The following is a 230686-nucleotide window of genomic DNA, read 5'->3' on the forward strand; positions in this document are numbered from 1 at the left end:
GTCATGATCCGGAGCGGTTCCATAAAGGCGGGCCCCGCGATCATCGCGGCGCTCTTCGGCTTCTTCCTGGCGCCGACGGGCATGGGGCCGTCGATCAACCGCTTCATGCACTCGATCATCGACTCGGTGGGCCAGATCAACTTCTGAGCCGCCCGGACACGACGCGAAGGGCCCGGTCCACTGGACCGGGCCCTTCGGCGGTTGGAGCGGGCGACGGGAATCGAACCCGCGTAGCTAGTTTGGAAGACTAGGGCTCTACCATTGAGCTACGCCCGCAAGCACGGCACCGCAGGTCACACGGACCGCGGCACGACAAGCATCGTAGCGGGTCGCGGGCGCTGCCCGCACACCCCTTGACGACCCGCCCCCACGACCCCGCCGAAAGCGGCGGTCGCGGCGCCTCACTGCATGTACCCTACGTGTCGCACCGACGGGGTGTGGCGCAGCTTGGTAGCGCGTCCGCTTTGGGAGCGGAAGGTCGTCGGTTCGAATCCGGCCACCCCGACCACTGGCAAGACCGCGAGGACAAGATCGCGTTGCGGGAGTTCTCCCCCTTGCCGTTACTATGCAAAATGCGTGCCCGTGTGTCTGATGTACCGGGCTCGGTCCGCGAAGCCGCCTCCCGTGCGGCGGAGCAGAACCCCAAGAAGTCAGCCACCAAGGAGACCGAACCGTGAAGAGCGCCGTGGAGACCCTGAACCCGACCCGGGTTCGGCTCAGCATCGAGGTGCCCTTCGAGGAGCTCAAGGACAGCCTCGACGCGGCGTACAAGAAGATCAACCAGCAGGTCACGGTGAAGGGGTTCCGCAAGGGCAAGATCCCCAGCCGGGTCATCGACCAGCGGTTCGGCCGTGGTGCTGTGCTGGAGGAGGCCGTCAACGACGCGCTCCCGAAGTTCTACACCGAGGCCGTCAACGAGGGTGAGCTCAACGTCCTCGGCCAGCCCGAGGTCGACATCACGGAGCTGAAGGACGGCGAGCTGCTGGCCTTCACCGCCGAGGTGGACGTGCGCCCCGAGATCGAGATCCCGGACTACTCCGGCATCGAGGTCACCGTGGACGCCATCGAGGTCGCCGACGAGGACGTCGACGAGGCCGTCGAGCAGCTGCGCGGCCGCTTCGCCTCCACCAACCCGGTCGAGCGCGCCGCCGCCGACGGCGACGTCGTCACGATCGACCTGGAGGCCAAGGTCGACGGCGAGATCCTGGAGGACGGCGTGGCCGAGGGTGTCTCGTACACCATCGGTTCCGGCGAGCTCCTCGAAGGCATCGACGAGGCCGTGACCGGTCTGGAGGCCGGTGGCGAGGCCACCTTCACCTCGCAGCTGAAGGGCGGCTCCGCCGAGGGCAAGGACGCCGAGGTCACCGTCAAGGTGAGCGCCGTCGCCGCCCGCGAGCTCCCCGAGCTGGACGACGACTTCGCCCAGATGGCCAGCGAGTTCGACACGCTGGAGGAGCTGAAGGCCGACAGCCGCAAGCGCCTCGAGAACACCAAGCAGTACGACCAGGCCACCCAGGCCCAGGAGCGCGTCCTTGAGGAGCTGCTGAAGCTCGCCGAGGTCCCGATCCCGGAGAAGCTGCTCGCGGACGAGGTCCAGACCCGCAAGCACAACCTGGAGCACCACCAGCTCGGTCAGATGGGTCTCACCCTCGACAAGTACCTGGAGATCCAGGGCAAGACCGCCGAGGAGTTCGAGGCCGAGACCTCCGAGCAGGCCGTCAAGGGAATCAAGACCCAGTTCATCCTTGACGAGCTCGTCAACAAGGAGAAGCTGAACGTCAACCAGGAGGAGCTCACCGAGCACCTCATGCGGCGCGCCGCTTCCTCCGGCATGAGCCCGGACCAGTTCGCCCAGGCCGTTGTCGAGGGTGGCCAGGTGCCGATGCTCGTCGGCGAGGTCGCCCGCGGCAAGGCGCTCGCCGTCGTGGTCGAGGCCGCCAAGGTGGTCGACACCAACGGTGAGGTCGTCGAGCTGGAGGACGACGAGGAGGGGGCGGAGGAGACCACCGAGGCCACCGCCGCCGAGGCCACCGAGGCCGCCGCCGAGGAGAAGACCGAGGGCTGACCCTCGCGCTGACCCCGTACGACGGGCTCCGGACGCCACCGCGTCCGGAGCCCGTCGTCGTACCGGCGGACGTTTCGCCACAACCCTTGTGCCAACTGCGGACCTTGCGCTCCCAGCGAACAGTCGCGGAAGCGGGATGGCGTTGTTCCACCTGCGCGTTAGGGTCCATGAAGAGGAAGGGTCGGGTAGTCCCGGCCCACCCGGTACGAAGACGCTGAGACGGCCGGAGCCGTCAGAGACGAGCAGGTGGATACGTGACGAATCTGATGCCCTACGCCGCCGGAGAACCGTCCCTCGGTGGTGGCCTCGGTGACCAGGTCTACAGCCGGCTGCTCGGCGAGCGCATCATCTTCCTCGGCCAGCAGGTGGACGATGACATCGCCAACAAGATCACCGCGCAGCTGCTCCTCCTTGCCGCCGAGCCGGACAAGGACATCTACCTCTACATCAACAGCCCCGGCGGTTCGGTGACGGCCGGCATGGCGGTCTACGACACCATGCAGTACATCCCGAACGACGTCGTCACCATCGGTATGGGCATGGCGGCCTCGATGGGCCAGTTCCTGCTCACCGGCGGCACCGCCGGCAAGCGCTTCGCGCTCCCGAACACCGACATCCTCATGCACCAGGGATCGGCCGGCATCGGCGGTACCGCCTCGGACATCAAGATCCAGGCCCAGTACCTGCTGCGCACCAAGCAGCGCATGGCGGAGATCACCGCCCGCCACTCCGGCCAGACCGTGGAGACGATCATCCGCGACGGCGACCGCGACCGCTGGTACACCGCGGAGGAGGCCAAGGATTACGGCCTCATCGACGAGATCATCTCGATCGCGTCGGGCGTTCCGGGCGGCGGCGGCACCGGCGCCTGATCCGGCCCCCGGACAGCGCCCGTACCACCCCGCGCATCTCTCGTACGCCGAGACACCCAGCCACAGAACGCCACCAGGATGGTGAACACCCACATGAACAACTTCCCCGGCGCCTCCGCGAGCGGCCTCTACACGGGCCCGCAGGTGGACAACCGCTACATCGTGCCGCGCTTCGTGGAGCGCACCTCGCAGGGCGTGCGCGAGTACGACCCGTACGCGAAGCTCTTCGAGGAGCGCGTGATCTTCCTCGGCGTGCAGATCGACGACGCGTCCGCCAACGACGTCATGGCGCAGCTGCTGTGCCTGGAGTCGATGGACCCGGACCGGGACATCTCCATCTACATCAACAGCCCCGGCGGCTCGTTCACCGCGCTCACCGCGATCTACGACACGATGCAGTTCGTGAAGCCGGACATCCAGACGGTCTGCATGGGCCAGGCGGCCTCCGCCGCCGCGGTCCTGCTCGCCGCCGGCACCCCGGGCAAGCGCATGGCCCTGCCGAACGCCCGTGTGCTGATCCACCAGCCGTCCTCGCAGACCGGCCGCGAGCAGCTCTCCGACCTGGAGATCGCGGCCAACGAGATCCTGCGTATGCGGACCCAGCTGGAGGAGCTGCTCGCCAAGCACTCCACCACGCCGATCGAGAAGATCCGCGACGACATCGAGCGCGACAAGATCCTCACCGCCGAGGACTCCCTGGCCTACGGCCTTGTCGACCAGATCGTGTCGACCCGCAAGAGCGCGGCCGGCGCGCTCGCCTGACCCGCCCTGGCCCCTTGGCACGGCTGCGGCACCCGGCTCCGGCCGTGTGAACCGTGCCAAGGGGGGCCCGAATGGGGGGCCAGGCAAGGTACCGTCGGATAGAGGCACAGGAGCCGCTGAACCAGGCGTCTCCCAGGCGAAGGGGAAGCACCTCGTGGCACGCATCGGTGATGGCGGCGACCTGCTCAAGTGCTCGTTCTGCGGAAAGAGCCAGAAGCAGGTGAAGAAGCTCATCGCGGGTCCCGGTGTGTACATCTGCGACGAGTGCATCGATCTCTGCAACGAGATCATCGAGGAGGAGCTCGCCGAGACGAGCGAGGTCCGCTGGGAAGAGCTTCCCAAGCCCCGCGAGATCTACGAGTTCCTTGAGGGGTACGTCGTCGGGCAGGAGCCCGCGAAGAAGGCCCTCTCGGTCGCTGTGTACAACCACTACAAGCGGGTCCAGGCCGGCGAGAACGGCGGCGGGGCGGGCCGCGACGACGCGATCGAGCTCGCCAAGTCCAACATCCTGCTGCTGGGCCCCACGGGCTCCGGCAAGACGCTGCTCGCGCAGACGCTGGCCCGCATGCTCAACGTCCCGTTCGCCATCGCGGACGCGACGGCGCTGACGGAGGCCGGCTATGTCGGCGAGGACGTCGAGAACATCCTGCTGAAGCTGATCCAGGCCGCCGACTACGACGTCAAGAAGGCCGAGACCGGGATCATCTACATCGACGAGATCGACAAGGTCGCCCGCAAGAGCGAGAACCCGTCGATCACCCGTGACGTCTCCGGCGAGGGCGTCCAGCAGGCCCTGCTGAAGATCCTGGAGGGCACCACCGCCTCCGTTCCGCCGCAGGGCGGCCGCAAGCACCCGCACCAGGAGTTCATCCAGATCGACACGACGAACGTGCTGTTCATCGTGGGCGGCGCGTTCTCCGGTCTGGAGAGGATCATCGAGTCCCGGGCCGGTGCCAAGGGCATCGGCTTCGGCGCCACGATCCGCTCCAAGCGGGAGATCCAGGCCAGCGACCAGTTCCAGGAGGTCATGCCGGAGGACCTGGTGAAGTTCGGGATGATCCCCGAGTTCATCGGCCGCCTCCCCGTCCTCACCTCGGTCCACAACCTGGACCGCGAGGCCCTGCTCCAGATCCTCATCGAGCCGCGCAACGCCCTGGTCAAGCAGTACCAGCGGCTGTTCGAACTCGACGGCGTGGAGCTGGACTTCGAGCGCGAGGCGCTGGAGGCCATCGCCGACCAGGCGATCCTGCGCCAGACCGGCGCGCGCGGCCTGCGCGCGATCATGGAGGAGGTCCTCCAGTCGGTGATGTACGAGGTCCCGTCCCGCAAGGACGTCGCCCGCGTCGTCATCACCGCCGACGTGGTCCGCAACAACGTCAACCCGACGCTGGTCCCGCGCGAGCCGCGCACGATCGGCAAGGGCGACGAGGGCCGCCACGAGAAGTCCGCGTAACGCGGTGCGGTAGTTCGTACGTACGCGAAGGGGCGCCCGGCCGGAGGAACCGGCGGGGCGCCCCTTCGTGGTGCCGCGGGTCAGATTTTGGTGCGGGAGGTGTTGTAGAGCTTGGCGGCGAGCGCGGCCACCTCGTCCTGGGACATGGACTTGTTGGTCATGGCCGCGCCGACGTCGAAGCCGACGACCGCGCCGACAGTGCTGTAGTCGGCCCAGATGCACACGGGCATGATCATTTCCTTGGGGCCTTTCGCCACGGTGCCGTCGGCATCGTCGTTGGCCATCTTGAAGTCCTGGCACTTCATCAGCGCACCCTTGAAACCGGGCGGTGTCACGCTCTTCGGCTCGCCGACGAGAGAGGGCTTGTTCTTCCCGCTCTCCCCCTCGGCCATCCCCTTCTTCGCCTGAGCGAACATGGCGTCAAGGGCCTTGGCGGGGTCGGTCACATCGCCCCAGTTGCCGTAGACCATGAGCATCTTGGTCGTGAGCGGGTTCTTTTCGAGGTCACCGCTCGCGTACTGGGCTTCGGCCTTGTGGGGATCCTTGATCCCTGCGGCTTCGGCCTCGGACTTCTCCTTGCTCGTCATATCGTCCGAGGACGACTTCGTGGTGTCCTTCTTGTAGTCGTCCACAGAGTCGGCGAGCGTCAGCTTGTAGCCCTTGGTGGAGTCCGCCACGTCGCCGCTGCCGCCGTCCGACGTCAGGAAGTACACACCGCCGCCGATGACCGCCAGCGCCACGACCGCCGCCGCCACGATCAGGCCCGTCTTCTTCTTCTGCGGGGCCGGCGGGGGGAAGCCCGGCTGCTGCCCGTAGGCCGGCTGGCCGCCGTACGGCGGGGTGGGCGGCTGCTGGCCGTACGGGCCGGGCTGCTGCGCCTGCGGGTAGCCGTAACCCGGCTGGGGCTGCTGCTGGGGCGGGACGCCCTGGGGGGCCTGCTGCGGGTAGCCGTAGCCGGGCTGGCCCTGCGGCTGGCCCTGCGGTGGCTGACCGCCATAGGGGCCCGGCTGCTGGCCGTACGGTCCGGGCTGGCCCTGCGGCGGCTGGCCACCGTACGGACCCGGCTGGTTGTAGCTCATCTGCGGTGTCCCCTGTTCGTGATACTTACGCGTTGCGAACATCCTGACGGAAGGCTCGCGCGCGCGGACCACCGGGAGGCACACCGTTACGGAACAAAGCGATTTCAGTGCACTCCTTTGACATCCTCCCCGCCCTGGAAGGCGGGGATTCCTGGCTCACGTTGGCCGGGGACCTGCGGTCCTTCGGCTCTTACACGATCGGCACCAGCCGGGTTGAGACCAGCCCGGACCAGCATCACGCGGGCGGAGTTCTTGTCCCTGGGGGACACGGCTCCGCATGCGGTGCAGGTGTAGGTACGTTCGGACAGAGGTAGTGCGTGCTTGGTTCTCGCACCGCACGACGCGCAGTCCATGGTGGTGTGCGCGGGATGCACGAGATGGATGTCTCGCGCGTGCTTACGCCCCATTTCGATGAGGGCGGCTTTGGTGGCGCCGATCGAGGCGTCGGCTGCCTTGCGGGCCATGCTGGTCTTCGCCAGGAACTTCGGGCGGAAGTCCTCGACAGCGACGGCGTCGTGGTCGCGGACCACCGCCTTGGCCCACTTGCGGGCGGTGTCCTGCCGCTGCCGCGCCACCTTCTTGTAGACCTTCGCGGTCTTCCGTTGGGTGTTGCGGTAGCCCGCGGAGGCGGTCTTTCCCTTGGCGGGGCGGCGGCGGGCCATCATCCGCTGATAGCGCCCCAGCTTCCGCGCTGCGCTCTTCCCGTACCCCGGGTGGGGTAAGTCGTGGGCGTCGGATGTGGTGGTGGCGGTCTCCTTCACGCCCCAGTCCACCCCCAGAACGCGCCCTGTGGCGGGGAGCGGTTGGGTCTCGGTGGTGACGACGAACGACGCGTACCAGTGGCCCAGGCTGTCCTGGTAGACGCGCACGCTGGAGGGTACGGACGGGAGTGCGCGGGACCAGACGACCGTCAGGATGATGCCGCCCGCAAGGCGGAGGCGGCCGTCCTTGAGGCGGAATCCGCGCTGGGTGTAGTTCAGCGTGGGCAGCGCGTCCCGCTTGCGCTTGATCCGGGGCATCCCGGCCCGCCGCCGAACCGGCATCTTCGCCTTGATGTCCTTGACCGCCTTGGACCGGGACGTGGCGAAGTCACGGATGGTCTGCTGCTGCGGAACGCTCGCCCCCTCACGCAACCAGGACATCGACTGCCGCGTCTCGGTCAGCAACCTGTCCAGCTGCGCCGGACCGCACGTCTTCTTCTCGACGGTGTCGCGGTTCGCGGCGTGAACCTTGCGGGACATCGCCACACACTCGTTCCACACCCACCGACACCGCGCCCACTCACCCTCAAGACCCGCACGCGCGGACGACGACACACGCAACCGGAAGGTGTACCGGGCAAGCCCGGACCCCCGCTCAACTGCTGCTGTCGTCGCCATGATCCGCAACCTAACAGCCCTCACTGACAACGAAAGAAAGTGCAGGTCAGTGCTAATGTGCAGCGAACTCTTCCGCTTCGCGGCTCCGCACCGAGGACCCATTCCTCCCCGCCCTGAAGGACGGGGCATCCTGGGAAAATCAAGGTGACGGCTCTGAGGGCTGTGTTGCGTGCCCCGTCGTCCGCCCGAAGGGCGGGCGCAGCGGCCAGTCGGGGCGCAGACGGGGAACTCAACACAGGCCCCTTAAACTGTCCGCGTGACCGAGAACCCAGCGCAGCAGCCAGCCAGCAACCCCGAACTGCCGACCCAGTACACGCCGGCCGAGGTAGAGGGGAAGCTGTACGAGCGCTGGGTAGAACGCGGGTACTTCGAGGCGGATGCCAAGAGCGACAAGCCGCCGTTCACGATCGTCATCCCGCCCCCGAACGTCACGGGGTCCCTGCACCTGGGCCACGCCTTCGAGCACACGCTGATCGACGCCCTCGTCCGCCGCAAGCGCATGCAGGGCTTCGAGGCGCTGTACCAGCCGGGCATGGACCACGCCGGCATCGCCACCCAGAACGTTGTCGAACGCGAACTCGGCAAGGAGGGCAAGTCCCGCCACGACCTGGGCCGCGAGGCGTTCGTCGAGCGCGTCTGGCAGTGGAAGGACGAGTCCGGCGGCCAGATCTCCGGCCAGATGCGCCGCCTCGGCGAGGGCGTCGACTGGACCCGCGAGCGGTTCACCATGGACGAGGGCCTGTCCAAGGCCGTCCAGACCATCTTCAAGCGGATGTACGACGACGAGCTCATCTACCGCCGTGAGCGCATCGTCAACTGGTGCCCCCGGTGCCTCACCGCGATCTCGGACATCGAGGTCGAGTACCAGGAGGACGACGGCGAGCTCGTCTCCATGACGTACGGCGAGGGCGAGGAGACCATCGTCGTCGCCACCACCCGCGCCGAGACGATGCTCGGTGACACCGCCGTCGCCGTCCACCCCGACGACGAGCGGTACAAGCACCTGGTCGGCAAGCAGATCAGGCTGCCGCTGACCGACCGCACCATCCCGGTCGTCGCCGACCACCACGTCGACCCGTCGTTCGGCACCGGTGCCGTGAAGGTCACCCCCGCCCACGACCCGAACGACTTCGAGATCGGGCAGCGCCACGACCTGCCCTTCCTCACCGTCCTGGACGAGCGCGCCGTCATCACGGTTCCCGGTCCCTTCGAGGGCCTGGACCGGATGGAGGCCCGCTCCGCGATCGTCGCCGCCCTGCGCGCCGAGGGCCGGATCGTCGCCGAGAAGCGGCCGTACGTCCACTCCGTCGGCCACTGCTCGCGCTGCAAGACCACCGTCGAGCCCCGGCTGTCCATGCAGTGGTGGGTCAAGGTCGCCCCGCTCGCCAAGGCGGCCGGTGACGCCGTCCGCGACGGCAAGGTCCGGATCCACCCCCAGGAGATGGAGAAGCGCTACTTCGACTGGGTCGACAACCTCCACGACTGGTGCATCTCGCGCCAGCTCTGGTGGGGCCACCGCATCCCCGTCTGGCACGGTCCCGACGGCGAGATGGTCTGCGTCGGACCGGACGACGAGCCGCCCACCGGTGAGGGCTGGACCCAGGACAGCGACGTCCTGGACACCTGGTTCTCCTCCGGCCTGTGGCCGTTCTCCACACTCGGCTGGCCCGAACAGACCGACAGCCTCGCGAAGTTCTACCCGAACTCCGTCCTGGTCACCGGCTACGACATCCTCTTCTTCTGGGTCGCCCGGATGATGATGTTCGGCCTGTACGTCAACAAGGACGTCCCGCCGTTCGAGAAGATCGTCCTGCACGGCATGGTCCGCGACGAGCACGGCAAGAAGATGTCGAAGTCCTTCGGCAACGTCGTCAACCCGCTGGACTGGATGGACAAGTACGGCTCCGACGCGCTGCGCTTCACGCTCGCGCGCGGCGCCAACCCGGGCACCGACGTCCCGATCGGCGAGGACTGGGTCCAGGGCTCCGCGAAGTTCTCCAACAAGATCTGGAACGCGACCCGGTTCGCCCTGATGAACGGGGCGACGATCGAGGGCGAGCTGCCGTCCGCCGACGAGATGTCGGTGACCGACCGCTGGATCCTCTCCCGCCTGAACAAGACGGTCGCCGAAGTCGACGCGTACTACGAGGACTTCCAGTTCTCCAAGCTCAGCGAGGCGCTGCGGCACTTCGCCTGGGACGAGGTCTTCGACTGGTACGTCGAGCTGTCCAAGACCACCTTCTTCGGCGGCGGCCGCCCGGCCGAGGTCTCCGGCCGCGTCCTGGGCGAGGTCCTCGACGTGATGCTGCGCCTGCTGCACCCCGTCGTCCCCTTCGTCACCGAGACCCTGTGGACCGCGCTCACCGGCCGCGAGTCCGTCGTCATCGCGGACTGGCCGAAGGACTCGGGCTTCCGCGACGACGCCGCCGAGCGGGAGATCGAGCTCGTCCAGCAGGTCGTCACCGAGGTCCGCCGCTTCCGCTCCGACCAGGGCCTCCAGCCCGGCCAGAAGGTCCCGGCCGAGCTGACCCTGACCGGCACCCCGCTCGCCCCGCACGAGTCGGCCATGCGGCAGCTGCTGAGGCTCCAGCCGGCCGGGGACGGCTTCCACGCCACCGCCTCGCTGCCCGTCGCCGGGGCGACCGTCGCCCTGGACCTGTCGGGCACGATCGACGTCGACGCCGAGCGCAAGCGGCTGACGAAGGACCTGGAGGCGGCCCGCAAGGAGAAGGGCCAGGCCGAGGGCAAGCTCGGCAACGAGGCGTTCCTCGCCAAGGCCCCGGACAACGTGGTCGACAAGATCCGCGGCCGGCTCACCAAGGCCGAGGCCGACATCGAGCGGATCGGCGGCCAGCTGGCGGCCCTGCCGCAGAGCTGACCGGTCACCCGGAGCCCCCGCCCCCTCACCCGAGGGGCGCGGGGGCTCAGGCGTGTCCGGCCCCCGGGCGGCTGTGCGCGATGTCCGCGGCCATCCGTAGACTGGGGCCCGTGAGTGAGCCCCGCCCCGACCGGCCCGACGCGTCCGACCCCGACGACACCTTCGCGGAGATCGTGGACGAAGCGACCCAGCGCGACCCCGACCTGGCGGTGATCGAGGCCGGGAGCCGCACGCTGCGCGCTGCCTCGGGGCCGCCCCCCGCCGAGGAGCTGCCCGCCCGCCCCGCCGACCCGGAGGTCGACAAGGCGCTGCGCGCAGTGGAGCAGGAGCTCGCCGGCCGCTGGGGCGAGACCAAGCTGGAGCCGTCCGTCACGCGCATCGCCGCCCTGATGGACGTGCTCGGCGAGCCGCAGCGCGCGTACCCCTCGATCCACATCACCGGCACCAACGGCAAGACGAGCACCGCCCGCATGATCGAGGCCCTGCTCGGCGCCGTCGACCTGCGCACCGGGCGCTACACCTCGCCGCACGTCCAGTCGATCACCGAGCGGATCAGCCTGGACGGCGCCCCGGTGGACCCGGAGCGGTTCATCTCCACGTACGAGGACATCAAGCCGTACGTCGAGATGGTCGACGCCCAGCAGCCCTACCGGCTGTCCTTCTTCGAGGTGCTGACCGGCATGGCGTACGCGGCCTTCGCCGACGCGCCGGTCGACGTCGCCGTGGTCGAGGTCGGCATGGGCGGCACCTGGGACGCGACCAACGTCATCGACGCCTCGGTCGCCGTCGTCACCCCCATCTCGCTGGACCACACCGACCGCCTGGGCTCCACGCCGGGCGAGATCGCGACCGAGAAGTCCGGGATCATCAAGCAGGGCGCCACGGTCATCCTGGCCCAGCAGCCCGTCGACGCCGCCCAGGTCATGCTGAAGAAGGCCGTCGAGGCCGACGCCACCGTGGCCCGCGAGGGCATGGAGTTCGGCGTGGTCTCCCGTGAGATCGCGGTCGGCGGCCAGCTGCTGACCCTGCGCGGCCTCGGCGGTGAATACGACAACGTGTTCCTGCCGCTGTACGGCGCCCACCAGGCGCACAACGCGCTGGTGGCGCTCTGCGCGGTCGAGGCGTTCTTCGGCGTCGGCGCGGAGCAGCCCGGCTCGCTGGACGCCGACATCGTGCGGGCGGCGTTCGCCTCGGTGATCTCGCCCGGCCGCCTCGAAGTCGTCCGCTCCAGCCCCACCGTCGTCCTGGACGCCGCGCACAACCCGGCGGGCGCCCGCGCCACCGCCGATGGCCTGTCCGAGGCGTTCGGATTCTCCCGGCTGATCGGGGTGGTCGGCGCCAGCGGCGACAAGGACGTGCGGGGGCTCCTGGAAGCCTTCGAGCCGATCTTCGCCGAGGTCGTCGTCACCCAGAACTCCACCGAGCGCGCCATGGACGCCGACACCCTCGCGGCCGTCGCCGTCGAGGTCTTCGGCCACGACCGGGTGCAGGTCGAACCCCGGCTCGACGACGCGCTGGAGGCGGCGATCACCCTCGCCGAGGAAGAGGACGAATACGCGGGCGCCGGTGTCCTGGTGACCGGCTCCGTGATCACGGTCGGCGAGGCCCGGCTGCTTTTGGGAAGGCGCTGACCATGCGCATGCTCTGTGCGTCCACGCTGATCGGCGAGTTCTTCGTGATCGGGTTCGCCGGACTCGTCGCGATGAAGTCGGACGACCTGGCGAACGCCACGGTCTGGACGGTGTGCGGCATCGGGATGCTCCTCTCCGTGCTGCTCTGCGGCATGCTCGCCCGCCCCGGGGGCGTCCAGCTCGGCTGGACCCTCCAGGTCGCGCTGGTCGCGAGCGGCTTCGTGATCCCGGTGATGTTCGTCCTGGGCGTCGCCTTCGGCGCGCTGTGGTGGGCCTCGGTGCACTACGGTCGCCGGATCGACGAGGTGAAGGCCCGCTGGGCCGCCCAGGCCGAGGCGGACGCGGCCTGACCGCGCCCCACCGCGGCAAACCCGGCGGCCGGCGTGCCGGCGGGCCCCTGTAATGTCGCCTCACCGCACCCGTATGCCTGCAAGGAGCCGCACATGACCCAGCGCACCCTCGTTCTTCTCAAGCCCGACGCCGTCCGTCGCGGTCTGGTCGGCGAGATCGTCGGCCGCATCGAGCGCAAGGCAGGCTGGAAGATCACGGCGCTGGAGCTGCGTACCCTGGACCGCGCCACGCTGGAGCAGCACTACGCCGAGCACGTGGGCCGTCCCTTCTACGAGCCGCTGGTCGAGTTCATGCAGTCGGGTCCGATCGTCGCCCTGGTGGCCGAAGGGGAGCGGGTCATCGAGGGCGTCCGCGCCCTGGCCGGCCCCACCGACCCGATCGCCGCCGCGCCCGGGTCGATCCGCGGTGACTTCGGCACGATCACCCGGGAGAACCTCATCCACGCCTCGGACTCCGAGAGGTCCGCGGAGCGGGAAATGAAGCTGTTCTTCCCCGGACTTTCCTGAACCGGGATCAGCCGAACAGCGCTCGCGACCTGGGGCGACCGAATTAATTCGGTCGCCCTTCGGCATAGGGTGTCCGATCGCGGGAACGCATCGTCCCGACGTAACGTCACCATGAGTGGAACGGCCACCCGTTCTGCCCAGCAGGGCGGCGTACCCTCGCGCTGTGCCGGCACATCCGGCACTACGATGGAACCTTCCACGCCCGCAGCGCCCATCCTGCCTACCAAAACAAGCCATCACGGCTTTTACCTGGGAGGCCCGACGCATCCTCATGGGGAACAAGGGGAACTCAATGTCGTTCATCGGCCGTGACATGGCTATCGACCTCGGGACTGCCAACACGCTGGTGTACGTCAGGGGGCGCGGCATCGTTCTGAACGAGCCGTCCGTCGTGGCCATCAACACCAACACCGGCGGAATTCTGGCGGTCGGCGCCGAGGCCAAGAAGATGATCGGCCGTACGCCCGGCAACATCGTCGCCGTACGGCCCCTGAAGGACGGCGTGATCGCCGACTTCGAGATCACGGAGCGGATGCTCCGCTACTTCATCCTGAAGATCCACAAGCGCCGCTACCTGGCCCGCCCCCGGGTCGTCGTCTGCGTGCCCTCCGGCATCACCGGGGTCGAGCGACGCGCCGTGATCGAGGCGTCGACGCAGGCCGGCGCCCGCCAGGTGCACATCATCGAGGAGCCCATGGCGGCGGCCATCGGCTCGGGCCTCCCGGTCCACGAGGCCACCGGCAACATGGTGGTCGACATCGGCGGCGGCACCACGGAGGTCGCGGTGATCTCGCTCGGCGGGATCGTCACCGCCCAGTCCATCCGGGTCGCCGGGGACGAGCTGGACAACGCGATCATCCAGCACATCAAGAAGGAGTACTCGCTCCTCCTCGGGGAGCGCACCGCCGAACAGATCAAGATCACCATCGGCTCGGCGTTCGACCTGGAGAAGGACGAGCACACCGAGATCCGCGGCCGCGACCTGGTCTCGGGCCTGCCCAAGACCGTCGTCATCTCGGCCGGCGAGGTCCGCAAGGCCATCGAGGAGCCCGTCAACGCGATCGTGGACGCGGTCAAGACGACGCTCGACAAGTGCCCGCCGGAGCTGTCCGGCGACGTCATGGACCGCGGCATCGTCCTCACCGGCGGCGGCGCGCTGCTGCGCGGCCTGGACGAGCGGCTGCGCAACGAGACCGGCATGCCGATCCACATCGCCGAGGACCCGCTGGACTCGGTGGCGCTCGGCTCCGGCAAGTGCGTCGAGGAGTTCGAGGCACTCCAGCAGGTCCTGGACGCCCAGCCCCGCCGGTAGTACCCCACGGCCCTCCGCGCGGACGCTGCCGCTCCGCGCGGAGGACCGCGTGACATACAGGCACGATCATTCCTACGAGGAAGGCACGGCCGCCGCACTGTGAGGGACACACGAGAGAGCCGGCTGCTCCTGGTGCTGCTGATCGCCATCGCGTTCGCGTTGATCACGGTGGACATCCGCGGCGGTGAGGCGTCACCGGTGGACGGCGCCCGGCAGGCCGCCGCCACGGTCTTCGGACCCGTGGAGAACGGCGTGGCGTCGGCGGTCGACCCGGTGGGCAACGCCATAGGAGCGGTCCGCGCCTCCGGCGCCCGGCACGACAAGATCGCCGCGCTGGAGAAGCAGAACGCCGAGCTGAAGGCCAAGCTCGGCAGCGACGACCGCAACCGCAGCCGGGTCCGCCAGCTGGACGGGATGCTGAAGAAGTCGGCCACCGGTCAGTACGGCATCGCGGCCGCCGAGGTCATCGCCATAGGAGCGGCCCAGGGCTTCTCCTGGACGGTCACCATCGACGCGGGCTCCAAGGACGGCGTCAAGCGCGACATGACCGTCATCAACGGGGACGGGCTGGTCGGCCGCGTCACCACCGTCGGCCCGGACACCGCGACGGTGCTCCTCGCCAACGACCCCGACTTCACCGTCGGCACCCGGATGGAGTCCACCGACGAGCTGGGCTTCGCCACCGGCCAGGGCTCCCGCCCGCTGGCGGTGCAGTTCCTGAACGGCAAGGCCAAGGTCAAGAAGGGCGACCGGCTCGTCACCTTCGGCTCCAGCAAGGACAAGCCGTTCGTGCCCGGCGTCCCGGTCGGCGAGGTCGTCCGCGTCGACCCCTCGGGCGGCGACCTCACCCGGACCGTCTACGTCCGCCCGTACGTCTCCTTCACCAAGCTGGACATCGTCGGCATCGTCGTCCAGGCCCCGCGCCAGGACCCTCGCGACTCGGTCCTGCCGAAGAAGCCGAAGGCACCCGCCAAGCCGAAGCCCACGCCGACCGTCACCGTCACCATCTCGCCCAACGGCGACATCGTGGACACCGAGGGCAACGTGGTCGGCAACATCCACGAGAGCCCCAGCCCGGACCCCAGCGGCAACGCCACTCCGAACGCCGACAACGCGGTCAACGAACAGAGGTAGAGCTGATCCCCATGCACGTCAACCGGACCCTGCTCTCCATCGTTCTGGTCGTCCTCGCCCTCGTCGTCCAGGTCTCCGTGCTCGCCCGCCTCCAGCTCCCCGGCGCCGTGCCCGACCTGCTGCTCATGGTCGTCCTCGGCCTGGCCTTCGTGTACGGGCACGTCAGCGGCGCCCTCATCGGCTTCGGCGCCGGCCTCCTCGCGGACCTGGCGCCCCCCGCCGACCACGCCGCCGGGCGCTACGCCCTGGTCCTCTGCGTCATCGGCTACCTCGCGGGCCTGGCCCGGCCGGAGAACGGGCAGCTGAAGTCCGCGTTCCTGCCGATGGCCGTGGTCGTCGCGGCGGCGATCGGGTCGACCCTGCTGTACGCGGGCATCGGCGCCCTCGTCGGCGACACCGCGGCCCGGCACGTGGGCCTCGGCAGCCTGCTGTTCACCGCCGCGGTGTACGACCTCCTCCTGGCGCCGTTCACCGTGCCGCTGATCATGGCGCTCGCCAGACGCACCGTGAACGACCCCGTCACCGAGTCCTCCTCGGGGCGCGGAGACGTGGCGGCCGGCTGGCTGGCGGCGGGGACCGGGCTGCGCATCGGCGGCCAGCGCGGCGGACTGCGTGTGAAGGCGGCCCGCAACCGGGCGGCACGCGCCGGACGGATCAAGGGAGTCAAGCGACTGTGAGGCAGCATTCCGCCGGGCCCCGCCCCCGGACCACCACCGGGGGCGCCCCGTGAGCAACATCCCCGAGACGGGCCGCACCCAGCGCGTCCAGATCCGGCTGATCGTCATCCAGGTCCTCGTCTTCTCGCTGCTTCTCACCCTCGGCGGCCGCCTCTGGTACCTCCAGATCCGCAACGGCCAGGAGTACTCCGACGAGGCGAAGAACAACCACGTCCAGCAGGTCGTCCAGCCCGCCGCCCGCGGCTCCATCCTCGACGCGCGCGGTGTCCCGCTCGCCGACAACGAGACCCGCCTCGTGGTCTCCGCCAGCCGCACCGAGCTGCTGAAGATGGACGACGACGGCAAGGCCGTGCTGACCCGGCTCGCCGACGTCCTCGACATGAAGCCGAAGGACGTCTTCGACAAGGTCCGGCTCTGCGACGCCAAGACCCCGCAGCCCTGCTGGAACGGTTCGCCCTACCAGCCGATCCCGGTCACCGACGAGGCCACCACCCAGCAGGCCCTGACGATCCGCGAGCGCGCCGAGGACTTCCCCGGCATCACCGCGGAGCCCACCGCCGTACGCCGCTACGCGGCGCCCGGCAAGGCCAACACCGCCCAGGTCCTCGGCTACCTCTCGCCCGTCACGGACGAGGAGATCACCAAGGCCCAGGACAGCGAATCGCCGTATCTGCGCTCCGACATGGTCGGCCGCTCCGGCCTGGAACGCACGTACGACAAGGAGCTGCGCGGCAAGGCGGGCGTCACCCGTTACGAGGTCGACAACCTGGGCCGGGTCATCGGCCAGGCCAAGAACGACGAGGCGGAGGCCGGCGCCAGCGTCGTCACCTCGATCGACGCCCGCGTCCAGGCCGTCGCCGAGTACGAGCTCAACGAGGCCATGAAGACGGCCCGCAAGGAGTTCGACACCAACACCGGCGAGAACTACAAGGCGGACTCCGGGGCCGTCGTCGTCATGGAGGCCAAGACCGGCCGGGTCGTCTCCATGGCCTCCCTGCCCACCTACGACCCGAACTCCTGGGTCGGCGGCATCTCCGCCAAGGACTACGCCAAGCTCACCGGCAAGAAGTCGAACTTCCCGCTGCTGAACCGGGCCATCCAGGGCCAGGCCGCCCCCGGCTCGATCTTCAAGGTCATCTCCTCGACCGCCGCGGTCAACGCCGGATACCCCTTCGACGGCCACTACCCCTGCCCCAGCTCGTACTCCATCGGCGGGCAGACCTTCAAGAACTTCGAGTCCCAGGGCTACGGCGACATCACCATCGGCCGCGCCCTGGAGGTCTCCTGCGACACCGTGTACTACGGCATCGCGCACAAGGAGTGGGCGAAGGACGGCGGCAACAACCCGAAGAAGCAGCCCAACGACTGGTTCTACAAGACCGCCCACCAGTTCGGCCTGGGCAAGGAGACCGGCATCGACCTCCCCAACGAGGTCACCGGCCGCGTACCGGACCGCGAGTGGAAGAAGAACTTCGCCAAGGCCAACCACGACGCCTGGTGCAAGCAGGGCAAGAAGGACGGCACGTACGTCGAGAAGATCGCCTACGAGAACTGCCTCGAAGGCGACAAGATGCGCGCCGGTGACTCCGTCAACTACTCCATCGGCCAGGGCGACACGCTCGTCACCCCGATCCAGATGGCCACCATCTACGCGGCCATCTCCAACGGCGGCACGCTCTACGACCCCACCATCGGCAAGGCGATCGTCAGCGGCGACGGCAAGACCGTCCAGACGATCGCGCCCGAGTCGCACGGCAAGCTGCCCTTCACCAAGAAGACGCGCAACCAGATAGACGAAGCCCTCGCGGGTGTCGCGACCCGCGGTTCGGCCGCCTGGCGATTCGGCGGCTGGCCGCAGGACAAGATCCCGATGCACGCCAAGACGGGTACCGCCGAGGTCTACGGCAAGCAGACGACCTCCTGGTTCGCCACGTACACCAAGGACTACTCGATCGTCATGACGATCTCCCAGGGCGGTACGGGTTCCGGCGCGTCCGGGCCCGCCGTCCGCAACATCTACAACGCGCTCTACGGGCTCGACGCCACCGGCAAGCAGGACCTCAAGAAGGCCCTCCTGCCGGCGCCGCAGAAGGGGCTGCCGAAGATCCAGACGGACGGCACCATCGACGCCCCGACGATCAAGCCGTACGACCCCGCCTCGGAGAAGCCCGCCGCCGAGCAGACGCTCGCCGCGGTGCTGGGGAGGCGCGACTGATGGCCGGATTCTCCGTCCCGCGCTACGGCCCCGAGCGATCCGGCTGGGGCCGGCTCATGGCCCGCGACTCCGTCGTCCGCCGGCTCGACTGGCCGCTCCTCGGCTCGGCGGTCGCGCTCTCCTTCATCGGCTCGATGCTGGTCTGGTCGGCGACCCGGGGACGCGACTCGCTGACCCACGGCGACCCGTACTACTTCCTGTTCCGGCACGCGCTCAACACCGGCATCGGCATGGCGCTGATGATCGGCACGGTCTGGCTCGGCCACCGCACGCTGCGCGGCGCGGTACCCGTCCTGTACGGCCTGTCCGTGCTCCTCGTGCTGGCGGTCCTCACCCCGCTGGGCGCCACCGTCAACGGCGCCCACGCCTGGATCCTGCTGCCCGGCGGCTTCTCCATCCAGCCCTCCGAGTTCACCAAGATCACCATCATCCTGGGCATGGCGATGATCCTCGCCGCCCGTGTGGACGCGGGCGACCAGGTCCATCCCGACCACCGGAGCGTCGCCAAGGCCCTGGGCCTCGCGGCGCTCCCCATGGTGATCGTCATGGGGATGCCGGACCTCGGCTCCGTCATGGTCATGGTCGTCATCGTGCTCGGTGTGCTGCTCGCCTCCGGCGCGTCCAACCGCTGGGTCTTCGGTCTCCTCGGCGCGGGCGTGGCCGGCGCGGTCGCCATCTGGCAGCTCGGCCTGCTGGACGACTACCAGATCGCCCGCTTCGCCGCCTTCGCCAACCCGGCGCTCGACCCGGCCGGCGTCGGCTACAACACCAACCAGGCCCGCATCGCGATCGGCTCCGGCGGCCTGCACGGCACCGGGCTCTTCCAGGGCACCCAGACCACCGGGCAGTTCGTCCCCGAGCAGCAGACCGACTTCGTCTTCACGGTCGCCGGCGAGGAGCTGGGCTTCCTCGGCGCCGGGCTCATCCTGGTGCTGCTCGGCGTCGTCCTGTGGCGCGCCTGCCGCATCGCCCGCGAGACCACCGAGCTGTACGGCACGGTCGTCGCCGCCGGGATCATCGCCTGGTTCGCCTTCCAGGCGTTCGAGAACATCGGCATGACGCTCGGCATCATGCCGGTCGCCGGACTCCCGCTGCCGTTCGTCTCCTACGGCGGCTCCTCGATGTTCGCCGTCTGGGTGGCCATCGGCCTGCTCCAGTCGATCCGGGTGCAACGGCCGATAACGGCCTGAGCGGATGCGCGGGGGCGCGTTAGGTTCGTTATATGGCGGACTCCAAGCGCGAGATCGAGCGGAAGTACGAAGCCACGGACGCCACCCGGCTGCCCGACCTGGGCCGGGTGGCCGGGGTCGGGTCCGTCGCGCACGAGGGCGTCATGGAACTGGACGCCGTCTACTACGACACCGAGGACCTGCGCCTCGCCGCCGGAAGCGTCACCCTGCGCCGCCGCACCGGGGGCTCCGACGCCGGCTGGCACCTGAAACTCCCCGTCACCGAGGGCGTCCGCGACGAGATCCGGGCCCCGCTCTCCGACCACGTGCCGGCCCGCCTCACCGCCCTGATCCGCTCCCGGGTCCTTGACGCCCCCGTCGTCCCCGTGGTCCGGCTGGTCTCCGTCCGCGACGTCCACGTACTCCTGGACGACGACGGCGCCCCGCTGGCCGAGCTCAGTGTGGACGAGGTCCTCGCGGAGCGGCTGCACGGTGGCGACCGCACCGCCGCCTGGACCGAGATCGAGGCCGAGCTCGCCGACGACCGGGACCCCGCCTTCCTCGACTCCGTCGGCCGCGCGCTGGAGGAGGCCGGGATCCGGCCCTCCGCCGCCCCCTCCAAACTGGCCCGCGCGCTGGCGGAGACGGACTCCGACGCGGCGCGCCCCCGGGAGGACGAGCCGCGCACCGCCGGTGACCACGTCCTGCACTACGTACGCCGCCAGGCCGAGGCGATCGTGGCGCTCGACCCGGCCGTGCGGCGGGGGCTGCCGGACTCCGTGCACCGCATGCGCGTCGCCACCCGCCGGCTGCGCAGCGCCCTGCGCACGTACCGCCGCGTCCTGGACCGCGAGGCCACCCGCCCCCTGGGCACCGAGCTGAAGTGGCTCGCCGGGGAGCTGGGGGTCGACCGGGACCAGGAGGTCTTGGACGCCCGGCTGCGCGCCAGGCTCGGCGAGCTGCCCCGCCCGCTGGCCACCGGGCCGGTCAGGGCGCGGCTGCGGCTCTGGTCGGCGGCGGGCCGCAGCGGTTCGCGCCGGCGCACGACCGCCGTCCTGGACTCCGCGCGCTACCTGGACCTGCTGCGCGCCCTGGAAGCCCTGCTCGCCGCCCCGCCGCTGCTGCCCGGGGCCGCCGGGGAGCCGGGCGACGAGCTGGCCCGCGCGGTCCGCAAGGACCACAAGCGCCTCGCCGGACGGGTGGCGCACGCCCTGGAGCTGCCGCCGGGGCCGGACCGGGACGCCGCCCTGCACAGCGCCCGCAAGGCCGCGAAGAGGGCCCGGTACGCGGCGGAGGCCGCCCGCCCCGCCCTCGGCAGGCCCGTGAAGAAGGCGGCCAAGCGGCTCAAGGCCGTACAGAGTCTCCTCGGCGACCACCAGGACGGCGTCGTCGCCCGCGAGACCCTGCGCGCCCTCGCCGTACAGGCGCATGCGGCGGGGGAGCCGTCGTTCACGTGGGGACTGGTGTACGGGCGCGAGGAGGCGGCCGCCGCGGCGGCCGAGCGCGAGCTGCCCGGGGTGTGGCACCGGGCGCACAAGGCCCGTATCCGGCGGGCACGGGGACACTGAGCAGCGAGGTACGCTGGATGGTCACCCCTGCCGGCTCTCGAAAGTTCGCGATGTCTGTCGATTCGGTCTTCCCACAGCTCGAAGCTCTGCTCCCGCATGTGCAGAAGCCCATCCAGTACGTCGGCGGTGAGCTGAACTCCACCGTCAAGCCGTGGGACGAGTGCGACGTCCACTGGGCGCTGATGTACCCGGACGCGTACGAGGTCGGGCTGCCCAACCAGGGCGTCATGATCCTGTACGAGGTACTCAACGAGCGCCAGGGCGTCCTCGCCGAGCGCACCTACAGCGTCTGGCCGGACCTCGAAGCGCTGATGCGCGAGCACCAGGTGCCGCAGTTCACCGTGGACAGCCACCGCCCGGTCAAGGCGTTCGACGTCTTCGGGCTCAGCTTCTCCACCGAGCTGGGCTACACCAACATGCTCACCGCCCTGGACCTGGCCGGCATCCCGCTGGCCGCCAAGGACCGGGACATCGACGACCCGATCGTGCTCGCGGGCGGCCACGCCGCGTTCAACCCGGAGCCGATCGCGGAGTTCATCGACTGCGCGGTCATCGGCGACGGCGAGCAGGCGGTCCTGGAGATCACCGAGATCGTCCGCGCCTGGAAGGCCGAGGGCCGCCCCGGGGGCCGCGAGGAGGTCCTGTTCCGCCTCGCGAGGACCGGTGGCGTGTACGTCCCCGGCTTCTACGACGTGGAGTACCTCCCGGACGGCCGCATCGGCCGCGTCGTACCGAACAAGTCGGGCGTGCCGTGGCGGGTGTCCAAGCACACCGTCATGGACCTGGACGAGTGGCCGTACCCGAAGCAGCCCCTGGTCCCGCTCGCCGAGACCGTCCACGAGCGGATGTCCGTGGAGATCTTCCGCGGCTGCACCCGCGGCTGCCGTTTCTGCCAGGCCGGCATGATCACGCGTCCCGTGCGGGAGCGAAGCATCACCGGCATCGGCGAGATGGTTGAAGCGGGCCTCAAGGCGACCGGCTTCGAGGAGGTCGGCCTGCTCTCGCTGTCCTCCGCCGACCACACCGAGATCGGTGAGATCGCCAAGGGCCTCGCGGACCGCTACACCGAGGACAAGATCGGCCTCTCGCTGCCGTCCACCCGCGTGGACGCGTTCAACGTGGACCTGGCCAACGAGCTGACCCGCAACGGCCGCCGCTCCGGTCTCACCTTCGCCCCCGAGGGCGGCTCCGAGCGCATGCGCAAGGTCATCAACAAGATGGTCTCGGAGGAGGACCTGATCCGCACGGTCTCCACCGCGTACGGCAACGGCTGGCGCCAGGTGAAGCTGTACTTCATGTGCGGGCTGCCCACCGAGACCGACGAGGACGTCCTCCAGATCGGCGACATGGCGGTCAACGTCATCGCCAAGGGCCGCGAGGTCTCCGGCCAGAACGACATCCGCTGCACGGTCTCCATCGGCGGTTTCGTTCCCAAGCCGCACACCCCGTTCCAGTGGGCGCCGCAGCTCAGCGCCGAGGAGACGGACGCCCGCCTCGGCAAGCTCCGGGACAAGATCCGCGGCGACAAGAAGTACGGCCGCTCGATCGGCTTCCGCTACCACGACGGCAAGCCCGGCATCGTGGAGGGCCTGCTCTCGCGCGGCGACCGCCGGGTCGGCTCCGTCATCCGCGCGGTGTACGAGTCCGGCGGCCGGTTCGACGGCTGGCGCGAGTACTTCAGCTACGACCTGTGGATGAAGAGCGCCGAGGCGGCCCTGCCGGAGTTCGGCGTGGACGTCGACTGGTACACCACCCGCGAGCGGACCTACGAGGAGGTCCTGCCCTGGGACCACCTGGACTCGGGCCTCGACAAGGACTGGCTCTGGGAGGACTGGCAGGACTCGCTGGACGAGACCGAGGTCGAGGACTGCCGCTGGACCCCGTGCTTCGACTGCGGGGTGTGCCCGCAGCTCTCCACGAGTATCCAGATCGGCCCGACCGGCAAGAAGCTCCTGCCGCTGACGGTCGTGAAGTGAGCCGTGAAGTGATCGCGGGCGTGTGACAGCTCGGTGACGAGGCCCGGTCCGGGGAAACCCCGGGCCGGGCCTTCGCGTCATGGGATGCATGGAACAGGGAAAGCATTGGGCGCCGGCGGAGTACGGAGCCCACCAGGCGCCCGCGCATTACGAGGGCGGTGACGGCTGTGTCACCGCGGTGATCCGGATCCCCGTCCGGATCGTGGTGCTCCTCGTCGTCCTGCCGGTACGGATGGTCTGGGACGCCCTCGTCGTCACCGCCCGGGCCGCCGACCGGGTGCTGTTCCGGCCCCTCGGACGGGCCCTGGCCTGGCTCTTCGACGTGCTGGTGGTCATCCCGGCGGGGTGGCTGTGGCGCTGCGTCTGCGTCCCGCTGGGGCACGCGCTGGGCTGGCTCGCCCCGGCCCTGTTCGTCCGGCCGTGGGTCGCGCTCTGGCGCCATGTCGTGGTGCCCGTGGTGCGGTACGGGATCGTGCTGCCGCTCCAATGGGCGTACGCGCAGCTGCTCACCCCGCTCGGGCACGGGCTGCGGTGGCTGTTCCGCGAGGTGCTGGTCCCGGCGGTGGGGTGGCTGGGCTCCGCCCTGAAGTGGCTGCTCACCCTGGTGCTCGTCATGCCGGTGGTGCTGCTGTGGCGGTACGTCCTGGTGCCCGTCGGGCTCGCCGCGGCCTGGCTGGTCCGGTACCTCGTGGTGATCCCGCTCGTCTGGGCGTACCGCACCCTCCTCACCCCGCTGGGCCACGGCATCGCGTGGACGCTGGATCTGGTGATCCGGGGGATCGAGGCGTTCTTCCGGGGGATCGGGATCGCGCTGCGGTGGCTCGTCGTCGTGCTTCTCGTCACGCCCCTCGTCTGGGTGTACCGGCGCGTCCTGACCCCGGTCGGCCGGGAGACCGCCGCCGCCCTCGGCATCGCCTGGCGGGTCGCCGGATACCTCTCCCGGGCGTTCGGCCGGGCGCTCGCCTGGCTCGCCCGGAACCTGATCGCCGCGCCGGTGCGCTGGGCGTACCGCACGGTGTGCGTCCCGGTCGGCCACGTCGTGCGCGACGTCTTCCTGGTACCCGCCGGGCTGGCCCTGCGCGCGGTGGGCCGCACGGCCCGCCAGACGCTGCGCACGGCCCGGGAAACGGTGCGCCGGGCCAGGCGTGACGCCTGGCGCGCCCTGGTCGGCGCGCCCGCCGAACCCGAGCCCGGGGAACCCGGAAGCCCCCTTGCGCGTACTCTGGGTAGTACAACGACCGTGCCCAGCGCGGCGCCCGGACCAGAGTTCTCCCCGCTCCCGGAGAAATCCGCACAGCAGGGGTGAGCCGGACCGGGCCCCCGGGCCACCCGTATTTCGAGGGCGGCGCGCCACCGCGCCCGCCCCGCACCGAGGAGAAGAACCACTGGGCAAGCGACAGCCCGAAGGCCCGCCGCCCGCACCGGCGGTGCAGCGCATCCGACTGCGCTACACCAAGCGCGGCCGCCTCCGGTTCACCAGCCACCGCGACTTCCAGCGTGCCTTCGAGCGGGCGTTGCGCCGCTCCCAGGTGCCCATGGCCTACTCGGCGGGCTTCACCCCGCACCCGAAGGTGTCGTACGCCAACGCCGCCCCCACCGGTACGGGCAGCGAGGCCGAGTTCCTGGAGATCGCTCTCACCGAGCCCCGCGACCCGGGTGTCCTGCGTGAGCTGCTCAACGAGTCCATGCCGGACGGCCTGGACATCACGGACGCCGTCGAGGCCCGCACCTCGGGTCTCGCGGACCGGCTGACCGCCTCAGTCTGGGAGATCCGCCTCGACGGGGTGACCCGGGAGGACGCGGAGAAGGCCGTGTCCGCCTTCAACGCGGCGGAGACCGTCGAGGTCGAGCGCCGTACAAAGAACGGCATGCGGACCTTCGACGCCCGTTCCGCCGTGGTCGAGCTCCAGACCCTTGATCTTCCGGCTGATAGGTCCGGTGACAGGGCCTGTGCGATACTGCGGCTGGTTGTTCGGCACGTGACACCTGCCGTTCGGCCTGACGACGTCCTGTCCGGTCTCCGCGTTGTGGCCGACCTGGCGCCGCCGGTCCCCGCTGCGGTGACCAGGCTGGCGCAGGGGCTCTTCGACGAGGAGTCCGGCACGGTGACCGACCCGCTCGCGCCCGACCGCGAGGCAGCCCCGGCCGCATCAACCACGGCCACCGGGACCGCCGTCGCGACGGCGCCGGAAGGTGCAGGTTCCGCGTAAGGCGGTCGTTGTAGCGCAGCCCTCGCGCTCGGGAGCCACCTGGGCCGGGCCGCGCACTGACCCATAAGACTTTCGCCAGGCCGTCCGCACATCGCGTACGGAACCGGCGAGCCAAGATTCAGCTCCCGTGCGGCGCCCGCGCCCCGGACGGCGGTGCCGCGGCCACCCGCGGACCGAGCCGGACCGGAATCAGGTGCGGCGCCCGGGAGCGCGACGGGAGAAACGCCCGCATGCCCCAGCCGAACGAACCCGGCACCGCCGGGAACGCAGAAGACAACAACACCCCCGGGGACAAGCTCCCCCCGCGCCGCAGGCGCCGCGCCGCCTCCCGCCCCGCCGGCCCGCCGTCGGGCGGGGCACAGGCCGTCGCCGACGCGCCGGCCCTACCGGCCGTTGACGCCGCAGAGTCCCCGAGCGCGGAACCGGCCGCCGAGGCCGCCCCCGCCCGCCCGCGCCGCCGCGCGGTCCGCAAGGCCACGTCCGAGGCCGGCGCGCCGAAGGCCGCCGAGCCGGCCGAGACGGTGGAGCCCGTGACCGCTGGGCCGGCCGCCGCAGAGCCGGTCGCCGAGCCCGCCGCCGAGGCCCCCCGCCGCCGCCGTGCCGTTCGCAAGGCCACGTCCCCGAGCGGTGCGCCCAAGGCCGCCGAGCCGGCCGAGATCGTTGAGGAGGCCCCCGTCGTGGAGAGCCCCGAGCCCGCCGCCGAGAGCGCCGCTCCGGCGCGCCCGCGCCGCCGCGCCGTTCGTAAGGCCACGTCGGCCGCCGGTGCGCCGAAGGCCGCCGAGCCGGCCGAGATCGTCGAGGAGGCGCCCGTGGCGGAGCCCGTCGCCGAGCCGGCCGCCGAGGCCCCCCGTCGCCGCCGCGCCGTCCGCAAGGCCACGTCGCCCGCCGGTGCGCCCAAGGCCGCCGAGAGCGTGGCGAAGTCCCCCGAGGCCGCTGAGCCCCCCGAGCCCGTCGCCGCGCCGGTCGCCGAGGCCGCCGCCGAGCCCGCCGAGGCCCCGCGTGGCCGTACCCGCCGCAGGGCCTCCGCCCCGGCCGGTGCCCCGCAGGCCGCCCCGGTGAAGCACGCCGCCGACGCCGAGGAGACCGAAGAGGCCGAGGAGACCGACGAGGTCACCGTGACGGCCGAGGCCCCCGAGCCGGTCGCCGAGCCCGCCGAGGCCCCCCGCGGCCGCCGCCGCGCGACCCGCAGGGCCTCGTCCCCGGCCGGTGCGCCGAAGGCCGCCGCCGAGCAGCCCGCCGAGGCCCAGACCGGTGAGAGCCTGCCCGAGGCCGCCGTGGAGGAGCTGGCCGCCGAGCCCGTCGAGGTCGAGGAGGCCGCCCCGCGCGGCCGTCAGCGCCGCCGGGCCACCGCCGCCGCCGGCCGCCCCGAGTTCACCGCCGAGCCGGAGGAGCCCGCGCGCCGAGGCCGTCGGGCCGCCCGTCCGGCCGTCGCCGTCTTCCAGGCCCCGGTCTTCGCCGAGCCGATGTTCCAGACCCCGGAGACCGCGGCAGCCGCCGCGGCCGCCTCCCCGCACGAGGAGCCCGAGGACGAGGTCGCCCCGGTCCGTGAGGAGGCGCCCGCGCCCGTCGAGACCGCGCCCCAGGGCGGTTCGCGCCGCCGTCGCCGTCGTCGCGGTGAGGCCGCCGAGGCCGACACCACCGAGACCGTGACCGCCGCCCCGGCGCCGGAGCAGGCCGCGGACGAGCAGGAGCCGGAGGCCGCGGCCGAGGCCGAGCAGGACGGCGAGGACACCGACGAGTACGGCGACCGCCCGTCGCGCCGCCGTCGCCGGGGCGGCCGTCGCCGTCGCCGGGGCGAGGCCGCCGAGGACGAGGGCGCCGAGCAGACGGACGACGAGCACGCCGAGGACGAGCCCGAGGCCGCCCAGGAGTCCGCCGACGAGGCGGACGAGGACGACGACGAGCGCGAGTCCGCCGGCTCCGGGTCGAGCAGCAGCCGCCGTCGCCGGCGCCGCCGTCGTCGCAGCGGTGACGCGGTGGCCGAGGGCGAGAACGGCTCGGACGACCCGGAGCGCACCGTCGTCAAGGTCCGGGAGCCCCGCAAGAAGGAGGAGCGGGAGCCCGGTACCGGGTTTGACGAGGTCCAGTCCATCAAGGGCTCGACCCGTATGGAGGCCAAGAAGCAGCGCCGCCGCGAGGGACGCGAGCAGGGCCGCCGCCGGGTGCCGATCATCACCGAGGCCGAGTTCCTGGCGCGCCGCGAGGCCGTCGAGCGTGTCATGGTCGTCCGCCAGAGCGGCGAGCGCACCCAGATCGGCGTCCTTGAGGACAACGTGCTCGTGGAGCACTACGTCAACAAGGAGCAGGCCACCAGCTACGTCGGCAACGTCTACCTGGGCAAGGTCCAGAACGTGCTGCCGTCCATGGAGGCCGCCTTCGTGGACATCGGCAAGGGCCGCAACGCCGTCCTGTACGCCGGTGAGGTCAACTTCGAGGCGCTCGGCATGGCCCACGGGCCCCGCCGTATCGAGACCGCGCTCAAGTCCGGCCAGTCCGTCCTGGTGCAGGTCACCAAGGACCCGATCGGTCACAAGGGCGCCCGCCTGACCAGCCAGGTCTCGCTGCCCGGCCGCTACCTGGTCTACGTGCCCGAGGGCTCGATGACCGGGATCAGCCGCAAGCTGCCCGACACCGAGCGCGCCCGGCTCAAGACCATCCTCAAGAAGATCGTCCCCGAGGACGCGGGCGTCATCGTGCGCACCGCCGCCGAGGGCGCGAGCGAGGACGAGCTGCGCCGTGACGTCGAGCGGCTCCAGCAGCAGTGGGAGGACATCCAGAAGAAGGCGAAGGGCACCGGCAGCTCCAACGCGCCGACGCTCCTCTACGGCGAGCCGGACATGACCGTCCGGGTCGTCCGGGACATCTTCAACGAGGACTTCTCCAAGGTCATCGTCAGTGGCGACGAGGCGTGGGAGACCATCCACGGCTACGTCTCGCACGTGGCGCCCGACCTGGCGGACCGGCTGTCGCGGTGGACCTCCGAGGTCGACATCTTCGCCACGTACCGGATCGACGAGCAGCTGATGAAGGCGCTGGACCGCAAGGTCTACCTGCCGAGCGGCGGCTCGCTGGTGATCGACAAGACCGAGGCCATGGTCGTGGTCGACGTCAACACCGGCAAGTTCACCGGCCAGGGCGGCAACCTGGAGGAGACGGTCACCAAGAACAACCTGGAGGCGGCCGAGGAGATCGTGCGCCAGCTGCGGCTGCGCGACCTCGGCGGCATCGTGGTGGTCGACTTCATCGACATGGTGCTGGAGTCCAACCGGGACCTGGTGCTGCGGCGCCTGCTGGAGTGCCTGGGCCGTGACCGTACGAAGCACCAGGTCGCCGAGGTCACCTCGCTGGGCCTGGTCCAGATGACCCGCAAGCGGGTCGGCCAGGGGCTGCTGGAGTCCTTCTCCGAGACCTGCGTCCACTGCAACGGCCGCGGTGTCATCGTCCACATGGAGCAGCCCGCGTCCGCGGGCGGCGGTGGCGGCGGCAAGCGCTCGAAGAAGCGGCGCGGCGGCGGTCAGGACCACGACCACGAGCACGACCACGCCCAGGAGCACACCGAGACCGAGGCCGAGGTCGCGGCGGAGGTCGCCGCACCGGTGGCCCTGCCCGAGCCCGAGTTCGTCCCGGACGAGGAGCTGTACAGCAGCGCCGCCGAGGCCGAGGCCGCCGTCGCACGCGGCCGTGGCCGCCGCCGGGCGACCCGCAAGGCATCGGCCCCGGCCGGCGCCCCGAAGACCTCCGCCGCCCCGGTGGAGGAGATCGTGGCCGAGCCGGTCGCCGAGCCGGAGCCCGTCGCGGCCCCGGAGCCGGTGGCCGAGGAGGCTCCGCAGGGCCGGACGCGCCGCCGGGCCACCCGGAAGGCGACCGCCCCGGCGGGATCGCCGGCCCCGGCCGGGACGACCGTGACCGAGGCCGCCCCGGCGGAACCGGCCGAGCCCGCGCCGGCCGGCCCCGACCCGGTGGCCGCCGAGGACCCGGTGGTCGAGGCGTCGCACGCCGAGGCCCCGGCCGAGGAGCAGGCCGCGCCGCCGCGTGTCCGGCGCCGCGCCACCCGTAAGGTCAGCGCGCCCGCCGGTTCGCCGGCGGGGGCCGAGGACGCCGCGGTCGTCGTGGTGGAGGCCACCGAGACCCCCGAGGCCACCGAGACCCCCGAGGCGTCGGCGGAGCCCGAGGGCGAGGCGGCCCCGGCCAAGAAGGCGGCCCGCAAGACCGCCAAGAAGGCCACGGCCAAGAAGGCGGCGGTCAAGAAGACCGCGGCCAAGAAGACGGCCGCGAAGAAGACGACGGCCAAGAAGGCGGCGGCGAAGAAGACGGTGGCGGCGGAGCAGCAGACCGCCCCGGCCGTCACGGCCACGGCCGACGAGGGCTGATCCGCCTCGCGTGACGCGGTCCGGCCGGTCCCACCCCGGGACCGGCCGGCCGCGTCGCGGCGCCGGGCCCTCCCGCCCCCGACACGAAAGCCCCCACATGCGCAAGATCCAGAAGGCCGTCATACCGGCCGCCGGGCTCGGTACCCGGTTCCTGCCGGCGACGAAGGCGACTCCCAAGGAGATGCTGCCGGTCGTGGACAAGCCGGCGATCCAGTACGTCGTGGAGGAGGCCGCCGCCGCGGGGCTGAACGACGTCCTGATGATCACCGGGCGCAACAAGCGCGCGCTGGAGGACCACTTCGACCGGAACTACGAGCTGGAGTCGGCGCTGACCCGCAAGGGCGACGCCGAGCGGCTGGTCCGGGTCCAGGAGTCGAGCGACCTCGCGACCATGCACTACGTCCGCCAGGGCGACCCGCGCGGCCTGGGTCACGCCGTCCTGTGCGCGGAGCCCCATGTCGGCGACGAGCCCTTCGCGGTGCTCCTCGGCGACGACCTGATCGACCCGCGCGACCCGCTGCTGACCCGGATGACCGGGATCCAGGAGCGCGAGGGCGGCAGCGTCGTCGCGCTGATGGAGGTGGCGCCCGAACAGAGCCACCTCTACGGCTGCGCGGCGGTGGAGCCCACCGCCGAGGAGGGCATCGTCCGGGTCACGGGGCTGGTCGAGAAGCCGGAGCCGGGCGACGCCCCCAGCAACCTCGCGGTCATCGGCCGCTATGTCCTGGACCCCGCCGTCTTCGCCGTGCTGCGCGAGACCGAGCCGGGCCGGGGCGGCGAGATCCAGCTGACCGACGCGCTCCAGCAGCTCGCCGCCGACGAGAAGCTCGGCGGCCCGGTGCACGGCGTGGTCTTCCGGGGCCGGCGCTACGACACCGGCGACCGCGGCGACTATCTGCGGGCCATCGTCCGCCTCGCCTGCGAGCGCGAGGACCTGGGCCCCGACTTCCGCAGCTGGCTGCGCGCCTACGTGGCCTCGGAACTCTGACCCGCCCGCCGGGCCCCGTACTCCTGATCCCAGACACCCGTACCACCGCACCGCAACACCGCACCGAGGAGAACTCCATGATCGGCATGATTCTGGCCGCCGGCGCCGGCCGTCGTCTGCGTCCCTACACCGACACGCTGCCCAAGGCGCTCGTGCCCGTCGGCCCCGAGGGCGACGAGGAGAGCCTGACCGTGGTCGACCTGACGCTCGGCAACTTCGCCGAGGTCGGCCTGACCGAGGTCGCGATCATCGTGGGCTACCGCAAGGAGGCCCTGTACGAGCGCAAGGCGGCGCTGGAGGCCAAGTACGGCGTCAGCATCTCGCTGATCGACAACGACAAGGCCGAGGAGTGGAACAACGCCTACTCCCTGTGGTGCGGCCGGGACGCCCTCAAGGACGGCGTCATCCTCGCCAACGGCGACACCGTGCACCCGGTCTCCGTCGAGAAGACCCTGCTGGCCGCCCGCGGTGACGGCAAGAAGATCATCCTCGCCCTCGACACGGTGAAGTCCCTCGCCGACGAGGAGATGAAGGTCGTTGTGGCGGACGGCAAGGGCGTCCAGCGGATCACCAAGCTGATGGACCCGGCCGAGGCCACCGGTGAGTACATCGGCGTCACCCTCATCGAGGGCGACGCGGCCGAGGAGCTGGCCGACGCGCTGAAGACCACCTTCGAGCGCGACCCGGACCTCTACTACGAGGACGGCTACCAGGAGCTCGTCAACCGCGGCTTCAAGGTCGACGTGGAGCCGATCGGCGACGTGAAGTGGGTGGAGATCGACAACCACGAGGACCTTGCCAAGGGCAGGAAGATCGCGTGCCAGTACTGACCCGGCTGATACCCGCGCCGGTCGTCGTGGACATCCGGGCCGGGGCTCTCGCGGATCTGGCGGGCGTGCTCGCCGATCAGCGGATCTCCGGCTCGGGGAAGCTGGCGGTCGCGATCAGCGGGGGTTCCGGCCGGGCGCTGCGGGAACGGCTGACGGACAGCCTGCCGGGCGCCTCCTGGTTCGAGGTCGGCGGCGGCACGCTGAACGACGCCGTCAAGCTCGCCGAGGCCATGAAGTCCGGGCGGTACGACGCCGTGGTCGGTCTCGGCGGCGGCAAGATCATCGACTGCGCCAAGTTCGCCGCGGCGCGCGTCGGGCTGCCCCTGGTCGCCGTGGCGACGAACCTGTCCCACGACGGGCTGTGCTCCCCGGTCGCGACGCTGGACAACGACGCGGGCCGGGGCTCGTACGGGGTGCCCAACCCGATCGCCGTGGTCATCGACCTCGACGTCATCCGCGAGGCCCCCGTCCGCTTCGTGCGGTCCGGGATCGGGGACGCGCTGTCCAACATCTCCGCCGTGGCCGACTGGGAGCTGGCCCACCGGGTCAACGGCGAGGACATCGACGGCCTGGCCGCCGCGATGGCCCGGCAGGCCGGCGAGGCCGTGCTGCGCCACCCGGGCGGCCTGGGCGACGACGCGTTCCTCCAGGTGCTGGCGGAGGGCCTGGTGCTCACGGGGATCTCGATGTCGGTGGCCGGTGACAGCCGCCCGGCCTCCGGCGCCTGCCACGAGATCAACCACGCCTTCGACCTGCTCTTCCCGCAGCGGGCCGCCAGCCACGGTGAACAGTGCGGGCTCGGCGCGGCGTTCGCCATGCACCTGCGCGGCGCCGTCCAGGAGTCCGTACGCATGACCCGGGTGCTGCGGCGCCACGGGCTGCCGGTCACCGCCGAGGACATGGGCTTCGACATGGACGAGTTCGTCCAGGTGGTCGCGTTCGCACCGAAGACCCGGCCGGGCCGGTACACCATCCTGGAACACCTGAACCTGTCCGAGGACGGCATCAGGGACGCGTACGCCGAGTACGTCAGAACCGCCGCGGTCTGAGGGGCAGGGCCCGGTTTGACCGGCTGTGCCGGGCCCCGTAACCTTGACTGTCGGCGTTTGTTCGCCACACCTCTGAGCACCGACCTCCCGCTCGTTCGGGAGAGGCCGCTCGTCCACTCCGGATCGTCATGGGTCTCCGGACCCGTGTGAGCGGCTGGCATCAGAGGTTCCCGCTTCGAGTGAGAGTGAGATCCGCGTGTACGCCATCGTGCGCAGCGGTGGCCGCCAGCACAAGGTTGCTGTCGGTGACATCGTTGAGGTTGACAAGATTTCCACTGCCAAGGTTGGCGACACGGTAGAGCTCTCTACCCTGCTCGTTGTCGACGGCGACGCCGTGACCAGCGACCCGTGGGTGCTCGACGGCATCAAGGTCCAGGCCGAGGTCGTGGACCACCACAAGGGCGCGAAGATCGACATCCTTCGCTACAAGAACAAGACCGGCTACCGCCGTCGCCAAGGTCACCGCCAGCAGTACACGGCGATCAAGGTCACCGGTATTCCCGCGGCTGCGAAGTAAGGGACTGAGAACACATGGCACACAAGAAGGGCGCATCGTCCACCCGGAACGGGCGCGATTCCAATGCTCAGCGGCTCGGCGTGAAGCGCTTCGGCGGCCAGGCCGTCAACGCCGGTGAGATCCTGGTCCGCCAGCGCGGCACCCACTTCCACCCGGGCACGGGCGTCGGCCGTGGCGGCGACGACACGCTGTTCGCCCTCGCCGCCGGTGCGGTCGAGTTCGGCACGCACCGTGGTCGCAAGGTCGTGAACATCGTTCCGATCGCCGGCTGAATTCCCGGCGCTCGTAGAGCGGTATGACGTGGAGGCGGACCTCACTTCCCGAGAAGGGAAGTGGGTCCGCCTTTCGCGTGTTGTCCCTACGGGGGCAAGCGAAGTTTTTCCGCAGGTATGCAACTGGAGGTTCCATCCATGACCACCTTCGTGGACCGCGTCGAACTGCATGTCGCCGCGGGTAACGGAGGCCACGGCTGTGCCTCCGTTCACCGTGAGAAGTTCAAGCCGCTCGGCGGTCCGGACGGCGGCAACGGCGGCCGCGGCGGCGATGTGACCCTGGTCGTGGACCAGTCCGTCACCACGCTCCTCGACTACCACCACCACCCCCACCGCAAGGCCACCAACGGCCAGCCCGGCGCGGGCGACAACCGCACCGGCAAGGAGGGCCAGGACCTGGTCCTGCCCGTCCCGGACGGCACCGTCGTCCTCGACCGCCAGGGCAATGTGCTCGCGGACCTCGTCGGCCAGGGCACCGCCTTCGTCGCGGGCCAGGGCGGCCGCGGCGGCCTCGGCAACGCCGCGCTGGCCTCCGCCCGCCGCAAGGCCCCCGGCTTCGCGCTGCTCGGCGAGCCCGGCGAGGCCCGCGACATCGTCCTGGAGCTCAAGACCGTCGCCGACGTGGCCCTCGTGGGCTACCCGAGCGCCGGCAAGTCCTCGCTGATCTCGGTGCTCTCGGCCGCGAAGCCGAAGATCGCGGACTACCCCTTCACCACCCTCGTCCCGAACCTGGGCGTGGTCACCGCGGGCCAGACGGTCTACACCATCGCGGACGTCCCGGGCCTGATCCCGGGAGCCAGCCAGGGCAAGGGCCTCGGCCTGGAGTTCCTGCGCCACGTCGAGCGCTGCTCGGTGCTCGTCCACGTACTGGACACGGCGACGCTGGAGTCCGACCGCGACCCGGTCTCCGACCTCGACATGATCGAGGAGGAGCTGAAGCTGTACGGCGGGCTTGAGGACCGGCCCCGCATCGTCGTCCTCAACAAGATCGACATCCCGGACGGCCAGGACCTCGCGGACATGATCCGCCCCGACCTGGAGGCGCGCGGCTACCGCGTCTTCGAGGCGTCCGCCGTCGCCAGGACCGGGCTCAAGGAGCTGTCGTTCGCCCTCGCCGGCATCATCGCCGAGGCACGCGCCGCCAAGCCGGTCGAGGAGGCCACCCGCATCGTCATCCGGCCCAAGGCCGTGGACGACGCCGGGTTCAGCGTCACCCTGGACGAGGACGGCATCTACCGGGTGCGCGGCGAGAAGCCGGAGCGCTGGGTGCGCCAGACCGACTTCAACAACGACGAGGCCGTCGGCTACCTCGCGGACCGGCTCGCCCGGCTCGGTGTCGAGGACCAGCTGCGCAAGGCCGGGGCCCGGTCGGGCGACGGCGTGGCGATCGGCGCCGAGGACAACGCGGTCGTCTTCGACTGGGAGCCGACCGTGACCGCCGGTGCGGAGATGCTGGGCCGCCGTGGCGAGGACCACCGCCTGGAGGCGCCGCGTCCGGCCACCCAGCGGCGCCGCGACCGCGATGCGGAGCGCGACGAGGTCGCCGAGGAGTACCGGGACTTCGACCCGTTCTCGTAAGCACGAAAAACGACCGCGGGCCCGGTCCCTTCCGAACGGTGGAAGGGGACGGGCCCGCAGTCGTTTCGCGGGAACCTCAGACCTGGGCCAATGCCTCCGCGGGGGAGGGGACCGGGGTGCGCTCGGCGAGCGGGACCACCGGCAGTGGGGTCTCCTCGCCCAGGAACACCCTGCGCACCACGCGCTCGGCGGCGCGCCCGTCGTCGTAGTCGCAGTACCGCTCCCGGAACGCCGCGCGCAGCGCCGCCGCCTTCTCGTCGCCCCATTCCTTCGAGCCCAGGACCTCGGTCAGCCGCTCCTGGGTCGTCGCGACGGCGCCCGGGGGCTCGGCCATCAGGTCGAAGTAGGTGCCGCGCACGACCCGGTAGGTGTCCCAGTCGTCCGCGTGGATGACGATCGGCCGGTCCAGACTGGCGTAGTCGAACATCGCCGAGGAGTAGTCGGTGATCAGGGCGTCGGCGGCGAGGTAGAGCTGTTCGACGTTGCCGTGGGCGGAGACGTCGATGATCCGGCCGCCGGCCTGGAGCTCGGCGAGCCGGCCGGTGGGCTTGTAGAAGTAGTGCCCGCGCACCAGCAGGGTGACGTCCGGGCCCAGGTCCTCGGCCAGCTTCGACAGGTCGATCCGGGGCGCGAACGCCTTCTCGTACTCGCGGTGGGTCGGCATGTACAGGAAGGCGGTCGTGCCGTCCGCGAGGCCGAGCTCCCGCCGGGCCGCCACGACGTCCGCGGCGGTGGCGTTGACCAGCACGTCGTTGCGCGGGTAGCCGGTCTCCAGGGTGGTGTACCGGCACGGATAGACCCGCTCCCAGACGGTGCTGGTGAACCGGTTGGAGGACAGGCTGAAGTCCCAGCGGTCGCAGCGGCGGAGCAGCTTCTCCATGTCCATGTCGGTGGACGCCGGGTACTGCGCCTGGTCGAGGCCCATCGTCTTCAGCGGGGTGCCGTGGTGGGTCTGGAGGTGGATCTGCCCGTCGCGCTTGACGATGGTGTCGCCGAAGTTGACGTTGTTCGTCAGGTACTTGGCGCGGGCCATGACCGCCCAGTACTCGCGTGAGCCGACGATCACCTTCTCGACGCCCTTGGGCACCCGGTCACGGTGCTCGGCGCGCACCGCCCAGACCCGGCGCGTCTGCGGCGCGAGCCGGCCGAGCTCGGCCTCGATGGCCGCCGGGTTGCAGGAGTAGCCGCGGCCCCAGTACGCGGAGAACACGGCCAGGTTCTCGTCCACCGGCAGCCGCAGCTGGGACCGGTAGAACATGCCGAGCGCCGCCCGCTTGGCCCGGCCGATCCGGGCCCTGCCGCCCAGCCGGGCGCGGTGGCGGACGCTGTTGGCGCGGGTCAGGCCGAAGAACGCGGAGGCCGCGTCGGCGCCGAGCAGCGCGTACTTGTAGCCGCGCCCGCCCGCCGGCCGCTCGAAGCCCTCCGGGAGCCGCGCGCGGTAGTCCTTCGCGGCCCGGTGGAAGAACTCGGCGCGCGCGTTGCGCGGCAGCCGGCCCGGCCGCTCCAGCACGGTCAGGAACTGGTCGACCATCTTCCGGAACAGCATCGGGCCCCAGCGGTCGAGGTCCGGCCGCCCGTCCAGGAACGCGAACACCCGGTCGTACTGGTCGAAGACGTCGAAGTGCTTCCGGCTGACCGTGCTCAGGATGTTGCCGCCCTCACGCCGCTGCCGGTACATGACGCAGGAGCGGTCGAGCACCGCGATGCGCTCCGCCGCGATGAGCGAGCTGTACGTCCACGGCGCGTCCTCGTAGTAACCGGGCGGGAACTGGAAGCCGTGCCGGGTGACGAAGTCGCGGCGGTACGCCTTGTTCCACACGATCTGGAGCAGGTCCAGGAGCTGCGGGCGCTCGGCGAGCGAGAAGACGGCCGGGCCCTCCTCGGTCATCAGGTCGGTGCGCTTGTTGCGGAGCAGCTGCCCGTCCCAGTACGTCCGGGTGTAGTCGTAGACCAGGATGTCGGGGTCGCCGGTCGCTTCGAGCCGGGCCGCGATGGCCGACAGCGAGCCCGGTGCCAGGGTGTCGTCGCTGTCCAGGAAGAGGATGTAGTCACCGGTCGCCTGTTCGAGCCCCGCGTTGCGCGCGCGGCCCAGGCCGACGTTCTCCGTGAGGTGCAGCACACGCAGCCGGTCGTCGCGGGCCGCGTATGTGTCGAGGATCGCGCCGGAACCGTCCGGGGAGCAGTCGTCGACGCCGACGACCTCGAAGTCGGTGAAGTCCTGCCCGAGCACGGAGTCCAGACACTCCCCGATGTACCCCTGCACGTTGTACGCAGGCACGATGAGTGTCAGTCGAGGCATCGTCCACCAGTTCCAGAGGGCTGTCCGCAGGGGCTTTACGAGGGGTGTGGTCGGGACCGTGCGACAGTGGTCGGCGTCCGGCACCCGGACAGCGTAGTTGATCGCCCCGGCCGCACCCGGGGGTGCCGGGGGCCTTCCGCGTAGGGTGGAACGCCGACGGCACAGCGGCTGACAGGAGAAGCACGAACATGACCTGGATGGTTACGGGTGGGGCGGGGTTCATCGGCGCGCACGTGGTGCGCGCGATGCTCGCCGGTGGTCAGCGGGTGGTCGTGTTCGACGACCTGTCGACGGGCAGCGCCGACAAGGTGCCCGCGGGCGTTCCCCTGGTGACCGGCACGGTTCTCGACCGCGAGGCCCTGGACGGGGCGATCCGCGAGCACGGGGTGACCGGTGTGGTGCACGTAGCGGGCAAGAAGCAGGTCGGCGAGTCCGTCGAGCGGCCCCTGTACTACTACAAGGAGAACGTCACCGGTCTGGAGGTCCTGCTGTCGAGCATGGTCGCCGCGGGCGTCGACCGGCTGGTGTTCTCCTCGTCGGCCGCCGTCTACGGCATGCCCGACGTCGACCTCGTCACCGAGACGACTCCGTGCGTGCCGATGAGTCCGTACGGCGAGACCAAGCTGGTCGGCGAGTGGCTGATCCACGCCGCCGCCAAGGCTCACGGGCTGCGCGCCGCCTCGATGCGCTACTTCAACGTGGCGGGCGCCGCCTCGCCGGAGCTGGCCGACGAGGGCGTCTTCAACCTCGTCCCGATGGTCTTCGAGCGCCTGGAGGCCGGCGAGGCCCCGCGTATCTTCGGCGACGACTACGACACGCCCGACGGCACCTGCATCCGCGACTACATCCACGTCGAGGACATCGCCTCCGCCCACCTCGCCGCCGCCCGCCGGCTGGAGGAGGCCGAGGCCGGCACGGACCTCACGCTGAACATCGGCCGCGGCGAGGGCAGCTCGGTGCGCGAGATGGTCGACCGCATCCTCAAGGTCACGGGCAACGAGGACGCCACCGCCGAGGTCTCCGCCCGCCGCCCCGGCGACCCGGCCCGCGTGGTCGCCTCCGCCGAGCGCATCAGCGAGGAGCTGGGCTGGTCGGCGCGGTACGGCGTGGACGAGATGATCGAGTCCGCCTGGCAGGGCTGGCGCCTGCGCCACCCGTAAGCACGGCCGTACGCAGGGCCCGGCACCGCTCCCCGAGGGCGGCGCCGGGCCCTGCGCGTATGACGGGGTGGTCCGGGTTGCGAGAGACCGTCACTTTTCCCCCTGATATAGCGTTAATAGCCGTTTTGTCGCGGAAGATGCGAGGGAAGCTCAGTAAGGTCCCCTAGGTAGCGGCCCCGGCGGCCGCCGTCACATCTCATCGTGGGGGCAGGAACTGTGAAGGCTCTCGTACTTTCCGGTGGGGCCGGCACCCGGCTTCGTCCCATCACCCATACCTCGGCGAAACAGCTGGTCCCGGTGGCGAACAAGCCGGTGCTCTTCTACGGTCTGGAGGCCATCGCGGAGGCCGGCATCACCGAGGTCGGCATCATCGTGGGCGACACCGAGGAGGAGATCCGCGCGGCGGTCGGCGACGGTTCGCGCTTCGGCATCGATGTCACCTACATCCGGCAGGCCGAACCCCTCGGTCTCGCCCACGCGGTCCTGGTCGCCCAGCGCTTTCTGGGGAACGACGACTTCGTGATGTACCTGGGGGACAACTTCATCGTCGGCGGGATCGCGGACCTGGTCGAGGAGTTCCGCGCGGACCGGCCCGACGCGCAGATCCTGCTGACCCGGGTGCCCGACCCGACCTCGTTCGGCGTCGCGGAGCTGGACGGGGACGGCAGGGTGGTGGCCCTGGAGGAGAAGCCGGAGCACCCGAAGAGCGACCTCGCGCTCGTCGGCGTCTACCTCTTCACCCCGGCCGTCCACGAGGCCGTCCGCTCGATCCGCCCCTCCTGGCGCGGCGAGCTGGAGATCACCCACGCCATCCAGTGGCTCATCGACCGCGAACGCGACGTGCGCTCCACCATCATCCGCGGCTACTGGAAGGACACCGGCAACGTCACCGACATGCTGGAGGTCAACCGGACCGTCCTGGAGAGCGTCGAGCCGTGCACCGACGGCGCCTACGTCGACGGCGAGAGCGAGATCATCGGCAGGGTGCTGATCGAGCCGGGTGCCCGGGTCACCCGCAGCCGGATCGTCGGGCCCGCCGTGATCGGGACCGGGTCGGTGATCAGCGACGCCTATGTCGGCCCGTTCACCTCGGTCGCCCAGAACTGCCGCATCGAGGACAGCGAGATCGAGTACTCCATCGTCCTCGGGGGCGCCTCCATCGACGGGGTGAGGCGCGTGGAGGCATCGCTGATCGGCCACGACGTCGAGGTGACGCCCGCGCCCCGCAGCCCCTCAGCCCACCGACTCGTCCTCGGCGACCACAGCAAGGTGCAGATCTCCTCATGACCGGTACGCGCATCCTCGTCACCGGAGGCGCCGGCTTCATCGGCTCCCACTACGTCCGTACGCTCCTCGGCCCGGACGGCCCCGGCGACGTCTCCGTCACCGTGCTCGACGCCCTCACCTACGCGGGCAACCCGGCCAACCTGGACGAGGTCCGGGGCCACCCGGGCTTCGCCTTCGTGCACGGCGACATCTGCGACCCGGAGCCGGTCGCGCGGCTCATGGCCGGACACGACCAGGTGGTGCACTTCGCCGCCGAGTCCCATGTGGACCGCTCCATCGACGGCGGCGCCGCCTTCGTCCGTACGAACGTCGTGGGCACCCACACCCTGGTCCACGCCGCGCACGAGGCGGGCGTCCGCACCTTCGTCCACGTCTCCACCGACGAGGTCTACGGCTCCGTCGAAGAGGGCTCCTGGACCGAGGACGAACCCCTCGCGCCCAACTCCCCGTACTCCGCCTCCAAGGCGTCCGGCGACCTCATCGCCCTGGCGTACCACCGCACCCACGGCCTCGACGTCCGCGTCACCCGCTGCTCCAACAACTACGGGCACCACCACTTCCCCGAGAAGGTCATCCCGCTCTTCGTCACCAACCTCCTGGAGGGGCTGCCCGTCCCGCTGTACGGCGACGGCGGCCATGTCCGCGACTGGCTGCACATCGACGACCACGTGCAGGGGATCGAGCTCGTGCGTACCCAGGGCCGCCCCGGCGAGGTCTACAACATCGGCGGCGGCACCGAACTCTCCAACAAGGAGCTCACCCGGCTGCTCCTGGAGGCGTGCGACGCCGACTGGGACACCGACGTGGTCCACGTCGAGGACCGCAAGGGCCACGACCGGCGCTACTCCGTCGACTGCGCGAAGATCCGCGAGGAGCTGGGTTACGCGCCCCGCAAGGACTTCGCGGCCGGCCTCGCCGAGACCGTCCGCTGGTACCGCGAGAACCGCTCCTGGTGGGAACCGCTCAAGGAAAGGGCCGCCCTGTGAGGCCGCGCTGGCTGGTCACCGGGGCCGGCGGCATGCTCGGCCGGGACCTGACGACCGCTCTGGCCCGCGAGGGCGCCACCGTCGTGGCGGCGGACCGCGCGGCCCTGGACATCGCCGACCCGGCGCAGGTCCGCGCCGTCCTCGACGCCCACCGGCCCGCCGTCGTCGTGAACTGCGCCGCCTGGACCGCCGTGGACGACGCGGAGAGCCGGGAGGCCGAGGCGCTGCGCGTCAACGGCACCGGACCCGCCGTCCTCGCCGACGTCTGCCGCGCCCACGGCAGCGTCCTGCTGCACATCTCCACCGACTACGTGTTCGCGGGCGACGCGGACCGGCCGTACCCGGAGGACGCCCCGACCGCGCCGCGCAGCGCGTACGGCCGCACCAAACTGGCCGGGGAGCGCGCGGTCCTGGAGACCCTGCCGGACACGGGCCACGTCGTGCGGACGGCCTGGCTCTACGGCGCGGGCGGCGCCAACTTCGTCCGTACGATGATCGGGCTGGAAGCCGTCAAGGACACCCTCGACGTGGTGGACGACCAGCGCGGACAGCCCACCTGGACCGTCGATCTCGCCTCCCGGCTGGTCCTGCTGGGCCGCGCCGCGCTCGACGGCACCGCCCCGGCGGGCGTCTACCACGGCACCAGCGACGGGGCGACGACCTGGTACGGCCTGGCCCGCGAGGTGTTCCGGCTGCTGGGCGCCGACCCGGACCGCGTCCGCCCGGTCGGCAGCGCCGCCTTCGCCAGGCCCGCGCCCCGGCCCGCGTACAGCGTGCTCGCGCACGACCGCTTCCGGGCCGCCGGCATCGAACCGGTCCGCGACTGGCGCGCGGCGCTGCACGCGGCCTTCCCCGTGCTGCTCGCCGCCGAACGCCCCGGTCAGCGGCCGGCCGGGCTGAACGACGGCTCGCCGGACCGGACGCCCGGGACCGCCGGACCGTCCGCGCGCAGCCGCGCGTAGTACGTCTCGCACGCCGCGTACGAGGGCAGCAGCCCGCGCTCCCCGGCCTCGGCGAGCTTCGGGGCCGAGGCGTCCTTCGGGGAGAGCAGCGGCGCGATGTCCGCCGGCCACCCGATGCCCAGGTCCGGGTCGAGCGGGTCGATGCCGTGCTCCCGCTCCGGCGCGTAGCCCTCGGAGCAGAGGTACAGCACGCACGCGTCGTCGGTGAGCGCCATGAACCCGTGGCCGAGCCCCTCCGCGAGGTAGACCGCCCGGTGGTCGGTGTCGTCCAGCCGGACCGCCTCCCACCGCTTGTACGTGGGCGAGCCGGTGCGTACGTCCACGATCACGTCCAGCACCGCGCCCCGCACGCACTTCACGTACTTCGCCTGGCCCGGCGGCACGTCCGCGAAGTGGATCCCGCGCAGCGTGCCCCGCCGCGAGCTGGAGAAGTTGGCCTGCGCGAGCCCCAGCGTGTGCCCGGCCGCGGCCCCCAGGTCCGCCGCCCGGAACCACTCGTGGAAGCTGCCGCGGCCGTCCGGGAAGACCGTGGGCTCGTGCACCCAGGCCCCGGGAACGGAGAGCCGGCGCATGCGATCACATCCTGTTCGCGCTCCGCGGGGCCTCCTGCCGGCCCCGGTGTCTCTGCCCAACGAGTCCGGGGACCGAACGGACACGGAACGGGACATAAGGCTACGAAAAGGTTTCCACGGTGCGGAACGCGAAGGCGCCGGAATCCGCTCTCGCGTAGATTGCGGGGTCCAGCGAGCGAATGCGGGGGACCGGGTGGCAGGGGCAAGGCAGGGCGTGACGGAAGCCCGCAGGATCGTGGTCAAGGTCGGTTCCTCCTCCCTCACCACCGCCGCCGGCGGCCTCGACGCCGACCGCGTCGACGCCCTGGTCGACGTACTGGCCAAGGTCCGCGACGGCGGCGAACGCGAGGTCGTCCTCGTCTCCTCCGGCGCCATCGCGGCCGGACTCGCCCCGCTCGGACTCCACCGCAGGCCCAAGGACCTGGCCCGCCAGCAGGCCGCCGCCAGCGTCGGCCAGGGACTCCTCGTCGCCCGCTACACCGCCTCCTTCGCCCGCTACGGCGTGCGCGTCGGCCAGGTCCTGCTCACCAGCAACGACACCAGCCGCCGCGCCCACTACCGCAACGCCTACCGCACCCTCGACCAGCTCCTGGACATGGGCGCGCTGCCCGTCGTCAACGAGAACGACACCGTCGCCACGGACGAGATCCGGTTCGGCGACAACGACCGGCTCGCCGCCCTCGTCGCCCACCTGGTCCGTGCCGACCTGCTGGTCCTCCTCTCCGATGTGGACGGCCTCTACGACGGCGACCCGCGCATCCCCGGCACCACCCGCATCGCCCAGGTCACCGGCCCCGCCGACCTGGCCGGGGTCAGCATCGGCAGCGCGGGCAAGGCGGGCGTCGGCACCGGCGGCATGGTCACCAAGGTCGAGGCGGCCCGGATCGCCACCGCCGCGGGCATCCCCGTCGTCCTCACCTCCGCGAGCCACGCCGCCGACGCCCTCGCGGGCCGCGACACCGGCACCTACTTCCACCGCACCGGCCGCCGCTCCGCCGACCGGCTCCTCTGGCTCGCCCACGCCTCGACCCCGCGCGGCTCGCTGACCCTGGACGACGGGGCGGTGCAGGCGGTCGTGGAGCGCCACAGCTCGCTGCTGCCGGCCGGGATCGCGGCGGTCGAGGGCGAGTTCACCGCGGGCGACCCGGTGGAACTGCGCGATCTGCGGGGGCGGCCCGTGGCGCGCGGGCTCGTCAACTTCGACGCCAAGGAGATGCCGCAGCTCCTCGGCCGCTCCACCCGAGACCTCGCCCGCGACCTCGGCCCCGCCTACGAACGCGAGGTCGTACACAGGGACGATCTCGTCCTCCTGCACGGCTGACGCCCCCCGAAACGGCTGAAAGTCCAGCCATCGGACCGAGACCTTCACGAAAACCGCCCCACACCGGGCCGCGGGCTGGTCCACTTTGTAGCAGGGAAACTGCGGGGTACAGCAAAAGCAACACATCACAGGAGGCCGCCGGTGAGACGAGCGCGCCCGGGGGCGCCGCCCCGAGGAACGGGTGGCCGCACCCTGACCAGTGTGGGAGCGGGGGCAGGCTTCGACGGGAGCGGACCCGCGGACCGGAGGGACGAGCGCCCCGCCCGGCCGGATCCGAGACCGGCCGGCCAGGAGCACGCCCCGTCGAAGCTGTGGCACGTCACCCTCTGCGTCTCCGGGAACGAGTTCCCGCTGAAGGAGGTCAGGCGCGGTCTCGAACAGCTCGCGCACGACCACCCGTTCCTGCTGACCAGCCGCTACGCCAACGACCACGCGGAGATCCGCTACTGGGAGGAGGCCCGCGACCTGCACGACGCGGCGGCCGTCGCCCTGCGGCTCTGGGGCGAGCACCGCTCCACCGCCGGTCTGCCGCCCTGGGCGATCGTCGGCCTCGAAGTCATCGACCGCGAGACCTATCACCAGCGCGTCGCCGAGGGCTACGGGCCGCCGCCGGCCGCCCCGGTCGGCGTCCACCCGTACTGACCGGCCGCCGCCGGTGAAACGGCCGTCTCGCATCACGGGATGCGTGCGGAATGCCCGCAGGGCGCGCACTACTCTGCGGGCATGACCACGCTCTCGCCGTACGACAACCTGTCTCCCGTGGCCCAGGCCGCCTACCGGGCCCGCTCCGCCGCCGCCGACATCGCGCCACTTCCGCGAGCGGCGAAGGACGACGCGCTCCTGGCGATCGCCGACGCGCTGGAAGTACGGACGAGCGACATCCTCGCGGCCAACGCCGAGGACGTGGCGCGCGCCCGTGAGGCGGGGACCAGCGAATCCGTCGTGGACCGGCTGACCCTCACCCCGGAGCGCATCCGCGCCATCGCCGCCGACGTACGGGACGTCGCCGCCCTGCCCGACCCGGTCGGCGAGGTCGTCCGCGGCTCGACCCTGCCCAACGGCATCGACCTGCGCCAGGTCCGGGTGCCGCTCGGCGTCGTCGGGATCATCTACGAGGCCCGGCCCAACGTGACCGTGGACGCCGCCGCCCTCTGCCTGAAGTCCGGCAACGCCGTCCTGCTGCGCGGCTCGTCCTCCGCCTTCGCGTCGAACACCGCCCTGGTGCGGGTGCTGCGCGACGCCGTGGGCGGCTCCGGCCTGCCGGCCGACGCGGTGCAGCTGGTCCCGGGTGAGAGCCGCGACTCGGTGCGCGAGCTGATGCGCGCCCGGGGCCTCGTGGACGTGCTCATCCCGCGCGGCGGCGCCTCGCTGATCCGCACGGTGGTCGAGGAGTCCACCGTCCCCGTCATCGAGACCGGCACCGGCAACTGCCATGTGTACGTCGACGCGCAGACCGACCTGGACATGGCCGTGGAGATCCTGGTCAACTCCAAGGCCCAGCGCCCCAGCGTCTGCAACGCCGCCGAGACCCTGCTCGTCCACAAGGACGTCGCCGACGCCTTCCTGCCGCGCGCCCTGGACGCCCTGGCCGAGGCCGGCGTGACCGTGCACGGCGACGAACGGGTGCTGGAGTACGCCGAGGGCTCCAAGGCCACGGTGGTGGCGGCGACCCCGGAGGACTGGGAGACCGAATACCTCTCGTACGACATCGCGGCGGCCGTCGTGGAGTCGCTGGACGCGGCCGTGGCGCACATCCGTCTCTGGTCCTCCGGCCACACCGAGGCCATCGTGACCACCTCGCAGGCCGCCGCCCGCCGCTTCACCCGGCTGGTGGACTCCACGACGGTGGCCGTCAACGCCTCGACCCGGTTCACCGACGGAGGCCAGTTCGGTTTCGGTGCCGAGATCGGCATCTCCACGCAGAAGCTGCACGCCAGGGGCCCCATGGGCCTGCCGGAACTGACGTCCACCAAGTACATCGTCACCGGCGACGGCCATGTGAGGTGACCCGGTGACGGGCGAATGCGCCGTCTCCCTGCCCAAAGCGGTCCGCCGGGGCTAGTCTGAAACCGTGGCGGACGACGTGGGGGGCAGGCCGTATCCGAACGGCTGGGAGCCCGACGACGACCGCGGGGGCGCGGACGAGGACTTCGCCTCCGTGGTGTTCGACGAGGACTTCGTACGGGCCGCCGAGTTCCACGAACCGACCGCCGTCGAGCGGCTGTTGGCCGCGGCGGAGGCGCGCGCGGAGGCTGACGCCCGGCGCACCGGAGCCCGCGGCGGCCCCTTCGAGGACGAGCTGTACGACGAGGGCTACGGTCCGGGCGGCTACGGCGGCCCGGACGGCTACGACCCGCTGGACGCGGACGACTTCCACGAGCGCGGCCCCTACGGACGCCACGGCGGCGCGCTCCGCCCGTACCGGGGGGCGGCCCGCTGGCACCGGCCGGTCGCCTGGCTGCTGGCCGTCCTGATGGGCGTCGGCATGGTCGCCCTCGCCTTCAGCGCCGTCTACCGCAACAGCTCGGGGGACCGGCAGGACCAGGTCCCGCCGCCTGCCTCGACCGGTGTGGACAGCGCGCCCGGGCCCGGCCCCGGATCCGCCCCCTCGGACGCGGACGACTACTCCCGCCCGATGGTCTCCGCCGTCCCGCGCACCCCCTGACCCCCGGCGCGCCGGCCGGCCCCGTCCCGCGTCCGGGTCCCCCGTCCGGCGGCTCCGATGGAACTCCCCGGTGGTTGCCGGGCGTCACCGCGTTTACCGTCGTCGTGATCGACCCACCCTGAAGGTATGACCCCTCCTCCGCCCGAAGAGGGGACTTCTCACGGAGTCGGGAGAAGTCATGGCACATCGCGGAGATCCACCCGACGGCCCGGCGGAGAACGGCGCGCACGGTCCGGACGACGAGTACGGCTCACTCGTCTTCGACGAGTCCTTCGTGCGGGCCGCCCGGCTGCAGGAATTCTCCGCCCAGGAACGGATGGGGGAGCACGCCCGCGCCGTCCGCAGCCTGCCCGGGCGGGCCTACCGCAACGGCTCCCGGATCGCGCTCGCCCTGATGGTCCTCATCGCCCTGGCCTTCGGCACGGCCGTCTTCATGGGCCTGAGCCACCCCTACGAGACCCCGGCCGACGCCCGGAAGCCCGAACCGATGCGGATGACCCTCGTCCCCCTCGCCCCGCGCGGCGCCGTCCCCGCGGGCACCCCCGCCGCACTCTTCGCGAGCAGCCCCGCCGCGCACTATCCGAAGGGCCGGGACGGCATCAGCCCGCCGCCCGCCCGGCACACCGCCGACTTCTCGGAGAGCGAGGTGAGTGCCGCCCTGGCCACGGTGAAGGACTATCTGGCCGCCTCCTCGCTCGACCCCGACGTACTCAGCGGGAACGCCGTGCGCCCTGTGGAAGCGCTGCTCGACCCGGACCAGATGGAGCAGTTCGACCGCAGCGTCAACGAGCCCTACGACGACGGGCAGCATGCCGCGACCGGCTGGCTCGTCCGCTTCGACCCGGTCCGGGTCACCCCGGACCCCGAGGTCCGGGTCCGGGGCACCCTGCGCTACACGCAGACGGGCTCCGACGTCCTTGAGGTCGTCTCGGACCACACCTTCACGTACGCCCTGCGCCCCGCCGTGTCGGGCCCCCAGCCGAAGGGCGGCGCCTCCCTCTTCACCGTGCGGCGGGAGATGCGCTTCCGGTTCGACCGGGAGGACCTGCGGCTGCACCGGCTGGAGGTGCAGACCAGCTACCTCCAGGCGGGCCCGCAGTCCTGCCCGGCCGACGCCTCGGGTGCCCTGCGGCCGCTGCTCGCGGGCCGACGGGCGGTCTCGCGCGGACCGGCGGGCACCGACCCGTACGCCACGGGCCGACCGGTCGCCGCGCTCTGCGGGACGCTGGAGGTCAGCTCCCTTCCGCCGACGGCCCCTGCGAGTCCTCGGGGCCCTGGGTCCCCTCAGTCCCCTCCGCCCCCGACGGCCGCGCTGAGTCGCCCGTAGCACCGCCCTTCGCGCCGCCCGCGCCAGTGAACTTGTCCCGCAGCTTGCCGCCCAGGTCCCCGGCGCCACCCGCTATGTCGCCGACGAGCTTCATCAGCGGATCCTTGCTGTTGCGCACCGAATCGGCGTAATGCGAGGCGGACTCCTTGAACGAGTCCGTCACCGAGGTGTCCTTGTCCTCGTCCCGGCGCGGGTAGTGGCCGTCCATGATCCGCTGGTACTCGCGGGTCTCCGACCACTTCTTGAGCTCGGCGGCACGGACCGTGGTGAACGGGTGCGAGCGGGGCAGCACGTTGAGGATCTTGAGCACCGAGTCGCGCAGGTCGCCGGACTTCTCGTACTCGTCGGCCTGGGCGAGGAACGCGTCCACGTTCATCTCGTGGAGGTGGTTGCCGCCGGCGATCTTCATCAGCCCACGCATCGACGCCTGTATGTCCTGGCCGGCCAGCAGCCCGGCCCGGTCCGCCGACAGCTCCGACTTGCGGAACCACTCGCGCAGCGCCGTCACGATCGCCATGATCGCGACGTTGCCCAGCGGGATCCAGGCGACCTTGAGCGCCAGATTGGTGAGGAAGAGGAGGATCGTGCGGTACACCGCGTGACCCGACAGGGCGTGACCGACCTCGTGGCCGACGACCGCCCGCATCTCCTCCTCGTCCAGCAGCTCCACCAGGCCCGTGGTCACCACGATGATCGGCTCGTCCAGCCCGATGCACATGGCGTTGGGCCGGGGGTCCTGGTTGACGTACATCGGCGGGACCTTCTCCAGGTCCAGGATGTAACAGGCGTTCCGGAGCATGTCGTTGAGGTGCGCGAACTGGGCGTCGCTCACCCGGACGGAGTCCGACAGGAAGAGGAGTCGCAGGCTGCGCTCCGGCAGCAGTCCGCTCAGCGCCTTGAAGACGGTGTCGAAGCCGCTCAGCTTGCGCAGCGCGACCAGTGCGGAGCGGTCCGCGGGGTGCTCGTAGGCCCGGGAGGAGATCCCCGGGAAACGCTTGCGCTGCCTGCTCGGTACGCGGTCCTGGCTCTCGTGGCTGCTGGTCATGACATGGGCCCCCTGTGTTCGTACGAGACGTCGCTCGCCCCCTGACGCCGCCCAGCCTAGGTGCTGGGGCTACGGTGTGCGGGGGGCTGTGGATAACTGAGGAGACGCCCGACATGCCGCACACCGTTGCTCTGTTCGCCGCCGCATCCGAGGACCAGGGGCCGGGCAACACGATCCGTATCGTGCTGGTCGTCTCCCTGCTGGGAGCCGCCCTGCTGGCCTGGTTCCTCCTCCGCGGATACCGCAACGACGACAACAACGACTGAGTCGGCGTGAGCGTGCCCGGGGCGCCCGCATACGATGTCCGCGACGTCTTCCCCCGACTCCCGATCGATAGGTCCTGCCGAAGATGAGCCTCACGAGCACCGCACACCAGCTGGTCACCGTCGCCGCCGAGGGCGCGGAGCACGGTGGTAACCACAACAGCCTTGAGCCGATCATCACCGGCGGCGGGGCCTTTGTCGCGCTTCTCCTCCTTCTCTGGATCACCACGCGCTTCAACCGCGACCGCTGAGGCCGAGGCGTACAGCTGTGCCAGTAGGCTCTGCACGCATGGGAGAGCAGGAAGTGCCTACCGGCCGCGGAAAACGCCGACTCGGCGTGATGGGCGGGACGTTTGACCCGATTCATCATGGACACCTGGTGGCGGCCAGTGAAGTGGCCGCCCAGTTCCACCTCGACGAGGTGATCTTCGTACCGACCGGGCAGCCGTGGCAGAAGAGCCACAAGCAGGTGTCCCCGGCGGAGGACCGCTATCTGATGACGGTCATCGCGACGGCGTCCAACCCGCAGTTCTCGGTCAGCCGCAGCGACATCGACCGCAAGGGCCCCACGTACACGATCGACACCCTGCGGGACCTGCGCGAGGCCCACGGCGAGGCGGACCTCTTCTTCATCACCGGTGCCGACGCGCTCGCCCAGATCCTCACCTGGCGCGACGCCGACGAACTGTTCTCGCTCTCCCACTTCATCGGCGTGACCCGGCCGGGCCATGTGCTCACGGACGACGGGCTGCCGAAGGGGGGCGTCTCCCTGGTGGAGGTCCCCGCGCTCGCGATCTCCTCGACGGACTGCCGCGCGAGGGTCGCCCAGGGCGAACCGGTCTGGTACCTCGTGCCCGACGGCGTGGTCCGCTACATCGACAAGCGCCAGCTGTACCGCGGCGAGTGAGCCACGGAAAGGGGCACCGGTGAACGACCGACAGAACCCGTACGACCCGTACTACCAGCAGCCGCAGATCATCGGCTACGACGAGTACGGGCAGCCGGTGTACCAGCAGCAGCCGGGGCAGCAGCAGTACGACCCTTACGCGCAGCAGCCGCAGCAGCAGCCCGATCCGTACGGCGGCCAGGCGCCCCAGGGCGGTGGGCAGGGCTACGGCTACGACCCGTACGTTCAGCAGCAGCAGCAGCCCGCCGCGCCGCCGCAGCCGTACGACCCCTACGCGGCCCAGCCCCAGCAGGCCCCGCAGCAGGACTACGGCTACGACCGGTACGGATACGACACCGGGCAGCAGCCCGCCGCGGTCGACACGACCCAGCAGTGGAACATTCCGCAGCAGGCCGCGACCCCCGCCCCGCCCTCTGCGCCCGCCCCGCCCTCCGCGCCCGCCCCGCCCCGTGAGCCCGCGCCGCGTCCGGGGCCGGAGGCGGCCGTGCCCGGGCAGCGCCGTGGCGACGACTACCGCACCGAGCAGTTCGCCTTCATCGAGGAGCCCGACGAGGACTCCGAGGACGTCATCGACTGGCTCAAGTTCACCGAGAGCCGCAGCGAGCGCCGCGAGGAGGCGCGCCGCCGGGGCCGCAACCGGATCGTGGCGCTGCTCGTCGTCGGCGTCCTGGCTGTGCTCGGCGGCGTCGGGTACCTGTGGTCGGCGGACAAGATCCCCGGCCTGTCCGGCGGGGAGAAGGAGAACACCGCGACGACCGGTCCGCAGCGCCGGGACGTCATCGTGGTCCACCTCCACAACACCAAGTCCGGTGTCACGTCCACCGCCCTGCTGGTCGACAACGTCACCACCAAGCAGGGCACCACGGTCCTGCTTCCCAACTCCCTCGCCGTCTCCGACGAGGGCGGCGCCACCACGACGCTCGGCAAGTCGGTCGAGGACGACGGCACGTCCGGGACCCGGGACTCCCTGGACACCCTGCTCGGCACCGACATCAGCGGGACCTGGCGTCTCGACACCCCGTACCTGGAGAACCTGGTCGACCTCGTCGGCAATATCGAGGTCGACACCGACACCGCGGTGCCGGGCGCCAAGAAGGGCTCCGGCGATCTGGTGAAGAAGGGCGAGGCGCAGACCCTCAGCGGCCAGATGGCCGTCGCGTACGCCACGTACCGGGGGCCCGGCGAGGCCGAGACCAAGCAGCTGATGCGGTTCGGGCAGGTCATGCGCGGGGTCCTGCGCAAGTTGTCCGACGACCCGCAGGCGGCCACGGTCACCGTCCAGACGCTGGCCCAGATCCTCGACCCGTCGCTGCCCGAGAAGGACCTCGGCGCCTCGCTGGCGAAGCTGGCCGAGCACGCCAAGATCGGCGACTACAAGACGGCACTGCTGCCCGTGCAGGACGACGGCACCCTCACCGACGCGGCCACCGAGAGCGTGGTCAAGGACATCCTCGGCGGCACGGTCAAGGCGCCGTCGGCGGACGGGGTGATCCGGGTCGGGATCAAGAACGCCACCGGCGACTCCGGCTCCACCGAGTCAGCCCGGGGCAAGCTGGTCAACGGCGGTTTCGCCTTCGTCAACAGCGGGAAGGCCGACGCGGTCTCCTCCTCGCAGGTGGTCTACGCCGAGGCGGCCGACAAGGAGAAGGCGACCCAGGCCGCCAAGACCCTCGGACTGCCGACGAGCGCCGTCAAGAAGGGCAAGCCGGCCGGGAACACGGACGTGTCCGTCCTCCTCGGCCAGGACTACAAGCCCGAGTAGCCGCGGAGCGCTCGCGGGAGGTCCGGAGCCGAGCGGCCCGGGCCTCCCCGCGCGGCCCGCGGGCGGCCGCGGAATATGGCTGCGTGGGCGGGCGGTTCCCCGTGAGACCCTAGAGGTCTATCCGACCGACGACGAAAGCCTGCTTGTGACCGCCACTGACCGCTCCATCGAGCTCATCAACGCCGCCGCTCAGGCGGCCGCCGACCGGCTCGCGCACGACATCATCGCCTACGACGTCAGCGACGTGCTGTCGATCACCGACGCCTTCCTGCTGGCCTCGGCCCCCAACGACCGCCAGGTCAAGTCGATCGTCGACGAGATCGAGGAGCGGCTCCAGAAGGAGCTCGGCGCCAAGCCGGTCCGCCGCGAGGGCGACCGCGACGCCCGGTGGATCCTCCTCGACTACGTCGACATCGTCATCCACGTCCAGCACAGCGAGGAGCGCGTCTTCTACGCGCTGGAGCGCCTGTGGAAGGACTGCCCCGAGATCGGCCTGCCCGAGGACGCGGTGAAGACCCGCGGCAAGGCCGCCGAGCACGCGCAGCTCAACGGCGGTCCGGAAGGTGAGCAGAGCTGAACGGCAGCAGGAGCGGCAGGGGCCGCAGGATCGTCCTCTGGCGCCATGGCCAGACGGCATGGAATCTGGAGCGTCGCTTCCAGGGCTCCACGGACATCGAGCTGACCGAGACCGGCGTGGCGCAGGCCGCCCGGGCCGCCCGGCTGCTCGCTTCGCTGAAGCCGGACGCGATCGTGGCCTCCGACCTGCGGCGGGCCGCGGCCACGGCCGCCGAGCTCGCCGTGATCACCGGGCTCGACGTGGTGCACGACGCGGGTCTGCGTGAGACCTACGCGGGCGCCTGGCAGGGCCTGACCCACGAGGAGATCGTGGAGCGGTACGGCGAGCAGTACGCCGCCTGGAAGCGCGGCGAGCCCGTGCGGCGCGGCGGCGGCGAGCTGGAGACCGAGGTCGCCGACCGGGCAGCGCCGGTGGTCCTCGGGCACGCCGGAAAGCTGCCCGACGACGGAACGCTGGTCGTCGTCAGCCACGGCGGCACCATCCGGACCACCATCGGCCGGCTGCTGGGCCTGGAGGCGCACCACTGGGAAGGGCTCGGCGGGCTGACCAACTGCTGCTGGTCCGTGCTCGGCGAGGGCGCCCGCGGCTGGCGGCTGCTGGAGCACAACGCCGGCACCCTGCCCGAACCGGTGCTCGGCGACGACACCTGATCCGGTCGTCGCCGGCCGCCCCTCGGGGCGGCGGGGGCCGGATTTCACTTTCCGGCTGGTCACAGGCTAAAGTTCTTCTTGTTCGCAGCGCGGAAGCGCAGGGAAAGACAGCGAACAGCGGGGCTATAGCTCAGTTGGTAGAGCGCTTGCATGGCATGCAAGAGGTCAGGAGTTCAATTCTCCTTAGCTCCACAATCGGAAATCCCGTCCCCCAGGGGGCGGGATTTCCGCATGCGCGGTCAACGGCCCTCGCCGCCCCGGCGGTGCTTCCGGAGCGCGGCGAGCAGCTCCCCGCTCTCCTCGTCGGCCGGGGTGTACGTGACGATCCGGCACTCGGGCAGCCCGTTGATGGTCAGCGACACCGAGGTCATCCGTATCTCACCGGCCATCGCCCAGTGCCGGAAGGTCTTCACGCGCCGCCCCGGCGGGACGACGTCCCCGCTGCGCCACAGCTTCGCGAAGTAGGGGCTGGCCTCCGACAGCGCCGCGATGAACGACTCCCACGCCGGCTCGCCCACATGGCGCCCGTAGCCGCTGCGCAGGGTGGCCGCCATCAGGGGCAGCTCCTGGGAGCGGTGCACGAGCGGACAGTCCTCCTCGGACGCCGTGAACAGCGACCACAGCGCGTTGCGGACCGTGGTGCCCCGCATGACGGGGATGCCGAAGAGGTCCCGGTAACCCGGATTGGTCGCCAGCACGTCGTAGCGCGCGTTGTAGACGACGGCGGGGAGCGGGTCGAGCGCGTCGATGATGCCCTGGATCTCCTCACCGACCTCGAAGGCGTCGGACTCCCTCCCCGGCAGGAAGGCGACGCCCGCCAGCTCGTACAGGTGCTCGCGCTCCGGTGGGTCCAGCCGCAGCGTCCTCGCCACCGCGTCCAGGACCTGCGGGGAGGCGTTGATCGGGCGGCCCTGCTCCAGCCAGGTGTACCAGGTCACACCGACGCCGGAGAGCTGGGCGACCTCCTCGCGCCGCAGACCGGGGGTGCGCCGTCGTAAGCCGGGGGCCATGCCCACGTCGGCCGGGGTCACCCGCGCCCGGCGGCCGCGCAGGAACGCGGCGAGCTCCGGCCGCCTGCCCGTCGCCGGTCCGCTCCGCCGGGTCTGCTGTTGCGCCGTCGCCGTCTGCCGTGTCGTCACCGTCACGCCCCCATGGTCGGTGCTGCGCCCGGCTGTTGCCAGGTGCTGCCAGTACCAGCATCAGCGGGCTCTCGTTACCCGTATGCGTCCGGCACCAGCCTGGAACCCATGACCGCGACATCCGAAACGACGGCCTCACGCTCCGTAACCAGTAGAACCCCCACCACTGACAAGACCCCCGCCCGGCTGCTCGCCGTCGTGCTGACGGCGCAGTTCATGGCCATGCTCGACATCTTCATCGTGAACGTCGCCGCCCCGACGATCCGTACCGAACTCGACGCTTCCGGAGCCCAGTTGCAGCTGGTGGTGGCCGGATACACCATCTCGTACGCCGTCCTCCTCGTCGCCGGCGCCCGGCTCGGCGGCGTGTTCGGCCACGGCCGCGCCCATCTGGCCGGACTTGCCGTCTTCACCATCGCCTCGCTCGCCTGCGGACTGGCCGCGGACTCGGGCCGGCTGATCGCCTTCCGGGTGATCCAGGGGGCGGGCGCGGCGGTGATGATCCCGCAGGTGCTCAGCCTGATCCAGCAGCACTTCACCGGGGCGGCGCGGGTGCGCGCGATCGGTGCCTACAGCGCCGTGCTGGCCACGGGGGCCGCGGCGGGCCAGGTCGTGGGCGGGGTACTGGTGAGCGTCGATCTCTTCGGGGCGGGCTGGCGGCCGGTCTTCCTGGTCAACGTGCCGATCGGGCTCGTCCTGCTGGCGCTCGGCGCGCGTGTGCTGCCGGGCGAACCGCGCACCGGGGAAGCCCGGCGGGAGGCGCGGGCGCGCGGCTTCGACCCGGTGGGCCTGGTCCTCCTCGCGGTGGCCGTCACGCTGCTGACCGTGCCGCTGGTGCTCGGCCAGGAACTGGGCTGGCCGGACTGGACGTGGGCCTGCCTGCTCGCCTGCGTGGCGGCCCTCGCCGGGTTCGTCGCGTACGAGACACGGCTCGCCGCGCGCGGGGGTGCGCCCCTGATCGCGCCCCGTGTGCTCCGGTTGCCCGGAATCGCCGTGGCGGCGGTGCGGATCATGCTGGTGATGGCGGCCAACGCGGGCTTCCTCTTCACGCTGACCCTGCACCTCCAGGGCGGCCTCGGGTACTCGGCGCTGCACGCCGGGCTGATGTGCGCGCCGACCGCGCTGGCCTTCGGCGCGGCCGGGCTGACCTGGCGGCGGTGGCCGGCGCGGCTCCAGAGGTACCTGGTGCCCGGAGGGTTCGCGGTGCTGGCCGCCGGTGTGACGGTGGCCGGTCTCGTACTGCGGGGCGGGGGCGGCGGGGGCGTCGCGCTGTACACGGGTTTCGTGCTGATCGGCGGGGGTATGGCTCTCGCGTTCAGCCCCAACCTCGCGGGCGCCTTGGCGGACGTACGGCCGCAGGACGCCGCCGACGCCAGCGGTGTGCTGGTGACCGTGACCCAGCTCGGGCAGGTCATCGGCGTCGCCGCCGTCGGCACCCTCTACCTCAACCGCCTCGGCGCACCGGGGCCGCAGGGGTCGGGGCACGCGCTGTGGGTCTGCGAGCTGGCCCTGGCCGCGGTGGCGTGCGCGGGGGCCGTGGCGGGGCTCGTACGACGGCGGCGGCGGGCGGGAACGGCGGTCGGCTGACCCCCTTGCGGGGCCATGGCAGAATCGGACCGCCGGAGGGGGCGACGGACCGAACGGGAGGGTGTGCGCGATGCCTGGGAGCCGCCACGAGGTCCCGCGGTCGCCTTTCGTCCGTTGGGGCCTGAGCTGATCCATGGGTGCTCACAGGCGGAAGTGCGACTGGTGCGGCAGCGGTACGCCCATCGTCAGGGACATGGACCCGGTCAACGCCGACTATCAGTACTGGTGCGAGGAATGCGCACGCGCGCTGATCATAAAAGGCGACCCCATCGAGACCTACCGGGAGCTCGAAGGGGAGCCGATCTACGGCCGGCTCCTTGAGGAGCACTGCACCCTCAAGCGCTTCTACTCCTTCGCCACGGCCTGACCGCTTCCCCTCCTCCGGCGGAGGGAAACCGGACGGACCGGAATCGATTTGGTGGACGGCCCGGGGGACCGGTACTGTTCTCGATGTCGCCAGGGAGACCGGGCGGCACGACGCGGGGCTATAGCTCAGTTGGTAGAGCGCTTGCATGGCATGCAAGAGGTCAGGAGTTCAATTCTCCTTAGCTCCACAGTGAAGAAGGAACGGCGGGCCATCCCAATCGGATGGCCCGCCGTTCTGCGTGCGAGAGTCGGTCAGCGGCTATGGCCCGGAGGGGGACCGGCTCGGTGCGGTACCCTGACGCCATGCGTGCCGTAGCCCTTCTGCTTAGCGAGCCGCGCTGATCAGTCCCGACCGGTGAGAACGCCTGGTCGGCATCAGCGCGGCGTCCCCTCCTGTGCGAGGGGATTTTTCGTTTCCAAGGACGTGTGTCCGTAGACGTGGATGCCGGCAGATGACGATCGATGGAGCTTTGAGGATCATGAGCGAGACGAATACCGCAGCGGACGCCGCTGCGCCGCACCGCTACACGGCAGCGATGGCCGCCGACATCGAGGCACGCTGGCAGGACTTCTGGGACGCCGAGGGAACGTACGAGGCGCCCAACCCGACCGGTGACCTGGCGGGCGACCCGGAGCTGGCCGCCCGGCCCAAGAAGTTCATCATGGACATGTTCCCGTACCCCTCGGGCGCCGGGCTGCACGTGGGCCACCCGCTGGGCTACATCGCCACCGACGTCTTCGCCCGCCACCAGCGGATGACCGGGCACAACGTCCTGCACACCCTGGGCTTCGACGCCTTCGGCCTGCCCGCCGAGCAGTACGCCGTGCAGACCGGCACGCACCCGCGGGTCTCCACCGAGGCCAACATCGAGAACATGACGGCGCAGCTGCGCCGGCTGGGCCTGGGCCACGACAAGCGCCGCTCGTTCGCCACGATCGAGTCCGAGTACTACAAGTGGACCCAGTGGATCTTCCTGCAGATCTTCAACTCCTGGTACGACACCGAGGCGGACCGCGCCCGGCCCATCGCCGAGCTGGTCGCCCAGTTCGAGGGCGGCGAGCGCGCCACCCCCGACGGCCGTGACTGGTCCGCGCTGAGCGCCGCCGAACGTGCCGACCTCCTGGGCGAGTACCGGCTGGCCTACGCGTCCGACGCACCGGTCAACTGGTCGCCCGGCCTGGGCACCGTCCTGGCCAACGAGGAGGTCACCGCCGACGGCCGCTCCGAGCGCGGGAACTTCCCCGTCTTCAAGGCGAAGCTGCGCCAGTGGAACATGCGCATCACCGCCTACGCGGACCGGCTGCTGAACGACCTGGACGGGCTGGACTGGCCCGAGGCGATCAAGCTGCAGCAGCGCAACTGGATCGGCCGCTCCGAGGGCGCGCGGGTCGACTTCCCGGTCGACGGCGCGGGCAGCGTCACCGTCTTCACCACCCGCCAGGACACCCTGTTCGGCGCCACCTACATGGTGCTGGCGCCGGAGCACGAGCTGGTCGAGCGGATCATCCCCGCCGCCTGGCCCGAGGGCACCCACCCGGTCTGGACGGGTGGCCACGCCTCCCCGGCCGAGGCGGTCACCGCGTACCGCAAGCAGGCCGCCTCCAAGTCGGACGTCGAGCGACAGGCCGAGGCCAAGGACAAGACCGGTGTCTTCACCGGTGCGTACGCCACCAACCCCGTCAGCGGCGAGCAGATCCCCGTCTTCATCGCCGACTACGTCCTGATGGGCTACGGCACCGGCGCGATCATGGCCGTACCGGCGCACGACGCGCGCGACTTCGCGTTCGCGCGCGCCTTCGAGCTGCCGATGCGCTGCGTGGTCGAGCCGTCGGACGACCGCGGCACCGACGCCTCGACGTGGGAGGACGCCTTCGCCTCGTACGACGCGAAGCTGGTCAACTCCGCCAACGACGAGATCTCGCTGAACGGTCTGGGCGTCGCCGACGCCAAGGCCCGCATCACCGAGTGGCTGAAGGAGCACGGCGTCGGCGAGGGCACCGTCAACTTCCGGCTGCGCGACTGGCTGTTCAGCCGCCAGCGTTACTGGGGCGAGCCCTTCCCGATCGTGTACGACGAGGAGGGCATCGCCCACCCGCTGCCCGAGTCGATGCTGCCGCTGGAACTGCCCGAGGTGGACGACTACTCGCCGCGCACCTTCGACCCCGACGACGCCGAGACCCAGCCCGAGACCCCGCTGTCGCGCAACGCCGAGTGGGTCGACGTCACGCTGGACCTGGGCGACGGGTCCGGTCCGCGGAAGTACCGCCGCGAGACCAACACCATGCCCAACTGGGCCGGTTCCTGCTGGTACGAGCTGCGCTACCTGGACCCGAACAACTCCGAGAAGCTGGTCGACCCGGCGATCGAGGAGTACTGGATGGGCCCGCGCGAGGGGCAGCCGACCGGCGGCGTCGACCTGTACGTGGGCGGTGCCGAGCATGCCGTGCTGCACCTGCTGTACGCGCGCTTCTGGTCCAAGGTGCTGCACGACCTGGGCCACGTCTCCTCCGCCGAGCCGTTCCACAAGCTGTACAACCAGGGCATGATCCAGGCGTTCGTCTACCGGGACAGCCGCGGCATCGCGGTCCCGGCGGCCGAGGTCGAGGAGCGCGACGGGGCGTTCTACTACCAGGGCGAGAAGGTCTCCCGCGTCCTGGGCAAGATGGGCAAGTCCCTGAAGAACGCCGTCACGCCCGACGACGTCTGTGCCGAGTTCGGCGCGGACACACTGCGCCTGTACGAGATGGCCATGGGCCCCCTGGACGTGTCGCGGCCCTGGGACACGCGTGCGGTCGTCGGCCAGTACCGGCTGCTGCAGCGGCTGTGGCGCAACATCGTCGACGAGGAGACCGGCGAGGTCACCGTGGTCGACTCCGAGCCCGGCGAGGACACGCTGCGCGCGCTGCACAAGGCCATTGACGGCGTCGGCGGCGACATGGCGGGCATGCGCTTCAACACGGCGATCGCCAAGGTCACCGAGCTGAACAACCACCTGACCAAGGCGGGCGGCCCGCTGCCCCGCCCGGTCGCCGAGGCCCTGGTGCTGCTGGTGGCGCCGCTGGCCCCGCACATCGCCGAGGAGCTGTGGCACCGGCTGGGCCACCCGGAGTCGGTCGTGCACCAGGACTTCCCGGTGGCCGACCCGGCGTACGTCGTGGACGAGACCGTGACCTGCGTGGTGCAGGTGAAGGGCAAGGTCAAGGCCCGTCTGGAGATCTCCCCGTCGATCACCGACGAGGAGCTGGAGGCCCTGGCCCTGGCCGACCCGGCCGTCGTCGCCGCGCTGGGCGGCGCGGGCATCCGCAAGGTGATCGTCCGCGCGCCGAAGCTGGTGAACATCGTTCCCGCCTAGTCACCGGCGCGGATGGGGGCTTTCCCCTACGGGCAGGTTGGGGGTTCCGGAGGAACCCCCAACCTGCCCGTTCCGTTTACGGTGGAGAGGACCGGTGTACGTGTACCGGAGACCGTCACACCATCCGAGGGGCGCTCATGGAAGCCGTGATCCTGATTCTGGGGCTGCTCGTCGTCGCCTTCATGGCCCTGGGCGTCTATGCGACGGTCAAGGTGGTCGGGGCGGCCAGGCGCGGCGTGGACCGCACGATCTCGCAGGCGCGCCGCACCGTCGAGGACACCACCCTTCGGGCCAAGAGCTACGGCCAGCTGGGCGTCGGCGGTGAGCTGGCACAGTTGCGCCTCTCGCTGCGCACGTCGATGCGCGCCACTCAGGACGCCCTGCGGGCGGGCGTGGCCGAGGACGCGTCGCTGTCGGAGTCCCTGGGACTCTTCGACCGGCTCAGCGTGCACGGACTCGAACTGGACGCTGAGCTGAAGGCGCTGGAGCGCGAGCCCGACAAGGCGACGGTGTCCTCGCGGCTGCCCGGGCTGAAGCAGCGCACCGCGGAGATCACCCGGTCCGCCGATTCGCTGCGCTGGGCCGCCCGGGACCGGGCCGGCAAGTTCGCCGACGACGAGCTGTCGGCGCTGAACGCGCAGATCGACGTGGAGGCCGGGGCCCTGCGGCACTGGACCACGGCGGATCCGGCGCCGGGTCCGGCGCCGGAGTGGGACGGTGGGGCGGAGGCGCCGACCGGAGACCAGCGGCCGGCCTCCGATGCGCCGGACGAGGACCGCCGGAAGCCGCCCGAGGCCATCACCGCCCGGGATCCCCGGCGGAGCACCACCTACCCGTGGCAGAAGGCGGCCCGGCCCGAGACCACCAACTGAGCGGTGACCGGCGGGCCGACCGGGAGGCGCCGGGGGAGGGAGGCGCGACCACCGGTGACCGAGGGTGGCAGGATGCGATGCGAAGCGACCGCGACTGATCACTCGCGCGGGGTCGGACTGCCTACCCCGGGCGCCTGCGGGTAACCTCCGGGGCATGTCCCGCCATGTCGCGATCATCACCGATTCAACGGCCTACCTGCCGCCCGACGCGATGCGGCGGCACGGCATCACGGCGGTGCCGCTGACCGTGGTGCTGGGCGATCAGGCCCTGGAGGAGGGCACCGAGATCTCGGCCCGTTCGCTGGCCCTGGCCCTCCAGAAACGCCGTTCCGTGACGACGTCCCGGCCCAGCCCCGCAGTCTTCGCCGCCACCTACCGGGCCGTCGCGGAGGCCGGTGCGAGCGGCATCGTCTCCCTCCATCTGTCGTCGGAGTTCTCCGGTACGTACGACGCGGCGGTGCTCGCGGCGAAGGACGCCCCGGTGCCGGTGCGCGTGGTCGACACGGGCATGGTCGCGATGGCCCTCGGCTTCTGCGCCCTGTCCGCGGCCGAGACGGCCGAGGCGGGCGGCGGCCTGGACGAGGCGGTGGCGGCGGCCGAGAAGCGTGCGTCGGGCACCGCCGCGTATTTCTACGTCGACACCCTGGACTACCTGCGCCGGGGCGGCCGGATCGGCGCCGCGCAGGCCCTGCTGGGCTCGGCTCTCGCGGTCAAGCCCCTGCTCCAGCTAGACGGCGGCCGGATCGAGCTGCTGGAGAAGGTGCGGACGGCCTCGAAGGCCATCGCCCGGCTGGAGGAGATCGTCGCCGAGCGCGCGGGCAGCGGGCCTGTGGACATCGCGGTTCACCACCTCGCGGCGTCCGAGCGCGCGGAGCGGCTGGCCGAGCGGCTGCGGGAACGCGTGCCCGGCCTGGCGGACCTGCACGTCAGCGAGGTCGGCGCGGTGATCGGCGCGCACACCGGGCCGGGGTTGCTGGGCGCGGTGGTCTCGCCGCGCTGAGGCACCCGCCGGCCGGTGCGAACGCCACTCTCCGGAGTGGCCGAGTTATACACATGGGGCCCGTTGTCCACGGAAATCGCCTGTGCTCAGCGGGATGTGGCGGGACTGCCTAGCGTCCTGATCCATGGCTTCCCGATCACATCGTGCAACCAGCGGTCCCGGCGGACCGGGTGCAGGCCCCGGCCGCGCCCCGGACTCCGAAGGGCGCCTGCGACGAGCGGCGCGCCCCGGACCGGGCCGCCGACGCCGGACGACGGTCCGCGCGGAGGCGGCCGCGGCGGCGCGCAGCAGGGCCGACGCGCTGATGGCGGGCGGGTCCGGGGGACGCGTTGCGCGGTGGGGTGCCGGGGCAGCGGTGCCTGTTGCGGCTCCGCCTGTTGAGGAGCCCCGGGCTGCGGACGGTGGTGGGGAGGCGCCTGCGGGTGCGGTGGGCGCGGCGCCCGTGGGGCGGTGGGCGGCGGCCGTGTTCGCGGTGCGGGAGCGGCTGCCGATGTGGGTGCAGCTCCGATGCGGCCTGGAGCCGAAGACCCTTGCCGCGCTCGCCGTGGTCCTGGTCGCGGCCGCCGTGTTCGCCGGGATGCACTTCTGGTCCGCCCGGCCGGAGGGCGTCCGGGCCCCGGACATGGTGGCTGAGGCGGTGCACGCGCCTGCGCCGGACGAGGACCCGGAGCCGGGGGGCGGCCGGCCCGAGCCGTCTCCGGGTCCCGCTGCCGGTCCGGGCGGGCAGATCGTGGTGGACGTCAGCGGGAAGGTGCGGGACCCGGGGCTGCGCCGGCTGCCGTCCGGATCGCGGGTGGACGACGCGCTGACGGCGGCGGGCGGGGCGCGGCCCGGGACGGACCTGGCGGGGCTCAACCGGGCCCGGGTGCTGATGGACGGCGAGCAGATCGTGGTGGGCGCCCCGCAGGCCCCGGCCCCGGGTCCCGGCGTGGGCGGTCCCGCCGCCGAGGGGGGCGGGCCGGTGAGCCTGAACTCCGCGACGGCGGAGCAGTTGGAGACGCTGCCGGGCGTCGGCCCCGTCCTGGCCCAGCACATCGTGGACTACCGCACGCGGCACGGGGGCTTCCGGTCCGTGGACGAACTCCGCGAGGTCAACGGGATCGGCGACCGCCGGTTCGCGGATCTGCAGCCCCGGGTGCGGCCGTGAGCGCGCGGGACGCGGGGGACGCCCTCAGGGCGTCGGGGCTGCACGCGGCGTCTGACGTTCACGCGGCGTCAGGCAAGCGGTTGGGGCTCTCCGACCCCCGGCAGGAGGGCCCGGCCGACCTCCGGCTGCTCGCCCCGGCAGCGGCGGCCTGGGCGGGCGCCGGACTCGCGGTGGGCGCTCCGGGGCGCTGGGCGGCGATGGGGGTGGTGCTTTGTCTGGGGACGGCGATGGTGTTGCTCGCGGTGGGGCTGCGGCGGTGCCGTGCGGGGGGCGGGGGTGGCGCCCGGCCGAGGGGCGAGGTCGGTGGCGCCGGGGCGCGGGGGGTGGGCGGCGAGGGTGGTGACGTCAGGGCGAGGGGTGTCGGTGGCGAGGGTGGTGATGATGGTGCGCGGGGCGAGGTCGGTGGCGCCGGGGCGCGGGGTGTGGCCGACGCCGCCACCGTGTCCGGCGCCGGGCGTGTGCGGTGGCGGTTGCGGGCGACCGCTGTCGCGGCGGTGCTGCTCTGTGCGGCGGCCGGGGCGGCGTCCGCCGCTCTGCACGGTGCCGATGCGCGCCGCGGCCCCGTGCCCGGACTGGCCCAGCAGTACGCGCGCGTCCAGGCGGACATCACCCTCACCTCCGATGCCCGGCGCACGTTCCCCCGGGTGCGGGGCGACCACAGCACGCCCGTCTCCCTGCTCCTCGACGCGGAGGTCACCCGGCTGACGCGGGCCGACGGCACGGCCGTACGGCTGCGGACACCGGTCCTGGTCATCGTCCCGCCGGGCGGGGCGGCGGCGGCCTGGCAGCGGCTGCTGCCCTCCACCCGCCTGCGGATCGCCGGGCGGCTGGCGCCCCCGCTGCACAAGGGCGAACGGGTCGCCGCCGTGCTGCGGCCCGACGGTAAGGCGCCGCCCAGGGTGACCGGGCCGCCCAGCCTCCTCCAGCGCACGGCGGGCCGGCTGCGCGCCGGGCTGCGCGAGGCCACCGACGGACTGGGCCCCGACGCTCGGGCGTTGCTGCCCGGCCTGGTCGTAGGCGACACGTCACGGGTCACGCCCGAACTGCACGACGCGTTCCGGGCGACCGACCTCACGCACTTGATGGCCGTATCAGGATCGAATCTGGGCATTCTGCTCGTTCTGCTCATCGGACCGCCCGGCCGGGCACTGCGCGTCGAACGCGGGGGACTGGCGCCCAGGCTCGGGATGTCCCTGCGGATGACCGCACTGCTCGGCGGCGGGCTCACGCTCGCCTTCGTCCTGGTCTGCCGGCCCGAACCGAGCGTGCTGCGGGCCGCCGCGTGCGGGTTGATCACGCTCCTCGCCATCGGCACGGGGCGGCGCCGGACGCTGATCCCCGCGCTGTGCGCCGCCGTGCTGCTGCTGGTGCTCTACGACCCGTGGCTGGCGCGCAGTTACGGCTTCGTGCTGTCGGTGCTGGCCACCGGAGCCCTGCTGACCCTCGCCCCGCGCTGGGCCGACGCACTGCGCCGGCGCCGGGTGCCGCCGCGGCTGGCGGAGGCGCTGGCCGCCGCGGCCGCCGCGCAAGCGGTGTGCTCGCCCGTGGTGGTGCTGCTCGCCTCCCGGGTGAGCCTGGTGGCGGTCCCGTGCAATCTGCTGGCGGAGTTCGCCGTGGCTCCGGCCACGGTCCTCGGGTTCGCCGCGCTGGCCGTGGCGCCGGTGGCGATGCCGGCGGCCGGGCTGCTCGCCAGGGTGGCGGGGTGGCCGGCCGGGTGGATCGCCTCGGTGGCCAGGACCGGAGCGGCGTTCCCGGGTGCGGAGACCGACTGGCCCGGCGGCCTGTCAGGGGCCGCGCTGCTGGCCGCCGTGGTGCTGGTCCTGGTACCGGCCGCGCGCTGGGCCGGGCGGCGGCCCTGGGTCTGCTCGGCCGCCGCGCTGCTGCTGGTTCTCGCGGTGCTCCGGCCGGCGCCACTGACGAGGGTGCTGACCGGATGGCCGCCGCCCGGCTGGGCGTTCGCCATGTGCGACGTCGGACAGGGCGACGCCCTGGTCCTCGCCGCCGGGCCGGGCTCGGGCGTGGTCGTGGACGCCGGCCCCGATCCCCGGCTCGCCGACCGGTGTCTGCGCGAACTGGGCATCGCCCGGGTCCCGTTGCTCCTGCTCACCCACTTCTTCTTGGGGCAGTTCAGATCTGTCTCATGAGGTGTCGCTCGGACTGATGAACGTGTTCCTGGAGCCCTCCAGCCCGCTGCTATCTCTCGTCTCCCGCGTTGTCTCAGAGGGGGATGAAGATGCTGTTGTTCTCGGTGGACTCGAAGGTAGTGAAGAACCATCTGGAGAGTCCGGTGCTGTCCGGTGAGGAAGCGGCCGGGTTGTTGGTAGACCGGTCGATCGCGGACGGCACCCCGATCTACCTCGACGAAGAGACGATGATGCCGGTCGAGCCGCTGTGCTCGTGGGGCCGGAACATGTCCTACGCCGATCTGGCCCGGTCCACGCTGAAGGACTATGGCCGAATCATGGCCCGGTTCGCCGGGCACCAGGAGGGCCGCGGCCGCGACGTCCTGACGGCCACCGAGTCGGATCTGGTGGCGTTCAAGAAGATCCGGACCCAGTTGCAGGAACGGCCCATCGGCTCGTCGGCCTGGGGCAAGGAGTCCGGGCTGCTGGACCAGTTCTTCGGGTTCGCCGTCGATGAGGGACATCTGCCGCGGCGGCCGGTGAGGGTGGCGGCCCGCGGCCGCAATCCACTCGCGCCCCGGGTTCGGCGGGGGATGGACATCCGGCACCTCACGCTCGATCAGTACCGCTACTTCCGCGACGTCGGTCTGGGCGGTCAGCGGCCGGACTCCCGGATCGACCGGACGTTCCGGGGCTGGGCCCCGCACCGCAACCGCGCGGGCTCCGACATGGCCCTGGGGTCGGGCGCACGCTGGCAGGAGTGGGCGACGGTGCTGCTGCCCGAGCTCGGTATCGGTGCCAACACGCCGGGCCGGGCTGCCGAGTTCACGGTTCAAGCCTGCGCGAAATACGGCAAGGCCCGCACCCTCTACGTCCCCGAGGACGCGGTCGCCTCGGTCGATACTTACGTGCTACTCGAACGACCGGAGCTGACGACAGCCGCCGCCCTGGGCCTGGGCCGGCGTCACCGGGACCTGTTCGTCGTCTCGCGCATCGACCGCGAGTCCGGCCGCGTCCGCGGAGTCCTGGACGGAGTCCTGCGGGAGTTCGACATGCAGGCGATGCCCGCCGACCTGCGGCGGATCACCGTCCACGAGGGCGAATTCGGGCTGGAGGCGCTCACCGTGTTCGTCTGCCGCAGCGGGCTGATGCCCGGCGCTGACTCGTGGAAGCGATACCGGCACGCGGCCTGGCGGCGGATGCAGGAACGGGCGGATGCCACCACACCGCGGCTGCCGGCGAAGAGGTGGCGCTGGCACGACCTTCGCCACACCCACGCTCTTCAGCTGCTGTCATATCTGGAGCGGCTGATGGACGGCGAGGAGCTGGACCACACGGCCCGCCGCCGTCGCCACGACCGCTACCTGTCCGGGCACATCCGTCACAACCCACTGTTGATCGTCAGCCGCAGACTCGGACACGCGAGCCCGGAAACCACCTACGCCTACCTTGAGTACACCGACGACCTGGTGAACGAGTTCGAGGAAGCGTTCTGCGGCTGGATCGGTGACGCGGACGAGGAAGCGACCTACGCGCAGATCGCCGCGCACGTCTTCGGCATGGAGTCCGGCGATCGGGGTGGTCGGTGATGGCCCGGCGCCACGACTACGGCGCCTCGGCCGTCGGTGAGTACAGCGAACGTGCTCAGGAATGTCCTCAGCCGGCGGCACGGATCGGGGTCCGCTCCGTTACCTGCACGAAGTCGGCGGGGAATGGCCGGGACCAGGTGATCGAGATCAATCCGGGAGGCTTCCGGTCTTCGCGGCTGGCGGCTCAACTCGCGGACGAGTGGGTCGAATACGTGGAGTCCACCGGGATCACCGCAGGCCCCGCTGGCGCCTACCGGCGGGCCATCGACCGCTTTTGCACCATGGTCGACGCCGAGCTGGAGGACACCGGGACCGAGGAGTCGGTGGACCTGGCCGACCCGCGGACGGCCCGGCTGGTCGTTAAGTGGGAGCGAGGGCTGACGGCGACGTATTCGGCCGGCTCGACCTGGCCGGCCTACCTGGCGACGTCGCTACGGACGCTGTTGATCCGGCGGGATGATCATCCCGAGCGGCTTATGGACCCGGCTCTGGCCCGCATGGCCCGCGGGCCGCTGCTGGTCGCCTGGGGCGAGAAGGCCGAGCACGACGAGTTCTCCCGCAAGGACAAGCAGGCACTCGTCCGCGCGAGCTGGACGGCGGTCAACGAGTTGGAGAGGCGGCTGGCCGAGGGATGGCGGCTGGCCGGAGGCGGACAGCATCCCGGCAGGGGCAGCTGGTTGCACCTGCCTGATCTGCTCTGGGGCCTGGCCCACGGCGAGGTCACCCCGACGGACATCAGGTCGCGCCTGCCTTCGGCGTCCTGCTGGCCGGACGACCTGCGGAAGCTGGTGATGAGGCCGGACGGCCAGGTCACCGAGAACGCCGCGAGGCAGAAACTCGTACGCCAGCTGGTCGCCCACCTTTATCCGACCACTCTGGACCTGCACGCTTTCCGGATTCTGCTGATGGACGCGACCGGTCATACCTCCGAGGAGGTGACCGGCTTCGGAGCCAAGGACGTCGAGTTCTTCCCGAAGGGGGTCCGGCTGACCCTGGTGAAGAGGCGAGCCGGCCGGGTTCGGCACCGGGCCTTCCGGGACGGCAGCCTGATCGAACAGCCCGAGGCAGGGCCGGTCGGCCACGAGATCACGGACCGGCCCCGCCGGGAGGCCAGCGTGATCGTCCGGCGCCTGCTGAACGTCACCGCGAAGGTCCGCGAACAGCTGCCGGAGGTCGACGACACGCTGTTCGTGAGGGCGGTGATGCTGCCCGACGAGTCACTCGTCTTCGACCGCTGGAACTTCGCCGTTCCCATCTCGTCTTTCACCGCCTGGCTCAAGAGCAGGAACATCACCGTCTCCGGCACTCCGCACATCGCCCGGCTGCGGAAATCGACCAAGGTCGAAAAGGCGATTGTGGCCCGCGGGCGCCTCAGCGTCGCCGCCGACGACCACCTGGAGGAGACGTTCGCAGGGCACTATGCCCAGGGCACCACCTTGAGGGTCATTTCCGGAGAGGTCATCACCGCAGCTCAGGACCACTGGTTCCGGCAGGCCGTCGACGGACCCACGGTGATCGCCGCCGAGGCGGCGGGCGCCGCGGACCGCGTCGGGTTGCAGGCCCTTGGCCTGCAACCCGACGAAGCCGAGGGCATCATCAGCGGCCAGCTCGACATGGGCCTGTCGCACTGCCGCGATCCGCGGCAGTCACCGTTCAGCCCGCCCGGCGAGCTCTGCGCGGTCGCCCCGTTGCGCTGTCTGGAATGCCGAAACGCCTGGATTCTCCCCGGCAACCTGCCCCAGCTCCTGCTCTTCAAGGAGCACTTGGAGCGGTCGAAGCGGCGGCTTCCGCCCGCCGTCTTCACCGCCCAGTGGGGCCAGAGCTGGACGAACCTGCTGGCCGTCCTCGCCGAGCGGACACCCGGGGAACTGGACCTGGCCCGTCGGCACATCGAGGAGGGACGCGAGGCCCTCCACCTTCCTCTCGCCGCACACACGGAGTTCGAGCAGTGATCCTCAACCAGTCCGCGGCCAGCGTCAGGTCATTGTTCGGCAACGATGAACCGGTCTTGCAAAGCCACCCGCTGTTGGACGGGGCCCACGATGGAGCAGCGGCGATGCCCCGGTTCGGCGACATGGGCGTCTGGGACTTCAACGACGTCGTCCGCCGGCCGCCGAACCTCCCGCGCTGCCAGTGGAGAGTCCAGTTCAGCGGCGGGCTGGCCGATCCGGTTTGGAATCTGTTGGCCCGCGAGGTCTTCATGGCCATGGTCAATCCCCATCACGAGGCCCTCCAGGACATCGGAGTACATCTCGGAGACGACCGGGCCGACATCGGGACGCTGATCCAGACCGCGTCGAAGCTGCGTCAGCTCATCGCCTGGGGCAAAGAGAGGGGCCTCGGCCGACCCGGCGAGTGGACCCACCGCGACCTGCACCAGCGCATCCACGATCTTCAGACGATCCGGAAACCGGCCTCCGTGACGGGGGTGGTCGTCTTCCTGAAGAAGATGGCGAGCCTCAGCCCTGCGATCACCGGCGGCTGGCCGGCCGGTGACCCCTGGGAAGGCCGAAGCGCCCGACGGGTCGCCAACTGCCCCGGCAAGACCGAGCTTTCGACGGAGGCGGTCAAGCCCGAGGTCTGGTTCCCGCTCGTCCGCGCGGCCTGGGCCTACGTCCACACCTTCGCACCGGACATCCTGCGGGCCACCCGCCACTACGAGGAACTGCGGAGGAAGGCCCGCCCCTCGCTCGCCGGGCGAGAAGCCGAGATCGACACCTGGCTCGACGACCCGGCGCACAAGATCCCGGTCTATTCCAACCGCACCCTCGCCGATGGCAGCCCCCGCGTCCACTGGCACCTGCTGGACCTCTTCGTCGGCCTGACCGGACGCCCCGACGGCTACACCCTCGCCGCCCGTTCACCGCGCCGCCGCAAGATCATGCAGGCCGTCGCCGAGGGCCGGATCACCCGCGAAGGGCTCGCCCCGAACCTGGCCCAGGTCCGGCACCTGGACGGCACCATGGGACCCTGGCACCCCGGCATCACGCCCAACAACCTGTTCCGGCTCCACCTCGCACTTCGTAATGCCGCATTCCTCCTGGTCGCGGCGATGTCGATGATGCGGGACTCGGAAATCCAGGCGATCGTCCGCGGCAGCGTGGTCGAGCACTACAACTCGCCCGCCATCGCTTCCACCCTCCAGAAGCATCGTCCGGGCCTGCCCCGAAAGCACTGGTGGATCACCGAGCCGGTCGCCGAGGCCATCACGGTCGCCGAAGCCGTGTCCGTCCATGCCGAACGGGTCTTCGCCCCGATCGGGCGCCCGGACTTCAGCGCCGCCGTTCACGGCCCGGAGATGGCACGGAAGTTCATCGCCTTCGCCAATGCCGGCCGAACCTGGTCAGGGCTCGACGAGATCCCGCCGGGCAAGGCCCGGCCCCATATGTTCCGAAGGACCATGGCGATGCTGACCGACCAGTTCCCCGGCTCGGAGATCGCGCTGGGCATCCAGCTCAAGCACGTCGCCACCCGGGCCCTGGCCAACCGCTCCACCCGCGGCTATGCCGCCTCCGACACGGCCTGGGCCGAGCACCTCCAATCCGCGGTCGACGCCGCCAAGTTCCGCCGCATCAAGGACCTCTACGGCGAGCACTCCAGCGGCCAGACCATCGGCTTCGGCCCCGGAGCCGAACGCATCATGGAGACCTTCGACCAGATCAAGGAGACGGTCGCGGCTCGCGGCGGAGACGCCCGCGTCGAGGACGGCCTCCTGCGCAAGGCCCGCATCACGATCCGTTTCGGGACGCTGAACCACTGCCTGTTCGACGAGGCGAACCCGGCCGGGGCCGTCTGCCTGGAGAACGCCATCGTCCCCGAGGGACACAGCGGGCCCCTGGAAAACCGCTGTCGCCCCGACCGCTGCCACAACAGCATGATCGGCCCCGAGCACGTTCCGATCTATGACTCGCACCGACGCACCCAGCTCAAGCTCCTGGACACCCCCGGCCTGCCCGCCACTCGCAAGTCGCTGATCGCACGAGAGCTGGAGCGGACCGAAGCCGTCCTGGCCAAGGTCTTCGAGGAGACGCCGTGACCGCACTGCACAGCCGCTCTCTCACTGAAGACGGTGTTTCCGCGAAGACCGCCGCGGCCCTACGGGCCGCGATGCAGCGGCTCTTCGACGGCAAGCCCCAGCACACCGACGGCCGCCTCACCAAGGAGAACCTTTGGCGAGAAGCCCAGGTCAGCCGGGCCACCATGAACCGGGCCACCGCCATCCTCGCCGAGTGGGACAGCCACATCGCCGAGCACGGCACCACCACGCCGGGCGAAGCCCGCCGCGATGACGAGATCACCCGGCTCCGCCGGAAGCTCGCCGAGAAAACCCGCGAGTGCACCGTCGCGAACAGGCGACTCGAAGCGGCCGCCGTCGCCATCGCGGCCCTGCATCACGACAACACCCAGCTCCGTCAAGAACTCGCAGCCAGCGGCGGCCGTGTCATTCCGCTTCGTCCTTAAAAGCCGTGCCACGGGACGGCCGAAGAGGCAGTCTGATCTCCATCGCAACTGAGCTACATGGGGTGCTGGTAAGAACCCTGTCACCGACCGCAGACAACGTTGGTTAGGGCGCCCTCGCCATTTTCATCTTCCGCGGACGCGAGTGCGACACCCGGGCGTCGGAGTGTCTTCGCAACTGCTCGCCCATCCCCACGCGTCCCTTCGGGCATGCCGCACCCGAGCTTCGTCCCCTCTCCGACTCCGCCCGAGTGGCCGCACTGCGGCCATGACAACACTCCAGAGAACCCCGTCGGATGCCGCGGCATCCATGTCCCCGGCCACACCGCGTGCCTTGCCCACCTGGCCGACAACGACCGCGTCACCTACCTGACCGGATTGGCACCCGGAGACGACATGGACCACTGCGGCACCACCTTCACCAACGCCTTACTCGCAGAGCTCCTGGACGCCGTCCGAGATCCCGGCACCGGCAATCCCGAACTTGGCGACGTCACTTTTGTCTTAGCGACCTTCGCCGGGGAAGCCGATTTCGGTTCGGTGACCTTCACCGGGGAAGCCACTTTCGCCTTCGCGACCTTCACCGGGGAAGCCAATTTCGGCTCGGTGACCTTCGCCGAGGACGCCAATTTCAACTCGGCGACCTTCACCTGGCACGCCAATTTCAGCTCGGCGACCTTCACCGAGGAAGCCTCATTCGACGCGACAACCTTCACCGAGCACGCCGATTTCGGTTCGGTGACCTTCACCGGGGAAGCCCGGTTCTTCTTGGCGACCTTCACCGGGCACGCCACTTTCGAGGCGGTGACCTTCACCGGGGACGCCCGGTTCCTCTCGGTGACCTTCACCGGGTTCGCCAATTTCAACTCGGCGACTTTCACCGGGTACGCCGATTTCGACTCGGTGACCTTCACCGGGTACGCCGATTTCGGCTCGGCGACCTTCACTGAGGAAGCCTCATTCGAGGCGACAACCTTCACCGGGGACGCCGATTTCGGCTCGGTGACTTTCACCGGGGACGCCGATTTCGAGGCGGCGACCTTCCGAGCGGATCTTGTTTGTGAGGGTGTGTCTTTCGGGAAAGACGCTCTCTTCCAGCGGGCTGTTTTTGAGCGGGCGAGCAGCTTTGGGCCGCTGGTGTGCGCGGGGCGGGTGCAGTTGTCCGGGGCGGAGTTCGCGCGTCCGGTGGTCGTTACGGTTGCCGCACGTCGTGTGGAGTGTCGGCGCACGCGTTGGTCGTCGACTGCTGAACTGCGGCTGCGGTACGCCACCGTGGACTTCTCCCACGCGGTCTTCGAGTACCCCCTGACGATCGCTGCGGAGGCCGGTCCGTTCCTCCTCACCGACGGGCAGATGATGGCTGAGCAGACGTTTGCCGGTGCGCCCGACGCCGCAGTCCGGATCGTGTCGCTGCGCGGGGTGGACGCGGCCCACCTGGTCCTCGCCGGCGTTGACCTGTCGCAGTGCCTGTTCGTCGGGACCGTACATCTGGATCAGCTCAGGCTGGAGGGCGCCTGCGTCTTCGACAAGGTTCCGCCCCCTCCTGGGATAGGGCGGGGGCCGCGGTTCACTGTACGTCGCACGCTGGCCGAGGAGCAGCACTGGCGAGCGAGCAGGCCAGGTGCGGCCCGAGGGTGGAACACCGCCGTGCTCGGGGCTGGAGACGTGGGACCGGCGCAGTTGGAACCGGTGTACCGGGCACTACGCAAAGCGTTCGAGGACGGCAAGAACGAGCCGGGGGCGGCAGACTTCTACTACGGCGAGATGGAAATGCGCCGACACAACACTGAGGGCACGCCCCCTGCCGAACTTCGATTGCTGCGTGCGTACTGGGCCCTGTCTGGATACGGCCTGCGGGCCTTACGAGCCATGTACTGGCTCACCGCCACGATGCTCGCCACAGTGGTGCTGCTAATGATCTTCGGTATCGCCCAGGACACCCCAAAACAACAGGCGACCGGAACGATCCCGGCCGACGGCGGCAAGGTCACCTTCGAGATCGAAAAGGACGATCCGCAGAACCCCAGGAGTGACAGGTTCACGGGGGAACGCTTCGAGAAGGCGCTGAATGTCACTCTCAACTCGGTGGTGTTCCGCTCCTCCGGCCAGGACCTGACCACCGCCGGCACGTACATCGAGATGTTCTCCCGCGTGACCGAGCCCGTCCTGTTGGGCCTCGCGGTCCTCTCGGTCCGCAATCGCGTCAAGCGCTGACCTGCAACCTGGAGGACGCGGAGATCTTGGTCGACCTGGCCAGAACCCTCGTCAACAACCGTCAGCGCAGGATGAGGCGCGAGAAGCGGGAGCGACTCGGCGATGCCCTTTCGCTGCCCCAGAAGGACTGGGGCGAGCTTGAGTGCTTGGAGAACGACAGGGTCTTCGTGACCTTCAAGCCGGGATATGCCTCGCTGCGGGAGAAACTTCGAGGCTAGTAACGATTTTGTCGATCATCGATGCTCTCGATCACGAGACCAAACTCTCCTGATAGCTCAGAAAGAGAGGCCGTCGGCTCACCCAATTAGGTGACGCCGGCGGCCTCTTCTTGCACGTCTCATGAGACAACTGAAGCGCGAAGAACATCTGCACGCCGACCATGTGCGGGGGCTCCCCGGAGTGCTGCGCGGCAGGGCCGTGGGCGCGATCCAGACGACGAGCCTGGACGAGCCGCCGGAGCAGGCCGCGTTCGTCCGGAGAACGGCTGCGGGGGCGGGTGTGCCCGTCCTGCGGGCCGTGCCCGGCGAACGGCGGCGGATCGGCAAGCTGGACTGGCAGGTGCTGTGGCCTCCGGGCGAGGCGGGCGCGGTCCCGGCGGCCGGTCCTGTCCCGTACGACGTTCCGCAGGACCCGAACGACGCCAGCGTCACCCTGTTCGTGCGGACCGGCGGGCTCACTCTGCTGCTGCCGGGCGATCTGGAACCGCCCGCCCAGCAGGCGCTGTTGCTCAGCCATCCGGAGCTGCCCCGGGTGGACGTGCTCAAGGTCGCCCACCACGGCTCCGCGCATCAGGACAGCGCCCTGCTGCGGGCCGTCCGGCCCCGGTTCGCGCTGGTGAGCGTGGGCCGGGACAACCCGTACGGGCATCCGGCGCCCCGGACCGTCGACGCCCTCGCGGCGGAGGGGGCGGTGGTGCTGCGCACCGACAGGGACGGGGCGATCGCGGTGACCGGTGCGGGAAGCGGGCTGCGGGCGGTGGGGCGGTCATGACGGGATACGACGCGAGGCGGCGGGCGGCGCGCCCCGCCCCGGACCGGGCGGGAGCCACGGACCCCACGGGAGCCACGAGGGCCTCCGGTGCTCCGGCCTCAGACCAGCCAGTGTCCGTCGGTCATCAGGTCGCGGCCGGGCTGCTCGTTGGACTCCCGCCACGCCCGGACCGCGTACGGGGTGAAGCGGAGGTACACCCAGGCGGGGCGCCCCCGCAGGTCCCAGGAGAACTTCGCGGCGAACGCGTCGCCCGACGCCGGCGGAAGGTCCGTGCCCTCCACCACCTCGGCCGTCGACTCGATCATGACCACGTCGCGGGTGTGGCCCAGGGCGATGTGGGCCCGGCCGTCCGGCGTCAGGTTGACCGCCGTCGGGTTGGTGCGCCGGGTCGCCATCAGCAAGGTCTCCCCGTCCCACACGAACCACAGCGGCACCAGGGTCGGCGCCCCGTCGGAGGAGGCCGTCGACACCCAGGCATCCGTGTCCTTCTCCAGGCGGTCGAGTACGTCCTGCTTGCGCTGTTCACGGCTGCGCGGCGGTTCCGAGAGGGGCATGCCGCGCACGCTAACCCGCGCCCCGGCCGCGTAACACCGTCGTCGGTCCTAGGACCAGTGGCGCATGGCGTGCGGCAGGGGCGGCGGCACAGACTGGCCTCATGGACCCGCAGCTGCCGCAGACCATCGACGCATACCTGGACCGCATCGGCGCGGCCAGGCCCGCCCGCCCCGACGCCTCGGCGCTGCGCGAGCTGCAACTGCGCCACCTCGTCGCCGTGCCCTTCGAGAACCTCTCCATCCACCTCGGCGAGGACATCGTGCTGGAGGACGGGCCGCTCCTGGACAAGATCGTGGCCCGCGAGCGCGGCGGCTTCTGCTACGAACTCAACGGCGCGTTCGCCGTACTGCTGCGGGCGCTCGGTTTCCGCGTCACCCTCCTCCAGGCCCGGGTCCATGGCGACGGGGGACGGCTCGGCATCCCGTACGACCATTTGGCGCTGCGCGTTGACACAGCGGACGGGACCGGGCCGTGGCTCGCCGACGTCGGCTTCGGGGACCACACCAGGCACCCGCTCGCGCTCGACGACCGGGCCGACCAGGAGGACCCGGGCGGCGTCTTCCGGATCGCCCCGGCCGAGGCCGGCGGCGGGGAGTTCGGGGACCTCGACGTCCTCTGTGACGGCACGCCCCGGCTGCGGCTGGAGCAGCGGCCCAGGGAACTGGCCGACTTCCGGGCCGGCGCGTGGTACCACCGCACCTCGCCCGACTCCCACTTCACCCGGGCCCCGGTCTGCTCGCGCGGTACGGACGACGGGCGGATCACCCTCAGCGGCCGCAAGCTCCTCACGACGGTGGGCGGCGAGCGGCACGAGACGCCTCTGGGCAGTGACGACGAGGTGCTGGCGGCCTATCGGGACCACTTCGGACTGTGCCTGGACCGGCTGCCCGGAAAAACGGACCTTCGGTAACACCTGCGCCCAAGCCATCGCGACCCGCTCTGTTTGCCTCGAACGCCTCAATGGTGGTCGAATGCATGCTCGTCGGCGGGCCGCTGCTCCGACAACGACGTCTGCCCTCCGGCCCGAGGTGAGCGAGTGCCCGGGAGTGTGTGGAGATGTTCGGCCGTTGGTTCGGAAACAATGGTGCGACGGGTGCCGCTCGGGGCAACGCCCTGGCCGGGCTTGTGGTGCCGGACTCGGCGGGTGTCCTCAGCTGCCGGGTGCTCGACCCGGTCAACGAGCCCGTGAAGCAGGCGGAGTTCGTGCTGACGGACCGGGCGGGGCGCAAGGTGGTCGGGGGCGAGACCGACCCGTACGGCAGTGTCATGGCCACGGTTCCGGCGGGGGAGTACCGGATGGCCGTCACGGCGGAGGGGTTCACCCCCTTCCACGGTTCGGCCACGGTCACCGAGGGCGGCCATGCGAGCCTCGGCGATGTGACCCTCCAGGTCGCCGCCCCGCCGCAGCTGCCCGAGCCGGGCGACTGGGAGATCGAACCGATGCACTCCCAGATCGGTTTCACCGCGCGGCACATCGGGATGGCCCGTATCCACGGCAGGTTCAACACCTTCGCGGGGGCGGTGCGGATCGGCGACCGCATGGAGGACTCGGCGATGCACGTGGTCATCGACGCCGCGTCGATCGACACGAACGTGCAGATGCGCGACGACCACCTGCGCTCCAGCGACTTCCTGGACGTCGGCCGCTATCCGACGCTGGAGTTCTACAGCGAGCGTTTCGTGCACCGGGGCGGGACCCGCTGGGGTGTGAGCGGTGCGCTCACGCTGCACGGGGTGAGCCGTACGGTGACCCTCGACACCCAGTACCTCGGGCTCGGCAACGGTATGGAGGGCGAGTCCCGGGCCGCCTGCCGCGCCACCACGCAGCTGCACCGCGAGGACTTCACGCTCACCTGGCAGACGATGCTGGCGCGCGGCATCGCGGTCGTCGGCCCGAGCATCTCCATCGAGATGGACGTCCAGATCGTCCCGAAGGGCTGAGTTCTTGCCCCGCGGGACCGGCCCCGGGGGCGCCGGTCCTACGGCGCCTCCAGCCACCCCTCGTACTCCGCGGCGAACGCGTCGAGCGCCGCCGGGTCGAGACGGTGGTCCGGGTCCTCCACGACGACCAGCCACTGGGCGTCCTCGGCGTCGTCCTCGCCGGCCAGCGCGTCCCGTACGAGCTGCGGTTCGTCGGTGACGCCGAAGCGGTCGGCGAGCTCCACCGCCGCGTCCTCGGCGGCATCGCGGTCGGGCAGCACCAGCACGTGTCTCTCATCGCTCACGTGCTCATTCTCGGATACGGGGGAGGGTGCGGCGGACCCGGCCGGAACCGGGCTGTCAGCGGCCCGTGGGATGCTGGACGGCGATGGCCACCAGAAGGAATTCCACCGACGACCCGCTCGCCCCGCTCACGCTCGCCGTGGGGCAGGAGGACCTGCTCCTCGACCGCGCCGTGCAGCAGGTGGTGGCGGCCGCGCGGGCCGCCGACGCCGACACGGACGTCCGGGACCTCACCCCCGACCAGCTCCAGCCGGGCACACTGGCCGAGCTGACCAGCCCCTCGCTGTTCGCCGAGCGCAAAGTCGTGGTCGTGCGCAACGCGCAGGATCTGAGCGCGGACACGGTCAAGGACGTCAAGAAGTATCTGGACGACCCGGTCGAGGAGATCACCCTCGTCCTGCTCCACGCGGGCGGTGCCAAGGGCAAGGCCCTGCTCGACGCGGCCCGCAAGGCGGGGGCCCGCGAGGTCGCGTGCCCGAAGACGACGAAGCCGGCCGAGCGGCTGTCCTTTGTGCGGGGTGAGTTCCGGGCGCTGGGGCGGTCCGCGACGCCCGAGGCGTGCCAGGCGCTGGTCGACTCCATCGGGAGCGACCTGCGGGAGCTGGCGAGCGCGGTGTCACAGCTTGTCGCGGACATCGAGGGCACGATCGACGAGGCGGTCGTCGGGCGCTACTACACGGGGCGGGCCGAGGCGTCCAGCTTCACGGTCGCCGACCGGGCGGTCGAGGGACGGGCGGCGGAGGCCCTGGAGGCCCTGCGCTGGTCGCTGTCCACGGGCGTGGCTCCCGTCCTGATCACCAGCGCGCTGGCGCAGGGCGTCCGGGCGATCGGCAAGCTGTCCTCGGCGCGCGGGGGGCGGCCGGCGGACCTCGCGCGTGAGCTGGGCATGCCGCCGTGGAAGATCGACCGGGTGCGCCAGCAGATGCGGGGGTGGACGCCGGACGGGGTCGCCGTGGCGCTGCGGGCGGTCGCGGAGGCGGACGCGGGGGTGAAGGGGGGCGGGGACGACCCCGAGTACGCGTTGGAGAAGGCGGTGGTGGCCGTGGCGGGGGCCGCGCGGGGCGGGCGTAGCCCGCGGTAGTTGCGGTGCGGTGGGGCCTTGTGCGCCGCGGTTGTCCTCAAGCGCCGGACGGGCTTGAACTTGCCGTTCGGGCGTCCTCAAGCGCCGGACGGGCTGGTTTTGCCGTGCGGGCTGTGGGCGTGCGGGTTCGGGCGTCCTCAAGCGCCGGACGGGCTGGTTTTGCCGTGCGGGCTGTGGGCGTGCGGGTTCAGGTGTCCTCAAGCGCCGGACGGGCTGGGCGCGGCCGGACAGGGCTGAAAGCGCACGCCGAAGGCCCCGCTCCCTGGGGAAGGGCGGCGGGGCCTCGGGTTCAGATGGGTGCGTCGCACCCGCGTGGCGAACGCAGGTTCGGTGTGCGGCGCGGGGGCCGGGCAGGAGCGGGGTAGAGGGCCCGCTTGGTCCGTTCCGGCGTTGGGATCAGATCGCTCAGCCCTGGAGGGTGGCAGCCTTGGAGGCCAGCGCCGACTTCTTGTTGGCGGCGGCGTTCTTGTGGATGACACCCTTCGAGACGGCCTTGTCCAGCTGACGGGACGCGGCGCGCACGGCGACGGTGGCCTTCTCGACGTCGCCGGCGGCGACGGCCTCGCGGGCCTTGCGGATCGAGGTCTTGAGCGACGACTTGACGGCCTTGTTGCGCAGGCGCGCCTTCTCGTTCGTCTTGTTCCGCTTGATCTGGGACTTGATGTTCGCCACGAAAGAGCCTTTTCAGGTTCGTTGGATCTTCGATGTGTGTCCGTGCGGCCCGAGAGCCACACGGCACAGCTGTCCACGGTAGCAGGAGCGGTACGACCGGCCCAAACCGGTCGCCGCCGCGCAGGCGTGGGACGATGGAGGCTACGTACAGATCCGCCCCGACCCGAACCGACCCGAGACACGGCGTCCGGCGTCTCAAGAATCAGGACCCTGCGTGCCCGCGACTCCTCTCCACGTGCCCGAGCCGAGCCGTACCGACCCGGCGCTGATCCGCAACTTCTGCATCATCGCGCACATCGACCACGGCAAGTCGACCCTTGCCGACCGGATGCTCCAGCTCACCGGGGTGGTCGACCAGCGGCAGATGCGCGCTCAGTACCTCGACCGGATGGACATCGAGCGCGAGCGCGGCATCACCATCAAGTCCCAGGCGGTCCGCCTGCCCTGGGCGCCGACCACCGGTGAGGGCCAGGGCAGCACCCACGTCCTCAACATGATCGACACGCCGGGACACGTCGACTTCACGTACGAGGTCTCCCGGTCGCTCGCCGCCTGCGAGGGCACGGTGCTGCTGGTCGACGCCGCGCAGGGCATCGAGGCCCAGACCCTGGCCAACCTCTACCTGGCGATGGAGAACGACCTCACCATCGTCCCGGTCCTCAACAAGATCGACCTGCCGGCCGCTCAGCCCGAGAAGTTCTCCGAGGAGCTGGCCAACCTCATCGGCTGCCAGCCGGAGGACGTGCTCAAGGTCTCCGCGAAGACCGGCATGGGCGTGGACGCGCTGCTCGACCGCGTCGTCCGGGACGTCCCGGCGCCCGTCGGGAACGCCGACGCGCCCGCCCGCGCGATGATCTTCGACTCGGTCTACGACTCGTACCGGGGCGTCGTCACGTACGTCCGTGTCGTGGACGGCTCGCTCAACAAGCGCGAGCGGATCCGGATGATGTCGACCGGCGCCACCCACGAACTGCTGGAGATCGGTGTCTCCTCGCCGGAGATGACGCCCTCCGACGGCATCGGCGTCGGCGAGGTCGGCTACATCATCACCGGCGTGAAGGACGTCCGGCAGTCCAAGGTCGGTGACACGATCACCTCGCTGAGCAACGGTGCGACCGAGGCGCTGGGCGGCTACAAGGACCCCAAGCCGATGGTGTTCTCCGGGCTCTACCCGCTGGACGGCTCGGACTATCCGGACCTGCGCGAGGCCCTGGACAAGCTCCAGCTCAACGATGCCGCCCTGGTGTACGAGCCAGAGACCTCCGCGGCGCTCGGCTTCGGCTTCCGCGTCGGTTTCCTCGGCCTGCTCCACCTGGACGTGGTCCGCGAGCGGCTGGAGCGCGAGTTCGGCCTCGACCTCATCGCCACCGCGCCCAACGTGGTCTACCGGGTCGAGATGGAGGACGGCACCGAGCACGTCGTCACCAACCCGAGTGAATTCCCCGAGGGCAAGATCGACAAGGTGCACGAGCCGGTCGTCCGGGCCACGGTCCTGGCGCCCAGCGAGTTCATCGGCGCGATCATGGAGCTGTGCCAGCAGCGCCGCGGCACCCTCCTCGGCATGGACTACCTCTCCGAGGACCGCGTCGAGATCCGCTACACGCTGCCGCTCGCGGAGATCGTCTTCGACTTCTTCGACCAGCTGAAGTCCAAGACCCGGGGTTACGCCTCCCTCGACTACGAGCCCACCGGCGAGCAGTCGGCCCAGCTCGTCAAGGTCGACATCCTGCTGCACGGCGACAAGGTCGACGCGTTCTCCGCGGTCACGCACAAGGACAAGGCGTACGCGTACGGTGTACGCCTCGTCGCCAAGCTGCAGAAGCTCATCCCCCGGCAGAACTTCGAGGTGCCGATCCAGGCGGCCATCGGCTCCCGGGTCATCGCCCGCGAGACCGTCCGCGCCATCCGCAAGGACGTCCTCGCCAAGTGCTACGGCGGTGACATCTCCCGTAAGCGCAAGCTGCTGGAGAAGCAGAAGGAAGGCAAGAAGCGGATGAAGATGGTCGGCAACGTGGAGGTGCCGCAGGACGCGTTCATCTCCGTGCTGTCGACCGACGAGTCCGCCGGGGAAGGCAAGGCGAAGAAGTAGTCGCCGCAGGCAGACCGAACGGGCCCCCGTGTCGCAGCACGCCGCGACACGGGGGCCCGTTCGTTATCAAGCGGGGTCCGATTGCCCCTTACGCGGGGCGCGCGGGCGCTCTACCCTGATCACGACTTCTTAGTTACTCGCCAGTTAAGCAAGCGGGATCGCAGCACGTAGACGCAGACAGCAGCAAGCACCACCGCCGCAGGCCCGGAGGATGTCGTGAGCGACACACAGACCATGATCGATAACCGTCCGCCCTCCGTGGCGACCCTCTTCATCGACCGGGTGGCGGCCACCCCGGACGGGGAGGCGTACCGCTACCCGGTGCCCGCGGCCGGCGGCGAGGGCCCCGACGAGTGGAAGTCGCTCAGCTGGGCGCAGGCCGCCGAGCGGGTGTACGCCGTCGCCGCCGGGCTGATCGCGCTCGGCGTGCGGCCGGAGGAGCGTGTCGCGCTCGCCTCCTCCACCCGGGTCGAGTGGATCCTCGTCGACCTCGGCGTCATGTGCGCGGGCGCCGCGACCACCACGGTCTACCCCTCCACCAACGTCGAGGAGTCGGCCTTCATCCTCGCGGACTCCGAGAGCCGGGTCCTGATCGCCGAGGACGCCGTCCAGCTGGCCAAGGCCCGCGAGCGCCGAGCCGAGCTCCCGAACCTCGCCCACGTCGTGGTCATCGACGCGGAGGGCGCGGGACCGGCCGAGGGCGACCCCGAGGGCTGGGTGCTCACCCTGGCCGAACTGGAGGCCCTGGGCGCCGAGCACCTGGCGAAGAACCCGGAGGCGGTCCGCGAGCGCGTCGACGCGATCACCTCCGAGCAGCTGGCGACCCTCATCTACACCTCGGGCACCACCGGCCGCCCCAAGGGCGTACGGCTGCCGCACGACAACTGGTCGTACATGGCCAAGGCCACCGTCTCCACGGGCCTGATCACCAAGGACGACGTCCAGTACCTCTGGCTGCCGCTCGCCCACGTCTTCGGCAAGGTCCTCACCTCCGGGCAGATCGAGGTCGGCCACGTCACCGCCGTCGACGGCCGCGTCGACAAGATCATCGAGAACCTGCCGGTCGTCCAGCCGACCTACATGGCCGCCGTGCCGCGCATCTTCGAGAAGGTCTACAACGGGGTCGCGGCCAAGGCGCGCGCGGGCGGCGGGGCCAAGTACAAGATCTTCCAGTGGGCGTCCGGCGTCGCCCGCGAGCACGCACGGGTCTCCCAGGACAACTTCCGGCGCACCGGCAAGGCGTCCGTGCCCTTCGCGCTCGGCAGCAAGCACAAGGTCGCCGACGCACTGGTCTTCGCCAAGATCCGCGAGGCGTTCGGGGGCCGGCTGCGCGCCTGCGTCTCCGGCTCCGCCGCGCTCGCCCCCGACATCGGGCTCTTCTTCTCCGGCGCCGGCATCCACATCCTGGAGGGCTACGGCCTCACCGAGTCCAGCGCCGCCTCCTTCGTCAACCCCGGCGAGAGCTACCGCACCGGCACGGTCGGCAAACCGCTGCCCGGCACCGAGGTGCGGATCGCCGACGACGGCGAGATCCTGCTGCGCGGCCCCGGCATCATGCAGGGCTACCAGGGGCTGCCGGAGAAGACCGCCGAGGTGCTGGAGGCCGACGGCTGGTTCCACACCGGCGACATCGGCGAGCTGTCCGTCGACGGCTACCTCCGGATCACCGACCGCAAGAAGGACCTGATCAAGACCTCCGGCGGCAAGTACATCGCGCCCGCCGAGGTCGAGGGCCAGTTCAAGGCCGTGTGCCCGTTCGTCTCCAACATCCTGGTGCACGGCGCGGACCGTAACTTCTGCACCGCGCTGATCGCCCTGGACGAGCCGACCCTCCTCGGCTGGGCCGCCGAGAACGGCATGGAGGGCATGTCGTACGCGGACGTCGTGGCTTCCCCGAAGACCGTCGAGCTGATCGACGGCTACGTGAAGCGGCTCAACGAGGGCCTGCAGCGCTGGCAGACCATCAAGAAGTTCCGGCTGCTCCCGCGCGACCTCGACATCGAGCACGGCGAGGTCACGCCCAGCCTCAAGCTGAAGCGGCCGGTCGTGGAGCGCGTCTACAAGGATTTGATCGAGGAGATGTACGCGGGCTCCCGCGAAGCCTGACCGGCGCCCGCAGCATCTTCGTACGCCCCCCGAAAGCCCCCGCGCACACCGGCGCGGGGGGCCGGCGTGTTCTCACCGCAACGTCTTGACCACCCACTTCGGTAACTCGGCGCGTATGTGAAGGGCCGATCTGTCACTCTGTCCGTGTCGTCAGCGGCGCACCACGGAGAAACAGGCAGAGCGAGAACAGGTCAGGAGCCGCCCTGTGGGGTCCATTCCCTTGCAGCGGGACATCGTGCAGCGTCCCGGAACCACCGCCGCCACAGGCTCACAGCCGGTCGCCCGGACCAGCCTGCCCGGCAACCTCCTCGCGCCCGCGGCGGCCCGGCGGTTCGTCACCGCCGCGCTGGACGAGTGGACCGGCCTCGGGCTGCCCGCCGCGGTCGGGTTCAGCGAGCGGCTGTCCGATGACGCCGCGATGATCGTCAGCGAGCTGGTGACCAACGCCGTCGTCCACGCGGGCACCGCGGTCGAACTGCTCTTCCGGCTGGAGGAGGCCACCGAGGACGAGGAGTCCGCCCTGGTCCTGGAGGTCTCCGACCACCACCCCGGCCGCACGGTCCGCGGCGACCACGCGCACAGCTCCGAGGGCGTGGGCGAGCCGGCCGACTACGGGCGCGGCCTGGACATCGTCGCCGCCCTCGCCGAGCGCTGGGGCATCACCTACCGCACCGGTACGAAGACCGTCTGGGCCCGGCTCCCGGTGGACGACTGGAATCCGTTCCCCGAGGGGCGAGGCGAGACCGGGCTCGACCGCGGGCTCCGCGCCGCCGAGCTGCTCGCCCCCTCCGCCCGGCGCACCGGCCGCGACGACGGGGACTGGGCCGGGCGCGGCGCGCTGTCCTTCCTCGCCGAGGCGTCCGACCTGCTGGCCGGGCAGCTGGACGAGGACATCGTGGCGGCCCTCGCCGGGCAGTTACTCGTCCCCCGCCTCGCCGACTGGTGCGCGATCTGGCTGGAGCCCGAGAGCGGCGGCCCCGCGGCCGTCCCCCGCCTCGCCAAGGTCTGGCACGTGGACGAGGAGCACATCGGGACGCTGCGCGCCCTGCTGGAGGGCCACCCGCTCCGGCTCCCCGAGCGCGTCGGCACCGGCGCCGTCACCATGCCGTGGCCCGGCAGCGGGGAGGACGACGAGCCGCCGGACGAGGAGGAGGGCGTCGCCTTCGCCTACCGGATCACCTCGGGCGGCCGCACCCTCGGAGCCGTACTCCTGGGCCGCGAGTCCACCGACCGGCTGCCCGACGAGCTGACGGCCCTCATCGAGGATTTCGTGCGCCGGGTCGGCCTCGCCGTGGGCGCCGCCCGCGCCTACACCCGGCAGGCCACCATCAGCCGCATCCTCCAGCGCGGGCTGCTGCCCAGCAAGGTCGCCCGGATACCGGGTGTGGCCAGCTCCCTCGTCTACGAACCGAGCGACGACGGCGTGGTCGGCGGTGACTTCTACGACATCTTCCCGTGCCCCGGCGACCGCTGGTGCTTCGTTCTCGGCGACGTCCAGGGCAGTGGCCCCGAGGCCGCCGTCGTCACCGGCCTGGCCCGCCCCTGGCTGCGGCTGCTGGCCCGTGAGGGCTTCCAGGCGGACGAGGTCCTGGTCCGGCTCAACCGGCTGCTCCTGGACGACGCCATGGAGGCCGCCGAGGCCGCCGCGCTCATGGTCGCCGCCGCCGGGGGCCAGCACTCCGCGGACAACGGCGGGCAGTCGCGGTTCCTGTCCCTCCTGTACGGGGAGCTGGTGCCGCTGCCCGGCGGCGGCGCCCGGTGCACCCTGGCCAGCGCCGGGCACCCGCTGCCGCTGCTGCTGCGCCCGGACGGCACCGTGCGGCCCGCCGCCGAGCCGCAGCTGCTGCTCGGGCTGCTGGACGACGCCGTCTACGAGACCCAGAGCTTCGACCTGGCGCCCGGCGACAGCCTGCTCTGCGTCACCGACGGGGTCACGGAGCGGCGCTCGGGCGGCCTGATGTTCGATGACGGGGACGGGCTGGCGAAGGCGCTGTCGGGGTGCGCGGGGCTGAGTGCGGAGGAGATCGCGGAGCGCATCAAGCACGCCGTGCACGACTTCGCCGAGCGCCCGCCGGACGACGACCTGGCGCTCCTGGTGCTCCAGGCCGAGTAGCGCCGGTCCGGGGCATGGCGTCCGTTTGCCGGGCGGCGCGCGACAATGGGCGGTATGCCTTCCGTACTGCCCGATGGTGAACCCGTGCCCGACGACGGGGCGCTGCCCCGCCATGCCCTGGAAGGCGCAGCCGGCCGCCCGCTCGGCTTCTACCTGCACGTGCCGTACTGCGCGACCCGCTGCGGCTACTGCGACTTCAACACCTACACCGCGACCGAGCTGCGCGGCTCCGGCGGTGCGCTGGCCTCCCGCGACAACTACGCCTCCCACCTGACCGGCGAGATCCGCCAGGCCCGCAAGGTCCTCGGCGACGACCCGCGCCCGGTCCGCACGGTCTTCGTCGGCGGCGGCACCCCGACCCTGCTCGCCGCGGCCGACCTGGTCCGGATGCTGGCGGCGGTCCGCGAGGAGTTCGGGCTCGCCGACGACGCCGAGATCACCACCGAGGCCAACCCGGAGTCCGTGGGCCCCGCCTACCTGGCCGAGCTGCGCGAGGGCGGCTTCAACCGGATCTCGTTCGGCATGCAGAGCGCCCGGCAGCACGTCCTGAAGATCCTCGACCGCACCCACACCCCGGGCAGGCCCGAGGCGTGCGTGGCCGAGGCGCGGGCGGCCGGCTTCGAGCACATCAACCTGGACCTGATCTACGGCACCCCCGGTGAGTCCGACGACGACTGGCGCGCGTCCCTGGACGCGGCGATCGGCGCCGGGCCCGACCACGTCTCCGCGTACGCGCTGATCGTGGAGGAGGGCACCGGCCTCGCCCGCCGCATCAAGCGCGGCGAGATCCCGATGACCGATGACGACGCGCACGCCGACCGCTATCTCATCGCGGACGAGGCGATGGCCGCCGCCGGCTACTCCTGGTACGAGGTCTCGAACTGGGCCCGTACGCCCGAGGGCCGCTGCCTGCACAACGAGCTGTACTGGCGGGGCGCCGACTGGTGGGGCGCCGGACCGGGGGCGCACAGCCATGTCGGGGGAGTGCGCTGGTGGAACGTGAAGCACCCGGGAGCGTACGCGCAGGCGCTCGCCGAGGGGCGGTCGCCGGGGGCCGGGCGCGAGATCCTGTCCGCCGAGGACCGCCGCGTCGAGCGCATCCTGCTGGAACTGCGGCTCGTGGACGGCTGCCCGCTCTCCCTGCTGGCCCCCGCCGGCCTCGCGGCGGCCCGCCGGGCGGTGGACGACGGCCTCCTGGAACCGGCGCCGTTCGCCGACGGACGGGCCGTGCTGACGCTGCGCGGGCGGCTGCTGGCCGACGCGGTGGTACGCGACCTGGTCGACTGAGCGGGGGCCCCGCTCACTTCAGCGGGCACTTCGGCGGGTCCAGTTCCACCTTTCCCGCCGCCCGGCCGCAGATGATCCGGGCGTGGCTCCGGCCGTCCGGGTAGGTGATCTGCACGACGTCCAGACCGTGGCCCGCCTGGGCCTCGTACGGGATGAAGCCGCGGAAGGTGATCGTCCCCGTGGGCATCGTCCGCAGGTTCACCGCGTACAGGTTCGCCCAGGTCTCCGCCGCGCTGTTCACCGCGTCGCCGTGGCTCGCCGCGTCGTACAGCGCGGCCGTGGCGCTGTACGACATCACCGACTGGCCGCTCGCGAAGAGCGGGTCCTCGTACGGTTTCGACGCCGGCAGGCGGGGAAGCGTCACGCCCTCGGGCAGCAGCTTCCCCAGGGCCCGGTGCGACTCCTCGTAGAAGCCGTCGGCGCGGCCGCGGCCCATCGGGGCGAGGGCCGTGTGGTACAGCGTGACGTTCTTCGTGGTGTCCGTGCTCGCGTCGAGCCGGGTCTTGGTCAGGTCGTCGCCCGTGAAGACGGTGATGGGGCGGCGCGAACAGCTGTGGGCGAGGCGGCTCATCAGGTTGGCGACGTCCTCGACCCGGCCCGCGAAGTACAGCGCGTCCGGCGCCGGGTCCGCCCCGCAGATCTGCTGCACCGGGCGGTCCAGGTCGGCGCTGCTGCGGCGGCCGAGGCCGTACTCCACCGGCTCCGACAACGCGAAGCCCGACTTGGCGAGCATCGCGCTGCCCACCTTGCGCTGCTCCACCGTGTAGCGGTCCTTGTCGTTGTTGCCGAGCTCGCGCGACAGGACCAGGGCCCGGGGCTTGTGCGTGCCGGGCGCCCCCGCCGCCACCTGCTTCGCGATGAGGCCGAGGGTGTCCGCCTGCTCCTGGTCGGTGGCCGCCAGGCCGAAGTAGTTGGAGTAGTCCGTCGCCAGATAGCCGCCGGAGTTGGTGGTGTCCACCACGGGCAGGCCCGCCTGCTGAAGGAGAGCGGTGGCCTCCGGGCTGTCGGTGGTGTCCCGGCCGAGCCCGACCACGCCGACGACCGAGGGATCCCTTTCGGCCACCTCGATGATCTTCTTCACCGCGGGTATCTGCTGGAGCATGTCCTGCCCGCCGTTGGCGGTCAGCACCCGCAGTTTCACCGAGAAGTCCAGCGTGTTGGTGTGGTGCTGGTAGAGGTAGACGCCGGTCAGCTCCTCCAGGGCCTTGCGGGTGCGCTCCGGGGACGGGGCGGTGAAGGGACCCGCGTAGATCAGCGTGACGTACTTGTCGCCCGGCTCGATCGAGGCGTTCTCCTCGGCCACCGCCCGCTCGATCCGGTCGAAGGTGACGCCGGCCCCGGCCCCGTCCAGCTCCAGGCCGTTGCCCTCCGCGAAGCGCACCCGGGTGGACGTCGCCACGCCGATGCACTCCTTGTCCCCGCCGCCCGGCCCGGCCAGCCGCACCGAGTCCGTGTCGACATCGGTGAGCGGACCATGGCAGTAGCGGTTCGCCAGGTGGTTGCCCAGCAGCATCGTGCCCAGCAGCGCGCCGGCCACCAGAAAGCCGAGCGTGGTCCGCGACATCACCCACCACACCCACGTCCTGCGCACCCGCCGCGTGGACAGCCGCGCGTGCGCGTGCTCATGGGTCAGCTGGTCCGTCGACAGCGGCAGCCGCAGCACCCAGGCGGGCGTGGCCGTGCCGGAGGGCGACTGGCCCACGCTGAGATGGCCGACCCAGTCCTCGTACCGGGCCCGTGCCGCACCCGTGTGCACGGGCGGCGGGTCGGGCGGCAGCGGCGGGGTGTGCCGCAGGATCTCGGCCGCCGGCAGCGAGGCCAGGAGCAGCAGCGGATCGACCTCGCTGCGCCGGGAGCGGACGTTGTTGACGGCGTTGATCAGCTGCACGCCGCCGTTGCTCTGGACGGCCCTCGGGAGGAAGACCACCGGCGGCACGGTCCGCTTGCCGCGCCGCCAGTCCGGCGCGTGCGGCCGGTAGTTGTTGCGCAGGTCCTCCAGCAGTGCCTGGACCCTCAGCTCCAGGTGGAACTGGCGGGACCGCTCGTCGCCCGCCGCCGCGTCGGCCACCCGCCCCGCGACCACCGCCGCCCGGGCCCGGATCACCCGCCACGAACCGCTGGGCGAGAGACGGGACCAGCCGTCCGACGGATAGCCGGTACTGGCGGCGGCCAGCGACGAGGTGGTGGCGAACCACCTGCTGGCCCGGCGCAGCCACAGCAGCGGCGGCGCCGACGTCGTCACCAGCCGGATCACCGCGAGCCCGAGGACCGCGCCCACGGCCACCAGCGTGGTCGGCAGCCAGCCGATCTCGCCGAGCAGCACACCCAGGACCGCGATGACCACGGCCCCCACGAAGGTCTCCGGCCGCACCGACTCGCGCAGCGCGGTCCACCAGGTGCCCCGGCCGCGCCGCCCGGCCCGCCAGCGCAGCGCGCTCAGCTCCTCCAGGATCCGCTCGTCGCGCTGGTCCCGGGAGCAGCCCGGGTCCGGGTCCCGCAGTACGGCCTCGGTGGCCTGCTCGATGGCGCCGAGCAGCCGGGAACGGGGGAACGCGAACGGTTTGTACTGCGAACCGCCCCGGGTCTCCCACGGCTTCTCGGTCAGCGTGCGGACCATGTCGAGCGCCGCGTCGTACGGGGAGTCGCCGTGCCCGTCGAGCAGTCTCAGGGGGACCCGGCGCGGCTGGTTGGCCCGGTGGACCTGGCGCACGATCTGCTCGACCCGGGCGTCCACGTCGGCCGGTACGTCGGCGTCGGCTGCCTGGAGGACCACCAGGGGCATCACGGGCCGGTTGTCGCGGTAGCCGTCGATGAGCTGCTGCACGAAGTGGAAGACGGCGGAGGCCGCCTCGTTCTCCGCCGTGTCCCGCCAGACCTCGCGTGCCATCGCCCCGTGCCTTCCCTCGCGAAAAGAGCCTGGCCCCACTCAATAACCGATGGTGTGTGCGAGGCGCAGCTATTTATCCGGATCGGTGCCGGATCGACGGGAAGGGCGGCCGGACATCAGTCCGGAAGGGTGACGAAATCGATCAATTCCTCAACGCGGCCCAGGAGTTCGGGCTGAAGGTCCCGGTAGGAGCGGACCGAGGACAGGATCCGCTGCCAGGCCGCTCCGGTGTTCTCCGGCCAGCCCAGCGCCCGGCACACGCCCGTCTTCCAGTCCTGCCCGCGCGGCACCACCGGCCACGCCGCGATTCCCACCGACGCCGGCTTCACGGCCTCCCACACGTCGATGTACGGGTGCCCGACCACCAGCACATCGCCGTCCGACACCTGGGCGGCGATCCGGGACTCCTTGGAACCGGGCACCAGATGGTCGACCAGCACCCCGAGGCGGGCGTCCGGCGCAGGCGCGAACTCCCGCACGATCGCCGGCAGGTCGTCGATGCCCTCCAGGTACTCCACGACGACGCCCTCGATGCGCAGGTCGTCGCCCCAGACCCGCTCGACCAGCTCCGCGTCGTGCCGCCCCTCCACATAGATCCGCCCGGCCCGCGCCACCCGCGCCCGCGCCCCGGGCACCGCCACCGAACCGGACGCCGTACGCGTGGACCGCACCGGACCCCCGGCCGACGGGCGCACCAGCGTGACGACCCGGCCCTCCAGCACGAAACCGCGCGGCGCCATCGGGAAGACCCGGTGCTTGCCGAACCGGTCCTCCAGGGTCACCGTCGGCCCCTCGGCGGTCTTCTCGCACCGGATGACCGCGCCGCAGAAACCGGTGACGGCCTCCTCCACGACCAGATCGGTCTCGGCGGGCACCTCCGGGGCGGGGGCGGACTTCTTCCACGGCGGGGTCAGATCGGGCTGGTAGCTGCGCATCGCACGACGATAAGCGGGGAAGAGCCACGACACGCCGAACCGGGAGGCCGCCCGGCGGTCCGCCCTTCCCCGCTACGACACGCCGAACCGCCCGGCCAGCGCCGACCGCTGGGCCCGGACGAACGCCGCGTCCACCACCGCCCCGTGCCCCGGCACGTACAGCGCCTCGTCCCCGCCCAGTTCCAGCAGCCGGTCCAGGGCGGCCGGCCAGCGCGCCGGGACGGCGTCCGGACCGGCCTGGGGCTCGCCGGACTCCTCGACCAGGTCGCCGCAGAACACCAGCGCCGGGGAGCCGGGGGAGCCAGGGACCAGCACCGCCAGGTCGTGGCCGCTGTGCGCCGCGCCCACGTTCACCAGGACCACCTCCCGGCCGCCGCCCAGGTCCACCGTCAGCTCCCCGCGCACCTCGTGGCGCGGGGCCACCAGCACATCGGCGGACTCGGCCGCGTCCGCCTCGGGCAGGCCCTGGGCCACCGCGTCCGCGTACAGCTCACCGGCCCCGCGCCGCAGCAGCTCCGCCGTGCCCTCGGAGCCGTACACCCGTGCACCGGCGAACGCGGCCGTGCCCAGCACATGGTCGAAGTGGGGGTGGCTGAGTGCGATGTGCGTCACCCTCCGGCCGAGCAGCGCCTCGGCCTGGGTGCGCAGTTCCACACCCTCGCGCAGTGACGAGCCGGTGTCACAGAGCAGCGCCCCGCCCGGACCGGCCACCAGCAGGGCCGTCGCGTCCCAGACCGGAAGGCGCCGGCGGCCCGTTCCGTGACCCAGCCGCTCCCATCCGAAGTCTTCCCAAGAGGCATCCATGCGGCGACGCTATCGGCAGCGACCTGCGCGGCAGCGAGGTAGCGTGGCCGGTCGCCCTTGCTAGGGCACCACCCCGTCGCCGTACACTGGCCGGGGATCGCTGGCACTCATACGCACCGAGTGCCAGGAGGAATCCCGGGACCGGCCCGGGAACACCGACGTGGACAGCTGGAGGTGTGCGCGATGCTCAGCGAACGCAGACTCGAAGTGCTGCGCGCGATCGTCCAGGACTACGTCGGGACCGAGGAGCCCGTCGGCTCCAAGGCGCTCACGGAGCGGCACAAGCTGGGGGTCTCCCCGGCGACCGTCCGCAACGACATGGCGGTGCTGGAGGAGGAGGGCTTCATCGCCCAGCCCCACACCAGCGCCGGGCGCATCCCGACGGACAAGGGCTACCGGCTCTTCGTCGACAAGCTGGCGGGCGTCAAGCCCCTCTCCTCGCCCGAGCGCCGCGCCATTCAGAACTTCCTCGACGGCGCGGTCGACCTGGACGACGTCGTGGGCCGCACCGTACGGCTGCTCGCGCAGCTGACCCGGCAGGTCGCCGTCGTGCAGTACCCCTCGCTGACCCGTTCGACGGTGCGGCATGTGGAACTGCTGTCCCTGGCCCCGGCGCGGCTGATGCTCGTGCTGATCACGGACACCGGCCGGGTCGAACAGCGGCTGGTGGACTGCCCGGCGCCGTTCGGCGAGACCTCGCTCGCCGATCTGCGGGCCCGGCTCAACAGCCGGGTGGTGGGGCGCCGGTTCGCGGACGTCCCGCAGCTGGTGCAGGACCTGCCGGAATCCTTCGAGAGCGAGGACCGGGGAACCGTGTCCACCGTCCTCTCGATCCTGCTCGAAACGCTTGTCGAGGAGACGGAGGAGCGGCTGATGATCGGCGGCACCTCCAACCTCACCCGCTTCGGACACGACTTCCCGGTGATGATCCGGCCGGTGCTGGAAGCACTGGAGGAACAGGTCGTGCTGCTGAAGCTGCTCGGCGAGGCCAAGGACTCGGGCATGACCGTACGCATCGGGCACGAGAACGCCCACGAGGGCCTCAACTCCACGTCCGTCGTCGCGGTCGGCTACGGTTCGGGCGACGAGGCAGTCGCCAAACTCGGCGTGGTCGGACCGACCCGCATGGACTACCCCGGAACGATGGGAGCGGTACGCGCAGTGGCACGTTACGTCGGACAGATCCTGGCGGAGTCGTAGGTGGCCACGGACTACTACGCCGTACTCGGCGTGCGCCGCGACGCTTCCCAGGACGAGATCAAGAAGGCATTCCGGAGGCTCGCCCGCGAGCTGCACCCGGATGTGAACCCCGATCCGAAGACCCAGGAGCGGTTCAAGGAGATCAACGCCGCTTACGAGGTCCTGTCGGACGCGCAGAAGAAGCAGGTCTACGACCTCGGCGGAGACCCGCTCTCGCAGTCCGGCGGCGCCGGCGCGGGCGGCTTCGGCCAGGGCGGCTTCGGCAACTTCTCCGACATCATGGACGCGTTCTTCGGTACGTCGTCGCAGCGCGGGCCCCGCTCGCGCACCCGGCGCGGCCAGGACGCCATGATCCGGCTGGAGATCGACCTCGCCGAGGCGGCCTTCGGGACCACCAAGGACATCCAGGTCGACACCGCCGTCGTCTGCACCACGTGCAGTGGCGAGGGCGCGGCCCCCGGCACCTCGGCGCAGACCTGCGACATGTGCCGCGGCCGCGGTGAGGTCTCCCAGGTCACCCGGTCCTTCCTCGGCCAGGTCATGACCTCCCGTCCCTGCCCCCAGTGCCAGGGCTTCGGTACGGTCGTGCCGACCCCGTGCCCGGAGTGCGCCGGCGACGGCCGCATCCGCTCGCGGCGCACGCTGACCGTGAAGATCCCCGCCGGTGTCGACAACGGCACCCGCATCCAGCTCGCGGGCGAGGGTGAGGTCGGCCCCGGCGGCGGCCCCGCCGGCGACCTCTACGTCGAGATCCACGAGCTGCCGCACGCGGTGTTCCAGCGTCGCGGCGACGACCTGCACTGCACGGTCACCATCCCCATGACGGCGGCGTCCCTCGGCACCAAGGTGCCGCTGGAGACGCTGGACGGCCTGGAGGAGGTCGACATCCGGCCGGGCACCCAGTCCGGCCAGTCCGTCCCGCTGCACGGGCGCGGCATCACGCACCTGCGCGGCGGCGGACGCGGCGACCTCATCGTGCACGTCGAGGTCATCACCCCGATGAAGCTGGACCCCGAGCAGGAACGCCTCCTGCGTGAACTGGCCAAGCTGCGCGGCGAGGAGCGGCCGACCGGCCAGTTCCAGCCGGGCCAGCAGGGCCTGTTCTCCCGCCTGAAGGACGCCTTCAACGGCCGCTGACGGCTTGCGCGCACACGGTACGGGCCCGGGCTCCGGGCCCGTACCGTCGCGCCGCGACCGGCCGGAACGCCGCCGTGGGGCGGGCATCACGGGACAGGAACGACATGACACGATGCGGTCATGCCCTCCGCGCTGACCGCTCTCTGCCGGTATCCCCTCGTGCAGGCCCCCATGGCCGGCGGTCCGTCCTGCCCGCAGCTCGCCGCCGCCGTCTCCGAGGCCGGCGCACTGGGCTTCCTGGCCGCCGGATACAAGACGGCGGACGCCCTGCGCGACGAGATCCAGCAGGTGCGCGCCCTGACCGGGCAGCCCTTCGGCGTCAACCTCTTCATGCCGCAGTGCGAACCGGCGGACCCCGCCGCGCTGGAGGACTACCGCCGCCGGCTCGCGGGCGAGGCCGGCGGTTACGAGACCGAGCTCGGCGACCCGGACGTCCCCGGCGACGACGGTTACGAGGACAAGCTCGCCGTCCTCCTCGACGCCCCGGTCCCGGTCGTCTCCTTCACCTTCGGCTGCCCCTCGCGCGACACGCTCGACGCGTTCGCGGCCGCCGGCACGTACACCGTCGTCACGGTCACCTCGCCGGAGGAGGCCCAGGCCGCCGAGTGGGCCGGGGCCGACGCCGTCTGCGCCCAGGGCACCGAGGCGGGCGGCCACCGCTCCACGTTCCACGACGACCCGGCGACCGAGGACGGCGGGATCGGGCTGCTCAGCCTGGTCGCCCAGGTCTGCGAGACCGTGCAGATACCGGTCGTCGCCGCCGGCGGCCTGATGCGCGGCGGCCAGATCGCCGCCGTCCTAGCGGCGGGCGCCGACGCCGCCCAGCTCGGCACCGCCTTCCTGCCCTGCCCGGAGTCCGGCGCCCACGTCCTGCACAAACAGGCCCTGACCAACCCGCTGTTCGTCCGGACCACCCTGACCAGAGCCTTCTCCGGGCGCCCGGCCCGCGGCCTGGTCAACCGCTTCGTGCGCGAGCACGGCCCGTACGCCCCCGCCGCCTACCCCCAGGTCCACCACATGACCTCCGTGCTGCGCAAGGCCGCCGCCCGCGTCGGGGACGCCCAGGGCATGGCGCTGTGGGCCGGGCAGGGTCACCGCATGGCCCGCGAGCTGCCCGCCGGCCGGCTGGTCCGGCTGCTCGCCGAGGAACTGGACGCCGCACGGGCGGCAGTGAGCACAAGGAGCGCACAGTGACGGCACCCGTCTTCATCGTCGGACACCTGCCGGACGCCCCCGAGTTCGTCCTGGACGGGCCCGAGGGACGCCACGCCGTCTCCGTGAAGCGCCTGCGCGACGGCGAGGAGGTCGTCCTCACGGACGGCCGCGGCCGGTGGGCCCAGGGCGTCGTGCGCGCCGCCGAGGGCAAGGACCGGCTGGTCGTCGGCGACCTCGCCCCGGTCCATGACGAGCCGCGCCCCGCGCTGCGGATCACCGTCGTCCAGGCCCTGCCCAAGGGGGACCGGGGCGAGGTCGCCGTGGAGACGATGACAGAGACCGGCGTCGACGCGGTCGTCCCGTGGCAGGCGGCGCGCTGCATCACCCAGTGGAAGGGCGACCGCGGCCTCAAGTCCCTGGCCAAATGGCGCGCCACGGCCCGGGAGGCCGGAAAGCAGTCGCGCCGGGTGCTCTTCCCGGACGTGGCGGACCTGGCCACCACCAAGCAGGTCGCCGCCCTGCTGGCCGCGGCGGACTTCGCGGCCGTCCTGCACGAGGACCGCGACTACCCGAGCGAACCGCTGTCCACCGTCGCGCTGCCCGACGAGGGCGAGATCGTGCTGGTCGTCGGCCCCGAGGGCGGCGTATCGCCGGACGAGCTGGCCGCGTTCGCCGCCGCCGGAGCCCGCACCTGCCGCCTCGGCCCCTCGGTCCTGCGCACCTCGACCGCGGGCACCGCGGCGACGGCGCTGCTCCTGGGACGGACGGGGCGCTGGTCGTAAACCGTCCCCGATGGGGTGGTTGTGCCCGGAAGCGGTCTACCGCGCCGTCGGACGGGGTGGGAAGCTGCCCGTATGGGGACATCAAGGGCAGGGGGCCGTCGAGCGGCCCGTCGTTTTCCGGCCGCGCTCTGCCTCGCCGCGGCCGCCGTCGCCGGGCTCACCGCCTGTGAACCGGGCGGCACCGCCGGCGCGTTGAACACCGTGTCCGTCGCCTTCACCACGGACCGGACCGCCACCCGCGCCCTGGAGCACGAAGGCGTCCAGGTGCGCTGGCTGACCTGCACCGCCTCGCTCGACGGCGGCGGCGCCACCCGCTCCACAGCGCCCTCCGCCACCCGCCGGTCGGCCGAGGTCCGCTGCGACGGCAAGACGAGGTCCGGCGGCGACATCGCCCTGGACGGGCAGGTCACCTACGCGGTCGAAGGCCGGTGCGTACGCGGCGACATGACCGCGAAGACCGGTGGGCGCGCCGTCTTCCGGGCCACCCTGCTCGGCGACTGCACCCCCCCGGCCACGACCGCGCCGCCCGCCGGAGCCCCGGGCCGGGGCAGCGGCCCGACGGCCACCGTGACGGTGACGGTCACCGCGTACCCCGGCAAGTAGCCGGGCGCCCTGGGTGGTTGACGGATTTCCCGGTCCGTACGCCCCCGGGGGACCCCCGCGTCACCGGCGGCGGCGTGTGACGTACTCCGGCCAACCCCGTGCCACCAGGCACACCCGCGGCCTAGGGTGATCGTGTGACACAGCCTTCCTACCTCCGGTACCCCCATGTCCAAGGTGACTTGATCGCCTTCACCGCCGAGGACGACGTCTGGCTCGCCCCACTCGACGGTGGCCGGGCGTGGCGGGTCAGCGCAGACAACCGTCCCGTCACCCAGCCGCGCATATCTCCCGACGGCACCCACGTCGCCTGGACGTCCACCCGTGACGGGGCGCCCGAGGTGCATATCGCACCCGCGGACGGCGGACCCTCACGCCGGCTCACCCACTGGGGGGACACCCGCACCAGCGTGCGCGGCTGGACCCCCGAAGGGGACGTACTGGTCATCAGTACCCAGGGCCAGGTCTCGCTGCGCCGCAGCTGGGCCCGGGCCGTCCCGGTCGACGGCGGTCCGGCGCGCATCCTCCCGTACGGCCCCGTCGGCTCGCTCGCGTACGGGCCGGGCGGACGCGTCCTGCTGCTCTCGGCCACCATGGGGCGCGATGCCGCCACCTGGAAGCGCTACCGGGGCGGCACGGCCGGCAAGCTCTGGATCGCGGCCGAGGACGACCCGCTGGAGTTCGTCCGGGTCCACGAGGACCTCGACGGCAACCTCGAATGCCCCATGTGGTTGGGGGAGCGCATCGCGTTCCTCTCCGACCACGAGGGCGTCGGTGCCGTCTACTCCTCGCTGCCCGACGGCACGGACCTGCGCCGGCACACCCCCGTCGACGGCTTCTACGCCCGCCACGCCACCACCGACGGCACCCGGGTCGCCTACGCCTGTGCCGGTGAACTCTGGCTCCTGGACGGCCTGGGGGGCGACGAGCCCCGCCGCGTCGAGGTTCGGCTCGGCGGGCAGCGCGCCGACCTCCAGCCCTACCCGCTGCACGCCGACAGCCACCTGGCCGGCGCGTCGCCCGACCGCACCGGCCGGGGCAGCGCCGTCCTGTCGCGGGGCGCCGTGCACTGGGTCACCCACCGCGAGGGCCCGGCCCGCGCGCTCGCCGCCGAACCCGGCGTACGGGCCCGGCTGCCGCGCACCTTCCAGGCCGACGGCGACCAGCACGTCGTCTGGGTCACCGACGCCGAGGGCGACGACGCGCTGGAGATCGCCCCCGCCACCGGCACCGCCCCCGGCGCCACGCCCCGCCGCCTCGCGGCCGGCCGGCTGGGCCGCGTCCTGGACCTCGCCCCCGCCCCCGACGGCAGCCGGTTCGCGGTCGCCGCGCACGACGGGCGCGTCCTGATCGTCGAGCGGGAGAGCGGCGAGATCCACGAGGTGGACCGCAGCGAGAACGGCGACGCCTCCGGCCTCGCCTGGTCGCCCGACTCCGCCTGGCTCGCCTGGTCGCACCCCGGCCCCGAGCCGCTCAGCCAGCTCAAGCTGGCCCACATCGCCGACCTGTCGGTCTCCGAGGCGACGCCCCTGCGGTTCCGGGACTTCGCGCCCGCCTTCACCGCCGACGGAAAGCACCTGGCCTTCCTCTCCGAGCGCGCCTTCGACCCGGTCTACGACGCCCACGTCTTCGACATGGCGTTCATCGGCTCCTGCCGGCCGCACCTGCTCACCCTCGCGGCGACCACGCCCTCCCCGTTCGGACCGCAGCTGCACGGCCGGCCCACGGAGAAGGAGAAGGGCGGCGACGGCGAGGACAACCCCACCGCGCTCCCCATCACCCGCATCGACCTGGACGGCCTCGCCGACCGGATCGTGCCCCTTCCCGTCGAGGCCGCCGTCTACTCCTCGCTCCGCACCGCGCGGGACGGGCTGCTCTGGCTGCGCCACCCGCTCACCGGGGTCCTCGGGACCAGCGCGGCCGGCCCGGACGCCCGCCGCCCGGACACCGTCCTGGAGCGGTACGACCTGGAGAAGCTTCGCTGCGAGGAGCTGTCCTCGGACGTCAGCCGCTTCGCGGTCAGCGGTGACGGGAAGCGGCTGGCGATCGTCCACCACGGCAAGCTCTCCGTCGTCCCCTCCGACAGCCGGGTGCCCGCGGGCGACGACGACCACGACGACGCCGTGACCGTCGACCTCTCCCGCATCCGCCGCACCCTCGACCCGGCCGCCGAGTGGCGCCAGATGTACGACGAGGCCGGGCGCGTCATGCGGGACAACTTCTGGCGCCCCGACATGGGCGGCGTCGACTGGGCCGGGGTCCTCGACCGCTACCGCCCGGTCCTGGAGCGCGTCGCGACCCACGACGACCTCATGGACCTGCTCTGGGAGGTCCAGGGCGAGCTGGGCACCTCGCACGCCTACGTCACCCCGCCCGGCGGGTGGCGCGACGAGGCGGCCCGGCAGGGGCTGCTCGGGGCGGACCTCTCCCGCGCCGAGGACGGCAGCTGGCGCGTCGACCGCGTGCTGCCCTCCGAGACCTCGGACCCGGCCGCCCGCTCGCCGCTCGCAGCGCCGGGCGTCGCGGTCCGGGCCGGCGACGCGATCCTGGCCGTCGACGGGCACCCGGTCGATCCGCTGACCGGGCCCGCGCCGCTGCTCACCGGCTCGGCCGGCAAGCCCGTCGAGCTGACGGTCTCCCCGGCAGACGGGGGCGACCGGCGCCACGTCGTCGTCGTACCCGTCGCCGACGAGGAGGCCCTGCGCTACCACGCGTGGGTCGCCGACCGGCGGGCGTACGTGCACGAGCGGTCCGGGGGGCGCCTCGGCTACCTCCACGTCCCCGACATGGTCGGCGGCGGCTGGGCCCAGATCCACCGCGACCTGCGCACCGAGATGGCGCGCGAGGGCCTGGTCGTGGACGTCCGGGAGAACCGGGGCGGCCACACCTCCCAGCTCGTCGTCGAGAAGCTGGCCCGCCGCATCGTCGGCTGGGACCTGCCGCGCGGCATGCGCCCCGCCAGCTACCCGGGCGACGCGCCGCGTGGGCCGGTGGTGGCCGTCGCGAACGAGTTCTCCGGGTCGGACGGCGACATCGTGAACGCGGCGATCAAGGCGCTGAAGATCGGGCCCGTGGTCGGGGTGCGGACGTGGGGCGGCGTGGTCGGCATCGACAGCCGGTACCGGCTGGTCGACGGGACGCTGGTCACGCAGCCGAAGTACGCGTTCTGGCTGGAGGGGTACGGGTGGGGCGTCGAGAACCACGGCGTGGACCCGGACGTGGAGGTCGTGATGACGCCCCGGGACCACGCGGAGGGGCGTGACCCTCAGCTGGACGAGGCGGTCCGGATCGGGCTGGAGTCGCTGGACCGGGTCCCGGCGAAGGTGGCACCGGACCTGCCGGGCCTGCCGGACTGAGGCGGCGGGGCGGGGCGGGACGGCGCCTGCGGCGGGCCTGTTCCCCACCCCGCCCCTTCCCGAACCCGGGGCTCCGCCCCGGACCCCGCGCCTCAAACGCCGGCGAGGCTGATCTTGGCTGCCGCACGTCCGCGACGGCAGCGGCAGAATCAAGCCCCTCCTGCGGTTGAGGAGCGGGGGTACGGGGGCAGCGCCCCCGGATAGGCTGGCCCGCAACGGATCACCCGAGCCCAAGGAGCGCGTAAGCGAATGGCAGGAGAACCGCAGCCCGACTGCCTGTTCTGCAAGATCGTCTCGGGGGACATCCCGGCCACCATCGTCCGCGAGACCGACACCACCGTCGCGTTCCGCGACATCAACCCCCAGGCCCCCACCCACGTACTCGTCATCCCGCGCCTGCACTACCCGGACGCCGCGTCGCTCGGCGCCGCCGAACCGCAGGCGCTCGCCGACGTGCTGTGCGAGGCGGGCAACGTCGCCGCCGACGACAAGATCGACGGGACCGGGTACCGGGTCGTGTTCAACACCGGTGCCGGCGCCGGCCAGACCGTGTTCCACGCGCACGCGCACGTCCTGGGCGGCCGGGGCCTGGAATGGCCGCCCGGATAGTGTCCGCCCGCGAACTCGTCGTGCTCGGGACCGCCAGCCAGGTCCCGACACGGCACCGGAACCACAACGGCTATCTGCTGCGCTGGGACGGCGAGGGCATCCTCTTCGACCCCGGCGAGGGCACCCAGCGCCAGATGCTGCGGGCCGGAGTCGCCGCGCACGACATCAACCGGATCTGCGTCACGCACTTCCACGGCGACCACTCGCTGGGCCTGGCCGGGGTGATCCAGCGGATCAACCTCGACCAGGTCCCGCACCCGGTGACCGCCCACTACCCGGCGAGCGGACAGCACTTCTTCGACCGGCTGCGATACGCCACCGCCTACCGCGAGACCGTGAAGCTGACCGAGGCCCCCGTCGCCGCCGACGGACCGCTGGCCACCACCGCCGCGTACACGCTCGACAGCCACCGGCTCTCGCACCCCGTCGAGTCCTACGGCTACCGGCTCACCGAGCCCGACGGGCGGCGGATGCTGCCGGCGAAGCTCGCCGAGCACGGCATCAAGGGGCCGGACGTCGGACGCCTCCAGCGCGAGGGCGCCCTCGGCGGGGTCACGCTCGCCGACGTGTCCGAGCACAGGCGCGGACAGCGGTTCGCGTTCATCATGGACACCAGGCTCTGCGACGGGGTGTACGCCCTCGCGGAGGGCTGCGACATGCTGGTCATCGAGTCGACGTTCCTCGACGCGGACCGGAGGCTGGCCGCCGACCACGGCCACCTGACCGCCTCCCAGGCGGCCCGGGTCGCCCGGGAGGCGGACGTACGCCACCTCGTCCTGACGCACTTCTCCCAGCGCTATCCGGAACCGGAGGCGTTCGAGGCCGAGGCCCGGGCGGCCGGTTACGAGGGCGAACTGACTGTTGCCCAGGACCTCACCCGCGTACCGGTCCCCAGCCGCCACGCGTAGCACCACCCTCCCCACACGATTGAGATCACCGTGCACCTCCCCAAAGCCGAACTCCACCTCCACATCGAGGGAACCCTCGAACCGGAACTGGCCTTCGCGCTCGCCGCGCGCAACGGCGTGACCCTGCCGTACGCGGACACCGAAGCCCTGCGCACCGCGTACCTCTTCGAGGACCTCCAGAGCTTCCTGGACCTCTACTACGCCCTCATGGCCGTGCTGCGGACCGAGGACGACTTCGCCGAGCTCGCCGACGCCTACCTCGCCCGCGCCGCCGCCCAGGGCGTCCGCCACGCCGAGATCTTCTTCGACCCGCAGGCCCACACCGCGCGCGGCGTGCCCATCGCCACCGTGGTCGAGGGCCTGGGCCGGGCGCTGGAGCGCAGCGAGGAGACACACGGCATCTCCACCCAGCTGATCATGTGCTTCCTGCGCGACCAGTCCGCCGCATCGGCCCTGGAGACCCTGGAGACGGCCCGGCCGCACCTGCACCGGATCAGCGCCGTCGGCCTGGACTCCGCCGAGGTCGGCCACCCGCCCGTGAAGTTCCGCGAGGTGTACGAGCGGGCCGGGGAGCTCGGCCTGCGCAAGGTCGCCCACGCGGGCGAGGAGGGCCCGCCCTCGTACATCCGCGAGGCGCTCGACGTCCTGGGCGTGGAGCGCATCGACCACGGGCTGCGCTGCATGGAGGACCCGGACCTGGTGAAGCGGCTGGTCGCGGACCGCGTACCGCTCACGCTGTGCCCGCTGTCCAACGTACGGCTGCGCGCGGTCGACACCCTGGAGCAGCACCCGCTGCCCGCGATGCTGGAGGCCGGGCTGCTCTGCACGGTGAACTCCGACGACCCCGCCTACTTCGGCGGGTACGTCGGAGACACCTTCCACGCCGTCCACGAAGCGCTCGGCCTGGACCGCGAGCAGCTGCGCACCCTCGCCCGCAACAGCTTCCGGGCGGCCTTCCTCGACCACGACGAGGAGCGCAGGGCGCGCTACCTGTCCGAGGTCGAGGCGTACGCGTTCGACTGACCGCCCTCCGGGCCGGCCGTGCGGAACGCGTTCCTGCCGAGGCGCCTGCGCCGCAGGGCCGGGATGCTGATCTCCGCGACGGCCTGCTCGGGCGCGCCCACCTTGGGCACCGCCCCGGGCACCGCGCCCGTGGTGACCGCCAGCAGGGCCGCCGGCGCACCGCCCCGGCGGCGTACCGAACCGGGCACCAGCGGACGGCCGCCGATGTGCAGGGCGACAGCCGTCACCGGGAGCGCTATCAGCAGCGTCGCCGCACCCAGGACCAGGCCCATCCCGGGGAAGCCGGCCTCCTCCGACAACACACTGCCGAGCACCGGCCCGCAGGCGACGCCCACGGACGAGGCGGACCCCGCGAGGACCGCCCACCGGCCGCGTACGTCGAGCGAGGCGGCCAGACCGATCAGATACGACAGGACCACCGGGTAGACGGTGTTCCAGAGGATCTCGCCGGTCGCGAAGGAGCCGAGGCTCCCGGCGGACGAGCTGAGCACGATGCTTCCCGCGATGACGGCGGTGCCCACACCGATCGGGACCGCGCGGCCCAGCTTCGAGCCCAGCACCCCGGCGCCCATCACGCCGAGCAGCCCGGCGCCGAGCGCGGCGGCGAAGACGGCGCCGATCGTCACCTCGGACAGCCCGACCTGGTCCACGCCGATCCGGCTGCTGACGCCCCACAGCGCGTTCTGCGCCATCGACCAGATGAGCATGCCGCCCGCGAGCACCAGTCCGGAGCGGCGGTGCGGCAGCCGTCCCCTCGCGGGGACGGCGGGTCCCGCCGCGGCCGAGCCGCCGAGCCGGGAGGTGGCCGGCCAGACCAGGAGCGCGACCAGGGCGATCGAGGCGAACGGCAGCCGGTGGCCGCCGCCCAGGTGCGGGACCGTCAGATACAGCGCGCCCGCGGTCGCCGAGACGCTCAACAGGCCCAGGGACGAGGTGCGGTGCGGGTCGCTCTGGGCGGCGATGCCCGCCGCCGCGACCGCGGTCGCCGTACCGGAGCCGAAGCCGCCGACCATCGCGCCCGCGACCACCAGCGGCACGGTGCCGGCCAGCGCCGCACAGCCGTACCCCACCACGCACAGGATCAGTCCGACACGCGCCGGTCTGCACGGTCCGTACGTCTCCACGCGTCCCGCCAGGGAGAAGCCGGCGGAGGCCGAGCTCAGCAGCAGTGCGCTGCCGACGAGCCCGGCCTGAGCCGTGCTCAGGCCCAGATAGACGGAGAGCCGTCCCACGATGGTGGGGAGGAGATAGGCGGCGAGGTAACCGGCGGTGAACACGGCGACCAGGGGCCACGCGGCGCGAGGGCGCGAGGACATGGGCGTTCCTGAAGACATGCCGAGATACGGCAGAAGGCAGAGGGGGGCCAAGCAGGGGAAAGCAGAGAGGCGAAGCAGAGGGGGAAATACGAGAAATCGGCGCTTCCGTCGGGTACGTCTCCAACGGTGCTCGCGGGCCAATTTGTATCAAGTGCTCCCGGCCCACCGAAAGCCGGCGTTATGTGATCTGGGACACTTTTGTGTTTGCGTGGTTCGTGGATGGGTAATCGCGCATGTTTATGCAGGTCAGCGACCGTGAACACACGCGCGGCGCGCACGCGTCCATCACCGCCGCGTTTCGGGCACACTGGCCGCAACTGCCACGACCGGGGAGTGCAAGGTGAGCGCTGACATTCCGCAGATCGACCCGCTGGACGGGCTGCGCGCCCCGCAGGACCCCGACTGCGACGTCTTCCTCACCGGCACGGTCTTCCTGGACATCATCTTCACCGGCCTGGACAGCGCCCCCGTGCGGGGCACCGAGTCCTGGGCGCGCGGCATGGGCTCCAGCCCCGGCGGCGTCGCCAACATGGCGACCGCGCTGGCCCGCCTCGGCCTGCGCACCTCCCTGGCCGCCGCGTTCGGCGACGACCACTACGGCGAGTACTGCTGGGACGCGCTCGAACAGGGCGAGGGCATCGACCTCTCCCGCTCGCACACGGTCCGGGGCTGGCACTCCCCGGTGACCGTCTCCATGGCGTACGAGGGCGAGCGGACGATGGTCTCGCACGGCCACGAGGCCCCGGCGCTCCCCACCACCGCCTCGCCCGAGGCCCCCGCATTCCCCCGCTGCCCGCCCAGGGCCCGGGCCGCCGTCACCTCGCTGGTGCCGGGACGCACCGAACCCTGGGTCGCCGAGGCCGCCCGCCGGGGGGCCCTGATCTTCGGGGACGTCGGCTGGGACGAGACCGGGCGCTGGGACCTGGACGCCCTGAGCGGCCTGGAGCACTGCCACGCCTTCCTGCCCAACGCCGAGGAGGCGATGCGCTACACCCGCACCGACTGCCCCAGGGCCGCCGCGCGCGCCCTCGCCGAACGCGTACCGCTCGCCGTCGTCACCCTGGGCTCCGAGGGTGCCTACGCGGTCGACGCCGCCACCGGTACCGCCGCCGAGGTCCCGGCCATCGAGGTCGAGGCGCTGGACCCGACCGGCGCCGGCGACGTCTTCGTGGCCGGCTTCGTCACCGGCACCCTGGCCGGCTGGCCCCTCGCCGACCGCCTCGCCTTCGCCGGGCTGACCGCGGCCCTCTCCGTCCAGGAGTTCGGCGGCTCGCTCTCGGCCCCCGGCTGGGCGGAGATCGCCGCCTGGTGGCAGCAGGTGCGCGGCTGCGCCGGACAGGACCCGGCCGCGCTGCGGCGCTACGCCTTCCTGGACGACCTGCTGCCGGCCGCCGCCCGGCCCTGGCCGCTGCGCCGGGCCGTGCCCACGATCGGTTTCCGCGCCTGACCCCACTGCCCCGTAAAACCCCTGGTGTTGTCAGTGCGGAGTCGTAGGCTTGAGGCACACGAGGTTTTCGAGCAGCGAGAACCCTGTAACAGGAGGTATGCGCAGGCCCGAGGGCCGGCCCATGACTCAGTCACCCACACAGCCGCAGGCGCGTGCCCACATCAGCATCCCGGCCGCTCACCCGATGGTGATGCTCCTGGGAGCGGGCGACTCGCTGCTGCGCGTGATCGAAGCGGCGTTCCCGGCGGCCGACATCCACGTCCGGGGAAATGACATAAGCGCGACGGGCAACGTGGCGGACATCGCCCTGATCCAGCGCCTGTTCGACGAGATGGTGCTGGTGCTCCGCACCGGGCAGCCGATGACGGAGGACGCCGTGGAACGGTCGATCGCGATGCTCAAGGCCACCGACAACGGCCAGGCGGACGGCACGGAGACCCCGGCCGAGGTGCTGACGCAGAACATCCTCTCCAGCCGCGGCCGCACGATCCGCCCCAAGACGCTCAACCAGAAGCGGTACGTCGACGCGATCGACAAGCACACGATCGTCTTCGGCATCGGCCCCGCCGGTACGGGCAAGACCTACCTGGCGATGGCCAAGGCGGTCCAGGCCCTCCAGTCCAAGCAGGTCAGCCGCATCATCCTGACCCGCCCGGCGGTCGAGGCGGGCGAGCGCCTGGGCTTCCTCCCCGGCACGCTGTTCGACAAGATCGACCCGTACCTGCGCCCGCTCTACGACGCCCTGCACGACATGCTCGACCCCGACTCGATCCCGCGCCTGATGGCGGCGGGCACGATCGAGGTGGCGCCTCTGGCGTACATGCGCGGAAGAGCCCAACCCGTCTTCACCAATGTGCTGACGCCGGACGGCTGGCGCCCGATCGGCACCCTTGAGGTCGGTGACCTCGTCATCGGCTCCGACGGTGCGCCTACACCGGTGCTCGGCGTGTACCCGCAGGGTGAGAAGGACATCTACCGACTCGGCGCGCAGGACGGCTCCTGGACCCTGTGCTGTGGTGACCACCTGTGGACGGTTCGTACCGCGTCGGACAAGCGGCGGGACAAGCCGTGGCGGGTCCTGGAGACCAAGGAGATGATCGGCAACCTCCGCGCGGCCCACGCGCGTCGTTACGAACTGCCGATGCTCACCGCCCCGGTCAGCTTTCCCGAGCGCGAGGTTCCGATGGACCCGTACGCGCTGGGGCTGCTGCTGGGCGATGGTTGCCTGACCGGTTCGACGACCCCCTCGTTCGCCACCGAGGACCCCGAGCTGGCCGAGGCCCTGGAGAGCTCGCTGCCAGGCGTTTCCGTACGTCACAAGGGCGGCCCCGACTACATCCTGAACCGGGAGAAGGCTCCGGGCGATGTGGTGACGCTGGAGAACCCGGTCACTCGTGCGCTGCGTGAGCTCGATCTGGTGGGCACGCGCTCCCACTCCAAGTTCGTTCCGGACGCGTACCTTTTCAACTCCGCCGATGTTCGTCTTGCTGTCCTTCAAGGGCTGCTCGACGCCGACGGCGGCCCGGTTACTCAGGCGGACCGCACGTGCCGTGTCCAGTACACAACGGCGTCGAGCATGTTGCGTGACGACGTCATCGCCCTGGTGCAGTCGCTGGGCGGGGTCGCTTACGCACGCCGCCGCGCTGCCGAAGGGCGTACGCCGGGACGCGCTCGCGGACGCGATGTCCATCACCGCTACGACGCCCACGTGGTCGACATCCGCCTCCCGGAAGGCATCGAGCCCTTCCGCCTCTCCCGCAAGGCCGAGAAGTACCGGGTCGCCGGTGGCGGCGGACGGCCCATGCGCTTCATCGACAGCATCGAACCGGCGGGCCGTGAGGAAGCGGTGTGCATTCAGGTCGCGGCGGAGGACTCGCTGTACGTGACCCAGGATTACCTGCTGACACACAACACCCTGAACGACGCCTTCATCATCCTGGACGAGGCGCAGAACACCAGCGCCGAGCAGATGAAGATGTTTCTGACCCGGCTCGGCTTCGACTCCAAGATCGTCGTCACCGGTGACGTCACCCAGGTCGACCTGCCGACGGGGACCAAGAGCGGTCTGCGCCAGGTGCAGGACATCCTGGAGGGCATCGACGACGTGCACTTCTCCCGGCTCACCTCGCAGGATGTCGTCCGGCACAAGCTGGTCGGCCGTATTGTCGACGCGTACGAGAAGTACGACAACAGCAAGGGCGAGCAGGACGGCGGCGACCATCGGGGCCGCGGCCGTCACAACGGGAAGCAGTAGCAGCGCACCATGTCGATCGACGTCAACAACGAGTCCGGAACCGAGGTCGACGAGCAGGCGATCCTCGACATCGCCCGCTACGCGCTCGCGCGCATGCGGATCCACCCGCTCTCCGAGCTCTCGGTGATCGTGGTGGACGCCGCGGCCATGGAGCAGCTGCACATCCAGTGGATGGACCTGCCGGGCCCGACCGATGTCATGTCCTTCCCGATGGACGAGCTGCGTCCGCCGGCCAAGGACGACGAGGAGCCCCCGCAGGGGCTCCTCGGTGACATCGTGCTCTGCCCCGAGGTCGCCAAGCGGCAGGGCGAGGAAGCCGAGACCCAGCACTCCATGGACGAGGAGCTCCAGCTGCTCACCGTCCACGGGGTGCTGCACCTGCTGGGCTACGACCACGAGGAGCCGGACGAGAAGGCCGAGATGTTCGGCCTCCAGGCGGCCATCGTGGACGGCTGGCGCGGTGAGCGCGGGCTGACCGGGCCGTCCCCCGCCCCGACCGTCTCGTGAGCCTGCCCCTGATCTCCGGCGTCGTCCTGCTGGTCGTCGTCGGCTGGCTGGCCGCCTGCGCCGAGGCGGGCATCGCCCGTACGTCGAGCTTCCGGGCCGCCGAGGCGGTCCGCTCGGGCCGGCGCGGCAGCGCCAAGCTGGAACAGGTCGCGGCGGACCCGACGCGCTATCTCAACGTCGCCCTGCTGGTGCGGGTCGCCTGCGAGATGGCCGCCGGGGTGCTCGTCACGTACGCCTGCCTGAAGGAGTTCCCGGAGACCTGGGAGGCGCTGGCCGTCGCCATCGGCGTGATGGTCCTGGTCTCCTACGTCGCGATCGGCGTCTCCCCGCGCACCATCGGCCGCCAGCACCCGCTGAACACGGCGACCGCGTCGGCGTACGTGCTGCTGCCGCTGGCCCGGATCATGGGGCCCGTCCCGCAGCTGCTGATCCTCCTCGGCAACGCGCTGACCCCCGGCAAGGGATTCCGCAAGGGCCCGTTCGCCAGCGAGGCCGAGCTGCGGGCCATGGTGGACCTCGCCGAGCAGGAGTCACTGATCGAGGACGAGGAGCGCCGCATGGTGCACTCCGTCTTCGAGCTCGGCGACACGCTCGTGCGCGAGGTGATGGTCCCGCGCACCGACCTCGTCTGCATCGAGCGCTACAAGACGATCCGTCAGGCGCTCACCCTCGCCCTGCGCTCCGGCTTCTCGCGGATCCCGGTCACCGGCGAGAACGAGGACGACATCGTCGGGATCGTCTACCTCAAGGACCTGGTCCGCAAGACGCACATCAACCGGGACTCGGAGGCCGACCCGGTCTCCACGGCGATGCGCCCGGCGTCGTTCGTGCCGGACACGAAGAACGCCGGCGACCTGCTGCGCGAGATGCAGCAGGAACGCAGCCACGTCGCCGTCGTCATCGACGAGTACGGCGGCACGGCGGGCATCGTCACCATCGAGGACATCCTGGAGGAGATCGTCGGCGAGATCACCGACGAGTACGACCGCGAGCTGCCGCCCGTCCAGGAGCTGGAGAACAGCTGCTTCCGGGTCACCGCCCGGCTCGACATCGGGGACCTCGGCGAGCTGTTCGGCCTCGACGAGTACGACGACGAGGACGTGGAGACGGTCGGCGGGCTCCTCGCGAAGGCGCTGGGCCGGGTCCCGATCGCCGGCGCGTCCTCGGAGGTCGGGCTGCCCGACGGGCGGCGGCTGCGGCTGACCGCCGAGTCCCCGGCGGGCCGGCGCAACAAGATCGTCACGGTGCTGGTGGAGCCGGTGGCTCCCGAGGAGGAGGAGACGCCGGAATGACCCCGCAGCAGCTGAGGGCCTTCTGCCTGAGCTTCAACGCGAGTGCCGAGGAGTTCCCGTTCGGGCCCGAGGCGTCCGTCTTCAAGGTGCTCGGCAAGATGTTCGCGCTCAGCGCGCTGGACGGCCGGCCGCTCACGGTGAACCTCAAGTGCGACCCCGACGAGGCGGTGCGGCTGCGCGAGGAGTACGAGGCGGTGGTGCCCGGCTGGCACATGAACAAGCGCCACTGGAACACCGTCACCGTCTCCGGACTGCCCGACGCGAAGCTGCGCGAGCTGATCGAGGACAGCTACGACCTGGTGGTGGCCGGGCTGCCGAAGGCGGAGCGGCTGCGGCTCGACCGCCCCTGAGGCGTACCGGGCCGGGGCTCCCGCCCGCCCCGGTCCGCGCCGGGCTTCGTATGCTCGGCACATGACTGAGACCACCGACCTCGGCGCCGAGGACCGCAAGATCGTCACCCTGGCGCGCAGCGCCCGCGCCCGCAACGGCGTCCCCGAGGGCGCGGCCGTCCGGGACGAGACCGGACGCACCTATGTGGCCGGGACCGTGGAGCTGGAGTCGCTGAAGCTCAGCGCGCTGCGGACGGCCGTCGCGATGGCGGTGGCCAGTGGGGCGAAGTCCCTGGAGGCCGCCGCGATCGTCTCCGAGGCGGAGGCCCCCTCCGACGAGGACCGGGCCGCCGTACGGGACCTGGGCGGGGCCGGTACGCCTGTGCTGCTCGCCGGGCCGGACGGACAGCTGCGGCTCAGCGTCACCGCCGGCTGACCCCCGTACGGGCGGGGCCCGGGGCCGTCCGGACCGGCCCCGGAGGCCGTGGCGGACGCCTCGGTGCCCCGCCGCCCCCGGGATCGGGGACAATGGGCGCCATGAGCGTTCGACCTAACCCTGAAGCCGCCGCGCGGCAGGCCGAGAACCCCGCCCCCCACCGGGCCGGCTTCGCCTGCTTCGTGGGCCGCCCCAACGCGGGCAAGTCCACCCTGACGAACGCTCTGGTCGGGCGGAAGGTGGCCATCACCTCCAACCGGCCGCAGACGACCCGGCACACCGTGCGCGGCATCGTGCACCGCCCGGACGCCCAGCTGATCCTGGTCGACACCCCCGGGCTCCACAAGCCGCGCACCCTGCTGGGCGAGCGGCTGAACGACATCGTGCGCACCACCTGGGCCGAGGTCGACGTGATCGGCTTCTGCCTGCCCGCCGACCAGAAGCTCGGCCCCGGCGACAAGTACATCGTCAAGGAGCTCGCGGGCATCCGGAAGACGCCCAAGATCGCGATCATCACCAAGACCGACCTGGTCGAATCCAAGCAGCTCGCCGAACAGCTGCTGGCCGTCTCCCGGCTCGGCGAGGAGCTGGGCTTCGAGTGGGCGGAGATCATCCCGGTCTCGGCCGTCAAGGACCAGCAGGTCGACCTGCTCTCCGACCTGATCGCCCCGCTCCTGCCGGAGAGCCCGCCGCTCTACCCCGAGGGCGACCTCACCGACGAGCCGGAGATGGTGATGGTCGCGGAGCTGATCCGCGAGGCCGCGCTCGAAGGCGTACGGGACGAGCTTCCGCACTCCATCGCGGTCGTCGTGGAGGAGATGCTGCCGCGCGAGGACCGGCCGGCGGACAAGCCGCTGCTGGATATCCACGCCAACGTCTACATCGAGCGCCCCAGCCAGAAGGGCATCATCATCGGCCCGAAGGGCAAGCGCCTGAAGGACGTCGGCACCAAGTCCCGCAAGCACATCGAGGCCCTGCTCGGCACCCCGGTCTTCCTCGACCTGCACGTCAAGGTCGCCAAGGACTGGCAGCGCGATCCCAAGCAATTGCGCAAGCTCGGGTTCTGAGACCTGCCAGGCCCTTCAGGGCCTGATCTCACGCGCCCTCCTTCAGGACGCGTGAGATCAGGGCGCGCTGGGACTCGGTCAGGCGCGGGTCCGCGCAGTGCACGGTTTCGCCGTCGACCGTTATCCGGTAGCTGAAGCCGTCCGGGACGCCCCGGGGGGCGGCGGCCCGGCCGTCGGCGAGTGCCGAGCCGGCCAGGGCCTCCCACTCCTGGGCGTCGGCCCGTCCGGAGGTGTCGATCTCGCCCTGGCGCGCGATGCCGGCGAAGCCGCCGGTCCTGCTCACCTGGATCCGCATGCGGTGTCCTCCTAGTCGGTCGGAACGCCCACCTCCGACCACGCCTTGAGGACGGCTTCCACCTCGTCGCCCTCGCCGAAGCGGCTGCGCGCCGCCGCCACGGTCAGCCGGGCGAAGTCCGCGAAGTCCGCGTCCACCGCCAGTTCACCACCTGTGAGCACATCGAACCAGAGCTGGCCCGCCCGCTCCCAGGAACTGCCGCCGAGCGCGGTGGCCAGGAGGTAGAACGCGCGGTTGGGGATGCCGGAGTTGAGGTGGACGCCGCCGTTGTCGTCGCCGGTGTGGATGTAGTCGTCCATGGACGCCGGCTGCGGGTCCTTGCCGAGCACGTCGTCGTCGTACGCCGTGCCGGGCGCCTTCATCGAGCGCAGCGCCACGCCCTGGACCCGGGGCGCGAGCAGCCCCTCGCCGATCAGCCAGTCGGCCTGGTCGGCGGTCTGGCCCAGCGAGTACTGCTTCACGAGGGAGCCGAAGACGTCCGAGACGGACTCGTTGAGCGCGCCGGACTGGCCGTAATAGCTCAGATTGGCCGTGTACTGCGTGAGCCCGTGGGCCAGCTCGTGGGCGATCACGTCGATGGCGACGGTGAAGTCGAGGAAGATTTCGCCGTCCCCGTCGCCGAAGACCATCTGCTCGCCGTCGAAGAAGGCGTTGTTGTACTTCTCGTCGTAGTGGACGGACCCGATCAGCGGCAGCCCGTTGCCGTCGATGGAGCGCCGGCCGTAGGCGGTGAGCAGCAGGTCGAAGGTGGCGCCCAGGCCCGCGTACGCACGGTTGACGCTGGCGTCCTTCGTGGGCTTCTCGCCCTCGCCGCGGACCTTGGTGCCCGGCAGGTCCGTGCCGTGGCGGCAGTCGTAGAGCGTGCGGTGGGGCTTGGCGGTGCCCTCGTCGTCGGGCTCGGTGGGGGTGGTGGGCCGGGCGACGGTCGTCACCTGGCGGCGGGTGCGGCGGGCCGCGTCGGACTCCAGGGTGCGGCGGGCCGGATCGGCGAGGGCGGGATCGTCGGACTGGGACAGCTTGTCGAGGACGTGGGGCGGGACGATGGTGCAGAAGACGGGGTGGGACCCCTGCTGTGAACGAGGCTGCATACACACGACTGTGGCATTCCGTAAGCGCAATGTCACTGGTTGCAACTGGGGTTGATGAAATGGAGTGATTGGTCACTGTTGGGCGTTTAGGTCGTCCCGTACGGGTAAGGGCGGCCGCCGATCCCGCATACTGAAACGGCACCCACGTCTCGGGCGCCCCTCGGCTAGTCTCGACGCATCATGCGTTTCGGGCTGCTTCTTCTTAGCTGCCGCGGCGAGGGCCTGTAGTCGTAGGCCGACCCCCTCCCCGCGGAGTCTGGTGTTGCAGTGACACAGTCGGCCGTCCCGTAGAAGGACCCCGAGGAGCCCTACGCCATGACCGAAGTGAATCCCGCCCAGACTCCCGCCTCGCAGGCCGTCGGCCGTCCCACGCCGATCACCAACGCCACGGCGCTGCAGAAGCCGTCCGGGATGCCGGTCCACAAGTACGGCCGCTACGAGGCTGTCGACATCCCCGACCGCACCTGGCCCGAGAAGCGGATCACCAAGGCGCCCCGCTGGCTCTCCACCGACCTGCGCGACGGCAACCAGGCCCTGATCGACCCGATGTCGCCGGCCCGTAAGCGCGAGATGTTCGACCTGCTCGTACGTATGGGCTACAAGGAGATCGAGGTCGGCTTCCCGTCCTCCGGCGAGACCGACTTCGCCTTCGTCCGCTCCATCATCGAAGAGGGCGCGATTCCCGAGGACGTGACGATCTCCGTCCTGACGCAGGCCCGCGAGGAACTGATCGAGCGGACCGTCGAATCACTGCGCGGCGCGCACCGCGCCACCGTCCACCTGTACAACGCGACCGCCCCGACCTTCCGCCGCGTGGTGTTCCGCGGCACCCGCGAGGAGGTCAAGCAGATCGCGGTGGACGGCACCCGGCTGGTCATGGAGTACGCCGAGAAGATCCTGGGCGACGAGACGATCTTCGGCTATCAGTACAGCCCCGAGATCTTCACGGACACCGAGCTGGACTTCGCCCTGGAGGTCTGCGAGGCGGTCTGTGACGTCTGGCAGCCCGAGGAGGGCCGCGAGATCATCCTCAACCTGCCCGCCACCGTGGAGCGTTCGACGCCGTCCACGCACGCGGACCGGTTCGAGTGGATGTCGCGCAACCTGTCGCGCCGCCCGTTCGTCTGCCTGTCCGTCCACCCGCACAACGACCGCGGCACCGCCGTCGCCGCCGCCGAACTGGCCCTGATGGCCGGGGCGGACCGGATCGAGGGCTGCCTGTTCGGCCAGGGCGAGCGCACCGGCAACGTCGACCTGGTCACTCTCGGCATGAACCTGTTCTCGCAGGGCGTCGACCCGCAGATCGACTTCTCGCAGATCGATGAGATCCGCCGCACCAGCGAGTACTGCAACCAGATGGAGGTCCACCCGCGCCACCCCTACGCGGGCGACCTGGTCTACACCGCCTTCTCCGGCTCCCACCAGGACGCCATCAAGAAGGGCTTCGACGCCATGGAGGCCGACGCGGCGGCCCAGGGCAGGACGGTGGACGACATCGAGTGGGCCGTGCCGTATCTGCCGATCGACCCGAAGGACGTCGGCCGCTCCTACGAGGCGGTCATCCGCGTCAACTCGCAGTCCGGCAAGGGCGGCATCGCGTACGTCCTGAAGAACGACCACAAGCTGGACCTGCCCCGCCGGATGCAGATCGAGTTCTCCCGGATCATTCAGGCCAAGACCGACGCCGAGGGCGGCGAGGTCACGCCGACGCAGATCTGGAGCGCCTTCCAGGACGAGTACCTGCCCAACCCGGACAACGCCTGGGGGCGCGTCCAGATCCGCTCCGGCCAGAGCACGACCGGCACCGACGGCCGCGACATGATCACCGTCGAGGCGACCGTGGACGGCGTCGACACCGTGCTGACCGGCACCGGCAACGGCCCGATCTCCGCGTTCTTCGAAGCGCTGCAGGCCATCGGCATCGACGCCCGGCTGCTGGACTACACCGAGCACACCATGAGCGAGGGCGCGAGCGCGCAGGCCGCCTCGTACATCGAGTGCGTCATCGACGGAAAGGTGCTGTGGGGCATCGGCATCGACGCCAACACCACCCGCGCCTCCCTGAAGGCGGTCGTCTCGGCCGTCAACCGCGCCACCCGCTGACCCGGCGCCCGAAAGGGCCCGAAGTCGTACGGTCCGCGAACCCCGCCCACCCGCTTCCGGGGGGCGGGGTTCGGCCATTCTCCGGTGGGTTGTGACCGGCAGGGTGCTGACGGCACCACGGGGATGTGGTTAACATCACGTCGACACGGCAGTGTTGCCGGAGTGTTACGGAGGTGTGCGACGTGCGGTCAGCCCTGGGACAACGCGCCATGAAGCTGCGTATCTGCGGCATCCGTACGCTGTGGGACACCACCGGTGACGGGGAGTTCTTCTGCCCCGGCTGCGGCGGTGACCGCAACTACCGCCGCCTCACCGGCCGCCGCCGCTTCGCCGTGCTGGGCGTGCCCCTGCTGCGGCGCGGCACCACGGGCCCGGTGGTCGAGTGCGCCGCCTGTCACCGGCACTTCGACCCGGAAACGCTCGACCACCCCACCACCACCCGCTTCTCCGCGATGCTCAGGGACGCCGTGCACACCGTGGCCCTCGGGGTCCTCGCGGCGGGCGGCAGCACCTCCCGTACGGTCCTGGAGAGCGCCGCCGAGACCGTGCGCGGCGCCGGGTTCGAGGACTGCACGCCCGAACAGCTCGCCACCGTGGTCGAGGTGCTGTCCGCCGACATCGGCCAGGGCTCCGCGTTCGACCCGGCGGCCGAGGCGTGCGGCGCGGCCCTCGCCATCGAGCTGCACGAGGCGCTGGAACCGCTCGCCCCGCACCTCGCCCCCACCGGGCGCGAATCGATTCTGCTCCAGGGCGCCCGGATCGCCCTGGCCGACGGCGCGTACAGCACCGCCGAGCGCGAGGTGCTGACCACCGTCGGCGGGGCGCTGAGGCTGCGCGCCGAGGACACCGCCCGGCTGCTCGCCGAGGCGGCGCGTACGCCCTCCTGAGCCACCCCCGCCCGGTACTCCCCAGGGAGTAACGGGCCCGCCGCGCCCACCCCGGCAGCAGCCGGGAAGTCGGCCCCTGGCGCGACGAAGGTGCCCCGCCCCGACGGGAGTCTGGACATGACCGGACACCCGTACGGAAGGGGGGCCTCCCATGAGGACCGCGGACCAGGACAGCGGCACACGCACACGAACGGTGAGCCGGTGGCGGTTGCCGCCCTGGGCGGTCGTCGCCCTCTGGGCCGCCGTCATGGCCGTCGCCGGTCCGTTCGCCGGGAAGCTCGGGGACGTGGAGGTCAACCGGGCGGTCGACTACCTCCCGGCGAGCGCCGACTCCACCCGGGCCGCGAAGATCCAGGACGCCCTGCCCGGTGGCGAGTCCACCGACCTCGTCCTCGTCTACCACCGCGACGGCGGCCTCACCCCCGCCGACCGGGCGCTCGCGGCCCGGCAGACCGGCGCGGTGGCGAGCGCCCACACCCTCACCGCGCCCCCGCGCGCCGTGCCCTCCGAGGACGGCACCACGCTGATGTACCCGGTCTCCACGACCGAGCCCGGCCAGGACGACGAGGCCCGCACCGCGTTCGTGGACGAGGTCCGCGAGACCGCGAGGAGCTGACCCGCGCCGAACGCCCCGCCGACGCCATGGCGGCGGCACTGCGCGGCCGCGGACCGGCCGTCCTCGCCTCCTCCGGGACCGTCGCGGCGGGCCTGCTGTGCCTGCTGGCGGCCGATCTCACCAGCAGCCGGGGGATGGGCCCGATCGCCGCTGTCGGCGCGCTGTGCGCCCTCCTGGCCCGGCCCGCCGACCTGCTGGCCGCGATCAGGACCGTCGCGGCCGGGGACTCCCTGCTCTCGCCCGGCCCGACCGCCCGGCCCGACCGCCCGGCCCGACCGCCCGGCCCGACCGCCCGGCTCATCGCCCGGGTGCTGAGCGCACCGAGCGCCCCCGCCGGACCCGGCCCCGAAGGTCTCGGCATGCTCTCCGAGCGGGAGTGCCAGGTCCTGGCCCTGGTCGCGCGCGGCCTCGACAACACCGGGATCGCCGAGAGCCTGGGCCTCAGCCCGCTCACCGCCAAGACCCACGTCAGCCGGATCATGGGCAAGCTGGGCGCCCGCGACCGGGCCCAGCTGGTCATCGCCGCCTACGAGTCGGGGCTCGTGGTGCCCGCCGGGGGAGGCTGACCGGGCCGCCTCACGGGGGCGGGCCCCGGGTGTCGGTGGCGTACCGGACAATGGGACGCATGAGCTTGTTCCGGGACGACGGCGTGGTGCTGCGCACGCAGAAGCTGGGCGAGGCCGACCGGATCATCACGATACTGACCCGGGGCCATGGCCGGGTGCGCGCCGTCGCGCGCGGGGTGCGGCGCACCAAGTCGAAGTTCGGGGCCCGTCTTGAGCCGTTCTCCCATGTGGACGTGCAGTTCTTCGCGCGGGGCAGCGAGCTGGTCGGGCGCGGGCTGCCGCTGTGCACCCAGAGCGAGACGATCGCCCCGTACGGCGGCGGGATCGTCACGGACTACGGGCGCTACACCGCCGGGACCGCGATGCTGGAGACCGCCGAGCGCTTCACCGACCACGAGGGCGAACCCGCGGTCCAGCAGTATCTGCTGCTGGTGGGCGGGCTGCGCACGCTGGCACGGGGCGAGCACGAGCCGCATCTGATCCTGGACGCCTTCCTGCTGCGCTCCCTCGCGGTCAACGGCTACGCCCCCAGCTTCGACGACTGCGCCCGCTGCGGACTGCCCGGACCGAACCGTTTCTTCTCGTTGGCGGCGGGCGGAATCGTCTGCGGCGACTGCCGGGTGCCCGGCAGCGTCGTACCCTCGGCTGAGGCCGTCGCCCTGCTGAGCGCCCTGCTCACCGGCGACTGGGAGACGGCGGACGCGTGCGAGGCGCGTCATGTCAGGGAGGGGAGCGGGCTGGTGTCCGCCTATCTGCACTGGCATCTGGAGCGCGGGCTGCGTTCACTGCGGTACGTAGAGAAGTGACACAGGGAGACTGAGAAGCTCATGGCAGTACGCGGGATGCTCGGCGGCCGTAACCGGCGCGACCACAAGACCCCGGAGCCGCACCCGTCCGGTGCCGTGCCCCCGAAGATCCCCGGTGAGCTGGTGCCCAAGCACGTCGCCATCGTGATGGACGGCAACGGCCGCTGGGCGAAGGAGCGCGGCCTGCCCCGCACCGAGGGGCACAAGGTCGGCGAGGCCGTCGTCATGGACGTGCTCAAGGGCTGTATCGAGATGGGCGTCAAGAACCTCTCGCTGTACGCCTTCTCGACGGAGAACTGGAAGCGGTCCCCGGAGGAGGTGAAGTTCCTGATGAACTTCAACCGGGACGTCATTCGCCGCCGCCGTGACGAGATGGACGAGCTGGGCATCCGGATCCGCTGGGTGGGCCGCATGCCCAAGCTGTGGAAGTCCGTCGTCCAGGAGCTCCAGGTCGCCCAGGAGCAGACCAAGGACAACGACAAGATGACGCTGTACTTCTGCGTCAACTACGGCGGCCGGGCGGAGATCGCGGACGCCGCGCAGCGGATCGCGCAGGACGTCGCCGCCGGGCGGCTCGACCCGTCGAAGGTCAACGAGAAGACGTTCGCGAAGTACATCTACTACCCGGACATGCCGGACGTGGACCTGTTCGTGCGCCCCAGCGGCGAGCAGCGCACCTCGAACTACCTGATCTGGCAGAGCGCGTACGCCGAGATGGTCTTCCAGGACGTGCTGTGGCCGGACTTCGACCGCCGCGACCTGTGGCGCGCCTGTCTGGAATTCGCCCAGCGCGACCGCCGGTTCGGCGGCGCCGAGGAGGTCGCGGCGAAATCGGATCCCCGGGCCTGAACCCCTGCCGGTACGATCACGGCTCTTTCGCACACATCGGGTGGGGCCATGAACGAACAGCAGGGTGCCGTGCACGGAGCGGTCGAACTCAGATACCGCCCGGAGCTGCGGGACTACACGACGGCGCTCCGCGCCCGTAACCGGGTCAGCGCCTCGGGCCGGCGGCAGCGGCTCCTGGGTGTGGTCGCCACGGGATGCGGCGTCGTGGCCACCTCGCTGTCCCTGGCGAAAGGCAGCGAGGTGCCGTTGCCGCTGCTGGCGGCGCTGCTGATCTGCGGCCCGCTGCTCTTCCTCGGCCCGTGGCTGATGGCGCGCCAGCTGTTCCGGTTCGTACGGGGGCAGGGCGAGTTCCGGGTGCGGGTCGAGGAGTCCGGCGTCGCCGTCGACACGGACAGCACGAGCGCGGTCGTCAGGTGGCAGGCGCAGCCGCGGTACGTGGAGACGGCGGACCTGTTCGTGATGTTCAGCGACGACCGGAACACCACCGGGTTGACCGTGATAGCCAAGCGGGGCGCCCGGGACGGGGCCGCTGTGGACCGCATGCGCGAGATCTTCGACCGGAACCTGACGAAGGTCTGAACGGCCGGAGCCGGGAGCCGCCCCGGTCCGGCCTAGCTCCCGCCGCTCGCGCAGTCCGCGCAGGTGCCGAAGACCTCGACCGTGTGGGCCACGTTGACGAAGCCGTGCTGGCTGGCGATGGTCTCCGCCCACTGCTCGACCACGGGCCCCTCGACCTCGACCGCCTTGCCGCACATGCGGCAGACCAGGTGGTGGTGGTGCTCGCCGGTCGAGCAGCGCCGGTAGACGGACTCGCCCTCCGTGGTGCGCAGGACGTCCACCTCGCCCGCGTCCGCGAGGGACTGGAGGGTGCGGTAGACCGTCGTCAGGCCGACCGAGTCCCCCCGGTGCTTGAGGACGTCGTGCAGCTCCTGGGCGCTGCGGAACTCGTCCACCTCGTCGAGCGCCGCCGCGACGGCTGCCCGCTGCCGGGTCGAGCGGCCGCGTACCGGAGCCGCGTTCGTACCACTGATCGGCGCCGTCGCCACAGGAGCCTCCTCGTGTCGCCCGTACATCTGTCGGGCCATTGTGCCAGCCCGCCCCATCCGGGGGGTCAGACTCGGACGTCGTCCGGTGCCGGGCGGGCCCCCGGTACTTCCAGGGTGCACCGCTCCGCCTCGGTCTCGCCGCGCCGGGCGCGCCCGCGGGCGAGCGGGGCGGCGAGCAGCGTCAGGACGACGAAGACGCCGATGGCCAGCAGGACGATCGTCGCGCCGGGCGGGACGTCCTGGTAGTACGAGGTGATGGTGCCGGACAGCGTGACGCCGACGCCGATGACGACGGCGAGCACGAACGTCACCTTGAAGGACCGGGTGATCTGCTGCGCGGCGGCGACCGGGACCACCATCAGGGCGCTGACCAGCAGCAGCCCCACGACCCGCATCGCGACCGTGACGGTCACGGCGGCGGTGACCGCGACGAGCAGGTTGAGCATCCGCACCGGCAGGCCGGTCACCCGGGCGAACTCCTCGTCCTGGCTGACGGCGAACAGCTGCCGCCGCAGCCCCACCGTCACCAGCAGGACGAACGCGGCGAGCAGCGAGATCGCGGTGATGTCCTCGGAGGAGACCGTGGACAGCGAGCCGAAGAGGTACGAGGTCAGGTTGGCGTTCGAGCCGGTGTCGGAGAGGTTGATCAGCAGGACACCGCCCGCCATGCCCCCGTAGAAGAGCATGGCCAGCGCGATGTCGCCGCGGGTGCGGCCGTACCAGCGGATCAGCTCCATGACGACCGCGCCCACGACGGCGACGGCGGTGGCCATCCAGACCGGGCTGGTGGAGAGCAGGAAGCCGAGGCCGACGCCGGTCATCGCGATGTGGCCGATGCCGTCGCCCATCAGGGCCTGCCGGCGCTGCACGAGGTAGATGCCGACGGCGGGCGCGATGACGCCGACCAGTACAGCGGCGAGCAGGGCCCGCTGCATGAAGGCGGGGTGGAGGAATTCCATGGTCAGCTCAGCAGTCCCGTCCGGACGGGCTCGGAAGCCGCGTGGGGGTGTACGTGGTCGTGGCCGGGCAGGGCGTGCTGCCCGACGGCCTTCGGGGGCGGCCCGTCGTGCAGGACGCAGCCGTCGCGCAGGACGACCGCCCGGTCGATCAGGGGCTCCAGCGGGCCCAGCTCGTGCAGGACGAGGAGCACGGTGGTGCCGGCGGCGACCTGCTCGCGCAGGGTGGCGGCCAGGATCTCCTGGCTGGCCAGGTCCACGCCCGCCATCGGCTCGTCCATGATCAGGAGCTCCGGTTCGGCGGCGAGCGCGCGGGCGATCAGCACGCGCTGGTGCTGGCCGCCGGAGAGGGCGTTCACCGAGTCCTTCGCGCGGTCGGTGAGGCCGACGAGCCCGATGGCCCGGTCGACGGCGGCGCGGTCGGCCTTGCGGAGGAGGCCGAGCCGGGTGCGGGAGAGCCGCCCGGCGGAGACGACCTCGCGGATCGTGGCGGGCACGCCGCCGGCCGCCGTGGTGCGCTGCGGTACGTAACCGACCCGGGCCCAGTCGCGGAAGCGGCGCAGCGGGGCGCCGAAGAGCTCGACGGTGCCGCCGGTCAGGGGGACCTGGCCGATGACAGAACGGACGGCGGTGGACTTGCCGGAGCCGTTGGCGCCGAGCAGGGCGACGACCTCGCCCCGGCGCACGGTCAGGTCGACGCCGCGCAGCACGGGGCGCGCGCCCAGGGTCGCGGTGGCGTCGCGTACGGCGATCACGGGTTCGCTGGTGGGGTGCTGGGGCTCGGGCATGAGCGCCTCCGGTGCTGCTGCGCGGTTCGGGCCGACGGGTGCGGCGGGGTCGTCGGGTGCGGTGGGGTCGTCGCTCACTTCGCGCCGAGCGCCGAGCGCAGGGCGGCGAGGTTGGACTTCATGACCTCGATGTAGTCATCGCCCTTGGAGCTGTCGGTGATTCCCTCCAGCGGGTCCAGGACGCCGGTCTTCAGGCCGGTGTCGCGGGCGACGGTCTTCGCGGTCTTGTCGCTGGCGAGCGTCTCGAAGAAGACGGTGGTGACCTTCTTCTTCTCGGCGATGGAGTGCAGGGCGCTGATGCGGGCGGGGCTGGGCTCGGCCTCGGGGTCGATGCCGGCGATGCCCTCCTGGGTGAGGCCGTAGCGCTCGGCGAGGTAGCCGAAGGCGGAGTGCGTGGTGATGAACGTCTTCGTCCCGGTGTTCCTCAGCCCGGTCCGGTACGCGGTGTCGAGCGCGCCGAGCTCCTTGACCAGGGCGTCGGTGTTCTTGCGGTAGTCCGCCGCGTGGTCCGGGTCGGTCTTCTCCAGGGACTTCCCGACGCCCTTGGCGACCTCGGTGTACTTCACCGGGTCCAGCCAGATGTGCGGGTCGGCGCCGGCCCCGTCGCCCTCGTGTTCGTGGCCGTGCTCCTCGCCGCCGGTCTCGGTGCCGTGGTCCTCCAGCGTGGTCAGCGTCGCGGCGTCGAGGGTGTGGGAGGCGCCGGACTGCTTGATCGCCTCGTCGACGGCGGGCTGGAGGCCCTTGAGGTAGAGGATGAAGTCCGCGTCGCTGAGCCTGCCGGTCTGCCGGGGGCTGAGCTCCAGGTCGTGGGGCTCCACGCCGGGCTTGGTGAGGCTGGTGACCGAGACGTGGTCGCCGCCTATGCGCTCGGCCAGGAACTGCATCGGATAGAAGGACGCCACCACATCCAGCCGGCCGCCGCTCTTGTGGTCGGAGCTGTCGGACGAACAGGCGGTGACGGCGGTGAGGCCGAGCACGACCGCGCCGGTGACGGCGGCGGCCGGTATGAGGCGGCGTATGTTCATGACACTCATTTTCAACAAAAGTGGAAACGATTGTCAACAAGCGAGGTTCGCGAACAGGACCGGTACCGATTTGATCGAAGGGCAGGCGCCGCCGGTAATCTGGGCTCTTCGCCCGCCCGTTCCGTCGTAATGAAGAGAGCACCGTGGCCGCCGACAAGATCGACACCATCGTCAGCCTGAGCAAGCGCCGTGGCTTCGTCTACCCCTGCAGCGAGATCTACGGTGGTCAGAAGGCCGCCTGGGACTACGGGCCGCTGGGCGTCGAGCTCAAGGAGAACCTGAAGCGCCAGTGGTGGCGCTACATGGTCACCTCCCGCGAGGATGTCGTCGGCATCGACTCGTCGGTCATCCTGGCCCCCGACGTGTGGGTGGCGTCCGGCCACGTCGCCACGTTCTCGGACCCGCTGACCGAGTGCACCTCCTGTCACAAGCGCTACCGCGCGGACCACCTGGAGGAGGCGTACGAGGAGAAGCACGGCAAGGCGCCCGCGAACGGCCTCGCCGACCTCAACTGCCCCAACTGCGGCAACAAGGGCACCTTCACCGAGCCCAAGCAGTTCTCCGGCCTGCTCTCCACGCACCTCGGCCCGACCCAGGACTCCGGCTCGGTCGCCTATCTGCGCCCCGAGACCGCCCAGGGCATCTTCACCAACTTCTCCCAGGTGCTGACCACCGCGCGCAAGAAGCCCCCGTTCGGCATCGCGCAGATGGGCAAGTCCTTCCGCAACGAGATCACTCCGGGCAACTTCATCTTCCGCACGCGCGAGTTCGAGCAGATGGAGATGGAGTTCTTCGTCAAGCCGGGCGAGGACGAGCAGTGGCAGGAGTACTGGATGGAGCAGCGCTGGAACTGGTACACCGGTCTCGGCATGCGCGAGGAGAACATGCGGTGGTTCGAGCACCCGCAGGAGAAGCTCTCCCACTACTCCAAGCGCACCGCTGACATCGAGTACCGGTTCCGCTTCGGCGGCAGCGAGTGGGGCGAGCTGGAGGGCGTCGCCAACCGCACCGACTACGACCTCAACGCCCACTCCAAGGCGTCGGGCACGGACCTGTCCTACTTCGACCAGGAGAAGAGCGAGCGCTACACCCCGTTCGTCATCGAGCCCGCGGCCGGTGTCGGCCGCGCGATGCTGGCCTTCCTCCTCGACGCGTACAGCGAGGACGAGGCGCCGAACGCCAAGGGCGTCATGGAGAAGCGCGCCGTGATGCGCCTCGACCCGCGCCTGGCGCCGGTCAAGGTCGCGGTCCTCCCGCTCTCCCGCAACCCGCAGCTCTCGCCGAAGGCCAAGGGCCTCGCCGCCGACCTCCGGCAGAACTGGAACATCGAGTTCGACGACGCCGGCGCCATCGGCCGCCGCTACCGCCGCCAGGACGAGATCGGTACGCCGTTCTGCGTCACCGTCGACTTCGACACCCTGGACGACAACGCGGTCACCGTCCGCGAGCGCGACACGATGAAGCAGGAGCGCGTCTCCCTGGACCAGATCCAGGGCTACCTCGCCTCCCGCCTGCTCGGCTGCTGACGCCCGCACCCGCTGAACGAGACCCCCGCTTCCGCGCCCGCCTGCGAAAGCGGGGGCCTCGTGCGTCCGGGGGACCGGGGGCGGAAAACCGGGTGAGCCGGGCGCCCGGTGTGGGTACCGTCTTGCCCATGTCTTCGTTCTTCCAGATCTACGAGTGAGAGCGCGGCGGGTCCGACCACCCGCCGCCCCCCGGATCGATCCGAGGTCACGAGAGACCTCACCGAGACCACACATTGGGAGAACCCCATGGCCAAGAGCCGCAACAACCTCCTCGGCGTCGGCGGACAGCGCAAGAAGCTGTCCCGCGGCGGGGCGCAGGGCGCCGGTCCCGCCGGAGAGGCCGCCGACCGCAAGTCGGCCGCCGACCAGAAGCAGGAGCTGCTCCGCAAGATGCGGGAGCGGGCCGCCGGCACCGAGCAGTCCGACACCGCGGAGGCCGACGCGCCGGCCGCGGAGCCGGAGGCCCCGGCGCAGAGCTGACGCCCCGCGCACACACCGAGGCCCCGGCGGGCCGGACCACCAGGTCCGCCCGCCGGGGCCTCGTCGTACCCGCCCGGGCCGCCCCGTCCGGAGCCCCCGCGCCCGCAGGGCGCCCCTCAGTTCACCGTGCGCGGCAGCCGCAGGCTCAGCGCCGTCGTCAGGGCGACCGCCGCCAGCTGGACGAGCAGCGTCACGATCAGGGCGTCCCGCATCCCCCACCCCGGCACCAGGGCCAGGAACAGCGAGCCGAGCGTCGCCACGCCCAGGGTCAGCGCCGCCTGCTGGGTCGTCGTCATCACCCCGCCGCCCACCCCCGCCCGATCCGGCGGGACGTCCGACAGGATGACGCGGAAGATGACCGGCAGCTGGAGGCCCTGGCCGAAACCGGCGACCGCCATGCCCGGCAGCAGGCCCGCCATGCCCAGGTCCGGCCAGCCCCGCCACACGGTGAACGCGAGCACCGCCACGCCCACCGCCTGGATCAGCCCGCCGGCCGTCACGACCCGGCTGCCGTACCGCCGCACCAGCCGGGGACCGGCCAGCGAGGCCGCGAAGAAGGCCACCGCCATCGGGGCGATCGACAGGCCGGACCGCGCCGGGCCCAGCTCCAGGCCCTGCTGGAGCGCGACCGCGATGACGAACATGAATCCGCCGAAGCCCACCGAGAACGGCACCACCAGGGCCAGACCGCGCCGCAGCGACTCCAGGCGCAGCAGGCTCGGCGGCACCAGCGGGACCAGTCCGCGCCGGTCCGCCCGCCGCTCCACCCGGTAGAACGCCGCCGCCGCGAACGGGAACAGCGCGAGGGACACCCAGGTCCACAGCGGCCAGCCCGCCGCCCGGCCCTCGGTGAGCGGGGCCAGCAGCGTCAGCAGCGACACCGCCAGCAGCAGCGTGCCCGGTACGTCGACGGGCGCGGGCCGCGCCGCCCGCGTCTCCGGGACCGCGCGCGCCGCCAGCACCAGACCGAGCACCGCGACGGGCACGTTGACCAGGAACACCGACCGCCAGCCCGCGCTCTCGCCGAACACCGAGGACAGCGGGGCGGCGGCGACCAGCGCCCCGCCCAGGATCTGGCCCGCGACCATGGAGAGCCCGGCCGTCGCCCCGTACAGGCTCATCGCCCGGGCCCTGCGGTGGCCGGAGGTGGCCGCCTGGATCGTGGCGAGGACCTGCGGCAGCATCAGCGCGGCCGACGCGCCTTGCGCCACCCGCGCCCCGACCAGGGTCCAGGCGGTCGGGGCGAGTCCGCAGGCCAGCGAGGTGAGCCCGAAGGCCGCGATCCCGGCCAGGAAGAGCCGGCGCCGCCCCGCCATGTCACCGAGCCGCCCGCCGAGGACCAGCAGCACGGCGTAGGCGAGGCCGTAGCCCGCGACGACCAGTTCCAGCAGGGCCGGGCCCGCCGCCAGGTCGTGGTCGATGGTGGGCAGGGCCACGTTGACGATGAAGAAGTCGATGAGGGGGAGGGCCGCGCCCAGCAGCACGGTGAACAGCCCCAGCGTGCCGAGGACCGGGGCGGGATGGTCGTGCCGCACCACCGGGGAGGTGGTGGCGCTTGCCGTTGTCGTCCGTACAGAGGATTCACTCACGCCACCGACGATCGCGCCCCTCGCAGCCTGGTACCAGAGTGTCCTTATCCTGGTACAAGGACCACCAGGCACCAGCAGCCCGGGGCCCGCGCCGGGCCCGCACCCTGGAGGAATGACGACGATGGCGACGCCCCTGACGCAGCAGGCCGCCCCCGGCGTGAGCGAGCCCGACATCCGGCGGCACGAGCTGGCGAACTTCCTGCGCAGCCGCCGTGAACGGATCACCCCCGAGCAGGTCGGCCTCGTCCGGGGCCGCCGCCGGCGCACCCCGGGGCTGCGCCGCGAGGAGGTCGCCCAGCTCTCCGCCGTCGGCGTCACCTGGTACACCTGGCTCGAACAGGCCCGGGACATCCAGGTCTCGCCCCAGGTCCTCGACGCCCTCGCCCGCGCCCTGCTGCTGGACCGCAGCGAGCGCAGCCACCTTTTCTCGCTCGCCGCGGCCATCGACCCGGCGCCCGGCACGGACTGCCCGCACGTCACTTCGGCGCTGCGGACCATGCTGCGGCAACTGGAGCCGATCCCCGCCTGCGTGCAGAACAGCCGGTACGACATCCTCGCCCACAACCGCACGTACGGGCGGCTGCTCTGCGACCTGGAGGAGGTCGCGCCCGGGGACCGCAACGTCATGCTGCTCGCCCACACCAACGCGCAGTGGCGGGCCTCGGTCATGGACACCGCGGAGGTGACCCGCTACATCACCGCCAAGTTCCGCGCGGAGATGGCGGAACACCTCGCCGAGCCCGCCTGGAAGGAGCTGCTGGGGCGCCTGGAGGCGGCCTCGGAGGAGTTCCGCGAGAACTGGGCCCGGCACGAGGTCGTCGGGGCGGGCAGCCGGTCCAAGGTCTTCCGCAACGCCTGGGTGGGGCTGCTCCGGGTGGAGGCCACCGATCTCTGGCTCGGCCCCTCGGCCGGGCCGCGCCTGGTCAGCTACGCGCCCCGGGACGACGAGACGTACGAGCGGCTGGCGCGCCTTCAGGAACTGGTGCGCGCCGCCGGGGACTGAGCGGCCAGGTCCCCGACCACCGGTTCCGCCAGCCGCTCCGCCGTCCGGCGCGCGGTGGACCGGGCCCAGCGGCCGCTGCTCAGGGCGCCGACCAGCAGGACGGCGAGACCGCAGCCGGTGACGATCCACCAGCCGGGCCGGCTCGCCGCCACGAAGCCGTCCGAGCCGCCCGGGTCCGCCATCCCCGCCGCCAGGACCGCGCCGATCACGGCGACCCCGAGGGTCTGCCCGATCTGGCGGCTGGTGGAGGCGACGGCGGCCGCCACGCCCGCTTGGGAGCGGGGCATGCCGGAGACCGCGGTGTTGGTGATGGGCGCGTTCACCGAGCCGAAGCCCAGGCCGAACAGCACATACGCGGCGAACATCGAGACCGTCCCGGTCTCCGCGTCGAACGCCGCCAGCATCAGCCCGCTCACCGCCATCGCACCGCCCGCGATCAGCAGCGGGATGCGCGGCCCGCGACTGGCCACGAGCCGCCCGGACAGCGGCGACAGCAGGCACACCACGGCCGCCATGGGCAGCGTGTAGAGCCCGGCGTCCAGGGCGCTCAGCCCCCGGACGTCCTGGAGGTAGAGCGTGTTGAGGAAGAGGAAGCCGCCGAGCGCGGCGAAGGCGCTGACCGCGATGACCGTGGCACCGCTGAACGGAACGCTGTGGAAGAACCGCAGATCGATCAGCGGGTCGGCGCGCCGGGGCTCGTACACCAGCAGCCCCACGAGCGCCGCCGCCGCGAGTCCGGCGAAGAGCAGGATCTCGGCGGAGGCCCACCCCTTCTGCGGGGCCTCGATGATCGCGTATGTCAGTGAGCCCAGCAGTGTGATCACCAGGAGCTGGCCCAGCGGGTCCGGGCGGCGGGCCCGGTGGGCGCGCGACTCGGGGACGTAACGCCAGGTCAGCAGCAGGGCGGCGAGGCCCACCGGGAGGTTGACCCAGAAGATCGAGCGCCAGCCGACCGAGTCGACCAGGGCGCCGCCGACCACCGGGCCCGCCGCCATCGAGATGCCGACGACCCCGCCCCAGACCCCGATCGCCCGGGCGCGCTCGCGGGGATCGGTGAAGGTGTTGGTGATGATCGACATCGCGACGGGGTTGAGCATCGAGCCGCCCACGGCCTGCACCATCCGGAAGGCGATGAGGGCCTCCAGGTTCGGCGCCAGCGAGCAGAGCGCCGAACCCAGGGTGAACAGGACGAGCCCGGCCATGAAGACCTTGCGCCGGCCGATCCGGTCGGCGGTGGAACCGGCGAGCATCAGCAGGGATGCGAGGACGAGCGTGTACGCGTCGATCGTCCACTGCATCCCCGCGACGCTCGCGTCGAGGTCCTGGCGCATGGCGGGCAGGGCGACATTCAGGGCGGTGGTGTCGAGGCTGACGATCAGCAGGCTCATGCAGCAGATCGCCAGCACCAGCATCCGCCGCCGGTGGCTGAGCTCAGGCATTCATTGATAGTACGACTAACTAACGACCGCCGCCGCCAGGGCCTCCGCCACGTCCCGGACCAGCGGGTGGTCGCCCGCCGCGTCGGAGGCGCCCGCCGGCTTCGTCGTCAGCACCGCCAGGACCACCGGCACGCCCTCCGGCGTCCACGCGACGCCCACGTCGTTGCACGAGGCGTACGAGCCGCCGCCCGTCTTGTCGGCGACCGTCCACTCCGGCGGCAGCCCGGCCCGGAACCGCGTACCGCTCGTCCGGCAGTTCAGCAGCCAGTACGTCAACCGCTCGCGGTCCCGGCGCTCCAGCGCGTCCCCCAGGACCAGCCGGGCGTAGTCGCGGGCGAGCGCGGACGGGGTCGTGGTGTCCGTGACCCGGCCCGGCTCGGCGGAGTTCAGCACGGGCTCCCAGCGGTCCAGCCGGGTCACGCGGTCGCCCAGGGAGCGGGCGAAGCGGGTGACGGCCTGCGGGCCGCCGAGCTCGCGCAGCAGCAGATTGCCCGCGGTGTTGTCGCTGTCGCCGATGGCGGCGTCGCAGAGACGGGCGATGCTCAGCCCGCTCGCGAGGTGCTCCGGGGTGTCGGTGACCGGGGAATCGGACACGCAGTCCGCCTCCGTGTAGTGGATCACCTTGTCCAGGACCTCGCCGTCCCGGTCCAGGTCCCGTAGGACGGCCGCCGCGGCGAGCGTCTTGAACGTGGACAGCATCGGGAAGCGCTCGTCCGCCCGGTGCCGCACCGCGACGCCGGTGGCCACGTTGTACGCGAACGCGCCGACGCGGGCGCCGTGCGTCCGCTCCAGCTCGCGCAGCCGGGCCGTCGTGGGATCGGCCGCCGCGCGGGCGGTGGCCGCCGTACCGAGGAGCAGCACCCCGGCGCCGCCGAGCGCGAGCACCCCGCGACGGCTGGGGGAGCCGGGAGTTAAGGGGGCAGAGGTCGTAGTCATGAGCTTCGTCTCCTTCATAGGCCGGCCGGTCGCCGGAATCCCCACGCTACGGCGGGGGTCCGACAACGCCCCCTCTTCCCCTCGCCCCGGCGGGGCGAGACGCCCTGGGGAGCAGTCATCGGCGTACGGGACAATGGGGCCATGACCACGCTCGCCCCCTCGCCCTCGCTGCTCCGCATCGGCCCGCACACCGTGCAGCCCCCGGTGGTCCTCGCGCCCATGGCCGGCATCACCAACGCCCCCTTCCGCACGCTGTGCCGGGAGTTCTCGGGCGGCAAGGGGCTGTTCGTCAGCGAGATGATCACGACGAGGGCCCTGGTCGAGCGCAACGAGAAGACCATGCAGCTCATCCACTTCGACGCGAGCGAGACCCCGCGCTCGATCCAGCTGTACGGAGTGGACCCGGACACGGTCGGCAAGGCCGTCAGCATGATCGTGGACGAGAACCTCGCCGACCACATCGACCTCAACTTCGGCTGTCCGGTCCCCAAGGTCACCCGCAAGGGCGGCGGCTCGGCCCTCCCGTACAAGCGGCCGCTGCTGCGCGCGATCCTGCACGAGGCGGTCTCCCGGGCCGGGGACCTGCCCGTCACGATCAAGATGCGCAAGGGCATCGACGACGACCACCTGACCTACCTCGACGCCGGCCGGATCGCCGTCGAGGAGGGCGTCACGGCGGTCGCCCTGCACGGCAGGACCACCGCCCAGCACTACGGCGGCACCGCCGACTGGGACGCCATCGCCCGCCTCAAGGAGCACGTCCCGGAGATCCCGGTGCTCGGCAACGGCGACATCTGGTGCGCGGACGACGCCCTGCGCATGATGCGCGAGACCGGCTGCGACGGCGTGGTCGTGGGGCGCGGCTGCCTGGGCCGCCCCTGGCTCTTCGGCGACCTGGTCAGCGCGTTCGAGGGTACGGAGACGAGGCAGGCGCCCGTGCTGCGCACCGTCGCCGACGTGATGCTGCGCCACGCGACGCTGCTGGGCGAGTGGATCGGCGACGAGGCGCGGGGCGTGATCGACTTCCGCAAGCACGTCGCCTGGTACCTCAAGGGCTTCGCGGTGGGCTCCGAGATGCGCAAGAGGCTGGCGATCACCTCCTCGCTGGAGGAGCTGGGCTCCCAGCTCCAGGAGCTGGACCTCGACCAGCCCTGGCCGGACGGCGCCGACGGCCCCCGCGGCCGCACCTCGGGCAACAACCGGGTGGCCCTCCCGGACGGCTGGCTGAAGGACCCGTACGACTGCGCGGGCATCAGCGCCGACGCGGAGCTGGACACCTCCGGAGGCTGAGAAAAACACATGACGAGTGGGGGCACTGAGTGCCCCCACTCGTCATTTTCGCTCATCCGAGCGGGCCCCCCATCGAGTGATTCTCGCCACCTTGAGAAGGCGTGCGCTCAGATGAGCGCAAAATCGAGGACTGCACTTCTCAAAGGATGGCACTGGGTGCCATGTAGCCGTACTTTGATCGATCGATGCTTCGATCACTTTCAGCCACCGAACCAAGGGTCCCGGTGTGCGCTGCGTCATCCTGCGTACGACTCCTGAACGCACCGTTCCGGATGGCTCCCGGGCAGCCGACATTCGATCTGCTGGCGGACGGGTGGTTACGGCCGTACGACGCGCAAGTGGACGTACCCAGGCACCTTCGATCTGGGTATGTTCCTCGCCGTCAGGGCAGCCACCGCGTCTTCGAGGAGTCGAGACCGTGTCGGAAAACAAAGATGTGCAGAAGTTCGTCTACGACTTCACCGAAGGCAACAAGGATCTGAAGGACCTCCTCGGCGGGAAGGGGGCCAACCTCGCCGAGATGACCAACCTCGGGCTCCCCGTCCCGCCCGGCTTCACGATCACCACCGAGGCGTGCAAGGTCTACCTGGACAGCGGTGACGAGCCGGCCGCCCTCCGCGACGAGGTGAGTGCGCACCTCGGCGCCCTGGAGGCGCGGATGGGCAAGAAGCTCGGCCAGGCCGACGACCCGCTGCTGGTCTCCGTACGCTCCGGCGCCAAGTTCTCGATGCCCGGGATGATGGACACCGTCCTCAACATCGGCCTCTCCGACGCCTCCGTGGTGGGCCTCGCCGTCCAGGCCGGCGACGAGCGGTTCGCGTGGGACTCGTACCGCCGGCTGATCCAGATGTTCGGCAAGACCGTGCTCGGGGTGGGCGGCGAGCTCTTCGAGGAGGCGCTGGAGGCCGCGAAGGAGGCCAAGGGCGTCAAGGTCGACGTGGACCTCGACGCGGGCGACCTGAAGAAGCTGGTCAAGGAGTTCAAGAAGATCGTCGCGCGGGACGCCGGCCGCGACTTCCCGCAGGACGCGCGCGAGCAGATGGACCTGGCCATAAAGGCGGTCTTCGACTCGTGGAACACCGACCGGGCCAAGCTCTACCGCCGCCAGGAGCGCATCCCCGGCGACCTCGGCACCGCCGTCAACGTCTGCTCGATGGTCTTCGGCAACCTCGGCCCCGACTCCGGTACGGGCGTCGCCTTCACCCGTGACCCGGCCAGCGGGCACCAGGGCGTCTACGGCGACTACCTCCAGAACGCGCAGGGCGAGGACGTCGTCGCGGGCATCCGCAACACCGTCCCGCTCGCCGAGCTGGAGTCGATCGACAAGCAGTCGTACGACCAGCTGCTGACGATCATGGAGACGCTGGAGACCCACTACAAGGACCTCTGCGACATCGAGTTCACCATCGAGCGCGGCCACCTGTGGATGCTCCAGACCCGGGTCGGCAAGCGCACCGCCGGTGCCGCGTTCCGGATCGCGACCCAGCTGGTGGACCAGGGGCTGATCGATGAGGCCGAGGCCCTTCAGCGGGTCAGCGGCGCCCAGCTCGCCCAGCTGATGTTCCCGCGCTTCGACGACACCGCGAAGACCCGGCGGCTCGGCCGGGGCATCGCCGCCTCGCCCGGCGCGGCGGTCGGCAAGGCGGTCTTCGACTCGTACACCGCCGTCAAGTGGTCCCGGTCCGGCGAGAAGGTCATCCTGATCCGCCGCGAGACCAACCCGGACGACCTGGACGGCATGATCGCCGCCGAGGGCATCCTCACCTCGCGCGGCGGGAAGACCTCGCACGCCGCCGTCGTCGCCCGGGGCATGGGCAAGACCTGTGTCTGCGGCGCCGAGGAGATCGAGGTCGACACCAAGCGCCGCCGCCTGACGGTCGGGGACATCGTCGTGGAGGAGGGCGACGTCGTCTCCGTCGACGGCTCCACCGGCAAGGTGTACCTCGGTGAGGTCCCCGTCGTGCCGTCCCCGGTGGTCGAGTACTTCGAGGGCCGGATGCACGCGGGCGCCGACGACGCCGACGAGCTGGTCGCCGCCGTGCACCGGATCATGGCGTACGCGGACCGGGTGCGCCGGCTGCGGGTGCGGGCCAACGCGGACAGCGCGGAGGACGCCCTGCGCGCCCGCCGCTTCGGCGCCCAGGGCATCGGCCTCTGCCGCACCGAGCACATGTTCCTCGGCGAGCGCCGCGAGATGGTCGAGAAGCTGATCCTGGCCGACACCGACCAGGAGCGCGAGACGGCCCTGGAGCAGCTGCTCCCGCTACAGAAGGCGGACTTCATCGAGCTGTTCGAGGCGATGGACGGGCTGCCGGTCACCGTACGGCTCCTCGACCCGCCGCTGCACGAGTTCCTGCCGGACATCACGGAGCTCTCGGTACGCGTGGCCCTCGCCGAGGCCCGCAAGGACGCCAACGAGAACGACCTCAGGCTCCTCCAGGCCGTGCACAAGCTGCACGAGCAGAACCCGATGCTGGGGCTGCGCGGGGTGCGCCTCGGCCTGGTCATCCCCGGCCTGTTCGCCATGCAGGTGCGGGCCATCGCCGAGGCGGCCGCCGAGCGCAAGAACGCCAAGAGCGACCCGCGCGCGGAGATCATGATCCCGCTTGTCGGCACGGTCCAGGAGCTGGAGATCGTCCGCGAGGAGGCGGACCGGGTCGTCGCCGAGGTCCAGGCCGCCACCGGCACCGACCTCAAGCTGAAGATCGGCACCATGATCGAGCTGCCGCGCGCCGCGCTGACCGCCGGGCAGATCGCGGAGGCGGCGGAGTTCTTCTCCTTCGGTACCAACGACCTCACCCAGACGGTGTGGGGCTTCTCCCGCGACGACGTGGAGGCGTCCTTCTTCACCGCCTACCTGGAGAAGGGCATCTTCGGGGTGTCGCCGTTCGAGACGATCGACAAGGACGGCGTCGGCTCGCTGGTCACGAGCGCCGTCGCGGCGGGCCGGGCCACCCGCCCGGACCTGAAGCTGGGCATCTGCGGGGAGCACGGCGGCGACCCCGAGTCGGTGCACTTCTTCCACGAGGCCGGTCTCGACTACGTCTCCTGCTCGCCGTTCCGCATTCCGGTGGCGCGTCTGGAGGCGGGCCGGGCGGCGGCCGGGGCGCGGGCGAGCGACAGCCGCTGACGCGTCACCCCTTACCGATTCCGCTTCCGCCGCCGGTGATCGCACCCTCACCCGAACCGGCGGCGGAAGCGGAATTCCGGAGGCGGCGGCACCCTGTGCGGGGGTGCCGCCGTCTTGTCGTACGGGACCGGACGGCGCACAACGTTGTCATGTCCCGGTAAATGCGAGGAACGGCGTCCATTGCTTCGTTTAATGCGCAAAGAAATCGAGTGGAACGGACCGGGGTGCGGCCCGTGGATCCCCATCCACGGGCCGCACCCGGCTTACCCCCATCGAGTGCGGAGCCGCACCTTTGCCAACCGCCGCCGAACGAGCAAAACCCCCCACGGCCTTCACTCGCTCTTCCGGTGGCTCCGGAATCGCACCCGACGCCGTACAGCCTTTCGTCCGGCGGGCGGTCCCGGCGAGGCGTTTCACCTCTGGCCGAAACCCCGTGGTGACGTGCTGTTACGATTCGCATACTCTTGCGAGGGGGGAAATTGCAGGTGCAAGGGGTGGGAGTTCGGTGCTGCGTATCCATGTCTCCGGATGGGACCTTTCCAGGGTGCGGATGGCCTCCGGGCCGGACGCGCTGTGGGAGACCATTCTCAGCTTTCACCGGCTGAGGGACCGGAGGGCTTCCGCGGTCTTCGGGAAATGGCGCACCGAAACCCGCCCACGGTTGAGCGGTGAAGTACGTCTGCTGTCCGCGGTGGTCCCGCAGCACGGATATTTTCCCGACTTCCTGACGCCTTCTCAGGAAAGCGCCGAACCACTCGGACTCGACGCGGGAATGGAAGCCGTGCGTGCCACTCCGCCCGAGCGCCTGAGCGCCGAGATCGCCCTCCTCGGGGACCCCGGCGCCCGGCGGGCCGCCCGCCTGGACCCCCTGCGTGAGGGTGGCGCCGAGCCCGTGGGCCGCCTCGTCGCCGCCTTACGGGACTACCACCGCGCCGCCGTCGAGCCGTACTGGCCGCACGTCCGCTCCGCCGTCGAGGCCGACCGGGCGATCCGGGGCCGCGCCCTCCTGGACGGTGGCACCGACGAACTGCTCGCCTCGCTGCCCCCGGTCATCCGGTGGCGGGCGCCCGTCCTGGAGGCGGACTACCCCGTGGACCGCGACCTCCACCTGGACGGGCGCGGGCTGCTCCTCCAGCCGTCCTACTTCTGCCGGGGCACCCCCGTCGTCCTGCGCGACCCCCTGCTCCCGCCGGTCCTGGTCTACCCGGTCGCCCACCGGGCCGCGCCCGCCTTCGCCGAGCCGGGCCCCTCGCTCGGCCGGCTCCTCGGGCAGACCCGCTCCACGGTCCTGCGGGTCATCGGCGACGGCTGCACCACCAGCGAACTGGCGCGGCGCGCCGGGGTCTCCCTCGCCTCGGCCAGCCAGCACGCCTGCGTCCTGCGTGAGGCGGGGCTCGTCCACACCCTGCGGCACGGCAGCTCCGTCCAGCACACCCTGACCCCGCTCGGCGGCTCGCTGCTGAGGGGCGGGGCACCGGTCGCGGTTTCGTGAGGTGCCCCGTACGGAAAGGATCCGCGGCCCGCACCGATGAGTTCCGGGCGGCCCCGGCGTCTACCAGTCGAGAAGACGCACACGGAACCAGAGCACCGAGAGAGCGAGACGGCCATGCCACAGATGATCTTCGTGAACCTGCCGGTCAAGGACCTGGAGACGTCGAAGAACTTCTTCGCGAAGCTGGGCTACTCCTTCAACCCGCAGTTCAGCGACGAGCGCACCGCCTGCCTCGTCATCAGCGACACGATCTTCGCGATGCTCCTCCAGGAGGAGCGCTTCAAGGACTTCACCAAGAAGGACATCGCCGACGCGTCCGCGTCCACCGAGGTGATCCTCGCGCTCAGCGCCGACAGCCGCGAGAAGGTGGACGAGCTGGCCGACGCCGCCCTCGCCAACGGCGGATCGCCCGCCAACGAGACGCAGGACCTCGGCTTCATGTACGGCCGCTCCTTCCAGGACCCGGACCACCACCTGTGGGAGGTCGTCTGGATGGACCCGTCCGCCGTCGAGGGCTGAGCCGGGCGAAAGACGCTACAGCCCCGCGTACGTCACCCCGGTCAGCTGCTCCGAGGCCACCCACAGCCGTTCGCCCGCCACATCGCCGCGCGTCCGGCCCGCCCGCCAGGACGGTCCGGGCGCGCCGCGCCAGCCCAGCACCCGCGGGCCGGTGAACGAGTCGGGGCGCACGCCCGGCGCGGTGGCCGCGTACAGCGTGGGCAGGGCCCCGGCCGACGCGGGCTGGGCGATGACGTTGGCGAGGTTCATGACCCGCTCCGCCACCCTGCGCCGCTCCAGCCGGGCCGCCGCCGTGTGCAGGTCGGTCGCGGCGAGGCCCGGGTGCGCGGCGGCGGCCACCACTCCGCTGCCGGCCGCCGCGAGCCGCCGGGCCAGCTCGTGGACGAAGAGCAGGTTCGCGGTCTTCGAACGGCCGTAGGCGGTCCAGCGGCGGTAGTTCCGCTCGCTGTTGAGATCGCCCATGTCGATGTCGCCCAGGGCGTGCAGCCCGCTGGAGACGGTCACCACCCGGGCGCCCCCGGTGGCCGGCAGCCTCGGCAGCAGCAGCCCGGTGAGCGCGAAGTGCCCGAGGTGGTTGACGCCGAACTGGGTCTCGAAGCCGTCTGCGGTCCGCCCGTACGGCAGGGCCATCACCCCGGCGTTGTTGATCAGCAGGTCGATCCGGTCCGCCCGGAGGCCCTTGGCGAACGCGCGCACCGAGGACAGGTCGGCCAGATCGAGCGGGGCGAACTCCACGTCCGCGCCGCGCACCGCGTACCGGATGCGGGCCGCCGCCTCCTCGCCGCGCCGTTCGTCGCGGCAGGCGAGCAGCACCCTGGCCCCGCAACGGGCCAGCTCGCGGGCGGTGATGATCCCGATCCCGCTGTTGGCCCCCGTCACCACGGCCGTGCGGCCGCTCTGGTCCGGTATGTCGCGCGTGCTCCAGCCCTGGGTCATGGATCAAGCGTACGACCGGGCACGCGGACGGCCGGAAGCACCCGTTCGGGGGCCTCCGGCCGCCGGGGCGCGTCAGTCCGCGCGTACCTCGAAGACCGGTACGGAGACCTCGTCGTCGTCCAGGCAGGCCCCCGTCGCCAGGTCGAAGCGCTGCTTGAGCAGGGGCGAGGCGACGAAGGGCTGCCCGCCGTCGGAGCCGATCAGGCCGCGCGAGAGGACATAGGCCCCGGTGAACGGGTCGCGGTTGTCGATGGCGTACGTGCGCCCCGCCCGGTCCAGGAAGAGCGCGACCTGCCGGCCGTCCGGGAGGAGGGCGGCGACCCCGCGGCCGGGGGTCAGCAGCGAGCGGTCGCACACCGTGAGCCAGCCGTCCCCGGCGGCGAGCCGGACGGTCCGGGTGTCCTGCGCGGTCGCCGGCGTCTGCGTGGTCATCAGGAGGCGGTCCCTTCAAGAGTGCGGATGGCGAGAACCGGGCCCGCGAGGATGTCCAGGTCGGGCTTGACCTGGTCGCGTTCCGGGACGAACTTCACCGACGGGTCGGGCGCGTCGGGCGCGTTGACGAACGTGACGAACCGGCGCAGCCGCTCCGGGTCGTTGATGGTCTCGGCCCACTCGTCGCGGTAGCCGCGCACATGGTCGGCCATCAGCCGCTCCAGCTCCTCGCAGAGCCCGAGCCTGTCGTGCACGACGACGTCCCGGACGTGCTCCAGGCCGCCCTCGATGCGCTCCAGCCAGGCCGAGGTGCGCTCCAGCCGGTCCGCGGTGCGGATGTAGAACATCAGGAACCGGTCGATCAGCCGGACCAGTTCGGCGTCGGACAGATCCTGGGCGAGCAGGTCGGCGTGGCGCGGGGTGGCGCCGCCGTTGCCGCCCACGTAGAGGTTCCAGCCGCCGGCCGTGGCGATGATCCCGAAGTCCTTGCCCCGGGCCTCCGCGCACTCCCGGGCGCACCCCGAGACCGCCGACTTCAGCTTGTGCGGGGAGCGCAGCCCCCGGTAGCGCAGCTCCAGGTCGATCGCCATCTTCACGGAGTCCTGCACGCCGTAGCGGCACCAGGTCTGCCCGACGCAGGACTTGACCGTGCGCAGCGACTTCCCGTACGCGTGCCCGGACTCGAAGCCCGCGTCGACGAGCCGGGTCCAGATCAGCGGGAGCTGGTCGACCCGGGCGCCGAAGAGGTCGATGCGCTGACCACCGGTGATCTTGGTGTAGAGCCCGAAGTCGCGGGCCACCTCGCCGATCACGATCAGCTTGTCCGGGGTGATCTCGCCGCCGGGTATGCGCGGCACGATCGAGTACGAGCCGTTGCGCTGGAGGTTGGCCAGGAAGTGGTCGTTGGTGTCCTGGAGGGCCGCCTGCTCGCCGTCCAGGACGTAGCCGCTGGCGCCGACCGTCGGGGCGAGCGAGGCGATGACCGAGCCGACCGTCGGCTTGCAGACCTCGCAGCCGTCGCCGCCCCGGGCCTCCTCCCGCCCGTGGGAGTCGAGGAGGTCCGCGTACGAGGTGATGCGCAGGGTGCGGACGATCTCGTACAGCTCGCCGCGGGTGTACGCGAAGCAGCCGCACAGGCCCGCGTCCTGGCTCTGCGGGAGCAGCTGGCCGATCACCTTGACACAACTGCCGCAGCCGGTGCCCGCCTTGGTGCACTTCCTCACCTCGGGGAGCGTGGTGTGCTCGCAGATCGCGCCCTTGGTGACGTTGTGGCAGGAGCAGATCACCGCCTCGTCGGGCAGTGCGGACGGGCCGAGCGTCACCGGGCCGCCCGCCCCGGCCGGCAGCACCAGCTGCTCGGGGGCGACCGGCAGCACGCTCCCGGTCATCGGGCGCAGCGTGCCGTACTGGTCGGCGTCGCCCACGAGGACCCCGCCCAGCAGGGTGCCGTCCGCCGCCATCACCAGCTTCTTGTAGACACCGGAGCGGGCGTCGGAATACACCACGTCGAGGCAGCCCTCGGCGGTGCCGTGCGCGTCGCCGAACGAGGCCACGTCCACGCCGAGCAGCTTCAGCTTGGTCGACAGGTCGGCGCCGGTGAACGCGGCCGCCTTGCCGGCGATCACCTCGGCGGCCGTCAGAGCCATCTCGTAACCCGGCGCCACCAGCCCGTACACCCGGCCGTCCGAGGCGAGCGCGCACTCGCCGATGGCGAAGACCGCCGGGTCGGAGGTCCGGCACTCCTCGTCCACGACGATCCCGCCGCGCTCCCCGACCACGAGCCCGCACTCCCGGGCCAGCTGGTCGCGCGGACGCACCCCGGCCGAGAACACCACCAGGTCCGTGGCGAGCGCGGACCCGTCGGAGAGCGCCATCCCGGTCACCGTGCCGTCCTCGCCCGCGGTCACCTCCTGCGTACCGACCCCGGTGTGCACGGTCAGGCCCATGTCCTCGATGGTGCGCAGCAGCGCCGCGCCTCCGCCCTGGTCCACCTGGACGGGCATCAGGCGGGGCGCGAACTCCACGACGTGCGTGTCCAGGCCGAGGCCCTTCAGCGCGCCGGCCGCCTCCAGGCCGAGCAGCCCGCCGCCGACCACCGCGCCGGTCGTCGCGTTCTTCGCGTACTCCTCGATGGCGAGCAGGTCCTCGATCGTCCGGTAGACGAAGCAGCCGGTGCTGTCCTTGCCGGGGACCGGCGGCACGAACGGATAGGACCCGGTCGCAAGGACCAGCGTGTCGTACGCGAAGACCTCGCCGGACCGCGCCGTGACCGTACGGGCGGCGCGGTCCACGTCCACCGCCGGGTCACCCAGCCGCAGTTCGAAGCCGTGCCGCTCCATGAAGCCGTCCTCGACCAGCGACAGGTCGTCCGGGGTCTTCCCGGCGAAGTACGAGGTCAGCTGGACCCGGTCGTAGGCGGCGCGGGGCTCCTCGCACAGGACGACGACCCGGGCGGTCCCGGCGGCGCCGGTCAGCCCGCGCTCGGCCAGGGCCTCCAGGAAACGCTGGCCGACCATCCCGTGCCCGACGACCACGAGCGTCGGCACGGCGGCAGGGCCTGAGGTGGGGGCGGTCGGGGGAGTGGACACCGGCATCTCGGGGCCTCCGTCGTCGGTGAGCAGATTCGGCAGGGCCACAGGCGCCGGGCCTGTGTGCTCATGACCGGAAGCGTGTCCGGGCGGTGTTACCCGGCCGGTTCCCCGCTGTTTCCCGGGAGGAACCTTGCGCTCAGCGCCTGCCGGAAAGGTCTGTGAGGCGGCCCCCGGAAGCCGGAAAAGGGGCGTTGTCCTGCGGAAACCTCAGAGTTGGCTCAACTTTCCCGGTGCGGCCCCGGAACGGTTGGACGGTGCACGCATCCGCTCCATAGGGTCGTGCTCATGCCGGACATCACCCTGACCACCCTTGTCGTGCTGTGCCTCGCCGCCGCCGCGGCGGGCTGGGTCGACGCGGTGGTCGGCGGCGGCGGACTGCTCCTGCTGCCCGCGCTGCTGCTCGGTCTGCCGCACCTGCCGGCCGCGCAGATCCTCGGCACCAACAAGGCGGTCGCCATCGTCGGCACCTCGGGCGCCGCCGTCACCTACGCGCGGAAGGCGCCCGTGAGGGTGGGCACGGCGGTCCGGATCGGGCTCGCGGCCCTGGCCGGGTCGATGACCGGCGCGTTCTTCGCCGCCGGGATCAGCAGCGAGGTGCTGCGGCCGGTGATCATGGTGGTACTGCTGGCGGTCGCCGCGTTCGTGATGCTGCGGCCCCAGTTCGGCCGGGCCGCCGGGGAAGGCGTCCCGCCCCGGATCACCCGGGCGCGCACGGTCACCGCGATCGTCCTGGTGGGCGGCGGCATCGGCCTGTACGACGGGCTGTTCGGACCCGGTACGGGCACCTTCCTGATACTCGCCCTGACCGCCGTGCTCCACCTCGACCTGGTGACCGCGTCGGCCACCGCGAAGATCGTCAACGTCTGCACCAACGCCGGGGCGCTCGCGATGTTCGCCCACCAGGGCAACGTGCTGTGGCAGCTGGCGGCGCTGATGGCGGTGTTCAACCTGGCGGGCGGGTTGCTGGGCGCGCGGATGGCGCTGCGCAAGGGCAGCGAGTTCGTGCGCGGGGTGCTGCTGGTGGTGGTGTTCTCGCTGGTGGCGAAGCTCGGGTTCGACCAGTGGTCGAGCTGATTTCGTACGGCGGGGCTCAGCGCACGCTCGTGAGGTGGGCGTACGCCACCACGTTCCCCCGGTAGCCGGTCGCGTCGGAGTAGCCGCCGCCGCAGGTGATCAGCCGCAGCGAGGCGTGCTCGGAGGCGCCGTAGACCCGCTGGTCGGGGAAGTCGTCGCTCTCGTACACCTCGATCGCGTCGAGCGCGAAGACGGCGGTACGGCCGTCCTGCCGGTCCACCTCGACGGTGCTGCCCTTCTTCAGTGAGCCCAGGTCGTAGAAGACCGACGGGCCCTGCGCGTTGTCGACGTGGCCGGCGACGATCGCGGTGCCCTTGGCGCCCGGCGGTGTGCCGTCCTTCCACCAGCCGACGATGTCCGTGTTCCCGGCCGGCGGCACGTCCAGGCTGCCGTCGGCCCCGAGCCCGAGCCGCATCATCGGCGCGTCGACCCGGATGCTGGGAATCCGGATGCGTACGGGCGCGGAGGGGCGCAGCGGCTCGGCGACCGGGGAGCCGGGCAGCAGGGCGGGCCCGGCGGCGAACGCCTGGGCCGCGGCCGGGCCCGGCGGGGTGAGCCGGGTGCCCGCGCCGTTCTGGATCAGCCAGACACCGGCCAGCGCCACGACGACGAGCAGCCAGCCCTTGGCCTTCTGGGACACGGTGGTCCTCCGGGGTGCGAAGCGGAAACGGTCCCGTCCCGGTGGCGCGGGGCCACCGGGACGGACACCGGGCGGTACGGAGGGGTGGATGCCTCCGTCAGCCGGCGTCCCGCGTGCCGCTCGCCCGGCGACGCAGGAGCCAGGCTCCGCCGACGGCGGCAGCGGCGAGTACGCCGGCTCCCGCCGCGATCTGGGTGGTGTCCGGGCCGACGCTGCCGCCGACTCCGGTCTTCACGTGCCCCGAGGGGGCGGTGGGCGCGGCCGAGGTCCGGTGCCCGGTGGGCGTCTCACGGCCGGCCCCGGTCTCGTCACGGCCGGACCCCGTCTCGTCCCGCCCGGACCCGGTGGGGCGCTCGGTGGGCGTGCCGCGGCCGGCCTCGGCGGGGGCGTCCGGGACGCGGGCGGCGCCGGCGGACTCGGCGTCGAGCCCGTCCAGGCCCTCCGTGTCCTCGTCGCCGCCCAGGCCGTCGAGGTCGGAGAAGTCGTACGTAGGCGAGTCGGCGGCCCCGGCGGGGGCGGCGGGCTCCTCGGCACCGGCCCCGTCCGTCTCGTCGCGCGAGGAGCCCGCGGCCTTCACCTCGATCTCGCCGGTGGCCTTCTCGCCGTTCGCGCAGTCCACGCCGATGCCGTACGACCCGGGCGCGACGCCGCCGGGCACCCGGAAGGAGCCGGCCAGGGCCTCTTCGAGGGAGACGGGCGCCAGCGGGAACTCCGGGGCGTCCAGCGCGCTCGCGTCGCCGGTGGCGGCGCTGTCGCCCCCGCAGGCGGTGGTGTCCACGGTGACCGTGGCGCCCGGCGCGGCGCTGGCGGGGGAGATCCTCAGTGTCGCCGCCTCGTCCCCGTACGCGGACGGGGCGGCGGCGCTGAGGCCGAGCGCGGCGGCGGCCAGGGCCGCGGCGGCGGTGCCGGTCACGAGTCGGGCAGGACGGCGCATGGGGTTTCCTCCGAGCAGGGGCGCTGGCGGGTGTGTCCTGGCTCCGAGCCAACAGCCGGACCGGCCCCCATGCCTGCTGACACCGAGTCAGCTCTCACCCGTCCGGCCCGGCGTGGCCTCCTTGCCAATCGGTGTCGTCGCAGGTCACAGGGGTGGCGGTGGGCGGGGTACGCGGTCCGTCGCGCCCTGGTGCCGTTCGGGTGACGGGCCCGCCGGGCGATGTGGCGTACATCACACGCGTGAGCCGCCGCTGAGCGGGAACACGCATCACAACCCCCCACGGGACGGTGCGCACAGCCGCCCCCGGCCGACGCCCCCTCCGGACCTCTCCCCCCTGGGTCCGGAGGGGGCGGACTGCGTCAGGGGCGTCCGGGTGCCCCGGCCGACCACTCGACCACCGGCGGCCGGATGCGCGCGCAGAGCGGCCGCGTCTCGGCGTCCGAGAGTGGAAGCCGGGCGGTGAGATGCCCCGAGCGCACGGCCGCCGCCAGGACGGCCGGGTCGACGTCGGCGAACATCAGCTTGGCCCGCCGGAACATCGTGAACAGGCCGTCCGCGTCGACCGTGCCCCAGGACAGGTACACGAAGCGCCCGCCGAGCCGGTTCTGCACGTACGGCCCCCGGACCGCGACCCCGTCCGCGTCCTCGGCCGCCGTGCACTCCAGGGTCCAGCGGGCGCCCGGAGCGTCCCCCGGGGTCGGGCCGAGGAGTTCGCCGGGGCTGTCCTTGCGCTGGACGCCCACGTGGATGTTCTCGTAGCCGGGGAAGCCGGGCCCGGCCGGGCAGGAGCGCCCCGGCAGGCGTGATCCCTCGATGTGGAGCAGCAGGGGAGACTCCATGTCAGACCACCTCGCCCGGGGTCGCCTCGTACGCCGTGGCCAGGCGCTTCATCAGCTCCGCGTCGACCGTGAACGCGGTGCCGTCGATCCGGGCGACCGGGGCCATGCCCAGCGAGTTGGTGAGGAACGCCGACCGGAACGCCCCGAGCCCGTCCAGGGTCACCGGCCGGCGCAGCGACGTCAGGCCCGCGCCCGGAAGCTCACGTTCCAGGACGCCCATGGCCACGCCGGACAGGGCCGGGGCCTGCGGCCAGGTGACCGTCGTGCCGTCCCAGAAGCCGATGTTGGTGAACGCCCCCTCGGTCACCGAGCCGTCGGGCAGGGTCAGCAGCGCGTCGTCGTACCCGGCGCGGCGGGCCAGGTCCGCGTAGTAGGTCTGGCCGAACTCGCCGGGCCGTTTGAGGTGCGCGGCGGTCCGGGCGAACGGGACGGACTTCAGGCTCTTCGGCCCGGAATCCATCCCGCCCGGGTCCCGTACCGCCACCATCACGGTCGTCGCGGTGTTCCCCGGCGGCAGATACGCGTGCACCCGCACCGAGGCGTCCGCCGCGCCCGCGCTCTCCAGCGCGTGCCGGATCAGCCGGCGCACCAGCTCCCCGTCCAGGGGGAGCTCGAACAGCTCGCGGTTGGCCGCGTCCAGCCGGGCCAGGTGCAGGCCGAGACCGCGCACCCGGCCCTCGCGTACCTGCATCGCCGTGAAGTGGCCGTAGTTGAAGAACAGCGCCCGGCTCAGATCGTCCTCGGTGGCGGGCCGGCCGTCGAACTCTGCGTACGGGAGGGCCGCCGCTGCTGGAGTGGTCATGCGGTCACGGTATGCGGCCGCCGGCGCCCGGCGGGAGGGGCGTTCCCCGCCGCGCTTGACCTCAACCATGGTTGAGGCGCGAACGTCTTCGCCATGGACCTCATCACCGCGGAATCCACCACCACGACCCTGCCCGGGACCGCCCCCCTGAAGGTGGCCGTCATCCTCGCCAGCAACCGCGAGGGCCGGTTCGCCCCCGTCATCGCCGACTGGTTCCTCGCCCACGCCGACGCCCATCCCGCGATCGATACGGACGTGGTCGACGTCGCCGGCCTCGATCTGCCCACCGCCCTCTCCTACCGCCTGGAGGGCGACGCCCGGGAGGTGCTGGCCGGGGTCTCGGCCCGGCTGGCCGAGGCGGACGCCTTCGTCGTCGTCACCCCCGAGTACAACCACTCCTATCCGGCGCCCCTGAAGAACCTCATCGACTGGCACCGCGACGAGTGGCAGGCCAAACCCGTCGCGTTCGTCTCGTACGGCGGGGTCTCCGGCGGACTCCGGGCGGTCGAGCACCTGCGCCAGGTCTTCGCCGAGCTGCACACCGTCTCGATCCGCGACACCGTCTCCTTCCACAACGCCGGCGCCCAGTTCGACGACGAGGGCAGGCACCGCGACCCGGCCGGCCCGGACGCCGCCGTGAAGACGCTGCTCGACCAGCTCGTCTGGTGGGGCCGCGCGCTGCGGGACGCGAAGAGGGCCCACCCGTACGGCGGCTGATGGCGCGGCGGGAGGCGGCACCCCACAATCGGGGAGGAACCGCCTACCGCTGCGAGGAGACCCCGAAGTGACGACGACGCCGGCATGGCTGACCGTACTGACCACGACGGACAGCGAGGAGAAGGCCAGGGAACTGGCGCGGGGAGTGGTCGAGGCGCGGCTCGCCGCGTGCGTCCAGATCTCCGCGCCCGTCACCTCCGTCTACCGCTGGCAGAACGCCATCGAGGCCACCGAGGAGTGGCAGCTGTTCTGCAAGACGACGGCCGAGCGGTACGAGGAGCTGGAGGCCCACCTCCAGGAGGCGCACGACTACGAAACCCCGGAGATCATCGCCCTGCCGGTCCTCCGGGGCAGCGCCCGCTACCTGGGCTGGGTCTCGGCCGAGACCGCCCCGGTCACCTCGGTCTGAGACCCGGCGCCCCGGTCAGCGGGAGGCCGCCGCCAACGCGTCGTCCACGCCGCGTTCCCGGGGGCCCAGGAAGTGCGGGTCCGGCTCGAACAGGGCGTCGAGCGCCGCCTTCCCCGCCGCGAACACCTCCCGCGTCCCGCCGTAGTACCAGGTGGCGTCGTGCTCGGCGTCCACCCCGACCCCGTACGCGTCGATCCCCGCCGCCCGGCACAGCGCGAGGGCCCGGCGGATGTGGAAGCCCTGGCTCACCAGCACCGCCCGGTCCACGCCGAAGATCTTCTTCGCCCGCACGCAGGAGTCCCAGGTGTCGAAGCCCGCGAAGTCGCTGACGATCCGGTCGTCCGGCACGCCCTTCCCGACCAGGAACGCCCGCATCGCGTCCGGCTCGTCGTACTCCACGCGGCTGTTGTCCCCGGTCACCAGGACGACCTTCACCTTGCCCTCCCGGTAGAGCGCGGCGGCCGTCCGCAGCCGGTTCGCGAGGTACGGGGACGGCTTCCCGTCCCACAGCCCCGCCCCGAACACCACCGCGACCTGCCGCGCGGGCACGTCCTCGACGGTCCTGATCCGGGCATCGGCCACCACATGCAGCCAGGCCGCCGGGGCGAGCGCCAGCACACACGCGGCCATCACCCCCTGCACCGCCCGCCGCCGCCCCCGACGGGTCCTCGGCAGCCGGGGCCGCAGGGCTCTCAGCAGCCGGACGCCCCGCGCCCGCTCGGCCCCCGGTGTCCGCCGCATCCGTACCCTCACTCGCCCGCCCCTTGTTCCCGGGGCCCTGCCGCCCCTGCCCTACTGGACGATCCGGCGGCCGAAAGGGTTCTCCGACCGGCCCGGGCCTCCGCGTACCATCGGGCGATGTCGCTTCCACGGTTGATCGCCTCCGATCTCGACGGCACCCTTCTGCGCGGTGACGGCTCGCTCTCGCCCCGCACCCTGCGCGCCCTGCGCACCGCCGAGGAGGCCGGGGCGGAGGTCGTCATCGTGACCGCCCGGCCGCCCCGCTTCGTGGACCGGCTGGCCGAGGCCACCGGCCTCGTGGGCACCGCGGTGTGCAGCAACGGCGCCCTCGTCTACGACATAGCGAGCCGCAGCGTCGTCGCCTCGCAGATGCTGTCCCTGACCGTGGCCCGGCAGGTCGCCACCGCGCTCGCCGCGGCTGTCCCCGGCGTCGGCTTCGCCCTGGAGACCGGCAACCAGGTCTTCTACGAACCGGCCTACCGGCTGCGCCTGTCCGAGGACGAGGGCGCCGAACTCCCCGTCGCCTCGCTCGCCGAGCTGTGGCTCACCGAGGCCCCCGTCACCAAGCTGCTCGCCTGGACGGAACAGCTCGACGCGGACACCCTGCTCGCCGCCGCCCGCCCGGGGGCCGGTGACACCGTCCAGCTGACCCACTCCGGCGGGCGCGGGCTGCTGGAGATCAGCGCGCCCGGCGTCACCAAGGCCGGCGCGCTCGCGCTGCTCTGCGCGGAGCGGGGCGTCGAGGCGGCGGACGTCATCGCGTTCGGCGACATGCCCAACGACCTCACGGTCCTCGCCTGGGCCGGTACGGGCTACGCCATGGCCAACGCCCACCCGGCGGTGCTGGCCGCCGTGCCGACGCACGCCCGGACCAACGAGGAGGACGGGGTGGCCCAGGTCATCGAGCGCCTGTTCGCGCTGCGGGGGAGGGGCTGAGGGAGGGGGCGCCCGCGCCCTCTGGCGACCTCGCACCCTCTGGCGACCTCGCGCCCCGTGGGCCCGCGCACCCCGTGAACCCGCCGCCTCCGCGCTTCCCCGGTGAGCCGCCGGAAAACCTCCGTGACCGCCACGCAACGCCCCGGCAACGTGCGTCCGCCACCATCGACCCCATGCACCGCATCCGGCACCTTCCCGCGAACCGCCCGGCGTCCGCCGCCCCCGCCCTGGTCGCCGTCGCCCACGGCAGCCGGGACCCGCGCACCCCGCAGGCCGTGGCCGCGCTCCTGGACCGGGTCCGCGAGCTGCGCCCCGGGCTCGACGTCCGCCTCGGCCACATAGAGCTCAACGCGCCGCTCCTGCCGGAGGCCCTGGACGCCCTCGGTGCCGGTGAGGCCGTCCTCGTACCGCTGCTGCTCGGGCGCGGGCACCACGTCAAGCACGACATCCCCGCGTCCGTCGCCGCCGCCCCCGCCCTGCGGGCCCGTGTCGCCGCGCCGCTCGGGCCGCACCCGCTGCTGGTGGAGGCGCTGCACGACCGGCTCACCGAGGCCGGCTGGCACGCGTCGGAGCGGGGGAGCGCCGTCGTCCTCGCCGCCGCCGGGTCGCGCGACCCCGAATCGGCCGCCGACGCCCGGCATACCGCACGGCTCCTCGGGGAACGGCTCGGCGGCGTGCCCGTCGTGCCCGCGTACACCTCCGCCGCCTCGCCCACCGTGCCCGCCGCCGTGCACGCGCTCGCCGCCCGGGGCCACCGCCGGATCGCCGTCGCCTCGTACTTCATCGCGCCCGGGCGCTTCGCCTCGGCCGCCGCCTCCCACGCGCCGTGGATCGCCGCCGCCCCGCTCGGCGCCCACCCCGCGCTGGCCCGGCTGCTCCTGCACCGCTACGACCAGGCGCGCGCGGCGGGATCGGCACTGTGCGACATACCTATGAACAGACGCTTCGCGGCCTCCGCCTGACCGGTCCTGTCGGTGCGGCCGAGGGCCTGTCCGACCCTTCCCGTCTGCCGGGCGACGCCATGCACGCACTCTCGGCGTGCCGGCCCCAGACCCCAGTACATCCAGTACAGGGGTCTGGGGCCGGCACGCCGAGAGCACCCGCCTGACGCCGCCCGGCCCGCCCTCCGGGCGGACGACGGGAATGGCCGGACAGGCCCTAATCTCGGACGCATGAACGGCACGGACGGCACACAGCACCCCGGTACGGCCCCCTACGGCCCGGCCGACGCCGAGCGCTGGGACCCCGAGCCGGACAAACGGCCCGGCCGCACCGCCTTCCAGCGCGACCGCGCCCGCGTGCTGCACTCCGCGGCGCTGCGCAGGCTCGCCGGGAAGACCCAGGTCGTCACGCCCGGCACCCGCGGCCCCGCCTGGGACGCCAGCCCGCGCACCCGGCTCACCCACTCCCTGGAGTGCGCCCAGGTCGGCCGCGAGCTCGGCGCCGCCCTCGGCTGCGACCCCGACCTGGTGGAGGCGGCCTGCCTCTCCCACGACATGGGACACCCGCCTTTCGGTCACAACGGCGAGCAGGCGCTCAACGACTTCGCGTCCGACTGCGGTGGCTTCGAGGGCAACGCCCAGTCGCTGCGGCTGCTCACCCGCCTCGAACCCAAGCGCTTCGTCCCCGACACCCGCACCGGCGACCTGGCCAGCGTCGGGCTCAACCTCACCCGCGCCGCCCTCGACGCCGCCACCAAGTACCCCTGGCCCCGGGGCGCCCACCCCACCGACCCCGGCTCGCCCAAATTCGGGGTCTACGAGGACGACCTGCCGGTCTTCCAGTGGTTCCGCGAGGGCGCCCCCCGCGACCGCACGTGCTTCGAGGCCCAGGTCATGGACTGGTCCGACGACGTGGCGTACTCCGTGCACGACTTCGAGGACGGGCTGCACGCGGGCCACATCGACCCCAACTGCCTGGAGGCCGAACCGGAGCGCCGCGACATCTGGGACGTCGCCATCGGCCGCTACGTCCCCGCCGACACCGACCCGCAGGAGCTGGCCGACGCGCTCGACCGGCTCATCGCCCAGGAGTGGTGGCCGCACGGCTACGACGGGTCCGCCGTCGCCCAGGCCCGCCTGAAGGACGCCACCAGCCAGCTGATCGGCCGCTTCTGCCTCGCCGCCGAGACCGCCACCCGCCAGGGATACGGCACCGGACGCCTCACCCGCTACGCCGCCGAGCTGGTCGTCCCGCGCGACGCGCGCAACGAGTGCGCGGTGCTCAAGGCCATCGCCGACCGTTACGTGATGCAGCGCGCCGAGCAGGAGGAGATCCGCGCCGGCCAGCGCGTCGTCATCGCCGAGCTGGCCGCCGCGCTCACCGCCCGCGCCCCCGAAGGGCTCGAACCGCAGCTGCGCGCGCTGTACGAGGCGGCGCCCGACGACCGCGCCCGCAAGCGGGTCCTCGTGGACCAGATCGCCGCCCTCACCGACGCCTCGGCCCGCACCCTGCACACCCACCTCACCCGGGACGGCGCCCGCCACCCGGAGTGACCCGATCGGGCCACACCCCCTTCCCCCACTACGCTGCGTGCGGGACGCTCGCAGTTGGCGCCGCGCAGCAAGCACCGAGGAGGCATCACGTGGTCGACGCACATCGGACGTTCGTCATCGTCGGCGGAGGGCTGGCCGGGGCGAAGGCAGCCCAGACGCTCCGGTCGGAGGGATTCAGCGGCCGGGTCATCCTGATCGGCGACGAGCGCGACCATCCGTACGAACGCCCGCCGCTGTCCAAGGGGTACCTGACCGGGAAGGAGGACCGCGACAGCGTCTTCGTCCACGAGACCGCCTGGTACGCGGGCGCCGAGATCGAGCTCCACCTCGGCCAGTCCGTCACCGGTCTGGACCGCGAGGCGCGCACCGTGGAGACGGGCGACGGCACCGTCATCCACTACGACAAGCTGCTGCTCGCCACCGGCGCCGAACCCCGCCGCCTCGACGTCCCCGGCACCGACCTGGCCGGCGTCCACCACCTGCGCCGCCTCGCCCACGCCGACCGGCTGCGCAACGTCCTCGCCGCCCTCGGCCGCGACAACGGCCACCTGGTCATCGCCGGAGCCGGCTGGATCGGCCTGGAGGTCGCGGCCGCCGCCCGCGGCTACGGCGCCGAGGTCACCGTGGTCGAACCGGAGGCGACCCCGCTGCTCCGGGTCGTCGGGCCGGAGGTCGGCCAGATCTTCACCGAGCTCCACAGCGACCACGGCGTCCGCTTCCACTTCGGCGGCCGGCTCACCGAGATCGTCGGCCAGGACGGCATGGTCCTCGCGGTGCGCACCGACGACGGCGAGGAGCACCTCGCCCACGACGTCCTCGCCGCCATCGGCGCCGCCCCCCGCACCGCGCTCGCCGAGGCGGCCGGTCTGGAGATCGCCCCGCGCGAGGAGGGCGGCGGCATCGCCGTCGACGCCTCGCTGCGCACCAGCGACCCGCACATCTACGCCGCCGGCGACGTGGCGAACGCCGCCCATCCGCTGCTCGGGACCCGGCTGCGGGTCGAGCACTGGGCCAACGCGCTGAACGGCGGCCCGGCCGCGGCCCGCGCCATGCTCGGCCAGGACGTCGCCTACGACCGGGTGCCCTACTTCTTCTCCGACCAGTACGACCTGGGCCTGGAGTACTCCGGCTGGGCCCCGCCCGGCAGCTACGACCAGGTGGTCATCCGGGGCGACGCGGGCAAGCGCCGGTTCATCGCGTTCTGGCTGAGGGACCGCACCGTACTGGCCGGGATGAACGTCAACGTGTGGGACGTCACGGAGCACATCCAGAAGCTGATCCGGGCCGGCCGGCCCGTCGACCCGGACGCCCTTGCAGACCCCTCGGTGCCCCTGGAAACCCTGGTCTAGGTGTTCTGTCCGAGGAGGTTGTGGACGGGTGAGCCATATCTCGGCTGAGGGATCTTGAACGGGTGAGGGCCTTCCGGGTTCGGTGTGGATTGCGACATCTGCACCGACCAGAAAGGCCCTCGTGCCCCACCGTAATGCACCCCTGACCGAGACCGGCCGCCTGCGTCTGGCCCACTGCGTCGTCGAGGACGGCTGGCCCCTGCGGCGGGCGGCCGAGCGCTTCCAGGTCTCACCCACCACCGCCCAACGATGGGCGAGCCGCTACCGGGACCTCGGCGAGGCCGGCATGACCGACCGCTCCTCCCGCCCCCACCACAGCCCACGACGGACCCCGACCCGCACCGAACGCCGGATCATCAAGGTCCGACTCCTGCGCCGGTGGGGACCGGCCCGCATCGCCCACCTGCTGGGCCTGGTCCCCTCCACCGTCCACCGCGTGCTGGTCCGCTTCGGCCTGGCCCGCCTCACCCACCTCGACCGCGCCACCGGACACGTCATACGCCGCTACGAACGCGACCGCCCCGGCGAACTCGTACACGTCGACATCAAGAAGCTCGGCAACATCCCCGACGGCGGAGGCCACAAGGCCCTGGGCCGCCAGGCCGGCCGCAAGACCCGCTCGAACGCCGGCTACAGCTACATCCACACCGCCGTCGACGACCACTCCCGCCTCGCCTACAGCGAGATCCTCACCGACGAGAAGAAGGAAACCGCCACCGCCTTCTGGACCCGCGCCCACGCCTACTTCACCAGCGCAGGCATCACCGTCGAACGCGTCCTGACCGACAACGGCTCCTGCTACAAGTCCCACACCTGGCGCGACACGCTCGCAGCGGCCGGGATCGCCCACAAACGCACCCGCCCCTACCGCCCCCAGACCAACGGCAAGGTCGAACGCCTCAACCGCACCCTGCTCGACGAATGGGCCTACGCACGCCCCTACCGATCAGAACAAGAACGCCGCGACGCGTTCCCACAATGGCTCCACACCTACAATCACCACCGCGGACACACCGCGCTCAAGGGCCAACCACCCGCCAGCCGCGTCCCTAACCTCACGGGTCAGTACATCTAGGCCGCCCCGGGCCGGCGCGCGGGACATGGCTCCCGCCTCCGCGCCGGTCCGGGCCCGACCCCTGCCCGGACCGTTCCTGTCCGAGCCCACCCGTAGACTTCAACGCGTGGCAGGCAGGATCAATGACGACGACGTGAAGGCGGTACGGGACGCGGTCCCGATCGACGCCGTCGTTTCCGAGTACCTCCAGCTGCGCAACGCGGGCGGAGGCAACCTCAAGGGCCTCTGCCCCTTCCACGACGAGAAGTCCCCGTCCTTCCAGGTCAGTCCGAGCAAGGGTCTCTTCCACTGCTTCGGCTGCCAGGAGGGCGGCGACACGATCGCCTTCGTGCAGAAGATCGACCACCTGACCTTCGCGGAAGTGGTCGAGCGGCTGGCCGCCAAGGCCGGCATCACCCTGCGCTACGAGGAGGGCGGCTACAACCCCTCCCACCAGCGCGGCGAGCGGATCCGGCTGGTCGAGGCGCACAAGGTGGCCGCCCAGTTCTACGTGGACCAGCTGAACGGCCCCGAGGCCGAGATCGGCCGCACGTTCCTCGCGGACCGGGGCTTCGACCAGGCCGCCGCCGCCCACTTCGGCGTCGGCTACAGCCCGGCCGGCTGGGACCACCTCACCCGCTTCCTGCGCGGCAAGGGCTTCAGCGACAAGGAGCTGATCACCTCCGGCATCTCCCAGGACGGCAGGCGCGGTCCCATCGACCGTTTCCGGGGCCGCCTGATGTGGCCCATCCGCGACACCGCCGGGGATGTCGTCGGCTTCGGCGCCCGCAAGCTCCGCGACGACGACAACGGCCCGAAGTACCTCAACACCCCCGAGACCCCGATCTACAAGAAGTCCCAGGTGCTGTACGGCATCGACCTGGCCAAGAAGGACATCGCCAAGTCCAGCCGGGCCGTCGTGGTCGAGGGCTACACCGACGTGATGGCCTGCCACCTCGCCGGGGTCACCACCGCCATCGCCACCTGCGGCACCGCCTTCGGCGGCGACCACATCAAGATCCTCCGCCGCCTCCTCATGGACAACGGCAGCGCCCGCGTGATCTTCACCTTCGACGGCGACGCGGCCGGTCAGAAGGCCGCCCTGCGCGCCTTCGAGGACGACCAGAAGTTCGCCGCCGAGACGTACATCGCCATCGCCCCGGACAACATGGACCCGTGCGACCTGCGCCTGGCCAAGGGTGACGACGCCGTCCGCGACCTGGTCGAACCGCGCACCCCGCTCTTCGAGTTCGCGCTGCGCCAGATCGTCGGGCGCTACGACCTGGAGACCCCGGCCGGCCGCGCCGCCGCGCTGGACGAGGCCGCCCCCGTCGTCGCCAAGATCAAGACGGGCAGCGTCCAGCGCGAGGTCGCCGTCCAGCTGGCCGGCTTCGTCGGCATCCTGGACCAGGAGTACGTCGTCCACCGGATCAACCAGCTCGCCCAGTGGGCCCGCGGCCGGGGCGGCGACCGGCGCGGACCCGCCCCCGCCGCCCGGGGCGGCGCCCGCCACCAGCAGGTCCAGGCCCCGCCCCTGGCCTCGGGCCCCGCGCTCAACCTCCGCAGCCCCGCCCACCGCACCGAGCGCGAACTGCTCAAGCTCGCCCTCCAACGCCCCGAGCTGGTCGCGCCCGCCTTCGACGCCTACGGGTCCGACGAGTTCACCGCACCGCCCTACGCCGCCGTGCGCCAGTGCGTCGAGGAGGCGGGCGGCGCCGAGCAGGGCCTCGCCGACAGCCGCGAGTATCTCGTCCGGGTGCTCGACGCCACCCCCAACGAATCCGTCCGCAAGCTGGTCACCGAGCTCGCGGTCGAGGTCTTCCACGGCAAGTCCATCGACGAGACCTACGCCGGGGAACACCTGGTCAAGGTCCGGCTGCGTGCCGTCGACCGCCGGATCAACGACGTCCAGAGCAGCCTGGCCCGCCTCGGCAGCAACGTGGCCCCCGACCACCTGGCCGCCGCGCAGAACGAGGTCTGGGTCCTCCAGCAGTACGCCCAGACCCTGCGCAACCACGGCGCCAACGCACTCTGACATCACCCGGCCGTCACGGACCGGACTCAGAAAGTCACCGCACGCCCCTCGTGGCGGCTGTGTGTCGTACCCCACACTGGATGGCGGTGCCCTGAGTCATCGGAGCGCGGCCCCGTCCCGCGGTCCGGCAGCGATCACCTGGAGGTCGCCCCCGTGCAGACCCGGACCGTCACCGAAGCCGAGCGCGCCCCGGCCGTCCCCGTACAGGCCAGGGCGGCGCACCACCCCGAGGGGGTCATGGAGGAGCCGGACGAGCCCCCGGAGCCGCGCGGGAGACCGGAGGCCGCCGGGCCCACCTCGGACCTGTTCCGCCAGTACCTGCGCGAGATCGGGCGCATCCCGCTGCTCACCGCCGCCGACGAGGTGGAGCTCGCCCGGTGCATCGAGGCCGGCCTGTTCGCCGAGGAACGCCTCGCCCGCACCCCGGACCCCGACACCCGCCTGGCCGTCGACCTGGACCGGCTCGTCGTCATGGGCCGCATGGCCAAGCGCCGCCTCATCGAGGCCAACCTGCGCCTCGTCGTCTCCGTCGCCAAGCGCTACGTGGGCCGCGGCCTGACCATGCTCGACCTCGTCCAGGAGGGGAACCTCGGGCTGATCCGCGCCGTCGAGAAGTTCGACTACGCGCGCGGCTACAAGTTCTCGACGTACGCGACCTGGTGGATACGGCAGGCCATGTCCCGCGCCCTCGCCGACCAGGCCCGGACCATAAGGGTCCCGGTCCACGTCGTGGAGCTGATCAACCGCGTCGTCCGGGTCCAGCGCCGCATGCTCCAGGAACGCGGCTACGAGCCCACCCCCGAGGAGGTCGCCGCCCACCTCGACCTGACGCCCGAACGGGTCGGCGAGATCCTGCGCCTGGCCCAGGAACCCGTCTCGCTGCACGCCCCGGTCGGCGAGGAGGAGGACGTCTCGCTCGGCGACCTCATCGAGGACGGGGACGCCGCGTCCCCCGTGGAGTCGGCCGCCTTCCTGCTGCTGCGCCAGCACCTGGAAGCGGTGCTCTCCACCCTGGGCGAGCGCGAACGCAAGGTGGTCCAGCTGCGCTACGGGCTGGTCGACGGGCGGCCCCGCACCCTGGAGGAGATCGGCCGCATCTTCGGCGTGACGCGCGAACGCATACGCCAGATCGAGTCCAGGACCCTCAGCAGACTGCGCGACCACGCCTCCGCCGACCAGCTCCGCGGCTACCTCGACTGACTACGCGCACGCGCGTACGACCGGGGCAGCCGCGGAATCCGGCGGTCAGTCGACCTCGGCGACCGCCTGGGCGAACTGCGCCGCGTACAGCCGGGCGTAGGCGCCCTTCGCGTCCAGCAGTTCGTCGTGCGTGCCCTGCTCCACGATCGAGCCGTTCTCCATGACCAGGATGACGTCGGCGTCCCGGATGGTGGAGAGCCGGTGCGCGATCACGAAGCTCGTACGGCCGTGCGCCAGGCCCGCCATCGCCTTCTGGATCAGCACCTCGGTCCGGGTGTCGACGGAGCTGGTCGCCTCGTCCAGCACGAGTATCACCGGGTCGGACAGGAACGCCCGGGCGATCGTGATCAGCTGCTTCTCGCCCGCGCTGACCCCGGAGCCCTCGTCGTCGATCACCGTGTCGTAACCGTCCGGCAGGGTCCGGATGAAGCGGTCGGCGTGGGCCGCCCGCGCAGCCTCCTCGATGCGCTCCCGGCCGACGTCGCCGGAGGCCCCGTAGGCGATGTTCTCCGCGATGGTCCCGCCGAACAGCCAGGTGTCCTGGAGGACCATGCCGATGCCCGAACGCAGGTCCGCCCGGGACATCCTCGCGATGTCCACGCCGTCCAGCGTGATCCGGCCGCCCGTCACCTCGTAGAACCGCATCAGCAGGTTGACCAGCGTCGTCTTGCCGGCGCCCGTCGGGCCGACGATCGCGACCGTGTGACCCGGTTCGACGTTCAGCGACAGGTCCTCGATGAGCGGCTTCTCCGGGTCGTAGCGGAACGACACGTGCTCCAGCGCGACGCTGCCGCGCAGGATGCCGGGGTGCTCGCCCTCGCCCTTCGCCGGGTCGGCCTCCTGCTCCTCGGCGTCCAGCAGCTCGAAGATCCGCTCCGCCGAGGCGACACCGGACTGCACCAGGTTGGCCATCGAGGCGACCTGGGTCAGCGGCATCGAGAACTGCCGCGAGTACTGGATGAACGCCTGCACATCACCGATCGACAGCGAGCCGGACGCGACCCGGAGCCCGCCGACCACGGCGATCAGCACGTAGTTCAGGTTCGACACGAACATCATCAGCGGCTGCATGATCCCGCTGTTGAACTGCGCCTTGAACCCGGCCTCGTACAGCGCGTCGTTCTGCTCGGCGAAGTCCTTCGCGGACTCCTGCTGCCGGCCGAAGACCTTCACCAGGGTGTGGCCGGTGTACATCTCCTCGATGTGGGCGTTGAGCTTGCCCGTCACCTTCCACTGCTGCACGAACTGCGGCTGCGAGCGCTTGCCGACCTTCGTCGCCACGACCACCGACAGCGGCACGGTCACCAGCGCGACCAGCGCCAGCAGCGGCGAGATCCAGAACATCATCACCAGCACGCCGACGATCGTCAGCAGGGAGTTGATGAGCTGGCCCATCGTCTGCTGCATCGTCTGCGCGATGTTGTCGATATCGTTCGTCGCCCGGCTCAGCACCTCGCCGCGCTTGGCGCGGTCGAAGTACGAGAGCGGCAGCCGCGACAGCTTCGTCTGGATGTCCTCACGGAGCTGGAACACGACCCGGTTGATGATCCGGATCGACAGACGCGTCGACACCAGCATCAGCAGCCCCGCGCCGACGTACACCGCGAGCGCCATCAGCAGGATGTCGCCGACCGCGCCGAAGTCGATGCCCTGCCCCGGCGTGAAGTCCACCCCGGACAGCATGTCGGCCAGGCCGCTGTTGCTCCTGCGCAGGCCCTCGACGGCCTGTTCCTTGGTCGTCCCCGCGTCCATGGACCGGCCGACGACTCCGGCGAAGACCAGGTCGGTCGCCTTGCCGAGGATCTTCGGTCCGACCACGGAGAGCCCGACGCTGAACGCGACCGCGACCAGCATCATGTACAGGGTGTTCTTCGCGACGGCGAAGCGCTTCAGCAGCCGCTTCGAGGACCCCTTGAAGTCCATGGACCGCTCGGTCGGCGCCCCGCCCGCCATCATGCGTCCGCCAGGCCCGGCCATTACGCGGCCTCCGCTTCCGTCAGCTGGGAGAGCACGATCTCCCGGTATGTGTCATTGCCGTCCATCAGCTCGTGATGGGTACCGGTCCCGACGACCCGCCCCTCGTCCAGCACGATGATCCGGTCGGCCTCCCGGATGGTGGAGACCCGCTGCGCCACGATCACCACGGTCGCCTCGGCGGTCTCCCGCCCGAGCGCCGCCCGCAGCGCCGCGTCGGTCGCGTAGTCCAGCGCCGAGAACGAGTCGTCGAAGAGGTAGATCTCCGGGCGCTGCACCAGCGTCCGCGCGATCGAGAGCCGCTGGCGCTGACCGCCGGAGACGTTGGTGCCGCCCTGCGCGATCGGCGCGTCGAGCCCGTGCTCCAGGGCTTCCACGAACTCCTTCGCCTGGGCCACCTCCAGCGCGTGCCACAGCTCCTCGTCGGTCGCGTCCGGATTCCCGTACCGCAGGTTCGTCGCGACCGTCCCCGAGAAGAGGTACGGCTTCTGCGGGACCAGGCTCACCGTCTTCGCCAGCAGCACCGGGTCCAGCGTCCGCACATCGGTCCCGTCGACCAGCACCTGGCCGTCCGTCACGTCGAACAGCCGGGGTACGAGCCCGAGCAGCGTCGACTTCCCGCTGCCCGTCGACCCGATGATCGCGGTCGTCTCGCCCGGCCGCGCCACCAGCTCCACCGCCCGCAGCACCGGCTCCTCGGCGCCCGGGTAGCGGAAGTCCGCGCCGCGCACCTCCAGGTGCCCGTGGGCCTGCAACTCGCGCACCGGCTCGACCGGCGGGACGACGCTGGACTCCGTCTCCAGGACCTCCTGGATGCGCTCGGCGCACACCTCGGCGCGCGGCACCATCATGAACATGAAGGTCGCCATCATCACCGACATGACGATCTGCATCAGATAGGCGAGGAACGCGGTCAGCGCGCCGATCTCCATCCCGCCGCTGTCGATGCGGTGCGCACCGAACCAGACCACCGCGATGGACGACACGTTCACGACGGTCATCACCGTCGGGAACATCAGGGCCATCAGCCGGCCCGTCGACAGCGCCACGTCCGTCAGCTCGGTGTTGGCACCCCGGAAGCGCCCCTCCTCGTAGCCGTCGCGCACGAACGCGCGGATGACGCGGTTGCCGGTGATCTGCTCGCGCAGCACCCGGTTCACCGTGTCGAGCCGCTTCTGCATCTGCCGGAACAGCGGGCGCATCTTCCGCACGATCAGGCTGACCGAGATCCCGAGGACCGGCACCACCGCGAGCAGCACCGCCGAGAGCGGCACGTCCTGGCCCAGCGCCATGATGATGCCGCCGACACACATGATCGGCGCCGACACCATCAGCGTGAACGTCATCAGGACCAGCATCTGTATCTGCTGGACGTCATTGGTCGTACGGGTGATGAGCGACGGGGCGCCGAACCGCCCGACCTCGCGCGAGGAGAAGGACTGCACCCGGTCGAAGACGGACGCCCGCACGTCCCGCCCGAGCGCGGACGCGGTGCGGGCGCCGATGTAGACGGCCCCGATGTTGCAGACCACCTGGGCGATGCTGACGACGATCATCACGCCGCCGTACTGGAGGATGTAGCCCGTGTCCCCCGTCACGACACCGTTGTCGATGATGTCGGCGTTGAGGGTCGGCAGGTAGAGCGTGGCGCAGGTCTGCAGCAGCTGGAAGACGACCAGCACCGCGATCGGTTTCTTGTACGGACCGAGATAGGCCCGCAGGAGTTTTATGAGCACGCGTGTCTCTCGGAGTCGGCGTAGGTCGGGGGAGCCGACCCATCTTCCGGCACCGCTCACCGGGACCGCGAACGTTTTTATTCAAGTCCAGGTCAAAAAACGGACCCGGTCCATAATTTCGCGGTCCCTCCGCACTCACTGTGCCGGGTCGAACGCTCCCGGGTGAATCTGGTCCCGCGTCGCGATGTACTGCTGGCGCACCGCCTGCCCCACGGCCAGCTCCTCGCCGGGCTCCAGCACCTGCGCCGCAGCACCCTGCCAGGCCGGGGGAGTGCGCCCGTCGAGCGCCCCCTGCGAGACCCCGAGCGCCCACGCCGCCTGCCGGGCCGCGCCCAGCGCCGCGTACTGGGCGGGCTGCGGTACGACCACCTGTGTCCCGAGCAGCGCGGGTGCCAGCTGCTGCACCGCGGGCAGCTCGGCCGCCGCGCCCAGCAGGAACACCCGCCGCACCTCCACGCCCCGGCCGCGCAGCACGTCGAGCGCGTCCGCGAGCGAGCAGAGCATCCCCTCGAACGAGGCCCGCGCCAGGTGCTCCGGCTTCATCGACTCCCGCCGCAGCCCGCTCAGCGTCCCGGCGGTGTGCGGCAGTTGCGGGGTGCGCTCACCCTCCAGATACGGCAGGAGTACGAGCCCCGAGGAGCCGGGCGTCGACTTCAGCGCCAGCGCGGACAGGGCCTCAAGACCCTCCACGTCCAGCATCTCGGCGGTCCCGCGCAGCGCGCGTACGGCGTTCGACGTGTGGACCACCGGCAGGTGCATGCCCGTGGCGTCGGCGAACGACGTGATCATCCCGGTCGGATCGGCCAGCGCCTCGTGGTGCACGGCCATCACGGAGCCCGAGGCCCCCAGCGACACGACCGCGTCCCCGACGCCCACGCCCAGGCCGAAGGCCGCCGCCATGGTCTCGCCGGTCCCCGCGGAGATCAGCAGCCCCTCCGGCGTCATCCCGGCGGCGTCGGACGGACCGAGCACCTCCGGCAGCACGGCCTGGTGCCCGAGCGCCAGCTCCACCAGGTCCGGCCGGTAGGACTCCGTCCCCGCCGACCAGTAGCCCGTGCCGGACGCGGCACCCCGGTCGGTGGTCCGCCGGGCCGGCCGCCCGAGCAGCTGCCACACCAGCCAGTCGTGCGGCTGGAGCACCGCCGCCACCCGCTGCGCCTGCTCCGGCTCGGACCGCGCCAGCCAGCGCAGCTTCGCCACCGGCTGCGCGGACTGCGGCACCGCGCCGACCGCCTCGGCCCACGCCTGCCGCCCGCCCAGCCCGTCGATCAGATCGGCCGCGGCGGCCTGCGCCCGCTTGTCGTTGCCGAGCAGCGCCGGGCGTACGAGGTTGCCCTGGTGGTCCAGGGGGACGAGCCCGTGCTGCTGCGCGGAGACGCCGATGGCCTGCACCCCTTCGAGCAGCCCGCCGGTGGCGGCCTCCCCCAGGGAGAGCAGCCACGCCTGCGGGTCGGCCTCGGTGGCCTTGGCCTCGACGGGGTGCGGGGCGTACCCCTCGCGCAGTACGGCGCCCGTGTCCGTATCGCAGACCACGATGTGTGTGAACGCGGAAGAACTGTCCAAGCCGGCGACTATGCCCATACACAGATTCTGCCGCACCCCCGGAGGTTTCCCGTACCGGTGGTGCGGCAGAAGCGGCGGAGGGGCCGGCTAGGTGTTGGTGGTCCCCCAGTCGTCCTCCACGCCGTTCCCGGTCCCGCGCCCCCGGAAGGACCGCACCCGGTCCGTCACGGACGCCGGCACCTTGTCGCCGACCTTCTCGCCCACGGCGTGGTACGCCTTGCCCGCGAACTCCCGGCCGCTCTGGGCCGCGGTCTCGCAGGTGTTGCGCACGGCCGGGTTCTGGGCGAACTGGCGCGCGGACTTCTTCAGCTGCTCGTAACGCTCGCGCCCGGCCCGCGTGCCGAGCACGTAACCGAGGGCCACTCCGGCGATGAACGTGAGCCGGTACCGCATGGCTGCCACCCTTCCTTCGCTCCGTGCGACGTGTGCTGCCCGCCTACCCGCAGACGCCCGAGATCACCCCGGCCGATACCGATTGGCAAAGCACCCCCCTGCTTGCGCTAATGTATGTGTCGCAGCGAGCGCGCGCCGCCCGGCATCCGCCAGGCAGGTTCGTTCGAGGCACCGCAGCAATCCCCTGTAGCTCAATTGGCAGAGCAGCCGGCTGTTAACCGGCAGGTTACTGGTTCGAGTCCAGTCGGGGGAGCGCGATCCCCTGTAGCTCAATTGGCAGAGCATTCGGCTGTTAACCGGAGGGTTACTGGTTCGAGTCCAGTCGGGGGAGCGATCGGAAGAGGACCCCCTTCGGGGTCCTTTTTCGTATGCCCGGAACCGGTCGGCGAGCAGCGCCGTCTTCATGGTCATCAGGAGCCGGGCAGCCGCAGCGGGAGATCGTATGACCGGCTATGCTGCGGCAGACGGTGCGCACACTTGTACGCGCCACGCCGAGACGGGGCGGTAGCTCAGCCGGTTAGAGCAGCGGACTCATAATCCGTCGGCCGTGGGTTCGAGTCCCACCCGCCCCACCCAGCAGAATCGATCTGACCTGCGAAGATGCGGTTTTGTGCGGTACTCGCCGCACACGGTGCGGTACTGAGCCGGGCGGGCCCCCTCTATGTCAAGTTCGGCGATCTGCCGCCCGCACCGCCCGCAGATGTTGGTGATGTATCGTTTCTATGTACATCATGGACTCGGGGTGAGGGGTGGCTGATATGTCTGTGACGCAGGTCGATCTCGATGACGAGGCGCTGGCTGAGGCGATGCGGCTCATGGGTGTCTCGACGAAGAAGGAGACGGTCAACGGGGCTCTGAGGGACTACGTGGCGCGCATCAAGCGGCTGGAGGCCGCTGAGAAGTTGGCCGCGAGGGGTGAGCGGGGCGAGTTCGAGGCTGCGGCTGCGGCGCATGCAGCGGCCAAGCAGGCCCGACAGGCCGCCTTCGAGTGATCACATACCTCCTTGACACGTCCGCCCTCTGGCACCTCTTCCGTACGCCGGGGGCGTTGCGTCCCTGGGAGGGACACATCGCCGCGGGGGTGTTCCACGTCTGCGAGCCCACGAGGGCGGAGTTCCTCTTCTCGGCCACAAGCCCTGCTCATCGGGACGAGTTGGCCGAAGAGATCGACGACCTCTGCCATCTCGCCCCGGTTCCCAAGAGTGCGTGGCGCTGGGTCGACACCGCGCAGTACAAGCTCACCCAGCGAGGGCAGCATCGTGCCGCCGGAGCCATCGACCTCCTGGTGTGCGCGACGGCGGTCCATCACGGTCACACGGTGCTTCACGTGGACAACGACTTCGCCGCGGTGGGGGCGGTCCTGAAGGAAGTACAGCAACGAGACGTACGCGCCTGACTCTTCGCCCACGGCCGCGATCCCGGCTCCGGCGAATGCCATCCCGAGGCGGAAGGATGTCCGGCCCGTTCGCGAACCAGGGCATCAGCGTGTCTCTGCTCACGGGGACGCAGGCCGCTGCCGTCACCAAGCGTGACATGTTGCCGTCCAGGTTCAGGCACCCGTGAGCTCAGGTGTTCCCCTCGCAACGGGAAGGTGCGCTTTTCGTGGCGGCTGAGCCGCAGATGCGCTCGGCAGACTACCGTCCGTTGTTCGCCCAGGGGCCGCCCTCGATCCGTGCGCGCCGCCGCGCGCGGGCGCCGTCGGTCCGGTTACGGGGCGCCGGGAAGGCGCAGGTTCCCGTACTTCGGGTTGGGTTCCCCGCGCACCACATCCGTGACCTCGCCCGGGCACCCCTGCGGCGGGTAACCCGGGACGTCGCGGACCCTGTAGTAGACGCAGACCAGCCGGGGCTCCTCCGTACCGTCGCCGTAGGGGAGCATCCGGGTCTCGCCGCAGGCCGGGCAGCGGGCGTCCGTGTGGAGGAGCGTCCTGGGCTCCGTGAAGACGTGAGGCAGGCGGTTCCGCGTCACGGCGGCCCGGGGCAGGGACAGGCCGTAGTGGTCGCCCAGGATGCGGTAGACGTCCGATATCCCGGTGTCCTCGGACGCGTCGTCCCCGAAGACGCCGTGGGGGTAGGCGAGGAAGCCGGCCTCCGCGACAAGGCGCCGGCTCACCGGATGGTCGAGGTCGCCCGTGCCGTACTCCCGCATCATCCACTCGGTCTCGCCGTCCACGGTCACCGTGACGACCGGGGGGTCCATGGTGGTGTCCAGGATCTCCACGACCGTGTGGCGGGCCCTGAGGTCCCTGCCGGGGGCCAGCCGGTCGTCGCGGTGACCTGCCTCGGGTGTCTCCAGGGCGAACGACCAGCCGCCCGCCGCCGCGCCCACCACCGCCCAGTCCGGCAGCTTCGAGGACCCTGCTCCGTGGAAGAACTCCAGGACTCCCGGGGTGGAGTCCGGATCGAGGAGCGTGCCGGGCCGCGCGCCCAGGTGCACCGCGAGGGTCTCGGGGGTGACACCCTTCACCAGGGTGAGGGAATAGCCGTCCCGGCCCAGTTCGTCGTCCAGCCAGGCGATTCCGTCGTTCATGGCTGGAACCCTAGCCTGGCCTCGTACGCCACAGGGGCCCGGCCATGGCGGCCGGGCCCCTGCTTCGGTTCGGGTCACGCGGTCACGAGGGGCGCTTGGCTTCGAGCCAGTAGTCGTCCCCTTCGAGGACTCGGTTCTGCTTGCGCCAGCCCGGCATGTAGCTCATGGACTGGGTGTTCTGGTTGTTCGACATGCTGGAACGTCCGCACGGCTCGGTCCAGGTCGGCACGTGGGACCGCGGGTCGGGCTGGAGCCTCCACCGTCCGTCCGTGCCGCGGATGGCGATCGTGTTCAGGCATTCCTCGCCGGAAGAGACCTCCTTCAGGTTCTTCCCGTCCCAGTCCTTCGGGATCGCGGCGCTCTGCCAGCTCGCCGCGAAGGGGAACTCGTCGCAGCTGGGCACGTCGTTGGCGCCGAGCTCGGGTGACATCGTCGCCAGTTTGTTGCGCTCCCACGCCTTCGGGCAGATCACGTCGCGGTTGTGGGCGACGATGCTCTTGTCGCTCGTCGGCGGATCCGGCACGAGGACGTCGTCGGTCAGGAAGGTCAACGGGTTGTTGCCCCGCAGCCCGTAGTGGCCGGGCAGCTTGTTCTGGATCAGCCAGGCGTGCGCGGCCGCCGCCGGGAACTTCTTCTCGTTCATGACGTACGTCGGCTTGTACGCGCTGAACACGCAGCCCGGAGTGGTCTTCACGTCACGGTCGCACCGGACGTCCAGCTCCGACTTCTCCGCCGTCATCGGGTTGCTGGTGTCACCGCCCGCGGTTCCCTTGACCGTCAGGTAGGGGCTGATCCGGCCCTCGTCGGCAGTGGTGTTGTTCCACTTGATCTTCTGAGTGACCGTGGCCGTGTGGAGGTCACCCGCGACGAAGGTGGGCGAACCGCTCCACACCGGAGTCTGCTTCTCGCAGTAGCCACGGCAGCCGAAGTCGATGTCCAGGGTCAGTGAGGGAATGGAGATCGACGTCAGTTTGACCGACACGGTCTGGGTGAAGGTGTCGCTGTCCGGGTCGAGCTTGAACTCGTGCCGGAGGTCGAAGCTCGCCTTCGGCGTGCCGGTCGTGGTCCCCTTGAATTGCAGGTCGTCCCCGAGGCACGCGTCGGTGCGGGTGTAGTCCAGGGACCTCGTACCGATGGAGCAGCTCAGAGCGGACAGGGTGGACGCCGAACCGCTCGACGCCTTCGCGGACTTGAGGGCCGTCGCCGGCGTGGACGACAGGTGCAGCCCCTCCGGACCGGTCGCGGAGCGCGCGGCGCCGGAGAGACCGGAGACGGTGGGAAGCACACTGAAGTAGTCGCCCGAGATGCTCTGGGGCGGTTCGACCGGGGCCGGGTCCGGGGCCGTGATGTCCGGGTCGCCGAAGGTCAGGTCCCCGGGGATGCCGGAGTAGTCGCCGGGCACGAACGCGAGGGCGTCGAAGGCGATGTCCGCGGACCCGTCACCGCCGTTGAAGTTGTGCAGGCTGACCTCGGGGGTGACGCCGTTGAAGAAGTACGCGCCGAGATCCACCCACTTGTTGGACTGGTTGGAGCTCTGGTCGATCGCCTTCACCGTCTCACCGGCGGAGTGCTTGATGCGGTACTCGGCCTTGGACGTCTGCGCCCCGTGGTCGGGGATGAAGGCATAGACCTTGGCCTGGCCGCTGTAGTCGGTGATCTCCTTGCCCAGCTTCCAGGTACCGGTCACCTTCATCCGGTCGCCCGGCGGCGGGTACGACTCGGCCGAGCGGGTGTGGGTGAACCAGAAGTGGTTGCCGTAGCCCGCGCCGATCTGGTGGGTGTCGATCTTGCCGGGGTACGTGGTGACGGTCTGCCCGGTGTCCGAGTCGATGATGTCGGAACCCTGGTACCTGAGCGTGAAGGTGCCGTCCGACTTCGCGGGTCCGCAGCCACGAGAGGTCGAGCCCGCCGGCGTGGTGCCGTCAGGGATGTCGTCCACCACCAGTGCGTTCGACGGCAGGCCGGTACCGCACTGCGGCGGGTAGGAGGCGGCGTCGGGCTGCTCCGGGTAGCTGGTGTTGAACCGGTGCACCTGGTGGCCGCACTCGGCCTGTTTGTCGCAGTCCTTCCACTCGGCCGACTTGTCCCACCAGCAGTGCAGCCAGTGGGGGTTGGTGTCGCTGTCACCGGCGTCCAGCGAGCAGGCGCCCATGCCGGGGTCGTTGGAGTCGCCGTCGGTGATCTTCGACGGATCGCAGGAGTTGGACGCGTCGCAGAAGGTGTCCAGCGGCGGCTTCACGGCCGCACGCTGGAGGTCGCTGTTCCACCAGGCGGCCAGGTAGCCGGGCTTGAAGTCGCCGGGGCCGAACATCGCGGAGATCGGACGCGCGGCCCAGCCGAGCACCTTCTCCTCGTACGGCCAGTCCTGCGGGTGCGCGGCGTGGGAGTAGTCGTCCAGGTGCGGGTCGACGGCGTGCTGGAGGAAGGGAACCCGGTTGGCCTTCCACAGCGGGTTGGCCGGGTTGTTGGTCCAGCCGAGCCCCTTGTGCCCACCGGAGTCGGCGGCCGGGTAGAAGCCCGAGTTGTACGCCCACAGGGCGAAGAACCAGTTCTCGATCCACTGCGGGTGGCCGTCGTTGACCTTCATCTCCTGGCCGTGGAGGTCGTTCCACTTGCGGGAGAGGATGGTCACGCCGTACGCGATGTTCGCGGCGTAGTCCAGAGCGACCGCCTCCTGCGTGGCCGGCGGCAGCGCGGTCTCGTGCTCCTTGGTCTTGCCGGCGAGCCGCATGCCGTCGGTCGCCTGGGTGATGCCGTAACCGCAGTCCGCCTCGGAGAAGTTGATGCGCCAGGGGTCGGCCTGGTCGCCGTCGGCGGTGTACTGGGTGCCGTAGTAGTTGCCGATGAGGCTGTTGGCGGTGACGCCCGGGACGGCGAAGCGGGTCGCCTGCCACATGTTGGATTCCTGCGCGGTGACGCCGAGCATCACCTGCGAGGGTATGTGCCAGCGGTCGGTGACCTCCGGGTCCTCGTTGTCGAGGGTGGCGTTGGGGTCACCGGCCAGGGTGATCGGCGGGAACAGCCCCTGCGGGGTGTAGGCGTCCATGCCGGTGTTCTTCCAGTTCGCCGGCCGGGCGACGTGCAGTTCACCGACGACGGCCTGGTCCACCGCCCATTCCACCTGGCGCGGGGTCGGCTGGAACGCCTGCTTGCGTACGTCGTTGCGGGCCACCGCGCAGTAGCGCTCGTCGGTGCCCTCGCTGGGCCCGGTCGGCGACGCCGCCAGCGTCTGGGTGCGCAGCGTCTGCGTGGACATGCCCTCGCTACCGGCACCGGCCGACGGCTTCTTCCCGGTCGGTGCGCCGAGCGCCGGGGAGGGCTCGGCTCCGGCCGCTGCCCGTTGCGCCGACAGCTGGGGGACGGCGTCCAGTTCGGTGTGCTTGCCGGTGGCGACGACATCCAGGGCGATGCGCGCGTCGCGGGCCTGCTGGGCCTCGTCGGGCGTGATCATGCTGGTCTTGCCGTCCGCCCACGACGTGGAGACGCCCGTGTGGCCGAGGCTCGACATGCGGGCGCCCTTGGCGAGGTGCCCCGGGTTCTTCACCGCGCCGGGGAGGGCGCCCCTGCTCTTGGCCCTGCCCGTGAGGAACACCGTGCCACCGGGGGTGGCGGACAGGTCCCAGTCGGCAAGCTTTCCTTCGGCCACCGTCTTCGGCGTGGCCCCGGCGCCCTTGACCTGCGTGCCGTCCAGGTGCTTCGCCCAGGACTTCGCGTTCGTCTTCCTGGTGTCGGCTTCCCGGTCGATGAAGGTCACACCGTCGCCGCTGTCGGCCGCGACCTGGAACGGCACGTGCTTCGTCGTGGCGAGGACGGTCTCCTTACGCCCGTTGATGCGGACGAGCTTGTTCCCGTGACCGGCCACGATGCCGTGCCGGGTCGGGACGGCCGAGGTGACCTGCCCCGGGAAGGCGACCGGTGCGGACTGCTCGCCGCTCACCGCGTCCACGGTGATCAGCCGGGTCCGCTGCTCCTGGTCCCCGTCGTGGCTCAGCTGGGTGAACACCACGTCGTCCCCGGTGCCGCATCCCGGGGAGAAGTACGCCAGCGACGCCGTGAACGGCAGCTTGGTGACCTTGCCGCTGCCCAGCTCGACGACAGCGGTGAACGCACCGCGCACCATCAGCTCGGGGTCGTTGGTGAAGGTCCGGGGTGCGTAGGCGACAGCCGCGTACTTCCCGGATCCGGTGACACAGGTGTTGCCGATCCAGGTGTCCGAGTCGAACCCGTCCTCGCGGAGGGTGGCCACGGTGGTGAACGCGTAGCCGTCCTTCTCCTTGCCGGCCAGGACATGGAAGCCCGTGCCGTCGCCGGAGGTGGACAGGGCCACGTCCTTGGACGAGGCGTAGGAGTCACCCAGGACCTCGGCACGGTCGGCCTTGCCGACCTCGCGCGGCCTGTGGGTGGTGCTCGGCAGACTCTCGCCACCCTGTATCGCCCCGTCGGGGACCTTCGGCCCCTGGGCCTGCGCGGCGGCGGACAGCGACGAGGCGAGCATCGCTGTCGCCGCGGCCATCACCACCGCGTATCTTCTCTGTTTCGCACGCACGATGACGTGTTTCCTCTTCTCTTTCCGGTGGATGACGAGAGGGTGCTCGCCGGCACAGGACATCGAGACTCCGGGCAGCCCGAAGCGTCCGCACAGCCCGAAGCGAGCGGACGGACAGGCGGTCAGCGCCGCAGGGCCTCGACGGGTTGAATGCGACTGGCGCGCCACGCCGGGTACAGGCCGGCGAGGAGCCCGGCAGCCAGGCCGATGAGGGGAGCGGTGATCACGACGGTGGGGGACAGGACGGGGGTCCACTCCTTGGCCAGGGCGACCAGGACCACGGTGACCGTCCCCAGCGAGGTGCCGACCAGGCCGCCCAGGGCTCCCAGGGTGCCGGACTCGGCCAGGAACTGACTGGTGATGTGGCGCCCGCGTGCGCCCAGCGCCCGGCGCAGCCCGATTTCCCCGGTACGTTCCAGCACGGCCACCAACGTGGTGTTGGCGATGCCCACGGTGCCGATGAAGAGGCAGATCGCGGCCAGCAGGAGGAAGAGCTGGTCCAGGTCGCCCCCGACCTCACCGCGCAGGGCTTTCGGGTCCGGGGGAGACACGACCTTGAAGTAGTCGGCGTGCGCCGGGTCGAGAGCGGTGGCCAACTGTGTGGCGACCTGTGGTGCCGCTCCCAGCCCGGTGGAGATCAGCATGGAGGCGTTGGCCTTCGGCGGACCCCAGACCTCCTGGGCGGTGGAGCGCGGGACGATGACGGACAGCAGCAGCTCGGGTCTGCGCTCCACGGCGTCCAGGATGCCGACCACGGTGAACGCCTTGTCGCCGATGAACAGGGCCGGATGCGTCTCCAGAGTGGTGATGCCGAGCTGGGACGCGATGCCCGCGCCGACGACGGCGACGTGCTGCCGGGTCCTGTCGTGCCACTCGTTGAACGCGGTGCCCTCCGCGAGTGTCGGTCCTGCTGCCGCGAGCACACCGGACGAGGCGGCCGTGACCTGGACCCGGCCGCCGGCGGTACCGCCGCGCACCGGTGAGGACCGCACCTGCGTCTCGGCGCCCAGGTCGACCGGCCAGTAGACGCCGGCGTGCCGCACACCGTTCAGCCGCTCGGCCCGGGATTCGGCGTCGCTCGGGAAGCCCAGGTCCACGAACGGGTTGGACTCGTGCGCGAGGTCCTGCACGCTGATCTCGGTCGCGGTAAGGGCGTTGAAGTGTTCGTCGATCTGCGACGACGCCGTCGAGGTCAGGCCCAGAATCGCGACGAAGGTGCCGACGCCGAGCACGGTCCCGAGCGAGGTGAGGGCCGAGCGGGCAGGGCGTTGCAGCATCCCCGACATGGCCTCGGCCAGGAGATCACGTACCGAGAGGCGCGAGGGAAGTACCGTCGGCGGGCGCCGCCGAAGGCGTGGAAGAAGGTTCACGGGCGAGCCTGTTCGCTCATGACGCCGTCCCGAAGGGTGAGCGTGCGCTGCCCGCGCGCCGCCACGGCGGCGTCGTGCGTGATGACGATGACGGTCATGCCGTCCCGGTGCAGCTCCTCCAGGAGCCGCAGGACCGATTCCGCGGTGGCGGAGTCCAGGTTTCCGGTGGGCTCGTCGCACAGCAGCAGCGACGGACGTCCGACCAGGGCGCGGGCGATGGCCACGCGCTGACGCTCTCCGCCGGAGAGCGTGGTCGGCAGCGCGTCCATGCGGTTGCCGAGGCCGACCTGCCGCAACGCGTGCCGCGCCAGCTCCGCCCGTCCCTTGCGGGGGACTCCGCCGTACGTGAGGGCGAGGGCCACGTTCTCGCTCGCCGTCCGGTAGGGCAGCAGGTGGAAGGACTGGAACACGAACCCGATGCGCCGGCCGCGCAGTGCCGTGGCCTGCGCGTCGGAGAGCGCCCCGGTGTCGATCCCGTCCAGCAGGTAGTGCCCCGAGGTGGGGGAGTCGAGCAGGCCGAGCACATTGAGCAGCGTGGACTTCCCCGCGCCGGAGGGTCCGACGACGGTGACGAACTCCCCTGCGCCGATGGCCAGTTCGCACGGGGCCAGCGCGGTCACCGGAGGCGGCCCCGGGTAGGTGAGGGCGCACCGGCGGAGTTCGATGACCGCCGGGGCGTCCGCCGTCCTCACTTCGCGGTCCCGGTCGTGTCGTAGGTGCGCCGGACTCCGGTGAGGACCTGGTCACCCTTGTGCAGCTGGTCCGGGCTCTGCGGACGGACCTCGACGTAGCCGTCGCCCGAGGTGCCCGTGGTCACGGTGACGCGGTGCTGTGCGCCACTCGCGGAACGGACGGTCACGACGGTACGGCCGTCCGCGCCCGCCGAGATGGCGGAGACGGGTACCACCAGGGCCTTGCCCTTCGTCGTGGCGGCCCGGACGGTGAGACGCACGTCCTGGTCGGCCATGGACCCCGGAAGCGACTTCAGGGGCTTGACCACCATCAGGAATCCCTCCCCACCGGCGGCGGGGCGCTCGGAGCCGTCCTCCGGGGTGACGGTCTGCTTGCTCGCCACCTCGTCGGACACCGAGGAGACGGCCGCGACGGCGGACTGCCCCGTGAGCTCCGAGAAGATCTCGACGCGCTGTCCGGGGTGCACGAGGCCCTTCTCGTACGCCTGGAGGTAGCCCCGCACCGTCAGGGCCCCCGCTGACAGCGTCAGCGCCTTGCCCGTGACCGCGGATCCGACCTTGGTGTCGACACCGGCCACGCGCGCCGGGAAGCTGGACAGGAACACCACTTCGGAGACCGGCAGCATGGGGCCCGCGACCTCTTCGGCCTGCGCCAGTCGCTCGCGGGCCTTGGCGAGGTCCTCCCGCGCCCGCTCCACCTGCTTCCGGAGATCCCTCGACGACGTGCCTCCGTCCGAGGCGGAGGGCGATCCGGAGGCCCGGGGGCCCGCCTGGGGCGTCCCGTGCGCGGTGCCGGTCCGGCCGCTGCCCTCGGTCGCCGCGGCGTCCTGGGCGTCCTCCAGTACCCGCTGTGCGGTCAGGACGGCTTCCCTGGCCTGCGTGACCCCTGACTCGCCCTCGGGCTCCGCGCTCAGGGGGTCGTAGCCGAGGCTCTTGTAGAACGCCGCGAGAGCCGTCTTCGTACCGGGACCGAAGTAGCCCTTCCGGTCGCTGCCGGGCGTGTACCCCATCTGCCGGAGCGCCGACTGGAGTTGCGCGACATCGGCACCGTCCGCTCCGGGCTTGAGGTCCCGGTAGGCCGGCACCTTTCCCTGGAGCGCGAAGACCGGACGCCCCGAGACCTCCAGCAGCAGTTGGCCCGGGCGGATCGTCCGGCCGGCCTCGACCGGCTGCTTCGTGATGACGGCGGAGGCCGCGCCGGATCCGCCGCCCATCGGCGTCACATCGACCGACTGCCCGGCCGTGACGGTGCCGCGCAGCATGACGGACGCCTCAAGCACCCGGTACTCGACGGGAGCGGTCAGCACGGAGGGAGCCGGAGCGGAGGAGTCCGCGATCGCCTGGGCCGGTGACTTGATCAGCTGGCCGACACCGAAACTGAGCACCGACAGGACCGCCGCGCCGACGGCGACGCCACCGGCCCGCCTGCGCCGGGACGTCAGGACCGAGGGCTCGGCCGCCTTCTCCTTTGACACCATGGGAGGCTCTTTCTGTTCCGGAGTTTCTGGGGAGAGGCCGACCGCTTTGTTGACCGAGCGGTGAATGAGCCGCTGCCGGGAGGCGAATCCGTGAAGGAACGCCGTCCGCCTCCCGGGCAACAGGGGTGATTCAGTTGCGGAGGGCCTTTTCCGCTGCTTTCACAGCGTCTTCGTTGTTCTTCCTGGCCTCTTCCAGTTCCAGATGGTGTTCCTCGATCTGCGCCTTCTGGATGGCTGTGTCCTCGGCGAACCAGATCCCGACGAGACCGGTCTCCTTCTTGCAGTCGATGTCCGCGAGGGCGAGGGACACGCTGGAGCGTTTCGCAGTTCCGAGGTCCGCGGCGTCGAAGGGGGTGCCGACGTCGTAGCCCTTCCCCTTCATGCACGTCGACCAGGTGCCGAGCGCGGCCCGGACCTTGGCGGACTCCTGTGACCTGGCGAGACTGTCGTAGGCGAGCCTGCTCGCCAGTGACATGTCGATGTCGTCGGCCCCGACCTTCCGTACCGACTGCCCGGCGCAACCGCCTTCCGGGATCTGTTTTCCCTGGTAGGAGTGCGAGGTGGCCTTGTCGGTCCGGCTGGAACTGCCCGACAGCACGAGTGCGGCGGAGGCGGTGAGCGGCGGCATTTCGGTGCGGGTCTGCGCGCCCTCTTCCGCCAGACCGTATCCGTGCTTCTCGGCGGTCTTCCGGTCGGTGATGCCGTAACGGCGCTCGATGTTCGCGTCGTTGTCGTTGGGCGGTGGGGTCCGCCCGGCCTCCGGCGGCTGGAAGTCGAACCCGTACTCCGCCATGCACGCGGTCTCCAGGACCCCTACGGCTCTGGTGATGGTCACCGTCTGCTGGTAGGTCTGCATGTAGTCCTCAAGCGGCAGCGATTTGCCCTTGAGCAGTCCACTCTGCGGCGTGGTGGCCAGCGCCGGCCCCGCGGTGGCATTCGTACCGGCGGCAGAAGGGCCTTTCGGCTCCTCGCCGCCGCACGCTGTCGCTGTCGCGGCCAGGGCGATGAATGCCACCGCGGCGTATATCTTGTTCGGCAACGGCCTGACCTTATGCGAAGTGCTGCGAAGCGTTGTTGTTGTGCAGCGTGCTGTTCAGGTCGACGTACTTGGCGCCCTGGCAGTACAGGCCGCCGTAAGTGCTCTGGAAGTACTGGGAGCTGCCGGCGTAACCGGAGTTGTAGTAGACGCGGTACGAGTCCGCGGGGGCGCAGTTCTCGACCGAGCCACCCTGGTTCTTCACCGCGGCGCCCGTGCCCGAAGCCTTGACGCCGTTGACGTTCTTGCCGAAGACGTACTTGTAGTGGATGACCACGGCGCCGTTGGGGCTGACGTCCTTGCCCGCGTAGCTGTAGACGTTTCCGTAGAAGCTCGCGATCGCGGAGTAGTACCCGTCGTACGCGATGGTGTTGTAGTGGATGTCGAGGTCACCGTAGGAGCAACCGCTGTTGTACGTGTCGCAGTTGTCGCTCACGTTGGTGGTCGTGTCGGCCATCGACGGCTGCGCCGGGACGAAGAGGAGCATCGACACTATTGCTGCGAACAGCACCGAGATCCGCCGTCCGGCGGTCCCGAACTTCTTCATGCTCATGACTATCCTCAATGCGAAAAAATATTGAGGGGAAACAGAAAGAGCGCCGCGCTTTCGCAGAAGCTGCGTCGTTGACCGCGTGAACGCCGTGCTGCGGCCGGCCCGGGCACGCCGGGGGCCCGAAGCGCCATGCAGCTTTCCCCTCCCTGGCGGCGCGTCGACAAGATCATTAGATCATCATCACTTCTCCCGGAAGTGGACATTCTGTGACCTTGTCGACGGTCACGAATTCATTTCTTTCACGTGAACGCCCGACGCGGGACCCCCCAGCCGTGTAGGTGGTGCCCGACCCCTCGGACCCCGGCGCGCCTCCGGCCGATACCATTCCGCGTGACCGAATCCCTGACCGAATCCGCCGAGGGCGCCGCAGAGCCGGCCGCCCGGAGGCGGATATTCGCCGATCTGACCCCCTTGCGGACCTCGCTCGACTACCGGCGGCTCTGGTTCGGGAACACCGTGTCCTGGATCGGGCAGGGGATGACCGCGCTCGCGGTGTCGTTGCAGGTGTACGACCTGACCGGGTCGGCGTTCTCCGTGGGGCTCATCGGGGCGTGTTCGCTGGTGCCGCTCGTGGTGTTCGGGCTGTACGGCGGTGCCGTCGCGGACACCGTGGACCGGCGGAAGCTGGGGCTGGTCAGCGCGTTCGGCTCGTTCCTGCTGTCGGTGGCGCTCGTCGGGGTGACCGTGGCCGGGGTCGAGCAGGTGGGGGTGCTGTACGGGGTCGTCGCGCTCCAGGCCGTCTGCTTCGCGCTCAACTCGCCCGCCCGCACCTCGATGATCGCCCGGTTGCTGCCGGCCGAGCAGCTGCCCGCCGCCAACGCGCTGAACTCGATGACCAGCACCACCGGCACGCTCGTCGGGCCCATGCTCGGCGGCCTCATCGTCGGCTGGTGGGGCTACCGCGCCGCGTACGGGGTGGACGCCGTCACCTTCACGGCCTCCCTCTACGCGATGTGGCGGCTGCCCGCCATGCTGCCCGAGCGCGACGGCTCGGCGGACCGGAAGCGGGCCTCCGTGCTGGACGGGCTGCGGTTCCTCGGGACCCGGCCCAATCTGCGGATGACGTTCCTCAGCGACCTGTGCGCCATGGTGCTCGCCCAGCCCCGCGCGCTCTTCCCCGTCGTCGCCGTCCTCTGGTACGGGGGTGACGCGAAGACCACCGGACTGCTCGTCGCCGCACCGGCGCTGGGGGCGCTCCTCGGCGGGGTGTTCTCCGGGTGGCTCGGGAGCGTCCGGCGGCACGGCCTCGCGGTCCTGGTCGCCGTCGCCTGCTGGGGCGCCGCCGTCGCCGTCTTCGGGCTCACCCGGCAGCTCTGGCTGGGGATCCTGTTCCTGGCGCTCGCCGGGGCCGCCGACACCACGTCCATGGTCTTCCGCAACACCATGCTCCAGGCGGCCGTGCCGGACGAGCTGCGCGGCCGGCTCCAGGGCGTCTTCATCGTGGTCGTGGCCGGCGGGCCCCGGCTGGGGGACTTCGTCGCCGGGTCCGTCGCCGACCTGACATCCCCCGGTCTCGCCGTGACCGGGGGCGGGATCGCGTGTGCCGTCGCCGTGGGGCTGCTCGCCCTGCGGTGGCCCGCATTCGCCCGGTACGACGCGCGCGACCCCGAGGCGTAAGGGGACGGACCTACGACTCCCGCTCCAGCTTCGGCATCTCGCCGGCCGTCGTACCGCTGTCGAACACCGAGAACGGCGCGCCCTGCGGGTCCGTGAGCGCGGCGAACCTGCCGAACGGGATGGTCATCGGGCCGAACCGCAGCGTCGCGCCCAGCGACTTCGCCTTCTCCACCGCCGCGTCGCAGTCGTCCACCGAGAAGTACACGTTGATGTACGCCGGGACCTCCGGCGGGAAGTCCTCCGTCATCCTCATGCGGCCCAGGACCGGGTCGGCGCCCAGGTCGTAGAGCGTGAAGTCGGCCCCGTCGTCCACCATGCGCTGCACGCCGTACCCGAAGACCGCCGGGAAGAAGGCGTCCGCCTTCTCCGGGGCGCGGGTGAAGACCTCGGCCCAGGTGAAGGCGCCGGGGACCATGCCGGCCTCGAAGCCCTGGTGGCTGCCGGGCTGCCAGACGCCGAAGGTCACTCCGCCCGGGTCGGCGGCCAGCACCATCGTGCCGAAGTCGCCCACCCGCATGGGCTCCACCAGGACGGTGCCGCCGTTGGCGCGGATCTTCGACGCGGTGGCCGCCGCGTCCGGCGAGGCCAGGTACAGGCACCAGCCGGTCGGCATCCCGCCGGGCCCCGGCGGCATCAGCGCGGCGACCGCCTTGCCGTCCACATGGGCCTGGGTGTAATTGCCGTACTCCGGCAGCGAGTCACCGAACGTCCAGCCCAGCAGCTCACCGTAGAAGCGTTTGGCGCCCTCCAGATCGGTGAACGTCGCGTCGGCCCAGCACGGTGTGCCCTCGCTCATCTCTGCGGGCATCGTGGTCATCTCCTCGTACGAGTGAATGCCCCCTTGTTCACGCTAGCCAGGCTTCACGCCCCCTGCCCGTCGGCTCGCGGACCCACGACCGAGCGGGCCACGCCCAGGTCCACCAGATCCTGCGGGCGCAGCCGCAGCTGGCCGGCGGTTTCCCGGACCCGGTCCGGGGAGCGCTTCAGGATCGCGGCGGCGAGCTCCGGCGCGATGACCGAGAAGTAGCTGTCCGGGGTGACGTGCGTGTGGTCCGGCGCGGCCAGCGCCAGCGCCCCGCCCGAACCGCCCTCGCCGATCACCAGCGTCGTGACCGGGACCCGGGCCGACGCCACCGCCGCGAAGGCGTCCGCGATGGCCGCCCCCGCGCCCGCCCGCTCCGCCTCCGCGTCGTTGGCCGCGCCCGGCGTGTCGACCAGTGTGAGGACCGGGACGCCGAGCCGGTCCGCGAGCCGGATCACCCGGGCCGCCGTGCGGTAACCGGCCGGGCGCGTCGCCGTACCGCACTGCGCCACGTATGCCACCGCACGCCCCTCGCGCATCCCGAACCCGCCCAGCAGCCCCGGGTCCGTGCCGCCGCAGCGGTCGCCGCTCAGCGGCAGGCGCGCGTCGAAGTAGGCGTCCAGATAGGCGCGGGCGCGCGGCCGGTCCGCCGCCCGCGCCCGCAGCACCGCGTCCCAGCCGGTCTCCGGTGGGTCCGTCGCCGCGAGCGCCGCCGGGACCGGGGCGGGGGAGGGCGGGGTGTCCCGGTGAGCGAGCAGGCCGAGCCAGCGGCCGACCACGGCCGGCAGCTCCCCGGGCGCCACGACCGCGTCGACCGAACCGGCCGCGAGCTGGCCCTCGGCGGTGTACGCGGCGGGGTCGGCGTCCGCCGGACGGACCCGCGACCCGGCGAACCCGATCTGCGCCCCGGGCACCGCCAGGATCACATCCGCGCCCGCGCCCAGCGTGGCCCAGCCGCCGCCGGTCGTCGGGTCGCGCAGGACCGCGAGCTGCGCCGGGCCCGCCGCCCGCAACCGGGCCGAGGCACGGGCCACCCGCTGGAGCTGGGTCAGCGCGATCATGCCCTCCTGCATCCGGCTGCCGCCCGTCGCGATGAGCGAGACCAGCGGCAGCCGCCGCGCGATCGCCTCCTCGTACGCCGCTTCGAGCCGGTCCCCGGTGCGCTGCCCGAGCGACCCGCCCAGGAACCCGAACTCGAAGGAGAGCAGCACGCACGGGTGCCCGCCGACCGTGGCGGTGCCGTGCACGACGGACTCCTGCTCGCCGGTACGGGCGGTGGCCCGGGCCCGCGAATCGGCGTAGCCGGTCCAGCCGAGCGGGCCGTCGCCGTCGGTGCCCCCGGCGGGGGCGGGCAGCTCGGTGAAGCCGTCGGCGAGCGCGGCGATCGCCTCGCGTGCCGTCAGCCGCTCAGTCATGGAGCGCCCGCTTCATGATCTTGCCCAGGTCGTTGCGCGGCAGCGCGTCCAGGTAGCGGACGGTGCGCGGCCGCTTGTGCGGGGCCAGCTGGGCGGCCACATGGTCCGCCAGCTCACCGGCGGTGGGCGGGTCGGCCGGGTCGGCGGGTACCACCCAGGCCACGATCCGCTCGCCCAGGTCCGCGTCGGGCTCGCCGGTGACCGCCGCCTCCCGCACGCCGGGGTGGTCGAGCAGCGCGTTCTCGATCTCGCCGGCGCCGATCTTGTGGCCGCCGCTCTTGATCAGGTCCGTCGCCTTGCGGCCGACGATGCGCACATAGCCGTCCGGGTCCAGCGTGGCCATGTCGCCCGTACGGAACCAGCCGTCGGCGGTGAGCGCGGCGGCCGTCGCGTCCGGCCGGTTGAGGTAGCCGGTGAACAGGTTCGGGCCGCGCACCTGGATCTCGCCGATCGCGTCCGCGCCGGTGAGCGGGGTGCCGTCCTCCTCGACCAGGCGCAGCTCGACCCCGCGCAGGGGCGGACCGACCGTGCCGGGGCGCGGGGCGCCGTCGGCCCGTACACCCGTGTTCATCAGGGTCTCCGTCATGCCGTACCGCTCGATGACCCGGCGGCCGGTCGCCGCCGCGATGCGCTCGTGGTCGTGCACCGGCAGCGCGGCCGACCCGGAGACCAGCAGCCGGGCGCCCGCCAGTGCCTTGGCCAGCCCGGCCGACGCGTCCGGGTCCGCGAGCGCCTCGGCGAGCCGGTGGTACATGGTCGGTACGCCGAACAGCATCGTGGCGCCCGCGCCCAGCTCCCGGGCCACGCCCTCCGGCGAGAACCGGCCCAGGTGGCGCACCGAGCCGCCCCGGCGCAGCGGTCCCAGGACGCCGAGGATCAGCCCGTGCACGTGGAACAGGGGGAGCGCGTGCACCAGGACGTCGTCGGCGGTCCACCCCCAGGCGTCCTCCAGCGCGTCCAGCGACGCGGCGAGCGCCCGGCGGGGGAGGACGGCGCCCTTCGGCGGGCCGGTCGTCCCGGAGGTGTACACGACGAGCGCGGGGGACTCGGGGTCCGGTTCCGGGAGGGCGGCGGGCGCGGGGCCCGAGGGCGCGGTGGTGACGTCCAGGCGTGCCAGGGCGGCCAGGGCGGGCGGGAGTACGTCGTCCGGTGCGGCGAGCACCAGCGCGGGCGCGCTGTCCGCCACGATGTGCGCCAGCTCCCGTTCGCCGGTCTTCGGGTTCAGGGGGACGGCCGGCACCCCGGCCCGGAGCGCGGCGACCACCGCGACGACGGTGTGCGCGGTCGGGGTGGCCCAGACTGCGACCCGGCCCGTGCCGGTGAGGCGGGCCGCCAGGGCGTCGGTGACCCGGGCGAGCCCGGAGTAGGTGAGGGTGACGGTGTCGAACCGGACGGCCTCGCGGGCGGCTGCCGGACCGGTCACGTCCTGGAGTGCGGGCAGAAGTGGCATCACCCTGCGCACCCTAGATCGGCACGCCCTCCCCGCCCCAGGAACCAGCGCGAATGAGGCCCGCTTCACGCCCCGGTGCGCACCGCCTGCTTCATGCCCCGGTGCGCACCGCGCCCCTCACCCGTCCCGCCGCACGTTCCGCATGCGCCCGTACGCGTACACACAGCCCGCCAGCGCCAGGTCGGACAGGAGCATGAAGCCGATCGAGTACGAGTCCTTCGCGCTGTAGATCGCGCCCATCACCAGCGGTGGCACGAAGCCGCCGAGCCCGCCCATCGCGCCGACGATGCCGGTCACGCTGCCCACCTTCGCCTGCGGGGTGACCTGCGAGACCAGCGCGAAGACACTGCCGCTCGCCGTGCCCAGGCCCGCCGCCATGACCAGCAGCGCGATCGTGCCGGTCGGGTCGAGCCGCGGGTCGAACGCCTGGACGATCGCCATCAGGGCGGCCACCCCCAACGCCACCGAGGTGACCAGCGCCGGGTGGATCCGGTCCGACAGCCAGCCGCCGATCGGCCGGAAGATGACCGTGACCAGGGCGAACCCGGCCGCCTTCGTGCCGGCGTCGGTCGGCGTCAGCTCGTACCACGTCTTGAGGTACGTCGGCAGGTACACGCCGAACGCCACGATGCCGCCGAAGCCGATCGCGTACAGCGCGGACAGCTCCCAGGTGACCCGCAGCCGGCCCGCCGAGCCCAGCCGGTGCGCCAGCGAATCCGTCGGCACCGTGCGGCCCGGGTGGTCGTTGATGAGCAGCCCGGCGACCGCCGCGTAGAGCACGAGGGCTCCGGCGACCACGAGGAACGGCAGGTTGTCGCCGTGCTTGGCGATACGCGGCGTGAAGTAGCCGGACAGCGCGACACCGCCCATGCCCATGCCGAAGACGCCGAGCGCGAGACCGCGTTTGGCGGGCGGGAACCACGAGTTGACCAGCGGAATGCCGATCGCGAACGTCGTGCCGCCGATCCCCAGCAGGAACCCCACGGCGAGCATCGCCCCGTACGAGTTCTTCGCCGGGATCAGCAGCAGCACCGGCAGGATGGTCAGCGCCGAGGTCAGCGGGAACAACAGCCGCGCCCCGAACTTGTCGGTCAGCGCGCCCACCGGGATCCGGCCCAGCGAGCCGACCAGCACCGGCACCGCCACCAGCAGTGACTGCTGGAACGAGCTCAGGCCGAGGCGGTCCTTGTAGTCCCCCGACATCGGCGCGATCAGGTTCCACGCCCAGAAGGTGAGCGTGAAGCCGATCGTGGCCATGATCAGATTCCGGTACGCGGCGGGGCCCGGGGCGTCCACGGGTGCGGGTGACTGCTTCGCGGCTGTGTGCACACGGCCAGTCAAGGACGGCCACGAGCCATGGGCCCGTCGGCCTGCTCCGTACGGGGGATGGCTCTTCGTTCTTCGCATATGCGCTGAAACTGCCACAATGGGGACCATGGATCGTCTGGACAGGGAAATCCTCGGTGTTCTCCAGGAGGATGCCCGGATCTCGTACCGCGACCTGGGCGTACGGGTCGGACTCAGCGCCAACGCGGCGGCCGACCGGGTCCGGCGGCTGCGCAAGGACGGCGTCATCCGCGGCTTCACGGTGATCGTGGACCCGGCCGCCGACACCCGCACCGGGCTCGTCGTCTTCATCGACGTGACCCTGCGGATGGACACCACCAACGAGACGTTCGAACGGGCGGTGCTGACCCTGCCCGGCATCACCGAGGTCGTGCACGTGACGGGCGGCCACGACTATCTCGTACGCGCCACCGCCGCCGACACCGCGGCCCTCGACACCCTCCTGCGCCGCCTCAAGCGCGAGGCGGGCGTCGCGCACTCGAACACCCGGGTCGCCCTGAGGGCCGCGCCGGGCCCGTGACGTCCGGCGCCCTCACAGCGGTGCCTCCCAGGTCACCGTCTCCGCCCGCGAACCGTCCGGCTCGTGCCCGTCGTCCGCCACGGTGAGGCGGACCGCGCCGCGCCCGTCCGGCAGGGTGGCCGTCGCGTCCACCTCCACCTCGATCGCCGAGACCCCGGCCCGCCGGTGCGCCGCCGCCAGCGCGCCCCGCAGCGCCGCGAGCAGCCGCCCGCAGACCGGCTCCGCCACCAGCGCGTCCACCGCCCCGGCGAACCGCACCGACGGCTGGAAGCCGAGCACCGCCGCCGCGCCCCCGGTCTCCCGGAGCACCTGGCCCCGGAAGGTGGTGGGGGCCTCGGCGGGCGGCTGCTGGAGCGCGAAGATGGCCGTCCGCACCTCCTGGATCGTGGAGTCCAGCTCATCGACGGCCGTCCCGAGCAGCTCGCCCGTCTCCCCGGCACCGGCCCTGCGGCGCGTCGACTCCAGCATCATCTCGGTGGCGAACAGCCGCTGGACGACCAGATCGTGCAGATCCCGCGCGATCCGGTCGCGGTCCTCGTACACTGCCAGCCGCTCCCGGTCCTGCTGCGAGTCCGCCAGCACCAGCGCCAGCGCGGCCTGCGAGGCGAACTGGGCGGCCAGCAGCCGGTCCACGCCGGTGTACGGGCGGGCTCCGCGCCGCCGGGGCAGGGCGAGCGTCCCGATGAGCCGGCCCCCGCTCTGCAACGGCAGCATCATGCTCGGCCCGAACCGCGACCGTACCGGCGTCGTCATCCGGGGATCGGTCGCCGAGTCCTCGATGAACACGGCCTCACCCCCGAGCAGCTGTTCGAGGACGGGGGAGCCGGGGGCGATCGCCGTGCCCACGAGACCGGCCGGGTCCTCGTGTGTCGAGGCCACCACGATCTCCATCCCGCCCGCTTCGGTGGGCTGGAGGATCACCCCGGCCGAGGCGTCACTGAGCAGCCGCGCCCGCTCCGCCACCGTCGTCAGCGCGTCGGTCGGGTTCGCGCCGGTGAGCAGAGTGTTGGTGACGGCCGCCGCGCCCTCGATCCAGCGTTCCCGCTGGCGGGCGCTCTCGTACAGCCGGGCGTTGCCGATCGCGATGCCCGCCTGCGCGGAGAGGACCTTCAGCAGCCCCGCGTCGGTCTCCGTGAAGTGCCCGGTGTGCTTCTCGGCGAGGTAGATGTTGCCGAAGACCTCGTGGTGGACCCGGATCGGGGCGCCGAGGAACGAGCGCATCGGGGGATGCCCGGGCGGGATGCCGGTGGCCCGCGGGTCGGCCGGCAGGTCGTCGGAGCGCAGCGGGCCCGGCGCGTCCACGAGCGCGCCGAGCAGGCCCGTGTGCCCGTCCGGGAAGTCGCCGATCGCCGCCTGCTCGTCCTCGGTCATCCCGCATACGTACAACTCGCGGATGGTGCCGCGCCCGGGGTCCAGTACGCCCAGCGCCCCGTACCGGGCGTCGGTCAGGGCGGTCGCGGTGTCGATGATCTGCTGGAGCGTGGACCGGAGTTGGAGGTCCGAGCCGACGCTCAGTACGGCTTCGAGGAGCCGGGGCAGCAGCGGCGACCTGGGCAGGCCGCGGTCCGGGAGGGCCCCGGCCGGCCGGTCCGTCATCCGCCGCTCCCGCCGGGGTCCTGGGTCAGCTCGCCAGCGGGTCGAGCACCAGGGGGCTGATCTCGCCCTCCATCATGGCGCCCAGGCCGAGGATCGAGCAGGTGTCGGGCCGCTCCGCGATGTGCACCGGCACGCCGGTCGCGTCGCGCAGCATCTGGTCGAGGCCGGGCAGCAGGGCGCTTCCGCCGACCATCGTGATCCCGCAGTCGGCGAGGTCGGCGACCAGGTCGGGCGGGCAGTCCCGCAGCACCTTGCCGACGCCGTCCAGAACGGCGGTGAGCGGGCGGTGGATCGCCTGCCGGATCGCGGCGGTGTCGACCTGGACGGACCGGGCGAGTCCGGTGGCGACGTCCCGGCCGTGGATCTCGGTGACCGACGGGCCCTGCGCGGTCAGCCCGTTGCCGCTGAGGGCGAGCTGGAGGGGGCGCACGGACTGGCTGGGCAGCATCAGTTCGTGGTGCTGGCGCAGGTGCTGGATGACCGCGTGGTCGATGGCGTCGCCGCCGACCGGGAGGCGTACCGCCGTCACGATCGAGCCGAGCGACAGCACCGCGATCTGCGTCGTCGCGGCCCCGCACACCATGATCATGGTCGCGGTCGGCTGCTCGACCGGAAGCCCGCAGCCGACGGCCGCCGCGATCAGGGTGTCGACCAGCTCCACCCGCCGTGCGCCGAGGCCGACCAGGGTCTCCACGGAGGCCCGCCGCGCCAGCGGGTCGCTGTCGTGCGGGGTGCAGGCGGCGGCGCGCAGCCAGGGCTTGCGGCGCAGCTGGCGCCGGAGCTTCTCGCCGAGCAGGTGGCGCAGCATGCGCTGGGCCATCTCGATGTCCACGACGGTCCCGCCGGACACGGGCCGGGCCACCCGGATGTAGTCCGGGGTGCGGCCCGTCATCTGCTCGGCGAGCGCGCCCACGGCGATCAGTGAGCCGGTACGGGTGTTGACGGCGGCGACACTCGGCTCGTCCACGACGAGGCCGGGCCCCTTGACGTACACCCGGGTGCGGGCGGCCCCCAGGTCGACGGCGACATGGCAACGGCGCAACTGCTCAAGGCTGACGGTCACGGCGGGTTCCTCCCGAGAGCGTTGAGGGCGACCGACGAACAGCCGGCTCACCTGAAAGCCTGCGCCGTTCGGGGACGCGCCGCCCGCTGGGCTGGTCCGGAGGAGGGACAACCTGACGGCGTGTCGAGCGCGCCGCGCGCCCGGAGCGCGCGAAGCCGTACGAACCCGCCACGCTGCTGCTCCCCACGCGGCCAACCCCAGCCCGTCCGGCGCTTGAGGACGCCCGGACGGCAAGGCCAACAAGCCGGCCGGCGATTGAGGCCCCCCTCAGCCCCCCGGAACCACCCGCTGCAACAACCCCCACGTGAACTCCGCGACACACGCCTCCGCCCCGGCCCCCACCCTCAGCGCGAACCGCGTAGGCGCACTCCCCTCCATCGGCCGGGCCGGGGCGAAGGCCCGGGCGACCTCGTCCACCGTGCACGACCAGGGCACCAGGTCGTCCACCGTAAGCAGCACCGGCACGGCAGCGCCCCGCGCCCGTACCAGCCACTCGTTCCACACCGCCCCGCCCGGCGCCACCATCACCTCGAACCGCAGCTCCGGCCAGAGCGGCACCGGCCACAGCAGCACGTCGCACTCCAGGTCGCCGATGCCCCGGCGCCCCGTCGACTCCGGCTCGCCGAGCACCGACCGGTAGCGCCGCAGCGCGCCCCGCCCGCGCGGTGCCCGGACCATGGCCTGCCAGCGCCGGTTCGCCTCCCGCATCTCCGCGAGCGTCGCGCTCAACTCGTGCCGGGCGTCCTCCACCAGACCCGGCTGGTGGTCCGCCATCCGGCGCAACAGGACGAGCTGGAACTCACGTGGCCCAAAGGGCTCGGAAGGGGCGGCGGCGCTCATGGCCCCATCGTGCCCGCCCGCCGCTCAGGCGCCCAGCATCCGCCGCAGCAGATCCCGCAGCACCGTCCGGTCCGCCGCGGGCAGCCCCGCCAGCGGCTCCCGCGCGAAGTCCAGGGCGTCCCGCAGCTGCGCGGCCGTCGCCGCACCCCGCTCGGTCGGCGCGGCCAGCTTCACCCGGCGGTCAGCCGGGTCCGGGCGCCGTTCCACCAGGCCACGCGCCTCCAGCCGGTCCACGATCCCGGTCACATTGGACGGCTCGCACTTCAGCTTCTGGGCGATCCGGCGCATGGGAAGCGGCTCGACGGACAGCAGTCCCAGGACCCGGGCCTGCGCACCCGTGAGGCTGTGCGCGGCGGCGGCCTGCTCGTACTCCTCGTAATAACGCGCGACGACGCTGCCGATGAGCTCGATGACTTCGAGAGTCAGGGGATCTGTGCGCGAGGTGGCCATGACACTCAGGATACCCAGTTGCTTGACAACATGAAATATCCAGGAGCATGGTTGTTTCAGGTAGTGAAGCTTTTCGCTGCCGCGACACAGAGATACCGAGACACCCGCACCCCCACACCGAGGAGACCCCGAGCCCATGTCTGCAGCTCTTCCCGCGTCCGGCCGCGAATGGCACCTCACGGCCCGCCCGCACGGCTGGCCGAAGGCCGAGGACTTCGCGCTGCGTGAGGCCCCGGTCGCCGCCCCCGCCGAGGGCCGGGTCCTCGTGCGCAACCTGCACTTCTCCGTGGACCCGTACATGCGCGGCCGGATGAACGACGTGAAGTCATACACCCCGCCGTTCAAGCTCGACCACCCCATGGACGGCGGCGCCGTCGGCGAGGTCGTCGTCTCGAACGCCGAGGGCTTCCAGGCCGGCGACCACGTCCTGCACGGCCTCGGCTGGCGCGAGTACGCGAGCGTCCCCGCCCAGCACGCGGTGAAGGTCGACGGCTCGCTCGCCCCGCTCTCCGCCTACCTCGGCGTGCTCGGCATGCCCGGGCTCACCGCCTACGCCGGCCTGTTCGACGTGGCGTCCTTCAAGGAGGGCGACGCGGTCTTCGTCTCCGGCGCCGCCGGCGCGGTCGGCAGCCAGGTCGGCCAGATGGCGAAGATCAAGGGCGCGTCCCGGGTCATCGGCTCCGCCGGTTCCGACGAGAAGGTCAAGCTCCTCACCGAGGAGTACGGCTTCGACGCCGCGTTCAACTACAAGAACGGCCCCGTCGCCGAGCAACTGCGCCAGGCCGCCCCCGACGGCATCGACGTCTACTTCGACAACGTCGGCGGCGAGCACCTGGAGGCCGCGCTCTCCTCGTTCAACGTGCACGGCCGCGCCACCATCTGCGGCATGATCGCCCAGTACAACGCCACCGAGCCCACCCCCGCACCGCGCAACCTCGCGCTGGTCATCGGCAAGCGGCTGCGCCTCCAGGGCATGCTGGTCGGCGACCACGCCGGCCTCCAGCAGCAGTTCGTCCAGGACGTGGCCGGCTGGCTGGCCTCGGGCGAGCTGAAGTACCGCGAGACGGTGGTCGAGGGCATCGAGAACGGCGTCGACGCCTTCCTCGGCCTGCTCCGCGGCGAGAACACCGGGAAGATGATCGTCTCCCTCGGCTGAACCGCCGTTCCCCGCACCCGTTAGGCTCAACCCCAGGCCGTCGCGATCGTGGGCGCGAGTCGCGGCGCATCAGCAGGAGGAATCCTCAGCATGACCATTCAGGACATCGCCGTCGCGTACACCGCCGTCGCCACCGCCGAGAACGGCCGTGACGGCCGCGTCGCCTCGGACGACGGCAAGCTCGACGTCATCGTCAACCCGCCGAAGGAGATGGGCGGCAGCGGCGCCGGCACCAACCCGGAGCAGCTCTTCGCCGCCGGTTACAGCGCCTGCTTCCAGGGCGCGCTGGGCGTCGTGGCCCGCCAGGAGAAGGCCGACATCTCCGGCTCCACGGTGACCGCGGCGGTCTCCATCGGCAAGACCGAGGCCGGCGGCTTCGGTCTGGAGGTCGCCATCACCGCGACCATCCCGAACGTCGACAAGGCGACCGCGCAGGCGCTCATCGAGAAGGCCCACCAGGTCTGCCCGTACTCGAACGCCACGCGCGGCAACATCAAGGTGGAGCTCGCGGTCGCCTGACCGCCCCCGCACCACTGAACCGAGCCCCGCCCCGGTCCCGTTAGGCTGACGCCATGCGTGATCTAGGGGCGGGGCTCGGTTTTCTGATCAAGGGCCAGCGCTGGGTGTTCGGCCACGGCAAGTGGTTCGGCATAGGGCTGCTGCCCGGTCTGATCACCCTCGTGCTGTACGCCGGCGCCCTCGTCGGCCTCGGCTACGGCGCCGACGACCTGGTGGCCTGGTCGACGCCGTTCGCCGACGATTGGTCCTCGCCCTGGCTGGGCCTGCTGCGCAACACCCTGACCGTGCTGGTCTTCGTCCTCGGCCTGTTCCTGGCCGTGATCACCTTCACCGCCGTGACCCTGCTGGTCGGGCAGCCGTTCTACGAGTCGCTGTCCGAGGAGGTCGAGCGCACCGAGGGCGGCACGGTCCCCGAATCAGGACTGCCGCTCTGGCGGGAGCTGTGGATCTCCGCCCGCGACAGCGTGCGCATCCTGGTGCGGGTCGGGCTGTACGCGATCCTGCTCTTCGCCCTCGGATTCGTGCCCGTGGCCGGGCAGACCGTCGTCCCCGTCCTCGGCTTCTGCGTCACCGGGTACTTCCTGGCCGAGGAGCTGACCGCCGTCGCGCTCCAGCGCCGGGGCATGGTGCTGAAGGACCGCCTCGCCCTGCTGCGCGGCCATCGCCTGCGCACCCTCGGCTTCGGCGTACCACTGGGGCTGGCCTTCATGCTGCCGTTCGTCGCCGTGTTCCTCATGCCCGGCGCCGTCGCGGGGGCGACCCTGCTGGCGCGGAGCCTGGTGGGCGACGAGGACACGGACGAGGACCCGGACGGCGCGGGCAAGGGCGAGACGGCCGCCGAGGGCTGAGCCGCCCCCCGCTCAGCGCACCGAGAACCCGTACACCGTCGTGGACGCGAACTCCTCGCCCGGCCGCAGCACCGTGCTCGGGAACTCCGGGCGGTTCGGCGAGTCCGGGAAGTGCTGGGTCTCCAGGGCGATCCCGGCGCACGGGCCGAACGGCCGCCCGTCGAAGTGGTCCGCCGTGTACAGCTGGAGCCCGGGCTCCGTCGTCGTCACCGTCAGCACGCGCCCGGACCCCTCGTCGTACAGCTCCGCCGCCGGGGCCGTGCCGTCGAGCACGAAGTTGTGGTCGTACTCCTTGGTCACCGGCCGGGGCTCGCGGAAGTCGAAGCGCGTGCCCTCCACCGGCAGCAGCTCACCGGTCGGCAGCGACTCCGCGTCCACCGGAGTGACCGCCCCCGCCGCGATCCGCAGCCGCTGACCGAGCGCGCTGCCGCTGTCGGCGCCCGCGAGGTTCCAGTAGGTGTGGTTCGTCAGGTTCAGCACGGTCGGCGCGTCCGTCACCGCCCGGTACGCGATGCGCAGCGCCCCGCCCTCGTCCAGCGTGTACGCCGCCGTCAGCTCGACGCGCCCCGGGAAGCCCTCCTCGCCGTCCGCCGAGACGAGGGACAGCTCCACCCCGTCCGGGATCGCCCGCGCGTCCCACACCCGCTTGTCGAAGCCGCACGCCCCGCCGTGGATGTGGTTGCGGCCCTCGTTGCGCGTGAGGTGGTGCGTACGGCCGTCCAGCTCGAAGGACGCCCCGCCGATCCGGTTCGCGTACCGGCCGACGAGCGCGCCGAAGTACGGCCCGGTGTACTCCTGGTACGAGGCCAGGTCCGGCAGCCCGAGCGCGATCCCGTCCCGTACGCCGTCCCGGTCCGGCACCTCGGCCGACTGCACGATCCCGCCGTACGTCAGGACCCGCACCCGCGTGCCGTCCCGCTCCAGCGTCCAGCGGTGCACCGCGGTGCCGTCCGCCAGGGTGCCGAAGTGCTCCGTACCGATCACCGTGCCCGAACCCGTCTGCATGATCAGCGACTCTACGCGGGCGGCCGGACCGCCGTGACGTTGCGGTAGGCGATCTCGGCGAGCCTGGCCTGTCCGTTGCGGCCGGGGTGGAACCAGTCCCACTGGCTGAGCTGCTTGCCGGTGAACCGGTAGTCGAACACCGCCCCACCGTCGTACCGGCAGCGGCGGTCCTTCGCGCACACCTCGCGCAGCACCTCGTTGTACGCCACGACCCGCTCCTGGACCGCGGTGCGCCGGGCCACCGCCGCCGCGCCCATGTCGTCCGCGTCGGACAGCATCGACTTGCAGATGCCCAGCTTCCAGATCTGCTTGCCCAGCGGATTGCCGCGCCCCTGGGACCACAGCCGCTTCAGGTCCGGCACGCTCGACACGTACACCTGCGCCTTCGGCGCCCCGGCGCGCAGCTCGCGCAGCGACGTCCCGAACGACCTCCGGAAGTCCGCCACCGGGGTCATCGACCGCACCGAGTCCCGGCAGGCGTCGTTGGCGCCGATCATCACGGTCACCAGGTCCGGGTCCTCGTCCGCCGCCAGCGCCATCTGCTCCGGCAGTTGCGCCATCCGGGCGCCCGTCACCGCGTGGTTCCAGCTGTGGTCCACCGCGCCGGACGCGCCCAGGAGCCGCACCGCCAGGCTGCGGACCGAGCTGTCCGTACCGGTCGACCAGGAGACCTCCGGGCAGTCGGCCAGCACCGAACACGCGTCGAAGCCGCGCGTGATGGAGTCCCCGACCGCCGCGATCGACTTCGGGCGCGGGTCCCAGACCGGGCCCGCCGCCGGGGACGGACGGCGCTCGGCAGCCGAGCCCTTCGTCGTCCCGTCGGACCCCGAGCCGCAGCCGGCCAGCGCCGCCGAGCCGAGGCAGGCCAGAGCGGCCAGCCCCGCCAGTGCGGTGCGCGAGCGGTGCCGTACGGACCGATCCGGCATTGCCTGGTCTCCTCCTGTTCGTGCCCCGCCGCTCCGCCGGGTGAAGACTGAGCGAAGAAGGGCCCCTGGACCGACGGTACGTCACACCTCCGACACCGGGGCGCGGTAGCTTTTCCCCGTCGAACCAGTGGCTTTCGCGGCTCCCGGCTCCACTCGGGTGGCATCCGAACATCACACCGCGTCACATACTGTCGCTTTTCCGGAGAATAACTCCCGATGCTGTTTACTGATGACAGGCCGCTGGGGAAGGCGAACCTCGTCCCACACTGGAGGTCCCGGTGACGACACGTGGAGTCCTGTACGTTCACTCCGCACCGCGCGCGCTCTGCCCACACGTCGAATGGGCGGTGGCGGGAGTCCTCGGCGGGCGGGTGCAGCTCGACTGGATCAGACAGCCGGCCGCGCCGGGCACCTGGCGCTCCGAATTCTCCTGGCAGGCACGGCCCGGCACGGCGTCCAAGCTGGCGTCCGCGCTGCGCGGCTGGGACCTGCTGCGCTTCGAGGTGACGGCGGAGCCGTCGCCCACGGCGGAGGGCGAGCGCTACAGCTCGACGCCCGCGCTGGGCATCTTCCACGCCGTCACCGGCATGCACGGCGACATTTTGGTCCCCGAGGACCGCCTCCGCGCCGCGCTGGCCCGCTCCGCGGGCGGCGAGACGGACCTGGAGGCGGAGATCGCCAAGCTCCTGGGCAAGCCCTGGGACGACGAACTGGAGTCCTTCCGCCACGCGGGCGAGGGCGCGCCCGTCCGCTGGCTCCACCAGGTCGTATAACCGGGGCTCCGCCCCGGACCCCGCTCCTCAAGCGCCGGAGGGGCTTGATCTGTCCGGACGGCGCCGCGGAAAAACCAGCCCCTCCGGCGATTGAGGAGCGGGGGTTCGGGGGCAGCGCCCCTGACACAACGACGAAGCCCGCACCCTCACACGGAGGACGCGGGCTTCAGACGCGCTTCGCGCGTCAGACGCTACGGAACGCCAGCACCACGTTGTGGCCGCCGAAGCCGAACGAGTTGTTGATCGCCGCGATCGGCCCCTCCGGCAGCGCCCGGGGCGCGTCCCGGACGATGTCCGCCTCGATCTCCTCGTCCAGGTTGTCCACGTTGATCGTCGGCGGAGCCATCCGGTGGTGCAGCGCCAGGACCGTCGCCACGGTCTCGATGCCGCCCGCACCGCCGAGCAGGTGACCCGTCATCGACTTCGTCGCGGAGATCGCGACGTGGTCCAGGTCCTCGCCCAGCACCGCGCGCAGCGCCTTGACCTCCGCGAGGTCACCCTGCGGGGTGGACGTCGCGTGGGCGTTCAGGTGGGCGATCTCCGACGGCTTGAGGTCCGTCTGGTCCAGCAGGTTCTGCATCGCCGCGGCGATACCGCGGCCCGTCGGCTCCGGCTGCGCGATGTGGTGGGCGTCGGCCGAGAGACCCTGGCCCAGCACCTCGCAGTAGACCCGGGCGCCACGCTTCGCCGCGTGCTCCGCGGACTCCAGGACGACGACACCGGCACCCTCGCCGAGGACGAAGCCGTCACGGCCCACGTCGTACGGGCGGGAAGCCTTCTCCGGCTCGTCGTTGCTCTTGGACATCGCCATCATGTTGGCGAACGCGGCGATCGGCAGCGGGTGGATCGCCGCCTCGGTACCGCCGGCGAGGACCACGTCGGCGCGGCCGGTGCGGATCATCTCGACGGCGTACCCGATGGCCTCGGCACCCGAGGCGCAGGCGGAGACCGGGGTGTGGACGCCCGCCTGGGCGTTCACCTCGATGCCCACGTTCGCGGCCGGGCCGTTGGGCATGAGCATGGGCACGGTGTGCGGGGAGACGCGGCGTACGCCCTTCTCCTTCAGCACGTCGTACTGGTCGAGCAGGGTGATCACGCCGCCGATGCCGGAGGCGATCACCGAACCCAGCCGCTCGGGCTGGATCGTTTCGTCCTCACCGGCCTTGCCGGTGAAACCCGCGTCCGCCCACGCCTCACGGGCCGCGATCAGCGCGAACTGCGCCGAGCGGTCCAGCCGGCGGGCGAGCGGACGGGGCAGGACCTCAGAGGGATCGACGGCCGCCAGGGCCGCGATCCGGACAGGCAGTTCGGCGAAACGTTCGCCCTCAAGAGGCTTGACGCCGGAACGCCCGGCCATCAGACCTTCCCAGGTCGATGCGGAATCGCCACCCAGCGGAGTGGTTGCGCCGATACCGGTGACGACCACGGTGCGATTGGTCGAGTTCACTGGAAAATCTTCTCCACGTGTAGGGGGTCGTGAATCAGCGGCGCCACCGCCGGGTGGCGACACACGAACCGGCTGGATCAGTCCTGGTGCTTGAGGATGTAGGCCGCGGCGTCGCCGACGGTCTTGAGGTTCTTGACGTCCTCGTCGGGGATCTTCACGTCGAAGCGCTCCTCGGCGGCGACGACGACCTCGACCATGGACAGCGAGTCGACGTCCAGGTCGTCCGTGAAGGACTTGTCCAGCTGGACGTCCTCGGTCGGGATCCCGGCGATCTCGTTGACGATCTCGGCGAGACCTTCGACGATCTCTTCCTGCGTGGCGGCCATTTCGGCGCTCCTTCGATGTATTTCTGCTGGGTTCGGGCGTCCGGGCGAAAAGCCCGGAGTGCCTAGGGGAGAGTAACGACCGTCGCGGCGTAGACGAGACCCGCCCCGAAGCCGATGACGAGCGCGGTGTCGCCGCTCTTGGCCTGACCGGTCGCCAGGAGCCGCTCCATGGCGAGCGGGATCGAGGCGGCGGAGGTGTTGCCGGTGGTCTCCACGTCACGGGCGACCGTGACGCTCTCCGGCAGCTTCAGCGTCTTCACCATCGAGTCGATGATCCGCATGTTGGCCTGGTGCGGAATGAAGACGTCCAGGTCTTCCGGGGCGATCCCGGCCGCGTCCAGCGCCTGCTGGGCGACCTTCGCCATCTCGAAGACGGCCCAGCGGAACACCGCCTGGCCCTCCTGCGTGATGGCGGGGAACTTGACCTCGCCGCGGTCGTTGAGGGGCAGCTTCGTGACATCGCCGAGCTGGAAGTCGTTCCACGCCACGGTCTGCTTGATCGTCTCGGACTTGTCGCCCTCGGAGCCCCAGACGGTCGGGCCTATGGCGGGCACCTCGGAGGGGCCGACGATGACCGCTCCGGCGCCGTCGCCGAACAGGAAGGCCGTGGCCCGGTCCGTCAGGTCGGTGAGGTCGCTCAGCCGCTCGACGCCGATGACGAGCACGTACTCCGCGGAGCCCTCGACGACCATGCCCTTGGCCAGGGTCAGCCCGTAGCCGAAGCCCGCGCAGCCGGCCGAGATGTCGAAGGCGGCGGGCTTGCCGGCGCCGACCTTGTGGGCGATCTCGGTCGCGATGGCCGGGGTCTGCTTGAAGTGCGAGACGGTGGAGACGATGACCGCGCCGATCTGCTCCGGGGCGATCCCCGCGTCGGCGATGGCCTTGCCGGACGCCTCGACGGACATCGCGGCCACGGTCTCCTCCTCGGAGGCCCAGTGGCGGGACACGATGCCGGAGCGGGAGCGGATCCACTCGTCGGACGAGTCGATCGTCTCCAGGATGACCTCGTTGGGCACCACCCGGGTCGGGCGGTAGCCGCCGACCCCCATGATCCGCGCGTACGGAGCGCCCTGGCTGGGCTTGATCTTCGACATGCTCTCGGGCTCCTTAGGCGCCCGCGTGCTCAGCGATGAGCGCGCGGGCCGCGTCGAGGTCGTCGGGGGTCTTGAGCGCGAGGGTCGGGACGCCGGGCAGCGCCCGCTTGGCCAGACCGGTGAGCGTGCCGCCGGGGCAGACCTCGATGAGCGCGGTGACGCCCATCGCCTTGAAGGTCTCCATGCACAGGTCCCAGCGGACCGGGTTGGCGACCTGGCCGACGAGCCGGGTGATGACCTCGTGGCCGGTGGCGACGGTCTTGCCGTCGGCGTTCGAGACGTACGTCACCGAGGGGTCGGAGACGTCCAGGTCCCCGGCCGCCGCGCGCAGCCGCTCGACGGCGGGCGCCATGTGGTGCGTGTGGAAGGCGCCGGCCACCTTCAGGGGCACCACGCGGCGCACCCCCTCCGGCTTGTCCTCGGTGAGCGCGGCGATCTGCGCGGCGGTGCCCGCGGCGACGATCTGGCCGCCCCCGTTGACGTTCGCCGGGGTCAGCCCGAGCTTCTCCAGGTGGGGCACCGTGACCTCGGGGTCGCCGCCGAGCAGCGCCGCCATCCCGGTCTCGGTGACCGCGGCGGCGTCGGCCATGGCGAGCCCACGCGTACGGACGAAGCGGAGCGCGGCCTCCTCGCCGATGACGCCGGCGAACGAGGCGGCGGTGATCTCACCGACGCTGTGGCCGGCGACGACGTCCGGAGAGGCGTCGAGCGCGGCGGCCGACAGCAGACCGGCGGCGACCAGCAGCGGCTGGGCCACCGCGGTGTCGCGGATCTCCTCCGCGTCCGCCTCGGTGCCGTAGCGCAGGAGGTCGAGCCCGATGGCGTCGGACCAGGCCGCGATGCGGTCGGTGGCACCGGGGAGGTCGAGCCAGGGAGTCAGGAAGCCGGGCGTCTGAGCGCCTTGGCCGGGAGCGACGAGTACGAGCACCCTCACACTCTCTCTTGTGAACGGTCCGGAACACCCGTGGGGACAGGGACGAAGAACCGTAGGGGGAATTGTTGATGTCCGACAAAAGTCTAGGACTGCGTATCCCGGTCGGCCAGACGCCCCAGGATCAGGGCGATTCGCAGAGTGAACGCCGAGCGCACATCGGAAGGCGACCAGCCGGTGACGTCTGTCACACGTCGAAGCCGGTAGCGCACGGTGTTGGGATGCACGAAGAGCATCCTGGCCGCGCCCTCCAGGCTGCTCGCCTGTTCCAGATACACACTCAGCGTCTCCAGGAGCGCGGAGCCCGCCTCTTCCAGCGGTCTGTAGATCTCCTCCACCAACTGCTCGCGCGCGGCAGGGTCGCCCGCCATCGCGCGCTCCGGCAGCAGATCGTCCGCCAGCACCGGCCTCGGCGCGTCCTGCCAGGCGCCGCACGCCTTCAGCCCGGCGGCCGCGGCCTGCGCGGACCGGGTCGCGGCCAGCAGGTCCGCCACCACCGGCCCGGCCACCACGGGGCCCGCCGCGTACGGCCCGATCAGGGCCTTCGCGACCTGGAGCGGGTTGTCGCTGCCGCCCGCGATGACCACGAGGCGGTTGCCGAGCACCCCCGTGAGGACCTGGAGCTTGGCGTGCCGGGCGGCGCGCCGGATCGCCTCCACGGTCAGCTCGCTGTCCCCGTCCGGGGCGGTGCCCAGCAGGACGCAGACGTGCTCGGGGGAGTTCCAGCCGAGGGCGGCGGCCCGGGAGACGGCGCCCTCGTCGGCCTCGCCGGACAGCACCGCGTTCACCACGAGCGATTCGAGCCGGGCGTCCCAGGCGCCCCGGGCCTCGGCCGCCTGCGCGTACACCTGGGCGGTCGCGAACGCGATCTCGCGGGCGTAGACGAGCAGCGCCTCCCGCAGCACCGACTCGTCGCCGGGCGCGGCGACCTCGTCGATCGCGGCCTCCATGACCTCGATCGTGGTCCGCACCATCTCGACGGTCTGCCGCAGCGTGATCGCCCGGGTCAGCTCGCGAGGGGCGGTCCCGAAGACATCGGTCGAGATCGCCTGCGGGGTCTCCGGATGCCGGAACCACTCGGTGAACGCGGCGATACCGGCCTGGGCGACCAGGCCGATCCAGGACCGGTTCTCCGGGGGCATCGCCCGGTACCACGGCAGCGACTCGTCCATGCGGGCGATCGCGTTCGCGGCCAGCCGGCCGGAGGACTGCTCAAGCCGCTTCAGGGTCGCGGCATGGAGATGGGCGTCGTTCGCAGCGGGCTGCTCAGGATCGGGTCGGGGCACGTAGACAAGACTGCCTTATCCGGACGCGCGCCCGGAGGGCCGGGGCCGGATGGCTGCCGGGTCCGGGGCCGGCGGGCTACCGTGGACGGGTGATTTCCGTACACCGCGCGGGCGACCGGTTCGAGGGCGGGGACGCGGCGGCCGGCATCGCGTCCCGGCACGCGTTCTCCTTCGGCACCTTCTACGACCCCGACAACCTCCGCTTCGGCCCGGTCCTGGCCTGCAACGAGGAGCGCCTCGCGCCCGGCGCGGGCTTCGAGGAGCACCCGCACAGCCATACGGAGATCGTCACCTGGGTCGTCGAGGGCGAGCTGACGCACCGCGACTCGGCCGGTCACGCCACGGTGGTCCGGCCCGGTGACGTCCAGCACCTCAGCGCTGCCTCCGGCGTCCGCCACGTCGAACGCAACGACGGTGAACGCCCGCTGACGTTCCTTCAGATGTGGCTCGCGCCCCTGGAGCCCGGCGGCGAACCCTCGTACACGACCGTCCCGGGCATCGCCGACTCCACCCCGTACGCCCTCCCCGAGGCGGGCGCCATGCTGCACGTGCGCCGCCTCGCGGAGGGCGAGCGCGCGGCGGTCCCCGACGCCCCCCGGGCGTACGTGCACGTGGTGCGCGGCACGGTGCGCGTCGGCACCGAGGAGCTGACGGCCGGGGACGCGGCCCGGATCACCGGGGGGACGGGGCTCGAACTGGTCGCGGCGGAAACGGCCGAGGTGCTGGTCTGGGAGTTGTGCGACTGACCGGCACCCCGGCCACCGGCCCCGCGTCAGCGGGCGTGGTGCCGGTCGAACTGCTGCCGCGGGATCTCACTCAGCCGCACCGCCGACGGACGCCGACGGCTCCGGCCGCTGCTCCGGCCGGGAAACGCGTTGCGCCGCGCGGGCACCTTCGGGGCCAGGGCCACGAAGGCGAGCGGGGCGAGGACCGCGACGAGGATCAGCACGATGACGACGTTCATGTTCCTGCCTTCCGTCCGGTACTGATGGCCTTTCACTACTTGTCGTAACCGGAATTCGGCCCCGTAAACACGAGGGGTGACGGAGATCGCGATTGCGAGGGCGGGCTACCGCCGCCACATCGACCACATCGGCGGCCCCGACCGGAACGTCATCTCCTCGCGGACCTCGAAGCCGTGGCGGCGGTAGAACGTGAGGTTGCGGCTGTTGCTCGACTCCAGGAAGACCGGGCGGCCGTCCGCGTCCGCCCGGTCCAGCAGGCCGCCGAGGACCACCGAGCCGCGTCCCGTACCGCGTGCGTCGGCGCGGGTGCCGATGTACTCGACGTACCAGTGCGCGGGACGGGCCGGGTGCCGGTGCTCCAGGGCGAGCAACCGACCGGCGGTACGGGGGAGTTGGGTGCGGGCCGCCCGCAGCAGTGTGCCCGCGTTGCGCAGCAGGTAGGCCGCCGGGAGCTTCCACGCGCCGGGCTCCGCCCAGACGGCCGCCACCGTGCGGTGCCGGTCCGTCCACACCCGGCCCGCCGGGGCCTGCTGCGCCAGGTGCGCGGTGAACAGCAGCCGCAGCCGCCGGTCCCGGTCCCGGGGCATCAGCCAGGACCAGACCGGGTCCTCGGCGTACGCGTCGGCCAGGACGCCCGCGAGCGCGGGGACGTCGGACGCGGTGGCGCGGACTATGTCGTCGGTCATGGGCGGGGAGCGTAGCGGCCGTCCGTGACCGACGGCCAGGGTCCCGGCAAGACCGGCGGACCGGCCATCGGGGCGCGATTTTCGGCTATCACCGTGCGGGATCTCGACTGCATGTCGGGGCCATGTAAATCTGCCGGTGCCTCAGGAATACGTCCGCGGTTCGCCCGCCGTTCGTACCGGCGGCCTAGTTTTCGCAGGCGCGCAGACGTCCCTCCCCCTTGTGAACCACTCTCCCCCAGAGGTGCCCGATGACCCTTCAGACCAGCGAGATCCCCTGCCCGGACACCGAAGCCGATGACACCGGTGAGCTCACCAACGAGATGCGTATCAGCCGCCGCCGGATGTTGCAGACGGCCGCCGTCTCGCTCGGCGCCCTCGCCGCGGGGCCGGTGGCCGAGGCGGTCGGCGGGGCCCAGGCCGAGGCGGCCGAATACCGCCTGCCCAGAGGCTTCAAGGGCGATATCTCCGACCTGAAGCACGTGGTGATCCTGATGCAGGAGAACCGTTCCTTCGACCACTACCTCGGCCAGCTGAAGGGGGTGCGCGGCCACGACGACAAGCAGGTCCTGACCTTCCAGGACGGCACCAGCGTCTTCCAGCAGCGCGACGCCGCCGGCGCCATCGTGACGCCCGCCGTCTCCACCGCCACCTGGAGCGACAAGCACAACTTCTACGGTGCCAACGGCGGGCGCTGGGACACCTGGGTGCAGGACAAGGGCGACCACTGCATGTGGTACTACACGCCCGACTACATGCCGTGGATGTACTCGCTCGCCTCCCAGTACACCGTCTGCGACATGAACTTCTGCTCGCTGCACGGGCCCACCATCCCCAACCGCTACTACCTGATGAGCGGCACGGCGGGCGGCGAGACCACCAACGCGGGCCAGAACGACTACACCCGCCGCTGGACCACCGTCCCCGAACAGCTCCAGCAGGCGGGCATCGACTGGCGGGTCTACTCCGACAACAGCGGCAACGGCGTCGGCAAGAGCCTCCAGAGCGGCTACGTCGGCGAGTACGGCTGCAACGTCACCAACAGCTTCGCCGCCTTCGACCCCCGCACCACCGACCCGGCCGAGCTCGAACCGGGCACCGGCCGGGTCTGGAAGGCCAACTCCTTCGTCTACGCGGGCGCCACCACGCCCAACGACGACTCCGACGCCAATCTGGACGCCGTCCTGCGCGACCTGATCGCCGCCTGCGAGCCGGGCGCCGAGCACCCGCTGCCCGAGGTGTCCTGGGTGGTCATGCCCGCGGCCTGGAGCGAGCACCCGGGCTTCGACACGGTGCACGGCGAGCGGTACATGAACAAGGTGCTGAAGACCCTCCAGAGCAACGAGGACATCTGGAACCACACCCTGGTGATCATCACGTACGACGAGAACGACGGGAAGTTCGACCACGTCCTGCCGCCGCGCCCGGAGGCGGGCACCCCCGGCGAGTTCTCCGGCACCACCCCGTACGGCTTCGGGCCCCGCGTCCCGATGGTGCTGGTCTCCCCGTGGACGCGCGGCGGCTACGTCGCCTCGGAGGTCTTCGACCACACCTCGACCGTGAAGTTCCTGGAGACCTGGGCCGCGCATCTGGGCAAGCCGTTCACCTGCCCGAACATCACCCCGTGGCGCCGGTCCATCGCCGGGGACCTGACCAGCGCCATCGACTTCGCGCACCCGCGCCCCGGCCCGGTCGTCATCGCCGACCCGGTCACCGGCACCCCGCCGAGGCCGCCCCGCGACCGGATGGAGCCGCGCGGGCTCTCCTACCACCCGCACGCCGTGCTCACCGAGGACCGGGCCGCCGGAACGGTGACCGCCGCCATGACGCTCACCGGCGGTCCGGAGGGGAAGGCGGTGAGCCTCCAGGTCTTCCCCGACCGGTACCTCCCGTTCGAGAACATCCCGCACACGGTGAGCGCGGCGACCCCCCGCCCGTACACCTGGGACACGACCGCCACCGACGGCAGGTACGCCTTCTCGGTGTACGGCCCCGACGGGTTCCTGCGCTCCTTCGCCGGGCAGCTGCTCCCCGAGGACGCGAGCACGCGCCACATCGGCCTGCCCCGCGTCGAGCCGCGGCTGGTCCGGGGTTGGCGTCCGGTGGTCCGCCTGGGGCTGCACAACGACGGCCGCCACCCGGTCCGCTACACCCTGAAGGCCCACGACTACGCGGGCGGCACCCGCAAGGTCACCGTCCCCGGAGGCCACTCCGCGGTCGTGGACTGGCCCACCGAGCACGGCTACTACGACGTGATCCTCACGGCCGACACCGGCACCGGCTGGACCCAGCGGTACGCGGGCCGGGTGGCGACGGTGAACGACCACTGACGGAAGGGGCGGGCCCCGGCCGGGGACCCGCCCCCCGGCGCTACTTCAGGCCGAACGCCCGGATGACGTCCTGGCTGACCTCCAGCCCGTCCGGCCCCTGGGCGGTGGCCCGCAACGACACCCAGCCGCCCCGCTGACGCGGAGTGTCGAGGGTCGTCCGCCACGTCCCGTCGCCGGACCGCTTCAGCGCGACGGGCCGCCAGGTCTTCCCGTCGTCGTACGACACCTGGAGTGTGGCCGCGGTCGCCTTGGCACCGCTGGTGTAGCTGGAGGAGCTGAGCCCCAACGGCACCCGGCTGCCCGCGCGGACCTGGCCGAGGAGGTCGGTGTCGACGTCGTAGCCGAGGTCGAGGACCGGGATCTCCTCCTTGGGCGTGCCCTGCGGCGGGGCCTTCGAGCGGAACGTCCAGGTGGTGTCCGTGGCGGTGGAACCGGCCCAGGTGCCGTTGTCCCGGTCCGCCTTCAGCGAGAGCGTGAACTCCTGCTCGGCGGCCTGGAGACCGGTGGACCAGCCCGCGTAGGCGCCCTTGGCCACCACCGTGTCACCCTGCCGCAGTTCGGAGGCCGCGGTGCCGCCCGGCGACCGCGCGATGTGACCGTCCGAGCCGCCGGACCAGGCCGGTACGTTCCATGAAATGCCGTTGCTGGTACGGCTCGGCCGCCACAACCCCTCTCCGAAACGAGGCGCGTTGACCGGCTTGAACCAGTCACCGGGGTAGCGCTCGCCCGCCGTGTACGTCTGCCCCGGGGCGACCTCCAGGATGGAGTCGGCGCCGAGCGTGCTCAGGGTGAAGCGGTGATCCTCGTTCCACACCCCGAGCCCGGTGGGCGCGGGCGTGAGGTAGTCGGTGCGCGTGGCGGGGTAGCCCTCCTTCTGCGAACCGCCGACGCCCTGGCCCCAGGCCGGGGAGAAGATGCGGTGGCCGGTGCCCTCCCGCGTTCCGGCTTCCTTGCGGAGCGCGTAGAACGACGTGTCCACACGCGCGAGTTGGCCGGTGCCGGGGCGGTAGACCAGGTCCCGGTCCGGGATCGAGCCCTGCTGGTACTGGAGCAGGTCGTACTGATACTCCGGGTAGCTGTGCTCGTCCAGGCTCAGGACGCCGAAGCCGGTCCTCGCCTCCTTGATCAGGCGCGCCCCGTCCGCGCTGCCCGTACTCGCCAGCGTCAGACCGTGGTTGTCGCCGTACGCCTCGTACAGCCGCCCCGGCCGGTCCCCGAGGGTGATCAGCATGGCCGCGCCCGCGTCGGCGGCGGCCCGCGCCCGCTCGTCGGGGCTCGACGTGCCCCGGTCCACGATGACCGCGCGGCCCTTCGCGCGCAGCCGGGCGTAGTCGGCGGGGGTGCCTGCGCCCGCGTAGACGGTCCGCAGCAGCCGGAAGCCGTCGTGGTGGGCGGTGTTGTCCTGCCCGGCCAGCTCGACGGAGTGGCCGGTGAGTGTGGTGGCGTCGAGGGACTTCTGCCGCAACTGCCAGTGCACCATGAGGTCCTGGACGCCGCCCTCGGTCTGCGCGGTGGGTGAGACGTACAGCTCCGTGTACGCCCTGTCCAGGACGAACGCCGAACCGATGGCACCCCCGCCCGCGAGGCTGCGCCGGTACTGGATGACCGTCTGCCCGTTCTCCGTCTCGCGCGGCGCGGTGGCGCGTACCCGGTGGGCCCTCGTGGCGTCGAGGCGCGCCGTCGCGTCGCTGTGGCCGGGGCCGACGACGACGTCCGGGGCGACGAGCACGGCCATGCCCAGCGCGTCCGGATCGTCACCGTTCACGTCCAGGAAGCCGAAGGCGCTGTAGGTGCGCGCGGGGAGGCGCAGCGTGGTCTTCCCATAGACCTCCACGAAAGCGGGCACCGGGTTGCCTGGGAAGGTCAGCGCGACCGTGCCGGTGGCGGGCTTCCCGTCCCGGCCGGTCAGCTCGATGGTGTAGTCGTACGCCTCGGGCTCCTTGAACAGGGCGTACGCCGTGTGCGCGACGGCATCCCCGGTCGCCCGGTCGGTCGCGGTGACCACGCCGGACAACAGGGTCGACGGCGTGGACACGGGCAGCCCGGCCGGGTCGAGCCGCACCGACACCTCGGCGGTGCCGCCCGCCGGGACGGTCACCGACGCGTCGGACAGTGCGACGGTCGAGCCGGTGGTGTCCGTCTTCAGGTCGAGGGTGACGGCTGCGGTCCCCGTGTTGCGGTACGTGATCGTGCGGTCGACCGGTGCCGCGTCCGCGTTCGGCCACTTGAAGGCCGCGGTGGGCACTGACCCGGGCGCCTCGATCGTGGACTCCACGGCCGCGGTCACGTCCATGCGGCCGGTGCCCTGCTGGTACGGCGTCAGGCCGTCGAGCTTCTTCGACGTGGACATCAGCGCGTTCTTGACCCGGTTCGCGTCCCAGTCCGGGTGGGCCTGGTGCAGGATCGCGGCACCGCCCGCCACGTGCGGCGTGGCCATCGAGGTGCCGCTCATCGACTGGTACATCGACGCGCCCTCCGCCGGGTGCGCGGCCGCCGCGCTGATGCCGACTCCCGGCGCGGAGATGTCCGGCTTGAGAGCGTACGAGCGCGCCACCGGCCCCTGGCTGGAGAAGCCCGCCCGGGCATCGCGCTGGTCGACCGCGCCCACGGTGAGCGCGGCGGCCGCGGCCCCCGGCGAACCGATCGTGCCCACCGAGATGTTGTTCCCGGCGGCGACCACGAACAGCGGGCCGCCGTCGGCGGACAGCCGGTCCACGGCCTGCGAGAGCGGGTCCGTCCCGTCGGACGCGCTGTTGGTGCCCAGGCTCATCGACACCACGTCGACGCCCTGCTCCTTCGCCCACTCCATCCCGGCGAGGATTCCGGACTCGCTGCCCTCACCCGCGTTGGACAGCACCTTGCCGACGTACAGCCTCGCGCCCGGGGCGACGCCCTTCTCCTTGCCGCCGGAGGCCGCTCCCGACCCGGCGATCGTGGACGCCACATGCGTACCGTGGCCGTGCCGGTCGTCGGCGGTCTCACCCGGTACGAAGCTCTTCTCGGCGGCCACCGCGTCCTTGAGGTCCGGGTGGGTGGCGTCGATCCCGGTGTCCAGGACGGCCACCTTGCTGCCCGTCCCGTCGAAACCCTTCGCCCACGCCTCGGGCGCGCGCACCTGGGCGACGGAGTCGCTGAGTGCCGCCTCCACCTTGGCGTCGAGCCACAGCTTGCCGATGCCGCTGCCCGCGTCGAAGCCGCGTGCCTTCGCCGGGGCGGTGGGGGTGGTGTCCGGGGCGATGTCCTTCCAGAAGGCGCGCCCGTGCCCGGCGTCGGCCTTCATCGCCGTGGCGTCGACCTTGTCGAAGCGGCGCACCTTCGAGGTCCCGTCCGGCGCGGCCGGCGGTTCGGCGGTGCGGCCCTTCGGCGCGGTGGCTATCACCGGGATGCCGCCGGAGCGGGCGTCGTCGTAGCCCATGGCCACCAGACCGGTGACGTTGAACAACTCCGCGTCCAGCTTCCCCGAGGCGATGAGCCCCATCGCCTCGGTCGGGATCACATAGGTGTGATGGCCGTAGCTCTGCACGCTCACGCCGCCGCGGGCACCCGGGGCCCGGTCGACGGTGACGTCGTCCTGGTCACCGGGCCGGTCCGTGTAGTGGACCACGTCCCCGGTGACCAGGGTGATGTCGTGGGCGGCCTGCCCGGCCGCCGCCGGGCCCGCCGTCGCCGTGCCGTGCGCGGAGGCCGGAGGGGAGACCAGCAGCGCGCCGCTGAGCGCCAGCGCGGTCGCGGTCGCCGCCGGAAGATACCGGAGTCTGTGTCTGGGTCGCGTCATGGAGGGGGTCTGCGCGGCCGCGGACCCCGGCAATCACGGTCCCGGTGGCGGGACTGCGTCATGGCGTGAGCTCGTCAAAAAGACGGACTGTCCCCCGGTCGGCCCGCCAGCTCCGCCAGCACCGCGTCCGTGAACGGCGGCCACACCTCGGCCGCCCACGGGCCGAAGGGCCGGTCGGTGAGCGCGACGCAGGCCGCGCCCGCCGCCGGGTCGACCCAGAGGAAGGTGCCCGACTGCCCGAAGTGGCCGAAGGTCGCGGGGGAGGAGGAGGCCCCGGTCCAGTGCGGGGACTTGGAGTCGCGGATCTCGAAGCCCAGGCCCCAGTCGTTGGGGTTCTGGTGGCCGTAGCCGGGAAGGACGCCCTTCAGGCCCGGGTGGACCACGGTCTGCGCGGCGAGCACCGTGCGCGGGTCGAGGAGGCGGGGGGCCTGCACCTCGGCGGCGAAGCGCGCGAGGTCGGCGACCGTGGAGACGCCGTCCTTGGCGGGGGAACCGTCCAGGGTGGTCGCGGTCATCCCGAGCGGTTCCAGGACCGCCTGTCGAACGTATTCCGGGAACGGGATCTCGGTGGCCTTCGCGATGTGGTCGCCCAGCACCTCGAAGCCCGCGTTGGAGTAGAGGCGCCGGTTGCCGGGCGGGGCCATCGCCCGGTGCTCGTCGAAGGCGAGGCCGCTGGTGTGGGCGAGGAGGTGGCGCACGGTCGAGCCCTCGGGGCCCGCCGGTTCGTCCAGCTCCACGGCGCCCTCCTCGTACGCCACCAGCGCCGCGTACGCCGCGAGCGGTTTGGTGACGGAGGCGAGCGGGAAGCGGTGCGCGGTCGGGCCGTGCGTACCGGCGACCGTGCCGTCCGCTCGTACGACGGCCGCCGCGGCGGTGGGGACGGGCCAGTTCTCGATCATCGCCAGGCTCTGCATGCGTACGAGAGTAGATTCCAGGTCCCGCCTGTCGGAAACCGCACCCGGCCCTGCTTGCTTCGAGTGCACTCCAACGTCATAGCGTGGAGGCATGACGGTGATGGAGAGCACTTCGACCCGGGCCGATATCTGCGCCTCCGCCCCCTCGGCGCACCCGCGCCCCGACGGGCAGGACCGCTACACGATCAGCGAGGTCGCCGCGTTCACCGGCCTGACCGCCCACACCCTGCGCTGGTACGAGCGGATCGGGCTCATGCCGCACGTGGACCGGTCGCACACCGGCCAGCGCCGCTTCAGCAACCGGGACCTCGACTGGCTCGCCTTCGTCACCAAGCTGCGGCTGACCGGGATGCCGGTCGCCCACATGGTCCGGTACGCCGAGCTCATACGCGAGGGCGACCACACCTTCGAGGAACGGCAGGAGCTGCTGGAGGCGACCCGCCGCGACGTGAGGACGCGGATCGCGGAGCTCCAGGACACCCTGGCCGTGCTGGACTACAAGATCGACTTCTATGCGGGCGCCCGTCGGGCGCCGGAAGGGCCCAGTGCCTGATGACCGACAACAAGATCGCCACCGTCGAACTCGGCCGGGGCGGCCCCCGGGTCGGGGTCCAGGGCCTCGGCTGCATGGGCATCAGCGAGTTCTACGGCGACACCGACGAGGTTTCGGCCCGCGAGACGCTGGAAACGGCGCTGACGGCGGGCGTCACCCTCTTCGACACCGCCGACATCTACGGCAGCGGCGCCAACGAGACCTTCCTCGCGCCGTTCGTCGGGGCGCACCGCGACGAGATCACCCTCGCCACGAAGTTCGGCATCGAGCGGCGCGAGGACGACCCCGACTACCGGGGGATCAACAACAGCCCCGCGTACATCCGCAAGGCCGTCGAGGCGAGCCTGCGCCGCCTGAACACCGACGTCATCGACCTCTACTACATGCACCGCCACGACACCGCCGTCCCGTTCGCGGAGTCCGTCGGCGCCATGGCCGAGCTGGTCCGGGCGGGCAAGGTCAAGCAGCTCGGGCTCAGCGAGGTCACCGGCTCCGAACTGCGCGAGGCGCACGCCGTGCACCCGATCGCCGCCCTCCAGTCCGAGTGGTCCCTCTTCAGCCGGGACGTCGAGCGCAGCGCGGTGGCCGCCGCCGCCGAGCTGGGCGTCACGGTCGTGCCGTACTCGCCGCTGGGCCGGGGCTTCCTCACCGGGTCCTTCGCGGACGCGGGCAAGGAGCTGTCCCAGGGCGACTTCCGCGCCTCGCAGCCCCGGATGACCGGCGAGAACGCGAAGACCAACGCGGCGCTCCTGGAGCCCGTCCACAAGATCGCCGCCGCCCACGGGGCGACCGCCGGGCAGGTCGCGCTGGCCTGGGTGCAGCAGCGCGCCCAGGTCCACGGCATCACCGTCGTCCCGATCCCGGGCACCCGCAAGAGCCACCGCCTCCTGGAGAACACGGGCGCCACCCGCCTCACGCTCACCGACGACGAGCTGGCCCTCCTCGAACCGATCGCCGGGCAGGTCGCGGGCGACCGCTACCAGGACATGAGCCTGACCTCCCTCGCGCGCGAGTAGCGCGGAGTAGCGTCCGTACGGGGAAGCGACAGAGGAGGCAGCCGCATGGCGATCAAGCGGATGGACAACGTCGGCATCGTGGTCGAGGACCTGGACGCGGCCGTCGCGTTCTTCCGGGAACTCGGCATGGAGCTGGAGGGCAAGGGCGAGGTCCAGGGCGGCTTCGCCGACCAGTGCACGGGCCTCGAAGGCACCCACTGCGAGATCGCCATGCTCCGGACCCCGGACGGGCACAGCCGCCTGGAGCTGGCGCGATACCTCAGCCCCGCGCTGATCGACGCCCCGCGCGACCGGCCGCACAACGTGCTCGGCACGCACCGCGTCATGTTCGCCGTGGACGACATCGAGGACACCGTGGCCCGGCTGCGCCCTCTCGGCGGCGAAGTCGTCGGCTCCATCGCCCGGTTCGAGGACAGCTACCTGCTCTGCTACCTGCGCGGCCCGGACGGCGTCATCGTCGGGTTGGCGGAGGAACTGGGCGGGAAGGGCTGACCGGCGGATCCTCGCGGGTCAGGCGTACGCGCCTTCGGCGATCGCCGTGAACGCGCTCAGCGACTCGGTGCCCGGCGCGAAGTAGCCCGTGTGCCCCTCCGCGTCGTCCGCGGGTACCCGGCGGGCGCCGAACCCCGGCGACGCGGGGTCCGCGCCGTGGCCGAGCCCGGCGAACTCGACGTGCGGGACCTTGCCGATCCAGTCGCCGGGGTCCTTCGCCGCCCACACCCGTGCCCCGGTGCGCAGACCGGCCACGCTGTCCGCGCGCATCCCGGGCGAGCCGAGCACCACCAGGTCGGCGACGCGCAGCCGGTGCGCGGCCAGGCCGCAGACGACCGAGCCGTAGCTGTGGCAGAACACCGCGGTGACGGGCACCCCGGCGGCCGTCAGCCCGTCCGTGAACCGGGTCAGCCGCGCGGAACCGGCCTCCGCCAGCGTCCCCCGCGCGGCGTCGAGCCCGAGGCCCACCGGGGTGGTGTACCCGGCCCAGGCGATCACGGCGGTGCCCGGGCCCGTACGGGCGTACAGCGACCTCGCCATGCCGGCCGGGGTGCCGTACACGTCGGTCGTACGGTCGAAGGTTCCGGCGTCGATGTCGGACCCGGGCACCACCACGGACACCCGCCGGGCGGCCGTCAGGTCGCCGAAGACCTCCGCGACCTGGCCCCGGCCGCGCGGGTCGAACGCCAGGAAGCGGCGGGCCGGGTCCTCGGCGAGGCGGGCGTAGCGGGGGTCGTGCGAGGCGTGCAGGGCAAGGGCGTTGGCCCGGTAGCGCAGTTCTACGGGGGCACCGTCGAGGTTGCCGACGACGAGCGGATGCCTTGCGGCCAGGGCCTGTTGCTCGGTGTCCGTGAGACTCGCGAAGAACCGGGCCGCCTCGGCGGGTGAGTCCCGCTCCGGGTCGGGCAGCTCGCGGCCCAGCGTGTGGTCGGCCCGCCAGGACGCCGTGCCCGGCGGCGGGCCCGTGACCGCCTGCTGGGCGTTGCCCGACACCCAGCCCGCCGTCCCCGATGCCACGGTGACCGCCAGCGCGGCCGCGACCAGGGTCCTCGCGTAACGCCGCATCCGCCCCGACCTCCCTCTTCGGCCCAACCGGCCGGTCCCCGCACGCCGTTCGGCGCGACGGGAGGAAGGTAGGAACGCGGTGGGTGCGCGGGCGTCACACCGGGGAGCCAACCGCCGTGTGATACCCGGGTAGGGGGCGGGTGGGTCAGGCGGAGCCGGGGACGACGAGCCCCGCCTCGTACGCGAAGATCACCGCCTGCGCCCGGTCCCGGAGGGACAGCTTCGCCAGGACGCGCCCGATGTGCGTCTTCACCGTCTGCTCGGCGAGCACCAGCTTCCCGGCGATCTCCTGGTTCGACAGGCCGCGCGCGATGAGCTCCAGGACCTCCGTCTCGCGTGGCGTCAGCCCGTTGAGCCGCAGCGCCGCCCCGCCCCGGGCCGCCGCAGACGGCCCCTGCTTCGCGAAGTCGGCGATCAGACGGCGCGTCACGGACGGCGCGAGCAGCGCGTCGCCCGCCGCCACCACCCGGACCGCCGCGATCAGGTCGGCCGGAGGCGCGTCCTTCAGCAGGAAGCCGGACGCCCCGGCCCGCAGCGCCTCGTACACGTAGTCGTCCACGTCGAACGTGGTCAGCATCAGCACCCTGGGCACATGGACCACGCCCGGTGGCGGTTCCAGCAGTGCGCGGGCCGCCGCGAGGCCGTCCATCTCGGGCATCCGGACGTCCATCAGGACCACGTCCGGGTGGACCCGGCGGCTGACCTCGACGCCCTGGCGCCCGTCCGGCGCCTCACCGACCACGTCGATGTCCGCCTGCGCCGCCAGCAGGGCCGCGAAACCCGCCCGCACCATGGCCTGGTCGTCGACGATGATCACACGGATGGGCACGGTTCCTCCGGACTCAGGGGGCGTCGTCGGGCCCGGCCGGGGACAGCGGCAGCCGCGCGGCGACCCGGAACCCCCCGTCCGGCAGCGGCCCGGCGTCCAGTGAGCCGCCCGTCAACCGTACGCGCTCCCGCATCCCGACCAGACCGTGGCCCGTTCCCGCCGACTCCAGCGGCGAAACCGGTTGTTCCGGCGGACTGTTGACGACGAGCACCGTCAACTGCTCCCCGTCCGAGGTGACCGAGACCCGCGTCCGGGCCCCTGATGCGTGCCGGACCACGTTCGCCAGCGCCTCTTGAACGATCCGGTACGCAGACAAGTCAACGGCCGGCGGTACGTCACCCAGATAGGCGGCCAGAGACAGTTCGGCCGGAAGCCCCGCCCGTACCGTCGCCTCCACCAGCTGCTGCAAGCGGCCGATCCCGGGCTGCGGGGCCCGCTCGCCCTCCGCACCGTCTCCGCGCAGCACCACGAGCAGCCGCCGCATCTCGGCCAGCGACTCCCGCGCGCTCGCCGCGATCGTCCCGAACTCCTCGCGCGCCGCCTCGGGCAGATCCGGCAGCCGGTAGGGCGCGGAGTCCGCCTGGACGGTGATCACGGACATGTGGTGGGCGACCACGTCGTGCAGCTCCCGGGCGATCCTGGCCCGTTCCTCCAACAGCGTCCGCCGGGCGCGCTCCGCCTCGCTGACGGTCTCCTGCTCGGCGAGCCGACGCTGCGCGACGCGTCGTTCCCGTACCGCCGCGCCGATCACCAGCACCACGGCCGCGAACAGGGGCAGCAACAGCGCGGAGCCGTTGCTGCGGTCCACGCGGACCAGATGGAGGATGAGGCTCGCCGCCCCGGTCGCCAGCCAGACGGCGACGAGCACCCGCCTGGACCTGCGCAGGGCCAGCGCGAGCAGCAGGAAGAGGTAGGCGATCAGCGGCGCGGGCGGCCACGGCCACACGTCGTACGCGCGGGCCGGCTTCCCGAGGAGCACCAGCGCGCCCGCGATGTCCGCCGGGAAGACGATCCACCAGGCCCACAGCGGCCGCCGCGCCAGCATCAGCAGCGGCGCGGCCTGGGTGACGGCGAGGGTGAGGGCAGCCCCGATGTCGAGGCCGTACTGATCGCGGAGGTTGGCCAGGGTGACGGGGAGGAAGAGCACCGTCAGGGCGACGGCGGCGGCCTGCGGCAGGAAGCTCGTCCAATGCCGCGAACCGGAGGCGTGCGCGGGGGCGGGAGCGGGTATCGGCTCGGTCATCTCGGGCGGCTGCCGGCGGCCGGTTACAGCTCGGCCAGGAGCTGCGCCTTCTTGGCGCTGAACTCCTCGTCGGTCACCAGGCCCGCCCGGTGCAGCTCCCCGAGGTGGTGGATGCGCTCCGCGATGTCGGCCGGATCGCGCCGGGCGGCGGCGGTGAGGGGAGCGGCGGCCGGGGGCGCGGACTGCTTCCTGCGTACGGATTCGAGGACGGCCGCCGCGAAGGGCAGCGACTCGTGGACCGGGCCGTAGCCGAGCCCGAAGATCACCGCCGCGGGGTCCTGGTCCGCCCGGGCGGGCCGGGGTATCACCGGCTGCACGCCAGTGGCCGTCCCGCCCGTCGCGGGACCGCTGAGCCCTCCGGAGGCGTGGACCACGGCGTCCGAGCCCTTGGGCAGCAGCCGCAGGTAGCCCTCCAGGCCCTCCGGCGAGCGCCACTCGACCCCGCACAGATCCGTGACCGGGAACGTCTGGTCGCCGGCCTTCCACTTCTCCGACGAGGCGCCCGTCCAGAACCAGCGGAACGAGATCCGCTCACCGTCGAAGCCGGCCCGCCCGTCGTACGCCTTGAACTGCATCGGGGCCTCGGGGGCCGCGACCAGGAAACGGTCCGCGGGCTCGCCCGCGTCCGCGCCGAGGCAGGCCCGCAGCTCGTCCGCGTAGTACTCGGCCAGCGTCTCGCGGGCGGCCGGGAGCACCAGCCGGTACGGGTCGCAGCCGTCCTTGAGCTGCCCGGCGGCGGCTTCGAGGAGCGGATCGGCCCCGGGGCGCGGGACGGCACGCAGCACCACCGTGCCCCGCTTGCCCGGGGCCAGCGTCACCGACGACAGCGCCGCGTGCGGGACGCGGCGCTCGCGGAGGCTCTGGAGGAGTCTCGGCGTGCGGATACCCCGTTCGTAGCGGATGAGCACGGAGTCGGCGTCGAACTCCCAGGTGGCATGAATTCCGGCCAGCACATCACCCATGCGCCTCATCGTATGCGGCACTTGCCCGCCCCGTCCCCTCTCGGAGTCGACCGCTTCCGGAGGCCGGACGCGGTGTCTCTACGCGCGTCAGGCTGTCGAGTTGGCGTACACCCCGTCGTTGCAGGTGCTGTCGGCCGGTGCGCAGGTCACCGATGTGTACGCGCCAACTCCGATCGCGGCGAAGTTGTCCAGGCTCTCGGTGCCCGGCTCGAAGTAACCGCCGTGGCCGACCGCCCTGTCCGCCGAGACGACCCGGGCGCCGAAGTCGTGGTCCACCGGATCCGCGCCGTGTCCGAGACCCCCGAACTCCAGGTTCGGCACGTCCTCGATCCAGTCGCCGCTGTCCCGCATCGCCCACACGTGCGCCCGGGTGTGCAGCTGCCCGGCGCTGTCCGCCCGCATGCCGGGGCTGCCGGCCACCGCGATGTCCTCGACCCGGCCGGGCAGCCTGCCCGCGGCGACCCCGCACAGGACGGAGCCGTAGCTGTGGCAGAACAGCGAGACGGGCGCCGGTCCCGGGAGGGCCCGGACGAGCGCGTCGAGCCGGACCGCCCCGCGCTCGGCGAGGTTGCCGAGGGCGGCGTCCATGCCGATGCCGACGGGCGTCGTGTAGTCGGCCCAGGCGATGACGGCGGTGCGCGCCTCGGGGCTCGCGGCGCGCTCGGCGGCGTACAGCGACTTGGCCATGCCGACGGGCGCGGCGTTGGTCTTGGGCCCGGTGCGTTCCAGCGTCAGCAGATTCGTGTCGACGCCGGGCACGACGAGCGAGATGCGCCGGGCCCGGTCCAGGTCGCCGAACACCTCGGCGGCGAGCCCGCGTCCCGACGGGTCGAACGCCAGGAAGTGGCGGTCCCGGGCGAGCATCGACCGGAACCGGTCCAGGCGGTGCTGGGCCTCGGCGCGGCCGGACGCGGAGAGTCTGGTGTCGTGGACGCGTTTGCGCTCGACCGCGCTCGCCTGCCCGATCGCCCGCCGGTTCGCGCGGTAACGGGTGGTGACCGGGGCGCCGTTGAGGTTCCCCACGACGAGCGGATACCGGTCGGCGAGGTGGGCGCGCTGCGCCGGGGTCAGCGTGGCGAAGAAGTGCGCCAGCTTGTACGGCGGGGTGTCGGCGTCCGGCAGCGGCTGTCCCGCTATCGACCCCTTGGCCCAGGCGGCCAGCGCGAGCGCGCGCGAGTCGCCGGAACGCTGGTGGTGCACGGCGGTCCAGCCGGTCGTCGCGAGCATCACGAAGACGACCGCGACGGCGAGCAGGGCGCGCCAGGCGGTGAGCGTGGGAGAGGAGTCGAAGGAAGTCACTCCGGACCACCCTAGGAGACGGGTGGAGCCGGTTCGGGAGCAGGGTGACGTACATCACCCGACTGTGCGGAAGGACACGGTGATTGCCTCACCCTGCGTGCGGCCTTGCGGCACGCTCCGCGCCTTTCGCGTCAACTCTGTGCGGGTCGTCACCTTTCGGAGTGGATCTGACCTCCAACCCTTCCGATTACTCTCCGTAACGGCGCAGGGTGGGTGCCGGGAGATCCACACCGGTGGACGACCCACATCAGCCAGTTCCGTCACATCGGCGGTTCCGGCACGGCAGTTTCATCATCACGGGGGTTCGACTCGCATGCGTACGACCGTTGCCGCGGCCTTTCTGGCCGTCACCGCCCTGTTCCTGCTCGCGCCCACCGGGACCACCGCGCCCGCCGAGGCCGCGCCCGTCTCCCTGGGGGCCTGCGCGAGCGGGCAGCTCTGCCTCTGGTCCAAGCCCGACTTCACCGGCGCCCGGCAGACCCATGAGCTGTCCACCATCGACATCGAGAGCTGCGTCCCGCTGAAACCCGGCACCACCGCCCAGGCCCTCGCCAACCGCACCGGCCGGCCCGTCACCACTTACCAGTCCGCCGAGTGCGCCGAGACCGGCGAGTTCGAGACGTACCCGGGTGGCGGCACCTGGCTGCCCCGCTCGCCGTACCAGGTGCGCGCCTTCAAGGTGTGGGAAAACTGAGCGGATCCGGACGCGCCGCGGGGCGGCGGAACCCTTCCCGGGTCCCACCGCCCCGCACCGGGCCGGTCTCCGCGCCCGCGTTACGCGTCGCCGCCCGCGGCCCCCGGATCGGCCGAGGCCACGTCCAGCAGCTCGTAGCGGTCGACCGCCGTCTTCAGCGCCGACCGGTCGATCTTCCCCTCTTTCGCCAGCTCCGTGAGCACCCCGAGCACGATCGACTGCGCGTCGATGTGGAAGTACCGCCGCGCCGCGCCCCGCGTGTCCGCGAACCCGAACCCGTCCGCGCCCAGCGACTGGTACGCACCGGGCACCCAGCGGGCGATCTGGTCCGGCACGGACCGCATCCAGTCGGACACCGCCACGAACGGCCCCTGCGCCCCGGACAGCTTGCGCGTCACGTACGGGACGCGCTGCTCCTCCTCCGGGTGCAGCAGGTTGTAGCGCTCCACGTCCACGGCCTCGCGCCGCAGCTCGTTCCAGGAGGTCGCCGACCAGACGTCCGCCTTCACGTTCCACTCGTCGGCGAGGATGCGCTGCGCCTCGACCGCCCACGGCACCGCCACACCGGACGCCAGGATCTGGGCCGGGATCTCGCCCTTCTCGCCGCTGCTGTAGCGGTAGACGCCCTTCAGGATGCCCTCGACGTCGACATCGGCGGGCTCCGCCGGGTGCTGGATCGGCTCGTTGTAGACGGTGAGGTAGTAGAAGACGTCCTCGTTCTCCTCGGGCGCCCCGCCGTACATCCGGCGCAGGCCGTCCTGCACGATGTGCGCGATCTCGTACCCGAACGCCGGGTCGTAGGCCACGCAGGCCGGGTTGGTCGACGCCAGCAGCTGCGAGTGCCCGTCGGCGTGCTGGAGCCCCTCGCCGGTCAGCGTCGTCCGGCCGGCGGTCGCGCCCAGCACGAATCCGCGCGCCAGCTGGTCCGCCATCTGCCAGAACTGGTCACCGGTGCGCTGGAAGCCGAACATCGAGTAGAAGACGTACACCGGGATCAGCGGCTCGCCGTGCGTGGCGTAGGCGGAGCCCGCGGCGATCAGCGAGGCCGTGCAGCCCGCCTCCGAGATGCCGTCGTGCAGCATCTGCCCGGTCGGCGACTCCTTGTACGCGAGCAGCAGATCGCGGTCCACCGACTCGTACTGCTGCCCGAGCGGGTTGTAGATCTTCGCGCTCGGGAAGAAGGCGTCCATGCCGAACGTGCGGTACTCGTCGGGCGCGATCAGCACGAAGCGCTTGCCGATCTCCTTGTCCCGCATGAGGTCCTTCAGGATGCGGACGAACGCCATGGTGGTGGCGATCGACTGCTGCCCCGAGCCCTTCTTCGCCGCCGCGTACGTCTTGTCCTCGGGCAGCGGCAGGGGCTTCGCGCGCACCACGCGGGTCGGGACGTAACCGCCCAGGCCCTTGCGGCGGTCGTGCATGTACTGGATCTCCTCCGAGCCGCGGCCCGGGTGGTAGTACGGCGGGTTGCCGTCCTCCAGCTCCTTGTCCGCGATCGGGATGTGCAGCCGGTCCCGGAACCGCTTCAGGTCCTCGGCGGTGAGCTTCTTCATCTGGTGGGTCGCGTTGCGGCCCTCGAAGTTCGGCCCGAGCGTCCAGCCCTTGACCGTCTGCGCCAGGATCACCGTCGGCTGGCCCCTGTGGGCCTTGGCCGCCGCATAGGCCGCGTACACCTTGCGGTGGTCGTGACCGCCGCGCCCCAGGTGCAGGATCTGCTGGTCGGACATGTCCTTGACCATCTCGCGCAGCCTCGGGTCGTCCCCGAAGAAGTGCTCCCGGATGTACGCGCCGGTCTCCGTGGCGTACGTCTGGAACTGCCCGTCCGGCGTCGTGTTCAGCTTGTTGACCAGGATGCCCGTGCGGTCCTGCGCCAGCAGCGGGTCCCAGGACCGGTCCCAGACCAGCTTGATCACGTTCCACCCGGCGCCCCGGAACTGGGACTCCAGCTCCTGGATGACCTTGCCGTTGCCGCGTACCGGACCGTCGAGGCGCTGGAGGTTGCAGTTGACGACGAAGGTCAGGTTGTCCAGGCCCTCGCGGGCGGCGATGGACAGCTGCCCGAGCGACTCCGGCTCGTCCATCTCGCCGTCGCCGAGATACGCCCACACATGCGAGCCCGAGGTGTCGGCGAGGCCGCGCGCCTCCATGTAGCGGTTCATCCGCGCCTGGTAGATCGCGCCGAGCGGGCCGAGGCCCATCGACACCGTCGGGAACTCCCAGAAGTCCGGCATCAGCCGCGGGTGCGGATAGCTGGACAGCCCGTTCGGCGCCTTCGACTTCTCCTGGCGGAACGCGTCCAGCTGCGCCTCGCTCAGCCGGTCCAGCAGGAAGGCGCGGGCGTAGATCCCGGGCGAGGCGTGTCCCTGGAAGAAGATCTGGTCGCCGCCCAGACCGTCGTCCTTGCCGCGGAAGAAGTGGTTGAAGCCGACGTCGTACAACGAGGCGGAGGAGGCGAACGTGGCGATGTGACCGCCCACGCCGATCCCCGGGCGCTGGGCGCGCGAGACCATCACGGCCGCGTTCCAGCGGGTCGCGTTAAGGATCTTGCGCTCGATCTCCTCGTCGCCGGGGAAGAACGGCTCGTCCTTCGTGGCGATCGTGTTGACGTAGTCCGTGCTGCGCATCTCCGGCACGGCGACGCGCTTCTCGCGCGCTCGCTCGATGAGCCGGAGCATGAGGTAGCGGGCCCGCTCACGGCCTCGCTCGTCGACGGCGGCGTCGAGGGAGTCGAGCCATTCCTGGGTCTCTTCGGGATCAAAATCCGGGACCTGACTCGGAAGGCCGCCAATGATGATCGGGTTGCGATCGGATCCGGAAGCCACGCTGTTCCTTCGCTGTTCGGTGCTGCGCTTCGGGGCCTGTTGCGGGAGTCCTGCCCCCGGGCATGAGGATGTGTACGCCATCCCCATCGTGTACCGCTGAATCGCGTACGTCATCTCTACCGAGAGGTAACCGCGCACGCGTCCCCGGCAGGGTTCCGCCGGGGCGGATGGACGGCCTCCGAGTGGGTATCGGTGCAGGCAGAAGGTGTCGGACAGGATGGGGCAGGCAGGATGAGAGGGGACGAAACGCAACCATACGCCCAAGGCGTGCAAGTGTTCCCAAAAGCTGCTCGGCTCCGAATGCCGGACCGAAACGGCATAAGCTGTCCAAGGACGTAGGACGCGACAGGAGTGGAGGAGGACGCGGGCTCTCGCAGGGAGGCTGCCTGAAGGACGGCGACGTGACAGGAAACGTCACCGTTTAGGCGGTCTCGTACGCTGGGTACTTGCGCGATCCGCCGCTCCCGTGTGGACTACGGCCAACGCCCCGCGCACGCGCGTGGCTGAAGCATTTTCCGAACATGATCAGGAGGCAACCCGTGAGCGCGACCGCGGACCACGCGGAGGAGCGGACCAACCCGGCGGCACGCCTGGGGTTCGAGCCCGGACAGGTGGTCCAGGAGATCGGCTACGACGACGACGTCGAGCTGGAGCTCCGTGAGGGCATTGAGGCCATTACCGGCCAGGATCTCGTCGACGAGGACTACGACGACGTCGCTGACGTCGTCCTGCTGTGGTTCCGCGACGAGGACGGCGACCTTACGGACGCGCTGGTGGATGCCATTGGTCTGCTCGAGGACGGCGGCGTGGTCTGGCTGATGACGCCGAAGACCGGCCGCGACGGATACGTCGAGCCGAGCGACATCAACGAGGCCGCCCAGACCGCCGGGCTCGCCCAGACCAAGAGTGTCAACGCGGGCAAGGACTGGTCGGGAAGCCGCCTCGTCACGCCCAAAGCGGCCAAGGCCAAGCGCTGACCCCACCAACCCCTGAAGGCCCCCGACGGCATCGCGCCGGCCGGGGGCCTTCGTACATCCGCCTCGCTCATCCGACGCCTCGCACATGCGTGTCCCGGTTGGTCGGTGGCTTGATCCGCCCGTGGGCGGGAAGCTTTCCCGGGTGCCGCACGGGGGCCCGGGGGGTCTGCGTAGGGTGGGGGTCACCCGGACGGCCCAGCCCGGTGACGTAGCGAAGGGACGCGTTTTCATGGCGATCGAGGTCGGCACCCAGGCCCCGGATTTCGAGCTGAAGGACAACCACGGCCGGACCGTGAAGCTCTCCGATTTCCGCGGTGCGAAGAACGTGGTGCTGCTGTTCTACCCGTTCGCCTTCACGGGCGTCTGCACGGGCGAGCTGTGCGCGCTCCGCGACGAGCTGCCCACCTTCGAGAACGACGACACGCAGCTGCTCGCCGTGTCCAACGACTCGATCCACACCCTGCGCGTCTTCGCCGAGCAGGAGGGCCTGGAGTACCCGCTGCTCTCCGACTTCTGGCCGCACGGCGAGACCTCGCGGGCCTACGGCGTCTTCGACGAGGAGAAGGGCTGCGCGGTGCGCGGCACCTTCATCATCGACAAGGAGGGCGTGGTGCGCTGGACGGTCGTCAACGGCCTGCCCGACGCGCGCGACCTCAACGACTACATCAAGGCGCTCGGCACCCTCTGATCCGGCTCCGGGCGGATCGCGGGCCGAACCGGGGCGGAAAGCCTGTTTCGGCCGGGAACCGGTCACTAGGATCCACTCGTTGATCGGATGTCAATACGACGTGGAGGCGCCGGCACCGGCCGGCCCCCAAGAAACCAATGGGAGGACTCGTGGGAGTCAGCCTCAGCAAGGGCGGCAACGTCTCGCTGACCAAGGCCGCGCCCAACCTGACCGCGGTCATCGTGGGTCTTGGCTGGGACGCCCGTACCACCACCGGCGGGGACTTCGACCTCGACGCCAGTGCTCTGCTGACGAACGCCGAGGGCAAGGTCGCCAACGACGGCAACTTCGTCTTCTTCAACAACCTCAAGAGCCCCGACGGCTCCGTCGAGCACACCGGTGACAACCTCACCGGTGAGGGCGAGGGCGACGACGAGGTCATCAACGTCAACCTGGCCACGGTCCCGGCCGACGTCGACAAGATCGTCTTCCCGGTCTCGATCTACGAGGCCGAGACCCGCCAGCAGAGCTTCGGCCAGGTCCGCAACGCGTACATCCGCGTCGTCAACCAGGCCGACAACAGCGAGCTCGCGCGCTACGACCTGTCCGAGGACGCCTCGACCGAGACCGCCATGGTCTTCGGCGAGCTGTACCGCAACGGCGCGGAGTGGAAGTTCCGCGCCATCGGCCAGGGGTACGCCTCCGGTCTGCGCGGCATCGCGCAGGACTTCGGCGTCAACGTCTGACCTGCCCGGGGCCCCGGCCCCGGCACCAGCATTTCCGTCCGGCGCCGCACCACGTGCGGCGCCGGACGCGCTCGACGGACAGTTCCTCCGGCCCGCACGGGTTCGGCCGGCGGCTCCGTCCGGTACAAAGACGGTTCATAGACTCGGGGAGGACACACCATGGGCGTCACGCTCGCCAAGGGAGGCAATGTCTCCCTCTCCAAGGCCGCACCCAATCTCACCCAGGTGCTGGTCGGGCTCGGCTGGGACGCACGATCCACGACGGGGGCCGACTTCGACCTGGACGCCAGCGCGCTGCTGTGCCAGTCGGGCCGGGTCCTCGGCGACGAGTGGTTCGTGTTCTACAACAACCTCACGAGCCCCGACGGTTCCGTGGAGCACACCGGTGACAACCTCACGGGTGAGGGCGAGGGCGACGACGAGTCGATCATCGTGAACCTCACGCAGGTGCCGGCCCATTGCGACAAGATCGTCTTTCCGGTGTCGATTCACGAGGCCGACAATCGCGGCCAGACATTCGGCCAGGTCAGCAACGCGTTCATCCGCGTCGTCAATCAGGCGGACGGCCAGGAACTCGCGCGCTACGACCTCACCGAGGACGCCTCCACGGAGACCGCGATGATCTTCGGCGAGCTCTACCGCTACAACGGCGAGTGGAAGTTCCGTGCAGTTGGTCAGGGGTACGCATCGGGGCTCCGGGGCATCGCTCTAGACTTCGGGGTCAACGTTTCGTAAAGCCGCGCACGGCGCGGGGGAGCCCCGTGCACATCGGGGGAGACCCGTTACATACATGATGGGGTAGCCAGTGCTTCTGAAAACCTTCGGGTGGTCGTTCGCGATCACCGTGATCGGCCTTGTGGCCGCGTGGTTCTACGGGGGGTGGGAAGCCTTCGGTGTGGTGGCGATTCTTTCCGTCCTGGAGATCTCGCTGTCGTTCGACAACGCCGTGGTCAACGCCGGAATCCTGAAGAAGATGTCCGCCTTCTGGCAGAAGATCTTCCTCACCATCGGCGTGATCATCGCGGTCTTCGGTATGCGGCTGGTCTTCCCCGTCGTGATCGTGGCCATTACCGCCAGCCTGAACCCGATCGACGCCATCGATCTCTCGTTCAACGACCCGGACCGCTACAAGGAACTGGTCACGGACGCCCACCCGGCGATCGCCGCCTTCGGTGGCATGTTCCTGCTCATGATCTTCCTCGACTTCATCTTCGAGGACCGTGACATCCAGTGGCTCCGCTGGATCGAGCGCCCGCTGGCCAAGCTCGGCAAGGTCGACATGCTGTCGGTCTGCATCGCGCTCATCGTCCTGCTGATCTCCGCGATGACCGTCGCCACCCACGCCCACCAGCACGGCGGCGGACATGTGGACAAGGCGGAGACCGTCCTGCTCGCCGGTATCGCCGGTCTGATCACGTATCTCATCGTCGGCGGGCTCTCCGGCTACTTCGAGGACAAACTCGAAGAGGAGGAGGAGCGCGAGCACGAGGAGGAGGAAGAGGCCAAGCGGAGCGGCAAGAAGATCTCCGCGGTCGCCCTCTCCGGCAAGGCCGCCTTCTTCATGTTCCTCTACCTGGAAGTCCTCGACGCGTCCTTCTCGTTCGACGGCGTGATCGGCGCCTTCGCCATCACCAACGAGATCGTGCTCATGGCGCTCGGCCTCGGCATCGGCGCCATGTACGTCCGTTCGCTCACGGTCTACCTGGTCCGCCAGGGCACCCTGGACGACTACGTCTACCTGGAGCACGGCGCGCACTACGCGATCGGCGCGCTCGCGGCCATCCTGCTCATCACGATCCAGTACGAGATCAACGAGATCATCACCGGTCTCGTCGGCGTCGTCCTGATCGCCTGGTCCTTCTGGTCCTCCGTCCGCCGCAACAAGGCGCTGGAGGCCGAGGAAGGCAAGAGCGAAGTGACCGCCGGGGTGTGACCCGGTAGGAATTGAGGGAACGCTCTCTGCGGGGCGGCTCGTACGGCAACGGTTCCGGGACACACCCGGAGGCGGCCCGGAGCCGCCCCGCAGTGGTGCGTGCGTCGTACGCGCCGCGTGCGACGGGTGAGGGACCGAGAGGGCGGGGTCGGGGATGGCGTTCTGGAACAACCTGTGGCCGGGGCGGGAGTCACAGTTCGAGTCGGGCAGCGCGGCCACCAACTCCATCGTGCTCACCCGGCGGCACTCCACGGTCTCGCTGACCAAGCAGGGGGCGCTGAGCGGGAACCTCCGCGTCAACCTCTCCTGGCGCATGCGCACCTCGGACATCGGGGGCCGCTCCCGGCAGAGCGGCCGGCTGCTGCGGCCCTTCAAGCTCTTCCAGCCGGAGGCCGTCCAGGCGCACACCCAGGGGATGGTCAACGTCGACCTGGACCTCGGCTGCATGTACGAGCTGGCGGACGGCACCCGGGGCGTGGTGCAGCCCCTGGGCAATCTGCTCGGCGATCTGAACGGGCCGCCCTACATCAGGCTCAGCGGCGACGACCGCTTCGGCGCCCCCTCCGGCGAGACGCTCTACGTCAACCTCGATCAGCGCGAGCACATCAAGCGGCTGCTGTTCTTCGTCTACATCTACGACCAGACGCCCGCCTTCGACCGTACGCACGCCAAGGTGACGCTCTACCCGGGCAACGGGCCGCGCATCGAGATCGAGCTGGACGAGCGCGCCCCGCAGGCCCGCTCCTGCGCGGTGTTCACGGTGGAGAACATCAAGGACGAGCTGATCGTGCGCCGCGAGGTGAAGTTCGTCTACGGCTTCCAGTCCGAGCTGGACCGGATGTACGGCTTCGGCATGCAGTGGGGGCGCGGCTACAAGAGTCGCGCCTAGGTGCCCTCAGGGCCGTATGAACTGCGGACCCTGCGGGGGCAGCACGAAATTCGGGTCGGGAGCGGGAGCCGCCGCCGGTGCGGGCTGCGGGTAGCCGTAGGCGGGCTGCGCCGAGGCCGGCTGGGGATAGCCGTACGCGGGCTGGGGCGCCGGGGCCGCGGTGGGCTGCGGATAGCCGTACGAGGGCTGCTGATGCAGCACGGTCGCCTGCGAGTCCGGTACGGGGGCCGGGGCGGGCGGAACCGCGGGTGGCGCCGGGGCGGGCGGCTCGGGCTCCGTCTCGTCGACCGAGATGCCGAACGCGGTCGCGAGGCCGATGAGCCCCGTCGGGTAGCCCTGCCCGACCGCCCGGAACTTCCAGCCGTCGCCGCGCCGGTACAGCTCGCCGCAGATGATCGCGGTCTCCTCGCCGGTCTCCGCGCGCACGTCGAACACGGCGAGCGGTTCGCCGCCGGCCGCCGCGGAGTCGTAGACCAGGATGCGCAGATCGCGTACGGCTCCGAAGGCCGCCCCGTCCGAGGACGCGGCGATGACCACCTGGTCGACCGAGGGATCGAGCGCGTTCAGGTCGGCCTCGATGGTGTCCGTCAGGCCCTCGGGCAGGCTGCGCTTGGGCAGCCTGCGCACCAGGCCCGAGGGGTGGCGCGGCTGGTTGTAGAAGACGAAGTCCTCGTCCGAGCGCACGCGCCCGCCGGCGCCGAGCAGCAGGGCCGAGGCGTCCACATCGGGTACCCCGGCGCCCGGCGTCCAGCGCAGCACGGCCCGTACGGCCATGGCGTCGAGGGGGACGTTCGAGCCTTTCACCATCGCGTGCGTCATGCCGGTCATCCTGCCTGCTGGCCGCCCGTGCGGACAACGCGGGGGGCGAGGCCCGTGTCCCGGGCGCCGGGCGGATTCACCCACTCCGCCACCTTTGAAATTCGTGCTAAACGGTCATGACACCCGGAATTCACCCAGGCTGGGAACTGCCGACACCCGTTCGTACGTACTATTACCGGCCACACGTTGTCCGGTCGGTCAGAGAGTACGGGGGGAATTGCATGCGTCATTTCGGGCATATTGCAGCTGCGGCGAAGGGCGGGCTGTTCTTCCAGGAACCCTGTGACTTCGACGCCGACTCACCGGCCCCTCTCCTCTCCACCGCCCTCGGCGCCACGCTCTACAGCCCCGCCACCCGCCCCCGGCTCGCCGACGACATCGTCAAGCTGGCCGGGCGCGGAGTCGTCTCGATGGTGCTGTGCCTGGAGGACTCGATCGACGACTCCGAGGTCGCCGGGGCCGAGGAGAACCTGATCAGGCAGTTTGCCGACCTGGACGCGCGCTCCATCGAGCTGCCGCTGCTGTTCATCCGGGTCCGCGAACCGGAACAGATCACCGACCTGGTGCGCCGCCTCGGCGCGTCCGGCCGGCTGCTGTCCGGCTTCGTGCTCCCCAAGTTCACGCGCGCCCGCGGCGTCCCGTTCATGGAGGCCCTGACCAAGGCCGAGGCCGCCGCCGGCCGCCGGCTCTTCGCCATGCCCGTGCTCGAATCGCCCGAGCTCCTTCACCTGGAGACCCGCCGCGAAACCCTCCGTGGCATCGCCGAGACCGTCACCGCACACCGTGACCGGGTCCTCGCGCTCCGCCTCGGCGTCACCGACTTCTGCTCCTCCTACGGACTGCGGCGCTCGCCCGACATGACGGCGTACGACGTCGGCATCGTCGCCCATGTCATCGCCGACGTCGTCAATGTGCTCGGCCGGGCCGACGGGACGGGCTTCACGGTCACCGGCCCCGTCTGGGAGTACTTCCCCCGCCAGGAGCGCATGTTCAAGCCGCAGCTGCGGAACAGCCCCTTCCAGGAGAACCGGGCAGAGGCGCTGCGCACCGCGCTCATCGCGCACGACCTGGACGGACTGCTGCGCGAGATCGACCTGGACCGGGCCAACGGACTGCTCGGCAAGACCTGCATCCACCCCTCGCACGTCGCCCCCGTGCACGTGCTGTCCGTGGTCAGCCACGAAGAGTTCAGCGACGCCCAGGACATCCTGCGGCCCGAGGCCAACGGCGGCGGGGTGCTGCGCTCCGCGTACACGAACAAGATGAACGAGGTGAAGCCGCACCGGGCCTGGGCCGAGCGCACCCTGCTGCGCGCCAAGGTCTTCGGCGTGGCCCGGGAGGACGTCGGCTTCGTGGACCTGCTGGCGGCCTGCCTCGCGGAGTGAGCGGGACCGGCGGGACGATCGGAGAGGGACACCGGCGCCGAGCACGGCACCGGGTCCGGCAGTCGAGTGGAAAGAGGGACGGCGGACGTGGTGTGGTCGGGTAGCTGGGTGGCGGAGCGACTGGGCGTCGGGCTGGTGGGCGACGGGGAGCTGCGCGAGCTGCTGGGCCTCGCCCTGCGGCGCAACCCCAAGCGGGCACACCTGCTCGTCTCCAACGTGCTCGGCAAGCATGTGCCGCAGCGCCCCTCCGTGGTGTACGGAGCCGGCGTCGAGCTGGGCCGCCGGGTGCGGGCGCTCCTCGGCGAGGACGGCGCCCGGCGCGCGGTCGTCGTCGGCTACGCGGAGACCGCCACCGGCCTCGGCCACTCGGTCGCCGACGGCCTCGGCGGGGCGCCCTACCTCCACTCGACCCGCAGGCCGGTGCCCGGCGTGGCCCGGGCGGGCGGCTTCGAAGAGGCCCACTCGCACGCCACCTCGCACCTGCTGCTCCCCGAGGACCCGGAGCTGCTGGCGGCGGCCGGGCCCGGCTCGGCGCTGGTCCTGGTGGACGACGAGTTCTCCACCGGCAACACCGTCCTCAACACGATCCGCGACCTCCACGCGCGCTACCCCCGCGACCACTACGTCATCGTCGCCCTGGTCGACATGCGCTCACCCGCCGACCGGGGCCGCCTCACCGCATTCGCGGCCGAGATCGGCGCCCGCGTCGACCTGATCGCCCGCAACACCGGCACGGTCACCCTCCCGGACGGCGTCCTGGAGAAGGGCCAGGCCCTGGTCGCCGAGCAGGAGGCCGCCGGGGACGCCCCCCAGGACGGCCCCCCGCACCCGCGCCCCCACACCCGCCTCGACCTCCCCTGGCCCGCCGGCGTCCCCGACGGCGGGCGACATGGCTTCACCGAGGCCCACCGCGCCCTCCTGGAGCCCGCGCTCCCCGCCCTCGCGGACCGCGTCGCCCAAGCGCTCGGCGACGGCCCCCGCCGCGTCCTCGTCCTCGGCTTCGAGGAGCTGATGTACGCGCCGCTGCGCCTGGCCACCGCCCTGGAGGACCGCACCGACGCCGAGGTCCGCTACTCCACGACCACCCGCTCCCCGGTCCTCGCCGTGGACGACCCGGGCTACGCGATACGCACCCGGCTGGTCTTCCCGGCCCACGACGACCCGGCCGACGGCCCCGGCGAGCGCTACGCGTACAACGTGGCCGGCGCCGGCTTCGACGCCGTCGTCCTCGTGGTCGACTCCGCCGCGGACACCCCGGCCCTGCACGCCCCCGGCGGCCTGCTGGACCGGCTCGCCCCGCACACCGCGCAGGTCCTGCTCGCGGTGATCCCCTCGTACGTACCGGGGGCGCCCGCCTCCGAACGGCAGGAAGAAGTCCCCATGCAGCTGCCCGAGCCCCTGCGCGGCCCCGCGTTCTCCTCGTACGCGCCGGACGAGGTCGGCTGGCTGCTCCAGGACCTCTCGGACACCCGCCTCGAAGCGCCCACGGAGGAGCGCGAGGAGGCGATACAGAGCGGGGGCGCGCACTACGCGGAATCGCTCCCCGTCGAGTACCAGCCCTCCGCCGAGTACCAGGAACTGTTCAAGAGCGCCCTCGCGCTGTCGGCCGCCCGGATCGCCCGCGCCGTGGGCACGGTCACCGAGACCGTCCTCGCCGAGCGCGGCCCGCGCCCCGTCCTCGTCTCGCTCGCCCGGGCCGGTACGCCGGTCGGCGTGCTGATGCGCCGCTGGGCCCGGGCGCGGCGCGGCATCGACCTGCCGCACTACGCCGTCTCCATCGTGCGCGGACGCGGCATCGACGCCAACGCGCTGCGCTGGCTGGCCGAGCACCACGACCCGGCCGACGTCGTCTTCGTGGACGGCTGGACCGGCAAGGGCGCGATCACCCGCGAACTGGCCGCCGCCGTCGCCGAGTTCGAGAAGGCCGGGGGAGCGGCGGGCTTCAACCCGGAGATCGCGGTGCTCGCCGATCCGGGCGGCTGTGTGCGGACGTACGGCACCCGCGAGGACTTCCTCATCCCCTCCGCCTGCCTCAACTCCACGGTGTCCGGGCTCATTTCCCGTACGGTCCTGCGCGCCGACCTGGTCGGTCCCGACGACTTCCACGGCGCGAAGTTCTACCGCGAGTTGGCCGGCGCCGATGTCTCCGGCCTCTTCCTCGACACGGTCGCCGCCCGCTTCGACGAGGTCGCGGACGCCGTGGACGCCGAGGTGAAGGAGCTCCTGGCCGCCGACCGGGCCCCCACCTGGGAGGGCTGGGCGGCCGTGGAGCGCATCAGCGAGGAGTACGGCATCCACGACGTCAACCTCGTGAAGCCCGGCGTCGGCGAGGCCACCCGGGTCCTGCTGCGCCGCGTCCCCTGGAAGATCCTCGCCCGGCGCGGCGCCGGCCCGGACCTCGACCACATCAGGCTCCTGGCCGAGCAGCGCGGCGTACCCGTCGAGGAGGTCGACTCGCTCCCGTACACCTGCGTCGGGCTCATCCACCCCAAGTACACCCGCGGGGCGACCGGCGCCGACGGCAAGGCGGTGGAGTCCGCGTGACTGCATCCCCGGTCACCCTCGTCGCCAGCGACCTCGACCGCACCCTGATCTACTCCTCGGCCGCGCTCCAGCTCGCCATGGAGGACGAACGGGCGCCCCGGCTGCTGTGCGTCGAGGTCTACAACCACAAGCCCCTGTCGTACGTCACCGAGACCGCGGCCGGGCTGCTCACCGACCTGACCTCCGCCGCCTCCACGGTGTTCGTCCCGACGACCACCCGCACCCGCGCGCAGTACCACCGCATCCGGCTGCCGGGCGCCCCGGCCGAGTTCGCGATCTGCGCCAATGGCGGCCACATCCTGGTGAAGGGTGAGTCCGACCCGGACTGGCAGCGGACCGTGGCGGACCGTCTCGCCGACGAGTGCGCCCCGCTCGCCGAGGTCCGCGCCCATCTGGTCGCCACCGCCGATCCCGGGTGGCTGCTCAAGGAGCGCGTCGCCGAGGACCTGTTCGCGTACCTCGTGGTCGACCGCGCCGAACTGCCCCCGGAGTGGACGAAGGAGCTCGCCGCGTGGGCGGAGCCGCGCGGCTGGACCGTCTCGCTCCAGGGCCGCAAGATCTACGCCGTACCGCGCCCGCTCACGAAGAGCGCGGCCATGCGCGAGGTCGCCCGGCGCACCGGCGCCACACACACCCTCGCCGCCGGTGACTCCCTCCTGGACGCGGACCTCCTGCTCGCCGCCGACCGGGGCTGGCGCCCCGGCCACGGCGAACTCGCCGACGCGGGCTGGACCGCCGCGCACGTCGAGGTGACCGCCGAACGGGGCGTCGCGGCGGGCGAGGAGATCCTGCGCCGCTTCCTGCGGGCCTCGGGGGTCCGGTAAATCACGCGGGCGACCGTAGAGTTGTGCGATGACCAAGGGAAACTCCACCAAGATCACCGATGAGCTGTACGCGTACATGCTGGCGCACAACCCGCCCCTGGACGCCGTACAGCGCGAACTGGTCGAGACGACCTACGCGCGGCTGCCCGAGCACGCGGGCATGCAGTCGGCCGAGGAACAGGGCCCGCTGCTCGCCTTCCTCGTCCGGCTGACCGGCGCCCGGCACATCGTGGAGGTCGGCACGTTCACCGGCTTCTCCGCCCTGGCGATGGCCCAGGCGCTCCCGGCGGACGGACGGCTGATCGCCTGCGACGTCTCGGAGGAGTGGACGGCGTACGGCCGCGAGGCGTGGGAGAAGGCGGGCGTCGCCGACCGCATCGACCTGCGCATCGCGCCCGCCCTGGACACCCTGCGCGCGATGCCGGAGGAGCCCCACATCGACTTCGCCTACCTGGACGCGGACAAGGGCAACTACATCGCGTACTGGGAGGAACTGGTGCCGAGGCTGCGCCCGGGCGGGGTCGTCACCACGGACAACGTGCTGTTCCACGGCCGCGTGACGGACCCGGAGGCGACGGGCGCGGCGAAGGCCATCCAGGAGTTCAACGACCACGTCTCGGCGGACGCGCGGATGGACAGCGTGCTGCTGACGGTGTCGGACGGGCTGACGCTGTCGCGCAAGCGGTAGCCGCCCGGGGGCGGCGGGGCTCCCGGGCGTCGGCGCGTCCGGGGGCGGCGGTGTCGTCGGTGTCCCGGGTGCCGCAGGGTTCAGCCGCAGCAGCCTCCGCCGCAGCAGCCGCCCCCGCCGCCCCCGCCGCCCCCGGCGGAGGGCGCGGGCCGGGAGCCGCCGCCTGCCGTGCCGCCGACGGCGACGGTGGAGAGCAGCTTCACGGTGTCCTCGTGCCCGGCGGGGCAGGAGGCGGGAGCGGACGACTCGGCCATGGGACGGCTGAGCTCGAAGGTGTCTCCGCAGGAGCGGCAGCGGTACTCGTAACGAGGCATGACGCCAGGTTATCGGCGAGGGGCCCCGGGCTGTCCACAGCGCGACGACCCGGGACCGTCCGAGGCGGACGGCGTCAGTGACTCCCCGCCCCGCGTTCCTCGCGGATGTCGGCGACGACGTCGGCGACGGTCTGGCGCAGGCCCTCCGTCACGGTGAGGAAGTGCCAGTAGTCGGGATGGCGGTTCTCCAGGGCCGTGACCGCCTGGTCCAGGCGGGCCACCGCGTCGTCCAGCGGCCGGGCGTGCCGCGGCTCGGGCGTCTGGCGCCCGGCCATCGCGAGGCGCTGGGCGTCGCGGATGGCGAACCGGGTGCGCTGGATCTCCTGCTGCGGGTCCTTGGCGACGTCATCGATCCGGCGCAGGCGGTCACCGGCGGCGGACACCGCCTCGTCGGTGGTGTTGAGCAGGGCCCGCACGGTGCTCAGCCGGGAGGTGGCGTCGGCCCAGCGCTGCTCGTCGCGGGCCTGGGCGGCCTCCTTCAGCTTCTCCTCGGCCCGGCGCACATTGACCGCGGCCTGCTCCGGCACGGGCTGGAGGTCCTGCCAGCAGGCGGCGGAGAACCGGCGCCGCAGCTCGCTGAGGACGGGCTCGACGGACGCGGACCGGGTGGTCAGCGCCTGGGCGCGGGTGCGCAGGGACACCAGCCGGCGGTCGATCTCGGCGGCGCGCTCGGGCAGCTTCTCGGCCTCGGCCCGTACGGCTTCGGCGTCGCGCAGCACGCGGTCGGCGCGTTGCAGGGTCTCGGTCACACCGTGGCGCCCGGCGCCCTGGTTGAGCTTGGTCAGCTCGGGGGCGAGGGCGGCGAGCCGGGCGGCGAGATCGTCCGCCCGCAGCCCGGACGCCCGCACCGAATCGAGAGCATTGCTCGCGCCGAGGAGCGCCTGTCGCGCGCGCTCGACGGCGGGGGCGAGCCGGGCGAGCTGCGTCTCGGCGCTCCCGAGGAGCGGCCCGAGACCGGCGCCGAACCGGTCGAGCTCCCCCTTGACCCGTATCAGCTGCTCCTTCGCGGAGGTCAGCTCGGCCCGGGCCCGGGACGCGACGGACGGTTCGAGGTCGTCGCGGTCGAGGTCATGGGCGTCGACAGCGGTGATGTACGCGTGACTCGCCTCGTCGATGCGCCGGCCGAGCGCGTCGAAGTCGTCCACGGCCTTGCGGGCGGCCGGCGAACTGTCGACCGCGGTGATGGTCTCGATGGAGATCTTGAGGTCGCGCTGAGCGGTGTCCAGCTCGTAGAACGCCTCGGCGGCGGCATCCTTCGCCGCCTGCGCCTCGGCCCGCTGCCCCTCACCGCGCCCGCCGAACCACCGCCGCGTACCGCCGCCGGTGACGGCGAGGGCAAGGAGGGGGAGGGGCGCGAGAACGAGGACGCACAGGTCACGCAGGCCGGTGGCGCGCGGGGCGGGTGCGCGTCGCTCGCCCAGGCCGGGAACGGCCCGGGCACTCGGATCCGCCCCCACCGCACGACGCCGACTCCGCTCCCGGACCGCTCCGGCGATTCCCGCCTGCGGCTGCGCGTCTGTCGCCGTCACATGCCTCTCCCGTGCCGTTCCGCCCTGCCGGATACATTCTCCCACCAGTAAGGACGAACACACGTGCCGGTTAGTTCACGACGGGGCCGGAGACCGTGCTCCTTTCTCAGCCCGCGTGCCGGACGGCGACCCCGCCGTTGTCGCTGTGGGCCTTCACCACGTGTTGGCTGCTGTCACTGCGCGGCACCTTCACGTCGACGTGCCCGTTGTCGGCCGACGCGGAAACGGCGTACGAGGTCTTGCCGGCGGGCAGGTCGATGGCGATGCGCCCGTTGTCGCTGACGGTGTCCACGAGGTCGGGGACCCGGGTGAGATCGAGATCCACGGACCCGTTGTCCGACCGGGCCACCACGGACCGCGAGGAGACCCGCTCGGCGCGTACGGACCCGTTGTCGCTCTTCAGGTCGAGGGGCCCGCTGACGTCCCGGACGACGACGCCGCCGTTGTCGGAGTACAGCTTGAGGGGGGTGGTGAACTTGGACGCGGTGACCTTCCCGTTGTCCGCGTCCACGGTCAGTGCGAGGTCGCGCGGCACCTTCACCGTATGGCGGGCCTCGCAGTTGCTGATCATCGCCTTGCACTTCACGCGAAGGGTGAGCGTGTCCCCCTCCAGCTTCCACACGGGGTCCGGCCCGCTCCCGAGGACGACCCACCCGTCGACCCGCCGGGTCACCTCGATCTCCTTCACGTCGGCCGGGACGACGTCCACCACGGAGTTCTCCGCTTCGATGGTGAGCGCCTTCCCCCCGAACGCGAACGACTTGTGCTCGGCGGGCGCGTCCTCCGCGTCCGTGCTCCCGCACCCGGTGAGCGCCGCGACGAGCAGAACGGTGCCCCCGACGGCCACGAACGCGCTGCGATTACGGATGGTCATGGTGATCAGGTCCCCCTGGGCCGGCGCTGCGATGTGCCCCCACGGTAGGCAACCGGGCCCACCCCGGACGATCCGGACGGCTACCGTCTCCGGGGTGGGGCTATCCCCCGTAACCCCACCCCGAACCGATTGTCGACACGCCCCACGAGCCATGTACCCTGTTCCTTCATCCACGGGTGCGTAGCTCAGGGGTAGAGCGCTGCTCTTACAAAGCAGATGTCGGCGGTTCGAAACCGTCCGCGCCCACCGAGGATAACGAGCAGGTCAGACCCTGCCTTTGCCCCCCCGTCCAGCATCGGCCGGGGGGTCTTCTCGTGCCCGGAGCACACGGGGAGTCCACATCCCCACAGCAAGCCGCGCCCCGCCCCCCGGCCACCGCCGGCCTCGGGGACGGGCAGGGAGATCAGGATGGGTACGACCGTGGGTGGGTAGCTGACCTCTTGCACGGCGTCTTGCACAGGATGACGATGCGGCCTGGGCCGCTCGCCCCCTCGATCGGGTACCGCGCCGCCGTCTCCCCGGTGAGGGGGCGGCCGCAGTTCGCGCACCTCATCCGCGTACTTGCCGCCAGGCCCGACCGAGCCGTATGGCCGTCACGCACGGCGCGCCGGCGCGGCAGGTCGCGCAGGCCACGGTGTGCCCGATCCACGTCCGGTACGCCGCATCGGCGCCTACCGTCTCTTGCGGTTTCGTCTGCGTCATGCCCGATCCTTTCGGCAGGTGGCGGGGCAGCAGCGGGGATACCAGCGCACCGTGGGGCCGAACCCGGGGAGCGGGCGCGCGCCGAGGTCATGGGCGTCGGTGTTGGTCAGCGGAGCGGCGCACCAGACGCACGCCGCTCCGCGCTGCTGCGCGTCCGACAGCGTGGCGGGATCCGGCAGTGGTAACGCTGTCGTCATGGGTGCCTCCCGTTCGCGGCCGGTGAGTACGGGAGACCGTAGGGGCGGAACGTGCACGCACTCCAGCTGTGTGCAGATCTGTGCGCAGGGTACCCACTTGTGGGTGGATGACCACTTCGCGCCCTTGACCGCCGCCGCCATTGGCAGGACTGTGTCGCACAGAGCTGCACACCGCGTGGACGGAGATCGTCATGTCGTTACTGTTCGTCGGGATCGACCCCAACACCGGAGACCACGAAAGCCCCACCGTGTGGGTTGACCAGAGCAAGCGGGAGATCGTGTTCCAGGGATGGAAGCCGGACCTCGAACTCGAAGCGGAAGTAACAGCGTTCACCGTGCCCGGCCATGCCGTGGGTATCCCTGAGAACGAGGGCGTGGTCCGCATCCCGGCCAGCATGGTGCACATGATCAGGGAGGCGTGCGATGCCGTCGAACGTGCCGCGCAGCTTCCTTGACCTGCTCGACGGCTGTACCGAATCGGCCGTCCACCTGGAGATGCGAGACGTCTACGCCGTGGACTACGAGCAGGGCCCCTTCGCGGACTGGCGAGCCGGGTTCCGCCACGACCCCGATGACCGGGCGTCGTGGTGGCGGCCGTGGCTCGACGTGGTGACTGAGGCTGTCGGCCGAGGCGTCACGATGCGGCGGGCCCGCATCGTGTCCGAGCCCGTCGGTGAGTACACCCGCTACCTCCACGACATCACCTTCACGAACATGGCCGCCGGTGAACAGGTGCGGTGGCTGCCACGCAGGCGGGCGTCCGATCTTGCGCTGCCCGGGAACGACTTCTGGTTGTTCGACGGACAACTGGTTCAGTGGAACCACTTCGGTGGCGACGGCTCGTCCCGAGGGCCCGAGATCACCAAGGACCCTGCTGCGGTGACGCTGTGCACCAACGCCTTCGAAGCGGTGTGGGGCCGCGCCATCCCACACGACCAGTACGACATCCACTGACCAGGACGACCATGACGCTCCCCTCCTCCTCCGCACAGTCCGCACGCGAGGTCGTTGCCCGACGGCTACGTGTCTTGCGGAAGGGGGCGGGGCTCACCGTCGTGCAGCTGGCCGGCAGCTGCGGGTGGCACCACGCGAAAACCTCGAGAATTGAGAACGGGCGCACCGGCCCGACCGCCACCGACATCCGCCTGTGGTGCCGAACCGTCGGCGCCGAAAGCGAAGCCGACGACCTGATCGCCCAGTCGCTGCACGCCGAGTCGATGTACAGCGAGTGGCGTCACCGCACCCGCACCGGGTTGAAGACGCTCCAGGACAGCGCGGTGGCGTTCTTCCAACGTACGGAGCTGTTCCGGGTCTACTCCTCGTCCCTCGTCCCCGGCCTGCTACAGACCGAGGGCTACGCCGCCGCCGTACTCAACATGAGCGCCCACTTCCGGGAGCTCCCCGTCAACGACAGCGCGGATGCCGCACGGGCCCGGGTCGAGCGCTCCCGGATCATCCACGAACGTGGCCGACGGTTCGTGCTCCTCGTGGAGGAGGCTGTGCTGCGGTACCGGATCGGTAGCTCTGACGCGATGGCCGCCCAACTCGGCTACCTACTCACCGCCGGGGCGCTGCCCGCCGTGTCGCTCGGCATCATTCCCTCCACAGCGGTCCGCGGGCAGTGGCCGCGCGAGACGTTCCACGTCTACGACGACGAGCTCGTGTCCGTCGAGCTCGTGTCCGCGCAGGTGCGGATCACCCAGCCGAGCGAGATCGGACTGTACCTGCGAGCCTTCGAGCAGATGCGCCGCACGGCCGTGTACGGGGCGGAGGCACGCGCCCTGATCGTGAAGGCCATCGACGCACTGAGCTGACCTGAACGTGACGAAGCGCCCTCGCCTCCGGCGGAAGCTTGTGACTCCGCGTCGCACATTCTTGAGCACGACTTCGACGCGTAGAGGCTGCTCAGCCTCCAGTCCAGGTCTCGCGCCGGCGGGTAATGCTGAAGATCCGCTCAATCCGCTCTGACGGAAACGAGGTCGAGCGGTGCATCAACGCGCTCACAGGAGCCAGGGCCGCGGCGACGGTACGACAGGAGAGCCTATGCATGCCAAGGCGCGGTGACTTCGGCCGCGCTTCGCCTGTGGCTCCGCCCCTGATTCCTCGATTGCCGTTCCATAGCAGCCAGGCCCGCCCACTCATCAGTCGTCGGCCACGACGAGGAGAGTCATCCGTCCAGCTGAGCGGTCGATGAGCACGAAGTCGTGGAAGTCCTCGTGCACACGCCCCCAGTCGTGAATGGCCTCGTCCCCGAGCCCGCTCAGGTAGTAGATGTGGTCGGCCGCCGCCAAACGATCGAACACCTCCCGCTGCAGACTCACCTCCAGCCTGCAAGGCACGTCCCCGAACTGCTTCACCCACCCCCGCACGATCTGCGCACTCTTCTCCCGGCTGATGGCTTCGTAGACGTCGGAGGTGACTAGCCTCAGCCAATACGGGCCGTGCCTCAATCCCTCCGGCACGACTCCGCCGCCCGCGTAGTCGTCCCGGAACTGCTCATGCCCGATGAGCGCGGCGAGCAGCTCCTGGGCGTCACCGGACTCAGCCGGGATCCGCAGGTGCTTGATGTCGACCCACCTGTAGCCGTGTGACCTCGAATCTTGGAACTTATAGTTCCGGAAATCGATGAAGGCACTGACCTCATGAGTGAGCTGGTTCTCCATAGCGCGACAGTTTAAGGAGCCGACCAAGGTCACTCTGCGGATCCGTCGGACAGGCTCTATCACCCAGCTACGCATCTCCCGATCCGGCGGCCAGCGGGCGAAGGGCCTCTTCAGTCAGTTGTGCTCCAGTTCTGCGAGTTTCCTCCGGGACGACCATATTGCTAGTGCTGGTCGAATCAAGGACTACCTCACTAGCTCCCGGGGGAATTATGAAGAAATGAACTCCCTTCCTGACCGGGATAAGTTGACCTTCACCAATGGGTTCTATGCCAACTGTTCGGCCATCTTTGTGGATATTCGGAAGTCTTCGCAGCTGCCGTCGCACTATAGAAGACCACGCCTTGCCCGAATCTATCGAGCGTATCTGTCGGAGCTGGTGGCGATTTTCAATGGGAACTCGAATACTAGAGAGATCAATATCGCCGGTGACGCCACATGGGCTGTCGTAAACACGCCATTTAAAAGTGATGTCGATGCGGTGTTCAGTTTGGGTGCCATGGCCAACTCGATGGTGCAGGTTTTGAATTACGAGATGAGGAAGGCATCGTACGGTCAGCCTATCGAGGTAGGTATCGGCATGTCGTGGGGGCGCGCGCTCATGATCAAGGCTGGGCATAGTGGAAGCGGAATTAATGACGTTGTCTATATGGGGGATGTGGTAAACGAGGCTGCAAAATTGGCCAACTATGGAAATAGTGCATGGAATGTTCCGGCGATCGTAACGTCGTCAGACTTTCACGGGAATCTGAATGAGGAGAATCAGGGGC

General features: G+C 71.5%; 198 protein-coding genes, 8 tRNA genes and 2 pseudogenes (2 of these 208 running past the window's edge). 136 read left to right on the forward strand and 72 right to left on the reverse strand.

Annotated elements, in window-relative coordinates:
* Nucleotides 1–147: the 3' portion of a hypothetical protein gene (locus tag OG867_RS21970; protein WP_328900171.1), read on the forward strand. Its footprint begins 48 nt before the window's first position; only the last 147 of its 195 coding nucleotides appear in the window; the start codon falls outside the window, past its left edge; the stop codon is at nt 145–147.
* 55 nt (nt 148–202) lie between these two features.
* Here the strand turns inward: OG867_RS21970 and OG867_RS21975 are convergent.
* Nucleotides 203–276, reverse strand: a tRNA-Gly gene (locus OG867_RS21975).
* Between the two features lie 155 nt (nt 277–431).
* Between OG867_RS21975 and OG867_RS21980 the strand changes: the two genes are divergently transcribed.
* The 5 genes from OG867_RS21980 to clpX all read left to right on the forward strand — a co-directional run bounded on the left by OG867_RS21980 (nt 432) and on the right by clpX (nt 5152).
* Nucleotides 432–508, forward strand: a tRNA-Pro gene (locus OG867_RS21980).
* A 165-nt stretch (nt 509–673) separates the two neighbouring features.
* Entirely contained in the window at nt 674–2065 is a 1392-nt protein-coding gene (gene tig, locus OG867_RS21985) for a trigger factor (protein ID WP_328900170.1), read from the forward strand.
* A 266-nt stretch (nt 2066–2331) separates the two neighbouring features.
* The gene (locus OG867_RS21990; protein WP_266540745.1) at nt 2332–2937 is read left to right on the forward strand and encodes an ATP-dependent Clp protease proteolytic subunit; all 606 of its coding nucleotides are present in this window, start codon (nt 2332–2334) and stop codon (nt 2935–2937) included.
* Between the two features lie 78 nt (nt 2938–3015).
* Nucleotides 3016–3699 (forward strand): ATP-dependent Clp protease proteolytic subunit, encoded by a 684-nt coding sequence (locus OG867_RS21995; protein WP_018518168.1) that lies wholly within the window; start codon nt 3016–3018, stop codon nt 3697–3699.
* A 154-nt stretch (nt 3700–3853) separates the two neighbouring features.
* On the forward strand, nt 3854–5152 hold the full coding sequence (clpX, locus tag OG867_RS22000; RefSeq protein ID WP_406287760.1) for an ATP-dependent Clp protease ATP-binding subunit ClpX: 1299 nt from the start codon (nt 3854–3856) through the stop codon (nt 5150–5152).
* Between the two features lie 80 nt (nt 5153–5232).
* On the opposite strand, the gene OG867_RS22005 is transcribed toward clpX, so the two are convergent.
* On the reverse strand, nt 5233–6231 hold the full coding sequence (locus OG867_RS22005) for a hypothetical protein (RefSeq protein WP_406287762.1): 999 nt from the start codon (nt 6229–6231) through the stop codon (nt 5233–5235).
* 104 nt (nt 6232–6335) lie between these two features.
* Nucleotides 6336–7610, reverse strand: coding sequence for an RNA-guided endonuclease InsQ/TnpB family protein (locus tag OG867_RS22010; protein WP_406287764.1), 1275 nt, complete (start codon nt 7608–7610; stop codon nt 6336–6338).
* Between the two features lie 256 nt (nt 7611–7866).
* Here OG867_RS22010 and OG867_RS22015 point away from each other — a divergent pair, with 256 nt between their 5' ends.
* The 20 genes from OG867_RS22015 (at nt 7867) to obgE (ending at nt 34841) form a co-directional block, all read left to right on the forward strand.
* Nucleotides 7867–10488 (forward strand): valine--tRNA ligase, encoded by a 2622-nt coding sequence (locus OG867_RS22015; protein WP_406287766.1) that lies wholly within the window; start codon nt 7867–7869, stop codon nt 10486–10488.
* A gap of 110 nt (nt 10489–10598) precedes the next feature.
* Entirely contained in the window at nt 10599–12119 is a 1521-nt protein-coding gene (locus OG867_RS22020) for a bifunctional folylpolyglutamate synthase/dihydrofolate synthase (protein WP_406287768.1), read from the forward strand.
* A gap of 2 nt (nt 12120–12121) precedes the next feature.
* A complete protein-coding gene (locus OG867_RS22025) occupies nt 12122–12469 on the forward strand; it encodes a DUF4233 domain-containing protein (RefSeq protein WP_406287770.1) in 348 nt (115 codons plus the stop codon).
* Between the two features lie 93 nt (nt 12470–12562).
* Nucleotides 12563–12976, forward strand: coding sequence for a nucleoside-diphosphate kinase (ndk, locus tag OG867_RS22030; RefSeq protein ID WP_406287772.1), 414 nt, complete (start codon nt 12563–12565; stop codon nt 12974–12976).
* Between the two features lie 292 nt (nt 12977–13268).
* A complete protein-coding gene (locus OG867_RS22035) occupies nt 13269–14288 on the forward strand; it encodes a rod shape-determining protein (protein WP_018518174.1) in 1020 nt (339 codons plus the stop codon).
* Between the two features lie 99 nt (nt 14289–14387).
* A complete protein-coding gene (mreC, locus tag OG867_RS22040) occupies nt 14388–15422 on the forward strand; it encodes a rod shape-determining protein MreC (RefSeq protein ID WP_406287774.1) in 1035 nt (344 codons plus the stop codon).
* A gap of 11 nt (nt 15423–15433) precedes the next feature.
* Nucleotides 15434–16099: a rod shape-determining protein MreD gene (mreD, locus tag OG867_RS22045; protein WP_328900164.1), complete on the forward strand. Its 666-nt coding sequence runs from the start codon at nt 15434–15436 to the stop codon at nt 16097–16099.
* 49 nt (nt 16100–16148) lie between these two features.
* The gene (mrdA, locus tag OG867_RS22050; RefSeq protein ID WP_406287777.1) at nt 16149–18314 is read left to right on the forward strand and encodes a penicillin-binding protein 2; all 2166 of its coding nucleotides are present in this window, start codon (nt 16149–16151) and stop codon (nt 18312–18314) included.
* Nucleotides 18314–19504 (forward strand): rod shape-determining protein RodA, encoded by a 1191-nt coding sequence (gene rodA, locus OG867_RS22055; protein ID WP_406287779.1) that lies wholly within the window; start codon nt 18314–18316, stop codon nt 19502–19504. The genes mrdA and rodA overlap by 1 nt, the downstream gene beginning before the upstream one ends.
* A 32-nt stretch (nt 19505–19536) precedes the next feature.
* Complete coding sequence (locus OG867_RS22060) at nt 19537–21051, forward strand: CHAD domain-containing protein (protein ID WP_406287781.1); 1515 nt, start codon at nt 19537–19539, stop codon at nt 21049–21051.
* A gap of 50 nt (nt 21052–21101) precedes the next feature.
* Complete coding sequence (locus tag OG867_RS22065) at nt 21102–23027, forward strand: TIGR03960 family B12-binding radical SAM protein (RefSeq protein ID WP_406287783.1); 1926 nt, start codon at nt 21102–21104, stop codon at nt 23025–23027.
* Between the two features lie 88 nt (nt 23028–23115).
* Entirely contained in the window at nt 23116–24333 is a 1218-nt protein-coding gene (locus OG867_RS22070; protein WP_406287785.1) for a hypothetical protein, read from the forward strand.
* Between the two features lie 121 nt (nt 24334–24454).
* Complete coding sequence (locus tag OG867_RS22075) at nt 24455–25237, forward strand: TIGR03936 family radical SAM-associated protein (protein ID WP_328900158.1); 783 nt, start codon at nt 24455–24457, stop codon at nt 25235–25237.
* Between the two features lie 230 nt (nt 25238–25467).
* Complete coding sequence (locus OG867_RS22080; RefSeq protein WP_406287787.1) at nt 25468–29607, forward strand: Rne/Rng family ribonuclease; 4140 nt, start codon at nt 25468–25470, stop codon at nt 29605–29607.
* Between the two features lie 97 nt (nt 29608–29704).
* Nucleotides 29705–30595: a UTP--glucose-1-phosphate uridylyltransferase GalU gene (gene galU, locus OG867_RS22085; RefSeq protein ID WP_328900156.1), complete on the forward strand. Its 891-nt coding sequence runs from the start codon at nt 29705–29707 to the stop codon at nt 30593–30595.
* 77 nt (nt 30596–30672) lie between these two features.
* Nucleotides 30673–31425 (forward strand): sugar phosphate nucleotidyltransferase, encoded by a 753-nt coding sequence (locus OG867_RS22090; protein WP_406287789.1) that lies wholly within the window; start codon nt 30673–30675, stop codon nt 31423–31425.
* The gene (locus OG867_RS22095; protein WP_406287791.1) at nt 31413–32474 is read left to right on the forward strand and encodes an iron-containing alcohol dehydrogenase family protein; all 1062 of its coding nucleotides are present in this window, start codon (nt 31413–31415) and stop codon (nt 32472–32474) included. The genes OG867_RS22090 and OG867_RS22095 overlap by 13 nt, the downstream gene beginning before the upstream one ends.
* Nucleotides 32475–32670: 196 nt before the next feature.
* Nucleotides 32671–32991, forward strand: coding sequence for a 50S ribosomal protein L21 (rplU, locus tag OG867_RS22100; protein ID WP_014045903.1), 321 nt, complete (start codon nt 32671–32673; stop codon nt 32989–32991).
* A 14-nt stretch (nt 32992–33005) separates the two neighbouring features.
* Nucleotides 33006–33263: a 50S ribosomal protein L27 gene (gene rpmA / locus OG867_RS22105; RefSeq protein WP_018103204.1), complete on the forward strand. Its 258-nt coding sequence runs from the start codon at nt 33006–33008 to the stop codon at nt 33261–33263.
* 138 nt (nt 33264–33401) lie between these two features.
* On the forward strand, nt 33402–34841 hold the full coding sequence (gene obgE, locus OG867_RS22110) for a GTPase ObgE (protein WP_406287794.1): 1440 nt from the start codon (nt 33402–33404) through the stop codon (nt 34839–34841).
* A gap of 76 nt (nt 34842–34917) precedes the next feature.
* Here the strand turns inward: obgE and OG867_RS22115 are convergent, their stop codons facing one another.
* Entirely contained in the window at nt 34918–37140 is a 2223-nt protein-coding gene (locus OG867_RS22115) for a CDP-glycerol glycerophosphotransferase family protein (RefSeq protein WP_406287796.1), read from the reverse strand.
* A 188-nt stretch (nt 37141–37328) separates the two neighbouring features.
* Here OG867_RS22115 and galE point away from each other — a divergent pair, with 188 nt between their 5' ends.
* The 4 genes from galE (at nt 37329) to rfbD (ending at nt 41535) form a co-directional block, all read left to right on the forward strand.
* Nucleotides 37329–38300, forward strand: a complete 972-nt coding sequence (gene galE / locus OG867_RS22120; protein WP_328900151.1) for a UDP-glucose 4-epimerase GalE — start codon at nt 37329–37331, stop codon at nt 38298–38300.
* A gap of 216 nt (nt 38301–38516) precedes the next feature.
* On the forward strand, nt 38517–39587 hold the full coding sequence (locus OG867_RS22125; protein ID WP_328900150.1) for a glucose-1-phosphate thymidylyltransferase: 1071 nt from the start codon (nt 38517–38519) through the stop codon (nt 39585–39587).
* Nucleotides 39584–40573, forward strand: a complete 990-nt coding sequence (gene rfbB / locus OG867_RS22130) for a dTDP-glucose 4,6-dehydratase (protein WP_406287799.1) — start codon at nt 39584–39586, stop codon at nt 40571–40573. The genes OG867_RS22125 and rfbB overlap by 4 nt, the downstream gene beginning before the upstream one ends.
* Entirely contained in the window at nt 40570–41535 is a 966-nt protein-coding gene (rfbD, locus tag OG867_RS22135; RefSeq protein ID WP_406287801.1) for a dTDP-4-dehydrorhamnose reductase, read from the forward strand. The genes rfbB and rfbD overlap by 4 nt, the downstream gene beginning before the upstream one ends.
* Here rfbD and rfbC read toward each other — a convergent pair.
* A complete protein-coding gene (gene rfbC, locus OG867_RS22140; protein WP_406287803.1) occupies nt 41454–42107 on the reverse strand; it encodes a dTDP-4-dehydrorhamnose 3,5-epimerase in 654 nt (217 codons plus the stop codon). The genes rfbD and rfbC overlap by 82 nt on opposite strands.
* A gap of 214 nt (nt 42108–42321) precedes the next feature.
* Between rfbC and proB the strand changes: the two genes are divergently transcribed.
* The 5 genes from proB (at nt 42322) to OG867_RS22165 (ending at nt 47420) form a co-directional block, all read left to right on the forward strand.
* On the forward strand, nt 42322–43428 hold the full coding sequence (gene proB, locus OG867_RS22145; RefSeq protein ID WP_328900146.1) for a glutamate 5-kinase: 1107 nt from the start codon (nt 42322–42324) through the stop codon (nt 43426–43428).
* Nucleotides 43429–43569: 141 nt separating this feature from the next.
* Nucleotides 43570–44070: a hypothetical protein gene (locus tag OG867_RS22150; RefSeq protein WP_328900145.1), complete on the forward strand. Its 501-nt coding sequence runs from the start codon at nt 43570–43572 to the stop codon at nt 44068–44070.
* Nucleotides 44071–44151: 81 nt separating this feature from the next.
* The gene (locus tag OG867_RS22155; protein WP_406287806.1) at nt 44152–45435 is read left to right on the forward strand and encodes a glutamate-5-semialdehyde dehydrogenase; all 1284 of its coding nucleotides are present in this window, start codon (nt 44152–44154) and stop codon (nt 45433–45435) included.
* A 64-nt stretch (nt 45436–45499) separates the two neighbouring features.
* The gene (locus OG867_RS22160; protein WP_406287808.1) at nt 45500–46093 is read left to right on the forward strand and encodes a hypothetical protein; all 594 of its coding nucleotides are present in this window, start codon (nt 45500–45502) and stop codon (nt 46091–46093) included.
* Nucleotides 46094–46271: 178 nt separating this feature from the next.
* Complete coding sequence (locus OG867_RS22165; protein WP_406287810.1) at nt 46272–47420, forward strand: hypothetical protein; 1149 nt, start codon at nt 46272–46274, stop codon at nt 47418–47420.
* Here the strand turns inward: OG867_RS22165 and OG867_RS22170 are convergent.
* On the reverse strand, nt 47326–48465 hold the full coding sequence (locus tag OG867_RS22170; protein WP_406287812.1) for a M48 family metallopeptidase: 1140 nt from the start codon (nt 48463–48465) through the stop codon (nt 47326–47328). The two genes, OG867_RS22165 and OG867_RS22170, sit on opposite strands and share 95 nt — an antisense overlap.
* Nucleotides 48466–48578: 113 nt before the next feature.
* On the opposite strand from OG867_RS22170, the gene OG867_RS22175 reads away from it, so the two are divergent.
* The 7 genes from OG867_RS22175 (at nt 48579) to OG867_RS22205 (ending at nt 52816) form a co-directional block, all read left to right on the forward strand.
* Nucleotides 48579–48731 carry a hypothetical protein gene (locus OG867_RS22175; protein ID WP_018103219.1) on the forward strand — a complete coding sequence of 51 codons (153 nt, stop codon included), beginning with the start codon at nt 48579–48581 and terminating at the stop codon, nt 48729–48731.
* 83 nt (nt 48732–48814) lie between these two features.
* Nucleotides 48815–48979: a hypothetical protein gene (locus OG867_RS22180; protein ID WP_202540898.1), complete on the forward strand. Its 165-nt coding sequence runs from the start codon at nt 48815–48817 to the stop codon at nt 48977–48979.
* Nucleotides 48980–49017: 38 nt separating this feature from the next.
* On the forward strand, nt 49018–49635 hold the full coding sequence (gene nadD, locus OG867_RS22185) for a nicotinate-nucleotide adenylyltransferase (protein ID WP_026171531.1): 618 nt from the start codon (nt 49018–49020) through the stop codon (nt 49633–49635).
* A gap of 19 nt (nt 49636–49654) precedes the next feature.
* Nucleotides 49655–51397, forward strand: a complete 1743-nt coding sequence (locus OG867_RS22190) for an LCP family protein (protein ID WP_406287815.1) — start codon at nt 49655–49657, stop codon at nt 51395–51397.
* Between the two features lie 145 nt (nt 51398–51542).
* A complete protein-coding gene (rsfS, locus tag OG867_RS22195) occupies nt 51543–51974 on the forward strand; it encodes a ribosome silencing factor (protein WP_406287817.1) in 432 nt (143 codons plus the stop codon).
* Nucleotides 51971–52624 (forward strand): histidine phosphatase family protein, encoded by a 654-nt coding sequence (locus OG867_RS22200; RefSeq protein ID WP_406291112.1) that lies wholly within the window; start codon nt 51971–51973, stop codon nt 52622–52624. The genes rsfS and OG867_RS22200 overlap by 4 nt, the downstream gene beginning before the upstream one ends.
* A gap of 119 nt (nt 52625–52743) precedes the next feature.
* Nucleotides 52744–52816 (forward strand) — tRNA-Ala (locus tag OG867_RS22205).
* A gap of 47 nt (nt 52817–52863) precedes the next feature.
* Here the strand turns inward: OG867_RS22205 and OG867_RS22210 are convergent.
* Nucleotides 52864–53655, reverse strand: a complete 792-nt coding sequence (locus tag OG867_RS22210) for a helix-turn-helix transcriptional regulator (RefSeq protein ID WP_406291114.1) — start codon at nt 53653–53655, stop codon at nt 52864–52866.
* A gap of 216 nt (nt 53656–53871) precedes the next feature.
* On the opposite strand from OG867_RS22210, the gene OG867_RS22215 reads away from it, so the two are divergent.
* The 15 genes and pseudogenes from OG867_RS22215 to OG867_RS22285 form a co-directional block, all read left to right on the forward strand.
* Nucleotides 53872–55350: an MFS transporter gene (locus tag OG867_RS22215; RefSeq protein WP_406287819.1), complete on the forward strand. Its 1479-nt coding sequence runs from the start codon at nt 53872–53874 to the stop codon at nt 55348–55350.
* A gap of 133 nt (nt 55351–55483) precedes the next feature.
* A complete protein-coding gene (locus OG867_RS22220; RefSeq protein ID WP_018103228.1) occupies nt 55484–55717 on the forward strand; it encodes a hypothetical protein in 234 nt (77 codons plus the stop codon).
* A 114-nt stretch (nt 55718–55831) separates the two neighbouring features.
* A tRNA-Ala gene (locus OG867_RS22225) sits at nt 55832–55904 on the forward strand.
* Between the two features lie 291 nt (nt 55905–56195).
* Nucleotides 56196–59069: a leucine--tRNA ligase gene (gene leuS, locus OG867_RS22230; RefSeq protein WP_406287821.1), complete on the forward strand. Its 2874-nt coding sequence runs from the start codon at nt 56196–56198 to the stop codon at nt 59067–59069.
* 137 nt (nt 59070–59206) lie between these two features.
* Nucleotides 59207–59941, forward strand: a complete 735-nt coding sequence (locus OG867_RS22235; RefSeq protein ID WP_406287823.1) for a hypothetical protein — start codon at nt 59207–59209, stop codon at nt 59939–59941.
* Nucleotides 59942–60095: 154 nt separating this feature from the next.
* Nucleotides 60096–60941 (forward strand): DegV family protein, encoded by an 846-nt coding sequence (locus OG867_RS22240; protein WP_328900135.1) that lies wholly within the window; start codon nt 60096–60098, stop codon nt 60939–60941.
* Nucleotides 60942–61431: 490 nt separating this feature from the next.
* On the forward strand, nt 61432–62088 hold the full coding sequence (locus OG867_RS22245) for a helix-hairpin-helix domain-containing protein (protein ID WP_406291116.1): 657 nt from the start codon (nt 61432–61434) through the stop codon (nt 62086–62088).
* Complete coding sequence (locus OG867_RS22250) at nt 62085–64232, forward strand: ComEC/Rec2 family competence protein (protein ID WP_406287826.1); 2148 nt, start codon at nt 62085–62087, stop codon at nt 64230–64232. Before OG867_RS22245 ends, OG867_RS22250 begins: the two co-directional genes overlap by 4 nt.
* Before the next feature lie 89 nt (nt 64233–64321).
* Nucleotides 64322–65800, forward strand: coding sequence for a hypothetical protein (locus OG867_RS22255; protein ID WP_405436321.1), 1479 nt, complete (start codon nt 64322–64324; stop codon nt 65798–65800).
* 137 nt (nt 65801–65937) lie between these two features.
* Nucleotides 65938–67752: a hypothetical protein gene (locus tag OG867_RS22260; protein WP_405436320.1), complete on the forward strand. Its 1815-nt coding sequence runs from the start codon at nt 65938–65940 to the stop codon at nt 67750–67752.
* Between the two features lie 104 nt (nt 67753–67856).
* Entirely contained in the window at nt 67857–69836 is a 1980-nt protein-coding gene (locus OG867_RS22265; RefSeq protein ID WP_405436318.1) for an integrase, read from the forward strand.
* Nucleotides 69833–70261, forward strand: a complete 429-nt coding sequence (locus OG867_RS22270; protein ID WP_405436316.1) for a hypothetical protein — start codon at nt 69833–69835, stop codon at nt 70259–70261. Before OG867_RS22265 ends, OG867_RS22270 begins: the two co-directional genes overlap by 4 nt.
* A 207-nt stretch (nt 70262–70468) precedes the next feature.
* Complete coding sequence (locus tag OG867_RS22275; protein ID WP_405436314.1) at nt 70469–72472, forward strand: pentapeptide repeat-containing protein; 2004 nt, start codon at nt 70469–70471, stop codon at nt 72470–72472.
* Between the two features lie 26 nt (nt 72473–72498).
* On the forward strand, nt 72499–72690 hold the full coding sequence (locus OG867_RS22280) for a hypothetical protein (protein WP_405436311.1): 192 nt from the start codon (nt 72499–72501) through the stop codon (nt 72688–72690).
* Nucleotides 72691–72835: 145 nt separating this feature from the next.
* A pseudogene (locus OG867_RS22285) lies at nt 72836–73462 on the forward strand (ComEC/Rec2 family competence protein); the annotation flags it as partial.
* A 98-nt stretch (nt 73463–73560) separates the two neighbouring features.
* Here the strand turns inward: OG867_RS22285 and OG867_RS22290 are convergent.
* Complete coding sequence (locus OG867_RS22290; RefSeq protein WP_328900132.1) at nt 73561–74016, reverse strand: pyridoxamine 5'-phosphate oxidase family protein; 456 nt, start codon at nt 74014–74016, stop codon at nt 73561–73563.
* Between the two features lie 101 nt (nt 74017–74117).
* On the opposite strand from OG867_RS22290, the gene OG867_RS22295 reads away from it, so the two are divergent.
* Both OG867_RS22295 and OG867_RS22300 read left to right on the forward strand, forming a co-directional pair.
* Nucleotides 74118–74927, forward strand: coding sequence for an arylamine N-acetyltransferase (locus OG867_RS22295; protein WP_406287829.1), 810 nt, complete (start codon nt 74118–74120; stop codon nt 74925–74927).
* Nucleotides 74928–75073: 146 nt separating this feature from the next.
* Nucleotides 75074–75958 carry a YceI family protein gene (locus OG867_RS22300; RefSeq protein WP_406287831.1) on the forward strand — a complete coding sequence of 295 codons (885 nt, stop codon included), beginning with the start codon at nt 75074–75076 and terminating at the stop codon, nt 75956–75958.
* Between the two features lie 38 nt (nt 75959–75996).
* Here the strand turns inward: OG867_RS22300 and OG867_RS22305 are convergent, their stop codons facing one another.
* Nucleotides 75997–76242 (reverse strand): hypothetical protein, encoded by a 246-nt coding sequence (locus OG867_RS22305; protein WP_328900129.1) that lies wholly within the window; start codon nt 76240–76242, stop codon nt 75997–75999.
* An 83-nt stretch (nt 76243–76325) separates the two neighbouring features.
* On the opposite strand from OG867_RS22305, the gene holA reads away from it, so the two are divergent.
* Entirely contained in the window at nt 76326–77321 is a 996-nt protein-coding gene (gene holA / locus OG867_RS22310) for a DNA polymerase III subunit delta (RefSeq protein ID WP_328900128.1), read from the forward strand.
* A gap of 405 nt (nt 77322–77726) precedes the next feature.
* Here the strand turns inward: holA and rpsT are convergent, their stop codons facing one another.
* On the reverse strand, nt 77727–77993 hold the full coding sequence (gene rpsT / locus OG867_RS22315) for a 30S ribosomal protein S20 (RefSeq protein WP_406287834.1): 267 nt from the start codon (nt 77991–77993) through the stop codon (nt 77727–77729).
* 214 nt (nt 77994–78207) lie between these two features.
* Here rpsT and lepA point away from each other — a divergent pair, with 214 nt between their 5' ends.
* From lepA to hemW, 4 genes are all read left to right on the forward strand, one after another.
* The gene (lepA, locus tag OG867_RS22320; protein WP_328900127.1) at nt 78208–80082 is read left to right on the forward strand and encodes a translation elongation factor 4; all 1875 of its coding nucleotides are present in this window, start codon (nt 78208–78210) and stop codon (nt 80080–80082) included.
* 216 nt (nt 80083–80298) lie between these two features.
* Nucleotides 80299–82188 (forward strand): AMP-dependent synthetase/ligase, encoded by a 1890-nt coding sequence (locus tag OG867_RS22325; RefSeq protein WP_406287836.1) that lies wholly within the window; start codon nt 80299–80301, stop codon nt 82186–82188.
* A gap of 220 nt (nt 82189–82408) precedes the next feature.
* On the forward strand, nt 82409–84301 hold the full coding sequence (locus tag OG867_RS22330) for an ATP-binding SpoIIE family protein phosphatase (protein ID WP_328904318.1): 1893 nt from the start codon (nt 82409–82411) through the stop codon (nt 84299–84301).
* Between the two features lie 54 nt (nt 84302–84355).
* Entirely contained in the window at nt 84356–85588 is a 1233-nt protein-coding gene (gene hemW / locus OG867_RS22335; protein WP_406287838.1) for a radical SAM family heme chaperone HemW, read from the forward strand.
* A gap of 13 nt (nt 85589–85601) precedes the next feature.
* On the opposite strand, the gene OG867_RS22340 is transcribed toward hemW, so the two are convergent.
* The 3 genes from OG867_RS22340 to OG867_RS22350 form a co-directional block, all read right to left on the reverse strand.
* The gene (locus OG867_RS22340) at nt 85602–88475 is read right to left on the reverse strand and encodes an ABC transporter substrate-binding protein (RefSeq protein WP_406287840.1); all 2874 of its coding nucleotides are present in this window, start codon (nt 88473–88475) and stop codon (nt 85602–85604) included.
* Between the two features lie 116 nt (nt 88476–88591).
* On the reverse strand, nt 88592–89410 hold the full coding sequence (locus OG867_RS22345) for a DUF3097 domain-containing protein (protein WP_328900123.1): 819 nt from the start codon (nt 89408–89410) through the stop codon (nt 88592–88594).
* A gap of 72 nt (nt 89411–89482) precedes the next feature.
* Nucleotides 89483–90214, reverse strand: a complete 732-nt coding sequence (locus OG867_RS22350; protein WP_328900122.1) for an MBL fold metallo-hydrolase — start codon at nt 90212–90214, stop codon at nt 89483–89485.
* 183 nt (nt 90215–90397) lie between these two features.
* Here OG867_RS22350 and hrcA point away from each other — a divergent pair, with 183 nt between their 5' ends.
* The 9 genes from hrcA to OG867_RS22395 all read left to right on the forward strand — a co-directional run bounded on the left by hrcA (nt 90398) and on the right by OG867_RS22395 (nt 100984).
* Nucleotides 90398–91414: a heat-inducible transcriptional repressor HrcA gene (gene hrcA, locus OG867_RS22355; protein ID WP_018103247.1), complete on the forward strand. Its 1017-nt coding sequence runs from the start codon at nt 90398–90400 to the stop codon at nt 91412–91414.
* Entirely contained in the window at nt 91415–92551 is a 1137-nt protein-coding gene (dnaJ, locus tag OG867_RS22360; protein ID WP_328900121.1) for a molecular chaperone DnaJ, read from the forward strand.
* Between the two features lie 120 nt (nt 92552–92671).
* A complete protein-coding gene (locus tag OG867_RS22365) occupies nt 92672–93745 on the forward strand; it encodes a nitronate monooxygenase (RefSeq protein ID WP_406287843.1) in 1074 nt (357 codons plus the stop codon).
* Entirely contained in the window at nt 93742–94488 is a 747-nt protein-coding gene (locus OG867_RS22370; protein WP_406287845.1) for a 16S rRNA (uracil(1498)-N(3))-methyltransferase, read from the forward strand. Before OG867_RS22365 ends, OG867_RS22370 begins: the two co-directional genes overlap by 4 nt.
* A gap of 72 nt (nt 94489–94560) precedes the next feature.
* Nucleotides 94561–95091 carry a hypothetical protein gene (locus OG867_RS22375; RefSeq protein ID WP_406287847.1) on the forward strand — a complete coding sequence of 177 codons (531 nt, stop codon included), beginning with the start codon at nt 94561–94563 and terminating at the stop codon, nt 95089–95091.
* A gap of 179 nt (nt 95092–95270) precedes the next feature.
* Nucleotides 95271–98444: a S41 family peptidase gene (locus tag OG867_RS22380; protein WP_406287849.1), complete on the forward strand. Its 3174-nt coding sequence runs from the start codon at nt 95271–95273 to the stop codon at nt 98442–98444.
* A gap of 249 nt (nt 98445–98693) precedes the next feature.
* Nucleotides 98694–99053, forward strand: a complete 360-nt coding sequence (locus OG867_RS22385; RefSeq protein ID WP_406287851.1) for a histidine triad nucleotide-binding protein — start codon at nt 98694–98696, stop codon at nt 99051–99053.
* Entirely contained in the window at nt 99053–99961 is a 909-nt protein-coding gene (locus tag OG867_RS22390) for a ribonuclease Z (protein ID WP_406291119.1), read from the forward strand. Before OG867_RS22385 ends, OG867_RS22390 begins: the two co-directional genes overlap by 1 nt.
* Before the next feature lie 30 nt (nt 99962–99991).
* Nucleotides 99992–100984 (forward strand): adenosine deaminase, encoded by a 993-nt coding sequence (locus OG867_RS22395; RefSeq protein WP_406287853.1) that lies wholly within the window; start codon nt 99992–99994, stop codon nt 100982–100984.
* On the opposite strand, the gene OG867_RS22400 is transcribed toward OG867_RS22395, so the two are convergent.
* Nucleotides 100948–102300, reverse strand: a complete 1353-nt coding sequence (locus OG867_RS22400; protein WP_328900115.1) for an MFS transporter — start codon at nt 102298–102300, stop codon at nt 100948–100950. The two genes, OG867_RS22395 and OG867_RS22400, sit on opposite strands and share 37 nt — an antisense overlap.
* A gap of 340 nt (nt 102301–102640) precedes the next feature.
* Here OG867_RS22400 and OG867_RS22405 point away from each other — a divergent pair, with 340 nt between their 5' ends.
* The 7 genes from OG867_RS22405 (at nt 102641) to era (ending at nt 109632) form a co-directional block, all read left to right on the forward strand.
* Nucleotides 102641–103747, forward strand: coding sequence for a PfkB family carbohydrate kinase (locus tag OG867_RS22405; protein WP_406287855.1), 1107 nt, complete (start codon nt 102641–102643; stop codon nt 103745–103747).
* Nucleotides 103748–103868: 121 nt separating this feature from the next.
* Nucleotides 103869–106001, forward strand: coding sequence for a PhoH family protein (locus tag OG867_RS22410; RefSeq protein ID WP_406287857.1), 2133 nt, complete (start codon nt 103869–103871; stop codon nt 105999–106001).
* A 9-nt stretch (nt 106002–106010) separates the two neighbouring features.
* The gene (ybeY, locus tag OG867_RS22415) at nt 106011–106508 is read left to right on the forward strand and encodes an rRNA maturation RNase YbeY (protein WP_018103259.1); all 498 of its coding nucleotides are present in this window, start codon (nt 106011–106013) and stop codon (nt 106506–106508) included.
* Complete coding sequence (locus tag OG867_RS22420) at nt 106505–107800, forward strand: hemolysin family protein (protein WP_406287860.1); 1296 nt, start codon at nt 106505–106507, stop codon at nt 107798–107800. The genes ybeY and OG867_RS22420 overlap by 4 nt, the downstream gene beginning before the upstream one ends.
* Nucleotides 107797–108150, forward strand: a complete 354-nt coding sequence (locus OG867_RS22425; protein WP_018103261.1) for an MmcQ/YjbR family DNA-binding protein — start codon at nt 107797–107799, stop codon at nt 108148–108150. Before OG867_RS22420 ends, OG867_RS22425 begins: the two co-directional genes overlap by 4 nt.
* 61 nt (nt 108151–108211) lie before the next feature.
* Nucleotides 108212–108565 (forward strand): cytidine deaminase, encoded by a 354-nt coding sequence (locus tag OG867_RS22430; RefSeq protein WP_328900111.1) that lies wholly within the window; start codon nt 108212–108214, stop codon nt 108563–108565.
* 92 nt (nt 108566–108657) lie between these two features.
* Nucleotides 108658–109632 carry a GTPase Era gene (gene era, locus OG867_RS22435; protein WP_328900110.1) on the forward strand — a complete coding sequence of 325 codons (975 nt, stop codon included), beginning with the start codon at nt 108658–108660 and terminating at the stop codon, nt 109630–109632.
* Between the two features lie 28 nt (nt 109633–109660).
* On the opposite strand, the gene OG867_RS22440 is transcribed toward era, so the two are convergent.
* Nucleotides 109661–109927, reverse strand: a complete 267-nt coding sequence (locus OG867_RS22440; protein ID WP_406287863.1) for a protealysin inhibitor emfourin — start codon at nt 109925–109927, stop codon at nt 109661–109663.
* A gap of 11 nt (nt 109928–109938) precedes the next feature.
* Nucleotides 109939–111015 carry a M4 family metallopeptidase gene (locus OG867_RS22445; RefSeq protein ID WP_406287865.1) on the reverse strand — a complete coding sequence of 359 codons (1077 nt, stop codon included), beginning with the start codon at nt 111013–111015 and terminating at the stop codon, nt 109939–109941.
* Between the two features lie 315 nt (nt 111016–111330).
* On the opposite strand from OG867_RS22445, the gene leuA reads away from it, so the two are divergent.
* The 7 genes and pseudogenes from leuA (at nt 111331) to OG867_RS22480 (ending at nt 117421) form a co-directional block, all read left to right on the forward strand.
* Entirely contained in the window at nt 111331–113118 is a 1788-nt protein-coding gene (gene leuA, locus OG867_RS22450) for a 2-isopropylmalate synthase (RefSeq protein WP_406287867.1), read from the forward strand.
* Nucleotides 113119–113327: 209 nt separating this feature from the next.
* On the forward strand, nt 113328–114005 hold the full coding sequence (locus OG867_RS22455) for a TerB family tellurite resistance protein (protein WP_328900106.1): 678 nt from the start codon (nt 113328–113330) through the stop codon (nt 114003–114005).
* A 151-nt stretch (nt 114006–114156) separates the two neighbouring features.
* Nucleotides 114157–114621 carry a hypothetical protein gene (locus OG867_RS22460; RefSeq protein ID WP_406291265.1) on the forward strand — a complete coding sequence of 155 codons (465 nt, stop codon included), beginning with the start codon at nt 114157–114159 and terminating at the stop codon, nt 114619–114621.
* Nucleotides 114615–115187: pseudogene (locus OG867_RS22465) on the forward strand (LuxR C-terminal-related transcriptional regulator); the annotation flags it as partial. The gene OG867_RS22460 and the pseudogene OG867_RS22465, both read left to right, overlap by 7 nt.
* Nucleotides 115188–115246: 59 nt before the next feature.
* The gene (recO, locus tag OG867_RS22470) at nt 115247–115993 is read left to right on the forward strand and encodes a DNA repair protein RecO (protein WP_328900105.1); all 747 of its coding nucleotides are present in this window, start codon (nt 115247–115249) and stop codon (nt 115991–115993) included.
* A 21-nt stretch (nt 115994–116014) separates the two neighbouring features.
* Complete coding sequence (locus OG867_RS22475) at nt 116015–116842, forward strand: isoprenyl transferase (RefSeq protein ID WP_328900104.1); 828 nt, start codon at nt 116015–116017, stop codon at nt 116840–116842.
* A gap of 48 nt (nt 116843–116890) precedes the next feature.
* Nucleotides 116891–117421 (forward strand): hypothetical protein, encoded by a 531-nt coding sequence (locus OG867_RS22480; RefSeq protein WP_406287870.1) that lies wholly within the window; start codon nt 116891–116893, stop codon nt 117419–117421.
* A gap of 32 nt (nt 117422–117453) precedes the next feature.
* Here the strand turns inward: OG867_RS22480 and OG867_RS22485 are convergent, their stop codons facing one another.
* The 4 genes from OG867_RS22485 to OG867_RS22500 all read right to left on the reverse strand — a co-directional run bounded on the left by OG867_RS22485 (nt 117454) and on the right by OG867_RS22500 (nt 120657).
* A complete protein-coding gene (locus tag OG867_RS22485) occupies nt 117454–117888 on the reverse strand; it encodes a Fur family transcriptional regulator (protein ID WP_328900102.1) in 435 nt (144 codons plus the stop codon).
* Between the two features lie 65 nt (nt 117889–117953).
* The gene (locus OG867_RS22490) at nt 117954–118847 is read right to left on the reverse strand and encodes a metal ABC transporter permease (RefSeq protein ID WP_328900101.1); all 894 of its coding nucleotides are present in this window, start codon (nt 118845–118847) and stop codon (nt 117954–117956) included.
* Nucleotides 118848–118849: 2 nt separating this feature from the next.
* A complete protein-coding gene (locus OG867_RS22495) occupies nt 118850–119632 on the reverse strand; it encodes a metal ABC transporter ATP-binding protein (RefSeq protein WP_328900100.1) in 783 nt (260 codons plus the stop codon).
* Nucleotides 119633–119706: 74 nt separating this feature from the next.
* Nucleotides 119707–120657: a metal ABC transporter substrate-binding protein gene (locus OG867_RS22500; protein WP_406287873.1), complete on the reverse strand. Its 951-nt coding sequence runs from the start codon at nt 120655–120657 to the stop codon at nt 119707–119709.
* 143 nt (nt 120658–120800) lie between these two features.
* On the opposite strand from OG867_RS22500, the gene OG867_RS22505 reads away from it, so the two are divergent.
* Together OG867_RS22505 and OG867_RS22510 are read left to right on the forward strand one after the other, a co-directional pair.
* On the forward strand, nt 120801–122183 hold the full coding sequence (locus tag OG867_RS22505) for a glycine--tRNA ligase (protein ID WP_328900098.1): 1383 nt from the start codon (nt 120801–120803) through the stop codon (nt 122181–122183).
* Between the two features lie 246 nt (nt 122184–122429).
* Nucleotides 122430–122663, forward strand: coding sequence for a DUF6243 family protein (locus OG867_RS22510; protein ID WP_406287876.1), 234 nt, complete (start codon nt 122430–122432; stop codon nt 122661–122663).
* A 116-nt stretch (nt 122664–122779) separates the two neighbouring features.
* Here OG867_RS22510 and OG867_RS22515 read toward each other — a convergent pair whose 3' ends face one another.
* The gene (locus OG867_RS22515; protein ID WP_406291121.1) at nt 122780–124201 is read right to left on the reverse strand and encodes an MFS transporter; all 1422 of its coding nucleotides are present in this window, start codon (nt 124199–124201) and stop codon (nt 122780–122782) included.
* 163 nt (nt 124202–124364) lie between these two features.
* Here OG867_RS22515 and OG867_RS22520 point away from each other — a divergent pair, with 163 nt between their 5' ends.
* On the forward strand, nt 124365–125255 hold the full coding sequence (locus tag OG867_RS22520; RefSeq protein WP_406287878.1) for a helix-turn-helix domain-containing protein: 891 nt from the start codon (nt 124365–124367) through the stop codon (nt 125253–125255).
* On the opposite strand, the gene OG867_RS22525 is transcribed toward OG867_RS22520, so the two are convergent.
* Both OG867_RS22525 and bla read right to left on the reverse strand, forming a co-directional pair.
* Nucleotides 125225–126694, reverse strand: a complete 1470-nt coding sequence (locus OG867_RS22525) for an MFS transporter (RefSeq protein WP_406287880.1) — start codon at nt 126692–126694, stop codon at nt 125225–125227. The two genes, OG867_RS22520 and OG867_RS22525, sit on opposite strands and share 31 nt — an antisense overlap.
* Nucleotides 126695–126709: 15 nt before the next feature.
* Nucleotides 126710–127630 (reverse strand): class A beta-lactamase, encoded by a 921-nt coding sequence (gene bla, locus OG867_RS22530; RefSeq protein ID WP_406287882.1) that lies wholly within the window; start codon nt 127628–127630, stop codon nt 126710–126712.
* Nucleotides 127631–127771: 141 nt separating this feature from the next.
* Here bla and dusB point away from each other — a divergent pair, with 141 nt between their 5' ends.
* From dusB to OG867_RS22550, 4 genes are all read left to right on the forward strand, one after another.
* Nucleotides 127772–128920: a tRNA dihydrouridine synthase DusB gene (dusB, locus tag OG867_RS22535; RefSeq protein WP_328900092.1), complete on the forward strand. Its 1149-nt coding sequence runs from the start codon at nt 127772–127774 to the stop codon at nt 128918–128920.
* Between the two features lie 418 nt (nt 128921–129338).
* Nucleotides 129339–132050 carry a pyruvate, phosphate dikinase gene (gene ppdK, locus OG867_RS22540; RefSeq protein ID WP_406287884.1) on the forward strand — a complete coding sequence of 904 codons (2712 nt, stop codon included), beginning with the start codon at nt 129339–129341 and terminating at the stop codon, nt 132048–132050.
* Between the two features lie 505 nt (nt 132051–132555).
* Nucleotides 132556–133542 (forward strand): transcriptional regulator, encoded by a 987-nt coding sequence (locus tag OG867_RS22545; RefSeq protein ID WP_406287886.1) that lies wholly within the window; start codon nt 132556–132558, stop codon nt 133540–133542.
* 114 nt (nt 133543–133656) lie between these two features.
* Nucleotides 133657–134061, forward strand: coding sequence for a VOC family protein (locus OG867_RS22550; RefSeq protein WP_406287888.1), 405 nt, complete (start codon nt 133657–133659; stop codon nt 134059–134061).
* A 15-nt stretch (nt 134062–134076) separates the two neighbouring features.
* On the opposite strand, the gene OG867_RS22555 is transcribed toward OG867_RS22550, so the two are convergent.
* From OG867_RS22555 to nirB, 3 genes are all read right to left on the reverse strand, one after another.
* Nucleotides 134077–134997 (reverse strand): oxidoreductase, encoded by a 921-nt coding sequence (locus tag OG867_RS22555; protein WP_406287890.1) that lies wholly within the window; start codon nt 134995–134997, stop codon nt 134077–134079.
* Between the two features lie 72 nt (nt 134998–135069).
* On the reverse strand, nt 135070–135429 hold the full coding sequence (nirD, locus tag OG867_RS22560) for a nitrite reductase small subunit NirD (protein ID WP_406287892.1): 360 nt from the start codon (nt 135427–135429) through the stop codon (nt 135070–135072).
* A complete protein-coding gene (nirB, locus tag OG867_RS22565) occupies nt 135429–138023 on the reverse strand; it encodes a nitrite reductase large subunit NirB (RefSeq protein WP_406291123.1) in 2595 nt (864 codons plus the stop codon). Before nirB ends, nirD begins: the two co-directional genes overlap by 1 nt.
* Before the next feature lie 282 nt (nt 138024–138305).
* Between nirB and OG867_RS22570 the strand changes: the two genes are divergently transcribed.
* Nucleotides 138306–139094: a sulfite exporter TauE/SafE family protein gene (locus OG867_RS22570; protein WP_406287894.1), complete on the forward strand. Its 789-nt coding sequence runs from the start codon at nt 138306–138308 to the stop codon at nt 139092–139094.
* Between the two features lie 16 nt (nt 139095–139110).
* On the opposite strand, the gene OG867_RS22575 is transcribed toward OG867_RS22570, so the two are convergent.
* From OG867_RS22575 to OG867_RS22590, 4 genes are all read right to left on the reverse strand, one after another.
* Nucleotides 139111–139734, reverse strand: coding sequence for a class F sortase (locus OG867_RS22575; RefSeq protein WP_406287896.1), 624 nt, complete (start codon nt 139732–139734; stop codon nt 139111–139113).
* Nucleotides 139735–139831: 97 nt separating this feature from the next.
* Nucleotides 139832–140668 (reverse strand): hypothetical protein, encoded by an 837-nt coding sequence (locus OG867_RS22580; protein WP_406287898.1) that lies wholly within the window; start codon nt 140666–140668, stop codon nt 139832–139834.
* A 359-nt stretch (nt 140669–141027) separates the two neighbouring features.
* Nucleotides 141028–141507 (reverse strand): DUF5990 family protein, encoded by a 480-nt coding sequence (locus OG867_RS22585; RefSeq protein ID WP_406287900.1) that lies wholly within the window; start codon nt 141505–141507, stop codon nt 141028–141030.
* A 1-nt stretch (nt 141508) separates the two neighbouring features.
* The gene (locus OG867_RS22590; protein WP_406287902.1) at nt 141509–142309 is read right to left on the reverse strand and encodes an aminotransferase class IV; all 801 of its coding nucleotides are present in this window, start codon (nt 142307–142309) and stop codon (nt 141509–141511) included.
* Between the two features lie 93 nt (nt 142310–142402).
* Between OG867_RS22590 and OG867_RS22595 the strand changes: the two genes are divergently transcribed.
* The gene (locus OG867_RS22595; RefSeq protein ID WP_328900081.1) at nt 142403–143026 is read left to right on the forward strand and encodes an NAD(P)H-dependent oxidoreductase; all 624 of its coding nucleotides are present in this window, start codon (nt 142403–142405) and stop codon (nt 143024–143026) included.
* A 67-nt stretch (nt 143027–143093) separates the two neighbouring features.
* The gene (cutA, locus tag OG867_RS22600; protein WP_328900080.1) at nt 143094–143435 is read left to right on the forward strand and encodes a divalent-cation tolerance protein CutA; all 342 of its coding nucleotides are present in this window, start codon (nt 143094–143096) and stop codon (nt 143433–143435) included.
* Between the two features lie 15 nt (nt 143436–143450).
* Here the strand turns inward: cutA and OG867_RS22605 are convergent, their stop codons facing one another.
* The gene (locus OG867_RS22605; RefSeq protein ID WP_406287904.1) at nt 143451–144176 is read right to left on the reverse strand and encodes a vancomycin high temperature exclusion protein; all 726 of its coding nucleotides are present in this window, start codon (nt 144174–144176) and stop codon (nt 143451–143453) included.
* A 117-nt stretch (nt 144177–144293) separates the two neighbouring features.
* Between OG867_RS22605 and OG867_RS22610 the strand changes: the two genes are divergently transcribed.
* The 7 genes from OG867_RS22610 to OG867_RS22640 all read left to right on the forward strand — a co-directional run bounded on the left by OG867_RS22610 (nt 144294) and on the right by OG867_RS22640 (nt 153245).
* Complete coding sequence (locus OG867_RS22610; RefSeq protein WP_406287906.1) at nt 144294–145112, forward strand: Cof-type HAD-IIB family hydrolase; 819 nt, start codon at nt 144294–144296, stop codon at nt 145110–145112.
* A gap of 173 nt (nt 145113–145285) precedes the next feature.
* Nucleotides 145286–146074, forward strand: a complete 789-nt coding sequence (locus tag OG867_RS22615; RefSeq protein WP_406287908.1) for a sirohydrochlorin chelatase — start codon at nt 145286–145288, stop codon at nt 146072–146074.
* A 210-nt stretch (nt 146075–146284) separates the two neighbouring features.
* Nucleotides 146285–147607: a deoxyguanosinetriphosphate triphosphohydrolase gene (locus OG867_RS22620; protein WP_406287910.1), complete on the forward strand. Its 1323-nt coding sequence runs from the start codon at nt 146285–146287 to the stop codon at nt 147605–147607.
* 89 nt (nt 147608–147696) lie between these two features.
* Nucleotides 147697–148956, forward strand: a complete 1260-nt coding sequence (locus tag OG867_RS22625) for an NAD(P)/FAD-dependent oxidoreductase (RefSeq protein ID WP_406287913.1) — start codon at nt 147697–147699, stop codon at nt 148954–148956.
* Between the two features lie 121 nt (nt 148957–149077).
* Nucleotides 149078–150031, forward strand: coding sequence for an IS481 family transposase (locus OG867_RS22630; protein WP_406287915.1), 954 nt, complete (start codon nt 149078–149080; stop codon nt 150029–150031).
* A 106-nt stretch (nt 150032–150137) separates the two neighbouring features.
* Entirely contained in the window at nt 150138–152045 is a 1908-nt protein-coding gene (gene dnaG, locus OG867_RS22635; RefSeq protein WP_328900075.1) for a DNA primase, read from the forward strand.
* 153 nt (nt 152046–152198) lie between these two features.
* A complete protein-coding gene (locus OG867_RS22640) occupies nt 152199–153245 on the forward strand; it encodes an RNA polymerase sigma factor (protein ID WP_406287917.1) in 1047 nt (348 codons plus the stop codon).
* Between the two features lie 45 nt (nt 153246–153290).
* Here OG867_RS22640 and OG867_RS22645 read toward each other — a convergent pair whose 3' ends face one another.
* From OG867_RS22645 to OG867_RS22660, 4 genes are all read right to left on the reverse strand, one after another.
* Nucleotides 153291–155222: an ABC transporter ATP-binding protein gene (locus OG867_RS22645; protein ID WP_406287920.1), complete on the reverse strand. Its 1932-nt coding sequence runs from the start codon at nt 155220–155222 to the stop codon at nt 153291–153293.
* On the reverse strand, nt 155222–156955 hold the full coding sequence (locus OG867_RS22650; RefSeq protein WP_328900072.1) for an ABC transporter ATP-binding protein: 1734 nt from the start codon (nt 156953–156955) through the stop codon (nt 155222–155224). The genes OG867_RS22645 and OG867_RS22650 overlap by 1 nt, the downstream gene beginning before the upstream one ends.
* A gap of 135 nt (nt 156956–157090) precedes the next feature.
* Entirely contained in the window at nt 157091–158536 is a 1446-nt protein-coding gene (locus OG867_RS22655; protein ID WP_328900071.1) for an FGGY family carbohydrate kinase, read from the reverse strand.
* Nucleotides 158537–158605: 69 nt separating this feature from the next.
* On the reverse strand, nt 158606–158911 hold the full coding sequence (locus OG867_RS22660) for a YtxH domain-containing protein (RefSeq protein ID WP_328904313.1): 306 nt from the start codon (nt 158909–158911) through the stop codon (nt 158606–158608).
* Between the two features lie 180 nt (nt 158912–159091).
* On the opposite strand from OG867_RS22660, the gene OG867_RS22665 reads away from it, so the two are divergent.
* The 5 genes from OG867_RS22665 (at nt 159092) to OG867_RS22685 (ending at nt 160307) form a co-directional block, all read left to right on the forward strand.
* Nucleotides 159092–159164: transfer RNA gene (locus OG867_RS22665), tRNA-Asn, on the forward strand.
* A gap of 5 nt (nt 159165–159169) precedes the next feature.
* Nucleotides 159170–159242 (forward strand) — tRNA-Asn (locus tag OG867_RS22670).
* Nucleotides 159243–159409: 167 nt separating this feature from the next.
* Nucleotides 159410–159483: transfer RNA gene (locus OG867_RS22675), tRNA-Ile, on the forward strand.
* Between the two features lie 186 nt (nt 159484–159669).
* Nucleotides 159670–159903, forward strand: coding sequence for a type II toxin-antitoxin system VapB family antitoxin (locus tag OG867_RS22680; RefSeq protein WP_386324072.1), 234 nt, complete (start codon nt 159670–159672; stop codon nt 159901–159903).
* Nucleotides 159900–160307, forward strand: coding sequence for a PIN domain nuclease (locus OG867_RS22685; RefSeq protein WP_406287923.1), 408 nt, complete (start codon nt 159900–159902; stop codon nt 160305–160307). The genes OG867_RS22680 and OG867_RS22685 overlap by 4 nt, the downstream gene beginning before the upstream one ends.
* A 311-nt stretch (nt 160308–160618) precedes the next feature.
* Here the strand turns inward: OG867_RS22685 and OG867_RS22690 are convergent, their stop codons facing one another.
* From OG867_RS22690 to OG867_RS22720, 7 genes are all read right to left on the reverse strand, one after another.
* On the reverse strand, nt 160619–161440 hold the full coding sequence (locus OG867_RS22690) for a hypothetical protein (RefSeq protein WP_406287925.1): 822 nt from the start codon (nt 161438–161440) through the stop codon (nt 160619–160621).
* An 82-nt stretch (nt 161441–161522) separates the two neighbouring features.
* Nucleotides 161523–165953 (reverse strand): hypothetical protein, encoded by a 4431-nt coding sequence (locus tag OG867_RS22695; RefSeq protein ID WP_406287927.1) that lies wholly within the window; start codon nt 165951–165953, stop codon nt 161523–161525.
* 155 nt (nt 165954–166108) lie between these two features.
* Nucleotides 166109–167272 (reverse strand): ABC transporter permease, encoded by a 1164-nt coding sequence (locus tag OG867_RS22700; RefSeq protein ID WP_406287929.1) that lies wholly within the window; start codon nt 167270–167272, stop codon nt 166109–166111.
* 80 nt (nt 167273–167352) lie between these two features.
* Nucleotides 167353–168048 carry an ABC transporter ATP-binding protein gene (locus OG867_RS22705; RefSeq protein WP_406287931.1) on the reverse strand — a complete coding sequence of 232 codons (696 nt, stop codon included), beginning with the start codon at nt 168046–168048 and terminating at the stop codon, nt 167353–167355.
* On the reverse strand, nt 168045–169526 hold the full coding sequence (locus OG867_RS22710; RefSeq protein WP_406287933.1) for a peptidoglycan-binding protein: 1482 nt from the start codon (nt 169524–169526) through the stop codon (nt 168045–168047). The genes OG867_RS22705 and OG867_RS22710 overlap by 4 nt, the downstream gene beginning before the upstream one ends.
* A gap of 130 nt (nt 169527–169656) precedes the next feature.
* Nucleotides 169657–170565: a hypothetical protein gene (locus OG867_RS22715; RefSeq protein WP_406287935.1), complete on the reverse strand. Its 909-nt coding sequence runs from the start codon at nt 170563–170565 to the stop codon at nt 169657–169659.
* Nucleotides 170566–170575: 10 nt separating this feature from the next.
* Nucleotides 170576–171115, reverse strand: coding sequence for a hypothetical protein (locus tag OG867_RS22720; protein WP_406287937.1), 540 nt, complete (start codon nt 171113–171115; stop codon nt 170576–170578).
* Between the two features lie 342 nt (nt 171116–171457).
* Between OG867_RS22720 and OG867_RS22725 the strand changes: the two genes are divergently transcribed.
* Nucleotides 171458–172732 (forward strand): MFS transporter, encoded by a 1275-nt coding sequence (locus tag OG867_RS22725; RefSeq protein WP_406291125.1) that lies wholly within the window; start codon nt 171458–171460, stop codon nt 172730–172732.
* A 10-nt stretch (nt 172733–172742) separates the two neighbouring features.
* On the opposite strand, the gene OG867_RS22730 is transcribed toward OG867_RS22725, so the two are convergent.
* The 4 genes from OG867_RS22730 to OG867_RS22745 form a co-directional block, all read right to left on the reverse strand.
* On the reverse strand, nt 172743–173549 hold the full coding sequence (locus tag OG867_RS22730) for a VOC family protein (RefSeq protein WP_406287939.1): 807 nt from the start codon (nt 173547–173549) through the stop codon (nt 172743–172745).
* A 44-nt stretch (nt 173550–173593) separates the two neighbouring features.
* A complete protein-coding gene (locus tag OG867_RS22735) occupies nt 173594–174949 on the reverse strand; it encodes a carboxyl transferase domain-containing protein (RefSeq protein ID WP_406287941.1) in 1356 nt (451 codons plus the stop codon).
* On the reverse strand, nt 174942–176399 hold the full coding sequence (locus tag OG867_RS22740; RefSeq protein WP_406291127.1) for an acyl-CoA synthetase: 1458 nt from the start codon (nt 176397–176399) through the stop codon (nt 174942–174944). Before OG867_RS22740 ends, OG867_RS22735 begins: the two co-directional genes overlap by 8 nt.
* A 117-nt stretch (nt 176400–176516) precedes the next feature.
* A complete protein-coding gene (locus OG867_RS22745; RefSeq protein ID WP_328900066.1) occupies nt 176517–177728 on the reverse strand; it encodes an MFS transporter in 1212 nt (403 codons plus the stop codon).
* Nucleotides 177729–177834: 106 nt separating this feature from the next.
* Here OG867_RS22745 and OG867_RS22750 point away from each other — a divergent pair, with 106 nt between their 5' ends.
* On the forward strand, nt 177835–178266 hold the full coding sequence (locus OG867_RS22750; protein ID WP_026171549.1) for an Lrp/AsnC family transcriptional regulator: 432 nt from the start codon (nt 177835–177837) through the stop codon (nt 178264–178266).
* A 12-nt stretch (nt 178267–178278) separates the two neighbouring features.
* Here the strand turns inward: OG867_RS22750 and OG867_RS22755 are convergent, their stop codons facing one another.
* The 4 genes from OG867_RS22755 to OG867_RS22770 form a co-directional block, all read right to left on the reverse strand.
* The gene (locus OG867_RS22755) at nt 178279–179862 is read right to left on the reverse strand and encodes a GAF domain-containing protein (RefSeq protein WP_406287944.1); all 1584 of its coding nucleotides are present in this window, start codon (nt 179860–179862) and stop codon (nt 178279–178281) included.
* Nucleotides 179863–179887: 25 nt separating this feature from the next.
* Nucleotides 179888–180925 (reverse strand): rod shape-determining protein, encoded by a 1038-nt coding sequence (locus OG867_RS22760; RefSeq protein ID WP_328900064.1) that lies wholly within the window; start codon nt 180923–180925, stop codon nt 179888–179890.
* Nucleotides 180926–181192: 267 nt separating this feature from the next.
* Nucleotides 181193–181765 carry a hypothetical protein gene (locus OG867_RS22765; RefSeq protein WP_328900063.1) on the reverse strand — a complete coding sequence of 191 codons (573 nt, stop codon included), beginning with the start codon at nt 181763–181765 and terminating at the stop codon, nt 181193–181195.
* Nucleotides 181766–181789: 24 nt separating this feature from the next.
* On the reverse strand, nt 181790–182215 hold the full coding sequence (locus tag OG867_RS22770) for a MarR family transcriptional regulator (protein ID WP_328900062.1): 426 nt from the start codon (nt 182213–182215) through the stop codon (nt 181790–181792).
* Between the two features lie 136 nt (nt 182216–182351).
* Here OG867_RS22770 and OG867_RS22775 point away from each other — a divergent pair, with 136 nt between their 5' ends.
* From OG867_RS22775 to OG867_RS22785, 3 genes are all read left to right on the forward strand, one after another.
* Nucleotides 182352–183371, forward strand: coding sequence for an NADP-dependent oxidoreductase (locus tag OG867_RS22775; RefSeq protein WP_406287947.1), 1020 nt, complete (start codon nt 182352–182354; stop codon nt 183369–183371).
* Nucleotides 183372–183461: 90 nt separating this feature from the next.
* Nucleotides 183462–183890, forward strand: a complete 429-nt coding sequence (locus OG867_RS22780) for an organic hydroperoxide resistance protein (RefSeq protein ID WP_018103319.1) — start codon at nt 183462–183464, stop codon at nt 183888–183890.
* 53 nt (nt 183891–183943) lie between these two features.
* On the forward strand, nt 183944–184738 hold the full coding sequence (locus OG867_RS22785; protein ID WP_406287949.1) for an EI24 domain-containing protein: 795 nt from the start codon (nt 183944–183946) through the stop codon (nt 184736–184738).
* A 12-nt stretch (nt 184739–184750) separates the two neighbouring features.
* Here OG867_RS22785 and OG867_RS22790 read toward each other — a convergent pair whose 3' ends face one another.
* Together OG867_RS22790 and OG867_RS22795 are read right to left on the reverse strand one after the other, a co-directional pair.
* Nucleotides 184751–185743, reverse strand: a complete 993-nt coding sequence (locus OG867_RS22790; protein ID WP_406287952.1) for an aldose epimerase family protein — start codon at nt 185741–185743, stop codon at nt 184751–184753.
* Nucleotides 185744–185754: 11 nt separating this feature from the next.
* On the reverse strand, nt 185755–186669 hold the full coding sequence (locus OG867_RS22795; RefSeq protein ID WP_328900057.1) for an SGNH/GDSL hydrolase family protein: 915 nt from the start codon (nt 186667–186669) through the stop codon (nt 185755–185757).
* Nucleotides 186670–186947: 278 nt separating this feature from the next.
* Here OG867_RS22795 and OG867_RS22800 point away from each other — a divergent pair, with 278 nt between their 5' ends.
* A complete protein-coding gene (locus OG867_RS22800; protein WP_328900056.1) occupies nt 186948–187442 on the forward strand; it encodes a DUF3145 domain-containing protein in 495 nt (164 codons plus the stop codon).
* A gap of 184 nt (nt 187443–187626) precedes the next feature.
* Here OG867_RS22800 and fabF read toward each other — a convergent pair whose 3' ends face one another.
* From fabF to OG867_RS22825, 5 genes are all read right to left on the reverse strand, one after another.
* The gene (fabF, locus tag OG867_RS22805; RefSeq protein ID WP_328900055.1) at nt 187627–188889 is read right to left on the reverse strand and encodes a beta-ketoacyl-ACP synthase II; all 1263 of its coding nucleotides are present in this window, start codon (nt 188887–188889) and stop codon (nt 187627–187629) included.
* A gap of 77 nt (nt 188890–188966) precedes the next feature.
* Nucleotides 188967–189215 carry an acyl carrier protein gene (locus OG867_RS22810; RefSeq protein ID WP_328900054.1) on the reverse strand — a complete coding sequence of 83 codons (249 nt, stop codon included), beginning with the start codon at nt 189213–189215 and terminating at the stop codon, nt 188967–188969.
* A gap of 62 nt (nt 189216–189277) precedes the next feature.
* Entirely contained in the window at nt 189278–190309 is a 1032-nt protein-coding gene (locus OG867_RS22815) for a ketoacyl-ACP synthase III (RefSeq protein ID WP_328900053.1), read from the reverse strand.
* A 13-nt stretch (nt 190310–190322) separates the two neighbouring features.
* On the reverse strand, nt 190323–191237 hold the full coding sequence (locus OG867_RS22820; protein WP_073965317.1) for an ACP S-malonyltransferase: 915 nt from the start codon (nt 191235–191237) through the stop codon (nt 190323–190325).
* 89 nt (nt 191238–191326) lie between these two features.
* Nucleotides 191327–192526, reverse strand: a complete 1200-nt coding sequence (locus tag OG867_RS22825) for a CdaR family transcriptional regulator (RefSeq protein WP_026171552.1) — start codon at nt 192524–192526, stop codon at nt 191327–191329.
* Nucleotides 192527–192615: 89 nt separating this feature from the next.
* Here OG867_RS22825 and OG867_RS22830 point away from each other — a divergent pair, with 89 nt between their 5' ends.
* Nucleotides 192616–193272 carry a pirin family protein gene (locus OG867_RS22830; RefSeq protein WP_406287956.1) on the forward strand — a complete coding sequence of 219 codons (657 nt, stop codon included), beginning with the start codon at nt 192616–192618 and terminating at the stop codon, nt 193270–193272.
* A 26-nt stretch (nt 193273–193298) separates the two neighbouring features.
* Here the strand turns inward: OG867_RS22830 and OG867_RS22835 are convergent, their stop codons facing one another.
* Together OG867_RS22835 and OG867_RS22840 are read right to left on the reverse strand one after the other, a co-directional pair.
* Nucleotides 193299–193490, reverse strand: coding sequence for a hypothetical protein (locus tag OG867_RS22835; protein ID WP_161208140.1), 192 nt, complete (start codon nt 193488–193490; stop codon nt 193299–193301).
* Nucleotides 193491–193595: 105 nt separating this feature from the next.
* The gene (locus OG867_RS22840; protein ID WP_406287959.1) at nt 193596–194177 is read right to left on the reverse strand and encodes a GNAT family N-acetyltransferase; all 582 of its coding nucleotides are present in this window, start codon (nt 194175–194177) and stop codon (nt 193596–193598) included.
* Nucleotides 194178–194425: 248 nt separating this feature from the next.
* Between OG867_RS22840 and OG867_RS22845 the strand changes: the two genes are divergently transcribed.
* The gene (locus tag OG867_RS22845; protein ID WP_406287962.1) at nt 194426–196504 is read left to right on the forward strand and encodes an alkaline phosphatase family protein; all 2079 of its coding nucleotides are present in this window, start codon (nt 194426–194428) and stop codon (nt 196502–196504) included.
* A gap of 40 nt (nt 196505–196544) precedes the next feature.
* Here the strand turns inward: OG867_RS22845 and OG867_RS22850 are convergent, their stop codons facing one another.
* Together OG867_RS22850 and OG867_RS22855 are read right to left on the reverse strand one after the other, a co-directional pair.
* The gene (locus OG867_RS22850; protein WP_406287964.1) at nt 196545–200279 is read right to left on the reverse strand and encodes a S8 family peptidase; all 3735 of its coding nucleotides are present in this window, start codon (nt 200277–200279) and stop codon (nt 196545–196547) included.
* Between the two features lie 74 nt (nt 200280–200353).
* Complete coding sequence (locus tag OG867_RS22855; protein WP_406287966.1) at nt 200354–201193, reverse strand: serine hydrolase domain-containing protein; 840 nt, start codon at nt 201191–201193, stop codon at nt 200354–200356.
* A gap of 91 nt (nt 201194–201284) precedes the next feature.
* Between OG867_RS22855 and OG867_RS22860 the strand changes: the two genes are divergently transcribed.
* Genes OG867_RS22860 through OG867_RS22870 form a run of 3 tightly spaced genes read left to right on the forward strand, consistent with a single transcriptional unit; the run spans nt 201285 to nt 203254 of the window.
* Nucleotides 201285–201746: a MerR family transcriptional regulator gene (locus OG867_RS22860; protein WP_328900044.1), complete on the forward strand. Its 462-nt coding sequence runs from the start codon at nt 201285–201287 to the stop codon at nt 201744–201746.
* On the forward strand, nt 201746–202762 hold the full coding sequence (locus tag OG867_RS22865; RefSeq protein WP_406287968.1) for an aldo/keto reductase: 1017 nt from the start codon (nt 201746–201748) through the stop codon (nt 202760–202762). Before OG867_RS22860 ends, OG867_RS22865 begins: the two co-directional genes overlap by 1 nt.
* Nucleotides 202763–202807: 45 nt before the next feature.
* The gene (locus OG867_RS22870; RefSeq protein ID WP_406287970.1) at nt 202808–203254 is read left to right on the forward strand and encodes a VOC family protein; all 447 of its coding nucleotides are present in this window, start codon (nt 202808–202810) and stop codon (nt 203252–203254) included.
* Nucleotides 203255–203272: 18 nt separating this feature from the next.
* Here OG867_RS22870 and OG867_RS22875 read toward each other — a convergent pair whose 3' ends face one another.
* The 5 genes from OG867_RS22875 to OG867_RS22895 form a co-directional block, all read right to left on the reverse strand.
* Complete coding sequence (locus OG867_RS22875; RefSeq protein ID WP_406287972.1) at nt 203273–204319, reverse strand: alpha/beta hydrolase; 1047 nt, start codon at nt 204317–204319, stop codon at nt 203273–203275.
* Between the two features lie 145 nt (nt 204320–204464).
* Entirely contained in the window at nt 204465–205148 is a 684-nt protein-coding gene (locus tag OG867_RS22880) for a response regulator transcription factor (protein WP_328900040.1), read from the reverse strand.
* A 13-nt stretch (nt 205149–205161) separates the two neighbouring features.
* On the reverse strand, nt 205162–206391 hold the full coding sequence (locus tag OG867_RS22885) for a sensor histidine kinase (protein ID WP_406287974.1): 1230 nt from the start codon (nt 206389–206391) through the stop codon (nt 205162–205164).
* Nucleotides 206392–206414: 23 nt separating this feature from the next.
* Nucleotides 206415–207353, reverse strand: a complete 939-nt coding sequence (locus tag OG867_RS22890; protein WP_406287976.1) for a DUF4429 domain-containing protein — start codon at nt 207351–207353, stop codon at nt 206415–206417.
* 87 nt (nt 207354–207440) lie between these two features.
* On the reverse strand, nt 207441–208652 hold the full coding sequence (locus tag OG867_RS22895; protein ID WP_406287978.1) for an alpha/beta hydrolase: 1212 nt from the start codon (nt 208650–208652) through the stop codon (nt 207441–207443).
* Nucleotides 208653–208965: 313 nt separating this feature from the next.
* Between OG867_RS22895 and OG867_RS22900 the strand changes: the two genes are divergently transcribed.
* Nucleotides 208966–209346: a peptidase inhibitor family I36 protein gene (locus tag OG867_RS22900; protein ID WP_328900036.1), complete on the forward strand. Its 381-nt coding sequence runs from the start codon at nt 208966–208968 to the stop codon at nt 209344–209346.
* Nucleotides 209347–209426: 80 nt separating this feature from the next.
* Here the strand turns inward: OG867_RS22900 and aceE are convergent, their stop codons facing one another.
* Nucleotides 209427–212168, reverse strand: a complete 2742-nt coding sequence (gene aceE / locus OG867_RS22905; RefSeq protein ID WP_406287980.1) for a pyruvate dehydrogenase (acetyl-transferring), homodimeric type — start codon at nt 212166–212168, stop codon at nt 209427–209429.
* Nucleotides 212169–212707: 539 nt separating this feature from the next.
* On the opposite strand from aceE, the gene OG867_RS22910 reads away from it, so the two are divergent.
* The 6 genes from OG867_RS22910 to OG867_RS22935 all read left to right on the forward strand — a co-directional run bounded on the left by OG867_RS22910 (nt 212708) and on the right by OG867_RS22935 (nt 217380).
* The gene (locus OG867_RS22910; protein ID WP_328900034.1) at nt 212708–213145 is read left to right on the forward strand and encodes a DUF3052 domain-containing protein; all 438 of its coding nucleotides are present in this window, start codon (nt 212708–212710) and stop codon (nt 213143–213145) included.
* A gap of 229 nt (nt 213146–213374) precedes the next feature.
* Entirely contained in the window at nt 213375–213833 is a 459-nt protein-coding gene (locus tag OG867_RS22915) for a peroxiredoxin (RefSeq protein WP_406287984.1), read from the forward strand.
* Between the two features lie 149 nt (nt 213834–213982).
* Nucleotides 213983–214558: a TerD family protein gene (locus tag OG867_RS22920; protein ID WP_026171553.1), complete on the forward strand. Its 576-nt coding sequence runs from the start codon at nt 213983–213985 to the stop codon at nt 214556–214558.
* A 159-nt stretch (nt 214559–214717) separates the two neighbouring features.
* A complete protein-coding gene (locus tag OG867_RS22925) occupies nt 214718–215293 on the forward strand; it encodes a TerD family protein (RefSeq protein ID WP_018103347.1) in 576 nt (191 codons plus the stop codon).
* Nucleotides 215294–215363: 70 nt separating this feature from the next.
* Nucleotides 215364–216491 carry a DUF475 domain-containing protein gene (locus tag OG867_RS22930; RefSeq protein ID WP_018103348.1) on the forward strand — a complete coding sequence of 376 codons (1128 nt, stop codon included), beginning with the start codon at nt 215364–215366 and terminating at the stop codon, nt 216489–216491.
* Between the two features lie 154 nt (nt 216492–216645).
* Nucleotides 216646–217380, forward strand: a complete 735-nt coding sequence (locus tag OG867_RS22935) for a Tellurium resistance (protein WP_406287987.1) — start codon at nt 216646–216648, stop codon at nt 217378–217380.
* Between the two features lie 6 nt (nt 217381–217386).
* Here OG867_RS22935 and OG867_RS22940 read toward each other — a convergent pair whose 3' ends face one another.
* Nucleotides 217387–218199, reverse strand: coding sequence for a TerD family protein (locus tag OG867_RS22940; RefSeq protein ID WP_328900030.1), 813 nt, complete (start codon nt 218197–218199; stop codon nt 217387–217389).
* A gap of 221 nt (nt 218200–218420) precedes the next feature.
* Between OG867_RS22940 and OG867_RS22945 the strand changes: the two genes are divergently transcribed.
* The 4 genes from OG867_RS22945 (at nt 218421) to OG867_RS22960 (ending at nt 223640) form a co-directional block, all read left to right on the forward strand.
* The gene (locus OG867_RS22945; RefSeq protein ID WP_406287990.1) at nt 218421–219584 is read left to right on the forward strand and encodes an HpcH/HpaI aldolase/citrate lyase family protein; all 1164 of its coding nucleotides are present in this window, start codon (nt 218421–218423) and stop codon (nt 219582–219584) included.
* A 66-nt stretch (nt 219585–219650) separates the two neighbouring features.
* Nucleotides 219651–222128: a phosphoribosyltransferase gene (locus OG867_RS22950; RefSeq protein ID WP_406287992.1), complete on the forward strand. Its 2478-nt coding sequence runs from the start codon at nt 219651–219653 to the stop codon at nt 222126–222128.
* Entirely contained in the window at nt 222125–222952 is an 828-nt protein-coding gene (locus OG867_RS22955; RefSeq protein ID WP_406287995.1) for an HAD family hydrolase, read from the forward strand. Before OG867_RS22950 ends, OG867_RS22955 begins: the two co-directional genes overlap by 4 nt.
* A 28-nt stretch (nt 222953–222980) precedes the next feature.
* On the forward strand, nt 222981–223640 hold the full coding sequence (locus OG867_RS22960; RefSeq protein WP_406287997.1) for an O-methyltransferase: 660 nt from the start codon (nt 222981–222983) through the stop codon (nt 223638–223640).
* Nucleotides 223641–223720: 80 nt separating this feature from the next.
* On the opposite strand, the gene OG867_RS22965 is transcribed toward OG867_RS22960, so the two are convergent.
* The 3 genes from OG867_RS22965 to OG867_RS22975 form a co-directional block, all read right to left on the reverse strand.
* A complete protein-coding gene (locus OG867_RS22965) occupies nt 223721–223954 on the reverse strand; it encodes a zinc ribbon domain-containing protein (protein ID WP_361018609.1) in 234 nt (77 codons plus the stop codon).
* Between the two features lie 74 nt (nt 223955–224028).
* Entirely contained in the window at nt 224029–225483 is a 1455-nt protein-coding gene (locus OG867_RS22970) for a hypothetical protein (protein ID WP_406287999.1), read from the reverse strand.
* A 106-nt stretch (nt 225484–225589) separates the two neighbouring features.
* The gene (locus OG867_RS22975) at nt 225590–226357 is read right to left on the reverse strand and encodes a DUF4097 family beta strand repeat-containing protein (RefSeq protein ID WP_406288001.1); all 768 of its coding nucleotides are present in this window, start codon (nt 226355–226357) and stop codon (nt 225590–225592) included.
* A gap of 174 nt (nt 226358–226531) precedes the next feature.
* Between OG867_RS22975 and OG867_RS22980 the strand changes: the two genes are divergently transcribed.
* The 4 genes from OG867_RS22980 to OG867_RS22995 all read left to right on the forward strand — a co-directional run bounded on the left by OG867_RS22980 (nt 226532) and on the right by OG867_RS22995 (nt 229070).
* Nucleotides 226532–226603, forward strand: a tRNA-Val gene (locus OG867_RS22980).
* 844 nt (nt 226604–227447) lie between these two features.
* Nucleotides 227448–227711: a hypothetical protein gene (locus tag OG867_RS22985; protein ID WP_406288004.1), complete on the forward strand. Its 264-nt coding sequence runs from the start codon at nt 227448–227450 to the stop codon at nt 227709–227711.
* Nucleotides 227680–228210, forward strand: a complete 531-nt coding sequence (locus OG867_RS22990; RefSeq protein WP_406288006.1) for a DUF6879 family protein — start codon at nt 227680–227682, stop codon at nt 228208–228210. The genes OG867_RS22985 and OG867_RS22990 overlap by 32 nt, the downstream gene beginning before the upstream one ends.
* Nucleotides 228211–228221: 11 nt before the next feature.
* Nucleotides 228222–229070, forward strand: a complete 849-nt coding sequence (locus tag OG867_RS22995) for a helix-turn-helix domain-containing protein (protein ID WP_406288008.1) — start codon at nt 228222–228224, stop codon at nt 229068–229070.
* 327 nt (nt 229071–229397) lie between these two features.
* Here OG867_RS22995 and OG867_RS23000 read toward each other — a convergent pair whose 3' ends face one another.
* Nucleotides 229398–229919, reverse strand: coding sequence for a hypothetical protein (locus tag OG867_RS23000; RefSeq protein WP_406288010.1), 522 nt, complete (start codon nt 229917–229919; stop codon nt 229398–229400).
* Between the two features lie 217 nt (nt 229920–230136).
* Between OG867_RS23000 and OG867_RS23005 the strand changes: the two genes are divergently transcribed.
* On the forward strand, nt 230137–230686 hold the 5' portion of the coding sequence (locus tag OG867_RS23005) for a hypothetical protein (protein ID WP_406288012.1). It continues 89 nt past the right edge of the window; only the first 550 of its 639 coding nucleotides appear in the window; it begins with the start codon at nt 230137–230139; its stop codon lies off the right edge, out of view.

It is taken from the genome of Streptomyces sp. NBC_00209 (genome assembly GCF_045206345.1).
Taxonomy (GTDB): Bacteria; Actinomycetota; Actinomycetes; order Streptomycetales; family Streptomycetaceae; genus Streptomyces.

Bases quoted from the DNA above. Each gene is read 5' to 3' on its own strand.
- OG867_RS21990 (WP_266540745.1), top strand. From the start codon at position 2,332: ATGCCCTACGCCGCCGGAGAACCGTCCCTCGGTGGTGGCCTCGGTGAC.
- OG867_RS21995 (WP_018518168.1), top strand. From the start codon at position 3,016: ATGGTGAACACCCACATGAACAACTTCCCCGGCGCCTCCGCGAGCGGC.
- OG867_RS22005 (WP_406287762.1), bottom strand. From the start codon at position 6,231: ATGAGCTACAACCAGCCGGGTCCGTACGGTGGCCAGCCGCCGCAGGGC.
- OG867_RS22010 (WP_406287764.1), bottom strand. From the start codon at position 7,610: ATGGCGACGACAGCAGCAGTTGAGCGGGGGTCCGGGCTTGCCCGGTAC.
- OG867_RS22025 (WP_406287770.1), top strand. From the start codon at position 12,122: ATGCGCATGCTCTGTGCGTCCACGCTGATCGGCGAGTTCTTCGTGATC.
- ndk (WP_406287772.1), top strand. From the start codon at position 12,563: ATGACCCAGCGCACCCTCGTTCTTCTCAAGCCCGACGCCGTCCGTCGC.
- OG867_RS22035 (WP_018518174.1), top strand. From the start codon at position 13,269: ATGTCGTTCATCGGCCGTGACATGGCTATCGACCTCGGGACTGCCAAC.
- mreD (WP_328900164.1), top strand. From the start codon at position 15,434: ATGCACGTCAACCGGACCCTGCTCTCCATCGTTCTGGTCGTCCTCGCC.
- rodA (WP_406287779.1), top strand. From the start codon at position 18,314: ATGGCCGGATTCTCCGTCCCGCGCTACGGCCCCGAGCGATCCGGCTGG.
- OG867_RS22060 (WP_406287781.1), top strand. From the start codon at position 19,537: ATGGCGGACTCCAAGCGCGAGATCGAGCGGAAGTACGAAGCCACGGAC.
- OG867_RS22065 (WP_406287783.1), top strand. From the start codon at position 21,102: ATGTCTGTCGATTCGGTCTTCCCACAGCTCGAAGCTCTGCTCCCGCAT.
- OG867_RS22070 (WP_406287785.1), top strand. From the start codon at position 23,116: ATGGAACAGGGAAAGCATTGGGCGCCGGCGGAGTACGGAGCCCACCAG.
- OG867_RS22080 (WP_406287787.1), top strand. From the start codon at position 25,468: ATGCCCCAGCCGAACGAACCCGGCACCGCCGGGAACGCAGAAGACAAC.
- galU (WP_328900156.1), top strand. From the start codon at position 29,705: ATGCGCAAGATCCAGAAGGCCGTCATACCGGCCGCCGGGCTCGGTACC.
- OG867_RS22090 (WP_406287789.1), top strand. From the start codon at position 30,673: ATGATCGGCATGATTCTGGCCGCCGGCGCCGGCCGTCGTCTGCGTCCC.
- rpmA (WP_018103204.1), top strand. From the start codon at position 33,006: ATGGCACACAAGAAGGGCGCATCGTCCACCCGGAACGGGCGCGATTCC.
- obgE (WP_406287794.1), top strand. From the start codon at position 33,402: ATGACCACCTTCGTGGACCGCGTCGAACTGCATGTCGCCGCGGGTAAC.
- OG867_RS22115 (WP_406287796.1), bottom strand. From the start codon at position 37,140: ATGCCTCGACTGACACTCATCGTGCCTGCGTACAACGTGCAGGGGTAC.
- galE (WP_328900151.1), top strand. From the start codon at position 37,329: ATGACCTGGATGGTTACGGGTGGGGCGGGGTTCATCGGCGCGCACGTG.
- rfbB (WP_406287799.1), top strand. From the start codon at position 39,584: ATGACCGGTACGCGCATCCTCGTCACCGGAGGCGCCGGCTTCATCGGC.
- rfbC (WP_406287803.1), bottom strand. From the start codon at position 42,107: ATGCGCCGGCTCTCCGTTCCCGGGGCCTGGGTGCACGAGCCCACGGTC.
- OG867_RS22155 (WP_406287806.1), top strand. From the start codon at position 44,152: ATGACCACGCTCTCGCCGTACGACAACCTGTCTCCCGTGGCCCAGGCC.
- OG867_RS22165 (WP_406287810.1), top strand. From the start codon at position 46,272: ATGGCACATCGCGGAGATCCACCCGACGGCCCGGCGGAGAACGGCGCG.
- OG867_RS22170 (WP_406287812.1), bottom strand. From the start codon at position 48,465: ATGACCAGCAGCCACGAGAGCCAGGACCGCGTACCGAGCAGGCAGCGC.
- OG867_RS22175 (WP_018103219.1), top strand. From the start codon at position 48,579: ATGCCGCACACCGTTGCTCTGTTCGCCGCCGCATCCGAGGACCAGGGG.
- OG867_RS22180 (WP_202540898.1), top strand. From the start codon at position 48,815: ATGAGCCTCACGAGCACCGCACACCAGCTGGTCACCGTCGCCGCCGAG.
- nadD (WP_026171531.1), top strand. From the start codon at position 49,018: ATGGGAGAGCAGGAAGTGCCTACCGGCCGCGGAAAACGCCGACTCGGC.
- OG867_RS22215 (WP_406287819.1), top strand. From the start codon at position 53,872: ATGACCGCGACATCCGAAACGACGGCCTCACGCTCCGTAACCAGTAGA.
- OG867_RS22220 (WP_018103228.1), top strand. From the start codon at position 55,484: ATGGGTGCTCACAGGCGGAAGTGCGACTGGTGCGGCAGCGGTACGCCC.
- leuS (WP_406287821.1), top strand. From the start codon at position 56,196: ATGAGCGAGACGAATACCGCAGCGGACGCCGCTGCGCCGCACCGCTAC.
- OG867_RS22235 (WP_406287823.1), top strand. From the start codon at position 59,207: ATGGAAGCCGTGATCCTGATTCTGGGGCTGCTCGTCGTCGCCTTCATG.
- OG867_RS22240 (WP_328900135.1), top strand. From the start codon at position 60,096: ATGTCCCGCCATGTCGCGATCATCACCGATTCAACGGCCTACCTGCCG.
- OG867_RS22245 (WP_406291116.1), top strand. From the start codon at position 61,432: ATGTGGGTGCAGCTCCGATGCGGCCTGGAGCCGAAGACCCTTGCCGCG.
- OG867_RS22255 (WP_405436321.1), top strand. From the start codon at position 64,322: ATGCTGTTGTTCTCGGTGGACTCGAAGGTAGTGAAGAACCATCTGGAG.
- OG867_RS22265 (WP_405436318.1), top strand. From the start codon at position 67,857: ATGCCCCGGTTCGGCGACATGGGCGTCTGGGACTTCAACGACGTCGTC.
- OG867_RS22275 (WP_405436314.1), top strand. From the start codon at position 70,469: ATGCCGCACCCGAGCTTCGTCCCCTCTCCGACTCCGCCCGAGTGGCCG.
- OG867_RS22290 (WP_328900132.1), bottom strand. From the start codon at position 74,016: ATGCCCCTCTCGGAACCGCCGCGCAGCCGTGAACAGCGCAAGCAGGAC.
- OG867_RS22295 (WP_406287829.1), top strand. From the start codon at position 74,118: ATGGACCCGCAGCTGCCGCAGACCATCGACGCATACCTGGACCGCATC.
- OG867_RS22300 (WP_406287831.1), top strand. From the start codon at position 75,074: ATGTTCGGCCGTTGGTTCGGAAACAATGGTGCGACGGGTGCCGCTCGG.
- holA (WP_328900128.1), top strand. From the start codon at position 76,326: ATGGCCACCAGAAGGAATTCCACCGACGACCCGCTCGCCCCGCTCACG.
- hemW (WP_406287838.1), top strand. From the start codon at position 84,356: ATGCCTTCCGTACTGCCCGATGGTGAACCCGTGCCCGACGACGGGGCG.
- OG867_RS22340 (WP_406287840.1), bottom strand. From the start codon at position 88,475: ATGGCACGCGAGGTCTGGCGGGACACGGCGGAGAACGAGGCGGCCTCC.
- OG867_RS22345 (WP_328900123.1), bottom strand. From the start codon at position 89,410: ATGCGCAGCTACCAGCCCGATCTGACCCCGCCGTGGAAGAAGTCCGCC.
- OG867_RS22350 (WP_328900122.1), bottom strand. From the start codon at position 90,214: ATGGATGCCTCTTGGGAAGACTTCGGATGGGAGCGGCTGGGTCACGGA.
- hrcA (WP_018103247.1), top strand. From the start codon at position 90,398: ATGCTCAGCGAACGCAGACTCGAAGTGCTGCGCGCGATCGTCCAGGAC.
- OG867_RS22365 (WP_406287843.1), top strand. From the start codon at position 92,672: ATGCCCTCCGCGCTGACCGCTCTCTGCCGGTATCCCCTCGTGCAGGCC.
- OG867_RS22375 (WP_406287847.1), top strand. From the start codon at position 94,561: ATGGGGACATCAAGGGCAGGGGGCCGTCGAGCGGCCCGTCGTTTTCCG.
- OG867_RS22385 (WP_406287851.1), top strand. From the start codon at position 98,694: ATGGCAGGAGAACCGCAGCCCGACTGCCTGTTCTGCAAGATCGTCTCG.
- OG867_RS22400 (WP_328900115.1), bottom strand. From the start codon at position 102,300: ATGTCCTCGCGCCCTCGCGCCGCGTGGCCCCTGGTCGCCGTGTTCACC.
- OG867_RS22410 (WP_406287857.1), top strand. From the start codon at position 103,869: ATGACTCAGTCACCCACACAGCCGCAGGCGCGTGCCCACATCAGCATC.
- ybeY (WP_018103259.1), top strand. From the start codon at position 106,011: ATGTCGATCGACGTCAACAACGAGTCCGGAACCGAGGTCGACGAGCAG.
- OG867_RS22425 (WP_018103261.1), top strand. From the start codon at position 107,797: ATGACCCCGCAGCAGCTGAGGGCCTTCTGCCTGAGCTTCAACGCGAGT.
- OG867_RS22430 (WP_328900111.1), top strand. From the start codon at position 108,212: ATGACTGAGACCACCGACCTCGGCGCCGAGGACCGCAAGATCGTCACC.
- era (WP_328900110.1), top strand. From the start codon at position 108,658: ATGGGCGCCATGAGCGTTCGACCTAACCCTGAAGCCGCCGCGCGGCAG.
- OG867_RS22440 (WP_406287863.1), bottom strand. From the start codon at position 109,927: ATGCGGATCCAGGTGAGCAGGACCGGCGGCTTCGCCGGCATCGCGCGC.
- OG867_RS22445 (WP_406287865.1), bottom strand. From the start codon at position 111,015: ATGCAGCCTCGTTCACAGCAGGGGTCCCACCCCGTCTTCTGCACCATC.
- leuA (WP_406287867.1), top strand. From the start codon at position 111,331: ATGACCGAAGTGAATCCCGCCCAGACTCCCGCCTCGCAGGCCGTCGGC.
- OG867_RS22455 (WP_328900106.1), top strand. From the start codon at position 113,328: ATGAAGCTGCGTATCTGCGGCATCCGTACGCTGTGGGACACCACCGGT.
- OG867_RS22460 (WP_406291265.1), top strand. From the start codon at position 114,157: ATGAGGACCGCGGACCAGGACAGCGGCACACGCACACGAACGGTGAGC.
- recO (WP_328900105.1), top strand. From the start codon at position 115,247: ATGAGCTTGTTCCGGGACGACGGCGTGGTGCTGCGCACGCAGAAGCTG.
- OG867_RS22475 (WP_328900104.1), top strand. From the start codon at position 116,015: ATGGCAGTACGCGGGATGCTCGGCGGCCGTAACCGGCGCGACCACAAG.
- OG867_RS22480 (WP_406287870.1), top strand. From the start codon at position 116,891: ATGAACGAACAGCAGGGTGCCGTGCACGGAGCGGTCGAACTCAGATAC.
- OG867_RS22490 (WP_328900101.1), bottom strand. From the start codon at position 118,847: ATGGAATTCCTCCACCCCGCCTTCATGCAGCGGGCCCTGCTCGCCGCT.
- OG867_RS22495 (WP_328900100.1), bottom strand. From the start codon at position 119,632: ATGCCCGAGCCCCAGCACCCCACCAGCGAACCCGTGATCGCCGTACGC.
- OG867_RS22500 (WP_406287873.1), bottom strand. From the start codon at position 120,657: ATGAACATACGCCGCCTCATACCGGCCGCCGCCGTCACCGGCGCGGTC.
- OG867_RS22510 (WP_406287876.1), top strand. From the start codon at position 122,430: ATGGCCAAGAGCCGCAACAACCTCCTCGGCGTCGGCGGACAGCGCAAG.
- OG867_RS22520 (WP_406287878.1), top strand. From the start codon at position 124,365: ATGACGACGATGGCGACGCCCCTGACGCAGCAGGCCGCCCCCGGCGTG.
- OG867_RS22525 (WP_406287880.1), bottom strand. From the start codon at position 126,694: ATGCCTGAGCTCAGCCACCGGCGGCGGATGCTGGTGCTGGCGATCTGC.
- bla (WP_406287882.1), bottom strand. From the start codon at position 127,630: ATGACTACGACCTCTGCCCCCTTAACTCCCGGCTCCCCCAGCCGTCGC.
- dusB (WP_328900092.1), top strand. From the start codon at position 127,772: ATGACCACGCTCGCCCCCTCGCCCTCGCTGCTCCGCATCGGCCCGCAC.
- OG867_RS22550 (WP_406287888.1), top strand. From the start codon at position 133,657: ATGCCACAGATGATCTTCGTGAACCTGCCGGTCAAGGACCTGGAGACG.
- OG867_RS22555 (WP_406287890.1), bottom strand. From the start codon at position 134,997: ATGACCCAGGGCTGGAGCACGCGCGACATACCGGACCAGAGCGGCCGC.
- nirD (WP_406287892.1), bottom strand. From the start codon at position 135,429: ATGACCACGCAGACGCCGGCGACCGCGCAGGACACCCGGACCGTCCGG.
- nirB (WP_406291123.1), bottom strand. From the start codon at position 138,023: ATGCCGGTGTCCACTCCCCCGACCGCCCCCACCTCAGGCCCTGCCGCC.
- OG867_RS22570 (WP_406287894.1), top strand. From the start codon at position 138,306: ATGCCGGACATCACCCTGACCACCCTTGTCGTGCTGTGCCTCGCCGCC.
- OG867_RS22580 (WP_406287898.1), bottom strand. From the start codon at position 140,668: ATGCGCCGTCCTGCCCGACTCGTGACCGGCACCGCCGCCGCGGCCCTG.
- OG867_RS22585 (WP_406287900.1), bottom strand. From the start codon at position 141,507: ATGGAGTCTCCCCTGCTGCTCCACATCGAGGGATCACGCCTGCCGGGG.
- OG867_RS22590 (WP_406287902.1), bottom strand. From the start codon at position 142,309: ATGACCACTCCAGCAGCGGCGGCCCTCCCGTACGCAGAGTTCGACGGC.
- OG867_RS22595 (WP_328900081.1), top strand. From the start codon at position 142,403: ATGGACCTCATCACCGCGGAATCCACCACCACGACCCTGCCCGGGACC.
- OG867_RS22605 (WP_406287904.1), bottom strand. From the start codon at position 144,176: ATGCGGCGGACACCGGGGGCCGAGCGGGCGCGGGGCGTCCGGCTGCTG.
- OG867_RS22610 (WP_406287906.1), top strand. From the start codon at position 144,294: ATGTCGCTTCCACGGTTGATCGCCTCCGATCTCGACGGCACCCTTCTG.
- OG867_RS22615 (WP_406287908.1), top strand. From the start codon at position 145,286: ATGCACCGCATCCGGCACCTTCCCGCGAACCGCCCGGCGTCCGCCGCC.
- OG867_RS22620 (WP_406287910.1), top strand. From the start codon at position 146,285: ATGAACGGCACGGACGGCACACAGCACCCCGGTACGGCCCCCTACGGC.
- OG867_RS22645 (WP_406287920.1), bottom strand. From the start codon at position 155,222: ATGGCCGGGCCTGGCGGACGCATGATGGCGGGCGGGGCGCCGACCGAG.
- OG867_RS22655 (WP_328900071.1), bottom strand. From the start codon at position 158,536: ATGGGCATAGTCGCCGGCTTGGACAGTTCTTCCGCGTTCACACACATC.
- OG867_RS22660 (WP_328904313.1), bottom strand. From the start codon at position 158,911: ATGCGGTACCGGCTCACGTTCATCGCCGGAGTGGCCCTCGGTTACGTG.
- OG867_RS22680 (WP_386324072.1), top strand. From the start codon at position 159,670: ATGTCTGTGACGCAGGTCGATCTCGATGACGAGGCGCTGGCTGAGGCG.
- OG867_RS22690 (WP_406287925.1), bottom strand. From the start codon at position 161,440: ATGAACGACGGAATCGCCTGGCTGGACGACGAACTGGGCCGGGACGGC.
- OG867_RS22695 (WP_406287927.1), bottom strand. From the start codon at position 165,953: ATGGCCGCGGCGACAGCGATGCTCGCCTCGTCGCTGTCCGCCGCCGCG.
- OG867_RS22700 (WP_406287929.1), bottom strand. From the start codon at position 167,272: ATGTCGGGGATGCTGCAACGCCCTGCCCGCTCGGCCCTCACCTCGCTC.
- OG867_RS22710 (WP_406287933.1), bottom strand. From the start codon at position 169,526: ATGGTGTCAAAGGAGAAGGCGGCCGAGCCCTCGGTCCTGACGTCCCGG.
- OG867_RS22720 (WP_406287937.1), bottom strand. From the start codon at position 171,115: ATGAGCATGAAGAAGTTCGGGACCGCCGGACGGCGGATCTCGGTGCTG.
- OG867_RS22730 (WP_406287939.1), bottom strand. From the start codon at position 173,549: ATGACCACGATGCCCGCAGAGATGAGCGAGGGCACACCGTGCTGGGCC.
- OG867_RS22735 (WP_406287941.1), bottom strand. From the start codon at position 174,949: ATGACTGAGCGGCTGACGGCACGCGAGGCGATCGCCGCGCTCGCCGAC.
- OG867_RS22740 (WP_406291127.1), bottom strand. From the start codon at position 176,399: ATGCCACTTCTGCCCGCACTCCAGGACGTGACCGGTCCGGCAGCCGCC.
- OG867_RS22750 (WP_026171549.1), top strand. From the start codon at position 177,835: ATGGATCGTCTGGACAGGGAAATCCTCGGTGTTCTCCAGGAGGATGCC.
- OG867_RS22755 (WP_406287944.1), bottom strand. From the start codon at position 179,862: ATGACGGACCGGCCGGCCGGGGCCCTCCCGGACCGCGGCCTGCCCAGG.
- OG867_RS22765 (WP_328900063.1), bottom strand. From the start codon at position 181,765: ATGAGCGCCGCCGCCCCTTCCGAGCCCTTTGGGCCACGTGAGTTCCAG.
- OG867_RS22770 (WP_328900062.1), bottom strand. From the start codon at position 182,215: ATGGCCACCTCGCGCACAGATCCCCTGACTCTCGAAGTCATCGAGCTC.
- OG867_RS22775 (WP_406287947.1), top strand. From the start codon at position 182,352: ATGTCTGCAGCTCTTCCCGCGTCCGGCCGCGAATGGCACCTCACGGCC.
- OG867_RS22780 (WP_018103319.1), top strand. From the start codon at position 183,462: ATGACCATTCAGGACATCGCCGTCGCGTACACCGCCGTCGCCACCGCC.
- OG867_RS22785 (WP_406287949.1), top strand. From the start codon at position 183,944: ATGCGTGATCTAGGGGCGGGGCTCGGTTTTCTGATCAAGGGCCAGCGC.
- OG867_RS22790 (WP_406287952.1), bottom strand. From the start codon at position 185,743: ATGCAGACGGGTTCGGGCACGGTGATCGGTACGGAGCACTTCGGCACC.
- OG867_RS22795 (WP_328900057.1), bottom strand. From the start codon at position 186,669: ATGCCGGATCGGTCCGTACGGCACCGCTCGCGCACCGCACTGGCGGGG.
- OG867_RS22810 (WP_328900054.1), bottom strand. From the start codon at position 189,215: ATGGCCGCCACGCAGGAAGAGATCGTCGAAGGTCTCGCCGAGATCGTC.
- OG867_RS22815 (WP_328900053.1), bottom strand. From the start codon at position 190,309: ATGTCGAAGATCAAGCCCAGCCAGGGCGCTCCGTACGCGCGGATCATG.
- OG867_RS22835 (WP_161208140.1), bottom strand. From the start codon at position 193,490: ATGAACGTCGTCATCGTGCTGATCCTCGTCGCGGTCCTCGCCCCGCTC.
- OG867_RS22840 (WP_406287959.1), bottom strand. From the start codon at position 194,177: ATGACCGACGACATAGTCCGCGCCACCGCGTCCGACGTCCCCGCGCTC.
- OG867_RS22845 (WP_406287962.1), top strand. From the start codon at position 194,426: ATGACCCTTCAGACCAGCGAGATCCCCTGCCCGGACACCGAAGCCGAT.
- OG867_RS22850 (WP_406287964.1), bottom strand. From the start codon at position 200,279: ATGACGCGACCCAGACACAGACTCCGGTATCTTCCGGCGGCGACCGCG.
- OG867_RS22855 (WP_406287966.1), bottom strand. From the start codon at position 201,193: ATGCAGAGCCTGGCGATGATCGAGAACTGGCCCGTCCCCACCGCCGCG.
- OG867_RS22860 (WP_328900044.1), top strand. From the start codon at position 201,285: ATGACGGTGATGGAGAGCACTTCGACCCGGGCCGATATCTGCGCCTCC.
- OG867_RS22865 (WP_406287968.1), top strand. From the start codon at position 201,746: ATGACCGACAACAAGATCGCCACCGTCGAACTCGGCCGGGGCGGCCCC.
- OG867_RS22870 (WP_406287970.1), top strand. From the start codon at position 202,808: ATGGCGATCAAGCGGATGGACAACGTCGGCATCGTGGTCGAGGACCTG.
- OG867_RS22875 (WP_406287972.1), bottom strand. From the start codon at position 204,319: ATGCGGCGTTACGCGAGGACCCTGGTCGCGGCCGCGCTGGCGGTCACC.
- OG867_RS22885 (WP_406287974.1), bottom strand. From the start codon at position 206,391: ATGACCGAGCCGATACCCGCTCCCGCCCCCGCGCACGCCTCCGGTTCG.
- OG867_RS22890 (WP_406287976.1), bottom strand. From the start codon at position 207,353: ATGGGTGATGTGCTGGCCGGAATTCATGCCACCTGGGAGTTCGACGCC.
- OG867_RS22900 (WP_328900036.1), top strand. From the start codon at position 208,966: ATGCGTACGACCGTTGCCGCGGCCTTTCTGGCCGTCACCGCCCTGTTC.
- OG867_RS22915 (WP_406287984.1), top strand. From the start codon at position 213,375: ATGGCGATCGAGGTCGGCACCCAGGCCCCGGATTTCGAGCTGAAGGAC.
- OG867_RS22925 (WP_018103347.1), top strand. From the start codon at position 214,718: ATGGGCGTCACGCTCGCCAAGGGAGGCAATGTCTCCCTCTCCAAGGCC.
- OG867_RS22935 (WP_406287987.1), top strand. From the start codon at position 216,646: ATGGCGTTCTGGAACAACCTGTGGCCGGGGCGGGAGTCACAGTTCGAG.
- OG867_RS22940 (WP_328900030.1), bottom strand. From the start codon at position 218,199: ATGACGCACGCGATGGTGAAAGGCTCGAACGTCCCCCTCGACGCCATG.
- OG867_RS22945 (WP_406287990.1), top strand. From the start codon at position 218,421: ATGCGTCATTTCGGGCATATTGCAGCTGCGGCGAAGGGCGGGCTGTTC.
- OG867_RS22960 (WP_406287997.1), top strand. From the start codon at position 222,981: ATGACCAAGGGAAACTCCACCAAGATCACCGATGAGCTGTACGCGTAC.
- OG867_RS22965 (WP_361018609.1), bottom strand. From the start codon at position 223,954: ATGCCTCGTTACGAGTACCGCTGCCGCTCCTGCGGAGACACCTTCGAG.
- OG867_RS22975 (WP_406288001.1), bottom strand. From the start codon at position 226,357: ATGACCATCCGTAATCGCAGCGCGTTCGTGGCCGTCGGGGGCACCGTT.
- OG867_RS22985 (WP_406288004.1), top strand. From the start codon at position 227,448: ATGTCGTTACTGTTCGTCGGGATCGACCCCAACACCGGAGACCACGAA.
- OG867_RS22990 (WP_406288006.1), top strand. From the start codon at position 227,680: ATGCCGTCGAACGTGCCGCGCAGCTTCCTTGACCTGCTCGACGGCTGT.
- OG867_RS22995 (WP_406288008.1), top strand. From the start codon at position 228,222: ATGACGCTCCCCTCCTCCTCCGCACAGTCCGCACGCGAGGTCGTTGCC.
- OG867_RS23000 (WP_406288010.1), bottom strand. From the start codon at position 229,919: ATGGAGAACCAGCTCACTCATGAGGTCAGTGCCTTCATCGATTTCCGG.